This is a genomic window from Maribacter sp. 1_2014MBL_MicDiv, from assembly GCF_001865655.1.
Lineage (GTDB): Bacteria > Bacteroidota > Bacteroidia > Flavobacteriales > Flavobacteriaceae > Maribacter > Maribacter dokdonensis.
In genome coordinates this window covers 4,151,943-4,382,628 of the sequence record NZ_CP011318.1, presented here as the reverse complement: position 1 = coordinate 4,382,628, position 230,686 = coordinate 4,151,943, and the positions used below count along the sequence as shown (strand labels likewise).

Below are 230,686 nucleotides of genomic sequence, written 5' to 3'. Positions count from 1 at the left end.
ATGCTGGTGCATTACCATTGGTGATAGGTATTGGTGGTAATAATACCGCTGCCTTGGTAGAAGAATTACAATCTGCGGATTTGTCCGCATATGATGCCATACTTTCTGTTTCTCCATATTATAACCGCCCAACCCAAGAGGGAATTTATCAACACTTTGCTGCACTTTCACAAGCATCTCCCTTACCTATAATTTTATACAACGTACCAGGTAGAACCGGAAGTAATATGTTGCCGGAAACCGTTGTTCGTTTAGCAAAGAAATTTGATAACATTGTTGCGGTTAAAGAAGCTTGTGGAGATATGACCCAAGTACAAGAATTGATTTCAAAAAGACCAGAAGGCTTTTTAGTACTTTCAGGTGATGATATTACTGCATTGCCTACAATTGTTGCTGGAGGCGATGGTGTAATTTCGGTTATTGGTCAGGGGCTGCCAGAAGAATTTTCTAAAATGGTTCATGAGGGCTTAAATGGAAATACCGAAGTGGCTTATAGCTACCATTATAAAATGCAAGAAGGTATGAAATTGATCTTTGAAGAAGGCAATCCAGCAGGCATTAAGGTAATTTTTGAATATTTAGGTTTGGCTAACCCCTTTGTAAGACTGCCTTTAATTGTTGCATCGGATGCTTTAAAGCATAGAATTGTTTCATTTATGGAATCTATGATACGTATACCTGCATAAATATTCGTTAAATCTTCATTGAGTAGGGCATTCTTGTGGTTTAAAGCCTGTATTTTTATTGGATTATTTTGTTTTTTAAATCCATTGATAATCACTAATTTTGCAAAATGTTTTTTAAAATGAGGAGAGTTTTTCCAATAGTATTGATTGCCATTGCTTTACAATCTTGTAGCGAGTACCAAAAGGTACTTAAGCATGATGATGTAAAAGCCAAATATGATATGGCAGAAACATTCTACGAAGAAGGAGATTTTAGAAGAGCAAATAGATTGCTTGAACAAATTGCCCCTAAATACGTAGGTAAGCCACAAGGGGAACGTGTTATGTTCTTTTTGTCCAATAGCTATTTTCAGCGTGGAGATTATAATATGGCTGGCTACCAGTTTGAGCGTTTTGTAAAGTCATATCCAAAAAGTGATAAGGCGGTAGAGGCTACTTTTTTAGGCGCCAAAAGTTATTACAAACTATCTCCGGAATATTCGTTGGATCAAACAGATACCGATAAAGCCTTGTTGAAATTGCAAAACTTCATCAATACCTATGCTGAGTCGGAATATTTTGCAGAAGCAAATGCGATGGCGCAAGAATTGACTACGAAGAAAGAGCAAAAGGCTTTTGAAATTTTAAAGCAATATAATAAACTAGGCGAGTTCAATTACGATATGCTGAAATCTGCAGTTGCGGCAAGCGATAACTTTGTAGCGGACAATCCGGGTTCTCCTTTTAGGGAAGAGGCCATGTTCGTAAAGGTAGAGGCTTTAACGCATATGGCGGTCAATAGTTTTGAACAGTTGAAGGAAGAACGACTAAAGAACGCAAAAGCGGCACATGCAGCTTTAATGAAACAGTTTCCTGAATCAAAATTTGATAAAGAGGCTACAGATTTAATTGAAAAGATTGATAAAGAATTACAACGCATGCAACAAGCGCAGGTAGTTGGGTCAAAATAAATAATGTAATTATGAATATGAACGATTTAAAAAACTCTAAAGCATCAGTATCTACGGTAACTATTAATCGTAATGAGTTTGATCAGCCTACGGAAAATATCTATGAGGCTATTTCAATTACTGCAAAACGTGCTATTCAGATTAACTCTGAAATTAAAAAAGAGCTTTTAGAAAAGTTAGAAGAGTTTGCTACTTACAGCGATAGTCTAGAAGAGGTTTTTGAGAATAAAGAGCAAATAGAGGTTTCTAAATTTTACGAGAAATTACCTAAGCCACACGCTATGGCGGTAGAAGAGTGGTTAATGGATAAAATTTACCACAGAAATACAGAAAAAGACGCTTAAGAAATATGTTGAACGGCAAAAATGTTCTTTTAGGAATCACTGGAGGCATTGCTGCTTATAAGACAACATTCTTAGTTCGTTTATTTATAAAAGCTGGTGCTAACGTTAAGGTTATCCTTACTGATAGTGCCAGTTCTTTTGTTTCTCCACTTACCTTGGCCACTTTGGCTAAAAACCCAGTTGTTCTAGATTTTGTAAAGACCGATGAAAATACGGTCGACTGGAACAATCATGTAGCATTGGGTTTGTGGGCAGACTTAATGGTCATTGCACCTGCAACTGCCAATACCATGTCTAAAATGGCAAATGGAAATTGCGACAATGTGTTAATGGCTACATACTTGTCAGCTAAATGTCCGGTTTATATTGCACCTGCCATGGATCTGGATATGTACAAGCATCCAAGTACAAAAAAATCTTTACAGCAACTTACATCCTTCGGCAATTTGGTGATACCGGCAACAAGTGGTGAATTGGCCAGTGGTTTGCATGGTGAAGGAAGAATGGCGGAACCAGAAGAAATCGTTGATTTTATAAAAAATCAATTGTCCAAAGGTTTACCCTTAACTGGTAAGAAAGTTTTAATAACGGCAGGACCAACCTATGAGGCTATAGATCCCGTTCGTTTTATTGGAAATCACTCTTCTGGTCTAATGGGTTTTGAGCTTGCTAAAACAGCGGCTAATTTGGGTGCCGAAGTGTATTTGGTTACGGGGCCTACAAAGTTGTCCGTTTCTCATGATAATATACATGTTGTTGATGTAGTTTCTGCAGATGACATGTATCACAGTGCTCAAATGTATTATGATACTGCGGATATTGTTATATGTGCAGCAGCTGTTGCAGATTATAGACCTAAAACCGTTGCGGAACAAAAAATTAAAAAATCCGAAGAAAACCTCACTATTGAACTAGTGAAGAATAAGGATATCTTAAAAACTTTCGGTGATCATAAAACGCATCAATTTTTAGTAGGCTTTGCCTTGGAAACCGAGAATGAGGTAGAAAATGCCAAGGGGAAATTAAAACGTAAAAATCTAGATGCCATTGTGCTTAACTCAATGAGGGACAAAGGTGCGGGCTTTGGGGGTAAAACCAATAAAATTTCATTTATAGATACCAATTCGAACATTACTACGTTTGAACTAAAGACCAAGGCAGAAGTTGCCGTGGATATCTTCAATGAAATTATTAAAAGACGGTATGCGTAAAGCGGTATTTTTATTTTTTTTCAACCTTTTTTGTTTTGTTTCCATTGCACAAGAATTAAACTGTGTTGTTACGGTTAATTCAGATCAATTGACTCAAGGAGATCTTCAGGTTTTTAAAACGTTGGAGCGCTCGTTGAACGATTTTATCAATAAATCAAAATGGACTAACCGTGTCTACAAAGAAAATGAGCGTGTAAATGCTCAAATGTTCATTACCATTACTTCTTATGAGTCTAACGTATTTAGCGGTAATATTCAAATACAATCGTCAAGACCAGTTTATAATACTTCCTATTCAACACCAGTATTCAATTATAAGGATAACGATTTTAATTTTCAATATATAGAATTTCAACCGTTGATATTCAACGAAAATCAGTTCGAGTCCAATTTGGTCAGCGTAATGGCATATTACGCATATGTGATTTTGGGCTTGGATGCCGATACTTTTTCTTTGGAAGGGGGTACTGATTTCTACAGAAGGGCGCAGAATATTGTAACTCAGGCTCAAGGTAGTAATTCTGCCGGATGGAGTCAGTCTGCCGATTCTAATCGAAGTAGATTTGAGTTGATAGATAATTTATTGTCCAATACCTACAGGGAGTATCGCATCGCCATGTATAATTATCATAGAAAAGGATTGGATATTTTGCCCGATAATAATAGTACGGGCAAGCAGGTCATTGCAGGGACCATGAATTTGTTCCAAACGATGATCAATAGGCGACCAAATGCATTTCTGATTTCTACATTTTTTGATGCTAAATCTGAAGAGATAAAGAATATTTTTTCTGACGGACCAAAGGTAGATATTGTAAAGCTTAAGGAAACCTTGAATAAAATAGCCCCTTTGTACGCAACTACTTGGAACGATATTAAATATTGAACCGTTTTACAAAACCGAATTATAGATTACCTTTGTGTATCTAAAATTCTAACGCGTGCTTTCAACCCTTACCATTTCCAATTACGCATTAATAGACAGTCTAGAAGTGGACTTTAATAAAGGTTTTACTGTTATTACAGGTGAAACAGGTGCCGGTAAATCAATTTTATTGGGTGGTTTGTCCTTGGTATTGGGCAAACGTGCAGATTTAAGTTCTTTAAGGGTCAAAGATCAAAAATGTATCATTGAAGGGACTTTTAAAATTGATACCTACGGTCTTCAAAGTTTCTTTGAGGAAAATGATTTGGATTATGAGGATAGTACCGTCATTAGACGTGAGATTTTACCAAGTGGAAAGTCTAGGGCGTTTGTGAACGATACTCCGGTCACTTTGGGGGTGTTGTCTACATTGGGAGAAAACTTAATAGATATTCATTCTCAACATCAAACCATGCAACTTACTGAAAATGATTTTCAGTTAAAATTGGTGGATGCTCTGGCTAATAATCAAAAACGGTTAACCGATTACAGAAAAGATTTAAAGATCTATCGTAAGGCTCAAAAAGAACTTCAAAATCTTATTGAAGTGCAAAGTACGGCTATTAAGGAGCAAGACTATAATACCTTTATGTTAGAGGAGCTTGAAAAAGCTCCGTTGAAAGAAGGTATTATTGAGTTGTTAGAAGAGGAGTATGAGCAATTGAATAATGTTGAATTGATCATGGAACAGCTTTCTAAAGGAGATCAATTGTTTAATGATGAGCAAATAGGGGTATTACCTTTGGTTACGGAAATGCGTCAATCACTTTCTAAATTGGTGGATTTTGGAGCTAATTATAAAGATTTGTACGAGCGTGTTCAATCGGTTTTGATAGAATTGGATGATGTAAATTCTGAATTGCAACACTTGCAAGACGGTGTAGAGGCAAACCCAGATCAATTGGAACAGGTTAACGGCAAGCTTCAGCTGCTATATGATCTTCTTAAAAAACACAACGCAAGTGATGTATTAGAATTGATCGAGATTAAAAATGCACTTGCGGATAAGGTATTTGAAACAGCTAATTTAGACGAGAAAATTACATTGAAGACCAAGGAGATTCAAGAAATGGAATCTGTTTTGGGTAAGCAAGCTTTGCTTATTCGTGAAAAACGAAAATCTGTTATTCCACAATTAAAGAAAAAGCTGGAATCAGATTTAAATTTACTGGGTATGCCTAGCGCATCATTTCAAATAGGTCTTACCGATACCAGCACTTTCTTAGCAACTGGTATGGACGAACTATCGTTTCTATTTACCGCGAATAGAGGTGGTAATTATGGCGAATTAAAAAAAGTAGCATCAGGCGGTGAGCTATCAAGAATTATGCTGGTTATAAAAGCATTGCTTGCCAAATATGAAAAGTTGCCTACCATTATGTTCGATGAAATAGATACTGGGGTGTCTGGCGAAATATCTAATAGAATGGCAGATATTATGAAAGATATGAGTGCGGACCTTCAGGTATTTTCCATTACCCATTTACCTCAAGTGGCATCTAAAGGAAATCATCACTTTAAGGTTTTTAAAACTGAAGTTGCTGAACGTACCATGACAAATTTAAAAGAGCTTACCAATGAGGAAAGAGTTGTGGAACTAGCACATATGCTAGGTGGTAAAGATTTGTCAGATTCGGCATTGGCACATGCAAAGCAACTTTTAAATTAAGGGTTTTTACAGGTCACTTCAATTTTGTTTTAACATATTTTAGATATCTTTGAATATTAAATCAAACTATACAATTTACCATCATGGGATATAACTTATTAAAAGGAAAAAGGGGAATTATTTTTGGAGCATTGGATGAAAATTCTATTGCGTGGAAAACAGCACAAACTGTACATGATGAAGGTGGTACCTTTGTTTTGACAAATGCCCCAATTGCCATGAGAATGGGTCAAATAGACGAGTTGGCAAAGAAAACCGGTTCAGAAATTATTCCTGCAGATGCTACTAGTGTTGAAGATTTAGATAATTTAGTTGCTAAATCTGTTGAGATTTTAGGAGGAAAAATTGACTTTGTATTACACTCTATTGGTATGTCTGTAAATGTACGTAAGGGTAGAGCGTATACAGATGAGAAATATGATTTTACCCAAAAAGGTTGGGATGTTTCGGCATTATCATTTCATAAGGTAATGCAATCGTTATATAAAGCAGATGCAATGAATGAGTGGGGTAGTATTGTGGCTTTGACTTATATGGCGGCTCAAAGAACTTTTCCGGATTACAATGACATGGCAGATAATAAGGCGTATTTAGAATCTGTTGCTCGTAGTTTTGGATACTTCTTTGGTAAAGAGAAAAAAGTTCGTGTAAATACTATTTCACAGTCACCTACGGCCACTACTGCTGGACAAGGGGTAAAAGGTTTTGACGGATTCATTAGTTATGCGGAAAAAATGTCTCCGTTAGGTAATGCATCGGCTCAAGATTGTGCTGATTATACCATAACCTTATTTTCAGATCTTACAAGAAAAGTGACCATGCAGAACTTGTTTCATGATGGTGGTTTCTCTAACACAGGAGTTAGTCAAGAGGTTATAGAGAAATTTTAATCAATATTTTAGTTTTCCAATTTCATTGGAGCCTATTCATTAAAGGAGAGTTATAATGAACTTATCGTTTTCTTTTATTATTCCTGTATACAATAGACCCAATGAAATTAAAGAGTTATTGGATAGTCTACGTTTACAGACCTATGATCAACCTTTTGAAGTAGTAATCGTTGAAGATGGTTCAACTATTTCATCAGAAGAAGTTATAGGTGAGTACGTAGACTATTTGTCCATTTCATATTATAAAAAAGCAAATTCTGGTCCAGGTGATTCCCGTAATTACGGTATGGCTAAGGCAAAGGGCAATTATTTTATTGTGTTGGACTCTGATTGTATATTACCTCCACAATATTTAAAAGAAGCGGAAAAAAGTCTAAAGGATGATTTTGTGCATTGTTATGGAGGTCCAGATGCTGCGCATGAATCATTTTCTAAGGTACAAAAGGCAATTAATTATGCCATGACTTCATTTTTAACTACTGGCGGCATACGTGGAGGTAAGAGGGCTGTAGACCAATTTCAGCCCAGAAGTTTTAATATGGGTATATCTAAAGAAGCCTTTGAAAATGTTGGTGGTTACGGTAATATACACCCAGGTGAAGATCCGGATCTTACTATTCGCATTTGGAACAAAGGCTATAGAACAAAATTGATTTCAGAAGCTTTTGTGTTTCATAAAAGAAGAATAGACTGGAACAAGTTTTATATTCAAGTCAACAAATTTGGAATGGTTAGGCCCATTTTATATAAATGGCACCCAGAAACAAAAAAGGTTACATATTGGTTTCCAACCGTTTTTTGTTTAGGATTTATTATAGCATTGATTTTGGTGTTTTTAGGTTTTAAGGTGTTATGGTTTATGTATTGCACATACTTTTTGGTTTTGTTTATTGATGCGCTTTTGAAAACACGAAATATAAAAGTTTCGTTTTTGGCATTATTGGCAACTGCGATACAATTTTTTGGATATGGATACGGATTTTTAAAATCAACCCTGTATATTAATTTTTCTAATAAAGAACCAGAGGAGATTTTTCCTAAATTATTTTTTAGAGTGAAGTAATGGAGCGTTTGCTAGAATGGATCAAAACAGGATTAAAAAAAAGAAAGGTGAAAATCTTTCTAATATTCTTGTTATGTGCTTCACTTGCTTGGTTGATCAATAAACTGTCTTTAACATATACAAGTAACACCAGTTTTAAAGTGGAATATATTAATATACCAGATGATTTTTTACTGGCAACTAGCCCTAAAGAAGAAATAGCTGTAAGATTAAAAGCTGTCGGATTTCAATTTTTAGGCTATGAATTAAAGCCTAAACACATTCAATTAGATGTAAGTAAGGTAATGTATGACAATGATAGATATTACCTCACCTCTGATCAAATAAGAATACAATTAGAAGCTCAATTGAGTAATTCAAGTGCTTTGGTAGATTTTGAAAGTGATGCCATTTATTTTGATTTTACTTCTTTGGAGACTAAGAAAATACCGGTTGAGGCTGTATTGCAACTAGATTTTTCTGCAAACCATATACTTGAAGGAGACATTCAAGTAGATCCAGATTCCATACAAGTTTCTGGTCCAAAAAGCCAGATTGATTCCATAAGAGTTGTAAGGTCAATGAAAGTTATAAAAGACAATTTAAATAATTCCTTTGTTGAAGAGGTGGATCTAAACTTGCCAAAAAATTTGAATGGTACTTCGTTTTCTGACCACAAAGTACAAATCTCAGGTAAAGTGGTGAAGTTTTCTGAAAAGGTGTTAGCGGTTCCTGTACAAGTAATTAATCTACCTGATAATGTTCAAGTACGTACGTTTCCAGAGGTAGTGGAAGTGCGTTGTCAAGGTACTCTAGATCATTTAAAAGAATTGGAAGAAGAGGATTTTGTTGTTGAGGCAGATTACGCTAAAACAAATAAAGAAACAGGTAATAGATTGTCAATTCAACTGGTGCAATATCCTAAAACATTGCATAATGTTGTTCTAAGTGTTAATGAGGTAGAATTTATTTTGCGAAGAGAATGAAAGTGGTAGGTCTAACCGGTGGTATAGGCAGTGGTAAATCTACTGTGTCCAAAATGTTTTTAGAGTTGGGTGTTCCCGTGTACAATTCAGACGAGCGAGCAAAAAAATTAATGAATACATCTGCGGAGATAAAAAATCAAATTATTGCTTTTTTGGGTGAAGAGTCTTACCATGAAGAAAAGTTAAACAGAGCATATATCGCAAAAAAGGTGTTCAATGATACCACATTGTTGGCGCAGCTTAATGCTATTGTGCATCCGGTAGTTAGAGAAGATTTTCTTAAATGGACAGGTGAGCAAGAGTATTGTTATGTAATTCAAGAAACGGCCTTGTTGTTCGAAAATAATGCGCAGCATTTATACGATAGTATTATTTTGGTAACCGCGCCAAAAGAAGAACGTATCTCACGGGTAGTACGTAGGGATAATGGCACAAGGGAACAAGTAATTGCCAGAATGAACAATCAAATGGACGATGAAGAGAAATTGAACTTAAGTGATTTTGTTATAGAAAATATTGACATAGAAAGAACTAGGTCAATTGTCCTTCAAGTACACGCTGCAATCATAACTGATTGCTAGTAATTTAGCAATTTTAACATTTTTGTTAAGGTTAGGTTAAACGTACTATCGTCTAACTGTTAAATCTTTAATTTTATCCCCCAATGAACAAAAAGTTATTTGTGCTCTTAGTAGTTTTAATGAGCCTTTCACTTATTGGTCTGATTTTCGTTCAAAGTTTTTGGATCAGCAAATCCATTGATAGTAGTGAAGAACAGTTTTCAAGCAGTGTTTCAGAAGCGTTGAACAGTGTTACCAATAAGATTACGGAAAGAGAATCAAAAAATTACTTCGATAGATATTTACATGCGAAGGATAGTGCAGGTGGTGAACTAAAAGGGGCACAGCTTACAAATTTTTTCTTTATTGATCGAGATATCAATTCTAACGAAATCTTACTGTATGAGCACGGTATTTTAGAAGAGGATTACGGAATCTCGTCTACGTTCTTTGATAGTAGTGATGGTGCGGATACCACCATCATTAAAAATTATACCAGTAAACGAACTACTTCTATTTTTAAAAAAGATTTTGATTTAGAAGGAAATACACCACGTTTAAATCCTATTCAACGAATTGAGAAAATTGGAGGTCTTAATAAAATGGAAAAGGCCGCAATGGAAGAAATGTTTATGGTTCATGCCAAACGCGTTCCAATTCATAAACGTGTATCAAAACAAGAAATAGAATTGTTATTGCAGCGTGAACTTGAGAATAGAGGTGTAGATATCGCTTTTGAATATGGTGTGTATAGCAATGGCTTACCTACCAAAGTAAAGTCATCTAAGTTTAAATATGCCGAAGCAAATATCTACAAATCTCCTATGTTCGTAGATTTTGAAGGGGTTTCAAATTTCGATTTGTTAGTTTCGTTTCCTAAGAAAAAACGTTTCTTGGTGCAGTCTATTTTAGGTCTGGCAATGCTTTCATTATTGTTTACCATTATTATTGTGGTAGCTTATGCAGGGGCAATATACCAGTTGATCCGTCAGAAACAAATATCTGAAATTAAAACTGACTTTATTAATAATATGACGCATGAGTTCAAAACTCCCATTGCGACCATTAATTTAGCTGTTGAAGCAATAAGGAATCCTAAGATAATTGTTGATCAAGAAAAGGTTTTAAGGTACTTGCAGATGATACGTGATGAGAACAAACGTATGCATGCCCAAGTAGAAAATGTTCTTAGAATATCTAAGTTGGAAAAAAATCAGCTGGATATTAGTAAGGATAGGGTTAATGTGCACGACATTATAGAAGATGCAATTACCCACGTAGAATTAATCGTAGATGATCGGGGCGGTTATATTCACACTCATTTAGATGCGGAACGTTCAGAAGTATTGGCGAATGAAATGCATTTTACGAATGTAATTGTGAATATGTTGGATAATGCCATTAAGTATTCTGAAGATGCACCAAAAATAGATGTGTTCACGGAACGAGCTAAAAACTATATCATAATTAAAGTTCAAGATCAAGGAGCTGGTATGAGTAAAGGTGTAGTCAAGAAAGTATTTGAAAAATTCTATCGGGAACACACTGGAGATATACATAACGTTAAAGGTCACGGATTAGGACTGGCTTACGTAAAGAAAATAGTTGAAGACCACCAAGGCGAAGTTTATGCTGAAAGTGAAAAAGGAAAAGGAAGTACATTTTACATCAAATTGCCGTTAATATAAAAAATATGGAAACAATAAACAAGAAGATACTTTTAGTTGAGGACGATCCAAATTTTGGAATTGTGTTGAAAGATTATTTGTCAATGAACGATTTCGATGTCACCTTGGCTAAGAATGGAATGGAAGGTTTTGAGAAGTTTAAAAAAGATAATTATGACATCTGTATATTGGATGTTATGATGCCTTATAAAGATGGTTTTACTTTGGCGAAGGAGATTCGTGAAAAGAATGAGAACGTGCCAATTGTTTTCTTGACGGCGAAAACAATGAAAGAAGATGTTCTTAAAGGTTATAAGGCAGGTGCAGATGATTATTTGAACAAGCCATTTGATTCTGAGGTATTGTTAATGAAGCTAAAAGCTATTCTTCAAAGAAAGGCATCTAACGGATTGGCGGACAGTAAGAAATTTGAATTTACTATTGGTGGTTTCCATTTGAATTCTAAATTAAGATTCTTGAAGTACAAAGATGAAGAATCAATAAAATTATCTCCAAAAGAGAATGAATTGTTACGTTTGTTGGCCTTACATGAAAACGATCTTATGCCAAGAGAATTGGCGTTAACAAAGATTTGGAGAGATGATAACTACTTTACTTCTCGTAGTATGGATGTTTACATAGCCAAATTACGTAAGTATTTAAAAGTGGATGATACTGTTGAGATTTTGAATATTCACGGTGAAGGATTCCGTTTGGTCGTAAAGACAGAAGGTGAATAATTCACTATTCCAGATACTAAAAAAGCATCCAATTTATTGGATGCTTTTTTGTTTTAGAGCTTTCTCATAATGTCGTTGACAATATCATTGGGTTCTTGGTCAATTGATACGGTTATTGCCTCTAAAGGTGCTTCAAGAATATCAAATTGAGATTGTAGCAGTCCCGCGGGCATATAATGATTTTTTCTTGCACTCAACCTTTTCTCTATAAGGTCAAAACTTCCTTCTAAATAAACGAACTTATGCTTGTCCTCTAAATTCTTACTAAGAATAGTTCTATATTTTTTTTTAAGGGAAGAACATACAATTACGGCACCAGTAGCTAAATTTTCTATTGCTACCTCATTTAATTTTTCTAACCAGCCCTGGCGGTCATCATCATTTAAGGGGTGACCTGCTTTCATTTTCTTTACGTTCGCTTCTGGATGAAAATCATCACCATCAAAAAACCGAAACTGTAATTTATTGGCCAATAATTTCCCTATAGTAGACTTTCCGCTGCCCGAAACACCCATTACATATAGAATCTGTTTTTTAACCATGCGTTAGTTTTTTAATTTCATCGTCAATTTCATTTAAAAGCTTTTTAGGCTCATAATCGTAATTGACCCAAATGGTATTTTTATTGCGCAAGAACCAAGTAAGTTGCCTCTTTGCAAATCTTCTGGTATTTTTTTTAATTTCTGAAACGGCAAAGTCTAAAGTCCAATCTCCTTCAAAATACTTGAATAATTCTTTATATCCAACGGTTTGTAGGGCGTTCAAGTTTTTAAAAGATAGCATATTCTTTGCCTCTTCCAATAACCCGTTATCAATCATTAAATCAACTCGTTTATTGATACGGTCGTAAATCATTGGTCTTTCCGCCTTTAGCCCAATAGTTAAAACATTGAAATTTCTTTTTTCCTTAGGTTGATTTACAAAAGAAGAGTAGGGTGTACCGCTGCCAATAGTAACTTCAAGCGCCCTAATGACACGTTGCGGATTGTTGATATCCACTTTGCCGTAATAGGTTGGGTCCAATTCCTTGAGTTTTGTCTGTAAAGCGGCTATCCCGGAATTTTCTAATTCGGCATTCAATTGTTTACGAATGATTGGGTCTACTGTGGGGAAATTATTTAATCCTTCTGTTATTGCATTTACATAAAGACCACTGCCGCCAACCATAATAACTACTTTGTGTTTTGCAAAGAGGTGAGATAGCTTTTGTAAAGCCTCTCGTTCAAAATCGCCTACCGTATATGCTTCTAAAACACTTTTATGTTGTATAAAATGGTGTTTGGCTTGTGATAGTTCTTCTTTGTCAGGAACAGCGGTGCCAATATTCATTTCTTTAAAGAACTGTCTAGAATCCGCAGATATAATTTCGGTCCTGAAATGATTTGCTAATAGAATACCTAATTTGGTTTTGCCAATGGCAGTTGGCCCCACTACAGAAATTAAAATATTATTCATTCAGTAAAGATCCACAATTATAACAATGGGTAGCATCATCTCTATGACCCTCTTTGGTGCATGTTGGGCAACACTGTGTGTTAACATGTACATAGCTGCCAGAATTCTTTAAAGTAGAGGTGTCTTTACCTTGTTTTGCAAACTCAGCGGTTACCATACCTGTAGGTACGGCAATAATGCCATAACCCAATAACATAATAATGGTAGCAATAGCTTGGCCTTGTGGTGTTATAGGGGCAATGTCTCCATAACCAACAGTAGTAAGTGTAACAATAGTCCAATATATGCTAGTAGGTATGCTTGTAAACCCAGCTTCGTCACCTTCAACCAGGTACATTAAAGTACCCATCATAACAGATGCGATAAGAACGGCAAATAGAAATACCGTGATTTTTGCCCTACTTGCTTTTAATGCTCTTTTCAGTTGCGATGCTTCACCAAGAAAACGTGCTAATTTTAATATTCTGAAAACACGTAGTAACCTAAATGCTCTAACCGCTAAAAGCACCTGAGAACCCGCAAAAATATAGGAGATATATAATGGTATAGTGGATAGAAAATCAATAATACCATAAAAACTGAATATATAATTACTTGGTTTTTTAATGCATATAATTCTTGCGATATATTCAATAGTAAAGAAAATAGTTACCAGCCATTCTAATATAAATAGTATTTCATGATATTCTGCATCTATAGCTTTTACGCTTTCCAGCATTATAAGTATAACACTGAAAATAATGATGATGAACAAAATAATATCGAACAATTTACCCATAGGGGTATCTGCTTCATAAATGATTTCATGAAGTTTTTGTTTCCATGGGGATAATTTTTGGTCTTCTTTCAAACTAATCGTTTAATTCCAATATTTTAAGTACTCGTTTTTTTCTTAAGTAAGATTCAATTAGGTAATTTGCATCTCGTGTACCATTCATAGGGGTAATTATACTTTCTAAGATATGAATATTATTTATTTGATGGTTCAAATCATAGAAACCTAAACCTACCAAAGATCCGTTTTTAAGTAAAATAGCACTTTGTTCGCCTATTTCCCTGCCTTTGTCTATTACCAAAACCTTGTTGCCCTTAATACTGTTTTTGGTTATTGCCGCAGTTACCCTTTTGTTATACTCGGCTACATCTTCTTTGTTGATACATGCTCCTTGGCACGTGCCTTCATCATAACCTGAGCAATTATTTCTAGCTTCGCTAATGCCATTTAGTTTCTCGCACAGCCCAAACTCCTTAGTAATCTTATAACGATAATTTTTTGCACTAAATACACCGTTAAAAAGACCTAGAGGTTCTTTACATTCTCTATAAGGCTCTATTTTTAACTTATAATACCCATGTTCATCAATAGTTGTGCATATTGCATGACTGTACATTCGTTTTTTAGGAATAGTACTGTATTTAGGTCTTATTTTAAGCAGTTCTTGATGTTCTTTTAAAATAGCTACCAAGTCATTCCCAGTAAGTTCATAAGTTACTTTCTTGGTTTCTTTGGCGAGCTTTTTAAATTTTTGGTTGGACTTGGTAAAGATTTGATTCACCTTTTTCTTTAGATCACTGGTTTTACTTAGGTGAATAATGTCCCCGTCCTTATTGTGCATATAGAATACTCCGGTTTCATTGGGTAGGTCTCTTACGATATCCAATTGCTTTTCAGACAGTTCCCCTTGGGTTTCTTTTCTAATAGCGTCTTTGATGATAATCTTTTCAGAATCTTTAGCCAATAAGAGCTTAAAAAGTTTGACCGTAGCCAAAGCATCGCCATTTGCCCGGTGCCTGTCGCTAACAGGTATGCCCAAGGATCTTACCAATTTTCCTAAACTATAGGACTCTGCATCTGGCAGTAATAATTTTGAAAGATCTACGGTACAAAGCGTTTTGCGTTCAAAATTGTACCCTAGGCGCCTAAACTCTGTCCTTAAGATTCTGTAGTCGAACTGTGCATTATGGGCTACAATAACGGTATCTTCCGTAATTTCTATAATTCGTTTGGCTACTTCGTAAAACTTAGGTGCAGTTCTCAGCATTTTACTGTTAATCCCAGTAAGTTTTACTACAAAAGGCTGAATCTCTTTCTCGGGGTTTACTAGGCTTATGAACTTGTCTACTACTTTTTGACCATCAAATTTGTGAATAGCAATTTCAGTAATTCCTTCCTCATTAAATTTTCCTCCCGTGGTTTCAATATCTAAAATTGCGTACATGTATAATTATCTGTTTTGGACGGCGGTAGTTTTTAGCGTTAATTTCTGGAGCCAAAGATACTACTTCCTATACGTACCATAGTACTACCTTCTTCAATTGCAATTTGGTAGTCGCCGCTCATGCCCATTGAAAGCGTTGTAAAATCTGCGTATTCACTCTTAAGTTTTAAGTATAGCGAATGTAAGCTTTTGAACTCACGCCTTACTTGATCCATATTTTCGGTAAAAGTAGCCATACCCATTAATCCCACTATTTTTACATTTTTATGCGATTTGAAATTTTCGTTAAGTACTAAGTCTAGCAATTCTTCTTCGTTAAATCCGAATTTGGTGTCTTCCTCAGCAATGTGAACTTGTAAAAGACAGGGTATGGTTCTATTATGTTTTTCAGCTTGCTTATTGATTTCGGCTAAAAGTCTTGGACTATCTACACCATGAACCAAGCTAACATATTCAGCCATGTACTTTACCTTATTTCGTTGAAGGTGACCAATCATATGCCATTCAATATCTTTTGGCATTTTCTCCCATTTTTCGGTCATTTCTTGCACCCTGTTCTCTCCAAAAATACGTTGGCCTTGGTTATACGCTTCTTGAATATCAGAAATCGGTTTTGTTTTAGATACGGCAACCAATGTTACGGAATTGGGTATGGTTCGTTTAACAGCTAAAAGATTTTCTTTTATAGACATACACTTGATTTCAACTACTACTTAGTTTTTAAATTGACTTGACACCACCTCGGCTTTTTTGCTTTCGGAATAATCATAAAATCCTTCACCGGATTTTATACCTTTCTTTCCGGCCATAACCATATTTATCAATAATGGGGAAGGAGCATATTTTTGGTTTTTGAATCCATCGTACATAACGTTCAAAATAGAAAGGCATACATCTAAACCAATAAAATCTGCTAATTGAAGAGGCCCCATGGGGTGTGCCATTCCAAGTTTCATTACTGTGTCAATTTCTTCTACGCCTGCAACACCGTGATGTAATGTTTCTATGGCCTCATTGATCATTGGCATTAAAATTCTGTTTGCTACAAAACCAGGATAGTCATTGACCTCGGTAGGTATTTTTCCTAATTTTTTAGAAAGTTCCATAATAATGTTAGTTGTCTCGTTAGAAGTACTATAACCACGAATGATTTCAACTAGCTTCATAATTGGAACAGGATTCATGAAGTGCATACCTATTACCTTGTCAGCTCTATTGGTTTCAGCTGCTATTTGCGTAATGGAGATTGATGATGTATTTGAGGCTAAAATTGTATTGTTGTTACAAACAGCGTCTAGCTCCTTAAAAATGTTCAGTTTTATAGTTACATTTTCTGTGGCTGCCTCTATGGCAAGGTCTACATTTTTTACCCCTGTTTTTAATTCAGTAAACAGTGTAATGTTGGCCAATGTATTTGTCTTGTCGTCATTGGTTATTTTTTCTTTTGCCACCATACGATCTAAATTGTAGGCAATAGTACTTAAGCCTTTGTCAAGTGCTTCTTGCGAAACATCTATTAGGTGAACTTGAAATCCGCTTTGCGCAAATACATGAGCTATTCCGTTACCCATAGTACCAGCACCTATAACTGCTATTTTATTCATATTTTTTTTGGATTGAATGCTGCGATAATTTGTAAAGCTACTTTTAATGCTTGTGTGCCCTGTTTTAAACTAACAACTGGTGTTGAATTATTTTCAATGGCTTCGGCAAAAGATTCTAATTCGTCTAAAATGGCGTTGTTGGTTTCAATGGACGGATTTTCAAAATATATCTGCTTCTTTATTCCTTCAGCATTTTGAAGGATCATATCAAAATCACCAGGTTCTTTTGGAGCGTCTTTCATTTTGACCACTTCAACTTTCTTTTCCAAAAAATCTACTGAGATATAGGCATCCTTTTGAAAGAAACGCGACTTACGCATATTTTTTAATGAAATTCTACTTGCCGTTAAATTGGCTACACAACCATTTTCGAATTCCAATCTAGCGTTTGCAATATCTGGGGACTGGCTTATTACAGATACCCCGCTCGCATTAACCTGCACAACTTCAGAATTAACGACACTTAAAATAGCATCTATATCGTGTATCATTAAATCTAAAACAACTGGTACATCTGTACCTCTTGGGTTAAATTCTGCCAATCTATGGGACTCAATGAACATTGGGTCCTTTATAGCGTGTTTTACAGCTGTAAATGCAGGGTTAAAACGCTCAACATGGCCAACTTGACCTTTAACGTTATATTCTTGTTCTAAGGCCAATAGAGAGTTTGCTTCTTCTAATGTATGTGTAATGGGTTTTTCTATAAAAATATGCTTGCCCTTTTCTATGGCCTGTTTGGCACATTCATAATGAGAAAGGGTAGGGGTAACAATGTCCACCACGTCTACGGCATTCATTAAATCTTCAAGCTTTTCAAAATAGGTATATCCGAATTCCTTGCTAACTTTTTCGCCATTTGTACTATCGGCATCGTAGAAACCGATAAGTTCATATTTTTTAGAATCATTTAGGAGTCTCAGGTGAATCTTACCTAGATGCCCCGCTCCTAAAACACCAACTTTTAACATTTGTATCGTTTTCCCCAAAAATACGTATAGTTAGGTACTTTTAGGTTATCGCTTATTTCAATTTTATCAAAAAATGGATATTAGTTTTAATAGGTTCTTCCATCGTTAAAAGAACTTTGTTAACTTTGAAGAACAAACCGACTACCATTGAAAGATACCTTAAAACACAGGGGAATGCGCAACCACCTAGCGCAAGTATTGATTGACAAAGGAATAGCAGATAAAAAGGTCTTGGACGCCGTAAGGCAAATACCAAGACATTTGTTTATGGATAGTAGTTTTGAAGGTCATGCCTATCAAAACAAGGCATTTCCCATTGCTGCAAACCAAACTATTTCACACCCTTATACCGTAGCTTTCCAAACAGAGTTATTACAAGTAGAGCCTGGTCAAAAAATATTGGAGATCGGTACAGGTAGTGGTTACCAAACAGCGGTTCTATTAAAACTTAAAGTGAAGGTGTATACCATTGAACGACAATTGGAACTTTTTAAAAAAACGAATATTTTTTTCAAGAAAATGGGATATAGACCAAAGCAGGTGATTTTTGGTGATGGTTATAAAGGCTTGCCAAAAGAAGCTCCGTTTGATCGTATCATTGTTACGGCAGGTGCCCCAGAGGTACCCAAGGCATTGTTGTCACAATTAAAAGTGGGGGGTAGGTTAGTAATCCCTATTGGTTTTGAAGAACAAATAATGACTCTTTTCGTCAGAACTACGGAAAAAGAATTTTCAAAGACAGAGTACGGGTCTTTTAGATTTGTACCCTTATTGGAAAATAAGAACTAATTATTAAAGTTCTTTTTAATACGGTCAAGATCTCTTTTGTTATCTCGATCCTTAATGGTTTCTCTTTTGTCGTAGAGTTTTTTACCCTTTGCTAGTGCTATCTGCATTTTTGCTAGTCCGCGGTCATTTATAAATACTCTAAGTGGAACTATGGTAAGACCAGATGTTTTTACTTCTTTGCTAAGCTTTTTAAGTTCTCTTTTCTGAAGAAGTAATTTACGTTCCGCTTTAGGTTTATGATTAAAATGCGATGCATGTGAATACTCGTCTATTTGCATATTAATTACAAATAGTTCTTCATTGTCGTTAAATTCACAAAAACTTTCAGAAATTGATGCACGACCTTCTCTAATGGCTTTGATCTCGGTACCGGCCAAAACGATACCTGCCGTGAACTTGTCTTGTAGCTCATATTCAAAACGAGCTCTTTTGTTCTTAATGTTTATTGTATTCTGCATTACCTACAAAAGTAAGAACTATTCATTTAATGATTTGATCTTTTGTAACTAATTACACGTATTAATCGGATAAAATAGTATTATTTTGGACAGTTACAGTTAAATATGAGTTTATCCACAGAAGGTGTGCCATTAGTGATTTTAACTATAAATAAAGTGCCGTTTTCACTGTCGTCAATACTATAGAATTTTTGTTCGTCAATTAACTTGTTTACAAACTCAGGTGTTGTATTACTATGTCCTACAATTAAAACGTTCTTATTTAAATTTTCGCTTTTAAATTGGGCAATATCAATTAAGGTTGGGTCGTAATATTGGACATCTATATTCTGTTTTACCGAAGTTGGAGCAGCGGTCATAGAAGTTCTATTATAATCAGTGGAATATATGGCATCTAATTCTACGTCTGCCAATATTTCTGCCCAGTGCATGGCTCTTCCCAAACCTTGCTGCGTTAATTCTGGGTCTGCATCATCAGGATTGCTTCTATCTTTTTCCGCATGCCTTATCAAGTAAAAAGTAGAAATGGAAGTTTCTTCTTGAGATTTATCAATGGTGGGTTCATCTTTGCAAGAAAGATTGATAGCCAGCAAAATAAAAAGGATATATTTGAATGCTTTCATGAAAATATGTTTGGTGTATTAATTTAATAACTAAAATTACTTCAAAATAGTACTATAAATAGTCTAATTTTTGTTTTTTTGCATATGAAAAAATTTTGTGGGACACTTCTTATTGGTTTTGTAGTTCTTGGTCTTAAGGCTCAGGAAGTAGTACTTCCTACCGATTTTAGGCAACAAAACTTAACTGAATACAACGGGAGTATAGTAAACCCTGCATATAGTTTAGACCGTAATAATCCATCTTCTATAGTATTTTGGTCTAGATGGCAGTGGCAAACTTATGACGGTGATCCAACTTCTCTCTTTTTAAATTATACAGCTAGATTAAATGATGTTTCGGCTGCTGGTATTGGCTTTTTTCAACACAATACGGGTATTTTTCTAAATACAGGGGCAAACTTAAATTATGCGTATAATATTGCACTTGGTGAAGATATCTTTTTAGGGGTTGGGTTAAATGTTTTTGCCTTTCAACAAAAATTAGCCGACGATCGTTTTTTTGTTCCTAATCCTATACAGACCTCCGCTGAAAATGATTTTATACTACAAATGGCACCTGGTATAAATTTAAGTATCGATAGATTTAATATTGGGTTGACTTCTGAAAATTTGTTCGATTATAATTTTACCACTAACGAACGTAACACTAGTCCTGATGATAGGATGTTTCAGGCATTGGTAAGTTACGATTTTCCTGTAAGTGTGTTAAGTAGTGACGATAGTTCAGTATTTAGACCAATGCTGTATTATAAAACAATTCCAGGATTGGATAATCAAATCGGGTTAATCACCTTGTTGACAACTAATAAATATTGGGCGCAAGCTGGGTATAATAGTTTTTATGGATTTTCAGGTGGTATTGGTGGTCGTTTCTTTAAGAGATTGTCTTTTGGTGCATTGGTTGAAGTGGGTACAAGTTCAGATTTAAAAGGTCAAGATCCTACATTTGAGTTGGTCACTTCTTATAAATTAGGAAAACAACAGACATCGGCAGAAGAGCTTGAAGAGCAATTAATTGCTGAGGAGAAAAATAAGGAAGAATCACTTGTTCAGCAAGAGGAAATTGAAGTGGCTTCTACTGAATTGACCAAAGCGGAAAAATTGGCTCTAAAACGTGAGTCTAAAAAACAAGAACGTTTAGCGCTTATAGAAAGTAAAAGGTTAAAAGATTCTATTCAAAATGCATCTAGACAATCAGATTTGGCAGTTAAACAATCTAAAAGGGATATTAAAAGAAAGCGTGACTCGCTAGAGAATGCCAAAGCAGAGCAAGCTTTGGCAGAAGCAAAGGCTTTGCAGCAACAAAGGCAAAAAGACTCCATAGCGGCAGTAATGAAGAGAGAGGCAGAAGCGGTTGCATTGGCACAGCAAAGAAGACAAGATTCTATAGCTGAAAGTAAGGCTTTGGCAATGAGAAATGAGGTCGTGGAAGTAAAAGCTGGCGAAAAATATGAAGAAGTTACCAAAGAGGGTGCTTTGGAACCGGGGTATTATTTGATTGCCAACGTTTTCGGAACTAAAAAATACTTGGATGCTTTCTTGGCAGACATGAAAAAAAGAGGGATAAATGCCAAATCTTTCTTTAGGGAAAAGAATAAATATAATTATGTATACTTAGCTAAGTTTGATTTTATCAAAGATGCGAGACAGGCAAGAGACTCTAAATTGAATGGTAAGTACACCGATAAAATCTGGATATTCAGGGTTACAGGTGAGTAAAGAACTTTATCTTTTACAAAATACACCCTTGGTTAGAACTGAAATAAGCTTTTGCTTATTTCAGTTCTCTTTTTATAAGTACTTCTAAATAGCTAACCGTATTTAATAGATATTTACGGTCTTTGGTTAAAGTCGCCATTGCAATAGATCCTTGTATTATAGTGAACAATTGCTTTGAAAACTGTAATGGTGTAACCGGTAATTTGAATTCACCACCATTTATTCCATTTTCAAAAACCAAGGCAATTTTACCTTCAATTTCCTTAATGGTTTCTTTAGCGGCAGCGGCAAGTAATCTGTTGTTATGTTGAGCGTCTATACCAACATTTAAAATAGGACAACCTCCCATATTTAAAGTGAATACGTCATATTTTTTATAGAATTCTATTAAATTCTTGATCTTTCCCATAGCATTTCCATCAATTGACAGATGTTCATCTATAGCCGTGAGAAGTAGATTTCTATTAAACTCAAATGCAGCTAAGGCCAAAGCTTCTTTATTTTCAAAATTCCCATACAAAGCACCTTTAGTAAGATTGGTGGCCTCTGTTAAGTCGCTCATACTGGTACCTACGTAACCATGTTTGTTAAAAACAGGTGCGACAGTCTCAATAATATAAGCGGTGGTTCTTTCGGCTTTTGTGGACATATAAGACTGTTTTATGCGAATATAAAAAAATCTATACTGTATGGTATATAATGTTCATAAAAAAAGCGTCCATATAAAAATATGAACGCCATTTATCCTAATTGTTTAAATTAAACGGTAATATCCTCTTGATTTATAAATACTAAACTGTTATCAAAAGCATCTAACAACACAATACTGTCAGATTTGATTTCTCCACTTAAAAGGGATTTGGACATATTGTTAAGTACCTCTTTCTGAATGGTTCTTTTAACCGGTCTTGCACCAAATTGTGGGTCAAAACCTTTGTCGGCCAAATAATCGATAGCTTCTTCAGTAGCGTCAAGAGTTATCTGCTGCTTATCAAGCATTTTCTTTAAATGCTCTAATTGAAGTCTAACAATTTCTTTAATGTTATCCTTGGTTAAAGGCGTGAACATTACAATGTCATCAATTCTGTTAATGAACTCGGGCCTAACCATTTTCTTTAAAAGTCCAAGAACTTCAATTCTTGCGGTTTCAGATGCGCTATAAACATCATCAGTATTTTCAAAGGTTTCCTGTATAATATCGCTCCCCATGTTACTGGTCATGATAATAATAGTATTCTTGAAATCTGCAACACGACCTTTATTATCCGTTAACCTGCCTTCATCCAATACTTGCAATAGAATATTGAAAGTATCTGGGTGTGCTTTTTCAATTTCATCCAATAATACAACGGAATAAGGTCTTCTTCGCACGGCTTCCGTCAATTGTCCGCCTTCGTCATACCCCACATATCCTGGAGGTGCACCAACTAATCTACTAACCGAGTGTCTTTCTTGATATTCGCTCATATCAATTCTAGTCATGGCATTTTCATCATCAAATAAATATGAGGCAAGCGTTTTGGCAAGCTCGGTTTTACCGACGCCAGTAGTACCTAAGAAAAGGAATGATCCAATTGGTTTCTTTGCATCTTGTAAACCAGCTCTACTTCTTCTAATTGCATCGGATACGGCTTCAATGGCTTCTTCTTGTCCTACAACCCTTTTATGAAGTACACTTTCTAGCTTCAATAGTTTTTCACGCTCACTTTGCAGCATTTTGGTCACAGGTATACCTGTCCATTTAGCTACAACTTCGGCAATATCATCACTGGTAACTTCCTCTTTGATTAATGTTCCCGAGTGTTGTTGATTGCTAAGGTCGTCTTGTAATTGTGTAAGTTTCTCTTGCGCTTCCTTTATTTTACCGTATCTGATTTCCGCAACTTGACCATAATCACCATTACGTTCCGCACGTTCTGCTTCAGCTTTGAAATTTTCAATATCCTGTTTTGTCTGTTGTATATTATCAACTACAGATTTTTCACTTTCCCATTGTGCAAAAATTTCATTTCGTTCTTCCTTAATGTTTGCAAGCTCTAGGTTTAAAACCTGTAGCTTTTGTTTATCATTTTCTCTTTTTATGGCTTCGATCTCAATTTCAATCTGCATGATCTTGCGATCAAGCACATCTAATTCCTCTGGTTTAGAATTGATTTCCATTCTTAATTTAGAGGCAGCTTCATCCATTAGGTCAATTGCTTTATCTGGCAAAAACCTATTGGTAATATAACGTTGAGAAAGCTCAACGGCAGAAATTACGGCCTCATCCTTAATACGTACCTTATGATGTGCTTCATATTTTTCTTTAATACCTCTAAGAATTGATATGGCACTCTCTGTATCTGGTTGATCTACCATGACTTTTTGAAATCTTCGTTCTAGGGCTTTATCCTTTTCAAAATACTTTTGGTATTCATCTAAAGTTGTTGCACCAATAGAGCGAAGCTCTCCTCTGGCAAGAGCAGGTTTAAGAATATTTGCCGCATCCATAGCTCCTTGGCCACCACCAGCTCCAATTAGTGTATGGATTTCATCAATGAAAAGGATGATATTGCCATCTGCACTAACAACTTCTTTAATAACGGCCTTAAGGCGCTCTTCAAACTCACCTTTATATTTTGCACCTGCAATTAAGGCACCCATGTCTAGAGAATAAATTACCTTATCTTTTAAGTTTTCTGGAATATCTCCTTGAATAATTCTATGGGCCAAACCTTCTACAATTGCTGTTTTACCTACACCTGGTTCACCCACCAAAATAGGGTTGTTTTTGGTGCGTCTAGATAGGATTTGTAGGATTCTGCGAATTTCTTCATCACGCCCGATCACCGGATCTAATTTACCGCTATCAGCTAACTCATTTAAGTTTTTGGCATATTTCTTTAAAGAGTTATAACTGTCTTCAGCGCTTTGGGAAGTAACCTTTTCGCCATTTCGCAATTCATTAATTGCAGAAGCCAAATGCTTTTCGGTGGCACCTTGATCTTTTAAAATCTGTGCTATTTTACTTTTTGATTTTAAAATAGCTAAAAAGAGATGTTCAATGGATACGTATTCATCATCCATATTTTTGGCAATAATACTGGCTTCATTTAAAGTTTTACCACCTTCTCTAGAAAATTGCAACTCACCACCTTGTACTTTAGGAAAACTGGATAACTCCTTATCAAGAATTTGTTGAACCAAAGAAAAGTTGATACCTAATTTTTTAATTAAAAAAGGCATTACATTTTCCTCTACGCCTAAAAGGGCTTTGAATAGATGTTCGTTTTCAATTTGCTGATGTCCGAAATTTTGGGCAATCAGCTGGGCTTGTTGAATAGCCTCTTGTGATTTTATTGTGAAATTATTTATGTTCATTATCTTTAATTTTAGTTTATTGTAATACTTTTGAACAGGGTATTTCAACAATCTTACCATTTAAGATTGCAAGACAAAATGGCGTATTTTTTGCTTAAACAAACGACATTTAGTCAGTTTTACTGTATTTGAAAACAATATTAAATTAAGGATTTTATGGGATTATTTGGTGGATTATTTGGAGGTTCAAAGAGTGGGGAAGGTGATAATTCATCTAATATACCTTGGATATCCTTAACATCTATAGATCAGTTAAAGGATATTAAGGAAGCTTCAAATAGTAAGCCCCAACTCATATTTAAGCATTCTACCACGTGTGGAATAAGCAGAATGGTTTTAAATATGTTTAAAGGCAGTTATAGTTTGGAAGAAGGACAAATGGATTTGTATTTTCTGGATCTACTAGCTCATAGGGATGTCTCTAATGGTGTTGCGTCAGAATTTGGGGTAACCCATCAATCTCCACAACTTTTGATCATAAAAAATGGGGAAGTAGTGGTACATGATTCACATGGGTCAATTTCAGAAATAAATATACATCAATATGTATAAAAAAAGCCCCGTAATTACGGGGCTTTTTTTTAATTAAAGCGTTGATTGTTCAGTATGTTTTTAAGATTGTTCTTTAAATCTTCACCGGCATCATAAACCATTTGTTCATTACTGGGAAATGGTACTCTGGCCAATTGTAATAAAGAAACCAAGTCATTATCTAAAGCCCTTTTATCCCCATCGTAATTGGCATAAACATGCTCAAATACAAATTGACTAGATAAAGGATATTGATTAATTTTTTGTTGTTTTTTTAAGTCGATAAAGCTTACGACACCTGTAACTTGTGCGCTTTTAAATTGCGTAAATTGGTAAAAATCACATCTAACAGTTTTAAACTTATCCACTTTAATACTATTGCCAAGACTGTCAGCAACAACATTGCCATTTTGATCTTCAACAAAAGTATAACCATCCTTAATTTGTTTTTCTTTACTTATTTGTTTTTCCCTGATCTGTTCAGGAGAAATATTTATGTCTTGAAAAGACACCTCCATTTGGTAATCATACAACTGGTTTTGAATTCTGTTGGTATGATATTCTGTCCAGTTTGTATTTAATCCGTACGTATTTAAATTTAAAAGTTCATCTTCCAATCTTTTTGGAATTATCTGGTCAGTATTATTGGTCATGTTCACAATAACATAATCTAGCCCTTTTAGGTATGCTTCATCAATTTTAGAGACCACATCTTTATAGTTAGGGTTTATTTCATTTAAATAATTAAGGTCGCTATAAGCATTTCTATAATCGGATTTATAATTAGCATTTGAAAATAGGGTAGTTGCTTTGTTATATAGAAATTCAGATAAAGCTGTTTTTGAGGCTATGATATCGTCATCATAATTTTTAAAATTGAACTGAGCTTTTCTACCTTCATCTTGAATATGCAATGGTAGTAAAGGACGAATTCTCTCTTGTATAGATTTTAATCTATTGTATGTATTGAATATCTCCTCATAGTTTGCGGCATTACCATCCTTTTTTAAGAACTTAATGTGCTGTAGTTCCCTTTCGGTATTCTTCTTAAACCCTTCCTCTAGAAGAACAATATATTGTTGATTACTTTTTTTGGTCTTGTTTTCGGCAATATTGATTACTGCTTTGTTAATAGCAGTCTCATAATTTCCCGAATTTAGAGCCTCCTGCGTTTTTTTTACTCCACTACAAGCTAGTAGTAGTCCAATAAAACTAAATAGTAGAAATTTTTTCATATCTAATATTTTTAAAATTTATAGATGTTATTCAACAGCCGTGCCATAATTCATTTTATAGTTAACGTTTTAAGACGCTTAATAGTATATTTTAGATAAACGACATATAGTTGTCATTATATAAGCCTTTGATAGAGGTGTAGTTATTAACTTATTTTAATAAATAAGTTATGTGATTGTGTCATTTTTTATATTTCTTTAAGTGTGCTATTTGTATTTTTGCCACTTATTTAAAAGATATAGCACATGCAACGCGATACCACAATTTTTAATCTTATTGAAGAAGAGAAACAACGCCAAATCAACGGCATTGAGTTAATTGCCTCTGAAAATTTTACAAGTCCTCAAGTAATGGAGGCTCAAGGTTCTGTACTTACCAATAAATATGCCGAAGGATACCCTGGTAAAAGGTATTATGGTGGTTGTGAAGTAGTAGATAAAGTAGAGCAATTGGCCATAGATAGGGCAAAAGAGTTATTTGGTGCAGCATATGCGAATGTACAACCACACTCTGGGTCGCAAGCAAATGCAGCTGTATATCATGCATGTTTAAAGCCAGGAGATAAAATTTTAGGTTTTGATTTATCACATGGAGGTCATTTAACACATGGTTCTCCCGTAAATTTTTCTGGAAGATTGTATACCCCTGTTTTTTATGGAGTAGATAAGGCAACCGGAAGGTTGGATTATGATAAAATTCAGGAAATAGCAACAAAAGAACAACCAAAATTGATAATTGCAGGTGCATCTGCATATTCAAGGGATATGGACTTTGAACGTTTTCGTAAAATTGCCGATAGTGTAAATGCTATTTTACTTGCAGATATTTCTCACCCTGCAGGTTTAATTGCTAAAGGGCTTTTAAGTGACCCAATTCCGCATTGTCACATTGTTACGACAACAACTCACAAAACGTTAAGAGGACCAAGGGGAGGTTTAATATTGATGGGCAAGGATTTTGAAAATCCGTTTGGTATAAAACTTAAGAATGGAAACTTAAGAAAAATGTCGGCATTATTGGATTTAGCGGTTTTTCCAGGAAATCAAGGAGGACCTTTAGAGCATGTTATTGCTGGTAAAGCAATTGCCTTTGGTGAGGCTTTGACAGATTCATATGCTACGTATATTTCTCAAGTAAAGAAAAATGCCGATGCCATGGCTAAGGCCTTTGTAAAACTAGATTACAATATTATTTCTGATGGTACCGATAACCATATGATGCTTATTGATTTAAGAAACAAAGATATTTCTGGTAAAGATGCGGAGAAAGCCTTAGTGTTGGCTGATATTACAGCAAATAAGAATATGGTGCCATTTGATGACAAATCTCCGTTTGTAACATCTGGTATTAGATTTGGGACAGCAGCAATTACTACTAGAGGCCTAGTGGAATCTGATATGGAAAAGGTTGTTGAATTTATTGATCAGGTAATTATGAATCCTGATAATGAATCAATAATAAAAGAGGTTAGAGGTAAGGTCAACGAAATGATGAAAACAAGACCAATTTTTAATGCCTAAGTAAGTTTAGTAATGATTTGGGGTTTTTATTCAGATAAAAACTCCAAATCACCATTTACATATGTATTTTTATTTACATCATAGATAGAGGCCTCATCATCTTTATCTAGATATATGCCCCAAAATTCAGAGTACGATTTAGGAGCAATATTCATTTCCTCTTCGTTATTGTCCGGGTTTTCAAGAGTGTCTTCAAAAATGGGGACAAAAATTTCATATGGTTTTTGTGTTAATCCTCTTGTTAGAAACACATAATTAAACGCAATCTGTTTTAATATGTCATTCAGCTGGGTGGGTATGCTTTTGTCATAAATACGTTTTATAACAACACTTGTGTCGTTTAAAAAGAATGTTAGTTCTTCAATATCAATATGGTACTTGTTTTTTAAGTCAAGAATTTCTAATTCTTGTTGTAGTGGAGATTTTTCTTTGCCGTTATGCCCCCATCTATCCGTATTAAAATGGGCTAGTAGTTCTAATAAATCCAAATTGCAGGAAATTTCCAAAACTAAGCTAATTGAGTTAAATGTAATATGCTTGTTATTTAGCTTAACACTAGAGAAATAATGGAAGTCTAACGATTTTAAAAACTCATCTATACCAATGATTTCCTTGGTATATTCGGATTTAGAATTATTAATAAAATTTTCGTAATTAAATGGCATACGAGTAGAAATTTATAGCATTCTTTATCATAAAGATACTTTTCTAACTTCAAAATCTGATATAGAAAAACCTTAGAATTTCAGAGGATATTATTATAAAATGAATTAAATTTTTATAAAACCCTGTAAATCAATAATTTAAAAACATGTTAATTCTATAGAAATCCTCTTGTTTTAGCCTCGTTAATTAAGGCAAGGTCATTTCCGTTCTTAACGTCAAAAAGTGCTTTTAGTTGCCTTTTTCTAGCTTCAACAGTTGTATTTGCAGATCCAATTAAAGGGGCTATGTCTCTAGTGTGTATTCCTTGAGATAAATGATATAATATTTTCTGATCTTGCTCATCAATAACAATGTCTGTCGACATTCTTCGTCTAATTGCAGATAATGCACTAGCGGTATAGTAAGGTGAATCGTTTGCTATTGTTTCAACCATGGTTTTAAGAGACATTTCATCAATCTCGGATTTAACCATATAACCATCAGGATTAACCGTTTTAAAAATGTTATTAATTCTGTAGTTATCACTGTAAGATGACATGAAAACAACTTTTGATTTAGGGACTTCATTTCTTGCAACTATACCTAAATCTATACCAGTTCTTGGGTCTTTGGATTCTGGAGAGAACAACTGAATATCCAATAAAATAATGTCATAAGGTACTGCTCTTTTTGACATTTCGATTTTGCTCTTTCCTTTTTCGAAGTTCGTGGCTATTTCAACTTTAACATTAAAGTTGTCAAATTCAGAATCTTCTAAGATATATTTATATCCAAGAGCAGTCATTTCATGATCATCTACCGCTAAAATTCGTACAGTGTTCATAAGTTGTGATTCTAATCTAATTTACTAAACGTATTAATATAAACTATTATTATTTGTAAAATTATTACTTTCTATTTTAAATGGGGATATTTAAAGATATGGTAGTGCCCTGGCCTTCGGTTGAGTCTATATGAAATGAACCATTTAATTTTTCAATTCTAGAAGTAATATTTCTAATTCCAATTCCTTTTTTACCCTTATTTACATTGTAGCCAATACCATTATCGCTCATAATGACATTAAACTGTTCATCATCTCTGTAAAACGTAACTTCAAAGAATGAGCATTTTGAATGCTTAATTGCATTTTGAAAAGTTTCTTGTATAATTCGGTATACGTTAATTTTAATTTCACCAGCTAGGCTATCCCAGTTTTCATCTTCATTGAAGTGGAAAATAGTTTTGATTTTGGTGTTGCGATTATTGGCAAGCAGTGTTTCTACTGAATCTGTAAAGTTGCTAATTTTTTGATAAGCGCTATGGCTCAATTCGTGTGAAATTGCTCTAATCTCATTCTCAATTTCTTGTAATGATCCCAGGGCTTTTGATTTTTCTTGAATAGCTTCATCCGTGGCACGTTTATTTAAACCTGTTAGTATCATTCTTGCACCCAACATTTTGCCTAAAACACCATCATGTAGTTCTTCTGAAATTCGTTTTTGCTCTAGCCTTTTTACTTCATCTACTTTTTGCTTTTGCATTAACATCAAATTAAAAATCTCTTGATTGTTGGCTTGCTGTTGCTGGTCAAACCTTAATTTTTGATTTTTTGCACGTTGGTTGATAATGATGTAGACAGATAGCCCCAGTAAAAAGAAACCAGTAGCAATACCTATCCAAATTTGCTTTTGCTTGGAAAGAACCTGTTTTTCACTTTCTAACTCAATATTTTCTGCAATAAATTCGTCAGTTTCAAAACGTATACGGGCAAATTTATTTTGTTGTTTGCGTTCTTCAGATAGTAGACTATCATTTAGTTTAGTAAATTTTTTGAAATAATCTGAAGCGTTATTTTTATCTAAAATGGCTAAGTACTGCCAAGTTTTTAAAAGACGTTCATTGGACTCTCCTTCTATAGCTAAGCTTTCTGCTACTTTTGCTTTATGGATAGCTGCGGTAGTGTCATGGGCAAAAGCTTCAAATTCTGCGTAATTATAATAACTGGTAGCAATACTTCCAAGATCATTTACCTCTTTTTTAATTTTTATGGCTTGATTAAATAAGTCACGAACATTAGAGGTATCCTTTTTGTAGAGTTTTGAAGTCGCTAAATTACTTAGAGCCAATGCAAATAAACTCGTCCTTTTTGTTAATATACTGTCAATACTTAATACTTTTTCAAAATTTTCAATGGCTTTGTCATATTGTTTGTTGTTTCTATAACTTACGCCAATATTGTTTATTACACTAGCCTCATCCATGTAATTCTCTGGAATTTTTTCTAAATAGAAAAGGGCTTCATTATAATAGGCTAAAGATTTTTCATATTCTTTTAAATCTGTTAAAATTATTCCTAAAAGATTATAACTTCTATATAGATGATGGTTGTTATTTTCTAATGTTTTAAAATATTCAATCGCTTTTATGGTATTGGCTTCACTGCCAATATAGTCTTTAATCTTCATTTGAATACTGGCCATATTTAAATACAACCGGCCAACGTCTTCTTTATAATTTATTTGGTTGTAAAGGTTAAGAGCTTCTGAGTAATAATAAAATGCACTATCATAGGCAATTCTATTTTCCATAAAATAAGCTAAATCCCAATAAATCGCACCTATAGCAGCGGTATCTTTAATTTTTTGGTTCGCTAAAATTGCTTCTTTATTTATTTGTCGGTATAATGAACTGTCGGAAATAAATTGTTGATTGTAAGAGAGGTTAGAAAAATGTAAGCTTTTTAAAGAATCTGTTGGTGAATTTATTGCGAATTGGTAAGCTTTATATTGTAGTTCTAATTTTCTTTTAGATTCTGCCTCATAACTTTCGGCAGACCATATAGAAATACTATCTTTTGTTACAAATGCTGACGGTATCTCTTCTTTGGGTTCAGTTTTTGTGCAGCTTAAACAAAGTAGAAAAAGTGCGGATATATAATTATAAAGCTTGTTCAAAAATAGATTTTATCGGTATATTAAAACCAAGGTATAAAAAAAGCCTTTAACGTTCGCGTTAAAGGCTTTTTTTGTATTTATATTTTTTAAATCTATGCAATCTTTTTTGGTGGTTTTCTATCATCTGGTGGCAATGAGCAATCGTCACAGGATAAATATTTTGAGATATCGTTCACATTTTCAATTTCATTTGATATATTTTGAGATGACATAGAAGCCATACCAACTGCCATTACTGCTACTGCTAAAATACTTGTTACTTTTTTCATACTGTGTGTTTTAAGGGGTTTTTGGTTTATTATACTACCAAAGTAATATGATAAAGCCGGTAACAAATGATAAAATCACAGCTATGAGTGGATGATTAGGTTCTGTGAGTATATGACCTAATTTTGAGAGAATTCATTAATTTAAGGCAGAAAGTGTGTTTTTGTTGAGTATGCTTTTTAAATTGTCCATATTCTCACGGTAAGATTTAGAGAATGGGATATTTTCGTTTACCTTTTTTATGGCGCATATAGATTTACCAAAATTTATACGAGAGACATAATTGGTGTTTACAATATAGCTTTGGTGAATACGCATAAAGTTCTTGGGCAGGGTATTCTCAAAAGTCTTTAACGTCTTATAGGCATTAATAATTGTGCCGTCTTTCATGAAAAACTCCGTTGTATTATTATCTGCCTTTAGATATAAAATATCATTGGTGTCTAAATATTGAAAATCGTTATATGATTTTAAGCATAGGGTAGCCGGTGCTTTTTCCTTTGGCATGCGCTTTTGAAGCTTCATCAATGATTTACGAATATCAAATTCATTGAATGGTTGCAACCAGTAATCAAAAAAACCGTTTTTGATTGCATCATATGCGTAATTTTTGGTTGCCGCAATACCGATCAAAATAGGAAGCTGATTCATATATTGATGAATCTCGGTAATCATTAAAAAAACAGAGGCATAGTCATTATTTAGGTTTATGAAAACAATATCTGGGGAATATTTAAGAATATCGTTTAAACCATCAGAAGGGTTGTTCGTGGTATTTATACACTCAAAATCGCCATACTCATCTAAGAAAGCATGTAGCTGTAAATTTGAAACAGCATCAGAGTCTATTATGGTGTAAGTATAATTCAAATGATATAGCGTATACCACGAAATTAAACATAGGTTATAAAAAGTTGACCTAGAATGTCCTTATAAAAACAGAGGATATATTTATAAAATCAATGTTTATGGGGTTTGTGAGCGAAAAATCTTGCAGATAAATAAGAATTATAACTAAAATTCCTTTTCAATTGCTTGATAAGCTCCTAAATCTGGAGAAGATATTCTTGAAACTCCTAAAATATCATAAGGTACGGCGTTTGCTGTATTTAAATCCCCTTTGTTAAGGGCTTCACTTTCAAATCCTATTCTAAAATCATTATCAATGGGTGAAAAATAATCTAGTTCTCCGGACTTAATGATATTGCTAAAAAATGCCGTGTTATCGGGGTAATTTGAAGCATTACTTTCATTGATTTTTATAAAGCAATTTTCAAAGGAATAATTAAATGTATGTTGCCCGTTAGGGTTCAATGAAATTTCAATTTGACTATTGCCATCAATAATTGAGTTTTTAAATTCTGCTTTTTGCAAGTCGTATGCTACTTCAGGATTGGTTCTAGTATCGTTTCTAATTTCCAAAGCAGCATTGAACCTAAAACCTTTGTTCCAATAATTGGATATAGTTGAATGTGTAAAGCTGTAATATCCACCATTTTCTATAAGTAAAGACGAATTGCCAGCACTGCCTATTACCAAATTTTCCCCTGTAATATTTGCATTTCTTGCCCAAAGATTAGTGGTAGAACTGTTGAAAATTTTGGTATTTGTTATGGTTAGGGTAGATTCCGGATTGTTTTCCTTTCCTTCAACAAACAAACCAATTTGTGCATTCTTAATGGTTAAATAATTAATGGTATTGTTCTGACTTCCAGAGCTTATCCAGATGGCGCCCCATTGTCCTGTAACGTTATCAAAATCCGGTTCAAGCCTATCACCTTCAAATAGTACTTCCCCTTCTAAGAGTTCTTGGTTGTCACTGAGCTCTCCATTTATTGAAATGGAACCTCCATTTTTTACCAAAATACCAGAATTTTGATGGAAATGTATTCTAGATCCAGCCTCAATATTTAATTTTTTGTTCTCCTCAACTATAGCGTAGCCATAAACTACGTAGGGTTTATCGTTTTTAAAGGTTAAATAGTCGTCTGTTAGCACAAATCCTTCTAATTCTATAGGTTCCGTTGATTCGTCAACTTGAACATCTATTATTTCAGATTGACTCTTTAATTTGTCCTTTGGGTAAAGGAATATGGCATCTTTTGCTAAGGTTACTAATTGTACAGATTGTTGATACGGCCCACTATCGAACTGAATAGCGTCTGTATAAAGTAATTCATTAGCCGTGGGTTCTACAATATCAATGGTTGTTTCAATTAGAATAAAAAGGCTGTCCTTTGCATAAATAGGTATATTATTAAATTCTTTACCGGCGACACCATCAACATTAAGTCTGTAGAAACTCGCAGTGCCATTTTCAAGAGCTATATTAGGTATTACCACATCGTCCTTCGTGTCATTAAAAACCTTTAACGTGTACGTGCTACTACCAATATTTGAAAATACCGTATCTAGATAGACAGTATCCTTGGAAAAAGAAAGATGACCATTACTGGGTGCATATTCAAAATCTTTTCTACATGATGCGGACCATAAAATGGCAAATAGCAGCGGTAAGATGATAAATATTTTGGTACGCACGTGATTCTAATTTTACAACACCTAAGTTATATGAAAATTTCCTTTATATCGTCTGGAATTCTTATGGGTTTGTAAGATTTGCTTTCTAGAAGACACCACTCTGTGCTTGATTTTACAAGTAGCTTGTTGGTAACAGCGTGTTTCATTTCAACCACTCTAATTGACTTTGCACCTGAACTGGAGTCTATATAGGTAGTTATTTTAATTCGGTCGTTCAAAACCGCCGCACGTTTATATTCAATATGATGACTTAATACTACCCAGATAACTTCATCTTGCATTATGGGAGATGCTTTTGTTTGCCAATGCTCTTTGGAAATGTCTTGAATCCATTGAACGTATCTTACATTATTAACATGGTTTAAATCATCTAAGTCATCTACAGTAACTGTAATTTCTTTATGAAATGAATTCATTCTATTTTTTCTGTATTTGAACTTCAAACATTTTATCCCAAAATTTGCCGGTAACAAAAAATGTCTTTCGTTCTGGATGGTAGGCAATACCGTTGAGAACATAATTTACTTTGTCCCAATTATCTGTTTTGGTTATTTTATTGCTTAAGCCACTAAAATTAATAACCCCTTCAATTGCACCGGTTTTGCTGTCAATGATCATAACACTTGGTTTTTGATATACGTTGGCATATATCTTGCCATCTACATATTCCAGTTCATTGGCAGAATTAAAAATAGAGGAATTGGTCACTGTTTCTATATGACCTTCTTCTGTCATGGTGTTGGGGTTTATGAACCAAATTTTTTCCGTACCATCACTTTTAAAAATTTTTGTACCATCATTGGTTAATCCCCAACCTTCTCGACTTTTTCCATATTGAAAATTATCAAGTTTTTTAAAAGTATTTAGGTCGTAAATAAAGCCCAAGCCACTTTGCCAAGTAAGTTGGTAGATTTTGTCATTGAGAATTGTAATGCCTTCACCAAAATACGCGGCGTCTAAGTCTATTTGCTTGTATACTTCTCCTGTTTTAAAGTTTAATTTTCTTAAAAAAGATTGACCCTTTTTACCTGTTGATTCGTAAAGAGTGTCGTTGTAAAATTCTAAACCTTGGGTGTAGGCTTTGGTATCGTGGGGAAATTCATTTACGATATTATATGTATATATCTCCGGAGCCTTTTCTGATAGTAATTTGAGATTCTTGTTTATTTCAACAGTTTCACCATCAAAAGTAATTTTAGCAGTTAAAACTTTATGCCCTAGTGTAGGCAGATTGACTTTAATTTTACCATTATTCACAGATAAAGTAGTGTTGTCCATACTATATTCCACACTTTCTATCTGTTTTTCTTTCTTGTTGTTGATGGAAACACCTATTTCTTGATTTTGATTTATTTGTTTTAAATTATTCTCTAATTTAATTTCAAATAATGAAGAGGCTTTTTGGTTGCCACTACCGCAAGAAGTGAAAATGCTGGTAATAAGAATAATACAGATTATTTTGAAGATATTCATTAAGTAAATCGGTGTTTTAGAATTAGTGGTAATCCACTAAAAGCATGAGTGATTGTTAATAAAAGGCAATTTAATTCATAAAAATTAGAAACTAAAAGGATTGTCAAAGTTTTAAAAGATTGTATATTTGCACCCGGCAAGTCCTACACGACCAGCTCCTGTAGAATCCCCCAGGGTGGGAACGCAGCAAGGGTATACGGTCGTAGCGGTGCGATGTAGGTAGCTTGCCTTTTTTTGTACCCAAAAGTGAAAGAACTTAACCTTGGGTAATATATTCAAAATCAAATCTATATAAAATTTAGCATCACTTATTTTCTTTAAAATGAAAACAAAAGTAGTACTAATAACAGGTGGGTCTTCAGGAATTGGAAAAGCAATAGGCATACATTTAAAAAGTAAAGGGTACATCGTATACGGTACAACTCGTGATGTAAGTAGATATCCTTCATTTACAGATTTTCCTCTTTTGGAAATGAATGTCAGAAATGTAGAAACCATTAAACAATGTATCAATACACTTTTAGGGAAAGAAAATAAGATTGATGTATTGATCAATAATGCAGGTATAGGTATTACCGGTCCTATGGAAGAAACACCGCATGAAGAAGTACTTAATGCTTTTGCAACAAATTTTAATGGCCCATTGAACGTAATGAACAACATTTTGCCCATCATGCGCGGTCAAAAAAATGGTCTTATTATTAATATTACTTCAATTGCCGGTTATATGGGGCTGCCCTATAGAGGTATTTACTCGGCATCTAAAGGTGCTTTAGAAATTGTTACCGAAAGCTATAGAATGGAAACCAAACAATTTGGTGTTAAGCTTACCACATTGGCTCCGGGAGATTTTGCAACAAATATTGCGTCTGGTAGGTACCATACTCCTGTGTATGATAATTCTCCGTATAAACGTGATTACCAGAATACTCTTGAGGCTATTGATGCTGATGTTGATAGTGGAGGGGACCCGGCTGATGTAGGTAGAAAAATTGCAAAAATTATTGAAACAAAAAATCCAAAACCTCATTATAAAGTTGGTTCCTTCATTCAAAAATTTTCATTGACACTTAAAAATATATTACCAGGACTTTGGTTTGAGAAATTGTTGGAAAGCCATAGCTCTCATTAATTTTTGTAAATATTTGAAAAACCGTCAACAATTACAGAGTTGTCCGTTATGATAGCTTTATTGATGGGATATAACACCAATTTTTCGGTAAGTTCCTTAAAATCGTTACTATGATATTGTAAAGTTGGGTCTACACCAAGTGTGGTTAGTATGTTCTTCCACTGGTCATAGTCGGTTTTAATATTAATACCTATAAGTTCGTGATCAGGCTTGTTTTCTTTCAGTACAGCAATTCTCTTGAAGATATCTAAATACTGTTTTCTATTGGTGCCAGACCAAAAATAGAATAATACCTTTTTGTTTGCGGCAATCTCCGTTAGCGTTTTTGATTCGTTTTCAAAAGTAAGAACAGAAAGATTGGGAATCATTTTGGTGGGTTGAAGATTTGCAATTCCCTGATAAAGATTCTCAATTTCCGCTAAGTGCATATTGTTCTTTGAGACCTTCTTAAATTCTTTGATGAAAATTTCTGTGTTTTCCGGAGCATCTTTTTTCTTTAATAGGTAGTCAAATGCAACATTTCTAAATAAGTTGTCCCTTAATTCCTTTTCAACTACAAGGCTATCTATTAAATGGAGCTTGTGTTTTTTGTAATGTAATTGTTTGCTTACGTTTTCATGAATATCGCCACAGTTATCCATACAGGTCATGTAAGATAAATTTCCTAAATGAGCTTTCATGAAGTCATAATAGGGTCTTAGGTAAGTTAGCGTATGGTCATCGTAATTTATGTCGCTTCTATAGGCATAGAAGTCTTTTGGTAAGTCATGAAAATTTTCCTCTGCTGTTTTTCTTTTATGTCTAAAAGGATATATTTCTTTATATCTGTTGTAGGTATAGTCAATGCTCCCCGTTAGTAATTTAATAGCTTGATTGGAAATTAAATTTTCAGCATTCAGTTCATTTAGTTTATTGACTTTTTGTTGCTTTAGAGATTTGATTTTCTCTAAAAATTCCAAGGGTTCCAATTCGTAGTATTCAGAATACATGTCAGAATCTTCTACTTCTGTTGCCAAGAAAAGATCTAAGAGAAAATTATTTGTTTCTTCATTACTGCCAGAAAAAACTAAAGATTCATCAAAATATATAGTGTTGAGCCTAACCATAAGGCTATCACCTTTTTCTAAATACACATATTGGTGTTCTGGAGCTATATTAAAATGGTAAAGACCATTTTCAACTGAAGATAATTTAAACTTGAACCTGTTATTTTCATCAAGTTTTGCTGAATCTATTTTTGATCCACCTTTAAGTAAAATTACTTGATCACTTGTTGGGTTTACAATTTCACCAGCAAAAAGTACGGTGTCAGAATCTTTTTTTGTGGAGGAACAACCCACTAATAAGGCTACGCAAGTAGAGAGTAAAATTCTTATCATATAGTATATGGGACTGGTGATAGTCAAAAATAATAAACAAGATCACCAGATGTTGTTAATAGCTAGTTAAATGTTATGAAGTGCTAACTTAAGAATCTTTTAAAGAATTAGATTAAAATCTAAGCCGTGTAAGCCTATAAATTCTGTATTTTTGCACGGATTTTTAAAATTTAGTTTCTATGTTATCTGTTTCTAATCTTTCTGTACAATTTGGGAAAAGAGTTTTATTTGATGAAGTAAACGTTGCCTTTACGCAAGGTAATTGTTATGGTATTATTGGTGCTAACGGAGCTGGTAAGTCTACTTTTTTAAAGATATTGGCAGGACAGATCGATCCAACTTCTGGTCATGTACATTTGGAGCCTGGTAAAAGAATGTCCATACTGGAGCAAAATCACAACTCTGCAGATGAATATACGGTTTTAGAAGCTGTGGTTATGGGTAATAAACCACTGTATGAAATCAAAAAAGAAATAGACGCTCTTTATGCTGATTATGATGATAAGAATGCAGATAGAATAGGGGAGTTACAAGTGAAGTTTGAGGAAATGAACGGTTGGAATGCAGATAGTAATGCGGCCGCCCTACTCTCTAACCTTGGTATTAATGCCGATATGCATTATACCCTAATGTCAGAGTTAGATTCTAAACTAAAAGTTCGAGTGTTGCTGGCACAGGCGTTATTTGGTAATCCAGATGTATTGATTATGGATGAGCCTACCAACGACTTGGATTATGAAACAATTAGTTGGTTAGAGAATTTCTTGGCAGACTATGAGAATACGGTAATAGTAGTGAGTCATGACCGTCACTTTTTAGATACGGTATGTACAGATATAGGAGATATAGATTTTGGTAAACTAAACCTATACTCAGGGAATTATACTTTTTGGTATGAAAGTAGTCAATTAGCTGCTCGCCAACGTGCACAACAAAATAAGAAGGCTGAAGAAAAAGCAAAAGAATTACAGGAGTTTATTTCTCGATTTAGTGCAAACGTTGCAAAAAGTAAACAAGCAACTTCACGTAAAAAAATGCTTTCCAAGTTAAAGGTTGATGATATTAAACCGTCTAGCCGTAGATATCCGGCAATTATATTTGATAGGGAAAGAGAAGCAGGGGATCAAATTTTGAACGTTGAAGGTCTTTCCGCTTCTACGGAAGAAGGAGAGGTGTTGTTCAATAATATTAATATAAACCTGGCTAAGGGAGATAAAGTTGCTATTATATCTAGAGATTCTAGAGCAACATCTGCATTCTATGAAATTATAAACGGTAATAAAAAGGCTGATAAAGGATCTTACCAGTGGGGTGTTACTACCACTCAGTCTTACTTGCCAGCAGATAATTCTGATTTCTTTACAGATAACATTAACCTTGTAGATTGGTTGCGCCAGTATGCCAAAACCGAGGAGGAAAGAGAAGAGGTTTATATTAGAGGTTTTTTAGGTAAAATGTTGTTTAGTGGAGAAGAGGCACTTAAAAAATGTACGGTACTATCAGGAGGTGAAAAAGTTCGTTGTATGTTAAGTAGAATGATGTTAATGCGTGCTAATGTATTAATGCTGGATGAGCCAACAAACCACTTGGATCTTGAAAGTATTACAGCTTTTAACAACTCTTTGAAGAACTTTAAAGGAACGGTGCTTTTTACAACACATGATCACGAATTTGCTCAAACTGTGGCAAATAGAATTATAGAATTGACTCCAAAAGGCAACATTGATAGATATTCTACGTTTGATGAATATATGTCTGACAAGGCATTAAAAGACCAGCGTAATAAAATGTACGCTGTTTAAGCATAGAATAATAGATTAACCCAAATCAATGTTTTATGAAAACCTACAATTTTGTGGCCTGCTTTGTGTTGGCCTTAAGTTTCGTTGCCTGCGATAAATCTACCAATGAGCAACAAGAAGAAACATCTACTAATATAGCTGTAGACTATACGGTCTTTTTAAAAACGAACGATAACGTAAATGCCGTTATTGTGCGCGATAATGAGGGTAATTTGGCTACGGAAAGTGAAGTAGTCTCTTTAGGCAATATACCTACAAGTGCTATAAAAATAAAATCTGTAAATGGCTTAGGGTATTTTTATACAGTCAATTGCGAAGCTGCTTTGCAATGGTATAATTCAGAAAATCAGACTTCTGGTACAGTTCAGCTGTTCAATGATTTAAATGCCTGTAATGTTAGCGTAGCCTCTGTAACTTATAATGAAGATAATGTTTTTGCTGCATATGAAGTAGATTTGGCGGGTAAGGACAAACATTATGTAGTAAGGGTAAGTTCTTTGGACAATCCTTCAGCTTACTCAGAGGTTACCAGTGATAATAAACCTGTAGATATTGTGGAATCCTCGGGCAATCTTTTTGTTTTAACTTTAAATGAATTTGTGTTCAATGAATATCATTTATCGGTAATAGACTTAAACACCCTAGATGTAATGGTCAATGTAGATTTGGGTTATGACGCGTTAAGGTTGTTTAAGAATGATTCTGGTGAAATAATAGTGAGTTATCCTGAATTGCATACGACAATTGATCCAATGACCTTAGATAAGGTCTATACTACTTATGGGCAAGATACAGCACCGGGATTTATTTCTACTCAGGATTATCATATTGGTAATGATGGCAAATTTTATTTTCAAAAATACATGCCAGATGCAGCTATTAAAGAAGTACCTGCTACCTATGATTTTAATAGGAACGGAACTGTAGTTTATTTGTTTGAGAACTTTTTATCGGATTCTGAATTAAATGTAAAATATAATATAGCTGGTACTACGGCTATTGCATATGATGATAAGAACAATTACATACTAATTGGTTATCAAAAAAGGGGAGCGAACAATGAAGGAGGTATACTAAGAATAACACCTTCGCCCGATTTTAAATTGATAGATAATATAGACGTCTCCGGTATACCTCAAACCATATTTATCAATTAAAATTTAACTGGTTTAACTGTTATAATATTTGCTGTTCCATATAGCAGGGCTAAAGTTTTTACCTAATGCAAAGCCATAAAAAATAACTACAGAGGCTATACATTTAAACATGAAGAAATATAGAATCCAAAATTGAGCGTTTGTACTTGATTTGGAAAATAGACCGTTTGGGATCATTAAAGTAACTAGGAAACTAATTAGTAATACTAGTATAATAAGGTTCGCCATGTTTTTAAAAGGCCACATTAATAATTTTCTAAAAGGATGAAGGTCATTGCCCCATTGGTGTATTAAATAGTAATAGCCATTTCCAATAGGGGCAAACAATAGTGGGTCATCTTTATCCTCTAACTTAAATAGCTTAGAAGGAGCAATAATTTTAAAACCCTTGATTTCCGTATCGTGTTCTTTTTCAAGGGCTTTAATTTTTGAAAGCCCTTCAGCTGGTATAGTGCCTTTAAAATACTTGGTATCAAGAAAACGTAATCGATAATCTATACATATCTGTTTAATTTCTTTGGTGTGATAAATCTTGTCACTGTTCAATAAATCAATATTGAATTTATTGTTCGCAACGCCATTACCAATAATTACATTGTTCTCTATTCTATCTAATTCATTATCAAGATTGGATAATATGGAATACACTTGTTTAAGGTCTATGTCTTCAGCTAAAATTCGTTTCTTTTTAATAGAAGATAGCTTCTGTTCAATATTTGTTTTAGGCAGTAACATATGTTCTTTTTTAAGCAATACACTCAAAGTTAAGTAATTAGTGTTTTCATGTTAATTCTGTTCAACTTAATTAAAAGTTAATAAAATGTTAAAATTTATTTTTTCGATAATTTGAACTAGGTGTAAATGGGTTCAAATTGTATATTGACGATGAAATTGACCCGTTCGTCGATTTTTAGAACATTTGCCCCTTAAGAACCAACTATTATGAAAAAATGGACATCCCTCGTGTCCCTGTGTGCCCTATTTTTTGGGTTTAGTTTGCATGCGCAGGACAATGCAATTGAATTTAAGTTCGATAATTTAATTTCAAAATTACCTTCGGAAAAGTCAATTTTAGAACGAACGGAAAGCTTTGAAAACCATTCTAGTTTGTTAAATGCATTAAGAGCGGTTAATTTGGATAAAGTCTTAAATTATAATGGGGAGTTTACTGTCTTTGCGCCCTCTAATCTCGCATTTGAAAAACTTTCAAAATCAACATTGGATAAATTGTTTGATCCGGAAAATAAAAGGACCTTAAAGGCGATGCTTTCCTATCACATCATTGCAGATAAATTATCGGCATCTAGTATACTTAAAGCAATGTGTAGAGGAAATGGCATAGCTAAATTTACGACCATACAAGGCGATGAAATTACGGCTTCAATGCAAGGTATTGATATTGTCTTAACCGATAAATTTGGTAATCATGCTATGATTACTACGGCAGACTCAAATCAATCAAACGGCATCATTCATGAGATTGATACCGTTTTTGTTCCTGAAAAAATGTTATAGTTACCTTAGGCTGGCTCCTAAATTACGTTCGTAGCTATTTTGTAGCTTTGACATAATTTTTTCTATTTGCTTTTCGGTCAAAGTACTCTTGTCATCTTGCAAGGTAAAGCTTACGGCATACGATTTTTTCCCTTCCGGTAAATTTTTTCCTTCGTACACATCAAACAAGGTCATATCCTTTAAATATTTTCTTTCTGCACTGAAAGCAAGTTCATGCAGTTCACGATATGTAGCTTTTTGATCAAGTAGAAGGGCAAAATCCCTTTTTACTTCAGGATGTTTAGGGATTTCCTTATACTTTACGGGCGTGGGATTAATTTGCTTTAAAATAGAGCCCCAGTCAAAGTCCGCAAATAATACATCTTGCTTAATGTCAAAATGTTTTAATATGGACTTTTTAACCAATCCAAATGATACCAGCGAGTTCTTCTTATAGGTAAATGTTAGCCCCTCTGAAAAGATAGGGGAAGATGTAGGTTCACTTTTTAAATTGTCTAACCCCAATCTTAATAGTACTGATTGGACAATTGATTTTAATTCGAAAAAATTAGTTGCCATTGCTTTACTTGTCCAGCTATCCGGTGCAGTGTTGCCGGTTAATAAGATGCTAAGGTATTTAGGCTCAATTCTTTTATCACCTTTTGCATAATATGTTTTTCCGAACTCGAATAATTTAAGACTGGATCGCCTACGGTTTATGTTGTAGCTAGCAGCTTCCAATGCTGAAAATAGAGATGTTCTTCTTAAAATTGATAGGTCACCGCTTAAAGGGTTAATGATTTCAATTGACCTATGTTCATCTTCATCAGATTCAATTAATGTAGTATATTCAGGGTTGGTCAAGCTATTGGTTAAAATTTCATTATAACCTTTAGATGCCAGTGAATTACCAATAGTGCTTTGTATTTTATGGTCTGCAGCAGCGGTAGTGGTTGCAATAGAGGCGTTTAGTTTTTGGCTAAATGCAACGTTGTTGTAACCATATACCCTTAAAATTTCTTCTATAACATCAACTTGTCTTTGTACGTCTACTCTGTAAGAAGGTACTTCAAGACCCATGCCGGCTTCAGTTACGTTCTTTACCTTAATGTCCAAAGAAGCCAATATAGATTTAATGGTATCTTGAGGAATTTCTTGTCCAATTAACTTATTGATTTTTTCAAAAGCAAGAAATACTTCAAAATTAGGCTGTTTCTTAGGGTAGAGGTCATAAATGTCAGAGGTAATTTCTCCTCCTGCAATTTCTTTGATTAAAAGTGCTGCACGTTTTAAGCTGTACTCCACATTTTCAATGTCAATACCACGCTCAAACCTAAACGAAGCATCAGTGTTAAGACCGTGTCTTTTTGCTGATTTTCTAATAGATACGGGATTAAAATAGGCGCTCTCTAAGAAAATAGATGTTGTTTCTTCAGTTACACCAGAACCCAAACCGCCAAAAACGCCTGCCAAGCACAATGGCTTTTCGGTGTCACAAATCATTAAATCGTCTTCATGTAGTGTTCTTTCAACTCCGTCCAAAGTGGTAAACTTAGTGCCTTTAGCTAAGGTTTGAACAATAATCTTATTGCCTTTTATTTTAGCTGCATCAAAAGCGTGTAAAGGTTGCCCAAGCTCATGTAGTACGTAATTGGTAGCATCTACTACATTGTTTTTAGGAGTTAATCCTATGGCTTTTAATCTATTCTGTAACCAAGTAGGAGAGGGCTGTATGATTAGATTGCTAATCGTAATTCCGCAATAACGAGGTGCTAATTCGGTTTTAACTACATCTACATCAATTTTTAATGATCGGTCATTAATATTAAAGTGACTAGTAGAAGGGGTGATCAGTTCTTTAGTAATTTCTTTTTGTTTTAAGCCTGCTTTAAGGTCTCTTGCAACACCAAAATGGCTCATGGCGTCTGCACGGTTAGGTGTTAAGCCAATTTCGAATACTTCGTCTTCTTCAATAGCAAAGATATCGGCACAAGGTGTACCAGGTTTTAGGTCCTTTTCTAAAACCATAATTCCATCATGGCTATCACCAAGACCTAGTTCGTCTTCGGCGCAGATCATACCAAAACTTTCTTCGCCCCTTATTTTACCTTTTTTAATGGTCCATGCTTCACCCTCCGAAGTATAAAGTGTAGTGCCTATAGTAGCTACAGGTACTTTTTGCCCGGCAGCTACGTTTTTAGCTCCGCAAACAATTTGTACAGGGGCATCTAGACCTATGTCAACCTTGGTCACCTTAAGTTTATCGGCGTTTGTATGCTTTTCACAACTTAAAACGTGTCCTACAACAATACCTTTTAATCCGCCTTTTACAGATTCAAATTTTTCAATTCCTTCGACCTCTAAACCCAAATCCGTTAAAAGTTCACCGGTTTTTTGTGATTCCCAATCTATTTGTATGAACTGTTTAAGCCAGTTGTATGATATTTTCATTCAAAACATTTATAGGCCGCAAAGATAAAACAATGCCCTAATACATTCAATAAGCTATGAAGTCTTTATTTTAATTTTTAATTCTGCCTTTTTAATTGTTTATTAGAAGTTCTTTAAATAATAAAATATGAGAATAAGTATTGCAGTACTTTTTATGTTCATGGTATTAGTAGGTTGTAAAGAAGAAAAGGCGGTTAAAAACTTAGCTGAGGGCAATTGGTTGGTTGAGCTAGAAGTAATGGATAACCAAGTGTTACCTTTTAACTTAAAAGTTAAAAAGAACATAAACGGTGATTATGAAATGAATATTTTGAATGCCGATGAAGTTATACGAATAGATGAAGTGGAAATTAAGGGAGATTCTATTTTTATGTATACACCGGTTTTTGAAGGATATTTGGCGGGCACTTTTACAGATAGTACCATTGAGGGACAATTTATTAAGGAAAGTCTAGATAGGATAGTTCCCTTTAAGGCAATTCATGGTGTTAAGGAAAGGTTTAAGGTTGCAAATAAGAAAGACAAGGAGAACGTTACCGGCATATGGGAAACTTATTTTAGTCCTAATTTGGAAGAAGAATACGTAGGTAAAGGTATTTTTTTACAGGAAGGACATAAGGTAACCGGAACGTTTAGAACCACTACGGGAGACTATAGGTTTTTAGATGGTGTAATGGATGGCGATTCTCTTAAATTATCTGCATTTGATGGTGCCCATGCTTTTCTGTTTACCGCAAAAGTTACGGACTCTAGTATGAATGGTGTTTTCTATTCTGGAAATCATTTTAAAGAGTCATTTGTGGCAACTAGAAATGATGATTTTGAACTTCCGGATCCAGATTCACTTACATTTTTGAACGAAGGTTATGATAAATTGGCATTTACCTTTCCGGATAGTAATGGCGATAAGGTTTCATTGTCAGATGATAGATTTCATAACAAGGTCGTTATTGTGCAATTAATGGGAACCTGGTGCCCAAATTGTCTAGATGAAACAAAGTTTCTAGTGGAATATATGGCTGAAAATAAAGATATAGAAGTCATAGGGCTAGCTTTTGAGTCGGCAAAAACAGAAAATAAAGCCTTTAAAGGCATTCAGCGTCTAAAAGATAGAATAGGGGTGGGTTACCCAATTTTACTTGCGCAATATGGTACTTACGATAAATTAAAAGCTCAAGAAAAACTACCTATGCTTAATCATGTGCTGTCGTATCCCACAACCATTTTTATCGATAAAAAAGGTAATGTTAGGAAAATTCATACCGGATTCAACGGGCCGGCAACAGGGGAGAAGTATATTGAGTTTAAAAAGGAGTTCAATGAATTGGTGACCCAACTAAATAATGAGTAGCTTAGATAATGGTAGATTTACCTAAGCCTATGTTTTCATCGTTAATATTAAAACTACCATCTAATTCCATAATATTATCGGCAATAAAGTCACCAACATAATTGGTTCCATATTTAGAGCTTCCTAATATATCTGGTGTTACTATTTTTTTAGAAAAAGATTTTAAGACCGCTGCTACTACTGCATCAGATTCCTCGTTCATTTTAAAATGTTGCAATAGCATTGCGACACTTAAAATAGAGGCTACTGGATTTGCAATGTTTTTACCGGCTGCATCAGGGTAGGATCCATGAATAGGTTCAAACATGGCATGCTCTAGCCCAACTGAAGCAGAAGGCAGTAACCCAATAGATCCGGCAATAACGCTTCCTTGGTCAGATAGTATATCACCAAACATATTGTCGGTCAATATAACATCGAACTGTGATGGGTTTAAAATCATCTGAACCGCAGCATTATCAATAAACAGGCAATTCAATTCCACATCTGGATAACTTTCAGAAATAGCACGAACTACGCGTCTCCATAAACGAGATGTTTCAAGAACATTAGCCTTGTCAACCAATGTTACCTTCTTCTTTCTTGACCTGGCAGATTTGAAGGCTAGGTGGGCTATCCTACTGATTTCAGACTCAGTGTAAGTACAAGTGTCCGTTGCTGAATTTTTGTCTTCATCATTGGATTTGTTACCATAATAGATTCCGCCTGATAATTCCCTGAAAATAATTAGGTCTGTATTTTGAACTTGTGTCTTTGAAAGTGGTGATTGCCTAACCAATGAAGGGAACACCTTTACGGGTCTAATATTTGCAAACAGCCCTAATTTTTTCCGTAATTTCAAAAGACCTTGTTCTGGCCATACTTTGGCTTTAGGATTGTCATCAAATTCAGGAAGGCCCAAAGCACCAAAAAGAGTAGCATCTGTACTTTTGCAAAGTTTTAAAGTTTCTTTAGGTAAAGGGCTGCCTGTCTGCTTAATGGCTGATGCACCAATTAGACCGTTCTTAAATGTAAAACTATGCCCAAAAGTTTCTTCAACAGAACGCAGGCACTTTATAGATTGTGCAACAACCTCTGGTCCAATACCATCTCCCTCTAAAACAGCAATGTCTAAATGCATAATTAGCTTATACTTTGTATATCTATTTTTGAGGTCTCAATTATTTGATGAATGTCATCGTCTTTAACCTCTTTTTTAACGTCGGCATATTTCAAGAACTCTTGGTATACTTGGTCTAGTTGTGTTTTGGTTAATTCGTAACCCACAATTTTTGCTCTATAAGCCAAGGCTGCTCTACCACTTCTGGCGGTCAACACAATTGAAGATTCTGTGACACCTACATCTGCAGGGTCTATAATTTCATAGGTCTCCCTATTTTTAATTACTCCATCTTGGTGAATTCCAGAACTGTGGGCAAAGGCATTGGCTCCAACAATCGCTTTGTTCGGTTGAACCATCATTCCCATTTTATTGGAAACCATTAAGCTAGTGTCGTATAACAATTTGCTGTTTATACTGGTGTCTAAATTTAAATCCGGGTGCTGACGCATAATCATGACCACTTCTTCTAAAGAAGTATTACCAGCTCTTTCTCCAATTCCGTTTATGGTGCATTCTATTTGTCTGGCACCATTGATGACACCTGCAATTGAATTGGCGGTCGCTAAACCTAAATCGTTGTGGCAATGGCAAGAAAGTGTTGCTTTCTCAATTCCTTTTACGTTTTCACGAAGGTATTTCATTTTTGCTCCGTATTCATCGGGCAAACAATAACCAGTGGTATCAGGTATATTCAATACAGTGGCTCCTGCCTTTATTACGGCTTCACATACACGAGCTAAAAACTCATTGTCCGTTCTACCGGCATCTTCAGCATAGAATTCAACATCTTCTACAAAAGTTTTGGCATAACTGACCGCAGCCACTGCACGTTCTATTATAGCGTCCCTATTTGAGTTGAACTTGAATTTTATATGAGAATCAGATGTGCCTATACCTGTATGTATTCTGGGTATTTTGGCATACTTAAGTGCTTCCGCGGCTACTTCAATGTCATTTTTTACCGCTCTTGTTAAGCCACAAACAGTTGCATTTTTTACAAGTTTGGATATAGCTTCCACAGATTGGAAATCTCCTGGACTAGATACGGGAAAACCGGCCTCAATCACATTTACACCCAAAATATCTAGGCGTTCAGCGATGACCAATTTTTGTTCCCTGTCTAGTTTGCAGCCAGGTACTTGTTCTCCATCTCTTAAAGTAGTGTCAAATATTTGTACGATATCTTTACTCATATAATTTACGTAGTTTTACTCGTCAAACGAATATATAACCTAAAACACAAAACATACTAATTTTGTGAACATGTTTACAACGTTAAGTCAGTTTTTTAGGTATATAAAACATTGAATTACAATTCTTTAAACTATTATTTTTACGATGACAAATGCGCATAAAGATGCTTTGTTCGTTCTGGTTAAATCACTTTCTAAATCTGAGAAGCGTCAATTCAAGCTTTACGTGGGTAGATTAGGTGTGAATACCGATGCCAAATTTTTAGCTCTGTTCAATTTATTGGATAAAATTAAACAATATGATGAGAAAACAATACTAGAAAGTGGGATTGTTAAAAAAGCTCAGCTTTCTAACCTAAAAGCTCATCTATATAAACAGATTTTGGTGAGCCTTAGATTAAATCCGGTTAACCAGAATATAAGGGTTCAAATAAGGGAGCAATTGGATTTTGCTACAATTCTATATCAGAAAGGCCTTTATAAACAAAGCCTGAAAATATTGGATAAGGTAAAAGCAATAGCAATTGAAAATGAAGAGAAGAATATTGCCTATGAGATAGTTGAGTTGGAAAAAATCATTGAAACGCAATATATAACCCGTAGTATTCCTGATCGTGCAGATGAACTTGCAATACAGGCAAAAGAATTGTCTGGGCATAATGTTATGACCAGTAAGCTATCTAACCTTTCATTACAACTTTATGGGATGATGTTAAAGGTTGGCTACGTTAGAAGTAATGAAGATTTTCAAAAGGTAAAAACCTATTTTAATGACCATTTACCGTTATACAACATAGAAGACTTAGGTTTTAGGGAAAAATTATGGTTGTACAAGGCCCACTTATGGTACAGTTTTTTAACGCAAGACTTCTTGTCTTGTTTTAAATATGCTAGCAAATGGGTAGATCTTTTTTATGATCATAAAGATATGATCTATTTAAACCCGGTATTCTTCTTAAAAGGCAATCATTATTTGCTAGAATCTCTTTTTTATGTGCAATATAGTTCTCAATTCAAAGAAGTGCTTGAGCGTTTAGAAACTACCATTAAGGAAAAGAACTTTCCAGATAACGACAATATCAATTCATTAGCGTTTATGTATTTAAATGCCAACAAATTGAATTTGCATTTTTTGGAAGGCAACTTTGAAAAAGGATTGTATTTGGTAAAAATTATTGAATACGGAATTAACAAGCACAGAGATAGGATAGATGTGCATCATGTAATGGTTCTGTATTATAAAATAGCATGTCTGTATTTTGGAATTGGTGACAATAAAATGTGTATTCAATACTTGAAAAAAATCATTGATAACAAGAATTTAAAAATGCGTGAAGATTTAATGTGCTTTGCTAGGGTTTTAAGTTTAGTTGCTCATTATGAGGCAGGGATGGACTATCATTTGGAAATTCAATTAAAGAGTACATATAAGTTTCTCTTAAAAATGAACGATATGCATGCCGTACAAAAGGAGATGATAAAGTTCTTAAGAAGTCTTGGTGGTATTTATCCAAACCAATTGAAGTCGGAGTTTCAGAAATTGTATACGGAGCTTAAAAAATATGAGCATCATCCATATGAGAAAAGAGCATTTTTATATTTAGATATCCTGTCTTGGTTAGAAAGTCACCTACAGAATAAATCAGTTTCAGAAATTATACGTGAAAAAGCCTTGGCAAGAACACGATAAGAAAGTGATGAGAAAATGAAAAATAACCATTTTCAACATTTATTGGAAATCAATTTGGCCATGCTATTTATATCCACATCTGGGGCATTGGGTAGATATGTACAGTTGCCGGTGCCAGTGGCAATAGGTGCGCGGGCTATTTTGGCATTTATTGCATTGTTTTTGTATTGTAAATGGAAGGGGTTTGGTTTAAAAATAGATAAAAAAGATACAAGGGTTATCTTATTAAGTGGGTTATTAATGGGCACTCATTGGATCGCCTATTTCTATGCTTTAAAATTATCCAACGTAGCCATTGGCATGCTATCTATCTTCACTTATCCTGTAATTACGGCTTTGCTAGAACCAGTTCTCTTAAAAACCAAATTTCAGCTGGTACATATTTTACTGGCTGTTCTGGTGTTAACCGGAATGTATTTTCTTAGTCCAACTTTAAATTTTGAAGATTCATATACAATAGCTATAGGCTTTGGTGTGTTTTCTGCTTTGGCCTATGCGTTAAGAAACATTCTTTTAAAAAAGAAAGTTTCAAAGTATAATGGGTCAATGTTAATGACCTACCAAACAGCAATAGTTGGGGTGCTATTATTTCCATTTTTATTTACGGTTACTTCATGGGCCATTGTGGCTCAGTGGCACGTGCTTGTGGCCTTAGCTATATTGACTACAGCTATTGGGCATACCTTATTTTTAATGACATTTAAACATTTTAATATTACTACGGTAAGTATTTTGAGTAGTATTCAACCTGTTTACGGGATTATAATAGGAGCAATTTTTCTTTCTGAAATACCAAGGGGCACAACTATTATTGGAGGTATACTAATATTAAGTTCTGTAGTTATAGAAAGTATACGTTCAAAAAAAGCTGCCTAAGTAACTTATTTGTTCTGGGAGTTGATGCCAGGTGTACTTGCTCCAAATTGATTAATGATATTATCTCCGAATTTAGTGAATTGCTCGTTTTTTGCCATTTCCCTAACCTTTGCAGGATCAAAATTTCCATTGAAATATAAAAAGGACCCGGTTTGGTTGTTGTTATTGTAAATCAGTATTTCCTTGACTAAATTTTTTCTTTCACGAACAGATACTACATTTCGTTTAAGTTCATCGTTCTTACGAAATATCTCTATGAATGAATTTCCGGTAATACCATTCATCTGCTGATTTAAAAATTGAGTGCGACTAGTAGTTGTACTAGGGAATTGCATATATCTTAAATCTTTGGTGTTACCTACCACAGCTTTCATTTCTGGTGAAATTTCACTGTTCATGGTAAGCATAAATTGTGGTACTCGAATCGCTGTAACCTGATTATCGTTTTTGTGAGCGTTGTAGAATGAATCAATGGAATTATAGCTGCTGCAAGACGTAATTAGTAAGAAAACGCTTAAAATCGAAAATTTCTTTAACATGGTAGTAGTGTTTTCCCTAAAAATAGTGAAATTAAAGACATGCATTCCAAATAGGGTCATTTGGCGGTGGGGCAATGATCTCTAAAGGTTCTTTTTTTACAGGATGTATTAAACGTAATTTTCTGGCGTGTAAATGTATGCTGCCATCATCATTACTTCTATTGAAACCATATTTTAAATCGCCCTTAATTGGCGAGCCAATAGCGCTTAATTGTGATCTAATTTGGTGGTGTCTACCTGTTTCCAAATCAATCTGCAAAAGAAAGTAATGGTTAAGCTTTTTTACGGTTCTGTAGGTAAGCATCGCTTTTTTACTATCGGGAACCTCTTTAATGTTTGCGTAAGATTTATTTTGCTTTGTATTTCTTTTCATCCAGTGAACCAGTCTTTTTTCCGGTTCTTTAGGGTTATTTTTAACAATTGCCCAATATGTTTTCTTTGCATCTTTTTCAGCAAACATCTTATTCAATCTTGGTAGCGCTTTTGATGTCTTTGCAAACACCACAATACCAGATGTAGGTCTATCTAAACGATGAACTATACCTAAATATACATTACCAGGTTTATTGTATTTAATTTTTAAATATGCCTTAACGGTATCGCTAAGAGGTTGGTCTCCGGTTTTGTCGCCCTGTACAATATCACCAGGTCGCTTATTAATGATGATAAGGTGATTGTCTTCAAAAAGTACTTGAAGATTGTCTACGGTAGAATGTGTTTTTTTTGACAAAGAATATGATGATAATAATTAGTATTGCTCGTCATCATTAGGGAAATCTTGACTTTTTACATCGCTGACGTAATTGGAGATGGCATTCCCCATTTCTTCATAAAGATTCATATATCTACGTAAAAAACGTGGGTTGAATTCATGTGTCATTCCTAAAAGATCATGAACAACCAATACCTGACCATCTGCATATTTACCACCACCGATACCTATGGTAGGTATGGTCAAATTTTCAGAGACTTGCTTTGTGAGCATTGCAGGTATTTTTTCTAGAACTATACCAAAGCAACCCAGTTTTTGAAGTAGTTTGGCATCTTCCATTAATTTCTCTGCTTCTTCCTCTTCCTTGGCACGAACGGTATATGTTCCAAACTTATAGATGGATTGTGGTGTAAGGCCCAAATGGCCCATTACCGGAATACCGGCTGCAAGTATTCTTTTAACGGATTCCTTAATTTCTGCACCACCCTCAAGCTTTACAGCATGTGCACCACTTTCTTTCATAATTCTAATTGCCGATCGTAAAGCTTCTTTAGGGTCGCTTTGGTAGCTTCCAAAAGGTAAATCTACAACCACTAACGCACGGTCAATAGCTCTAATAACAGAAGAAGCATGATAAATCATTTGATCTAAAGTGATAGGTAAAGTAGTTTCATGACCCGCCATGACATTACTGGCAGAATCACCAACCAAAATAACATCGACTTTGGCAGCATCTACAATTTTGGCCATTGAATAGTCATATGCTGTAAGCATGGAGATTTTTTCTCCGTTCTTCTTCATATCCACTAAAGATTTGACCGTAACTCTTTTGTATTCTTTTTTAGCTGTTGACATAACTTAATTTTGGTTTTGCGCCATAAAAGTAAGGAGTTTTAATGAGACTAAGCACTCCCTAATTAGAATCCATTTGAAAAGTCATCATTCATATTTTACCTATTTTTACCGTAAATAACTTTTCAAAAGAATCCCAATGAAATATTTCTCTTTGCTATTGATGCTTTTTATGATAAATGCAGTAAATGCGCAAATAGACGAAGAGGTAAAGGTTAAGTATGCCGTTGAGACTTTTTTTTATGCTTTTAATGGCAAAAATGAATTTGCCATGAAAGGCGTTGTTAACCCCGATGTTAAAATGCAAACTGTAAATTTAAATGTGCTGGGTAAAATGAGTATTCGGGATAATAACTTTAATGACATAATTAATTTTATGATTACCACGCCTGATTCCATTACCTTTCACGAAAAAGTACTAGACTACAAAATTCAAATAGATGGCGGCATGGCCCATGTTTGGGCGCCGTACGAATTTTGGTACAAAGGTGAATTCAGTCATTGTGGTGTTAATTCATTTCAGTTGTTTAAAGAGAAAGATGCCTGGAAAATAATCTACCTAATAGATTCTAGAAGAAGAGAGGACTGTGATCCGGTTTCTGAGTAAATGATCATATACTATTTCCAAGGTCTAGAATTTGAGGCATCGGCTGAAGGGAAATCTTTAGGAATTTCCTGTGTTACTTTTCCCGTTGCCGCCCATTCAGATCCTCGTTGAAGGGTAGTTATAAAACCTGTACATTCCATAGAATAATCAAAGTGTCCTAGTGTGGAGTGAAAAACACGACCCTTACCATAATTAATAGCCATTAATTGTGGTACGTGTTGTCCTAAGCCGGTAACATTGGGGTCCCATGGTGGAGCATTCTTTTCAACATCGGCATATGCCGTGGCTAGTATAGTCGCATTTTCAAATGGTCCTCTCATACGTTCGTACATTTCATCTGGTGTGTGCAACCATTTTTCAGGTAAACCTTTCATGATAGGATGTTCCGCTGCCCTTGTAGTAATTTGAAATTCGTATTCTGGTCCATGAGAACCGCAAACACCAACTACGGTATCTTTTATAATTTCTCCTTGTTCATTATAGTATACGTAAGGTCCTGATTTTTCATCACGGCCACCCCATGCACCTAATCCAATCATTTTATTGTATTCTCCCCATTCTCCCCATGCATTATCTGCAGCATGTATAACCACAAGTCCTCCGCCATTTTTCATATAACTTTCAAAAGCTTCCCTAGTTTTAACGGGCCATAAAGGAGAATCGGCACCAAGGTTGGAAATGATAACGTCATAATTATCAAAATTGAATGAAAAGTCCGATGTTTTAATAGGGCTGTGAGAAATTTGATATGTTTTATCTTTCAAAGGATAGGTCTCAATAAAAGATTCATAAGCTTCGGGGCGTGTTTTATTATATTTTATTCCTAACCATATAGAGTCCATTCTTTCAATATCTACTGTAAATAAATTGGTCTGTTCTAAATAGTCCTTTATCATCATCGTTGTTTTTGGCCACACGTAATGGTTGTTCTGTCCGTCAATAACAAGGGCTTTTATTTTTTTAGGTGACTGTATATGTTCGGCTATTTCTTTCTTTTTTTCTCCGCAAGAAATAAATAGAAAACTAAAAAAGGCAATTGCCATTATATTTTTCATGTTGATGGATTAAGGTTGTGTACAAATATTGTCACTAAATGTACATGAAGTAGACTAGATAACAAAAATCAATATTGACTTCATTGATTGTAAAAAGTAAGTTCTTATTTGCTGATCATCAAAACTGATCTTAAATTAGCGATGCATAAAAGTTGAAAACAATGAAAATATTAGGAATAGGCTCTAGAATATCACATACGGAATTTGGTAATGGTGTAATTACAAACGTATCCAGTAATATGTATTGGGTGACATTTATGGATAGTGGTTTAGAAACTATTGATATAGATTCTGACTACGAGGTAATAGAGGCAATTGAAAATGAAGTGGATACGGTTAGTTTTTTTGACGTGGAAAGTTCATTGGTCTCCATTTTACAAAAATGGAGCGACGCTACCCAGCGTGTTGCCATAGCCGATAAATGGAAAGGTGGTAATTTAATATTAGAACCAGGTGAGGCTGGTTTAAGTAATAAAGAGATACCTATAAATACTTTTTTTCATAAAATAGTGATGGTTCGTGATCGAATACGGGTTATGGAGCAAAAAATAAATTCCAGTAAAAATTTAGATGATCAAGAGAAGATAGATCTTCAACAATACATTACCCGTATCTATGGTAGTCTAACAACCTTTAATGTATTGTTTAAAGCTAAAAGTGATCATTTTGTGGGTGATAAGGGGAGCAAATAAGCTGCTCAATGGAAATGTTATTTCTGGATATAAAGTGATTTTAAGATTTCATATTGTTTTTTAACAATAGCTTCGTTTAAACCATGGGCTGCATTGGAGACTAAAACATATTCTTTTTTTGGAGCCCTGATTTTTTCAAAATAAGATTGATTTAATTTTTTTGAACAAAGAATATCACCTTCACCTTGTATTAAGATGACAGGTAGGTGAAAAGATTGTGCCGTTTTGTTGAAATTAATGTTCTGCACCATTGATTTTATGCCAAGATCCACATCGCCAACAAGGTTTAAAAATGAATAATCATCTCCGTTGTAGCGGTCTTTACTGTCTTGGTTGTTTTCATATGCAGGATCTATTTTGAACCATGAATTTGGAGCAGGGGCAGCGTTTTCTTTTTCATACTGTTTGGTTATACGTAATAGTTGACCATAGGTTTTGGCTTTTGAATAAGGAGGTGGTCCTAAATCTTTAAGTTTTAAAATTATGGATTCATCTTTTTTTGCTTGTGCTATTTGGTGCACTTCTGAATAGGCATTTTTAATGTTTTCTGAAAAGTGGACAAATTGTGCATGGCCAATATACACATGAAATAAATTTGGATTCTTTTGAGCCATTAAGGTACCAAGAATTGATCCCCAAGAGGTACCTATTAGTATGATTTTGTTTTTGTTAAAGCGCTCAAGTAAGTATGTTGAGAGCGCAATACCATCATCGGTCATTTCTGCAATGGAAAGCGGGTTATTCTGATAAAATGTTTCATTGACTTCTTCAGGAGCATTTTTTCCAAATGTTTTGCCGGCCCCGCGTTGGTCCCAATGTACAAGGGTGAACTCTTTTTCCCAATTGGTAAATGGCTCGTCTTTGTAATGGCTCATTGTACTACCCGGTCCACCGTGTACAAATAAAATAATTGGATTGGTGATATCGTTGCCGTTAATTGTTATCCATTGTTCAATACCACCAATGGTTATAAATTGTTCTTCTGATATTTTGGTTTGACCAGCAACCATATTAAATAATAAAAGTATAACACTAAGTGGTAATGGTTTTAAAAGCATTTTAAGGATGGAATGATGATGAATACTTTAAGATACAAAGATGTGAGCAATTTTTTAATTATGTTGTGTGCATTTTTAAGTTTAATAAAAATTCGATATTTACTATTTTCTATTAAGATTTAAGGTTCGGTTGTAAACCGTAATACTGTTTTTAACTTACTTTCAGGCATTTTCCTGAAATCGGACAAGTAGATTTCTTTGTGGACTTTAGACTTTCTCTTAAGCCCTTTATTCTTGGCAAATGTATCCATTATTTTAAATGTTTCGTCTTCCTTGTCAAAACTGCCCATGTGCAACATTTGAATACAATCACCTTCATCAATTGTCTTGAATTTTACCTTGTCAAGCACTTTTTGAGGCTTTTTATTCTTTACAAGTTCAAGCATTTCATTTAAAGAAATCACTTGTAATGAAAGCGGGTTGCCGTATCATTAACTCAAAAACCAATTCATCTTTATTGATTTCTCCGGTGAAATTTAATTTTGCTTTTTCAGAGATGTCCCAAAAACCTTCTAAAGGGTAAACTGTCCAATCCATATAATTGTTTGGTAATAGTTCCATTTGTTTTAGGTTCATTTTAATTGTGTAAGCCGTACTTATTAAAGCTTGTATGTGTTCTTGAAAAAGTTTGCTGTTAGGGTAACCAGAACCCTTAATCGTGATATATTGAAATTGCGGAATGGTTATAAGTACAGATTCCTTTTTAGGAAGGTAAATATTCTTTTCTTTTTTTCGCCATTCGTGTTTAAGGGAGTGCGCCATATAAACAAAGTAAATAAATATGTATTAAGGTTGCATTTAAAAATATCTAAATGAATTATAAAAGTAACCGCAGTGATTATTAAACAGAAAGTTATGTCTCATTTCAGCCTAGTTTTGATATATTTTTTTGGAACTATAGTTTTTTGATAATCATTGGTTATTTTAGGATTAAAATTATTTTATGGGACAGGTAATAACATTTGGCGAAGTTTTAATGCGAATATCACCACGCGGCAATAAGAAATTTGTGCAATCTAATATTGTGGAATTTTATTTTGGAGGAACAGAACTGAACGTTGGTATATCCATTTCTAATTTTGGAGGAAAAGTAAAGCATATTAGTGCCGTTTCAGATGATTTTATTGGTGATACAGCAATGACCTATATTCAAAAATTTGGTGTAGATACTTCCGCTATCGTAAAATCAAAAAGACCTCTTGGCGTTTACTTTTTAGAGGTAGGTGCGGTAATTAGACCTAGTATGATCTCTTATAACCGTTCACATTCGGCATTCTCAGAAATTGAACCATCTAAGGTAAATTGGGAAACGGCTTTAGAGAATGGTGAATGGATGCATTGGACCGGTATAACACCTGCGCTATCAAAAGGTGCTTATGACTTGCTAAAAGACGGTTTAAAACTGGCAAGAGAAAAAGGGATGGCGGTTTCTGCAGATCCAACTTACCGTAGTGGACTGTGGAAATATGGACAAGATCCTAAAGAAGCATTGATTGATCTTTTAAATTACTCAACCATTTTTATAGGCGGAGTAAATGAAATTAATGAAGTTTTAGGAACAAACTTTGGCTATGATAATAAAGATTTCATTGAAGCAAGTAAACAGTTGATTCTTGAATTTCCGAGTATTGAAAAGGTTTTTGATAAAATTAGAACTTCATTAAATTCATCATGGCACAAAATAAGAGCTAGAATGTGGAACGGTCAAGAATTTAGGGAAACTGAAGATATTGATATTACACATGTTGTAGATCGTATTGGGACTGGAGATGCATTTGCTGCAGGGTTAATTTACGGACTTCAGCAATATGATGATTATAAGGCTATGGAATTTGCAAGCGCAGCATGTGCTTTAAAACATACGTATGAAGGGGATGTTAATTTTGCGACGGTGAGCGAGGTGAATAATATTATTGCTGGAAATCTAACAGGTAGGTTGGTTCGGTAAATGCTATTTTTCCAAGATTAATTAAAGCGGTTCTATCAAATAAAATACTATCGTTTACACGTTAGTTAGTCGCGGTTATTTTAATGCTGCCGGTTATAGTACATGATTGTTTTATGGTATTATAAATGGTACCATACTTCTCAATATTCTTTTTTAAAAGCGATATATTTATTGTTTCATCATCACTATAAATGGTTAAAGAGTACTCAATCTCATTCATTCTTGAGGGGTTTTCTAGTCTTACCGCAGATACTTCTAAAGATGTTTTCTGGTAATCAAATTTCATCATCATAGAAAAACGTTCCACATTTTTGAGCATACAGGCAGCAAACGAACTCAAAAATAGTTCCGCTGGATTAGGGAGTGTATTTGTCGTTTTAGCGGTTGTCCCAAAATCAATAACGGATTCTTTTACATGGATGGTGGCATCGTTCTTTGATTGGGAAGTGGCAAGTATGCTATAATTCATCTTGAAATAATAAAAAATGTACTTTATGTGACATTCAGTTAGCTATTTCAAAATTATATTGAATTATAGAATTAACAGCTGATTTATATCATACTAATCAGGTTCGTCTTTAGAAAATGTTTTTTTTAAACATAATTATAGAGTAGGTGGTGCGTATTTGTTTCTAAAATTAAAAACCTTCTGAGAAGGTCCGTTTTTCTGCAAATAATCTAATAGTTCAACTGCATTTTCCACGCTTGGAAAATCTCCTTCAGCAATCCACCACATAGCAGTAGAGACTTTTCCAAATTTTTGAAACCATTCTTTTCTTCTTTTTAGAAAATCTGTATGTAAGGTTTTGAAAACAAAGGTTTCTAAAGATGCTATAGATTCCCATACCGAGATATTAATGATTACCTGCTCGTCATTATAAGGATTGAAACTTGTTGCGTCGTTATTTTCATCTTTAAGTCGCCATACAAACCCTTCGCTATGTTCTGCTAAATTATTAACCTTGTCTAAGTTATCAACAAACTCTTTCATAATAGGATCATTAATATTCACTCCTATCATACGTGAAATATTGATTTGTGCTAACTGGTATTTTTTGTCTAACATAATATTTGTTTAGAATACATTTAAAGACTATAACTTACAATATATGAATTAGATAAATAATACTAAACAGCTTCTTTCTTTTCCGATAAGTATTTCCAATAACGCTTAGGTACATGTTTCACATGTAGTTTTGTATTAATACGAGATTTAATGGTGGTACTTTTAAAATAATTGTTCCAAAGGTCCTGATATTCAAATTCTTCATCGGTGAACACAGAACTTTTTTTAAGTGTATTTGAATGTATATTGGTTAAATCAAGCGAAATGATTTCAACAGTGTGTAAATCAAAGAAGATTCCGTATTTACGTTTTACATCATAAATGATCCACTGTTGGTCTGCGTATCTATTTCTAAAATGTTTGGAGATTAAAGGTATAACATCAAAATCTGGTTCTATGTTTGCAAAATAGACATCGTCTTTTGTTAGTTGAAAACGTACAAAAGCTTCCATACGGTGTTTTTCTCTCCCTACTTTATGTGCAAGTTGATTGATTTTTAAAACTCCGTCATCGCTAAAATCTGCAGAACCGTAATATTTACTGCCCATAAGTTTTAGAATATAATGATAGAGTAGGGCTTCAATATTATTGTGCTCGCTTAGAAAGGAAAAATAGATGTTCTTTATTGCTGTATAACTCTTTTTTTGAACACCGTTCCATACTCGTTGTGCTTTTTTAACATTGGTGAAAATGGTTTCATTTTCTGCAAAAAGTCCGCTTTGTAGCTGATTGTTCTTCTGAATATCTGCATGCGTTAATTTCTGCTCAAATCCGGTGAATACAGCAGTTAAAAATCCGTTGAAACTGCCATCGTAAATTAAGGTTTTAGAAGCGTTCATACCTATAGTTTTAAAAGTTGAAGAAAAAGATTCTAGAAATTATTTTAAGTCTTTTTTTAATTTTACTTTTTATAAATACCAAATGGTATCCAATGCATAATATTTTACTTTGAACACGAGCAATTATGGTATTCAGAATCGAAATATGAGAAGTGGTTAAGGTGTTGTCAAGGGTTTCCAAAATGTGTTAATTTATTAAATGGTTACTTTAATTAAATAAGGATAGTTGATTGCTATGTATATTTTTATACTTGCTATTTTGTGATTGTAAAATCATACCTTTTATTTTATTGGCATCAAGATCTCTACGTTCCCAATCACTAGAATTGCATATGATAAAATACTGAGCACGATTTAGGGCTACTCCCATTTTTTTAAGATGTTCCCAGTTGAGATTTCTATATTTCCTGCCACTTATTATTTTATGTACAGAACCCATTCCTATGCCTGGTATACGTGCTAACATTCGGGCTTCTGCTTTATTGATATCAATAGGAAAATGATTAAGATTACGTAGCGCCCACATTAATTTAGGATCAATATCCATATCAAGATTGGGGTTGTTGACATCTAAAATTTCATTTACGCTGAATCCATAAAATCGAAGTAACCAATCTGTTTGGTACAATCTATTTTCTCTTAACATTGGTACTTCAGAACCCAAAGAGGGCAATCTGCTATCACTGGATATAGGTACGTAGCCAGAATAATACACACGCTTCATTTTAAAATTTTTGTAAAAGTGGGTGGCAGAATACATGATGTCCTTATCGCTTTCGCCTGTAGCACCAATAATCATTTGAGTACTTTGACCGGCGGGTGCATATTTAGAGGTGCTTTTAATAATTTTCTTCTCCTCTTTGTAGCGTATAATTTCATCTTTTACCTTTTGCATAGGTTTAATGAAATCTTCATGTTTTTTGTCTGGCGCCAAAAGTTTAAGGCCGGAAATAGTGGGGATTTCAATGTTGACCGATAAACGATCAGCATATAAACCGGCCTCATACATTAATTCATCGCTTGCACCTGGTATGGATTTTAAATGAATGTATCCATTAAAATTTTCTTCTTCACGTAGTTTTTTAGCTACTGCAATTAAACGCTCCATGGTATGGTCTGCGCTTTTGAAAATACCGGAGCTTAAAAATAAACCTTCAATGTAGTTTCTTCTATAGAAGTTGATGGTAAGGTCTACTACCTCTTGAATTTTAAAAGCAGCTCTTTTAATATCATTACTTTTTCGCGTAACGCAATAAGCGCAGTCAAAAATGCAATGATTGGTCAATAAGATTTTTAACAATGAAACGCATCGCCCATCTTCAGTATAAGTATGGCAAATACCATTACCGGTATCGCCTAGACCATTATTCTTGTTTTTTCTGTTACTTCCACTGCTAGAACAAGAAACGTCGTATTTAGCGGCATCTGCTAATATGTTCAGTTTTTCTTTTATTCGGTTAAAATCCATATTTCTATTTGTAATTAATCCAAAATTATGGAAATATTCCTAATTATGGAAATAATCCAAATAATTAATTGGATATAATCCATAATTAGTATATTTGAGGTGTCAGGAAAGTTAATGTCTTGATAGAAAATGACTTACTATGGAAAATGAATTGACGTTAAAACGATTTACAGATTTACGTAGGGAATTGGGTTATACCCAAGCGGAATTTGCCTCACTAATCGGCGTATCGAACACCACAGCAGATATAGAACGTGGAAGAACAAAACTTTCAGGTAAAGTAGTATTAGAGTTGTTAAAACAATTTAAAATCAATCCTCTTTGGTTGTTTGGGGAAAGTGAAGAGCAGTATTTGGAAACATCAAAAACCAGTGTCATACCAAAAGTAGTTACGGTTGATTCTGCCAACCGGGACAATATGGTTTTGGTAAACGCCAAGGCAGCAGCAGGGTATCCGCAAAATATTTCAGATACCAGTTGGTATAAACAATTGCCAGCATTTGATTTGCCTATTCCAGAATTTAGAAATGCAACCTATAGAGGGTTTCAGGTAGAAGGAGATAGTATGTTGCCTAATTTACATCCGGGTGAATGGGTGTTGGCTAGAGCTATTGAACACATAGATTATGTAAGTGCAAATAAAATGTATGTCGTTGTTTTGCAAGATTCCATTATGGTAAAGAAGATAGAGAAACGACCTAACTCAAATAACATCACGCTGGTTTCTTTAAATGAAACTTATCCTCCTTATGATATTAAGCCTTTTCAAATACAAGAAATTTGGGAAGTTAGTAGTAAGATAACTTTTAATGTTGATGCAACTACCGATAGTGGATTGTTACGACAATTACAAGAGTCTATGAAAGAGTTAAAAGATCAATTACAGCATGTTAAGAAAGTTAACTAAAGAATTGGTTTAACATATAATCCGCTTTCTTTTAGTTTAAATCCTAAGCTTTTGTAGAGTGAAATGGCGGCTGTTCTATGGTGTCCGCTAAACAATAGTACCGTACTAAGCTTTTCTTGTTTTGCGTGTTCAAGCAATTTTTTCATTAGTTTTCTCCCTATACCCTGTCCTCTATATTGCGAAGAAACTACAACATCTTCAATCATGCCTTTATGGCCAGAGACTACTTTATATTTTGCCATCATGGCTATGCCAACCAGTTTTTCCTTGTCCAAACAAACGACAACATCTGTGGTGTTGTAATCCGATAGAGCGGATGCTAGGTCCAATTGAGTTATTGCGGCATTGAGCTCTTTATATAATTCCGTAAGTTGAGATTGTAAATCTGCTGTTACTTCGTTAAATGTGATTAGTTTAATGATTAGATCCATAGTTTAAAATATAATTATTTACCCACAACCTCTCCCATAGATATAGATAAAGGACCAAGTTTATGGAGGGTAGGTAAAAATACTCCGCTTTCTGTTTTTGTCCAATCTTGCCACGTAGCTTCAACTCCGCCTATGGGAATGATCTTGGTCCAAAGTTTAAAGCTTTTTGGTTTTCCGCTAGGTTCTATGATCCACATATAAGAATCACCAGGTGTATCTCCGCCTTGGGTATAGGTTACCAATAATGCTTCAGAACCATCTTCTAGGTCTACTAAATAACGTTCTGTTCCATGGTCAAAAACTTTAAAAGGGGCTACTAACCAAAAAGAATCATTGTTGAAATAGCTTTGGGCTTTTTCTATTAAATCCTTAGTTTTCTCATAAGAGGCACTTGAATTGTTGATTGTAGCCTTACTGGAAGAAGGGGTGATCAGGTCTAAATGTACCGTGATATCATCCCATGAAACGGAGACAATTTCTTTTCTTCGATCCCATTTATAATGATGGTCACCACGAAAAGACCAATCCAAGACATTGGTATTATTATAATTTTTGTAATTAAGGGCATCTAACATTCTATAGGCTAAAGCATCTGCTTCCGGACCAGATTCTCCTGTAGGTAGGGGTTCATTATATAAATAATATAATACACCATAACCAATGGCAAGCACTAGTGCAAGTATTCCAATAAACTTAAATAGTTTCTTTATCATATGTATTATAAGATATTGATTTAAAATTTATTATAATAATATTTAATTGCTAAAATTATAATTTTTAGATACATCTAAAACCCAACTGCAGCGTCATCACCGCGTTTATCTGCACCTCCTTCAAGCTTGCCGTTGTCTAAAACACGTATAGCATCTACTTTGCCTATAATGGGTGTTCTTTCCTCGTTAATAATATACCCTTTTGTTTTAAGCTCATCTGTAAGAGTGGTAGAAAAACCGTCTGGTTCAAAAATTACCATATCAGGAAGCCATTGATGGTGAAATCTTGGTGCGTTGACAGCATCTTGCATGCTCATTTTAAATTCATAACTATTTAAAATAGTCTGGGCTACGGCGGTTATAATGGTTGAACCTCCAGGGGTGCCAACAACCATCCAAAGCTTACCATTACGTTCAACAATGGTTGGGGTCATACTGCTCAACATCCTCTTTTCAGCAGCAATACTGTTTGCTTCCGCACCTACCAGTCCAAACATATTTGGTACGCCTGCTTTTGCGCTAAAATCATCCATTTCATTATTTAAAAAGAAGCCTAGCTCATCTGAATAAAGTTTAGAGCCGTAAGCACCATTGAGAGTCGTTGTAACGGATACCGCATTACCTTCTTGGTCTATGATGGAGTAGTGCGTGGTTTCCATGCTCTCAACAATTTCAATATTGCCATGTTGTACCTCGGAAGATTTTGTGGCTTGATCAAAAGAAAAATTAGCCATTCTTTCGTTTAGGTAATCCTCGCTTAATAATCGGTCAAAAGGTATATCTACAAAATCGGGGTCACCCAAAAAGTAATTTCTATCCGCATAAGCTCTTCTAGATGCCTCGGTAAATAGTTGTACCATTTTAGGGCTATTATGTCCAAATTCCGCAACATCATATTTCTCCATCATCTTAAAAATTTGATTTATGGTAACCCCACCGCTACTAGGCGGACTCATTGAAATAATATGTAAATCCTTATAGTCAAACGTAATTGGATCTCTCCATACTGCTTGGTATTTTTCTAGGTCTTGTTCTGTAATATATCCACCTTTTTCTTGAATGAACGCTGCTAATTTTAGAGCGACTTCACCTTTGTAAAAACCATCTCTGCCATTTTTGGCGATACTTCTAAACGTTTTTGCCAATGCAGGATATTTAATAGTATCGTTTTCTTTGAATTCAGTAGCAAATTTGGTGCTATCACTATTTACTTCTATAAACTTATCTCGTTGACTGGCAAGTCTTTTTTCTTGATTTGCAGTAACCACTACACCACGTTCGGCCAGGGCAATTACCGGGGCCATAATCTCTTCAAGAGGTAATGAACCAAATTTTTTGTGTACTTCTATAATACCGGCAACTGTGCCGGGTACCCCAACTGCGGTTGCTCCTAAAGTACTTTTGTTTGGTATTACGTTGCCCAGGGAATCCAAATACATGTCTCTATGGGCAGATAGGGGAGCTTTTTCACGGTAATCTAGAGCTCCTGTTTCTCCGTTTGCTTTTCTATAGACCATAAAGCCACCGCCACCTAGATTTCCGGCAAAAGGATAAGCAACTACCAAAGCCATTTCCGTAGCAACCATGGCATCAAAAGCATTACCTCCTTTTTGCATAATGTCGCTTCCTATTTTTGAAGCTTCTTCACGTGCTGAAACAACCATTGCCTTGCTGGTAACTGTTCCGGTTGGTGCGGGTGGATTCTCTTTGCAGCTGCCAAAAATCACGAAAGCTATCAGTGTAATGGCTAATTTTAGATGGTTCATAGTTAGTTAAATATTTAGGTTAATTAAATGTATTTAATATTTTGATAAATAGAATTTTAGTAAATTATTTATTTAATAGCGATATGTACTTATGTTTTGAAAATGTAATTAACTCTTCAAAAAATTCGGTGAATTCTTTTTCAAAAGAATCATAATGTTCTTCTAGGTCTATAATGGCAAAATTCATTTTAGATTTGTTTTTCGTTCTTCGGTTCATACCATTCAGTACATTGCCAATGCCTTCCATTTTAGAATAGTTGTAAAGCCAATTGTCAGAAATCATATACGGCATCATGCGTTTTACACCTTCAGGTAAAATTTTATAATTATCTTCCAAGAGGTCGTAAAAATCTTCTACAAATATGTCTAAAGGTGTGTCAGAATATTTGGACCAATTTTTAGCTAAAAAATGGTCGTAATAGATGTCTACGATAACTCTGCTATAGTGACTATAATTGGCATGCAATCTTCTACTGCTAATCTTTGGGATACTATGGGCATCTGTATAGGTGTCAATATGTCTGTGTAGTTTTATGCCCTTTTGAACTTTTGTAGGTAAGTGTTGAAATTTATTGGCGCGAATACTATCGGCAATAAAGTTGCCAATGGTGATTTCTTTGTCTCCGAATGATAGAAAGATATGTGCTAAAAAATTCACGCTGTTATTTTTATGCTTATAAAGTCGAATTTACAAAGAAGCGCAATAGTGGTAAAAACTAACCGTTTATATTTGCAAAAACTTATTAAGAAATATGACACTTATAAAATCCATATCAGGAATACGAGGAACAATAGGAGGTAAGCCAGGAGACAACCTTACACCGATCGATGCAGTAAAATTTGCTGCTTCTTATGGGGTCTGGTTAAAAGAATACTCTAAAAAAGAAAAGTTAAAAGTGGTAATTGGTCGTGATGCTCGTTTGTCTGGTGAAATGATTCAAAATCTTGTTGTATCTACTTTGGTAGGTTTAGGTATAGATGTGGTTGATCTTGATTTGTCAACAACGCCAACAGTAGAAATAGCGGTACCTATGGAAAAGGCGGACGGCGGAATTATTCTAACCGCTAGTCATAACCCTAAGCAATGGAATGCTTTGAAATTACTCAATGAAAGAGGGGAGTTTTTGGATGCCGCCCAAGGTGCTAAAATTTTAGAAATTGCGGAAAAAGAAGATTTTGATTTCTCTGATGTTGATGATTTAGGGCAGATAAACAAGAATGATAGTTATATAGATATCCATATCGATGAAGTGTTGAATCTTTCTTTGATTGATGCAGAAGTCGTTAAAAAAGCAAAGTTTAAAGTTGTTGTGGATGGTGTGAATTCTACAGGAGGTATTGCCATTCCAAAATTATTAAAGGAATTTGGAGTAGAAGTAGTTGAGCTATATTGCAAGCCAACGGGTCATTTTCCACATAACCCAGAACCGTTAAAGAAGCACTTAAAAGATATTTGTGACCTAGTCGTGAAGGAAAATGCGGATTTTGGTATTGTTGTAGATCCAGATGTTGATCGTTTGGCCTTTATTAGCAATGATGGTGAAATGTTTGGCGAAGAATATACTTTGGTTGCTTGTGCAGATTACGTGCTTGGTAAGACCAAGGGGAATACGGTTTCTAATTTATCATCTTCAAGAGCATTACGTGATATCACTCAAAAACACGGAGGTACCTATGAGGCTGCGGCAGTTGGTGAAGTGAACGTGGTAACGAAAATGAAGAGCAATAATGCTATAATTGGTGGTGAGGGTAACGGAGGTATTATCTACCCAGAGAGTCACTATGGTCGAGATTCTTTGGTGGGTACCGCATTGTTTTTAATGTTAATGGCTGAAAAAGGTGGTACTGTTGCAGAATTAAGGGCAAGCTATCCTAGCTATTTTATGAGCAAAAAGAAGATTGAGCTTACACCAGGTTTAGATGTAGACGGAATTTTGAAGTCAATGGCGGAAAAATATGCCGATGAAGAATTATCTACTATCGATGGTGTTAAAATTGATTTTGCAGAGAACTGGGTACACCTTAGAAAATCCAATACAGAACCTATTATAAGAATTTATACGGAAGCTAAAAGCCAAACCGAAGCCAATGATTTGGCAGATAGAATAATTGGTGAAATAAAATCTATTGCAGGTTTATAGCTTTAGTTATACCTATTTAAAAACCCGAAAGTAAACAATCTACTTTCGGGTTTATTTTTTGTTGCATGTTAATTTACTTCTGCAAAAGCCGCCGCTTTTTTATCTCTATGTTTCCAACGTTTATGGGTCCATAGATAATATTCCGGTTTTTCTCTTATCTGTTCTTCTGTTAGTCTAAGAAAAGTGTTGGTTATCTCGTGTTCCTTGGTTTCCTTACTGTTTAGGGCAATAGGTATGAACTCGGCTTTGTAATGACCTCGTTTCACCTTGCTTACTTTTAAAAAGACCGTGGCCAATCCTGTTTTGCGCGCTAAAATTTCACCTCCGTTGAATATGGGTACGGTAATTCCCATAAAATCGGTCCAATAATGAGCTCTATGAGCTTGTGGAGATTGGTCGCTTACCATACCGTAAGTTGCCCTTACGTTATTTCTGAAATTTTTAATTACCGTTTTAGCGGTTTGTGCTTGGGTAATTAATGTGGTGTTCCATCTGGCTCTTACTTTTCTAATAAAATTGTCAAAATAAGAATTGTTTACTTTTTGGTAAACGGCATAGCCTTTGGAATGTACATAATTATTTATGCTTACGTTCCACTCCCAATTGGCGTAATGTGCGCATAATATAATGATGCTACGCTCTTTTTCAATTTCAAGCAAAACTTCCGGATTAACTATTTGATATTTTTTAGCAACGGACTCTTTACTGAGGTTCATGGTTTTGACCATTTCAAGAAAGGTGTCGCACAAATGTTTGTAGAAGTCTTTTTCAATACGATTTATTTCATTCTTGGATTTCTCGGGAAAGACCAAATTTAAATTCTCTTGAACAACCTTTCTTCTGTAACCAAAAACGCGGTAAATGAAAAAGCAGGCAAAATCTGATAACCCGTAAAATAAACGATGTGGCAAAATGGAAACAACCCATAAAAAAGGATAAATCAAAACAAAGGCCAATAGTTGCATGCTGAAAAAATTATGGGCAAATATAACTATATTTGAAGCCAAATAAACAGTAGATAATGTACAACCTAGATTTAGCGACAATAGCAATAATTGCGGCAAATGTATTGGTTTCAATGAAAGGGTTTAATGATACCACCTTTTTTGAAAGATATAAATTTAGTATAGGAGCTATTAAAGCGGGACAGAAAGATCGTATGGCAACTTCTGGCTTTTTACATGTGGATATTTCGCATCTGTTGTTTAATATGTTGACGTTGTACTTTTTTGCTGGTGTTGTGATCAATTGGTTTGGTAAGACCCAGTTTTTAATAATTTATGCTGTTAGTCTTTTGGCGGGTAGTCTTTTGGCATTAAATTTTCATAAAGATGAGCTGTATTATTCTGCGGTCGGTGCTAGTGGTGCGGTAACCGGTATTTTATATGCTGCAATATTATTACAACCAAATATGCAATTGGGTATTATGTTCATACCAATTCCTGTTCCTGCATATGTTGTTGGTATTGGTTATTTATTATATTCTATATATGGTATGAAAAAACGATTGGGTAATATAGGTCATACGGCCCATTTTGGTGGCGCTATTGGTGGTTATGCCTGTACATTGTTGTTTATGCCTAGCCTATTACAGACCGATACTTTAATGGTGGGGTTATTGGCATTGCCAATTATTTTGCTTTTTGTTTTAGGTAAAATGGGAAAAATTTAAGTTTTTCTTAAGTTTTGTAATATTATTCTGTAAGATGGTCTAATATATAGTGCATTTCATCGGATTTCTCTGTGAATAGACAACAATACGGCAATTCGGGTCGTTAATGCAAAAACCCGAATTTAAAATGAAATTAAACCTATCTATCAGAAAATCATGGCTACTAGCTATTTCGGCAGTAGTTTTTATTACAAGTTGTAGTGATGAAACCACGGTTTTTGAAAACCCCGAAGATAATTTAATAAATGAAACAGATCAGTCAAAGCTTTTAAATAGTGTAAGTTTTGATGAAGCAGGTGTCCTTGATATTTATGAAGACCCATCTGCTAGCGCTAAAAGGTATAATACTACCGGCAAGGCAGAACCTGCTGGTGACTATCCGTTGACCCTGGTAGCTCAAATTGATCCTCCAACATTTACAAATGGTGAAAATTTAGCAGCAACACATGTCGCTTTAGACGGTGATTATGGTTATGTCTCTTATAACACTGTAGGGCAAGACTATGTTGGTGCAATTGATGTTGTAAACATTAGTGACCCTAACAATCCTAGAGTTACATCTAGGGTGTATTACACCAATGCGGATTTGAATTCCATTGCTTATGATAATGGATATATATATGTAGCCGGTGGTGTAGATTCAGAACAATCTGTAACCGCCACGGCAAACTCATTGGTTGCTAAAATAGCTGTTAGTGGTGGTAGAATAAATACATCTAACATAAGCTATGGCTTCCAAGAAGGTTTTAATGCAACAGATGTTCGTATTGTAAATAACGATGTTGTGGTAACCAGTGGACAAGACGGCTTTGTGGTTGTTTATGATAAAAACGATTTAAGCGTAAAAAATGAAGCTGCTTTTTCAGATTTGCGCTCTGTGGCGTATAATGGTAGCGAGTTGGCGGTATTGGATGCTGCGGAAGGCGTTAGTTTTTTAGATACCAATTTAAATACCGTTAGAAGCATAGGTATACAATCAGATTTTGGAATAGATGCTAAGCGAACATTGGATTTTTTAGGCAATAATATTATTGTTTCTGAAGGGACAAAAGGAGCTGGAGTGTACAATAGTGCATCTGGAAGCTTTGTTGAATATTTACCTATTTTAACTAATCCTGATAATGCAGAGCCAGGAGAAATTGTAACCAATGGTGTTGCAGTAAATGATGATGTTCTTTTAATGGCAAATGGAGCTGGCGGATTAAGTCTTTCAGAAACTAAAGCTGATAATACAGTTGGTGTCGGTGTAATTGAGCTCTCAGGCTCTATTAATTATGTGGCATCAAAAGATGATTATATTTTTGCTGCCTCTGGTAAATCGGGCTTTCAAATTATTAAACTGAATAGACCAAGTGTTAGTTTGGAAGAGAGATGTTCAGAATTGTCAAGATATTCCGGTAGTGCCAATCTAAACGTCAATAATGGTGATGAATTAGCGTACAGTGGTTCAAAAAGGTTCAACAACGTAAATGTTAGTGGGGCTTTATTGCTGTGCGGATCATGGACTGTTAGAGAAGGTGTGGCCATTAATGAAAACGGTTTGTTTGAAATGAACGGTACCTTAGTTGTTGGTAGAAATAACCGTCAAAGAAATATTACCATCAATTCTAGTGCAACCTTAATAGTTGAGGGTAATTTAACCATCTACGGTGATTTGGTTCTTAATGATGGTGCGTCTATTGAGTTTTTAGGTGACGATTCTGTTGTTGCTGTAACAGGTAGGGTTATAAAGAACGGAGATGTGACGGTTTCTGGTAATTTTAATGATTACTATAATAAGTTCTAATTCGCATATTATAATATAAAAAAAATCCCCTAGGTTTTACCTAGGGGATTTTTTTTGAATTGAATTTTAATGGTTAATTCAATAATTCTGCAACCTTGGCTTCTAAAGCAGGTCCTCTTAAATTTTTAGCAACGATAACACCGTTTTCATCTAAAAGAAAAGCAGCTGGTATAGCGTCAACATTATATAATTTTGCAATCTTATCATCAAAGTAAGCGATGTTGGAGATATGATTCCATTCCAAACCATCTTCGGCTATCGCTTTTTTCCAGGCTTCTTCGGTACGGTCTAAAGAGACGCCCAAGATATTTAGCCCTTTATCGTGGTACTTTTTGTAAACAGCAACAATATTGGGGTTTTCAGCTCTACATGGTCTGCACCATCCTGCCCAAAAATCTATTAATGTAACTTTTCCCATTACATCTTTTAATGCAAGAACGCTACCATCTAAACTAGGTCCTGAAAATTCTGGAGCCTTAGCGCCAATACTTGAATTTTTTCCGGTCTCTTCAGAAGCTTTTAATTTTTCTATGCCTTCTTGAATTTGTTTTCCTGTCTTGCTGTTTTTAATTTCTTCGGACAACGTTTTGTAAATTTCCTCGACTTCTTCTAATCCTACCGCTTTTGTTGCAATGGCTCTATCTAACACTAATGCGGAGATAAGTGCCTTTGGGTGGCTTTTAACGTAGTCCAATTCAAAGGTTTTGTACTCTTCTTGAAGTTCTTTCATTTCATCCTGCAGGGCAATAGCGGCCTCACCAGAAGCTGATTTCATATCTTGCTGTATAGATTGGGCTTGAAGGGAGATTTCTCTTGACTGCTTCATGTAATCGGCAAAAGCATCATTTTGAAATGTTCCGCTTATTTCAGCAAACCCCATACTGTCCCTTTGGGCGCTAAAATCAATTTCTCCATTTTCTAGTATTACCGCGGTATATCCTGGAAGTTGTTCTACAAAAATATAGTGCAGTTCTGGTATATCGGCTTTACCGGTAAATGTAAACTCACCATTGGTAGTGGTTGCGGTATCTATATCCATTGGTTGGTTGTTCTTGCCAATGGTTTTGAGAAAAACACGGGTTCCATCCGTCAATTCCCCTCTTAGTTTGCCGTTAAGGGTAAAGCTTTCCGGTTTAGAATTACAACTGAACAATAAAATTCCGGCAAGCAGTATTACAATACTATTTTTCATATATCTCACTTAGGTTAAGCTACAAATGTACTTATATATGAGATATAAAAAAAGACCCTTAACGCAAGGTTAAAGGTCTTTTTTCTAATACTATTTTTGTAGTTAGAACTGGTATCTAATTCCTAGTCCTATATCAAAATCAAAATTGTCAGAGAACCCATTGTATCCTATGACGCCAAGTTCTGGTCTAAAGTCTAGAGATAGAATTAGGGGTATGTCAAAATTGTATTCAATACCTATATCTCCGGCCGCGAATATAAAAAGACCGCCATCATTGTCGTTATTGGGGTTGTTTGGGAAGTCTACGCTTCCTAAACCGCCACCAACACCGTAATACCAATTGAAATCTCCTTCAATAGGTCTTACCCATTGGTAAAGACCGGCTAACTTAAAAGCGTCAAAGTTTCTACTATCTCTCCATCCTAGGTCAAATTCTGCTCTAGTGTATCTAGTTAGTGATTTTTGATAACTGATCTCTGCGCCAAAGCCATCGCTATCTCCTAATCTTAATCCAAGTGCGTGATCGGCAATATCTTGAGCGGAAATTGTACATGTTGCCAGTAAAGACAACGCTATAATACTTTTTAAAATCTTCATATAGTTATAGGTTTTTGTGATGAAAAATGAGCCAATTTATAATGTGGCTCACACAATAAAACTTAATTTAGCAATCAAAATTGTGTTACGTTGGATAATAATTTGCTTTCAAAGTTACGAGAAGATTTAGAGGGAGATGTACAATTTGATAATCTTACCAAAACACTTTATGCTACCGATGCATCGGTGTATCGTAAAATACCATTAGGTGCGGCTTTTCCAAAATCTGTTAAGGATATTAAGAAAATAGTGTGTTTTGCCAATGATGAAAACATTAGTCTTATACCTAGAACTGCAGGTACTTCATTAGCGGGCCAATGTGTTGGCGATGGTTTGGTTGTAGATGTGTCAAAACATTTTACCGACATTATTCGTGTGGATGAGGCTAAAAAACAGGTTACTGTTCAACCGGGAGTCATTAGAGATGAATTGAATGAATATCTAAAGCCATACGGATTGTTTTTTGGTCCTAATACATCAACATCTAATAGGTGTATGATCGGTGGTATGGTAGGTAATAATTCTTCTGGTACCACATCTATTCAGTATGGAGTTACCAGAGATAAAGTTATCTCGATGAAAACTGTATTGTCCGATGGTAGCGAAGCAGAGTTCGGAAGGATTTCTACAGAAGAGTTTAACCAAAAAATACAGGAAAACACATTTGAAGCTTCACTTTATAAAAAGGTGTATAATGAGCTATCAAATAAGGAAATAGCTTCGGAAATTAAGGAGAATTTTCCAAAACCAGAAATTCATAGGAGAAGTACTGGGTACGCTGTTGATGAGCTATTGAAAACAGATATTTTTGGGGGTGATTTGTCTTATTTTAATATGGCGGAACTACTATGTGGAAGCGAAGGTACATTAGCTTTTACAACAGAAATAACCGTGCAATTAGATCCTTTGCCGCCTGCACTTTCTGCCATGGTAATCACCCATTACACCACCTTGGAAGATTGTTTGATGGATGTTGTTCCGGTGATGGAGCATCCATTACAACTATGTGAAATGATGGATAAGGTTATTCTGGATTGTACTAAGAATAACCGCGCTCAATTGGCGAATAGGTTTTTTGTTGAAGGTGATCCAGCGGCCTTGTTGATGCTGCAAGTATCTGCGCATACAAAGAAGGAATTGGAAGATGCGGTTGCGGCATTGCAAAAAACAATTGCAAATTCAGGTTTAAGTTATGCCAATCCTGTATTGTACGGTGATCAAATTGCCAAGGCTATTGAGCTGCGCAAAGCAGGTTTAGGGCTCTTAGGTAATATTGTGGGAGATATGAAGGCGGTAGCATGTATAGAAGATACGGCTGTGGCATTGCCAGATTTAAAAGATTTTATTGCTGAGTTTTCCTTGATTATGAAGGGTTATGGTCAAAGTGCGGTTTATTATGCCCATGCAGGGGCGGGTGAGCTCCATTTAAGACCAATTCTCAACCTGAAAAAATCTGCCGATGTGGGCTTGTTCAGGGCAATAACAACCGATGTTGCCAAGTTGACCAAGAAATATAAAGGTTCTTTTAGTGGGGAGCACGGAGACGGTATTGTGCGTGCCGAGTTCATACCCTTAATGATTGGGCAAAAGAACTATGAATTATTAAGAAGGATAAAATCATATTTTGATCCTAAAGGAATTTTCAATCCCGGTAAAATTGTTGATGCCTACCCAATGGACCAGTCTTTTAGGTACGACGTTGACCGTAAAGAGCCAGAGGTTGATACGTTGATGGATTTCTCTGATAGTCAAGGTATTTTGAAAGCTGCTGAAAAATGTAATGGAAGCGGCGACTGTAGAAAAACAGACAAGGCAAAAGGCGGAATGTGCCCGAGCTACCATGCTACAAAAAATGAAAAAGATACCACAAGGGGTAGAGCCAATACCTTACGGGAATTTTTGACCAACCCAAATAGTTCTGCCAAAAATAGATTTGACAGCCCTGAAATTAAAGAGGCTTTTGATCTCTGTTTAAGTTGTAAGGCGTGTGCAAGTGAGTGTCCCAGCAATGTAGATGTGTCTACTTTAAAAGCAGAGTTTTTGTATCAATATCAAGAAGCGAACGGATATTCTTTACGCGGTAAATTGTTTGCCTATAATACTAAATTGAATGGTTTGGGCAGTAAGGTTTTTGGCTTGACCAATGCGGTATACGATTCTAAATTTCTTGGAGGATTATTGAAGAAAACCAGCGGTGTGGCAAAAGAAAGAAGCTTGCCAAAGGTTTATAGATTTAATTTTGATAAACATCTTCAAAAATTTGATAATAAGAAAGTTATAAAAAGTAAGAAGGTTGTACTGTTTATAGATGAATTTACTCGCTATTTGGATATTGAAGTTGGTAAAGATGCTATTGAATTGATGACAAAACTTGGTTATGATGTTTCATTGTACTATGCTGAAAGCGGAAGAACATTCCTTTCAAAAGGTTTTTTGAAACAGGCTCAAAAATTAGCTATCAAGAATTCTGAACAATTACAGAAATTCGCAGATGCCGGGTTGCCGGTTTTAGGTTTGGAGCCTTCGGCAATTTTGTCATTTAGGGATGAGTATAAGCGAATGACCGGTGATAGAGAAGTTGCTCAGAAAATTGCTGATAATTCATTTTTAATTGAGGAGTTTTTAGCTAAGGAGGTAAGCGATGGCAATTTAGATGCGACCAGTTTTACAACTAATGCCAAAGACATTAAGATTCATAATCATTGTCATCAAAAAGCGCTGAGTAACCAGAAAGTTACCTTTGATATTTTGAATCTCCCCAGCAATTATAAAGTGACTATTATACCTTCTGGGTGTTGTGGTATGGCAGGTTCTTTTGGTTATGAGGAAGAACATTACGAGACTAGTATGAAAATTGGTAGTTTAAAACTTTTTCCTGCAGTAAATAAATCTTCGGTAGAAACCATTATAGCTGCAAATGGAACAAGTTGTAGGCACCAAATTTTTGACGGGACCAAGAGAATCGCGAAACATCCGGTGAGTGTTTTAAAAGAAGCTTTAATTGCTTAGTTATCGGTAAAACCGTCTTTTGCTTTTTTAGACTCCCGTTCTTTTCTTTGGGTAATGGTAGCAATTAGCTCGTTCATGTTCATGGATTTGAGTTCTTCATCCATATAGAACGATGCTAGTTTGTCATTTTCATATCGGTACAGTTTCCAGCGTTTAAAAGAATATTCCAGGGCAGTCATATGTTTTACCCAATCGCCAGAATTTAAGTATAGACATTCGCCCTTTTTGGTTTCAAAAAGCTGTTTGTTGGGAGAATGGCTATGGCCACAGACCACATGGTCATAATGATGGTTTACCGCCATTTTTACAACGTTATTTTCAAATAGGGAGATTTGGCTTGGGTCTCTTTCACCATAATCTAATTCAGGATTGGAGAACGGCTTGTTTTTCTTACCGAACAGTCCTAAAACCTTGGTCTTTAATTTTGCTAGTTTTAACAAGGTATCAAAACCCGCTTCACCAAAATTCAATAACCAATGGGAATGTCTAAATGAAAAGTCAAAAATATCGCCATGAAAAAAAAGCGTGTTTTTGCCATTTAGCTTTAGAGAAAGTCTATTTGACACCTGAATGGTACCCATATAGATGTCATCTATTTTTCTAAAAGGTTCGTCCTTGTTGCCTGTTATGTAGTGTACCACAGTACCCTTTGATGCTAAGGAGAATATTTTCTTGACCACCTTTAAATGTGCTGGAGGAAAGTAATTATTGCGCATTCTTTTTGCGTCAATAATGTCACCGTTAAGAATTAGTATTTTAGGATCAATACTAGATAGGTATGTTAATAATTCTTCCGCGTGACAAGCGTATGAGCCTAAGTGAATATCAGATAGAACCGCTATTTCAAGACGACGTTTTTTCAATGAGGGTAATTTTTAGGACAAAATTAAACCTAATGGTATACATGCCAGTCATTTGGAGGGTCAACAATCTATAATGATTAGGTTAATTAATCATTATCACAAAACAGTTAGGTTAAGGTAATATTAAGCACTTTATAAATTTTTCTTTCATGCATTTAACATTTACCTTTGAAGCTTGTGAAATGGTAAGTAGTGATAACTTACGTACATAAAAAGAACGTACTTAATTATGGCAGGTAATAGCTTTGGAAATATATTTAGAGTAAGCACATTTGGAGAATCTCATGGTAGGGCAATTGGTGGAGTGATAGATGGTTGTCCTTCTGAAATTGAATTGGATTTTGAAGCCATACAAAGAGATTTAGATCGTCGTAAACCCGGGCAGTCTGCTATAGTTACCCAGCGTAAAGAGCCGGATGAAGTAGAATTCTATTCCGGTATTTTTGAAGGTAGGACCACAGGTACTCCAATTGGTTTTGCTATACATAATACCAACCAGAAGTCTAAGGATTATGGTCATATTAAAGATTCTTACAGACCGTCTCATGCAGATTATGTTTATGATCAAAAGTATGGATTTAGGGATTATCGTGGTGGAGGAAGAAGTTCAGCAAGGGAAACGGCTAGCAGGGTAGTGGCAGGTGCCATTGCAAAACAGTTTTTAAAAGGAATTGAGATACAAGCCTTTGTTTCACAAGTGGGTGATTTGGGCTTAGGTAAGCACTATACGGAATTAGATCTTTCTCTAACGGAATCCAATGTGGTGAGATGTCCTGATCCGGAAATGGCCGCTAGGATGGAAGAGTATATAAAATCCATTAAAAAGGAAGGTGATACCATAGGTGGAATAATTACCTGCGTCGCCAAAAATGTACCGATTGGTTTGGGTGAACCTGTATTTGATAAGTTACACGCTGAATTAGGCAAGGCAATGCTATCGATCAATGCTGTTAAAGGCTTTGAATATGGTAGTGGTTTTGAAGGTGTAAAGATGAAAGGTAGTGCACATAACGATCAATTTAATAGTGACGGATCTACAAAGACCAATTTCAGTGGTGGTATTCAAGGGGGGATAAGTAACGGAATGGATATTTACTTCAATGTTGCATTTAAACCAGTGGCTACAGTAATACAAGGCTATGAAACTATTGATAAAGAGGGTAATATGGTGAAAACACAGGGTAAGGGAAGACACGATCCATGTGTAGTACCAAGAGCGGTACCCATTGTAGAAGCTATGACGGCATTGGTGTTAGCGGACTATACACTTATGAATAGAACTATTAAATTATAGGTTCGTTTTTAGCACTTTTCCTTGCAAAATACTATCTTACTTCCCTAAACTAAATTATATATGAGGAAGCTTGAGTTGCATTGGCAAATTCTATTGGGAATGTTGGCAGGGGTTTTATTTGCTTTAGCAATGGTTCAATTGGAATGGGGTCCAAAATTTATTTCAGATTGGATCAAACCATTTGGTAACATTTTTATCAACTCATTAAAATTAATTGCGGTACCACTTATTTTGGGCTCGTTAATAAAAGGAGTATCAGATTTAAAGGATATTTCTAAGCTTTCACAGATGGGAGGGCGCACAATAGCTATATACATTGCCACTACCGTTATTGCCGTTACCATAGGTTTAGGAGTGGTAAATATTGTGAAACCTGGGGGCTCAATTACCGAACAGACAAGAACTGAACTGGTTGAAAACTACAAAGGTGATGCCGATGCCATAAAGTCTAAAGCGGAAAAGCAAAAAGAGGCGGGCCCGTTACAAGCGCTAGAAGATTTGGTGCCTAGTAATATATTTAATGCAGCTTCTGATAATGGAAACATGCTGCAAGTGATATTTTTTGCCATTTTCTTTGGTATAGGATTGATACTCATACCTGAAGAACAAGCAACACCTGTAAAAAAGTTCTTTGATGGTTTTAATGAAGTAATTCTAAAGCTTATAGATTTAATTATGCTGGCGGCACCATATGGTGTATTTGCTTTATTGGCGGCCTTAATCGTGGAATCTCCAAGTATGGACCTCTTTAAAGCCTTGGCGTGGTATGCTTTCTGTGTTGTTCTTGGGCTTACGCTAATGTTAGGTGTATATCTACTTTTGGTTTGGATTTTTACTAAAACTTCTCCAAGTAAGTTCATGAAAGGTATGTCACCGGCACAACTTCTAGCTTTTTCAACAAGTTCTAGTGCTGCTACGCTGCCGGTCACCATGGAAAGGGTAGAGGAGCATTTGGGGGTAGATGAAGAAGTAACAAGTTTTGTATTGCCAATTGGTGCAACTATAAATATGGATGGGACAAGTTTATACCAAGCTATTGCTGCGGTTTTTATTGCTCAAGCTTTTGGTATGGAGCTTAGTCTTTCCGCGCAATTGGGTATTATTGTAACGGCTACCCTTGCATCAATAGGAAGCGCTGCGGTACCGGGAGCTGGTATGGTAATGCTGGTTATTGTTCTTGCGCAAGCAGGAATACCTGAAGCTGGATTAGCGCTCATATTTGCTGTTGATAGACCATTGGATATGTGTAGAACGGTAATTAATGTCTCTGGTGACGCTTCCGTTTCTATGATGGTAGCGAAGTCAGTTGGTAAGTTGCACGAACCAAAGGTTAAGAATTGGGACGATAATTATAAAAAATAACTTTCTCAATCATTGTACTTGCGGTAGGCTGCGGTACTGAACATGAACAACCCATAGCAAACCAAACCGGCAGCAACAAAACCTAATAAATATTTGCCATAAGCTTGATCTTGTATAAATGAAAAAGCTTCGGCAGTACCTTTGACTTGTTTAGAAGAGGCATTTAAATCAATTCCTGTTGACAGAAAAAAATAGGAAATAATACTGGTGACAATGCCTCTGGATAGTAAACCGGCATAACCCATTCTTTTAATATATTTTCGTGTGTTCAATGATGTGACGGATTGTATGTCAAAGTTGTTAATGAAATTACCTTTATAGATTTTAACAAATTGATATACCGCTTTTATGCCAAGGGCACCTCCAATGATAATAAAAATCAGGGAGCGGGTGGATGTATTTAATAGAGGTTCTTTGCTATTGTTGCCAGTGCTATAAATGGAAAATAAACCGAACGCTTCTGCAATGGCAATTAAGCCTAGTGAGAAGTAAATGATTCCGCTTATGGAAAAACTAATTCGTTTTACCAAACCTTTAAAATCGGTTCCAATGCCTTCAGGGTCGTTTACCCCTTGTATCAATCTCCAAATGCCATAGCAAATAAGCCCTACACCTAGTAAAACTACAATTACAGAGCCTAGGGTTTGTTGTTCCAAATAACTAATAATTGAAATTTTTCCAGCTTTTCTTCCTCCCATATTAAATGCGGATAAGAAAGCTAGAATTCCTGTAATGGAAAATACGATGCCTTTGGAAATGTAACCGCTAAGGGCAATTTTTTTTATAGTATCGTTCATTATTGTTTGGATGAATAAGTTTTCCTAAGTATGTGTAGCAATTGGATATTTTGATTTAATTCTTTTTTGATTTCTCATTTAACTTATCGGCTCCATCGGCGGCATCCTTAAAGTTTAAATCATCATCTGTAATGTCCTTATAAGCTTGTATCCATGCATTTCTGAAAATTCGCGTAACTGTGGGCCAGATTTTTGTTTTGACGCTGTTAAGGTCTCCTTCAACCGGAATTTTAGTGGCGAGTGTATCTTGCTTATGATTTTTAAGAATGAATTTAAAAAAGCCAACAAAGCCTTCCCATAAGGTTTTCAAGAAGCCGTCATCTTTGCCAATTAGTTTGGCATTTTTTAAAATAGGTTTAAACGAACCCTTTAAATATCCATCGGCAATGGCAAGTTCTCCGAACAAATCAAATGAACCTTCGTCAAAATCAATTCCAGCGTAGTGGTTAGTAAAGTCGTTAAGAGCCGTTGCATTGGCATTTTCCAAGCTAAATGTAATATCCATATCCGGTATTTCCTTTACCAAATTCATATCACCTTCTAATACTACATTTCCATTACCGATAGAAGTGGCAGTAGCCTTAATGTTAGATGGTAACGTTCTTGTTTTTTCAACTACATTTCTTAAGTTGGTTGCGGAGAGTTCTACATGAGACAAGTGCAAATCTATGTTGGGGTCAGCTTGCAGCTGTAAAAATGCAAGTTTTCCGTTTTTAACTGTAAATCGGTTAATATCAATAGGAACTAGATCGGTTAACGCTTTGGTCCAATCTTCAGCATCAGCCTGAGCAGTGGAGTCTTGTTGGTCTTCAAAAATATAAATGACCGTAGGTTCTCTCATTTCGATTTCACTAACGATCCTTCCGTGAAATAGGGCATTCCACTCAATGGAAATATCCGTTTCTTTAAAATCTAAAAACGGCACTTCCGTATTGCCGTTAACTGTATTGAGGTACATGCCGTGTATGGTGTAGGCACCCCGAATAATAGAAAGGTCAATGTCTTCAATTTGACCATAATAACCAGGAATGTCCGCAAGAACGTTATTTACGTAATTTTTTACGATGTAGGGTAGGGAGAGCCGTATAGCAATTAGAAAAACTATTAGTGTAATAGGTATTACATATCTTTTTTTCTTATACCGTTTCCTATTTAAATCGCTCATTAAATTCAATGTTTATATCAATGTTGATAATATAAGTCATTGATAATAAATGTATGAGCTTAAATGTTAAATGGAGTAAAACTATACTTATTAGAATTAAAATTTAAAATTTAGGAGGGGAATTCAGGAGATTAGATGAATTTGCTTTTTAATTCTTCACTCGGAATCATACAATTATCTTTTTTACCATACCATTTGTATCTATTTCTGGCAATAAAATCGTATACGATATTTCTTAAAGCCTCGGGTAGCCACAGTAAAATGGAAGATATTGCCTTAAGTCCTTTTAAATGTTTTCCAATTTCAAGAGCTGCTGTGGATTTTGTGTAATAGGCAATATTGGGTTCTATAAGAATTATAGAGTCAACTTCTTGGGTGTCAATATTTCGTTCTGTTAATAGCTTTTTTCCTGTTTCACTTTGTAACGCGGCAAATTGGAATACATCGTTAACATCTCGCTTAATTACAAATTGCACACTATTGTTGCATAAGTTGCAAACGCCATCAAAGAGAATTATTTTTTTAGATTGTTCCACATTGTAAAGATACATTAGAGAAAGTGTACCTAATTGAATTTTATGATCTATTTAAGGAAATGAAAGTAAGTTTAAATAAGTCCGCTAAGAGGATAAAGCAAAAAATTTAAGTTCGATTATAAAGAAATTCAAGTTGGAGCGAGAATAGGGGTATGGTTTAAATAAAAAAACACTTACAAAAAATCATATACGATTTTTTGTAAGTGTTTGATTGTCAATTGAGATAAATTCTAATCAAACCATTATGGTCTAATTTGAATTCATCTTTTTTAGTAATGATCAGTTACAACTTTTCTTAGGGTAACTTGTGCGGTTTGCTCGTAGTCATCATGCCAGCCAAAGTAGTTTCCGGTTTTAAAATAATTTTGATAAGCATATCCATTACCAACATAATCATACATTAGGGTGTAATCAATAGAAATATCTTTTGCTTCACATTCTAATGCGTAGTAACACTTACCATCTTCTATTTTTAATTTAAAAGTAAATATTTCGTTATCAACGTCGGCCACATCTATCTTGTTGTCGTAAGTACTGGTCCATGGCTCGTTATCATTAGGTACGGTGTAGTAATCTAATTGAATGGTTCCGCTGTTCCATCTTATCTTAACGGTTGCTGGTGACCCCTCTAAACCTTCGGTTTCTTTTCCGTGAATCTGTGCAATTATTGTTCTACCGTTACCTTCAACAAAATCAACGTTTAAGGTAGTTTCCAATATATGCGTTCCTTCATCCATATACCAGTTATCATCCGTGCTTTGATTGCCTTGCCAGAATTCTCTTAATTCCGTTCTGCAATATTTATCGCCCAATTCAGAAGTACCAGAAGTGGTGAATCCTGTAAATCTCGTGAACATGGTATACGTGCCATCATCATTTTTATAAAAATACTCGGACTCTTCATCAGTTAATTGCTCATTTACAATATCCTCGTAAAAAATAGAGGTGGCCTTGCCATCGCCATTGTCAATAGGAACAGATAAGTACCAATTTTCCCAAACAATGAGACTTTCTTCATTTTCAATTTCTGGTTCTTCTTCTGGTTCTTCCTCTTCATTAATCTCGGTCTCTTCTACTAAAACTTCGGTCGTTTCTTCTTGTTCAATAACCGTATTGTCAGATGAAGAACATGATAATACATTAAGAACAATGCCTAATGATAATAGACTACAAAAATGTTTTTTCATATCCTTTACTTAACTTTTGGGGGATTATATTGTTTTAATAGAACGTATATATCATTGAATTCTTATGAGTACCGAATAAGCTATTTTTTCTTTTCAACCATTTCTAATTGGTCAACACTGACATTGGTGGTGAAAATGCCATAATTAACAATTGCTTTCCCTTTTTCTAGAGAATCTATGCTCCCAACAGCTTTACCATCTTGCATACGTACCCGATCACCAACCTTAAAAACTGGTCTTGGTTTATTCCTTTCCTTAATAATCGCCTTTTTCTTCTCTACCTTCTTTTTCTCGCGAATTACCTTTACTTCTTTTTGTACTTCCTGTGCAACTTGAGCTTTTTTGGCTCTTTCCAATTTGGCCTGATGCGCCGTTTTCTTTTTTCTTTTACTGTTTTCTGTTTCTACAATTCGCAAAAGTTCAGAAACCAAAGGTCGTTTCTTATTATCTTGAAAATATTTGTCCGCAGCAACGTTTACCTTGTTCCCCAATTGGATCATTCGCTGATCATGATCGTAGAGCTCTTGATAGTTTTCAAGTTTAGATTTTATTTTTGCATTTAGTTTTTCCAAACGCTGACTTTCTTCTCTGGCCTTGTCTTCTTCCTCTTTTAATCTAGACCCTGTTTGTGCCATTTTATTGCGTTCTTTCTGCAATTTTGCAATGGTGGCATCAAACCTTACTTTACCTCGTTCAATTTTCTTTTTCGCCTTGTTGATCAATGAATAGGGGATACCGTTTTTTTGGGCTACTTCAAAAGTAAATGAACTACCGGCTTGTCCTAAAATTAATTGAAAGGTAGGTTCCAATGTTTTGCCGTCAAAAAGCATATTGGCATTGGTTACGTGCGGTAATTCATTGGCAAGAGCCTTTAAATTGGCATAGTGTGTAGTTATGACTCCGTAAGACCCGCGTTCATAAAACACTTCTAAAAACGCTTCGGCAAGCGCACCGCCCAATTCAGGGTCACTACCTGTTCCAAATTCATCTATTAAAAACAGGGTGTTATCATCGCATCGCTTTAAAAACTGGTTCATGTTCTTTAAACGATAACTATATGTACTTAAATGGTTTTCAATACTTTGGTTGTCTCCTATATCAGTTAAAATCTTTTTAAAGAAGCAAACTTCACTTCTCTCGTGAACAGGTATCAACATTCCGCTTTGAAGCATTACTTGAAGCAAGCCAATGGTTTTTAATGTAATACTCTTACCACCAGCATTGGGACCGGAAATAACAATGATCCTGTTTTCTTGATGAAGTTCTATAGTCTGTGGAAAAGTCTTTTCCCCTTTGCGCTTATTATTTAAAAATAACAACGGATGATATGCTTCCCTCAGATACAACCTATTGTCTGTATTGATTTCAGGCATTAAAGCGTTGATATCTTCCGCGTACTTAGCTTTTGCTGCTATGACGTCTATTTGTGTTAGAAATTCTTGATATGCGCTTAAAAGAGCTCTAAATGGTCTAATTTGGGAAGTTAACAGCTTAAGGATACGCTGTACTTCTTCCTTCTCTTCAAATTCTAGGTTGTTTAGCTCTCTGCTGTACTTTAAGGCAGCTTCCGGTTCTATGTAAACTATACTTCCTGTCTTTGATGTACCCATGACGGCACCTTTGATTTTTTTACGGTACATGGCCTTGACCGCCAACACGCGTCTATTTTCTACGACCGATTCCCTTATTTCATCAAGGTAATCCGAGGCTTGGTAGGTGTTAAGGGCAGCACCAAAACTTTGGCTGATTTTTCCCCTTACGGCATTAATTTGCCGTCTTATGGCAAATAACTGATCGGAGGCATTGTCTTTAACCTCTCCAAATCGATCAATTACGCCATTGATTAGATTGGGTATTTCAGTATTGGGTTCAAGTTTAACGGCAAAATCATTTAATAATGGATAGTAATCCTTGAATTTTTTTAAAAATTTTTGATGTTGTGCAACCGTTAAGCAAATACTGGCTATACGTTTAAAACCTTGGAGTTCTAAAGTGGTGTTTTCAATTTTCAATAGCTTTAGATCGGTATTGATACTATCAAAACCATGATTTGGAATACGATTTTCACTTACTAATGAAGATAGGTATTCAGCAGTTTTGCCCAGTTCAATTTTGATAACCTCTTCCGTGATGAAAGGGGCAATTTGTAAAGCGGTTTCTTTACCTAGTTCAGTATGGCACCTAAGGGATACTTGTTGTAATACCGATGGAAATTCTAGGTCTTGTAATGTTTTGGAATGTATGTTGGCCACGTTATCTTAATAATAAGTGGCAAAGGTACACATTGACAATGAAATCTAATAGATGGAGCAATTATCGGTTGGTCCGATGAAATGTGTTCTGGGTCTAATTAATAAATTATGTTTAGTAATTAATTGTTATGACATGAGTTGACTTGTGATAATCATAATATTACATTTGAAAAGATGAATGATCTATTGAATACCTTACAAAATAAACTAGTTCCAAGTTGGCGACATCAACTCAAGGGTGAATTTGAAAAGCCTTATTTTAAAGACCTTATACAATTTATGGACAATGAGTATAGTGAGCACACTTGCTACCCCGGTAAAAATGACATCTTTGCGGCATTTGATTATTGTGATTTTAATGATGTAAAAGTTGTAATTATAGGGCAGGATCCCTACCATGGTCCTAATCAAGCTAATGGATTATGTTTTTCGGTAAAGGATGGTGTAAAACATCCGCCATCTTTAGTGAATATATTTAAGGAACTGGAAAATGATATAGGTAAAACATACCCACAGAGTGGAAATCTTGAAGATTGGGCTAAACAGGGTGTTTTATTATTAAATGCTACGCTTACCGTACGGGAACATGAAGCCGGAAGTCATCAGAAAAAGGGTTGGGAAACATTTACCGATGCTGTTATAAGATCGCTTTCAGAAAACAGAGAGCAATTGATTTTTCTATTATGGGGTGGCTTTGCCAAAAAAAAAGCGAAACTGATCAATGCAAAGAAGCATTCGATTTTAACATCGGGTCATCCATCGCCATTAAGTGCTAATCGTGGGTACTGGTTTGGTAATGGACATTTTTCTGCCAGTAATAAAATTTTGAATGATTTAGGCAATAAAATGATAACGTGGTAAGTTAGATAATAAATAAATGCTTTAAATTTAGTAGGTATCAAAAGGTACACCACTCAATCAAACAAACTAAAACTACTTAAATGAATAACTTAGACAGGCTGAATACCATTTTACTGGTCGATGATGATGATGCAAGCAACTTCTTGCATTCAATTTTTATCAATAAGCTGGATATGGACGTCAATATTAATTCTGCATTAAACGGTCAAGAAGCTTTAGATTTTATTCTAGGTAAAGGTCAAGAGCAGTTAGAATTACCTTGTATGGTCATGTTAGACCTTAGAATGCCGGTGATGGACGGTTGGCAGTTTATGAAAGCTTATGAGGATATGGTTCCTAAAAAGCTTAAAGATCAAATAACCATTGTTCTAGTTACAATTAGTGATAATAAAGACGATAAAGAGAGAGCTAATACAAACAAATATGTTGCCGATTATGCGCAAAAGCCTTTGTCAGATGATACCTTTAAAGCATTGATTCAAAAGCATTTTAGTTTAGCGACAATCTAAAACTATTTTAAAATATCTGTTACGGGAATTGAATCTTCTATAAGATTTAGTTCCCGTAATGTATTCTGTACATGGGTCAAAGTCTCTGCGGGTAGCTGTTTTTGACTCCAATCGGTTATTTGCAACCACTCTTGAATATCTTCCAATTGTTGATGATACCTATTTGCTAGCGTAGTATCTATTTTAGGTATTTGTTTAAATTCTCTAGTATAGGTATTGATTATCTCAAGTATATGATCTAGAATTCCGTTATTTTCTTCAAGAAAGGTGTTGGTACCTACAAGAACAAAACAAGGCCATGGTGTAGGGCAATTTCCTAAATGTCTAAAAGTACCTTTATCTACCAATGGCTTTGTGGTAAAACGCTCCCACATAAAATAATCAGCATCACCAGAAGCTAAACCATTAATTGCACCTTCAAGATTGTTTATAATGTTGAATTTTAAATTATGGGTGTCCCATCCCATTTGCTTAGCTTGAACGAAAGCCATTAAATGGCTGCCACTACCAAAGCGACTAATGGCCGCAGTGGTATTTTCTAACTCATTTAATGATTGGAACGAACTTTTGGCATCTACGTGTATACCCCAAAGCAGGGGAGATGCAATATATTCTTGAATAATTTTTACGGGGTTACCTTCGGTGATGCTCTTAACAATACCTTCTGTCAAAATGATTGCCAGATCTGTTTCGCCATCCTTGAGCATCTGGCTCATTTTACCTGTTCCTTCAGGTATATCTGTCCATTCAAGTTGAATACCACGCTCCTCAAAAGCACCTTCTTCAATGGCTAGATGCCAAGGAAGGTTAAAATGTTCTGGAACTCCAATTATCTTAACCGTTTTCATTCAATTTACTTTTTAGATATTCATAGATGGCGTATTGTGATCGTATTGGGGCGTCACCATCTGCCATATCAACTTTTTTGTTGGTGTTGTTTACATCAAGTATACGTGCTTTTTGATTGTCGTTTAGCTGCAATGACAGAATATGCTTCAATTCGTTAAAGATGTCCTCGTCCAAAATGGGTGTTAATACCTCAATTCTTCTATCAAGGTTACGGGTCATCCAATCAGCCGACCCAATGTACATTAGTTCGTCTCCGCCATTTTCAAATAAATAGATACGCCCATGTTCCAAATACCGATCTACAATACTAGTAATGTAAACGTTATCTTTCATGCCGTCACTAGGGTTTTCGTTAGATGTTAAATAGCAACAGAACCCTCTTACGATTAATCTAACATGAACACCTGCATTAGCAGCTCTGTACAATGCCTTGATCATGTTAGAATCTTCAAGGCTGTTCATTTTCGCAGTAATACCAGCTTTCTTTCCGTTCAATGCCGCCGTAATCTCATTTTGAATAAGGTTCATAAACGTAATTCTGGTTGTAAACGGCGAAACCATTAAACGCTTCAATTTAGGTACGATCAATTTACGTTCCAGCACCTGAAACACCTGGCTTAAATCTTTGGTTATTTTCTTATGAGCAGTAAATAAACCGTGATCACAATAAATTTTAGATGTTTTGGCATTAAAATTACCAGTGCCAATATAGGCATAGCGCTTTTCAATTTCGCCCTCCGTTCTATATACCATGGCAATTTTTGAATGCACCTTTACTTGTGGTATGCTGAAAATTACTTTAGCGCCTTTCTCCTCAAAAATACGTCCCCATTTAATGTTATTGGCTTCATCGAACCTTGCTTGTGCCTCTACGAATAAAGTGACCTCTTTATTATTATCCAATGCGGTCAATATGGCATCTGCTAGAGATGATGACTTGGCAATACGGTAAATGGTCATTTTTATAGCTTTTACCTGTGGGTCTGTGGCTGCTGCTGTCAAAAAATCTTCAACCACCTTAAAATCTTGGTACGGAAAATGTACTAATCGGTCTTTTGTGGCAATACTATTAAATATATTCGTTGTAAATGATAATTCTGGGTGAGGCAATGCCGGTTTCTCTTGGTATTGTAAATGTGCTGTTCCTTCTGGAGCGGGAAAAGAGAAAAAATCGGATAAATTATGGTAAGTGCCGCCTGGTGAAAGATCAACGTCTCCTAGTTTAAAATCACGTTTCAATGAATCTATGAGCCAATTTGGCATCGACTCATCATAAAGTAGTCTGGTTGCCTGACCTGATAGGCGTTTGTCCAAAGAATTGTAAATTTTCTCAACAAGTTCTACATCAGAGTAATCGTCATCCAAATATAATTCCGCATCTCTAGATAGTTTAATAGAATAACAACCAAGGACCTCTTTTGACGGAAGTAATTTTTCAATGTTGAGCCTTATGGCATCATCTATATAGCAAAACTGATGACTATCTCCTGGAATAGGAATAAAACGTTCTTGTCCATCTGTTGGTATTTTAACAAGGCTATATTCATCACCAGGGTGTGCTACTACTAAATAAAGCGCACCATCGGTTAAAAATGCATTTTCCTCATGAATCTCACATGCATCTTTTATGTCATTCAAAAACAACTCTTCTAAAAATTGCTTCTGGTTTTCACTAATGTTTTTGGAATTCTTAATGAATATGTCATGTTCTTCCAATTGAGCTAGGGTAGAAGCTATGACTTTGCCAAATTGTACTTGTTGTTCGTTTACGGTTTGTAAAATATGCTGTAAGGTAGAATTTGCCTTGAACATTAATTTTTTACGAAACTTTTTATCAAGATTTTTAATTTGACGAAGCTGAGAGACACGAACCTTAAAATACTCATCTAGATTAGATGAGAATATCGCCAAAAACTTTAATCGTTCTAACAACGGTGTGTCATCACTTTTAGCTTCAAGTAGAACACGCTCGTTAAAATAGAGCCAATTAATATCCCTATGCTTTAAATTGTCTTTTTTCATTGTAAGATTTGCGTAAAAATAAGTAGTACAATTTTAAGATTATTGTAAATCTATGTTAAGCCAATCTTTCCAAACAGAACTCAATAAGTTTATCTACCGAAGCGGTTGGGGTAGTAGAGAACTCCCCGGTTGACCTGTTCGCTAAAATACAATTTAGTGATACGGCCTCGTGACCTAGTAGCTGTGAAAGGGCATAAATACCCGAAGTTTCCATCTCAAGGTTGGTCAATTGAAGATCATTATAGGAAAAAGAGGATAATTTCTCCATTAATTCCATTTGACTTGGCTTAATTCTTAATTGTCGCTGTTGAGGACCGTAGAACCCTGTATTTGTTGCTGTGAATCCTAATCGTATACGATTATCCGTAAACAGTTCTCCTAGTTTTTTTGAGTAGGATAGTACGTATGGCCTTGCTTTGGTCTTATGCCAAGAGGTGTGTGCTATGAATGATTCTTCTATTTCTGGATAATTGATGTTATTGTGCTCATAGAAATACAAAAGCCCATCAAATCCTATAACATATTCACTTATTAAAAACGAATCAATGGGTATGTTGGGTTGTATGGCCCCACTGGTCCCTATTCTAATAATATTTAAAGAAGTGTGCTCTTTTTTTAATGTTCTTGTCTTAAAATCAATGTTTACTAATGCATCCAACTCGTTTAAGACAATATCAATATTATCCGTACCTATGCCGGTAGAAATAACAGAAATTCGTTTGCCGTTCAAATGCCCGGTATGGGTATGGAATTCACGCTTTCCTTTTCTGACCTCAATAGTATCAAAAAAACGGGAAACCTGACCAACCCTATCTGGGTCGCCAACGGTGATAACTGTGGTTGCAATATCTTCTGGTAATAAATTCAGATGATAAATACTGCCATCTTCATTGATGACAAGCTCAGCAGGCTTTAGTTGCATGCTATAATTTTAAGATTCGGTTCGTAGTGGTGTTATAAAGGAAATTGTACTTTAAAGCACCTCCTAAATACACATCGTTGTCTTGAATACAAGAATAATAGCTTGTTTTGCCTTCTAGGATTTCCTTTCCTTTTTTGGAAATACGGACAGGGTTTAAGCTGGTGATCAAAGGTTTTAATCGTGTTATGGCACGATCATATTGAGTATTGGAAAAACCAAGATTTCCCTGATTTTTAAGCAGCATATCCATGTATTCTGTTTTGGACTTTGGTTTTTTGTCAATGGCCAATTTTAAAATGGTATTCTCCATATCATTAAGTCCGTTATTAATGCTTGGAAAACGTTTTAAGTGGGATTTTACGGCATCACCTAAATAATCAAACTGATAATCCTTAAAGTCGGTCAGGTTCTCTAACCGTATAGGGTTATTGCTACAGTAAAGCTGCCAAACATAATCGGCATATTCGGTATCATCTTGTGTTAATACCTTTTTGTTTTTGTAAAGACCCAATAATTGTTCGTCAGATAGCTCATTAAGGCTATACATCTTATCAGATTCATCTTCTTTACCACTACATACCAAAGATATTTGGGCATATTTTCTATGGGTGAGAAGCCAGCTAATGACCGCTAGCATATTCACTTGACAAAAAAGATCATATTCGAACCAAAGTACGATATGATCTTGTTGTTTATGACTACAGAGCGATCTATATTCTTTAAGTGTCTTTTCTATAAACCACGATTTTGAAACTTTATAATTTTTATGGAGAAACTCAAAACGTGCTTTCCAAAATGTTTCGGTACCTACGTTAGGCAGTGTTTGGCCTTCACAAAGCATTTCGCGCCATGTAATGACGTCACCGTCTAAATTTAATTTCTGAAGGCGTTCGGTAAAAACATCTCCATTGGTAATGTGTAAGAGAGAACTCATACCAGGTTTGATTTAGTTAGAATGATTAAAAATAATACTTATAACAACGTTATAAAATTATTTAACAGAAAACAAATGATAGTTTTAAAGACTGAAATAATGTTAAATTAACCGCCTACACGCTTCACTACAAAGCCTTTATCTTTAAGTATTGACATGATTTTATCGCGATAATCTCCTTGAATTATAATTTTATCGTCTTTAAAACTGCCACCAACACTCAATTTCGTCTTTAGTTCTTTGGCTAATTTCTTAAAATCTTCGTCTGCACCGGTATAACCTTCCAATATTGTTATGGGTTTACCTTTGCGTTTTTCGTACTTACAGATTATTGGGTCGTCTTGAAGCCAAATAGGGTTGTCCGCCTTATTTTCTACCTCGTTTTCTTCGGGTTCGTGGTCTGGAAAAAGATTTTTTAACTGGTCTTTTAAATCCATGGTTATTATTTTTTAATTAACCCTAACTCAATTAATCTTTCATGTAAAAATTCTCCAGCGGTAATATCTTGATATAGTTTAGGATGCTCATTATCAATACAGTTCTCCAAACAGTTTAACGGCATTTCGCTAACAGGATGCATAAAGAACGGAACAGAATATCTAGAAGTGCCCCAAAGTTCCTTAGGAGGGTTAACCACCTGATGGATTGTGGAAAGCAATTTATTATTTGTTAATCGTGACAGCATATCGCCAACGTTGATCATTAACTCATCTGGCTTTGCAATGGCATCTACCCATTCGCCTTCGTGGTTTTGCACTTGTAAACCTTTACCATGTGCACCCATTAAAAGGGTAATCAAATTTATATCACCATGTGCAGCAGCTCTAACGGCATTCTTTGGTTCTGTCTTTATAGGTGGGTAGTGGATTGGACGTAAAATTGAATTTCCGTTTTTGATGAAGTTATCAAAATAAAACTCATCTAAGTTTAAGTGAAGGGCCAATGCGCGTAAAACGTATTTTGCCGTTTTTTCCAACATTTTATACGTCTCCTTACCTACTATGTTAAACTCAGGTAATTCTTTTACAATGACATTTGCAGGATATTCCTTTTCTAACTTATCATTATCCTCAACATACTGTCCAAAATGCCAAAACTCTTTTAAATCACCTTCTTTTCTACCTTTGGCATGTTCTTTACCAAAAGAAGTATAACCACGTTGCCCGCCTATGCCTTCAATTTGGTACCTGTCTTTTACATCATCAGGTAAATCAAAAAAAGCTTTTATTTCTGCATAAAGCGAATCTACCAGCTCATCGGACAGGAAATGTCCGCCCAACGCAACAAAGCCAATCTCTTCAAAGGCTTTTCCAATTTCATTTATAAATTTCTGTTTTCTTTTTGGATCTTCCGAAAGAAAGTCAGTCAAGTCTACACTAGGTACCAAACTCATATATTAAAGATTTTACGTAAAATTAATAATTATTGCTGATTTAATAGCGTTGTTATAATCGATACTTGCTATATCCATTTTTGTTACATTTATAGTTTAATAGTCTAAATTGACCGTATTAATGAATTACACCGATTTTAAAGTAACGGAAGACGTTAAGTTAAAACTTTATAAATCAATGCTTAAACCTCGTATGGTTGAGGAGAAAATGTTGATATTACTGAGACAGGGCAAAATTTCCAAATGGTTTAGCGGTATTGGTCAAGAGGCTATTTCTGTTGGGGTAACTACAGCTTTAAAGGAAGAAGAATATATATTGCCCATGCATAGAAACTTGGGTGTTTTTACAACCAGGGAAATTCCATTATATAGATTATTTGCGCAATGGCAAGGTAAAGCTAGCGGATTTACAAAGGGTAGGGACCGTAGCTTTCATTTTGGCACACAAGATTTCAAGATTATCGGTATGATTTCTCATTTGGGTCCGCAGTTAGGTGTTGCGGATGGTATCGCTTTGGCTCATAAACTAAAAAAGGAGAAAAAAGTAACTGCTGTATTCACAGGGGAAGGAGCAACAAGCGAAGGAGATTTTCATGAAGCGTTAAATGTCGCCGCTGTTTGGGAGCTTCCTGTACTTTTTTGTGTTGAAAACAATGGGTATGGATTGTCTACTCCCACAAACGAGCAATTTAAGTGTGATAATATCGCCGATAAAGGTGTGGGTTATGGTATGGAATCGCATATTATTGATGGGAACAATATTTTAGAAGTTTATTTTAAAGTTGCTCATTTGGTAAGGGATATGCGTATAAATCCAAGACCAATTTTGTTGGAATTTAAGACGTTTCGCATGCGCGGACATGAAGAGGCCAGCGGAACAAAATATGTACCTCAAGAGCTTCTAGATACCTGGGCGGCTAAAGATCCGCTAGAAAATTTTACGACTTATTTGATCGGCGAAAATTTGTTGACCCCAGAAAGTATAGCGGCTTACAAAACTGAAATACAGGTAGAGATTGATGAGCATTTGAGAATTGCTTTTGCTGAGGATACTATTAAACCTAATGAAACTATAGAGTTAGGTGATGTGTATCAAAAATATGATTATAAAGAAGTTAGACCTAGTAAATTTATCACAAAAATCCGTTTGGTAGATGCCATGTCTGAAGGTTTGAGACAGGCTATGAAGAAGTTTGATAACCTGGTGATAATGGGACAAGATGTCGCTGAATACGGTGGGGTATTTAAAATTACCGACGGGTTCGTTAACGATTTTGGTAAAGAGAGAGTACGTAATACACCTATTTGCGAATCGGCAATTGTTTCGGCTTCCATGGGTTTGTCCATAAACGGTATGAAGGCAGTTATGGAAATGCAATTTGCGGATTTTGCCAGTAGCGGATTTAATCCTATTGTAAATTATTTGGCAAAGAGCTATTACAGATGGGGAGAAAACGCAGATGTAGTTATACGAATGCCCTGTGGTGGTGGGGTAGCGGCAGGTCCTTTTCACTCCCAGACCAATGAAGCATGGTTTACCAAAACACCTGGTTTAAAAGTTGTGTACCCCGCGTTTCCATATGATGCAAAAGGGTTGCTTGCTACGTCAATTGAAGATCCAAATCCGGTATTGTTTTTTGAACATAAAGGGTTGTACAGAAGTGTATACCAAGAAGTACCTGTTGATTACTATACCCTGCCCTTGGGGGAAGCCAGTCTTTTAAGGCAGGGAGATCAAATAACTGTTATTACCTATGGTGCGGGAGTGCACTGGGCATTGGACACTTTAGATAAGCATACGGAAATTAGGGCAGATGTATTGGATTTAAGAACCTTGCAACCCTTGGATACAAAAGCTATTTATGATTCGGTTATAAGAACAGGAAAAGTTATAATACTACAGGAAGATAGTCTTTTCGGCGGAATTGCAAGTGATATTTCTGCAATGGTCATGGAGAATTGTTTTGAGTACCTGGATGGTCCAATAAAAAGAGTTGGTAGCTTAGAAACGCCAATACCTTTTAATGCCGAACTGGAAGCACAGTATCTTGCAAAATCTAGGTTTGAAAAAGATTTGCTAGAGCTCATAGCTTATTAAAGGAAACAGGTCAACAAAAATGTTAAAAGAGGTAATAAGTATGATTGTTTAAGAGCATCTTTGCAGTGTAAATTGGTCGAAAATATAAAAAGTTTCCGTCCAAATAATGACAAACGACGTATATAGATCAAACCTAAATAATTTACTTATGAAAAAAATGATTTTGCTTTTTAGTGTGGTACTCTTAATATCCTCATGCTCAATTTCGAAGGATGCTAGGGGCAAGCGCAACCTACTAAGCGGTACTTGGACCTTGAACAATGTTTCTTTTGAGGGTAATACGGGCAATGTTAAGGCTGTTTTGTTCAATGATGTTGAAGATATTTGTTTAGAGGGCAGCGAATGGTTCTTTAGAGATAATAACAGCACTGGTAGATATACCATTGACCAATCCACTTTTTGTACAGGGGGCGATCGTTATATTAGATGGTCTGTTGTAGAACGTGAAGAAAATTATACAAGCCAACTACAGTTCAAATTCATTAACGAGAAAAACCAAGATATTTCCGGAGGTGCGGGTTACCGTTTAAATATTGAAAACCTTACGGAGTATGCAATGACCCTAAAGTCTAACGTTATGGTAGAAGGATCACCCGTGAACGTAGTTTATGAATTCAGTAAAAAATAATTACCTACTTATAAATTAAATAAAGTATATGAAAACAATGATATTACGCAAAACTAGTTACATAATCGCTCTTGCCATGGTAATGAGCTGTAGTACAGTAAAAAATGCAAATAAAACCCAAAAAGGTGCGGTAATAGGCGCAACGGGTGGTGCCGTAATCGGTGGTGTTTTAGGAAATAACGTAGGTAGTGGAAATAATACCGCTCTGGGTGCAATTTTAGGTGCTGCTATAGGTGGCGCTGCCGGTGGATACATAGGAAATAGAATGGACCGCCAAGCTGAACGTATAGAAGAGGAAATTCCAGGAGCAGAAGTGAAAAGAGTAGGTGAAGGTATCAATGTTACGTTTAACGAAGATGCCGGAGTTTATTTTGACACCAATAAATCAAATGTACAAGGTACATCTGCAACTACATTGAACAAATTGGTTGGTATTTTCAAAGAATACCCAAAATCAAATATTTTGGTAGAGGGACACACTGATAGTGCAGGTGCAGAAGAGTATAACCTTAATCTTTCTAAGCAAAGAGCGGAGTCGGTAACCAATTATTTAATAAGCCAAGGGATAGACGCTAGTCGATTCGATACCAAATGGTATGGAGAAACACAGCCAGTTGGTGATAACAGTACCGCTGCGGGAAAAGCAAAGAATAGACGTGTGGAGTTGGCAATTGTTGCCAGTGAGTCTCTAAAACAAGAAGCTAAAACCCAGACGAACTAAGATTTTCAAGTTTGGTATTGAGTTAAAAATAAAAGCCCTGCATTTGCAGGGCTTTTTTGTTTTTGGTGTAACTTCCATGCAATGAAGGAGCATAGCATACTGATAATTGGAGGTGGTCTAGCGGGACTTTGCGCCGCGGTTCATTTGGCTATGGAAGGATTGGATGTTGCCATATTGGAGAAACAGACTTATCCACATCATAAAGTATGCGGTGAATATGTGTCTAAAGAAGTTGAGCCATATTTACAACGTTTGGGTATAAACTTAAGAGCTAAAGGGGCTATAGAAATTACCCGGTTTAGTATGAGTGCCATTGATGGTTATAGTATAGAAACCGAACTACCCTTGGGCGGATTTGGTATTAGTAGATATGCATTTGATAATTACCTATATCTACGGGCAAAAGAACTTGGGGTCATTTTTTGTTTTGAAAAAGTAATTTCTACGGCGTTTAAAGATGATCAATTTACCGTGGTAACAAATGTAAAGAACTATACGGCAAAAATAGTCATTGGCGCATATGGTAAGCGTTCTGTACTAGATAAGAAACTCGATAGAAACTTCAGTAGAAAGAAGCATTCTTGGTTGGCGGTAAAGGCACATTATAAGGTTTCTGATTTTCCAAAGGGTATAGTAGCATTACACAATTTTAAAGGAGGTTATGGTGGCTTGTCCCAAACGGAATCAGGAGCAATAAATTTCTGTTATTTAGCACACTACAACAGTTTTAAAGCTTGTAAAGATGTGGATAGCTACACACAAGAAATTGTTGGAAAAAATCCGTCTTTGAGAAAATTTCTAGAAAATTCCGAACCTGTTTTTGATAATCCCATGACCATAGCACAAATATCCTTTGATAAAAAAGACAGTGTAGTAGACCATATGCTAATGTGTGGAGATACTGCGGGACTTATACATCCACTCTGTGGCAATGGTATGGCTATGGCAATACACAGTGCTAAAATTGCTTCAGAACTGATTGTTCAATTTTACGGTCAAGGTAAATATAGTCGTGTTGCTTTAGAACAAGATTACCGGAAAGCTTGGTCTAAAAATTTTGCTAGAAGATTATGGTTTGGCAGAATATTACAAGGCATATTATTAAATGAAAAATGGGTTTCAATAGGCTTAAAAACCATTGGAAGATCAAAAACAGTATTAAGATATATTATTTCAAAAACACATGGTAAGCCTATTGTTTGATGATAGATTTTAAGCATAGAAGTGAAGAAGTGGAGATTATGGATACCTTCAAAGGTACCATCTCCGAGCTTGAGTTAATATTAAATGATATTAATAGGGTCAATAATTTGCTAGGTGGTTACCGTATTACTTTAAATGCTGTTTTTGAATTACTTAGTTTTAAAAATAATGAATCGTATACGATTTTAGATATGGGTTGTTCCGATGGAACCATGCTGAAAAAGCTTGCGTCTGCAGCCAGAAAGAAGAATATGGACCTTAAATTGATAGGAATAGACTTAAATGCAAAAGCACTGGAGTTGGCAAAGCGGAATACAGTAGATTATCCAGAAATTAGCTATATACAGGCTGATATTCTTTTGCACGATTTCTCCAATTTAAAAATAGATATTGTGATGTCTACATTGACCCTTCACCACTTTACGGATGATGGTGTTTTAAAGTTTGTAAATCGGTTTGTACAATTAGCTTCAATTGGGGTGGTCATCAATGATTTGGAGCGTAGTCCGGTTGCCTATTACTTGTTTAAAATATTTAGTTGGTTTTTTATAAAAACTGAAATTGGCAAAAAAGATGGCTTATTATCTATTCGAAGAGCAATTAAAATAAATGAATTGCGACAAATAGCTCATAGGGTTTCTAATGTAACGCATCACATACAATGGAAATGGGCATTTAGATATGTATGGGTTTTAAAAAAGAAGTAGTAGATTGAAGATTGAGAAAGCTATGAATTACACAAGAATTGTAACTGTCACCAAAGAATTACCACCGTATTATAGAAATACCGAGGATATTATTCCCCTTGTTGAATATTGGTTAAGTGGGCAAGAGCAACGGTTTACCAGAAAAGTGGTTAAAATATTTGAAGGCGCTGCGGTAGATAAACGTTATTCAATTATGCCACCGGAAGATGTGTTTCAAACAACTTCTTTTGAAGATAAGAACAAGATTTATAGCAGAGAGGCCAAACTTATGGGGGGCAATGTTTTAAAGAAAGCCTTGGTAAAAAGTAATTGGGCGGCTTCATCAATAGATTACATTATTACGGTTAGTTGTACAGGTATAATGATTCCGTCATTAGATGCATATTTGATCAATGAATTGGGTATGCGACAAGATGTAGTTAGACTTCCCGTAACAGAAATGGGTTGTGCAGCTGGCGTTTCTGGGCTCATATATGCACACAATTTTTTGAAATCCAATCCGGGTAAGCGCATTGCCTTGGTATCGGTAGAAAGTCCCACCGCAACCTTTCAGCTTCAAGACTATTCCATGGCAAATATGGTCAGTGCGGCAATTTTTGGTGATGGGGCGGCATGTGTGTTATTATCATCCGAAGAAAATGCAATTGGACCTAAAATAATTGGAGAGGAAATGTACCATTTTCATAATGCTACCCAAATGATGGGGTTTGACCTTACCAACCACGGATTGAAAATGATACTTGATCCCGCAGTACCCGAAACCATTGCTGATCATTTTGCAGAAATAGTACATCCTTTTTTAGAAAAGTACGGTAGTTCCATTCAGAAAGTAGACCACTTGGTATTTCATCCTGGTGGAAGAAAAATTGTGCAGACCGTAGAAGCTTTATTTGGCGCTTTAGGGAAAAACATTGATGACACTAGAGAGGTATTGCGTCTTTATGGAAATATGAGCAGTGCTACGGTGCTTTACGTTTTAGAGCGCTTCATGGATAAGAAAATTCCGGAAGGAGAGCAAGGACTCATTCTAAGTTTTGGACCAGGATTTTCGGCACAACGGGTATTAATTGAATGGTAGTATATTTTAGGTATGGAAAATAGGTATTGGGCATTAATTTTAGGCGGTAGTAGTGGGTTAGGGTTGGCAACGGCAAAGAAATTGGCTTCACATGGCTACCACATCATTATAATTCATCGGGATAGACGGGTAGATATGGATATCATCGAAGAACATTTCAATGAAATTGAAGCATTAGGCAATCAATTACTGGTAATGAATGTAGATGCCTTAAATGCTGAGAAAAGAAAAGGAATTATTGATGATATAAGGCAAAAGTTGCCTTTTGGGCATAAGATTAAGGTAATGGTACATAGCATGGCAAAAGGCACATTAAAGCCTATGTACTCCAAAACAGCACCCACCTTAACAGATACAGATTTCAGAATAACTTTTGACGCAATGGCATTAAGCTTGTTCGATTGGACAAAAGCCTTGGAAACAGCAGCGTTGTTTGCTGATGATACCAGGGTAATATCGTTTACCAGTGAAGGTAATACCAAGGCCTTACCTAATTATAGCGCTGTTTCAGTGGCTAAAGTGGCGTTAGAGGCATTGACAAGAAGTATTGCACTGGAGTTCGCTTCCGTAGGTATAAAGGCAAATTGTATACAAGCGGGTATTACAATGACCAAATCATTATCAATGATTCCCGGTTTTGAACAAATTAAAGAAAATGCCCTGAGTAGAAACCCTAATAATCGTTTAACCACTCCAGAAGACATTGCCAATGCAGTGTATTTACTTACCACTGATGAGGCAAAATGGATAACGGGTACCGTAATCAAGGTAGATGGTGGTGAAAGTTTATTGTAAATGTAAAACCTATGAAAAAATCATATTCTTATATATTGGACCAATTGCCTTATGCGCATCCTTTTTTATTTGTAGATGAAATTTTAAATGCGCATGATACTGGTGTTGATGGCTCATATACGTTTAAGGCTGATGCTGATTTTTATAGTGGTCATTTTAAGAACAGCCCTGTAACGCCTGGAGTCATATTGACGGAGTGTTGTGCCCAAATAGGTTTGGTGTGTTTGGGCATATATTTAATGGGAAAAGATGCGGCAGAGAAAACGGTTGGTATAAGTATGAGCAGTTCGGAAATGGATTTTTTATTGCCTGTTTTTCCTGGAGAACGGGTAAAAGTAATTTCAGAACTGAAGTATTTTAGATTCCAGAAATTAAAGTGCCATGTAAAAATGTATAATGAACAAGATAAACTGGTCTGTAAAGGTATATTGGCAGGCATGATGAGATAGCTAATGGGTAAACGTGTTGTCATTACAGGTTTAGGAGTTTGTGCGCCAAATGGTGTAGGTCTTACTGATTTTACCCAGGCATTATTGGATGGTAAAAGTGGCATTAGGCATCAACCAAATTTAGAGAAACTTGGCTTTGGTTGTCAAGTAGCGGGAGAGCCCTTGGTGAAAGATAATTTGATCAATTCTTATTTTACTCCCTTAGAAAGAAGGGGTCTAAATGCTTCGGGAATTGTGTATGGTGTAATTGCAGGTGTTGATGCTTGGAATGATGCGGGACTTGTTAAGAATACGACAAATGAGCCTAGTTGGGATCGTGGAATTGTTTTTGGAACAGGTATACTAGGGGTAGATAAATTTAGGGAAGCCATTCATTTAATAGATGATGGCAATGTGAGAAGATTGGGTAGTACTTCGGTTATTCAAACCATGGCAAGTGGAATTAGTGCTTATTTAGGGGGTATGTTAAGGTGTGGAAATCAAGTGACCACCAATTCTGCAGCTTGTACCACGGGAACAGAAGGTATAATTATGGCTTATGATAGAATAAGTCAAGGAAAGGCGGAAATTATGCTCACAGGTAGTTGTAGTGACAGCGGACCGTATGTGTGGGGAGGTTTTGATGCCATGCGTATATTGCCTAGGGGATATAATTATGACCCGGCAAAGGCGAGCCGGCCAATGAGTGCAACTGCAAGCGGATTTATACCGGGTAGTGGGGCAGGAGCTTTGGTATTAGAATCTTTAGAAAGTGCGCAAGAACGTGGTGTACACATATATGCCGAAGTTTTAGGTGGGGAAATCAATAGTGGAGGGCAAGTAGGCGAAGGTTCTATGACAGCTCCCAACAGCTTGGCGGTACAACGCTGTATTAAGAATGCTGTAGTCAATGCCGGTATAGAAGCATCGGATATAGATGTTGTTAACGGACATTTGACGGCTACCTCAAAAGACGGCTTGGAAATTAAGAATTGGAGCGTGGCCTTAAATAGAAAAGGGGCGGATTTTCCTTTAATCAATTCTTTTAAAGGTGCAGTAGGTCATTGTTTGGCTGCTTCAGGTAGTATAGAATGTGTGGCGGCTATTCTTCAATTTAAAGAACAAGTTGTTTTTAAAAATATCAATTGTGAAGATATTCACCCTCAAATAACCGAACTGATTGCGGATTCATGTATCCCAAGAAAGACGTTAGAACATGCACCTAGTATTATAGCCAAAGCCAGTTTTGGATTTGGAGATGTCAATGCCTGTGTAATTTTTAAAGCGTTTACTAAATGACCCTATAAGTTTATACCGAATAGTATTAAAAATTGAATAGTAGTATGCAAAAAGAAGAAAAGTATCAAAAATTAAAAAATATTATCAAAGTATACCTTCCCGAAGACGTAGCGTTTTCTGATATTTCAGAAGATAGCCATCTGATGAACGACTTAAATATCAACTCAGCTAACTTGGTAGATATCGTGTTGGATGTAGAGGATGCTTTTGATATCCGGTTAGAGAACGAGGATATGGAAAACATGCAGACCGTTAATGATGCTGTTGCTATTATAGATGCAAAATTAAATACAAAATAATGTTAGCTCTCGGTACCGTGTTCCTTGTTCTTATCCTTAATTAGAGTAGATGCAAGAATACCGGAAATCAGTGCTACTGAAATTACGGTCAGCGAGACCCATTCAGGTAAATGAACATAATGAGAGAAAAGCATTTTTAGACCTACGAAAGCTAAAATAATCACTAAGCTATAATTGATGTACCTGAATTTTTCTAGCATTCTGGATATTAGAAAATACATAGAACGTAAACCTAAAATAGCAAGTATGTTAGAGCTGAATACAATAAACGGGTCAGCTGTTATCGCTAATATGGCAGGTATACTATCAAGTGCAAAAAGAATATCTGTCAATTCGATTACTATTAATGCAACAAAAAGCGGTGTAGCAGCATTGAGCCCCATTCGTTTAACAAAGAAATCGTGACCATGCATAGTCGTCGTTACGGGGTAAATCTTCTTTATTTGTTTAAAGACAAATGAATTTTTTGGGTCAAAATTATCGTCATCGCCCTTTAGCATTTTAAATGCGGTATACAATAAGAATACTCCAAAAACGTAAATGATCCATTCGAATTTGGTTATTAATGCAACACCAAATAAAATCATTAATGCTCTAAATACGATTGCCCCTAGAATTCCCCAAAATAGCACACGGTGTTGGTATAAAGGCGGAATTTTAAAGGATGAAAAAATAACGGCGATTACAAATACATTGTCCACACTAAGTGAAAGCTCAATGAGATAACCCGTTATATATTTTAAAACGGCGTCATTTGGCGTAAGTGCAGTTGGGTTGTCAATAATTTCCGCATTGAAGAGCCAATAAATAACACCACTGAATGCTAGGGCAACGGTTACCCATATAGCGGTCCAGATGCCTGCCTCCTTAGATTTGATTACATGTTCGTTCTTGTGGAATACCCCTAGGTCAAGGGCAAGAAATACAAGTACAAATGCGATAAAGACTATCCAGACTATCATATAAAATTTTTGAAGTTGCAAAGGTATTAAAAAATGGAAAGTAGCACTGTGATTTGTTTAAAACGTTAATGCTTGATTATCATTTATTTAAATACCTTATCGTTTTTGCAAAGGTGATATTTGTGTTTAAAAAGCATTACATCTTTTGACTATATTTTTAGCCTATTTGCCATAAGTATCTAAAAAGCTTGGCAGATTACCTTTTGCAGTTAAAGCGAGCAATACTTTCGATGAAGTGCAAGTAAGTTTCTAGTTTTCTGACCAGTAGTAATAAAATTGCTACTTTAAGGGTAGAACAACTATATGAAATGAAAAAACTAGCTCTTTGGGGTGGTGTTTTCATGTGCCTTTTTTTGGGGATGAACACTGCTGTTGCACAAAATTCAGATAGCGTTAGTGCAAAAGTAAACAAACGCCCTTTGTTGAATCAATTTGAATCCGATTACGTTTTAACTGCTTCGGAACGAATTGCATTGAAACAAAGTCGTATCGCATATCAATATCGTGTAAAGGAAATCTTAGATTCTGTTGAAATATCGGATCGTAAAAGAAAACGGTTGCTTTTAGAATTAAAGCGAAATCCTTTCTCTGAAAAAATTAAGGAAGCGGTCGCGGAATATACGTTGATTGAAGAATAGTAAGTGGTATAAAAAAAATGCAGTCTAATGAGACTGCATTTTTGCTTTTCTTTTTTCTAATTGTCGGTGTAAATCCTCAATCGAAGAAGCTATGGAAGCTTCAAAACTAGCTGAAGAGGATTGTGCAAATAATCGCGGTCCCGGTGCACTTAAGCGTATGTTGCAAACCATACCTGTGTCGGGGGAAGAGGTATTCTCTTTTTTGAAAAAAACATCGGATCTTACAATAAAATCATACTTATCCAATAATTTCTCTAATTTTTGCGCTGCCATAATCTCTAAACGATTACTGGCTTTTACATCGTCGTATTCAAAATTGATATTCATAGGCTATAAGTTTAGTTTAAGATACTCATTTTGGTAATGCTTCACAATTAAAAATATCTTAATAATATGGTAGGTCAATATTAAGTTTTGCTAACTGTTTTGTTTTTATAAGGTTAGCAGTTTCGGTTCCATTTTAAAATTAAGTTAAACTTACACAAACATAGTACAAATATGAAGTGTTTATCTTAAATTGAAGTAAAATTCCCACATTTTTACTTTTAAATCAACCGCCATGGAAAATGTACAGGATAAATCTCAGTGCTTAGGTAAGTTGGAACGTTGTAAAAACACTATCCAACATTTTAAAATTAGGGTAGATTCCTATTTGTATGAACCTACAACGATGGCATTGTTTGAAACCAAGGTGCATTTAAAAAATACGATTAAGAAGCTTTCAGAGGTTAATAAAAGTTTGCTTGAGTATTTAAAGTCTACTAATGATCTATTGCCGGAACAATACAACATGGTCAATTTTCATATCAGGGAAACTTCTGAACTTGAATTCGATTTTATGGAGTACACGTTAAAATTTAGAAAGCGTATTGATTCAAGACAAACCGTTTAAAAGCTTATTTCTTAGGTGATTGGTAAATTTTATTATTATTTTTCTTTAACTATTGGGTTTCTTTACATTTTAAAATAATTGTTCTTAATTTAGAGGTAGAACACTTATGAAATTGATATGAAACTATTTATGCGGCTAGCTATTTGCTGCACATTTTTTTGTACTAGTTTGTTGTACTCACAACAGAACACTACGCCTTCTGTAAAACCTAATGAAGAAGATGAAGGACCAATAATGTTTCAGTTTGAGCCTAATTATGAAACTGCCGTTATGTTGCAAAGGGCAGCTTTAAAGCAAAAAATAAAGGCACTTGATACATTGGATATTTCAGATAGAAAACGTCAACGATTGATAAAGGCATTGTACAAAGAGTCTCACAGTGTCAATTTTAAGAAATCGGTTTTAGCGAATACTGAGTTCGAGGAAGAAGAATTTGAAGATTAATTTACACTCTTTGGCATAAAATTGGTAGCGATTAGGGTGTGTAAAGTTAAACCTTATGAAAGCACCATTTTTATTTGTACTTATCTGTTGTATCATGTTTAGTTGTAAATCATCTAAAACCTTAATTGATGATGCGCATCCTATACATGCCTTAATGTCGTCAAAGAATTTTGAGTTTTCAGCTAAATCTGCTAGTCCCATGGCAACGCAGAGTTTAACTGCTATTGCCAACAGCGGGCTTTTACCACCTGGAAATAGTGTTTCAAGAATAGACTTAAATGGTAATGGATATTTTTTAAAAGTATTCAATGATAGTGTTTCCGCAAATTTGCCTTACTATGGTGAAAGACAATTTGGAGGTACTTACGGTATTGCGGATGGGGTTGAGTTTAATGGTGTTCCCATCGATTATGAACAAATTTTCAGTGAGGACAAACAAAAGTATATCATCAACTTTCAAATAAGCAACAAAACGGATCGATATACTATAACCATGCATATATTTCCAAATAAATCTTGTTTGGTAAATGTGAATACTACCAATAAGAATACTATTCCATATAATGGCAATGTTAAAGCACTAAATACTAAAAATGAATAATTTATATTTAAATGTTTAAAGTAATAGTTTAGTAGTTGTCCGTATTGGTTATGAAGGCAATACTTTTACTGTCTGGTGACCAACTAGGTACGTTAATACTTCCTTGACCTCCATAGATATGAGCTAAAACCTTAGGTTTTCCACCATTTATTGGCATGATTCTTAGCATACAATGTTTGTAAAAAGGATGTTCCCCTGGATCAATATCTTTAGGAAAGGAAATAAAAACAATCCACTTTTGATCCGGACTTATATGAGGAAACCAATCGTTATATTCATCAAAAGTTAAGTGAGTTTGTTTTTTGCCATTTGCTTTCATTCTGTACAATTGCATTGTGCCTGAACGAGCTGAGTTGAAAAATATAAACTTGCCGTTTTTGCCATATTCCGCACCGTCGTCCAATGTTTTAAAATCTGTTAATTGCTCTTCTTTGCTAGATTTAACGTTAATTGAATAAATATTATATGCTCCATTTCTTTCTCCTGTAAACAGCATTTCTTTTTGGTTTGGTGACCACCCATGTAGATAAGAAGCACCAACACCAGGTTTAGTTACTTTTTTTGGTTCATTGCTTCCTTCGCTTGACAAATAGTAAATAGACGAAGTATTATTGTCCTCTGGATTATGATGGCTAATTCCTAAAAGTTTACCATCAAAACTAAGTACATGGTCATTATTATTTTTAGTGGCAAAACCTGTGTTGAGAATACTTATTGCCTTGGTGTCTAGGTCATAATTATATAATAGACCTTTTGAATTATATATTAACCTTTTACCGTCTACAGTCCAGTTAGGCGCTTGTATGGAGTGAGCCGATTTGTAAATTATGGTCCGATGTCCCGTAGAAACATCCATAATCTCTAAGTTACTACCAATATAGTCTTGATATTGTTGAAAATCATTATTCATAGGTTTAATAATCCTAACATTACTAAAAGTTGCGGTTTCCAATACTTTAGGGTTGTGTGAACAAACGAACAATCCTATGTATACTTCTTCGTCCAAAGCTACATCATTAAGTTCAACATGTGTAAATTCCTCTCCAAATTTAGCAGTGGACATTATGTACGTAGTGCCACGTCTTTCTAACTGAATTATAGTTGGTGATTCATCGTTAGATTTAATTTCTTCGGTAGGTCCGTCAATAATTCTTCGATATTGTAAAGAAGTTAATCCGTCCCCATGAATACTTGCATTAACATGGGGTGTGTTAGATTTTAGGTCGTTTTTTATGATCCATCCTGCTTTTCTGTGCGGGTCTTTGCCCTTTCCCTTAAAGTTGATGGTGGCTCTTAAAATAAAATCGCCTTGAATGGTGGTCCAGAGGTATTGAAATTCATCGTTGTTAAACCACATATTTTTGCCAGCACCATTTATGGTATAAGTCTGTTCATTTTTATTATACCTGGCAGAACCGGTTAAATTAGGATTGCCTATACCTATTTGGTTGTCAAAAAGTCCTATTGTTTCTTGAGCTTGTAGAATTGAACAGTAAAAGGTGAATACGAAAGCAAATAGATATGTTGGAGATTTCATGATTATAAGTTGATTGTTGGTTGATTGTCTTCTAAATATACCTAATAATTTAATTGTCTGCTTAGTAGGTATAAAAAGCCTATTAATATTCGCTGAATTTTTGTTGATTTTTATTCGATCTCCCTACTGTTTAAAGATTTTATATGCTGTTTTTGTTAAGATGAGGCTAAAAAGGGAAGGTTTTTCTATAATCTTCGTTATTCCCTACTAAGAACAATACCTTTGTATCTTAATTAAGTGAAATAGTAGAAATTAATAGTATGAGCAAAGTAAAAGCAGATAGTCAAGTACGTGTACATTACACAGGAAAATTAAGTGATGGTCAAGTATTTGATAGTTCGGTAGACAGAGAACCTCTAGAAGTAAAATTAGGACAAGGTAGTTTGATTCCCGGTTTTGAAAAAGGTTTGTTGGATATGGAACCTAACGAGAAAAAGACTATCGTCATAGCTAAGGAAGATGCATACGGGGAAAAGCAAAAAGAGCTTTTTCAAACTGTACCAAAATCTGAATTACCAGCTGAAATTGAGCCAAAAGTAAATATGGCTTTAATGGCCACTAATGCAGATGGTAGTGAAAGACAATTGCGCGTAGCAGAAGTAAATGAAAATGACATAGTGGTTGATGCAAATCATCCATTGGCTGGTGAAGATTTGACCTTTGAGCTAGAGCTTGTTGAGGTCAAATAAATAAACTCGGTAATAAATTAAGAACCGCCTAATAGGGCGGTTTTTTTTGGTTTAAATTCTAATGTTTTAAACCATTGAAATATTATATTTGGGTATGTATTTAAAAACACTGTTAATCATAGTTTTGGTTACTGCCATGACAAGTTGTAAAGATGTTAACACCAACACTCAAAAGGCAACGGTTAATGAAGATAATGTAGTTGAAAAGAAATCGACTGCTACCTATGAAGATTTGGAGGGCAACGCAATTTCCTTAAGCGATTATAAAGGCAAACGGGTACTCTTAAACTATTGGGCTACGTGGTGTAGGCCATGTATTGTGGAAATGCCGGATATGGAAAAGGCACAGGCTATATTAGAGAATGAAAATTATGTATTCTTATTTGCTTCGGACCAGTCCGTGGCAAAAATTGAAAAATTTAAAGAGGCACGAGGTTTTAATCTGAATTTTATAAAATTTAATGGTGTCTATGCCAACAAAGGGGTAAGTGCCTTACCGGCTACCTTCATCTATAATGAATTAGGTGAACAGGTGTTACGTTTTGATGGAGGCTTGAAATGGGACAGTCCAGAAATGATTGAAAAACTTAGAGCTGTTCAATAATGCGTAAATTAATATGTACTGCTGTTGTATTCTTGGTTTTAGGTGTCAGTTTTGGGTGCAAAAATTCAACCACTAAACCGGAACCCAATAAGCAGCTGCCATTGGTGCAAAAAATGACTTCACCTGCTGCCATGGCTAGCTCTTTACCTCATATCATGGTAAATAAAGATGTTGCCTTAATGTCTTGGGTAGAAACTGTTGATGATACTTTGACCACTTTAAAATATTCAGAATTAGTGGATGGTGAATGGCAAGAGTCAGAAAATATACTGAGTGGTACAAACTGGTTCGTGAATTGGGCAGATTATCCTATGATCTCTGAAAATAATGGTAGCCTTTGGTCTCACGTTTTAAAAAAATCTAGCCTTGGCACGTATTCTTATGATATTAAAATGAACGTGAAACCAAAAGGAGAAACACATTGGAATACAGATTTGCGTTTGCATACGGATGGCACGCCCACTGAACATGGATTTGTAAGTATAGTTCCTTATCAGAACAATTTTTTTGTGAATTGGCTAGATGGAAGAAATACCGAAGTAAATGAAGTAGGTGAGCGCGGGGCAATGACACTGCGTGGTGGTGTAGTTTCTGCAACGGGTAAACTTATTGAAGAATATGAATTAGATGACAGGACTTGCGATTGCTGCCAAACAACTTCCGCGATTACCGATAACGGTCCTATTGTAATTTATAGGGACCGATCAAATAAAGAAGTTCGTGATATAAGTATAGTTCGTCAGGTTAACGGAGAGTGGACGGCACCTAAAGTAATACATGAAGATGATTGGCAGATTAAAGGATGCCCCGTGAACGGTCCTAAAGTTGATGTTTTAGGTAATAATTTGGTTGTAGCTTGGTTTACCGGTGCTGGCAACAAACAAAAAGTGCAACTGGTATTTTCCTCTGATGGTGGTGCTCAGTTTTCAACTCCAATTACCATAGTTGAGGGAAGGGTAATGGGTAGGGTAGATGTGCTTTGGGCTGATGAGGAAACCGCTGTTGTGAGTTGGATGGAAGCAAATGATAAGACCGCATTGTTCAAAGCAATGGTAATTACTTTGAGCGGTAAAACGTCTCAGCAACAAGTAATTACCGAAATGGTAGATTCTAGAAAATCCGGTTTTCCTCAAATGGAAATTATGGAAGAGACCTTGTACTTTGCTTGGACGGAACAGGAAGCAGCCATCACTCAAGTAAAAACCGCGAAAATGCAGGTAGAAGCGTTATCGTTTAATTAACCGAAATCAATTCAACTTCAAATATTAATACTGAACCGCCTGGTATTCCATTGACATCAAAACTACCATAACCTAGGTGTGCCGGTATAAGTAATATGCCATTTCCTCCCTCATTAAATAAGGGTATACCCTCGGTCCACCCGGAAATCACTTGGTCTAATCCTATGGAAAGTCCATCCGTATCTTGGTCAAAAACACGTCCATCAAGTAAGTATCCTTTGTAAGCAACGGTTACATTCGATGTTGCTGAAGGTTTTGCGCCTTCTCCTTGGTTTTCAATAATGTAATGTAGGCCAGAATCCGTTTTTTGAGATTGAAGAAAATTCTCTTCTAAATACGTATTAATTTGCTCTTCGTTGATTTCAGAATAATCAATTGGTTCAACAACTATAGGATTGGTGTCATCCGATAACTTGCAAGAAACCAATGCGGTAAAAAGAAATAAGCAGGTAATATATTTCATATGTTTTTTGAGGTAAGATACGTTCTAGGTTGATTATACTTTTACTCTTTAAGAAGTATTTAACCCATTTTAAAAATGATAAACTTAAACTTTTAGGCAATAAAGGTGTTCACAGAGAACCTTACACTACAATGCTTATATAAGTATTTTTGAAATTTAAGTGCTTGGGATTGCGACTCAAAAATAACAGCTTCTGTAATACTGTTGGCTAAAACAAGATGCCCAATTAGGTATTCTACGTAGTAGGTGTTGTTTTCAGAAAGAAGAACAAAATTTGGTTTCGTTGTCACGCTTATTAAATTATGGTACTAAAATAAAGTTTTTATTTTATTGATCCTAATTTTTTCTTTTTTCCTTGTTGAACAGTCTTGAGATCGTTGTGATACATCTCTTTATTATTGGTAATTGAACTATATGTGTTCATTTTGCTTTAGAAGAGGAAACGTTTGGGTTACTATGTTTTAAATAAGGTTTAAGTTTATGGAATTGTTAAAATTCCATCTCTTGTATTATTTTAATTAGTAATTTTGCGTGTAATGAAGAAGTTAGCTCACAAATTTATTTCTGTTGCAATGGCAGTTGTAGTGCTTTTATCTACAATGTCATTTAGTGTAGATATGCACTATTGTGGAGATATGTTGGTTGATTTTTCTATCATGGAGCAAGTGAAGACTTGCGGTATGGAGAAAGTAAAAACTGATTGTGAGAACACCACTATAACTGAAAAATCTTGCTGTACAGATACTCAATTAGTAATTGAAGGTGCTGAAAGTATTAAAGTTTCATTTGATCAATTATCATTTGATCAACAGGTTTTTGTGGCTACATTCACGTATTCTTATATCAATCTTTTTCAAGGAATTGATTCTAAGGAATTTTCTTTTAAAGATTATCCCCCTCCGTTTGTCAAACAGAATGTGCAAGTGCTGCACCAGACGTTTTTAATTTGATTTATTAAATAGTTCCGGTTTTTGATCGGAAATTGAGCCCTACAGGATACCTGTTTTGGGCATGTTTTGTTTGTTATTGTTTTAACATCTAAACTTTTAATTCAACTATTTAATATCAATGATATATGCTAAATAACAGCATTAAATTTCTCATAGAGAACAAGTTGGTTGCTATATTGTTACTGGTCTTGTTTGTATGTTGGGGTATTGTAAGCACTCCTTTTAATTGGAATACGGGTATTTTACCTTCTAATCCGGTGGCAGTAGATGCCATTCCCGATATTGGCGAAAACCAACAGATTGTTTTTAGTAAATGGGAAGGTAGATCTCCTCAAGATATTGAGGACCAAATTACCTATCCATTAACGACAACCCTATTGGGTATACCGGGGGTTAAGACTATCCGTAGCTCATCTATGTTCGGATTTTCCAGTATATATATCATTTTTGAGGAAAATGTTGAATTTTACTGGACACGGAGTAGAATTCTTGAAAAACTAAATTCACTACCTAGTGGTCTGCTACCGGACGGAGTAAACCCCACTCTAGGTCCAGATGCCACAGGGTTAGGACAAATTTATTGGTACACTTTAGAAGGGCGTGATAAAGATGGCAATGTAACTGGTGGATGGGATTTACAAGAATTACGTAGCATACAAGATTATTATGTAAAGTACGGTCTTGCATCGGCTGGCGGAGTATCTGAAGTAGCGTCTATTGGTGGGTATGTACAGGAGTATCAAATTGATGTGGAGCCTGAAAAAATGAGGCAGTACGGTATTGGATTGGGAGATGTAGTTAAGGCGGTGAAGGAGTCCAATCAGGATATTGGAGTGCAAACCTTGGAGATGAACCAGGCGGAATATCTGGTTAGAGGTTTAGGCTATGTAAAATCAATTGCAGATATAGAGAATGCCGTAGTTACCTCAAAGGATTTTGTTTCAATACGTGTTAAGGATGTAGCTAACGTTCACTTGGGGCCACAAACTAGAAGAGGTATTTTAGATAAGGAAGGTGCAGAAGTTGTTGGTGGGGTTGTAGTGGCTAGGTATGGCGCCAATCCGTTAGAGGTAATAAACAATGTAAAGGAACAAATTGTAGAGATATCTTCTGGTTTGCCTTCAAAAATATTAAAGGACGGTCGTACATCTCAATTGACCATAGTACCGTTTTATGACCGTACGGAACTTATTCAAGAAACCTTGCATACTTTGGATGAGGCGCTTACCCTAGAGATTCTTATAACCATTCTTGTAATTATCGTAATGGTATATAATCTGCGTGCATCCATCCTAATATCGGGATTATTGCCCGTTGCCGTATTAATGGTTTTCATAGCAATGAAACTATTTAATGTAGACGCTAACATTGTGGCCTTATCGGGTATAGCTATCGCTATTGGCACCATGGTAGATGTAGGTGTAATCCTGGCGGAGAATATGATAAGACATCAAGAGGACGATAAACTACGCCTTAATGCCAATGGGGAGGAATACACTACCAATGAAATTATTTATAATGCCACTTCAGAAGTTTCTGGAGCCATACTAACGGCAGTTTTAACCACTATCATTAGCTTTTTGCCTGTATTTACAATGATAGGGGCAGAGGGAAAACTTTTTAGGCCATTGGCATTTACAAAAACCATGGCATTAACGGCATCACTGGTTATTGCACTTTTCTTAATACCGCCCATTGCCGCATTTCTTTTCAGAAAAAGAAGTATAAAAACAGGTACGGCCTATGTTGTAAACGGTCTTTTCGTTTTACTTGGTATCACTGCGGTTATATTTGGTTTTTGGTTAGGTTTACTGTTAGTTGCCTTTGGGATAATTGCTTTTTTAAAGTTGAAATCATTTATCTCTACAAGCCAAGAAAATCTTATCAATATAGGTGTTTCTACTTTAGCAATCGTAATGTTATTGGCAACGTATTGGAGACCACTTGGTTTTGATCGAAGTATTATTTTGAACTTGATTTTTGTCTCCATTATTTGCTTTGGTCTTTTGGGAGTTTTTGCAGTTTTTAGAAGATATTATGATCAAATTCTACGTTGGGCACTAAAAAATCGTTTGCTCTTTTTAACGATTCCCACTACCGTTTTGCTATTGGGGTTCTTGATCATGAGAAATACGGGTAAGGAATTTATGCCGGCACTTAATGAAGGTTCTTTCCTCTTAATGCCTACTTCTTTGCCACATGCCGGTGTAGAAGAGAATAAGCGTGTATTGCAGCAGTTAGATATGGCCGTTGCCGGTATTCCTGAGATAGAGACGGTGGTAGGTAAGTCCGGTAGAACGGAATCTGCACTTGATCCAGCTCCGCTATCCATGTATGAAAATATGATTCAGTATAAGTCTGAATATATGCGGAATAGTAATGGTGATAGACAACGTTACAAAGTAAATAATGATGGCTTGTTCGTTCTCAAAAATGGTCAGTTTGTCATTAACCCGAATAACAAGATTAATGAAGACGCCAGTTACAAAGCTTCACAGCTTAAGACAACTGCTACAAATAAAGATCTGATAGCGGATGAAGACGGATTATATTATAGAAATTGGCGCCCCGAAATTAACAGTCCAGATGATATTTGGAACGAGATCGTTAAAGTGACCAAATTTCCAGGTGTGACTTCTGCCCCAAAATTACAACCTATAGAGACCAGGCTTGTAATGCTACAGACCGGTATGCGTGCTCCAATGGGTATTAAGGTGAAAGGTCCTGATCTTAAAACCATAGAGAATTTTGGGCTGCAATTGGAATCTATTTTAAAAGAAGTAGATGGGGTCAAAAAGCAAGCTGTATTTGCAGATCGTATTGTTGGTAAACCATACCTGCTAATTGATATTAAACGTGATCAGCTAGCGCGTTATGGACTTTCTATTATGGATGTGCAAGAGGTGTTGCAGGTTGCCGTTGGGGGTATGCCATTAACACAGACCGTTGAAGGAAGGGAGCGTTACGGGGTAAGGGTTCGTTACCCTAGGGAATTAAGGTCCAATCCCGATGATTTAAAGAACATATATGTTCCTATAAAAAATGGGTCTCAAGTACCCTTGGGTGATCTAGTTACAATTAGGTATGAACAGGGTCCGCAAGTAATTAAAAGTGAAGATACTTTTTTAATAGGCTATGTATTGTTTGATAAATTAGATGGTTTTGCCGAAGTAAATGTTGTTGAGAGTGCCCAAGCTTTAATTGATAAGAAAATTGAAGAAGGCAGCTTAACGGTACCTCAAGGTATAAGTTATCGCTTTACGGGAACTTACGAAAACCAATTAAGAGCAGAGAAAACCCTTTCTATTGTGGTGCCCATGGCATTATTGATCATTTTCTTGATCTTATATTTTCAATTCAGGTCGGTAACCACATCCTTAATGGTGTTTACGGGTATAGCGGTTGCTTTTGCCGGCGGGTTTGTAATGATCTGGCTTTACGGACAAGATTGGTTTTTCAATTTTAGCTTGTTCGGTGAAAATCTGCGCACACTTTTTAATATGAAGACCATTAACTTAAGTGTGGCCGTTTGGGTTGGTTTTATTGCCTTGTTCGGTATTGCTACAGATGACGGCGTGGTCATGGCAACCTATTTGACCCAGACATTTGATAGTGAGAAACCTACGGATAAGACCGGAATTAGAAAAGCAACTTTAGAAGCTGCAGGTAAACGTATTCGTCCTTGTTTAATGACTACCGTAACCACAATATTGGCATTGCTACCGGTATTGACATCCACAGGAAAAGGTAGTGATATTATGATACCTATGGCAATTCCAATATTTGGAGGAATGATTATAGATATCACTTCATACTTTTTAGTTCCGGTATTGTTTAGCTGGAAAAAAGAATATCAACTTAAAAAATTAAACAGATGAAAAATAGTATACTAAATATCTGTTTTTGGTTTGTTGTTCTTTCCGTAAAAGCACAACATGTTCAAAAGTATATAGAAGAAGCGGTTGAAAATAATCCTGAGATTCAATCTCTGGAATTAAGATATCAAATTGCGGATGAAAAAGTAAATGAGGCGGCTTGGATTCCTAATACGGAAATAAGTGCCGGCTATTTTGTAAGTGAACCGGAAACTAGGGTTGGCGCACAACGTGCAAGGATAGGGGTAAAACAAATGTTGCCATGGTTTGGTACAATTACCGCCCGTGAAAATTACGCTACCTCAATGGCAGATTCGGAGTATGTGGAAATCGTTATCGCAAAAAGAAAATTGGCGCTATCGGTATCCCGATCATATTATGAGTTATTTCTAATTCGTTCAAAGCAAGGAATACTTGAACAAAATATTCAACTACTACAAACCTATGAGCGCCTGGCATTGACCTCGGTACAAGTGGGAAAGGCTTCTGCGGTAGATGTTTTACGATTACAGATTCGCCAGAATGAGCTACAACAGCAAATAAAAATACTAGAAGAAGCTTTTATTTCTGAACGGGCAGCCTTCAACATTTTACGCAATAGAGAAGAAAATTCAGCTGTGGAAATAGTTGCCTTATTGGAAATTCCCAATGAAGATTTTGATATAGATACAGAAAAACTTGCCCTTAACCCAGAGCTATTAAAATATGATAAACTTTATGAGTCTGTTGTAAAATCAGAATTGCTTAACCAGCGTGAAAGTGCACCTGCAATTGGGTTTGGTATAGACTATTTACCGGTTAGCGAACGTACCGATATGGACTTGGATGACAATGGTAAAGATATTTTAATGCCCATGGTTTCAGTTTCAGTACCCATTTTTAATCATAGGTATAAATCTATTTCCAAGCAAAATGAATTACGAAAACAAGAAATAGAATTTCAAAAGAATAGTCGCCTTAATGTATTGGAGTCTGCTTTTGCAAAAGCGATATCAGAACGTAACCAAGCTAGGATAGCCTACAACATTCAAAGTAAAAATGTAGCACAGGCCAAAGATGCCGAGCAAATTCTAATTGCCAATTACGAGACCGGCACAATTGACTTTAATGATGTTTTGGACATACAGGAACTACAGCTCAAATTTGAGTTGAATCAAATAGCATCTATTCAGCAATACTACCTGCAATCGGCAATTATTAATTACTTAATAGACTAGGCTATGGACAAGAAATTATTTGTAAAGAATATGGTGTGTAGTCGCTGTATTAAAGTCATTAGAAGTGAAATTAAAAAGTTAGGTATTACATTGAAAAACATTGAGTTAGGTTCAATTACTTATACAGAAAGTTCTAATGATGACTTTGTAAATATACAATCGGCATTAGAGCAAAATGGTTTTGAAATATTACTTGGTCAAGAGCAACGATTGGTAGAACAAATAAAAATTGAACTCATTAAGTTGTTACAAACATTACCGTTTCATTTAGAACATACACTGTCTAAGTATTTAGAGGGTTTAATGGGCTTGGAGTATTCAAAAATCAGTAAGATATTTTCCGTGAATGAAAATGTTACTATTGAAAAATACTTTATAAAACTTAAGCTGGAAAAGGTGAAAGAATTGGTGCAATTGCAAGAATACAACTTTACCGAAATTTCACAATTACTTGATTATAGCAATGTAAATCATTTAAGTAGGCTTTTTAAGAAAGAAACAGGTATGAGTTTAACGGAATATAAAAACAATCAGTTGAATAGAAGAAACACCTTAGACGGAATTACGTAGATAAGAACCATAATTATGACACAATAAATTTTAATTAGTGCATAATTTTATTTGGAAAAACTAGCATATGAAAATCAATAAAATACTAATGTTTTTAATAGCCTTGACTTATGGAGTTTATGGTCAAGAAGAACAAGGTAACGTTAATAATCTTCCAGTAAGAGAGCACACGATTACATTACGTGAGGCTACTGTTAATAAGGCGGGAAAAGATGTTATGGGTATGACCGTTGACGGTACAATTCCTGGTCCAACTTTAGAATTTACAGAAGGGGATTACGCGGTTATATATGTAAAAAATGAAATGAGTGTAGAGACTTCTGTGCATTGGCATGGTCTATTGCTACCAAACTTTTATGATGGAGTACCATATTTGAACACGCCGCCTATAGAACCGGGACATACTCAAAAATATGAGTTTCCGATAAGGCAAAGTGGAACCTATTGGTACCATTCCCATACTATGTTACAAGAGCAAAGTGGTGTTTATGGTTCTATTGTTATAAAGCCAAAGGAAAAAACTTTAGAGTATGACAAGGAGTTGGTTTTGGTGCTTTCTGACTGGACTAATGAAAAACCTATGAACGTACTTAGAAACCTTAAACGTGGAAATGAATGGTATGGCATTAAAAAGGGAACGGCTACACCCTTGAATCAAGTTATTTCTCGTGGGGCTTTTGGGGCACAATTAGATTTTTGGCGACAACGTATGGAAGGTGCGGATATTGCAGATGTATATTACCCAGCTTTTTTAATTAATGGGGAAGAAAGTATTGAATATTCCCAGTTTAATCCTGGCGAAAAAGTGCGTTTAAGAATTATAGACGGGGCAGCATCTACATCATTCTGGATGACCTTTGGGGGCAGTGATCCGTTGTTAGTGTCGGCCGACGGTCTTGACGTAGTACCAGTTAAAAAGAATAAAACATTTATAGGGATAGCAGAAACATATGATTTTATTGTGACTATTCCTGCAGAGGGCAAAATAGAATTCAAGATTATGGCGCAAGATGGATCGGGAACGGCATCCGCGTTTCTTGGTACTGGCAGAATTTTACCAGCTCCTACAATTCCTAGACCCGATAAGATTGGGATGATGCAGAAAATGGCAAAAATGGATATGAAAATGGGGGCTCATGCCTTGAAGTTTCGTCCTAAAAAAGATGAGCGTTTTGAGATCAAGGCCGAATATGGAATGCAAATGGATAAAATGGAGCATTCAAAAACGGCAGAAATGGATATGAAGAAAGATAAACCAATGTCTGGTATGAATATGACCAAAGACTCAATGTCAATGTCTATGGATCATTCTAATATGTCAGGAATGAATATGAAAAAAGAGCAGACTATGCCAGCAATGCAAATGGAGGGTATGGATATGTTTGCCGAATATAATTATGATTACTTAAAGTCGCCTGAAAAAACTAGCTACGACAAAAATGTTCCCGTCAAAGAAATATTATTAAATCTTACGGGTAATATGAACAGGTATATCTGGAGTATGAATGGAGTACCATTATCTGAAGCCGACAATATTAAGATAAACAATAAAGAGGTTACTCGTATTACTTTCAATAATCTTACCATGATGCACCATCCTATGCATTTGCACGGGCACTTTTTTAGGGTACTCAATGATAATGGTGAGTATTCACCTTTAAAGCATACTGTAAATGTACCGCCCATGCAACAGGTTACTATAGAGTTTTATGGTAATGATGGCGATGAATACGGTGATTGGTTTTTTCACTGTCATATACTTTACCATATGATGGGGGGTATGGCTAGGGTAGTTTCTTATGATACACCTAGAGATCCTAGAATGAAGGATTTTCCGGTCTCCAAAATTATAGATGAAACAAATGAATGGTATTCTTGGGGTATGGCGGATCTGGCTTCCCATACTAGCGGATTTAATTTGGTTACATCAAATATTAGAAACCAATTCAATGTTACACTTGAGTATGGTTGGAACCAAAACTTGGAAGCTGAAGTTACGTATGAATATTATTTACATGACTATTTGCGTGTATTCGGAGGGGTAAACATGGAAAATGAAATTCAGGATAGTTTAGATGAATTAAGTACAACAGCTGTTATAGGTGTAAGGTATTTGACTCCGTACCTGTTTAATTTAGACGTTCGTACAGATAATAAACTAAGACCCCGTATTGGTGTTGGTCGTAGTGTAATGATATTTCCTAAGCTATCTATTTTCGGATATTATGAATACCAAATTGATTTAGGGTTGGTCAATGACCTTCCAATGAACAAAGACTACGTTTCAGAAACTGTGTGGAGTGCGGGAGCGGAATATATGCTTTCCAGAAATTTTTCACTAATGGGTAGTTATGACAATCGTTTTGGAGCGGGAGCAGGATTATCGGTAAGGTTTTAATCAAATAATGAATATTAAATAAATAAAAATGAAAACAAAGAAAAGAAGTATAGTTTCAGTAGCATTGCTTGCTACTATAATGTTAACGGTGTCATGTAAAGACGCAGATAAAAAGGCAACACCTTCGGCTAAAGAAAATGTAGAAAAGCAAGAGGATATGGGGAAATCAGGGACTATGGGCAGTGAACAAAAGGCAAGCTCAGAAATTATTCTAGAAGATTACTTCAACTTAAAGAATGCTTTGGTCCAAGATGATAATAATAAAGCCCAAAAGCTAGGCGGTGCACTTGCGAAATCATTGGGTAACCTTAATAGATCGGCATATACAGAAAGTCAACAGGTAACCTTAACGGATATTATTGAAGATGCTATAGAACACTCGGAGCATATTTCGGAAAGTGATATAGCCCATCAACGCGAACACTTTAAAATACTGAGTAAGGATATAACCGATATGATCGCTATTACAGGTAGTGAAAATACATTGTATGAGCAGTTTTGTCCAATGTATGATGGCGGTACAGCTTGGTTAAGCAAAAATGAGGCTGTACTTAACCCATATTATGGTAGCTCAATGTTAAAATGTGGTAAAGTACAGAGAGAAATCAACTAAGTGAAAAAGATAAAATTCATAGCCTACATAGGTCTCGTTGTATTAGGGATTATTCAATTTTTTCCTACGGATAAGAATGAAAGCAACTTGATTCTTGATACTGATTTTATGAAAGTGAACAAAGTGCCGTTAGAGGTTGAGAAACAGATTAAGGTGTCTTGTTATGATTGCCATAGTAATAACACGGTATATCCTTGGTATAGTAATCTGCAACCAGCGGCATGGTTCTTAGAAGATCATATCAATGAAGGTAAAGTAGAGTTGAATTTTAGTGAATGGGGAGCATATTCTAATCGAAGAAAGGTTAGTAAGCTGCAATCAATCATAAAACAAATTAAAAATTCAGAAATGCCACTTTATAGCTATACACTAATGCATAGAGATGCAATTTTTTCTGAACAAGAGAAATTAATGGTAATTGATTTTATGAGTAGGTTAAAAGATAGTAAAGAATAAAGTCCTGATACAGGAAGTGTATTTCTTATGTTAATGGTTAGTGTTTAATCGCTTCCGTATCAGGCATTTTTTAAGGTTTAATAGCAATTATTTTTCGGTTCAGGTTAAGCTGTTCCCTATTAATTGTTGAATTTATGGTAGTCCAAGTAAGGCGTTATAGAATCGGTTTTCTATGCTACACCTTATGATTAAGAAATTAAACTAAAGTGCATTATGAAACACGTTTATCACATACACGGAATGACATGTAACGGATGCCGAAGTCATGTTGAGCAAACACTTTCAAAAGTTGATGGTGTTACCAATGCATCTGTAGATTTAGAAAAAGCGGAGGCAACTATTGAAATGCAATCGCATATTCCAATAGAGACTTTTCAGAACGTGCTGAAGAAAGAAGGCGGTACATATTCTATTCATGGTTCTAGTGAAGACTTTAATAAGGATGTATCTAAGAAAGATAACCATGTAAAGAAATCAAAGAAGGGCAACGGCACCTTTTATTGTCCCATGCATTGTGAAGGTAATAAAACATATGATAAGCCGGGTGATTGCCCGGTTTGTGGTATGGATCTGGTTGAAGAACAGAACCTCTCTTCTACATCATCAGAACAGTGGACTTGTCCTATGCACCCAGAAATAGTTAAAGATGAAGCGGGCTCATGTCCTATATGTGGTATGGATTTGGTTCCTATGGAGGCTGATAGTTCTGCAGAAGAGAAAACCTATAAGAAATTGCTTAAAAAATTCTGGATTGCATTAGCGTTTACCTTGCCCATATTCATTATTGCTATGAGCGAAATGATTCCGGATAACCCGTTATATAAGGTTATGCCCCAGAAACTATGGAACTGGATTCAGTTTGCCTTATCAATTCCGGTGGTGTTCTATGCTACGCGCATGTTCTTTGAAAGAGCGTATAGAAGTATAAGGACATGGAATCTTAATATGTTTACCTTAATTGGTATCGGTGCCGGTGTCGCATGGCTTTTTAGTGTCTTTGGTATGTTGTTTCCAGGTTTTTTTCCAGCACAATTTAAAACGGAATCCGGTGCAGTGCATGTGTACTTTGAAGCCGCAACGGTGATATTGACGTTGGTATTAATGGGTCAGGTATTAGAGGCCAGGGCACATAGCAAAACAAACTCTGCGGTAAAGGAACTATTGAAACTTGCCCCAAATAAAGCCATAAAAGTTGTGGATGGCAAAGAGGAAGAAGTAGCTATAGATACCATTGAAAAAGGAGATGTTTTACGAGTTAAGCCAGGTGATAAAATTCCTGTAGATGGTAAGATTACTGAAGGAGACACTACTGTGGACGAGTCCATGATCTCTGGTGAACCCATACCGGTAAATAAAACCGTTGGTGATCATGTCAATAGTGGAACCATAAACGGAAACCAATCTTTCTTAATGCAGGCGGAAAAGGTAGGCAGTGATACCCTTTTATCTCAAATTATCCATATGGTGAACGATGCTAGCCGTAGTCGTGCGCCTATACAAAAGTTGGCCGATACCGTTTCCGGGTATTTTGTGCCGGTAGTTGTCCTTGTTTCCCTAATAACATTTGTAGTATGGGCGATCTGGGGTCCTGATCCTGCTTATGTTTATGCCTTGGTCAATGCAATAGCAGTTTTAATAATTGCTTGTCCCTGTGCTTTAGGGTTGGCCACGCCCATGTCAGTAATGGTCGGTGTTGGTAAAGGAGCTCAAAACGGGGTACTCATTAAAAATGCTGAAGCACTTGAGAAAATGGATAAGGTAAATACCCTTATTGTTGATAAAACAGGTACCATTACAGAAGGAAAACCAACTGTTGATAAAATAGGGGTTTTCTCTAAAGATTATACGGAGCATGAGATTTTACATCTAATTGCATCTCTGAACAACTCCAGTGAGCATCCACTGGCCCAAGCCACGGTAAAGTATGGAAAAGAGAAACAGGTAGAGATATCTAAAACAGAACAGTTCAATGCCGTAACAGGTAAAGGGGTAGAGGGTAGTGTAGACGGTAAGTCTCTCTATTTAGGCAATGCCAAAATGATGGAATATGCAAATGCATCGGTATCGTCACAAATGCAATCAGAAGCTCTAGACCATCAAAAGCAAGGTAAAACAGTTTCATATTTAGCGGTAAACGAAGAAGTAGCAGGGTATGTTGTTATTGGTGATAAAATTAAACCCACTAGTGCAAAGGCCATAAAAGAACTACAGGATAAAGGCATAGAGGTGATAATGTTAACCGGTGATAACCACAATACGGCACAAGCTGTTGCCGGTGAATTGAACCTTACCGATTTTAAAGCTGAAATGTTACCCGAGAATAAGCTCAATGAAGTTGAAAAATTGCAAGAACAGGGTAGGGTTGTGGCTATGGCCGGTGATGGCATTAATGATGCTCCTGCCTTGGCTAAAAGTGATGTGGGTATTGCCATGGGCACAGGAACGGATGTTGCTATTGAAAGTGCCATGATCACATTGGTAAAAGGAGATTTACATGGTATTGTAAAAGCTAGAAACCTTAGTCATAAAGTTATGCAGAACATAAAACAGAATCTCTTTTTTGCTTTGATTTATAATACCCTTGGTGTGCCTATAGCTGCGGGAGTGTTATTCCCATTTTTTGGCCTACTGTTGTCGCCAATGATTGCGGCTTTGGCAATGAGTTTTAGTTCTGTATCGGTAATTGCAAATTCATTAAGGTTAAGAGGTTCGGATTTAGATTGATAGATAAAATGGTAAAGCGTAAAACGGCATTAAGAATAAGAAAAGCACATAGGTATTTGGGTATCTTTTTAGGTATTCAGTTTTTGATGTGGACTATTAGTGGAATGTATTTTAGTTGGACGGATATAGATGAAATACACGGGGATCATTATAAGAAAGTAGTTCCTGAACAGGCATCTTTTTCAAATTTGATAGGAAGCTCCCAAATAGATGTTCAAGAACCTATCAAAACTTTAGAATTGCTTGAAATTGCTGGGCAACCGTATTATTGGATCAACAATACAAAGCTCTTTAACGCACGTACAGGGGCAATAAAAGAAGGGCTCACAGAACAAGAGGCATTAAATGTTGCTGACCGCTTTATGCTTTCTGACTTAGAACTTGGGCAAATACAGAGAATTGATGCTGTGGGCAAGCATCATGAATATCGCGGAAGACCTTTACCTGCTTATGAAATTTCTTATAAGACAGATAAAAACTTAAAGGCTTATGTAGCTGTCAACAATGGCAGGTTTCAAACAGTTAGATATAGAGATTGGCGCTGGTTTGATTTTCTTTGGATGACCCACACTATGGATTATCAAGGCAGGGACAATTTCAACAATATAATACTTAGAGCCTTTTCCCTTTTAGGATTGATTACCGTTGGTAGCGGATTTTTACTGTGGTATACAAGTTCGCCTACTATTAGGAAAATTAAAAAGAAGTTGAATTAAAACTAAAAAATCATGAAAACAGAAGAACATAAAAATCATAAAATGGATACCAATAACTATACAAAATTTGCACTGATGCTAGGGGCATCGTTTGTGGCCATGTACATCACCATGTACTTAAATACCTATGCTATAGACCATGTTTATTTTAGTCTCACAAGGTTCTATATGAGTTGTTTGGGTATTTCTACCATGGCATTGATCATGTTTTTTGCCATGCGTAATATGTATAAGAACAGAAAGAAGAATATGGTTATCATCTTTGGCAGTATAGCTCTGTTTTTAGGTGCTTTGGGCTTGGTTAGGGTACAAGCGCCCATTGTAGGCGATGTGTTGTGGATGAAGGCAATGATACCGCATCATTCTATTGCAATTTTAACCAGTGAACGTGCAGATATTCAGGATCCAGAGGTCAAAAAGTTGGCCAATGATATTATCAAAGCACAAAAAAAGGAAATTGAAGAAATGAAGGCAATGGTCAAGCGCCTTGAAAACGAAAAATAAGTATGAAGAAAAATGTTCTTTACCTAGTTGCCGCCGTGTTCGTAGGGTTGCTTTGTGGCTATTTTATATTTGGCACTAATTCTACTGCCCCGGGTGAAAAAGTGCACAATGATCATGACCATGAAGAGGTTGGATCCAGTGAAATGTGGACCTGTTCTATGCATCCACAGATCATGCAGCCAGAACCAGGCGATTGCCCCATATGTGGTATGGATTTAATACCTGCGGAGACAGGTGCGGACGGACTTTCGGCCAACGAAATTAAAATGACCGAAAATGCCATTGCCTTGGCAAATATTCAAACAACGATAGTAGGATCGGTTGCTGGTGCATCTGGGGATAACAGTATTTTACTTTCCGGTAAAATTGTACCCAATGATGAGAATAATGCGGTACAGGCCAGTTATTTTGATGGTCGTTTAGAACGTTTACATGTGAATTATGAGGGGCAAAAGATACAGAAAGGCCAGCTATTGGCAACCATTTACTCCCCTAATTTGGTTGCGGCACAACAAGAGCTTTTGACCACGGCAACCCTAAAAGAATCTCAACCGGATTTATATGAAGCGGTGAGGAATAAATTGAAATTGTGGAAATTATCCGATGCTCAAATTGCCGCAATTGAAACTACAGGTAAGGTTAAGGACAATTTTCCGATCTATGCTACGGTAACCGGTACCGTTACAGAGGTTACGGCTAGGGAAGGGGACTACGTAAAACAAGGTCAGCCTATATTAAAAGTGAGTAACCTTACAACGGTTTGGGCAGAATTCGATGCTTATGAAAATCAAATATCAAGTTTAAAAGTTGGGCAGAAAATAAAAGTAGTATCAAATGCTTATGCTGCAAAAGAATTTGAGGCAACGGTATCTTTTGTAGACCCAATTTTAAGCAATGCTACCCGTACGGTCATTGTTAGGGCCATTCTTAAAAATACAAATGATTTATTTAAACCGGGTATGTTCGTTACCGGTAAAATCTCTGGTGACAACAACCATAATGAGGAAATTATAACCGTACCTGCAAGTGCTGTAATGTGGACGGGGGAGCGGTCTTTGGTATACGTAAAAACTAGTGTGGATCAACCCATTTATGAAATGCGGGAAGTAAAGATCAACGGAAGAAACGGTGAGAACATAAGTATTGCAAGCGGTTTACAGCATGGAGAGGAAATTGTTACCAATGGTACGTTTACCATTGATGCTGCTGCACAGTTACAGGGTAAGAAATCTATGATGAACAAAATGGGAGGTAGGGTAATGACCGGACATGAACATCATACTGGGATGGAAGCTACTAGTAATAAAGCTGAAACATCATCTCATATAGAGATGGAATTTTCAAAGTCTTTTCAAGATGATTTTTCTAAGGCCTTGCATACCTATTTGGAAATGAAAGATGCATTTGTTTCTGGTGAACCCCAGCAAATTACTTCTTTGGCCAAAAAAGCTGTAGCTGCTTTTGAATCATTACCCAAAAAGGATTTGGGTACACTTGAAAAAGAACATTTGGAAAAAAGTATAGCCATGTTCTCGGCAATTGGTAATAGTGGCCATCTAGAACAACAAAGGGAACATTTAGTAGTCTTAAATGAACATATGGTAGCTATGGCCATGAATTTGAAATCACCTTCAGAAAATTTATACGTACAACGTTGCCCTATGGCCAATAGTAACCAAGGTGCGGTATGGCTAAGTCTTGATGATGAAATAAGGAACCCATATTTTGATAGTGGTATGTTAACCTGTGGTAGCGTAGTACAGGTGATTCAATAGATCTTAGAACTTAAAATTGTAATGAAAAAGCAAATTAAAGAATTTACAGGTGCAATTTTAGTACAGTTGCAACCTAAAAAAGCTGAATCCCTCATAAAAAAGGGAATCAGTTTTAATGTGGGTAATGAACTTAATTTAAATGAGCGGCTAATGCGTGCAGCCCTTTTAAAACAAGCTGAGAAAAATAAAGATTTCAATCTACTGGCCAACTATCATAAAAACTTTTGGGAGCAAACCGGCAGAAAATATTTTTCTGAGAAAGAGAGTGTATTAAACAATTTCTTTTTGCCACATTGCTTACCTGTATTTGAAATGCTTAAAAAGCTTCTTAAAGCCAGTCCAGAAAAATACCATACCATTATAGAAATAGGTACGGGTAACGGTGAGGTTCTAGAGTATTTGAGTAGACAGTTTCCGCAAATAGAAAAATTCATTGGTATAGATTTAAGTACTGATCAAATTGAATTTAACACAAAAAAATACCAGCAATATCCAAATATTGACTTCGTAGCTGCAGATGGTGCTGAATGGATCAGAGAAAACGGAACGGATAATATAATTATTATTACTTCAGGTGGTGTTTTAGAGTATTTTACACAACAACAATTAAAGCATTTGTTTAAATATTTAAACCTTTTGAAAAACACTATCTTCATTGCCATAGAACCCATTGGGGTAGATGTTGATTTCACTAAAAACCCAAATTCGCAGCCTTATGGAATAGAGCGGTCATTTTCCCATAACTACACACAGCTTTTTGAAGATACAGGATTTAGCTTATGGTACCAATCCGTGATAGAAGGGGTGCAAAAAGAAGCTGATTTTGGAGTGTTCGGCGCCATAAACCTTTAGGGAGTTTCTTTACATTTTAGATTATATTTGATCCGAATAACCAAACCACAACTAAGAGAATACCGATGACCACAAAAATGATCAACTTTTTAAAAAAGTATGAAATCTGGGTATTTTTAACCCTGGCGCCATTGTTGAACTTTGTGATCACCTTTGCAAAAAGTAAGGGGATTATTGAGTTTTTTCCATATACCAATGGTAGGTTTTATGCACTGTTTTTCTTGTTAGTATTTATAGTGAAAATTACCAAGGGTAATGAAGGTATCAAGAATTTGTTCAGACCAATGGCAGTGTGGAAGATACACCCTAAATGGTATTTGTTTAGTTTGCTCTTTGCATTTACCATAGGTCTCATCACCTTATCGATCAAAGCCATATACCATAATGAAATATCTTTTCTTCAGTTCCAATTGTATATACCCACTTTAAAATTTACGTTGTTCTTGTTATCATGGGCATTTTTGGGAGAGGTGGTCTGGATCGGGTATGCCGTGCGTGTACTGTCTAAGAAAATAAATCCGTTTTTGGCAACTCAGATTATTGGTTTTGTATGGTCTTTATGGTGGTTGCCGTCTGTTTATATTAATGTGGGGGTTATAGAAGATCTACCGGTGTGGCCCTTATTCTTGAATATGATGGGCGCAGCAGGTATGTGTGCCATAGTATATTCAAAAACTAAAAGCGGTATTTGTGTTTTGGTGATACAATCTATGTTGAACATGTCTTTGGTATTATTACCAATTTCTCCAGATGCCGGTGATTATACGTATACCATATTTGCCGTATTATATTTTCTGATCATGTTGGTGTTTATGTATTTTATGCCGCTTCATATTCACTCAGAACCTAAAAAGGTTTCTTAGTTTGAAATTTGCTAACGTGAACTTATAATTATCCAATGGATGAAAAGTTGGTGAGATGATGTTGGTGGACTTATAAGTTGGATTTTGAATTTTTCTAATAGGGATGAATTATGTAACTAATAGTAGGTGTTAGAAATTCTATTTTACATACACGAGCTTTAGAATTATCCTATGGATGATTTAAAAGTCGGTGAGATGATGTTGGTGGACTTATAAGTTAGATTTTACAATGTTTATAATAGGGCTAAAATAAGTAACTAATAGTGGGGTTATTAAATATTCTATTTTACATAATATAAATTATAGTACAAATATAGTAGTTTAGTGGATAGCGCATTTCCGCGCTATTTTACATAGTTACGTTATAAGGCCCGCAGAAGAATTATAACAAAGTAATTATGTAAAAACGAAACTACGGTAAGTTCCACTATATTCTAATTGAGGCAGCCGCTTCATCTCGCCGCAAAATAATATCAGCCACTGGCTAATTTTATTTGTCACGGGTTATGTAAAATTGCCGCACAGCCAAACGCTCGATTGCTTTTTTAAAATAAACGCTAAATGGCGTTCATTTTAAAACACAATTTGCCAACGCTTGGCCAGCGCCAAAAAAAGCAAAACTTTTAGATTCTTTTAGAATATGAGATTTATGAGAAACTATGTGCCAATAAATTTTTCAGAGAATTCTCGGTAGCTTGCCACGGCATAAATTTAGAAGATTGAGAATCTTTTAAATTTTGAGCGAGATGCAGCGCTGGCATTAATTTGTGAAATTTCTGTACATTTGCTACCACTATCCTTTGTTTCCACAATTATTGGATTTCCGACCAACACGGTATAATTAGATAGGACAGTGAGAATGCGTATAACGATCAACTACATTACTAACAACGCACTAGTTGTTATTAAAAGTCCAGCTGTAATCCGCAACTAGTTCATTGAGCTTTATTATCGTTGTAGGGTCAATATCTGCGAACCCAGGAGTATTTTGATAATCAATATATCCATTCATGGTCGAATTTAAAATCGCATGGTCATAGATTTGTGAAAGTATAATATCTAGCTCTGCAGCACTAAATTGATTCGCCCCTATATGAGCAACAAAAACTTTAGAATTAGATATCAAATTCAGCTCGCTTAGCATATTATTTTCAACCGTCAGGTATTCAAGTTTTGTATTGCTAGACAGGTTTAGAGTACTTAGTTGGTTGTCATCAATATATAAACCATTCAAATTCAAATTAGTTGATAAATCGATACTTGTGATTTGGTTTAGAAACAAATCGATACGTCTTAATTCTGGGTTATTGGAAACATCCACACTCGTAATTTGATTACCACCAGCAATAATCTCAAGGAGATTCGGGTTTTGGGAAATATTTATAGCTGTTAGGGCATTATAGTTTAAATTAACAAGGTGTAGGTCTATGTTATTGGAAAGGTCTATCGAATTCAATTGATTTTCCCACGCATTCAATACGAGCAGCTTGCTATTATTGGATACATCGAGGTTCGATAGTTGATTTGCTGTGACATTTAGGTTTTCTAAATTTAAATTTGAAGATACATCAATACTAGTTAAAGCATTATCATCCACAAAGACTTCTTTCAAATTTGGGTTGTTAGTAAGATCAATACTCGACAATGCATTTCTGCGTAAAGACAAGTTTTCTAAAATCGTATTCTTTGAGATATTGATATCGGTCAATTTACCCGTATTAATGCTCAAGTCCTTCAATAAGATTAATTTGCTCACATCAATACTTAATACGTTGGTTTGATATTGATAGGTTTCGTTTGGAATTTCCCCAATGAAACTTAAGGTTTCAATAGCAGCAACAGGTCCACTTATGTTTATTGTAAATTCACCGTTTTGAGCATATGTATGCGATATCTCGTTTTCGATTCCAGACCCGTTAATAGTGGATACGTATTCTTCTACAGTACCATCCCCCCAATCTACTAAATAGATGGACCCAGTGATTGATTCTAATTTTAATGTCTTTGTTGTAAGTAACTCAGAATCATCGACAACCATACTAAAGAAATCAGAATTTTTAGGGAATGTTAAACTTAATCCTGTATACCCAAAATCAATGGACGTATAACCCGCCGTATTGATGTTTTCAGTAACAGTTTCCCTCGTTTCATCGGAAGTTACTACAAAATCAAAGGGTAATGGTTTAGTCGTGAATTGGGCTAAGACGGAACCTTCTTTTGGGGCAATTAATATTACAACATCATTTGCATCGGTAACAATGAATTCTGTTACTGTATAAGTGCCAGCCTCTAAAGTAATTTCATTAGTTATATAACTGTCACCATCTTTTACCAAAACAACTTTTTCTCTCGTAAGAATAGAATTTCCACTAGCATCATTTATACTCATAAGAACAAATGCGGGGTCTAGTTTTTTTTGGTTTCCAACGGATTGGTTTTTTGCAGTTAAATCCTTATCCTCGATTCGAAATATTTGTTTACCATTTAATGCTATATTCGGTTCATCTACTAACGTTGGTCCATCGTCTGAAGAACATGAAATTATAAAAACGGACAACAAAAGAATATATAGTATTTTTTTCATGATGTACGAGACTTAGAATTGTAAATTACTAAACTTTAACGTAAAACTAATAAGCAAAGTATTAGGCTTATATACAATCTGAGATTCCAATTCCACACACATTGCCCTCCCTCCTCTCGTCGGTCAGTTAATAAGTGTTCCATTACCCTTTCAGAAGAACTATTTAGAAGAAAAATTTAAGGAGAGTAAATTGCCAAATACTTTGCTTTATCCAAGCAAAGTTACATAACGCGGAACATTATAGTACAAATATGGTAGCTTTGTGGATAGCGCATTTCCGCACTATTTTACATAGTTACGTTATAAGGCCCGCAGGAGAATTATAACAAAGTAATTATGTAAAAACGAAACTACGGTAAGTTCCACTATATTCTAATTGAGGCAGCCGCTTCATCTCGCCGCAAAATAATATCAGCCACTGGCTAATTTTATTTGTCACGGGTTATGTAAAATAGCCGCTGCCTATGAGCTCATTGCTTTTTAAAATCAAATTGCTCTGGCAATTTATTTTACACACAATTGTCCAACGCTTGCCAACACCAAAATAAAAGCTAACCTTTTTGCACTTATTAAAAATCACGTATTCCAAAAGTGGATTGCCACAACAGCATAAAATTTTTGATGAAAATTTTTTGAGGCTAAGTTTACATTCAAGACTCTATTTTACATAATAATTAACAACAACTGTTGTTTTTCTGAATTGGCGGACAAGCAACTAATCCATACGAACAATAAACGCAACAATCACCTTCTTTAGGTTTTAATGTTTCTTTACAATTTTCACATTCATAAAAGAACTGACAATTATTTGTTGGCATTTCTTCTTCTTTCTTATGCCCACATTTTGGACACGTAATTGTTGATTTTAATTGTATTTCCTCCATCATTCTATAATCTTATAACCGGTTTTTCCTATGGCATCTTTAATTTCTTTAGTAGTCACTTTTGTTTTGTCGTATTTGACAATTGTATTCGCTTTTTCGTGATTTGCGTTAACTTCAATTATTCCATTGAGTTCATTTACTTCACTTTCAATATGTACTTCGCATCCGGTACAAGTCATTCCTTTAATCTTGTATTCAACTTTACTCACATTAGTTTCTGATACGTAAACTACTTCCTTATTTATATTTGGATAAAATATTTGAGTGTAATATGGAAATGCAAGCATTAATCCCGCAAACAACGTAACTAAAAGCAGAAATTTTTTTGAGTTAATAAATTTTGACTTTTCGTCTTCACATTCACAATCAATTTTTTGTTTTTTTGGCTTCAAGATTTGATACCAAGCTATTGCTAATATTAAAAGTGTAAGCGCAATTAAGAAAGGTCTAAACGGTTCAATCCAAGAGAATGTTGATGCTATTCCACTTGTTCCTGCTAATAAAGCTAAAATTGGCGTAATACAGCATAATGAAGCTGCTATTGCAGTTATAATCGTTGTCCCAACTAACTTCTTTTCTGAAATCATAATTTATCTTCTAGAACTTTATTATTGTCTAATATTTTAAAAAACGGAACCAATAATGATATTTTTTCTTTCTTAATTGAATAGAATATAGTTTGTGCTTCCTTACAGGAGAAAATAATATTTCTGTCTTTTAATTTTCTTAAATGCTGTGAAATGGCAGAAACATTCATTTCTAAAATATCACTTAAATCACAAACACAAAGTCGTTCCTCTTGATTCAGCAAATACAATATCTTTAAACGAACAGGGTTGCCAGTTAAACTTAAAATGTTAGAAAGTTCATCAAAAGAATTTTCCATTTTTTGAACAACTTGCCTACAGTTCATTATTTGTTTAGCGTCGGCTTCTAATCTAATGCAAATGGCTTTTTCCATAGTTCAAATTTAATATTATTAACGTATTTAAGCAAATACTTAAATACATATTTAAATATTACTTCTATAGTCAGTCCATACACACACTTACATATACTCATAAATACATTACACCGCCCTCCTACCGTCAGGCATTAATAAGTGTTTACTTACAAAATATTTATTGTTTTTTAAAGAAGTTCATGAACCTTGTACCTCGGTTTTATTACATTTTATAAGAGTCTATTAGAAAAAATTTATAGAAGAATAATATCTAATACTTCTTTACCCTAGAAAATGCCAAAACGCCTAATAACAAAATAGAAAAGCAGTATAATCAGACGTTAAATACAATAGTAATAAGTAATTATATTCTTTAAGCGGATCTTTCAAGCTAGCAATATATCAACAGTAAACATGCTTACTTCTTTGAAGTCTGCTCCAAATAAGTGCTCTCAAAGATTTTATCTGCATTTGCAGCTTCAAAGCCTTCCCTTCTATGCTCTCTTTGTATTTTATTCTTATCTAAAGATGCAAATTCTGGCAATATGGATCGCTCCGCAAATTCCACATAACTACCTGAAATTTTCATGGTTTCGTTATGGGCAAAAGTGGCATCTACCATTTCGGCTACCGAACTACTTTGGCGTAATAAACCGTCCTTACTGGTTTTTATTTTTCCACCAGAGGTATTAAGCACAATCCCCAATCCTTCTAAAAACTCATTAAATACTTCCAAAGAATTATATGGGGAAGGTAAGTCATGAACACTAATGGTGTAGTGATTTAAATAGTAACGATTGTAGATGACCCAAGCGGCATATTCGCTTTCTTCCGATAATTGTTGAAAATGGGCTAAGGTTGGCAACTTCCATAACGGCTGATAGAAAAAATCACCAACTGCTTTTGTATCGTCCAAATCAATGGTATCTATAGGGTCTGTGTTGATGGCGTTGGTATATTCAGAAATGATACGTTGCGCTTTACTAGATAGATCTTGTACTCTTAGCTCACTAATAAAAATTCTAGGATACTCCGGGCTTGGTGGTGCATACCAATAGGCATCTAGTTTTTTACCTGGAAAATAATAGGAGTCCATTTTGGTATATCCGTAATGCAAAAATATCTTTTCAAAAGAAGAAATTCCTAAATTAGGAACACCTAACGTTCTAAAAGCAATATGATCATTAACGATTTCATCTTCGTTAGAAATCATATCGGCATCGATCATTACCTTGGAGATTTTTTCTACATCGGTAACGCTTTTTTTATAGGGAAGAAACAAAGCGGTCAACACTTTAGCTAAAGAAGTATTTTGTTGAAAATTCATAGCAACTAGGTATTAAAACTAAATATTAGATATAATTATTTTACAAAGTTCTTACCTAATTTGACAATTAACAATTAATATTGTACGTTTATTGATAAGTATGACTAATCAATTAGAATTTAGACATCTCCACTATTTTTTGGTGTTGGCAGATAGGTTACACTACCGTGAGGCAGCAGAGAAATTGTATATTTCACAATCTGCTCTGAGCCAACAAATACAGCGTTTAGAGTTTATTTTGGGAAAAAGTCTGTTTATACGCAACAATAGAAAGGTGCGTTTAAGTGCTGAGGGAATTCTTTTTAAACAAGAGGCAATGCTGATACAAAATCAGGCTACCGTGTCCATGGAACGTTGGAAATCTGCAGTATCTGGCAAACAAGGATTGCTTAAAATTGGATTTGTAGCTTCTGCAATGCAAACATACTTGCCCACTATTATCAAGAAATTTACCGAAACGCACCCAAATATTGAATTTTACCTGAACGACCTTAGTAACACCGATCAACTTTCCGCTTTGGAGGCAGGCAGAATTGATATTGGGTTTATACGCTCTAATATTGTTCCCACTACACTGAAAATTAAGTCGGTCTTTAAAGAAAAATTCGCTTTGGTATTGCCAAGAGATCATGCAATTTCTACATCTAATTTTAAGGATGTATCGCAATTGTCAGACGAGTCTTTCATCTTATTGCCAAACGAGAATAGTCAAATGTACTATGACCAAATTGTAGCGCTTTGTAACGATTATGGATTTGCTCCTAAAATATCTCATCGATCAATTCATGCCCCTATGATTTTTAAGCTAGTGGAAGGCGGATTGGGTATTTCTATAGTACCCAACTCCCTTAGGGATGACCACAATACTAAAATTAAATTCATTGAACTGAATAATGTACCTCAGGAAACCGAGCTGTTTGCCGTTTGGCCCCAAAAAAACACAAATTTGGCTTTACCCTTTTTTCTGGAGATGCTGTAAGGCAGTTCTATTCTAATAATACAATCTAAAATCTAACAACTTACAGACATTGTAATGTCTTTGGTGTAGCTCCTCTACCACATCGAACATATTATCATCTTCTTTAAAAAGATTAAAAAAGGCTTTATCCAGGTTGGCACTGCTAACGCCGTTAAAAGCATTACCATAACCAGAGACGGCTTTTGCGTTAGTGATGTCTAAAAAGTACTGGGCTTCATCCTCGTCCAAATCTAATATTTTGGCGTTGGAGAAATGCAGGATCTTGCCTTTTAATCGGCCTTCAAAAATCTCTGCAATTTCCTGTAAGGTGTAATAGTAATCGTTTAGGCAAATACTATTGGCTTCACCATGCATGACCAAATAGATTATTTCATAATCCTTAAAATTATGATCATCTAAGACCAGTGCGTTTAGACTGTCCTCTAGACCTTCAATAGTATCGCATGTTTTATAAATACTTGCAATACCATATTTCATGGCCAGTTGTTCCAAGCTTTGTTGCGCTTCGGTCAGCAATTCGTTTTCTATATCTTCGACACCTTCTAAACAGTAAATGAAATGGTCTTCATCTGTTAATTGGGTTTGGGGTAATTGTCGTCTTTTTTCTAGCAAGCTTTTGTATTATCTGGGGTGTATGAAATACAAAATTACAGCAACTGTTGTATTCTTTTTAGCGTTTTTGGGATAAACTATAATTGTTTTAAAAAGTTTTTTACGGCATTCCAATAGCCATTATTGTCCTCAAACTTTTCCCATAACGCTCGCGAACCATGATTTCCTGCTGTTGCCGGTACATAGGTTACTTTTGTTGTAGTTGGTATCGCTTGGTTTATGGCGGCCCAATTATCCTGTTCGTTTTGTGCGGAAGTAATAAACGTAGGTACTTTAATGTGTGCGGCACTATTTTTTATGAAATCGTCTTTGCCAAAATATTCTCCGGGAGAAAATGCCATGGCAGCGTCTATCTGATCAGGATGGTCACCTGCATATTTAAGTACCAAAGAAGAAGAATAGGAACTGCCCCAAATAATGATTTTCTTTGGTGAATATGCTTTTTTAACATAAGCTACGGTTGCTTCAATATCTTGATAAGCATCTAGGTATGTGGTCTCCTTCCCTGCCGCGACCGCTCTTTGATTGGTCTGGTTGGTCACGGAATTTACCGCTCCGCCAGAACGTTGGTCAATTGCCAAGCAATTATAACCCAAAGTGTTTAGTTTGGGTGCTATTTCTTTATATTCTCCACGGCTCCACCCTGCTTGATGAAAAAGGAGTATAAAGGTTTCGCTCCCTTTGTCTTTATAATAATCTGCAGTAATCAGTAAACCGTCTTTAGAAGGAAAGTCTATAGTTTTCTGAGCGAACATACAAATGGAGCTTAAGCTTAAGACAAAGGAGAAAATCGTTTTCATAAATAGTGTTGTTGGTTATACGAGTATGAGTCTGCCTTTAGGGTATTTGCTTACATGTAGTGGTAACTATATATTTTTAATTTTATAGATAAAGTGTATTTGTTTTGGGATGGTGTAGTATAAAATTAAAGCACTGTTTTGTTTTTACGTGTTTTTGGCGGTACAGTGCGTTGTATGAAATAGTGCTTCCCTCCTATTGACAGTTCTTAGAATTTTGTTAGTATTACAAATTTTTGCCTTTAAGTTTCAATGTACGAAAACCGAGTACGATCAAGACGACTATTAAAACTAAAAAATAAATACTGGTAGCACTACTTTTAATAATTGAAAATATACTGGTGAGATGTATAGAAGTTTCCGTAACCGTTGGGTAGGCATTCAGCATAGTAATAATACCAATGTTTTCAAAATAATCTGCTATACCGGCAATTACAGGTAAAAGACACAGATATAGGTAGTTTTGGTTTAGTCTAGGTAGTTTCTTTAGGAAATATGCTAGAACTGCTGCATAAGAAATACCAAAGAGTAATGGGTAAATCATATCAACAGGAATTTGTTTGGTAAGATACATTTGGCGACCGGTATTTCCTAGTGTTTGCAAAAGGGTGTTTACATAATTTAAATCATATCCAGCGGGCATCATATCTAATAATTGTAATCCGTTAGAGAAAGTCATTGTTGCCGGTATGGTAACTAAAAGCATATACGCATAAACGATATTGGTTAACAAGAAAAGCACCAGAACCTTTTTCCCTGATCGTTGTTTTTCTAACTGTTTAATGATTCTTCCCATTTTTCTAATCTTTAATTAATTTTCTTGCGATGAACTATAGATAACCGGCATTTTCCCCTTCCATGTACTCCATAAGTTATTGTCATTGATAAGGCTAGCCATAAAGTGAGCGACATTGATACGGCTAACTTTACCGGCATTAAATATAGCGCTACGCGTGGGTGAAGGAAAAATTTCATAATCACTTACTTTTTCTTCGTTAATTAATGCGTCCGGTCTTACAGCTACCCATTCAATGGCTGTATTGTTTTGTCCAATTTGTGTTCTTAAATAGTCTGCCGCCTTTTCATTATCTATATGAGGAGGAAGTAGTACGCGAAGCAAACCGATTACGCATTTTTGGGCGAAAGAAATCCGTTCGTCCAAATCACGATTTCGATTACCGGTCGTATTCATTAGAACAAACTTTGTAGTGCGTTCCAAATTATTGGATTCTATGGCATTGCATAAACGTTTGGTAGCATCGGTAACCAATCTTCTAGGTTGACCGTAGATACCTTTCCAAGTTAAATTGTGTCCTAGGCACGATGCCACTGCATGGCAATCGCTTACCAAATCTTGCATTTCGGTATCGGTAAGGTCTAATATACTAGCTGTAATCATTTGAAGATGCTTATTGTTTTTCCATGATTCAGGGAGCTTATAGGGAGAACGAACAACAACTTTTACGAAGTGCTGTTGCAAAAGAAGTTGCGCTACCAATCGACTACCTGTGGCACCACTGGCGCCGACCACTAAAACTTTCATATTGATTGATGATTGATGATTTGTCTGTAGGACGATGAAAAATTATAAGTGTTACATATTTAAGTATTTAATTTTAAGAGAGTTATAAGGTTTTGGGGTTATTTTTCTTTACGTAGTATTTTAACTACTCTGCTATGTGTTATTTGTAGCAAATTCCATTGATAGCCTTCAAAATCGGTCGTATTCATGAATTGAACAACCACGGCATCAATATCTTTATGGTATTCTGCCAGACATTGGTATCCTGCAGCCAAGCCACCGTGATTAAATTCATACAGTGACATGTAGATTTCCATTTCTTGTTCATTGAGTAAGGTTCCGTTGTTCAATGCCCTTAAGAAGGTGCCAACATCTGCTGCGGTAGCCAGCATCATGTCATTGTCCTCATATTTAAAATCTTCATCGATACCCACATAATAACCGCTCATTACATCATCTATGTTTACTTCGCTAAGCGATCCGTAGGTATGGTTAAGCCCTAGCGGAATCAGTATTTCCTGTTTAAAATAATCTTGACGACTATCGCCTGTTACCTGCTCTATAACTCTAGAAAGTAATAGGTAATTGGTATTGGAGTAGCCATAATCCTTATTGGGTTCAAATTCCGCTGGTAAATGGAGAGCATAAGTAAGTACATCTATATTGGTGTTCGGTTGATTTTTCCAATAGTCTGGATTATCGGTAAAATTGGGGATGCCGCTACGGTGCTGAACCATCATTCGCAATGTGATTTTATCGGCATTTTCAATACTACCTATAAGCTCGGGAAAATAATCGGAAAGCGGTTGGTCCAAATCTATTTGGTTCTCATATGCTAATCTAGTGATTGCAACCGCAACGTATAACTTGCTGATACTAGCTATTTTGAACAAAGCATTAGGTTTGGCAGGTATTTGCTGTTCTTTATTGTGGTACCCAGCGGTATAGAATGCCGGTGGTTTGCCCGCTTCATCAACATACACGATTACTCCGTCAAAACCATGGCTTAACGTTTGGTCTACTTGCTCTTGAACAGTATTGGGCAATGGTAAAATCCATGCTTTTACTAAAATCCAAGGGACAAACCATAAAGAAATGAACGTGCTAACAAATAAAATTATTCTGAAAATCTGTTTGTTCTTACTGACTTTAGGTTGGGCATTTTCCATGATGCATTGCTTTGGTTTGATTGATGATACAAACTTATAGCGTATCAGTAAAGAAATAAATTACGAATTACTGAAATGTATATTATTGAGGATGAATTGAATACTATTGGTTCAATATAAGTAAACCAAATTTAAAAGGATGGCAGTTAGTATATAGCGGAGTAAGTACGTTTTAAAAATTTTGAACAAAAAAAATAGCGCATTTCTGCGCTATTTTTTATTTTACTATCATAAAGAAGTCTACAACCCCGCTAACTTGAACTGCGTAACAAAATCATCGTCAATATCTTTGTAGCTATTGGTGCAATATACATGGTCAATGGTTTCTTTGAGTTCATCAAAACCATAGTTGAATTGGGCGTGGGTAACATATAAATACACTTCCGCGGCACCCTGTTGTTTCAACGCTTCCGCCAAGAATTTGAATGTTCTTCCTCCATCGGCTAGATCATCAACAATTAAGCATTGTTTGTCCTTTACATCACCTTGAATACTAATTACCGGAGCACCATCTACCCGCACTTTATTGGACGGTACCAAATCGGCATTCAGCTTTTCGGCAATCTCATGGGTGGTTTTATACGCACCAGCATCGGGACTTACCAATACAGGGTTACCAATGTGTTTAAAAGCCTTTTCAACGTAAGCTACATGAGATATTTTTTCGGAATTATCAATTAGCGCCAATGAAATAGGACTGTGCGGATGTAAAATAGCCACGGAGTCGAATTTCATGTCATTGATAAACTTACAAATTACCTTTAAATCGAACGATTCTCCTTTATTGAATCGCCTATCCGAACGCTGCCCTATCAGACAAAAGATAGTTAGTTTGGCAACGGCAGTTTTGTTGGTGGTATTTTCTGCATCCCAGGCTTCTTTAATGGCTGCAGCTTTAAACAAATCTTCGTAACTGTTACCTCTAATTTTTATATCAATATCTCCGCCTTCAATGATTTTGGCAGTTACTTGTCCGTCTTTAAATCTTTTGCTTTCGTATTTCATGTGTTAATTCTTGTTGTTGAAATTATCAATTTCCTGTTTCAAAATATGATTTGAGTTTCCGTAGCTTACAATGCTCACATCTAAAGGCGTTTTTCTAAATTTCTCTAGCGCTATGAACATTGATTCTAATATCCAATCTAGATCATTACCAAAAGCACCACCGCCTACCAAGGTTAAAAAGACCTTGTTTGACTTGTTGTTTTTTAGATTTAATAATGCCGTGTATAATGTGGCTTCATAAGTAGCCTCTAAAATTATTCTGGCAAAATTTTCCCAATAATAAGATTCGATATGCGAATATGCTACAGGTAGTGCAGCACAATATATTTGAGATACTATCTGTTTTTCATCCGTTCGGGTAACTTCTGTATTCCATTGTATTCCTACCTTTAGTTTACCTTTTAATTTCTCTCTTTGGGCATCTGTAAAGCACCCTAACTGCTTATTAATACTGAGCAAGCCTTCTTGACTTAAAACAGCATAACCGTTCGTCATTTTCCATAATTGGAGCTCTTGATTATGAAGCTCTTTACCGATTTCATCTAAACAATCAATTTGATAGGTACCCGTTTGCCCAATTTGGTTTTCAATAGGCACAAAATAGTTTCTATAAATGGTGCCTGCACCACAAGCTATGGCGCAAGCCGGTCCTTGGGTAAAGTCATTTTCGTAAATACCAACTCCCGCTTTAGGCGAAACCTCAGGACCAACCATTTCCAATAGATTAAATTGAGAGGCTGCTTGAAATAGTGCATTTGCATTATTTGGATCGCAATGTACTTTTTGAATATCAGCCACCAATTCTGAGACCTTTATTTGGTTAGAAGTGTCTACCTGTAAATCTTGTTTTCTTAGTTCTTCTAAAGAGGAAACATCTAGTTTTCCGAATTGAAAGGATCGATTATTGATTTTAGAAATTAAATGCTTTCCATCAATACTGATATGATCACGTACATTACTAGGTGATAACTCTACAAATCCTGTCAATTCTTCAAACCACATGATAAGATATTTTTAAAGGTTGCTATTGATACGGTCTCTTATTTCCTGTATATTCACCTGGTTTACAAATTTTCCATTTTCATAGATTACTTGTAACTCGCCCGTATTCTCTTCTTGAGGAGTCACCTGGTCTACCAATACATATTCACCATTTTGTAATTCTACTTTTACCAATCCCTTTGCAGATTTTTTAACACCGTCATCGGTAATAGGATCTTTGAAAATTTCCCTACGCTCACCATTGACCACCACAGAAGTTGCTTTCATGGCAAAACCAAACGTATCTCTTGTATTAAATTGGTAAGTAAACGATCCAATACCCAATACCACGTTAGTTGTGGCAAAGCCTTTATCGCTTAAGCGTTGACAAATAGCCTCTGCTCTTTCTGTGGTAATACTATCACCGTAAATAGCGCCAATATGTGCATCTAGCACTTTATAACCCTGTTCGTTTACGGTACCTCCAAAAATATCCCAAAGTAGCTCCACTACCCCTTTATCCTTAGGAGTGTTGCTGCCAAGCTCACGAGACTCGCCACAAATGATATCTACAGGATCGCCGCTATCTGGTCTGATCACTAATTTGCCATCTCTAGAAAGCACCTCTTCTTTAAGTTTTGGTAGGTATTCGGTCAATACCTTCCATAGATCCCAGGTATCACTAACCACGGATAAAATGCCCGTTGGGTAGGTTTGCATTAGGGTTCTGAACGTTCCAATTTCATCATCTTTGGTACCAGCACACATAACGGAGTGTTCGGTAGCATTTACAGAGCCTACCACAAAACCTTCAGCTTTGTAATAGTTACGTAGGCTACTAATGACCGGTAAGGTATCTGACCCCAAAAATACAGATGCATGCCCCATACCAGATGATATAGCACTTTGCAGACCGCCCATACCTCTCATGGAAAAATCGTGTCCTTGAAAATCGATGAAAGCCAAGTTGTCCTTATCGGTCTTTAAGGTCCATTTTTTAAAAATTCGTTTGTAACACAAAGCAATAGATGCAGATGTCATTGGCTGCCAAAGCATGGTAGATAAAATGGTCTCTAGGAAATTGGTGATCCAGTAGAATTTTTTATCCGTGTTCACAACGGTAACCATGGGAACCCTTACAGGTACCTCTATCCCTTCTATGATAGATTTTACTTTAATGGGCAAGTATTGAAGATCGTGTAGTTCCTCATAATGCGTAACATCATAATCGGTACCCAAATACAACGACAGCTCTTCTTTCAATTCATTACAAACCTGAGCTTTTGGTTTGGAAAAGAAGTTATCTTGAAAATAATCATGTAACCATCGAAAAACATATTGTTGCCCAAAAGAAACTACTTTGTCGCACCCTTTGGGAGCGTATTTGTTGCTTCTTGGTGTCCAGTTAGAATATACTTCTTCTGTACCTTTAGGGTATTGTTGGTGGTGTCCTGTTTTGTATCCGTCGGTTAATAATAGTCCGTTCATAATCATTATTTTAAATGCTGTTTTTTAATAGTGTTTTTGCTTCTTTGAGGGTATTGAAAATTGGAGTGCTGTATTTTTCGCAAAGTATATGTACATAATTGTGTTTATAAAATTCTTGCGGACAAACCACGATCAGCTTGCCAGACTGTACATATAGTCCTAGTTCCACAAGTGATATAGGAGATTTGGAATCTTTCAGAAAATTGAGCAAAATAAAATCTGATTGCTGCATGGCCTCTAACTCCCACATAATGTGATGCTTTAATTCCGCATTGCTTAAATCATCATGCCGTGTATGTGTAGGGTCAAAAATATGGTGCGAACCAAATTCGCCAATGATTTCATCTCTCCAACTATGCTCCTGTCTATGGTCCATACTACCTGCTAGGAAAATAGAACGTAAGTTGTCCTTATTTATTGGTAATGTGTTTTTGGAAGTGAATAACATAAAATTATATTTGCGTAATTATGACGCAAATATATAACATAATTTAAGTTTACAAAGAATTATTTGTGTTTATTTTACGCAAATTAAAAAAAATCGATTATATCTCGAAGATGATTCCTTCCTTTTTAAGCTTGAAATACCTGTCCTTATTGAACATGAACAAGTTTGCGGGCCTACCGGAACCTTTAGAAACTTTTTCATCTAGTTCATCTAAAACATTAAGACCTAGCATTTTTTTTCTAAAATTTCGCCTGTCAATAGCTCTACCCAGTACGGTAGCATACAGTTTCTCTAAATCTGAAAACGGGAATTTTGTGTCTAATAGCTCAAAACCAATAGGTTCATACGTTATTTTAGCCTGTAACCTAGTTATGGCAAGTTTTAGAATCTCGGCATGATCAAAGGAAAGTTCTGGGAGATTGTGAATGGTAAACCATTGTGCCTCTTCGGCATCAGTGGATGCCAATAATTTAAAGGCACTGGGTTTTATAAGTCCAAAATACGCAACGGATACTACCCTATTTCTGGGATCTCTATCCGGTTTGCCAAAAGTGTAAAGTTGTTCCAGATAATTGATTTTAATACCTGTTTCTTCCTTTAGCTCCCGCTCTACCGCTTCTTCCAGCGACTCTGAGTCTAAAACGAATCCGCCGGGTATTGCCCATTTTCCTTTAAAAGGTTCATATTTTCTCTTGATGAGTAACACGGATATGGTTTCAGATTCATACCCAAATACTACGGCGTCTACAGAAAGCTTGATAGATTGTTGCATATTATGCGTATATTTTACGCTAATATATGAAAGATTATAGAATATAAAGTGTTCCTTTTAGTAGCTCAAACTACATCAGTGATATAGGTATACAATAAAAGTCATGGTGTAGGACTTAACAGATATTGATGAATTTGAAATAAACTGGTAATCATACCAACTTTCACCATCATATCTCATATCTAATTCCTAACTTAGCAATGTAGACTTTAGGAGTAGCTATTTCATAGTTTGAGAAATATCCTTAGAACCTGATTTGATTAATATCAACGTAGGGAAAAGTTATCGGGAACAACTACCTGTACTTTCCAACTATCATTTCAATTTCCCCTAGTTTACACTGTAATCAAATCAATGTAGCCATGTGCTCTTGATTAAATTTTTAAGCAGATGATAAACATAATCGTAAACGACACCCCTCACCTATTTAGGTCTGATGCCACTTTAGACCTTATTATCAAAGAATTGAAGATTTCCGAAAATGGCATCGCCGTAGCGGTCAATGAGAATATTATTACCAAGAGTGCTTGGAACACCAAAACGCTGAACGAAAATGATAAAGTTTTAGTGATCAGGGCTACACAAGGAGGATAAAATTTTACTTCAAATTAGTAATAACACTAGGTACAATAGATAACGACCACAATAATCACCGTACAAGAATATGAAGAATAAAGATACAGCACCCAAACAAGGCGGTATAACCCGTAAACCATTTCCCAATTCCCAAAAAATTTACGTATCGGGAAAATTGTATCCTGAAATAAAGGTTGCAATGCGCGAAATAACGTTGACGGATACCATAGATTCCTTGACCAAAAAGAAAACTCCTAATGAACCGGTAACCGTTTATGATACATCTGGTCCGTATACGGATCCTAACATAAAAATAGATGTGCACGCCGGTATTGAGCGGATTCGTGAAAATTGGATCAAGGAAAGAGGTAATGTAGAAGAATTGGATACGTACTCATCAAAATATTGCAACGAGAGATTGAACGATAAAAGTTTAGATCACATGCGTTTTAAGCTGTTGAAAAAACCGTTGCGGGCAAAAAAAGGCGAGAATGTTACGCAGCTACATTATGCTAAGAAAGGAATCATTACTCCAGAAATGGAGTATATAGCCATACGCGAAAATCAGCGTATAGATGAAATGACCCAGATTAGGGAACAACATAAGGGCGAACATTTTGGAGCGTCTATTCCACAAAAGATTACGCCCGAATTTGTAAGGGACGAAGTGGCACGTGGCCGTGCCGTAATACCTTCTAATATTAACCACCCAGAGGCAGAGCCTATGATCTTGGGGCGTAATTTTCTGGTAAAAATAAATGCGAACATAGGTAATTCCGCAGTGACCTCCTCTATTGAAGAAGAAGTGGAAAAGGCGGTCTGGGCATGCCGTTGGGGAGCGGATAACATTATGGACCTGTCAACAGGTGAAAACATTCACGAAACCCGTGAATGGATCATCCGCAACTCTCCTGTTCCGGTAGGTACGGTACCCATTTACCAGGCATTGGAAAAGGTGAACGGAGTTGCAGAAGATCTTACATGGGAGATTTTTAAGGATACCTTAATAGAACAAGCGGAACAAGGCGTAGATTATTTTACCATTCACGCCGGGGTATTGCTGCGTTATATACCAATGACCGCAAAGCGCGTAACGGGTATTGTATCTCGTGGAGGGTCTATTATGGCAAAATGGTGCTTGGCGCATCATAAAGAGAGCTTTTTATATACACATTTTGAAGAGATCTGCGAGATTTTAAAACAGTATGATGTGGCATTCTCATTAGGTGACGGTCTACGCCCGGGCTCGGTAGCAGATGCCAATGACGAAGCTCAGTTTGCAGAACTGGAAACCTTAGGGGAATTAACACAAATTGCGCGCAAGCATGAGGTGCAATGTTTTATTGAAGGTCCTGGTCATGTTCCCATGCATATGATCAAGGAAAATATGGAAAAGCAGATCCAAGTCTGTGATGAAGCACCTTTTTACACTTTAGGACCCTTGACTACCGATATTGCGCCGGGCTATGACCATATAACCTCAGGAATAGGTGCGGCAATGATCGGCTGGTACGGTTGCGCCATGTTATGCTATGTAACCCCAAAAGAACATTTGGGCCTACCCAATAAAGAAGATGTTCGTGTAGGTGTGGTAACCTACAAATTGGCGGCCCATGCCGCAGATCTCGCCAAAGGTCACCCAGGTTCTCAACACCGTGATAACGCTTTAAGCAAAGCACGATTTGAGTTTAGATGGGAAGATCAATTCAACTTAGGTTTAGATCCAGAGCGTGCCTGCGAGTATCATGATGAAACCTTACCTGCGGCAGGGGCTAAAATTGCCCACTTCTGCTCCATGTGCGGACCCAAATTCTGTTCCATGAAAATATCTCAAGAAGTACGTGATTTTGCTGCAAGCAATGAAATTGTAAATAATGAGGTCATTCAAAAGGGAATGGATGAAAAGTCAAAAGAATTTAAAGAGAAAGGTTCAGAAGTCTATCTTTAAGTGTTTAAGGAAGTTCCCACGCTAAAAAGCGCGGGCAGGCTTTCCATTTCAATCTTTTGCAAAAAGGCAAAAAGATTTTCATTGCAATCCTTAACTCAAAAAAATGATCGTACTAATAGCACCGGAAAAAGATATTCCTAACGAAATTGAACTGCTACATCAATTGTTTCAGGAAGGTTTGGAATATTATCATCTAAGAAAACCTTTTAAGGACTATCAAGAACATTGTGATTATTTGAATGCGATAGATTCAAAATATCATAATAGGATCGTAGTACACTTACATCATGAGCTGATCAATGATTATCCTCTTAAAGGGTTGCATTTTCAAGAACAAATGCGAATAGATCATATTGATAACCCCGGTCAGTACTTTAAAAAATTGAATATGTATGGTAAAACCATAAGTTCCTCTTTTCATGACCCACAGGTATTGGAAGATTGTGAATTTGAGTTCGATTACCATTTGCTGAGTCCCGTTTTTACATCCATCTCTAAAAAAGGATATGAAGGCAAAGGTTTTAATGTCAACCATAGTACTAAATTGGTTATAGGTATGGGTGGTATTACCAATACCAACATAGCAGAAACCTTAAGTTTAGGATTTGGGGGAATTGGGGTCTTAGGCGGTGTATGGAATATGGACAACCCTATACAAAGCTTTATAAACTTAAAAACGGCATATGAACAGGCATGGATGAAAAAGCGGAAAGCACAATTAAAGAACAATACAAAAGGCAATTAAGCAGTAAAATATATGATTCCGAAATTACACTATATATCACAGGGACAAACACCCGAAGAGCATTTAGAGCACATTCAAAAAGCATGTACCGCAGGAGCGGAACTGGTGCAGCTACGCCTAAAGAAGTTACCGGGAAAAACGGTTTGGGAAACCGCAAAAAAAGCAAGGGAGATCACGGAAAAATACCAGACGAGATTAATAATCAATGACTTTTATAAGATTGCAGCTTCGGTAAAAGCGGACGGAGTACATTTAGGAAAGACCGATACCTGCCCTACCGTTGCTAGAAAAGAACTGGCATCATGGCAAATTATTGGCGGTACGGCCAATACCTTAGAAGATTGTGAAGCTTTATTGGATAAGAAAGTGGATTATATAGGTCTAGGTCCTTTTCGTTTTACGAAGACCAAAGAAAATTTGAGTCCGATTTTAGGCTTAAACGGGTATTTGGCCATCCTTGAAGAATTGAAATCCCAGGTACCGGTTATTGCCATAGGTGGTATTGTTTTGGAAGATGTTACGGAACTAGTGAAAACCGGTGTTCATGGTATTGCGGTATCTGGCGAAATAACCCGAAACTTCAATTCCATATCAGAATTTAAAAAATTGATTAATGGAGGTCCTCTTGATGAGCAGCGTTGGATCTCAGATGAAAAAATAAAATAATATGTTACAGATCGCAGATAAAAAGTTTAGTTCACGATTGTTCACAGGGACAGGGAAATTTAGCTCGTCATCATTAATGAAAGAAGCTTTATTGGCTTCTGAAAGTGAGTTGGTCACCGTTGCCCTTAAACGTGTAGATGTGGAAGATACACAAGACGATATATTACGGCATTTACAACATGAACGTATAAATTTATTGCCCAATACATCTGGGGTGCGTACGGCAAAAGAAGCGGTATTTGCCGCCCAATTATCTCGTGAGGCTCTAGAGACCAACTGGGTGAAATTGGAAATACATCCTGATCCAAAATACTTGCTGCCAGACCCAATAGAAACCTTAAAAGCGGCAGAAGAGCTTGTAAAATTAGGGTTTGTGGTGATGCCCTACATACATGCCGATCCCGTTCTGTGCAAACGATTGGAAGAAGTTGGAGTGCAATGTGTAATGCCGTTAGGCGCTCCAATAGGCAGTAACAAAGGCCTGAAAACGCAAGATTTTCTAGAGATTATAATAGACCAGAGCAATGTTCCGGTTATTGTTGATGCCGGTATTGGGGCACCATCACATGCTGCCTATGCGATGGAATTAGGTGCAGATGCAGTGCTGGTAAATACGGCAATAGCGGTTTCCCAACATCCTGTTGAAATGGCAAAAGCATTTAAAATGGCCGTAACAGCGGGCAGAATGGCCTATGAAGCAAAATTGGCTCCGGTAGTGCATAAAAAAGCCGAAGCAAGCAGTCCGTTAACCAGTTTCTTGAACTAAACAACATGAGCAATTTTAAGTCAGTCTTGGATACCTATAATTGGGATAAAACCTTAGAGAGTATTTTTGCAAAAACGGAGCATGATGTGTTACGTGCACTGGGCAATTCTAAACGCGATTTAGAAGATTTCAAAGCATTGATTTCTCCCGCTGCAAAACCTTATTTGGAGCAAATGGCGCAGTTGAGTCGGCAGTTGACCAAAAAGCGCTTTGGCAATACCATACAAATGTATTCGCCCATGTATTTAAGTAACGAATGCCAAAATATTTGTACCTATTGCGGATTTAGCATGACCAATAAAATACCGCGTAGAACCTTGACCGATGCTGAAATATTAAAAGAAGTTGCCTATATAAAATCTAAAGGCTATGACCATATTCTTTTGGTAACCGGTGAGGCAAACAAAATAGTTGGTGTAGACTATATCAATAATGCCTTACAATTGATTCGTTCTCAATTTGCGAACATTACTATTGAAGTTCAACCTTTATTGCAAGATGAATATGAGCTATTGATCGAAAGCGGATTGTATGCTGTGTTGGTTTATCAAGAGACCTATCATAGGGACGAATACAAAAAACACCACCCAAAAGGTAAGAAATCGAATTTCGATTTTAGGTTGGACACGCCCGATCGTTTGGGCAAGGCGGGTATTCATAAAATTGGATTAGGTGCTTTATTCGGGTTGGAAGATTGGCGTGCCGATAGTTTTTTTACAGCACTGCATTTAAAATATTTACAGAAAACCTATTGGAAGACAAAATACTCCATTTCTTTCCCACGGTTAAGACCACATTCCGGCGGGCTGGAACCTAAAGTTGAAATGACGGATCCAGATTTGGTGCAGCTAATTTGTGCTTTTCGGTTATTGGATGAAGATGTAGAACTTTCCATATCTACGCGAGAAAGTGAAATATTTAGAAATAACATTGTCAATTTAGGCATTACCTCCATAAGCGCAGAATCCAAAACCAACCCAGGTGGGTATGCCGTAGCGCCAGAATCATTGGAACAATTTGAAATATCTGATGAAAGACCAACGGAGGAAATTACGGAAATGCTGAAAGCACAAGGCTTAGATGTGGTTTGGAAAGACTGGTCTAACAATTGGGAGTAAAACCTAAAGTAAATATTATTTAAATAAACCCTGCAAATTCTCTATAACACCAAGCGCCGCTTTTTCACCAGCAATCATAGCGGCATTTAATGAACCATTTAACTGTACGTCACCTGCCAAATATATAGTTTCCGTCAAGCGAGTTTCAGAAGGTGATATTTCGTATTGTAAATCATTTAATTTTGGTAGCGACCTAGGAATGCTGTAGTGTTTTATCAATGAACTAGTGGTTATACCACAAAATTCTTTCAGCTCCTTTTGTACTTGGTCAACAAGAGTATTCCCGGATAAGCCCTGATTATTCACCACGGTAACCGATAGTAATTCCTTACCGCCATTTACGGATGTTTTAAGACCGGTATGGTAAACAATATTGTTAATCAACGTGTTTTGATCAGGAATTAATCCGATCAACGGTTTTTGAATTGCTCTGTCTTCCGTTTCAAAATACAAAGTATCACAACGCTTCCAATCAATTTTCTGATTCTTTAAGTTTTGAATTAAGCTACTAGCTTCAGTTGCAACAATAATAAAATCACTTGCTATTTCTTGTCCATTGCTAAGAATAATTTTACCATCTACGACTGAGGATACGGCTGAGTTATATGTAACCTTAGTATTTTCTAATTTCTGCAATAATTGTTTGGGAATTTCTTCAATACCACCTTTAGGTAATGCCGCACTGCCTTCACCAAACATTTTATAAACAAACTCAAACATTCTGCTAGAGGTTTCTAGTTGGTCTTCTAAAAAAATGCCGCTGAAGAATGGTTTGAAAAAATCATTGATCATACTTTCAGAGAAATCTAGTGACTTTAAATAAGAAAGAGTAGATTGTTCTTTGTCTGAGAAAATTTCATCAATAGTTTTATTCTTAAGTCTGGTGTTTAATTTTAAAATTTTTAATTTGTCTGAAAATGAACCAATACTAGAAAAAAGAGTTGAAAACAGCAGCGATGTAACCCTTAGCGGATCACCTATCACCTCTTGTTTTTTATTCTTGAAAATTGACGCGCCAGGTAAATAATGTTGTAGCTCCAAAGATTTATAATCGAGATATTTTTGAGCAGCTGGATATGCAGTTAACAATACTTGAAAACCTTGATCTAATTGATAACCATTTATCTTATCTGTCTTTACCCTACCTCCAACTCTATCCGAAGCTTCAAAAATTATAGGAGAAAATCCGTTTTGTTCTAAAACAGTCGCAGCTATCAATCCACTAACTCCGGCACCTATAATATGTATTTTATAATCCTGCTTATCCATGTTTACCTACTTCACTTTATTACTATTTCTAATTGAATAAGTTTAATTAAGAAAGCATTTCAATTTTTTTCATTATTTCATCGGCTTCAAAAGCTTTTTGATCGCTCATTTTTCTATTAGTGGTAGAAAGTTTATGAGTTTCACTCAACAATTTTTCATATTGAGATTGTAACTTTTCTTTTTCCGACTTTTTTTTAAATATTCCGAACATATTTATTTAGATTTAAGCAATGTATACTGCAATTATATTGATATTATATAAAGATACGCATTGTTTAATCATTTTATATTAAAATTAAACAAAATAATAAAATAGCATATTTGGTTTTCTTACAGTGGTGTAAGTAATAGGCATTACTGTAAAATAAATATTGGTAGAACCAGAATTATTTTAACATTTTAAGTTTTAAGTAAAACTTATTAATTAGAATGTTGTATAGCCTTGGATGATTGGTGTTATAAGAAGTTGCTTGGGCAGTTAATCCGCTCTCAACCTAGAAATTACCGTACCTACATTTTTTTCTTCAAACTTGCCTAAAAATTTTAGCGCGTAGGTAACTATTTTTGATTTTGGAGCTTTTATAAGTTTCCCAAGTTTTAAAACCGTGTTGTCCATTTGCTGAATTGCCGCATCTTGGTGCTCATTCCCTAAACCCCAAAGTAAATTTGCATTTAACCATGAAACTTCGCGGGCTTTAGCCAAACTAAAATTTATAATTTCTTCATCGGTATTTTTTCCGGCAAGATCAAGTAAAAACAGTAAAGGGGAAACACGGCTTAGGCGGTCTTGCATTTCGTTCACAATATTACCTAAAATAGAATTTACTGTATTGAAATCATTTTCAATATTGATAATTTGCTTGCTTTGCATTACTGCGCTTGCTGCTAAACCCAAATCAAGATTAATGTGGGTATTGATACCTAACATGATATGTTGTAGAATGGTTAAAGGGTCATTTTTAGTATCAAATGCAAATTGCCATGATTTACTAATAGGTTGGTTTTCACTATAACCGCGGTATGCATCTAAGTAGTAATTGGCAAAGGCAACATCAAAGATTTCCATACGGGCATTGTCTTCAAAATTGCCTAGTATTATCTCCTTTTGAATTTCAGCGGTTACTCTTCTGTATAAAAAAGCAAAGAACCCTATCCGATCGTTGTTGGCTATTGCACTATCTATGATTTCGTCCAATTGAAATAGGACTTCTTGTATGGTGGTCGGTCGGCTAATGATAATTGTTTTGGCTACAGTATTATACTGCTATTTTGTTATTAAAACGTATAATCGTTTTCATAGCTATAAATTTATCCAATTCTAATTGTAATTTGAAGTTACGTAAAGTAAACTTTTGCTATAACTACAAAAAAGAATAAATCTCAAGCTGTAGAAAAAGATAATTAATCGGCAGTTTTAAATATAGCTCTCCATTTAAAAGCCAAATAGATGATTGCTCCCAAAAGAAACGAATCTAGAAAATATGCACCTGTTATCTGAAATACTTCAAAGTAAGTTAGCATACTGATCAGTGAACTCAACACCCAACTGATTAGAGCTGCTGGTTCCCATTTAATAATATCTTCAAGGTTGTACTGTTGTCTTTCAATCCAAAAGAAATGAATAAAATAGATAGAAGAAATGGACGGAGCTAAAATGCCCAAAAACTCTAAAAATTCAAAAAGGTAACTAGCAAAACCCAAAAGGGCTAAGATTGTACCAATAATACTTGAGATGATTACGACGCTTTTAAATGTCCATTTTTTATTGATGGTTGTAAACGTTAAGCTCGCAGAATAAAGGTTGGTCGCGTTGGTGCTCCATGTGGATATGAATAGAAGTAAAAAAGCAGGAATTACCATATTATATGCTTCCATTATTTTGATGATATCAACTTCACCGGTTTGTATGGAAGGTACGGCGCTTAAAATATATGCAAGCGGAGTACCAATAGTTAATCCTAAAACAGAGGCAAGACTTTGTTGGTCGTTTTTTACGAATCTAGAAAAATCCGCCATTAATACTGGGAATAAAACTGCCGCGCCTACTAGAATTGAAGTTGCCTTAAAGAGTGTCATTGAATTTTCTTCGGGAATATAATCGAACAGTGCTGCTGGAGTTTCTAATTTCTCAAGAGATAGGTAAAAAACATAACTTAGAAAAGCAGTTAAAATTGGGATGGAAATATTAGCGACTTTCTCAATGCTTCTAATTCCATAAACCGTAGTAATCGTAATAAAAATACTGGTCACGATAATGATCAGTTCTTTTGAAATGGTAAAGCTAAACGTACTCGAAGTGGTATCAAAAATAGCAATGGCTAATAATTCTAACGCTACGGCAAACCACCCGATTAAGGTTATGCCAAAAATGAAATTGACAATCTTTGCACCATGTTCCCCAAAACTAAAATGAAGAATCATGTAAGTAGATAATCTTGAGCGATTACCGATTAAGGTAGTCGCCATACACATAATTGTCAATACCAAGGTAGAGATACCAAAGGCAATAAGTGCATCTTTAAAACCAAGACCAAGGGCAATTTCAGAACCTAAAAACAAGGTGGATACCGATAATCCCGTACTTGCAATTATCAGCGCTACCACCCAACCAGAAACGAAGTCTTTGGGTTGAACTTTGGTAGTTGCGTATTGATTTGCTTGGTTAGACATTTGTAGCGCTTAATAAGCTCTCTGCTAAAGGTCTTAATTCTTCATGACATACTTCGCCATTATCGGTAATTTGTATTTCATCAAAATAAATACTGGTTTTGGCTACTACGCCGTCAAAATGCGATTTAGCCATTTGTCCGAATGGAGGCATATCCATAGCGCTTGTGTGTCCAAATCCGAAATCTACACCGCCCCAAATACGTTCGTCTTCAACAAGTTCACCTGTAATGGCATGAACTTTCGGATTAAGCCCTATCATATTATGAGAAATCTTATACATGTTCTCGTCTTCAAAAGAAGTGAGGTATTCTTTGAACTTAGCAGCGCCCTCCCCTTCTATTTCAACAATTTTACCATCTTTCAATACAAATGCTACTTTATCAGTAAGTTTTGCATGCTGTAAATAATCGAATATAATACGACCGTTCATGCTATCTAATTTGGGGACCACATTTACAAAACCGGGTGCTGTACCAAACTTAGGCATGGAAAAATCGCCATCATCATAATCGAAGGTGTAATTAGTATCAATATCGTAAGATACATCTGTTCCGTTATCACTGGTGATACGTACGGTATTTGCAGTTTTGACCATGCTGGTTACTTTAGACAGAAGTTTCTTTAAAACGGGAATTTCAAAACCTGTAAATACTCGGTCTAGCGAATCTATAGAGCTTTCTGCAATTATTAAGTAGCGTAGCTTTTTATTATCTCTCATAGCTTTTTCCCAGATTTCTGAGTATAAAAGCACTACTTCATTGGCTTCAATCCATACATCAGCTTTTAATAAGGCTGCGGTTAATGCTTCAGAAGGCCAATCCTTCATTCCGGCTTGACTGTCTTTTTCAGCTTGGGGAATATACATGACCAATGGCAGTCCACCAGCATTTTGTGCAGCTTGGGCCATAGCATCAATAGTAGCTCTATCTGTACCTAAATCCGCTGTAATGGCAATGGTTTCTCCAGGTTGTACCTGAAACATATCTTCCATTAATATTCTTGAAAAACGTTCTCTTTTGGCTTCCATATGTATTTAAAAAAAGTATGATAACGGCATCCTAAGACGATGCCCATAATTATCAGTTAATGGTTGTAGAATTTTAGAACTTTACAGATATTGCAGTACCAACGGTTAAAGGTTGACCTCTCCAGGCAACATCATCAGGACTGCCAACAAATTCTCCTGGTGAAAATTCTTGGTAGTACTCTTTATCAGTTAGGTTTTTACCCCAAAATTCAAGCTTCCAGTTTTTATAGGATATTCCAAAACGAGCATCTAACAAAGAATAAGTATCAGTAGTAAAGGCATCTCGATTACTTTCATGCCAATAGGTTTTCCCTGTAGTGTCCATGTTTAAGAAACCGTTGAATTTTAAATAATCGGTAATATTGAATGAAGATTCTAATCCGACAGCGAAAGTACTTACAGGTACAAACGGTGTTTTTTGACCATCGTAAGCGGAATTGTTTGTAAAAGTACCATCGTCTCCACCTGTAGTACCACCTTCAACAATTTTAGCATCTGTTACACCTATATTGGCAAAAATATCTAAGAAGTTGGAAAGTCTAGCACGAGATTCCAACTCAAAACCGAAAACATCACTCTTATCATAATTGTAAACTCCTGCAATAAAAGTGGTCAAATCTAAAATGTATTGTTGTTGGTTATTTAAAGAAGAATAGAATACAGAACCGTTAAGTAGTAAGCGATCGTTCCATGAAGTAGTTTTAAATCCTAATTCATAATTGTCTGAAGTTTCATCGTCAAACTCTCTATTGAACAAATCAGTTGGCTGAGCATTGAATCCGCCATTTCTATATCCACGTCCGTAGTTTGCATACACTAATATATTTTTGTTTGCTTGGTATGAAAAAGAGACTTTAGGTTGAAATTCATTGTTGTCTCTTTCTGAATTGGTAACAAATAACGCATCATCTTGCGTAAACTTGTCCATATCTAAACGGAAACCTGCAGATAATGTTAATTTATCGGTTAGTTTGTAATCTCCAAATCCGAATAAAGCTATGGTTTGGGTTTCATTAATATAATCTGCGGTATCATAGGCATCAGGTCCTCCAAAATCTACCCCCGTAGTTCCGTTTTGGTAGAAATCTTTTTCTATTTTTTGGTAGAATCCGCCTAAACTCCAATCAAACTTAGTATCTGTTTTGGTATTGTTAATTCTAATTTCTTGGTTAAAAGTTTTGGTAGTAATTTCTTCGCCTTGTGTTAATCCGTCCAACTCAAGAAAATCTAAATCTCCATTGGTAGAACGCTCTACTTTATTAATAGAAGTGATACTTTGTAATTTAATACCAGTAAGGTTATAGTCCATGTTTAAGGTACCATAGCTGTTGTTCATATCAGATCTTCCAAGCACATCAGAAAATATTACATTATTACCATCTGACGGATTAGGATTTAAAATACCACCTGTAAATTCACCATCTGTTCCTGTTGGGTTGACCGAGTAATAAGTTGCGCCACCTTCTATATTAAAATACTGGTAAGAACCCGTCATTGAGAAGTTAGAAGATAACTTCGCTTTCAATTGACCTCTTACATTAATATCTTCTCTAAAATCAACTTTTTCATCTAAGAACTCGTTGGTCAACAATCCATCAAAATCTTTATACTGTGTTGAAAAACGGTAGAACAACTTGTCTTTCGCTATAGCCCCGGATGATACGAACTGTGCTTGTTTAAAACCACCATTACCAACACCTATTTTGATTTGGTTGTTCATTTTATTGGTAGGGTCTTTTGTGTAGATATTTACGGCGCCACCAATTGCATTTTTGCCATATAAAGCACCTTGCGGACCTTTGACCACTTCAACCAATGCCAAGTCATACAAATCTTGACTTAATAAACTTGGATCTGGAATGGTAACACCGTCAATAACGAAAGCCAAAGGGGCATCGCCTCCCCTTACTTGAGGAATACCACGAACCGTAATAAAGTTTAAACCAATGGATTGCGCAGAGTTAAATTTTAAATTTGGGACAAGGGTTGAAAATGAACTAACGTCTGTTATACCGGCACTTTCAATTCCTTCCGCATTCAAAGCGGTAACAGATTCTGGTGTAGTTTGTATAGATTCTGTTCGTTTACGGGATTTACCCATAACACCAGAGAAACCTTGTACGGTAACCCCAGTCAGTGATACAGCGGTTTCTAGCAGTTCTATATCAATTTGAGATTGTCCTGAAATTATTATTTCTTTAGTTTCAAATCCAATAAAAGAAACAGATAAAACAGCTTCTTCAGATGCTATCGTAATATCAAAATTTCCGTTGAAATCTGAAATTACACCATTGGATGTACCTTTTTCGCTAACACTGGCTCCAGGTAACGGTTCGCCATTTTGGTCTGTAATTTTACCGGTCACCAAAGTTTGTGAAAAACCTAAGGTAGAAACCAGAAAACTAATAAGTAAGAATAATTTTTTCATGATCTGTTTAAATTGGTTTGTTTGCTAAATGTAGAAACACACCTATTAATTCTTATTAATTCTAAATACTAAAAATATTTTTAATAATTTTATTCATAAAATAGGAATTTATGATAACAAGCTCAGGGTCATTAGTTTTTACTTCAGAATACTTTAAATTACTAATAGATAAGTTACATGATGAGTTTATAAGAAAACATAATCTTAAGCAATTACCTAAAACCTTTCAATTGTATGGTTATGGTGCTTATGATGAAAGCAAGCCTAGTTTAAAAACTGATTTTGAAGCTTTGGGTTCCGAATTCATTAACGGTAAGTACTTATATGATAAGTTCCGTGAATTTGAAAAAGGGAAACCACTAATAAAACTGAATCATTATTATAAAACTATCATCTTGCTTTTTTTAGGATATCAGGATTATGAGGTGTTTCTAGCAGAACACAAGCCTTCTGAGGATGAGTTCGAAAAACAACTAACCATCCTTAGAAGTAATGATGAAGACATTACGTATTACTATATCAACTACTATTTTGGAGAAGACAATACAATCTTAAAAGGGCAAAGTATCATTTCTAAAAATTGGAAGAAGATTCAGCATATTTTTATGTATCCATTAGAAGATGGCACCATGCGTGAATATTATAGCCACGGCAATATAAAACGCCAAGGAGATACTTTGACTATTAAAACAAATACTCTTTCTGGAGACAGATATATTGATGGGGCTAGTGAAATCTATTATTTAGGACACCGAGCACCATCTAATATAAAATACTTGATCGGTACCTATTGCACATTTGATCTATTTACGAATACCGTTGCCGGACGTTCCATTTTAGAAAAGTGTGATAGTAAGCAAGAAATGGAACAAAAATCTAAAGATTCTAGTATACCACCCTATATTGCTATGGAAATAAGAAACAAGCGAATTGTAAATCCTAGTGTAGTTCCAAAACACGCACTAGAATTATCAAGTAACAGTCCGTACGCATCACTTTATGGCAAATTACCGGGTATTTATAATGTAACTTTTGAATTTGTGGACGGATTTCAGGAAAAATTGAAATTTAAAATATTAAAATCAAATTTCGCAATTGTAACACTCACGGATAATGTCTATATAGAAAAAGATCGAATAGAGCTTTTAAATAAAGGCTCTGTAATTAATTTCAGGTTTAATTTTTCAGGAATAATAGCTCTTGAAAGAGTTAATATTTATTTCAAAAGCTACTATTTGAAAAATAACAGTAGAAACCAAGAAGGGGTTTTTAGTGGTATAGATAATGAGAACAGGTTGGTGAATGGCTCACTAAATGTAGATTTTATAGAAGCATAGGCAAATCAGAAAATATTAATAAAAGATTTGTCTTTACCAAGATTAGAAATCTCCTGCCTTTCACTATAATTTCTTGTAAAATTATTCTTATAACAACTATAAACGTTATTACTCCACAATTTTAATATCTATAGATGTTCTGCTTTGCCAACCGGTTGCATCTGTAACCGAATATGCACAGTGGTAATCGCCCGTATCTATGTCATTTGGTATGGTTACCGGGATATTGATTTCATAACTGGTCAATGCGCCTTCAATGGTAAAGTTTTCCACATAGATCAAAGGATTTACAGCTGATTTAATTTCACCTAAATCACATTCTGTTACCTGGTCATCATGGGTATGGTGATCAAAATTATGATGGATATCAATACTGTAAGCGGCAAGTTCATTGTTATCCGTAACCATTGCCCTAAAATTATAGGTTTCTCCTCTAGTAAGTAACGCGCAACCTTGAGGAAACCCTGCCGTATAGTTAACTGTAATTGTAGGCTTTTCTTCATCAATTTCAACGCTGTCGTCACTAGTACATGCCGCAGTTAGTAGTATAATGGATAAAATATAAAAATATTTAAAAGTAGATTTCATAAGATTAGATTTAAGACCGCACAGCATGTTGGTACGCCGTGCGGTTTTGTTTATAATTTAAGCAGTTACATCAATATGTGTTTCGTATGCTACGGTATTACCATCTTCATCTTCAACAGTAAAGATGATATGATATTCCCCTGCAGGAGCAGTAGCAGGTACATCTATATGCTCATGGAATTCCGCTTCCATTTCTTCATGGTAACCTTCTAAAAATTCTTCTTCAAAATCCCATGCTACTTCTCCTTCTCCAGGTGTAACTCCGTCTGCATGAATATCTACGGTTATACTATGTATGCCATGCGCAGCTAGTATCATGAATTCAATATGGAAATCATCTCCTCTAGCTACTGTTTCATCCATTTCAAAACCACTAATAGCTATGGCATCTAGTATTATAAGGTGACCATCTACTTCTGTGCTGTTCCCCAATTCATCGGTAACCAAAAGTTCAATATGGTATTCGCCAGAAGGAATGTCTGTTGGTACATCTACATGCTCATGAAATTCAGGATTAAGCACCAAGTATTTGGCATCTGTAAATACTTGCTCAAAATCCCAATCTACTTCTCCTTCTCCGGCAGTTATTTCATCGGAATGAATAGAAAGTGTAATACTACTTACGGTAGCTTCTGCAGCAATTTCTGCTGCTAAATGAATATCTGAACCTTTAAAAGCGTATGCTTCTTCTGAATCATGATCATGATCATCATCCCCATCTTCGTCATGATGACCTTCACCAAATTCAAAATTGGTAATTACTGGAGCATTCAATTCAATAGCTCCTTCATCATCATCACTACTACATGATTGTAAAAAGAGTCCGACAGACGCAACGATTGCTAAAAATTTCAAATTTGGTTTCATAATAGTTGTTTTCATTGTTTTCATTTTTAATTTGATTACTGATTACTGATTACTGATTACTGATTACTGATTACTGATTACTGATTATTGATTTTAAAAAGGTACTGTTAGGGACAATGAGATGTTTCTGCCAGCCTCCGGAACATCTATAAGTCTGTAAAAGCTGGTATGATTAAAGTATTTGGTATTGAATACGTTATTCAGTTTTATGCGCATTTCAAGTGGGGCGTTATTTCTAAACGCATTTAATTTTGATAAGAAAGACATGTTTAAAACTTGATAGCCATCTGTTTTTTCTTCGGGAGGAACAATGTCTTCCTGATCGGCTGTAATTCTAAAATCTGCGATCAATTGAGGTTTCTCAAAGAATAGCAGCTTGTTAAATTGATATTTTGCGGAAAGTAAGGCAGATAAAGGCGGTGAAAATGGCAACGTAAATCCTTCTTTTGGACCGCTCTGCTGTCTAGAATACACATACTCTACAGATGCATCTAATTGCAGATTTTTAAAAATAGAGGCACTTGCGTTGAACTCTCCTCCCATTCTAAAAACCTTAGCTTGTGTATATTCATAAATTTGTATGGTTTCAAAATAGCTTGATGTTGGATTTAGGTAAATATAATTTTGAAAAAAATTCACGAACGGGCTAACTCCTACACTAAAAGTTTCTTCAGCATGGTCTACACTTAAATCTAACTGATAAGATATTTCTGGGTCTAGATCAATATTACCTTGCTCAAAACGGTACATGTGATAGTTGACACCGTCAGATGCTAATTCATTTGCCAAAGGCATTCTAAAACTTCTACCAATGTTAATTTTATAGCTGGTCTTTTTTTGAATGTAGCTAAGCCCAAGAGAAGCACTAAGACTGCCAAAATCAAGAGTTTTGTTTTTAGACCTTTGTAGGTGTATAAATGATGTGGAACCATCATCGTTATTTACTGTGGACGGGTACCAATCATAATGCGCTTTGGTGTCTACCCTACCAATATCATAGCGTAAACCTGCTAGCACATGAAGATTGAAATTTACCTTAAACTGATCATAGCCAAAAACACTAGCAGTAAACCGATTGTATTCCGGGATTAAAAAGCCCCATCCTCCTATATTATTATTTTGGTATTCCGTATTTAAGCCCAAGACCAGGTTATGTTGGTCAGTGGGTTTGAACGTATCACGAAAATTTAGGGAATAGGTATTTTTAATAAACAATCTTTCCTTGGTATCGGGCGGTGTTGGCATATACCCATGTGGTACTGGTTCTGAATGCTCTTCCCTATTGTTATTTTGGTAGCCAAGGTCAATGTTTAAAATATGTGCACCCGCGCTTAAAACAGTATTGTTGGTAATTTTAAAGTGGTTTACTTTATGATATGGAAGATCAACATCTCTGTTAGAGCTGTCATAATCTATACTGGAAGTTCTTACCTCCAAGCCATGTGCGTTCGCAAAGAATCCGTTTTTCGCATTAACATTGCTAAAGACGGTTTCAGATTTAATACCCTCAGAGACAAAACCTATACCTAAACTTGCATCAGCCTCATATCCGGCTGTATTTCTTAAATTATTTTCATGCAATTCAAATATGTAATTTTCATAATTGATTCTATTTGCAGGTACTTTGTAATCTCCGTAATCTCTATAAGTTAATCTTCCGCGATAAAACCATTTATCTTTTCTAGCCGTAATACCTGTAGAAACACCCAGTAAATCATTATTGCTTTCACCTAGAATATTCACTTCACCATTAAAAGAGTTGGGTAACGGAGTTTTATTCGGTTGAATATCTACAACACCCGCTATAGCGTCTGAACCATACAATAAAGAAGCCGGTCCTTTAATAATACGTATGTTTTCAATGCCGTGCTGGTCAATTTCCAGTCCGTGGTCATTGCCCCATTGTTGTGCTTCATGTTTTATGCCGTTTTGTACCACAGCAACCCTATTAAACCCTAATCCGCGAATTACAGGTTTAGATTGCCCGGAACCTATGTTAATAGTACTTACACCAGCAATTTTGCTCAAAGTTTGCATTAAGGTGTTTTCCCTATTTTGTTCTAGAAACTCCTTTGATACGGTTTGTGTAACGATCGGTACTTCTTTGGCTTCCCTATTTTTAGTCTTTCCGTTGACTTTTACCTCCTCTAGTTCAGTGGCTGCTTCAAGTAAAAAAACTTTTATTTCCTGAATGTTTTGCTGTACTTCAACATTCATGGTTGCAGGCTGGCAGCCAATATGTGATACGGTAAAGGTGTAAGTACCTTCAGCTACATTGTTTATCGTAAAAGCTCCATCTTCCATAGAAACGGCATACAAGTTTTTACTAATAATAGTGGCGCCTTGTGCCGGTGATAAGTCTTTAGCATGTAACACAAGACCCTTAATTTGATAAGCATTTTGTGCAAGTGCCATTGAGTATAGACCAAAGAATAGCCATATACCTAGTATTTTATAAAACATAATAATAAACTATAAGAGTTGAATAGTTGCTCTTTAAAAAAGCAAAATGATAGAGGTGCGCTTAGCTTAAAAGTGTATCAATTGAGTCTATATAGCCAAATAGTATAAGGCATATAGATCGGACAACTTTTAGCATAAATTGTAGTGAAACTTATAGCAATACAGGTGGAGGTCTAGAGAATAGTGCCTTGGTAACAATAGTACTATCTATTGTAAAATGGTAATTGGTGACAATTTCAAGTGGTATTATAAATTCAGGATTCTCTTTTCCGAAATCGCTTGAACTGGGGGAAATAGTTGGGGTAAAGTTATTTATTATGGCATAATCGCAAATAATGCAAGTATCATGCTCTTGTTCATCATTTGAATGGGATAAAACATGTAGTCCAGACACATTCGTGAAAAGATAAAGTACTAGAAGTATTCTAGTTATACTATGTTTTATACGACTACCCTTCATTGAAAATTTATGATTGTAATAAGCTTTAATGATCTATATCTTTTCCTGTCCAATAATTTTTAAAAACTCATTACGTATATCGGTCTCTGAAAAACGACCGCCATACTCTAAGGTTGTGGTAAAACTGCTCTGGTCTTTAATTCCTCTAGAAGATACACAAAGGTGCTTGGCGGTTACTGAAACAATAACGTCTTCAGTACCCAATGCTTCTTGCAGGTCGTTTAAGATTTGAAGAACCAGTCTTTCTTGAACCTGAGGACGACGAGCATAATAATCTACTAAGCGATTGATTTTTGACAATCCGATAACCTTTTTTTGGGGAATATATGCCACATGGGCATACCCCACTATGGGTAAGAAATGATGCTCACATGCAGAATCAATAGTGATATGTTGCTCTACCAACATTTTCTTATACCCATACTTATTTTCAAAAACCGAAAGCTTAGGTTTGTTTTTTGGGTTTAAACCGTAAAATAATTCCTTTACATACATTTTTGCGAAACGGTATGGCGTACCAGATAAACTATCATCGGTTAAATCTAAACCTAGCTCTTCCATGATTTTGGCAAAATGATGCTGAATACTTTCTATTTTCTCATCATCACTTTTATCAAAGGCATTAGGTCTCAATGGAGTTTCTATGCTTGAGGAAAAGTGGTTATCCCCTACTATCTCTATTTGTTCTTTATCCTTCATGTATACAACAATTATCCGTAGCACATTTACAGTGATTTCTATTAAATAAATGCAGTATTACCAAAGCAAGGGCGGGTATATATATAGCAAATTCTGGTATTGGGAAAAGTTCTAATTTTTCATTTAGAATTATTGCCGCCAGTACAGACCAACTTAACCAAAGCATTGGTTTTATCCATTTTAGTGTTGTGTTTTTTGTTGACCAAAAAATGGCAAGAAATGAAATAGCCAAGAACACGTAATCTAAAGATTTCCACCATACAGGCGGACCACTGTAAAAGGTTGCTGCACTAGCTTGAGCCAGAAATAGAAATGGAGTGGCAATACAATGAACAAGACATAAGGAACTGGCAAAAGTTCCTAAAATGTCAGATTTTTGTTTAATTAATAGCATTGATGTTATTGTTAATACAACTGAGTTGCAAATGTAGTCATAATATTTGTTAATGCAACAAAGTTGCGTTATATTTGTTTTATGGGAGTAATTAGAAAAACAAAGGCTGTTGAGGTTTTACTTAATGAGTTTAGTACAGGCTCAGTAGCCATTTCTGCTAAAGCTTTAATTGAGCAGTTAGGAGATACGTTCAATAAAACCACTATTTATCGTGTGTTGGATAAGTTGGAAGATGACGGAGTTCTACACTCCTTTTTAGGGAAAGATGGATTAAAATGGTATGCAAAATGCAATGGCTGTACCTTTAAAGAACATAAAGATGTTCATCCACATTTTCAATGTTTACAATGTGGTAAGGTAGATTGTTTGCCCGTACATGTATCACTTCCCGAAATTCCAAATAGAAAAATAGAGATATCACAATTATTGATACAAGGTAAGTGCGAAGCATGTTTTGTTTAAATTAACTTGCGGTTACGGATATGGTGAGCCGTTTGTCAATAATTAGTACAGTCTTGACAGGTATAAACCTAAGAAGGTTATTAGGAACAAAAGGCTAGAAGAAATTCTAGCCTTTTAATTTTATAATAAACACTGGTTAACAGGATATTTTAAGCACCTGTTTTACAAATAAAATGTATTGAATAAGAGAGGTTTCAATGTCTTTTTTCAACATTTGAAGACCTTTTTAAACCGTTCAACCGAATTAATTTTTCATTTTGAGACAATAGGATACTTTTCCCTTTTTAAACTCGAAAATTATGAAACTCGAACTAGTTATTGTAGATGACTCTCATCTTTGGTTGTCCTTGGCTGAAAAGTTGGCTGCAAGCCACCCTTTAGTTGGTAAAATAACCACTTTTGAAGATTCTTATGATGCATGGGTACATATACAAATCAACAAACCTCAGTTTATAATTTCAGATATAGAAATGCCTGGTATGAACGGACTCTCATTTTTAGAAATGTTCAGTGATAGGTTACCATTTATATCAACCTCAACCAAACAAGAATTTGAAGTAGTTGCAAAAGAGCTTGGTTGTATAGATTTTGTAGCAAAACCTTTTTCAAAATCAGATATTCATAATGCAATTGATGAGGTTTATAGCCACATGTTTGGCGAAAAAGTAAGTAATTATAAGTAGGTTGCCGTGTAACTATAAATGTCTGGTTATACCTGCTTTTTGCAGAAGATTCTATACAAGTACTTGTTTGTAACAATTGTATTTGAACTTGACAAAGATTTTTCAAAGATTGAGTTGTATGTAATTAATTTATTTGTAGTGCGTTATAGAATTTCTAAAATTCTTAAACCATTAACAAATGAAATTCAAAACTTTATCATTAGTAGCATTACTTTTAATATTATCAAATTTATCAGCACAACACAAAGGTACAGTAACCTTTAAAAATGGAGATGTTAAAGAGGGTATAGTAGAAAATAAGGGTAGTAAGATTCTATTTACAGCAGAAGGTTCAGAAACCGCTAAAATTGCACATGAAGAAATTGAGCATATAAAGACAGGTGACATTGAATATTTTAGAACCTCCGCAAAATCTAAAAAATTAGAGGAATATCAAGTTATGGTTTATGGCAGTACTATGCTTTTGGCCAAAAATATTCAAACCAATTATGGTAGTATACAAACTGATTACGATACCTATTCTGTACAAAGTGGAAACTTAACCGCTAGTCAAACAAAACAAGTATCAAGAAGAGTTGTAAGAGGACCAAGTACCAGAGGTACTATTATTAAATACTTCATTAAAAAGCCAGGTTCGGATCTTGAACAGGTATATAGGCTAGTTGTCGGCGATGTAGACTGGATCGGATACAAGAAAAAGGTGAAGAAGCAATTAGGAGACTGCAAAAAACTTATTGATAAAATGATCAAAGGTGACTTTAAAGATGATGAATATGGTAAGGGAGCAGAATTAGCAGCTATTGTCCTGTATTATAATCAAAACTGTAGTAAGTAATTAAATACGCTCCTAAAACATTGTCAAATTAGTCAACCATGAATAGATCAAAGCCTATAGTAATCTATAGGCTTTTATTTTTATAGTATTATAAATTTCAAGATCACTATTACTTTCAGGTCACCAATAATATGGAAGATTTGGATGAATTTAAAGTACCATCTTTAAGAAACATTGCTTTAATAGGATCTTACATGCACGATGGTAGATTTGAAACTCTTTAGGAGGTTATTGAGCATTACAATAGCGGTGTACAGAACAACCTAAATTTGGATAATAGACTTACGCAAGGTAATAACGTTCGCAGACTAAACTTATCCGATAATGACAAACAAGCACTAGTTGATTTTCTACATACCTTGACCGATACAGAGTTTATCACTGATGAGAAATATGCCGATCCGTTTATAGAGGATTAACCATTCATTTATTGCAATAGGTTTATAATTCAAATTAATATAATTAGTTAAAAAATCTTTTAAGCTAAGCTGTATTATTGGTTTGATGTAAATTTGGCGTTCAATTTAAAAAAAGCTCAATACTAAAACTCTTATTCTACCTCTTTTATACGCACTCTAGCAAGTGTTAAACGTGATATTTATTAGGTATTTATAAGAAAAATTGGGTTTAATGAATAGAATGAAATTTACTTAGTCTAATACATAAAAAATGAATTATGAAGTATAAAATGTTAATAGCTGTTTTGGCAATTTTTAGCACAACGGCATATGGGCAATGGCAAGTCTCGGCAAGTTCTGGCTATGCCGTTGGAAGTGCAGGTATGAAATTGGGAGAACGAATTACGACAACGGAAACAGAAAACTCATATGGCAGTTATGGAGAAGGCACAAACTTTCAACTTAGAGGCACCTATTTTTTTGACGACTCTTTCGGTTTTGATCTTGGAGTAGGTTATTTGCATGGTGCTGACCAGGATATTTCTGTTGTTAGTTTACCAGATACAGAAGTGAATGCTGTTGCAAGGGCAAGGGCATTTGGTGCTTCCGCATCTGTGGTATATAAATTTACCAATAATATATATGGACGTTTTGGAGCATTATTAAAATTGGGAGGTAAAACGGAAGGTGTCATTTATCAAAAATCTGTTTTTTCTGAAGCCGAAGCCGAGGCTTTTGGTGTACCGGAAGGCTCTTATTCCGAAACGAACTATAAAGAGGATTTTCATGGACATTTTCCTTTAGGCTTTGTGGGAGCTCTTGGGTATAAATATGATCTTGATGATAATTTTAGTCTGTTTGTAGAAGCTGAATATTACGGTATTAGTTTAAAGCGTAAAGATTCTGAAATATCGGAATTTAATACAGATGTAAAACTACCTGATGGTACTGTTGCGGTTAGTGGGCTATATACCATTGATAATTTGCCAGAAGGTGTAAATAGAACTACTACGTACGTAGATAACCTATCGAATATCAATACTGATACATCTAAAGAACTGTCTCAGAAAGTACCATACTCTTCTTTTGGATTAAATATTGGTATTACTTACAAATTTAATAAAGCCACAAATTAAGTTATCTTCACTTATTTTTTACAAAAAAAAGAACCCCCTGTTTAAGATAAACAGGGGGTTCTTAGCAAATAACTCAAAATGAAAATAAACGTATTCGGGGGGAATACGTTTAAATGGAAGGTTTATTTTAACAAACCAAGTATACCTTCCAATTCGGTTAAATTAAGGCTAGCGTTATTATCAGTGTCCAATACATCAAAATTTTCAGAAACTTCGCCAATAGCTTCAGTTGAGCTAATAGCTTGATCATTGTTGGTATCCAATAGGCTAAATAAGCTCGCCACCTGCTGTACCGTAGAATTAGAACTTAGTGAGCTTAATAATGTAGCAGCATCGGACATAGATGAGGTGTTCATGTTCTTTACACTGTTACAACTGGTTATTAAAGCAATAATGATAAACGTTGCAATTACTTTTTTCATGGTTATGTGTTTTTAATATTAATGTATTACAAAAGTATCTTTACCTCTTAGTAAGTGAAAACATTATATACCAATAGTGTAATTATTACTACGTATCTATAGAATCAATAGATGAAAAGTGATGTATTACTTAATTGAAGGAATCAGCCTTAAACCAAATATTGATTGAGACTTCTTCAGGTCGTTCATCTTGTGGTGGTACACCTTGAGAACCTCCTCGACCGCCACCACCAGGACCACCACCTTGACCACCTCTGCCACCTCCCGGTCCGCCACCTTGTCCTCCACCACCAAAGCTTACATTTGAGCTTTCAGTTTTTGTTTCGGATGTTATTTTTGGAGTCACAATTCCAATAGATAATTTGGATAATTTGGTGTCATTATCAGCAATACTATTTTTTGGTATTTTTAATTGATAACGAAGTTCTTTTGAAGCTTCGTCATAGTTATAGTTTATCGTAATGCCCAAATTGTTTAGATCCAAATGAAATTCTTCTTCATAATCAAAATTAATAAAGCGTGCCGTTCTGGGCATTTCTTCCAATAGCTCGTTCATGTCTGGTCTTTTCCGCTCTTGTTCATCCGTTTTTTCACGAGTATTATTATCTCTTTCATTTCTTTCTGGACGTTTTGGCGCAGTAATATTGATTGGATATTGAATAGAAACATTTTTCTTCTTTTTTCCTTTAGCATCAAAATACACATAAAAGCCACGGTGCAACATAGACATCATAGTAGCTTGGTCAACTGTACTTAACTCGACAATAATATGCTCTTCGTCTAAAATGCTGTGATATGTAATGTTATCCTCTGTATTTTGAGCTTGGCCAATAGCCAAAACAAGAATTAATATTAGCGTAGTATATATTTTCATTTTTTTTGATCTTAGTAATTTTTTGGAATCGTAAACCTATTGATTAAACAAGGACTAAAGAAGAATTTTAAGTGGATGCCATAAGATTTAAAGTGAATACCTGAATCTTTAATGGTAACATGTTTGAACAAAACTAGTTGTTTTGATTTCATAATATAGATGGATTAAAAGTATAAAAGCTCCAACATTGCTATTGGAGCTCTTCATCATTAATCAATCAATCAAAAAAACTATCGTATTATAGACCCAATGCAGTTATGGCATCATCATCTTTGGTGAACGCATAAGCTCGCCAAGGTCTAGTGTAATTTGTATATCTCCATAGAACGTCCCCGTCACTGTTCACTTCCCAGATCGCTCCTGTTCCTTCACTGATAAGAGTGTTACCATTGCTCATTCTAACACCGCTACCTAAGCCATTACTATATAGGTCGCTATCTGTAAATTCCCATATTAATTCCGGTTCATTGTCTTGACCGGCCACCAATTCGTATGGCGGACTCAGTTGATATTCCGCTACCGCAGACTGGTTATCGTATTTGTTGTTTACAAAAACCAGCATTTTATTGTCGTCAAAAAGGTTTGGGTAATGAACTCTGTTCATGGTCACTTCACCAACGTTATCATAAGCAAGAGGATTTCCAAAACGGTATACCAAATCGCCACCCAAATTGTAGTTTCCTCCAGTACTTGTGGCAGCTTCTTCTGTAGTGGTGCTGTGATCAATGACCCAAACCTCACTATAAAAGTTTACTGTCATATATAACAGATCATTAGTTTCATCTAGCGTAATACCATTAACGTGCATGATATCGCCATCTGTTTGATCATTATTATAATTAACATCGATTAAGTTGGGTACATCGCCAACAACACCAAAATTTGACTTACTTTCATCGTAATCTTGTACCAAATGATCTGTAGCATGCCACTCCCATACTATTTCTTGGGTTAAAGGGTTCATTTCTATAATGGCTTCGGGGTATATATCAAAATTGCCAGAAAAGCCCATTTCAGCAGCATCTGCAGCACTTACTTCTTCCCATACTGGAAATATGATGTTACCGTTGGACAAATAATTTATGTCATGGTGAGCTATATAGGTATTAGAAGAATATTTAACTTCCCATTCAATAGATTGATCAGCATTGATCTTTCTAAATGCCCCACCATAACCTCCAAATGATATTCGGGGATTATCCACTTTTATCGTAGATACCAAACTACCATCAGATTGAAGCATGGCATCATTACCTAATTGATCACCGTTAAAGTCCCAATCGAACAAGGTATTACCGTCATGGTCAATTAAATATACCCCGGTGTCTGGCGCAATGGCAAGAATATAAGAATCACTATCAACGGTACTGCTTGCTTCTGTAGTATCGCTACTATCATCGGTTATATCTTCTTCAGTAATAGAAACATCATCAGAATCATCACTACAAGAGGCTATGGATAATAAGATCAAGAATAAAGAGACAGTACCTAATTTAAATTTCATTTTACTCATCATTCAAATTTTTAAAGGTTGTTAAATTGTTTAAGCATCTAAGTTTATAGTTGCGAGTCTCTGTTTAGATGATAAAGGTAGATAGAAGTTTAAATGAGAATGGGGCTTCTCAGTGAATGAGATTCGTTATTCAGTGAATGGGTAATTTGGCTAGGTTAAAATATTTGAATGTAACCTAAGTAATAGCATCAAGACGCAAGCGAAACAATTAATGTTATAATTAATATAAAATCTGATTTTATGAGTTAACAGTTGATTACATTTGCGCCCTTAATTTATCAAGAATCTCAAATAGAGATAGCAACCTGCAATAACGAGCAAGGTGCTAAAAGTGATAAGCCAATACCTTTGGAAAAAACGTTAACCACTTCCTTTTGTATTTGCTATGGCGTTAGTTGAGGTTCTATAAAAAGTATTTTATGAGCCAAGTTAAAGCTGTAGTTGCCAATTATAAGGCATTATTTCCATTTTTAGTTTTCATTATCGTGTTTTTAGGTGTGGGTATTTTTCAGCAAGATTTTTATGCACTCCCCGCTCCTATTGCCGTTATCGCAGGAATTTTAGTGGCATTTCTCATGTTTAAACAAGCAATGGACGAGAAAATAGCTGTTCTGTTAAAAGGTTGTGGTAATGATAAAATACTTACAATGTGCCTAATATATTTACTTGCAGGGGCTTTTGCAGCTACAACCAAGGCAATGGGTAGTGTAGACGCTATAGTGCATTTAGGTCTAGATGTAATTAGTGGGCATTTTATTTATGTAGGTGTATTTGTGATCGCCGCATTTTTGTCGATTTCAACAGGAACTTCTGTAGGTGCAATTGTAGCATTGGCTCCAATCGTTATGGGTTTTGCAGATACCGGTAATTTTTCATTGGCAATTTTGTGTGGCGCATTATTAGGAGGGGCTATGTTCGGTGATAACCTTTCTGTAATTTCAGATACTACAATTGCGGCAACACAATCGTTAAATGTTAGAATGAGCGATAAATTTAAAGCCAATATCAAAATAGCTGTCCCAGCGGCCGTTATAAGCATGATAATTTTAATCTATCAAGGGTTGGTCATGAATACACAAGGGTTGGAAATGGAAGCATACAGTTATTCCATACTTAAGATCGTACCTTATTTAATTGTGATTACACTTTCTGTAATAGGTGTAAACGTATTTGTAACGCTTGTATTAGGGGCAATTTCTGCTGGAATTTTGGGAGTTGCCTATGGAGACTTCACCATTTTAGAATTTACACGAATATCGTATACCGGATTTACCAATATGACGGAGATATTCTTGTTGTCTTTATTAACTGGAGGATTGGCTGCTTTGGTAACATACAATGGCGGAATAGAATTTATTCTACTTAAAATCAAAACCTTTGTAAAAAGTAAGAAGTCCGCCCAATTTGGTATTGCCGCCTTAGTATCTACCATTAATATGGCAATTGCGAACAATACGGTCTCAATAATTATATCTGGACCAATTGCAAAATCCATAAACGATGAATATGCATTGGAAAACAAACAAACTGCATCAATTTTAGATGTTTTTGCGTGTATAACGCAAGGATTACTCCCTTATGGAGCTCAGGTGCTTATGATTTTGAGCTTTGCAAACGGCAGTATTAGCTATATTGATTTGGTAAGTAATACCTGGTATCTGTTATTGTTACTGATTTCTACGATATTATTTATTAGTTTACGACCAAAACAGAAATAGCTAGAAACAACAAATCCCCATTAAAAATGGGGATCTAAGTTGCTGTAAAAGTACCACTTTCGTCTTCTACCTGCTTATGCCATTGCCAATTCTTGTAATTCTTTGGCTGCATTGGCAGGATCTTCTGCACCATATATAGCGGCACCGGCTACTGCAACTGTAACACCAGAGTTTTTAACCGCGGTAATACTGCTTAAATTAACACCACCGGCAATAGAAACTGCCACTCCTGCTCTAGTTGCTTCATCAATAAGTACCTGTATAGAGTAACCATCTTCTGCCTGCTCATCTAAACCGGCATGTAACTCAACAAACTCTGCACCTAATGCAATAACTTCTTGCGCACGTTTAACTCTATCTTTTACACCGATAGTATCGACAACAACACCTTTACCATGCTCTTTTGCCGCTTTAACAGCACCTGCAATGGTAGAATCGCCTGTTGCACCTAATACCGTAATGTAATCTGCACCAGCCCCAAAAGCCATATTTGCTTCTAGTTCACCTGCATCGGCAGTTTTAAAATCAGCCAATACCAATTTATCTGGGAAAGCATCTTTCATTTTTCTGATACCAGCTAAACCTTCACTTTTTATAAGCGGAGTTCCTAGTTCGATAATGTCGATGTAAGGAGCAACTTTTGTTGCTAGTGCTATTGCGTCATCTATATTCAATAAATCGATCGCTACTTGTAATTTTGCCATAATATGCTATTTTAATGTTCTAATTATTATTTATTTAAACTTGTTCTTATTCCATATTTGCGTGACGTTTCCATAATTCAGATGCTGTGCTGCCGTCTAGATCCCAAAGGGTTTGTATCAATGCATCGAATGTCAAAAGCAATGATTGTTCAAAAAGGCTACCGGCATACTGTTTAGAAACATTTTCATCTCTTGCCTGTTTTTGTGCTGCGGGTATAACAACTGTTTGGTCAGACATAATTGCCAAAGGAGATGTGTTGTTAGTGGAAAAACAAATTAACCCTGCCCCTACTTTTTTAGCAGTTTCAGCAGCCCTAACGATACCACTCGTTGTGCCCGATCCTGATCCAGCAATCAATAAATCACCTTCTTTAATCGCCGGTGCGGTAGTTTCACCTACAACATGTACTTGATACCCTAAGTGCATTAGTCGCATTGCCGATGCTTTCATCATCAATCCTGTTCTGCCTGCTCCCATTACAAAAATGTTTTTGGCATTGTTTATTGTCGGAATCAAACTTGCTATTTCATTATAATTAATGGAGTGTGTCAACTTTATATGCTCATTTATAATAATGTTCATTGCACTTTCCACTAATTGTGTTTCCTTATTTTTAAGTGTACCCTCCATAACTAAATTGACTTTGTATGTTCTTCTTTTACTAACTGGGTACAAAGTTATTGTGAGTTTAGTAAGGAAAATGACACTATTTGGTAGATGTCTGGTACAATTTGCCAATACCTAATTTTTTGATGGTAGAATTCGCTATTTTTGTGGTACATTTTGGAAACAAGGTCATTTTGATGGATTAAAATGATAACTGATAATTAATTAGATCATTTATAAATAAAAGCTATGCTGAGTGATAAAGTATTATACATTAAAGATTTAGGTAACTGTCCACCAGCTTATTTAAACGACCCAGCTAGAAGAGATTTTTTTGAGATCGTATGGTTGGTCAATGAAGATGCACTTCATGAACCACAGCACGATTTTCAAACATTAAGAGGAGATTGGATTTATCTAATACCGCCATACCGGGTTCATCAATTGAACAAGGCAGGTAAGAATGGAGTGTTGATTTCTTTTAAACAAGAATTGTTGGAAGGCGATCTAAAGGAATTTTTGTTAGACGTTTTTAGAATGTTCAATATACAAGGTGAGTTTTCGTGTCTTCAGGTAAATGAAGAAACCAGTAAAGGCTTAACGACCGTATTACAGTTATTGAAAGATGATTATAATAAGGAAACTGTAAACCTGGTTATGATTAAAGCCCTGTTAAAAGTCTTTCTATTAAAGCTGATACATTTAAAAGAGCAGCATTTTACCCTACAGGATATTAATGAAAAAAGGGTTTACGAGTTTATGTTATTATTGGAAAATAACTATAAAGAAGAACGAAATGCAAAATTCTACGCAGAGCAATTAGGTATAAGTGCCAAGCGATTAAATCAAATATTGAAAGAAAAGCTGGATAAAACCGGAGTACAATTAATTCATGACCGTTTAATTCTTGAGGCAAAACGCCAAATTATTCATAGTGAGAATACCATTAAAGAAATTGCCTATAACCTAGATTTTAAAGATCACTCCTATTTTAGTAGGTTCTTTAAGCAGCATGCGGAACAGACGCCACAGGAGTTTCAGAACAAGGTGAAAGAGCATGTAATTTCTCATGATAACACCTTGTATAGTTAAAATTACCGATTTATTTACCAGGATCATCTGCCTTACTGTGCTTCGAAAGGTAATTAGCTAAGATTTTCTCTACTAGTTCTTCTTTGGTTAAATGATGAAACACTGTTTTAACCTTGGTTTTGAACTCGTCTGATATTTCTCGATTAGGTTTGGTCTTAAATATTTTCTTTGCCCAAAGCAAGGTGTTGTTTTCTTCTATACTCTGTGCATCTGCCTTTTGGAATTTGGAGAAAGATATTCCCAATTCCTTTTCAAAATCAAAAACTTCGGCAACCTCTTCTTTTTGAAGAATGGTCAATGAAAGTCCTTTTGCCCCTGCTCTGGCAGTACGTCCACTTCTATGAACATAAGCATCATAAGTGTCCGGTAAATGATAATTGACTACATAACTCAATTCCTTTACATCAAGACCACGAGAAGCTAAATCTGTCGCCACAAGAATATTAATATGCCCTTCTCTGAACTGACCCATAATGCGGTCTCTAATTCCTTGAGATAAACTACCGTGCAATGCCCCAGATGAAAATTTATTTATGGCCAGTTTCTTGGCTAGCTTATTTACTGCAGCTTTCGTTTTACAAAAGATAATACCCTGCTGTCCCTCTTTCGAATTTAAAAAATACATAAGCACATCTAATTTTTCAATAGGTTCTACAACCACGTATTTGTGGTCAATACCTTTATGACCAAGGGTAGCCATATCTGCTTCTTTATGAACAACATGTTTAGACATGTAGTTTTGAACCAGTTGTTTGATTGCACCAGACATGGTAGCGGTAAATAGAAATGTACGCCTAGTTTTAGGTATGCCGGCAATAATAGTATCTAAGTCTTCTTTTAAAGCAGTAACCATTTCATCGGCCTCATCTAAAACCAAATACTTTAGTTTTGTAATATCTAAAGCTTCGCGTTTTACTAAATCAACCAATCTACCAGGTGTAGCGACAATCATTTGGGTAGGAGTTTTAAGTACCTCTATTTGAGGTTTAATGGGAATACCACCACATAAAGCAACAATGGAAATATCAGGGTTATTTGAGGTATACGATATTAAGTTGGCATGAATCTGTTGTGCCAATTCTCTTGTTGGTGCTAAAATAACAGCTTGTACAGCTGTACTTTTGCTGTTTATCAATTGCAATAATGGTAGACCAAAAGCAGCGGTTTTTCCAGTTCCTGTTTTTGCTAAGGCAACAAGGTCATCCCTTTTGTCCAAAATTATAGGAATGCATTTCTTTTGAATAGTGGTGGGTTCGGTTATCTGTAATTCATCTAGACTTTTTTGTAAATCCTTAGAAATTCCTAAATCTGAAAATTGGCTTGGCATAAAATGATTTTAAACAAAGATAGGTACACTTTTAGTAGCTAAGACTAATTACGCCTAAAGGTTGTATATAAAATGTATAATAACCACAGGGTATATGTAGATGTGATGGAAAATAAAAAGCTTGCACCATTTGAGAAATGGTGCAAGCTTAATAATTTAAACGGTTTAAGGGTTATGATATCCTTGTTAGAGGATTTGTGTTATTTTTTAACATTTACAAAACCTCTCAAAGGCACTAACTCTTCCATTTTGGCTATGTTTAAACCTTGATTTTCAGCAGTGCCAAAATCACCAAGATCATTAATGTCAACACCTTCAGTTCCACGAGGTAAATCATAAGACTCCCCAACAGATGCAGATCCATAACCTAAATCTTGCATTGACCCGGCCGTAATACGACTTAATGGGTTTTCACCAAGATTTAAGAAACCGGTCATTAACTCATTGTTTAATGTAGATTCTCTCCAATGACCTAAAGCAGTAAGAAATCTTCAGTTCTAACAAATTGCGGACCCGCTTGACCTAAAATTCCTCCTGGTCCGTCAATTGGCGCCAAGGCAACTTCAATTACCAAATCATCTATGGTATCAATATTAGGAAAACCTGTGAAAGCAGAAGGTATTGGTCCTGCTACATCTGGTACATCTTTAATAATGATTCTTTCCCATCTTGCTGCCGCAGCTTCAAAAACTTCTACCTGCCTTTCGGTTGGTGGTAACAAATACTTTAAAGTTATATTATAACGGCCTTTGGTGGCATTACTTGATTTTGCGGATTGCACATTGGTAATCCCCAAATCATCAATAATAATAGGATTGTCAGTGGGGGATTTCAAAGCAATTTCAAGCGTCTTAACTTCTTGTACAGTTTCGATTTCAGTATCTAATTTTTCGTCTGAACAGGATGTGAACATCAATGTGCTAAAGGCACATGTCATCGCTAAAAATTTACCGGTTTTAAGAGCATTTTTCATAAAATATATAGTGTTTATTGTTTCAAGTGTATTTTATTATCGAATTTTGTAATAAAATTATGTTAAATTTAACATAATCATTATAAATGTGCAATATTTAAATCCTGTTCCCATTTTATCCACCTCTCCATACCATCTTTATACCATTTGTCACCTTTTAAAAACAAGAGGTCATTACTGCGTTCTACTCTAAATTCAATAGGTTGGTTATAGATCAGTCCGTTTTTCCAACCAATAAAACACATTATTAATTTATCGATTTCTTCATCTGTAGTTAAGTCCATATCCATTTTATAGAGCTGTTGGATCAATGGAATAATTTCTTCAGAACTATGGCTATCATAATGTATTAAAGGAGATAATCTAATAATCTGCTCATTGGGTTTATTGCCCGTTGCGGCTTTTAAGAACATCATAGCAATGTAATTGGCGGTGTCTGGCGGTTGATATAATATGGTTTTAGCTTGGTGCAGTACCGTTTCTTTAAAAAAATTAAATTGAGGTTTCCATTTTGAAAAATGTAATTTCTTTCTTCTGAATTGAAGCGCAATTTGTTTCCATTTCCAAAAGTCCCTTTTAGAATTTGCTGACATTAAGGAATTGCTGGTACCTAAAGAAACAACGCGAATGGTATTTAGGTCTACTCCCAATTTATACGCTTCAATGATTCCCGCTAAAATAGGATTGTTGAATCCGCCGAGAGCACCGTCCCAAAGCTCATAGAAAATATCACTTCCTTGTGCTTTAAACCTTGCTGGAAAATCAAAATATTGTACAGGTGCATTTGAAGATGCGTTTATGGCCTGTGTAAGTCTAACGGAATCATCTCCTTCGGAATTCGATGAGAACGATTTGAAGAATTTTGCACGATTGTTCAGTGCATCGTACGTTGCAACAACAATTTTAAGGGAAACCTTTCCAATGAGTTTTGGAAGTTCATCCATTTGTATTTTATCGATTTCGGGAAATAAGTTCTCAAACGCTTCCTTTTTTCTTTTGGCACTATATTTAGGTCCAAAACCGGCATTGAAAAGTCCCAGATAATCCACGGGAAAGTATCGATCCTTAAATCTGTTTTTATGAAAAATAGCTGTCCTGTTCTTCTCTTCTTTAAATAAAGAAATGGCCTTGTCAATAGTATAGTCTTCAGCTAAAGCAGCCAATACGATACTACCACCTGAATTGGCAATGACCAAGTCAAATTTGTTCAAAATCTGATGACCATTTATATTACCATATCTGTCCTTTAGCGTAAGTAATTGCATAATTGCCCAACTACCGCCGCCGTCTAATGATAGAATTTTATACATGTGTTATGGAATACCTAGTAAGGTTAAATGATGAAGTAAATGAAAAGGACGTGGGAACTACCTTTATTAGACATCTTAAAGTTAGTGAATTATAAGATAGAGCCGTTATAGGATGTTCTTAGAATTTATGAGGTTTTGTTGTTTTTAATTAAGTTGAAAGTTATGCGAATAAAAAAAGCAACTATTAAAGAATAGTTGCTTTTGATATTTTAAGGATTTTGTTATTTCTTTTTCTTCTTACTGAACTTTTCTGCACAAGTAGCGGCATCTATAGGTTCACCATTATTTTTATAGCAATGAACTGCTTTTGCGCGTTTACTTGAACTATTATAATAGAAGAATACACCTTGTTGATATTGTGGTCTACCGTAATAATTGCCTGGAGGTACTATAACTTTGCCATTATTGTCTATTATTGAACTGGTACCATCAAAATGTAGGATTTTAGAAAATTTACCATTTCTGTCTGCATAGTAAAAATCATTAAAATCTTTATAAATTATTTTTTTGTTCTCAATAGAAAATAATGCCCTATCACTTCTACCTTCTGCATTTTTACGTTTCAATAATATAAGTTTATACTTGTTCACATATTCATAACCTTTGAACCCTTCAGATGGATCGACAAAAAATACCTTGTTGTCAAAATCAAAAAGACCAACATTTTGGTTTAAATTTAATACCGCTAAGCTAGGTTCGTCTACGTTGTAGTGAATGTCATCATAGAATGTATTGAAAAGCAAGGTTTTAGATGCTGTATCAAAGTAATTCATTTTACCTTCTTTATTGAAAACTTTAAAATATTTGTTATTGTATTCTACCTTTTCATATTCAAATGGTATAATCGTATTGTTGGTGTTATTTATGAGACCCCATTGGTTATCTTTAACGGCAATAAAGGTATCTGTAAATAGTATGTGTCTCATTTTATCATCAACTTGTCTAAATGTATTAACAGGAATTAGTTGCTGGTAAATGGCGGGTACTTCCCAGCTTTTGGTATTTAAATTATAAATGCCCCAAGCTTTTGAATTTGCATCTTCCGCAATTATTTTTTCATTAAAGGATAGGTATGGATCCAATCTTTGTGCATTTGGTACGTCGTTAAATGAGAAAATATCACTAAAATTAGCTGGTATTGAACTCATATCCTTTAGATTAATTACTTTTTTGGAGTTATCTCCATCGGTAACAATAAAAAAATCGTTTTCAATTTGTTTTACGCTTTTGTATTTAGGTTCTATAATAATTTCTCCTTTGCCATTCATTAAACCTTCCTGTAAATCATATCCCCAGCCCTTACTAGGATCTGGTTTATTATAGTGTATAGTAAAATAATCTTGGTCCTTGCTGAAATAGTGCTTATAGACCCTAGACATATTGGATGAAAAATAATAATCTGATTTTGAATTGATTTCACTATCAATTTTATTGCCCGAGGCATCAACTGCATGTATATTTATATATTTGTCATTTTCTTTTTTTCCGTAATCGTTAATTCCAGTTACTATATCTCCTGTGAAGAAAATATGGCTGGTAGACATTTCTGTTTTAAAATCGTATAGTTTATCTAAAATATTTCCCGAACTATCGGTAAATGTGCTTTGGTCATTTCTTTTTATGGTAAGATAATCATTAACAAAAATGGAACTCGGTTCGTATTTAGCATTAATAATTTTCTCTTTTAATTCTTTGGTAGGTTTGTGATGCTGTTCGTCAATAGTTACATATTTATCTTGTGCTAATATGGAACCAAAGGATAAAATAGCAAATAAGAAAGAATGTAGTCTCATAGATTTTGTATAGGTTAATTAAATATTATCAGCAAAACGTAATTTCTTTGAAAAAATTACACAATTTGAGGTAATTTACTTTTAACCATGTTGATGATTTAAGTTTCATAAACTTATATTAAAAAATGAACGTTCATTCTTTTATTCGATATCTTTGTAGGAAAATAAAATTATGGCAGCACTTCAAAAAAGTATAGACAAACGCAACGCATTGTTAAATGCAACCATAGAGCTTGTTAATAACGACGGCTTTCATGCAACGCCTATGAGCAAAATTGCTAAAATGGCCTGTGTTTCTCCTGCAACTATTTACCTCTATTTTGAAAACAAACAAGATTTGGTAAACAAGACATATTTAGAGGTGAAATCAAGTTATACTACTTACGCTTTTGCTACTTATGATGAAACCATGTCGGTCAAAGAAGGTTTTGAAGTAATCTGGAAACGTATTGCTGAATTTAAACTGAAAGAAGATGCATACGCCATGTTCTTGGCCCAATGTGATAATACGCCCATGATAGATGAAGAAAGCAGACAAGAAGGGATAAGGCATTTACAACCCTTGTTAGATTTATGGAAAAGAGGAATTAAAGCAGGGGTTATAAAACCCATGTCAGATTATATGTTGTATGCCTATGCTATTAATCCGCTTTCCTTTCTAACTATTGCTCAAAATCGTGGTGCCTTAGTTTTGGACGACAAACAGTTGGAACAAGCTTTTGAGGCAGCTTGGAGCAGTATAAAAGTATGCGAATAGGATGAAAAAGACAGCTATTATTTTGGGAGCTTCTGGTTTAACGGGCGGCTTGCTTTTAAAGAAACTTATTGTTGATGATAGATATGAAAGCATAAAGTTGTTTTCAAGGTCTAGCATAAAGGGTTTGCCCAATAAAGTGAAGCAGTTTATAGGTGACCTTTTAGAATTGGAACAGTTTAAAAATGATTTTACCGGTGATGAAGTCTATTGTTGTATAGGTACCACCGCAAAAAAGACTCCGGATAAATCTTTGTACAGAGACATTGATTATGGTATACCTGTAGCTGCGGCAAAATTGGCAAATGCTAATGGAATCAGCACTTTTTTAGTTATTTCCGCAATGGGCGCAAACAAGAAAAGTAGTGTTTTCTATAACCGTACTAAAGGAGAAATGGAGCAAGAAGTATTAAATCAGGCAATACCGAAAACTTCCATTTTAAGGCCTTCTTTAATAGGTGGGGAAAGAAACGAACAACGATTACTAGAAAAGATAGGTCTCGTAGTCTTAAAAGTAATTCAGCCCCTATTCATTGGTCCCTTAAAGAAATATAGAATAATTAATGCCGACAGTATTGCACAAGCAATGCTCAATTTGGCAAATACCACGAGTAATACCGATGTTATAATTACATCGAATGATATAGAACAATTAGCAAAAACAACTTAATTAAAATTAGATAATGGAATTATTGGATAAATTGAATTGGAGATACGCAGCTAAAGCCATGAATGGTGAAAAAGTTGCTGAAGATAAAGTGGAACGCATATTAGAGGCGGCACGCTTGGCTCCTACTTCTAGTGGCTTACAGCCTTTTGAAATTATAGTGGTTAAAAATCAAGAAATAAAAGAACAGATTAGACCGGTAGCATGGAACCAATCTATGATTACAGATTGTTCTCACCTTTTGGTATTTGCCGCTTGGGACACGTATACGGAAGAACGCATTAACTATATGTTCGACCTTACCAATGAAATTCGTGGTTTTAAAAATGAAGGTTGGGAAAATTATAGAAAGATGTTGTTGGATTCATACCCACAAAAAGATGAAGAGGAGAATTTTAACCATGCGGCAAAGCAAGCTTATATCGCTTTTTCACAAGCCATTGCTGCGGCAGCCTTTGAAAAAGTAGATGCAACGCCTATTGAGGGTTTTGATCCTGCAGCTGTAGATAAAATATTGGGTCTTCGTGAAAAAGGATTAAGAAGTGCGGTATTATTGCCGTTAGGCTATAGGAATGAAAGTGAAGATTGGTTGGTGAACCTTGTAAAGGTGAGAAAACCAATGAAAGATTTGGTTACTGTTATAGAATAGTAAAGCCAATGAACAAATAAAAAATAAAAGAGAAAGAAAATGAACAATTTTGAATTTAAGAATCCCACCAAAATAATTTTTGGAAAGGATACGATTAAAAAAATAGAAAGTGAAATACCCGCCAATGCTAAAGTACTTATGCTTTACGGTGGCGGAAGTATTAAGAAAAACGGCATTTACGATCAGGTAACCAAGGCACTGTCCAATTTTGATGTTATTGAGTTTGGCGGAATTCCTGCCAATCCAGAATATGATACATTGATGAAGGCGCTGAAGGTTATTAAGGATGAAAATGTATCTTACTTATTGGCAGTAGGCGGCGGTTCTGTAATTGACGGGACAAAATTCCTTTCTGCGGCAGCTGTTTATGAAGGTGACACCCCATGGGATATACTTACTAAAAATGTAAGAACCCAAAAAGGAATGCCATTTGGTACGGTGTTGACGTTACCGGCAACAGGTTCTGAAATGAATTCAGGAGCGGTCATCACAAGAGCGGAAACAAAGGAAAAATTAGCCATGGGCGGACCAGGATTGTTCCCAGAGTTTTCCGTACTTGACCCACAAGTGATTACATCTATTCCTGTACGTCAATTGGTAAACGGTATTACCGATGCGTTTACACATGTTTTGGAACAGTACATGACGTATCCTATAGAAGCATCGTTACAAGATAGATTTGCAGAAAGTATTATGCAAACGTTGATTGAAGTAGCGCCAAAGGTCATTAAAGACCCTACCGATTATAATCCTGCGGCCGATTTTATGTGGAGCTGTACCATGGCCTTGAACGGATTAATTCAAAAAGGAGTACCTGGAGATTGGGCCGTACACATGATGGGGCATGAATTAACCGCGTTGTTCGGTATTGATCATGCACGTACATTGGCAATTGTGGCACCAAGTCATTACAAGTATAATTTTGAGGCCAAAAAGGAAAAATTGGCTCAATATGGCGAACGTATATGGAATATAACCGAGGGAGATATTGATGATAAGGCTTATGCGGCTATTGAGAAAACCGAAGCTTTCTTTCAAGAATTGGGAATAGATACCAAATTGTCAGATTATACCAAAGAATACGAAGGTACTGCTGAAGAGATTGCTAAACGTTTTACGGACCGAGGATGGAAATTAGGTGAGCGACAAGCTCTAATGCCAGAAGACGCTGAAAAAATCGTAAAAATGGCATATTAACATTAAGTTTGAGTGTTGAAAAAGCGGGTGTCTTTACAAAAGGCATCCCCTTTTTGTTTTAAAGGTGCAATACAAGGTTTTTAGGTTATGAACAAATAAGATAAAACCAATATCTTCGCGCGCATTATGTGGATGTACCTTGGACTTTTAGCGGCGTTATTTTTAGGATTACACAACTTATGCAAAAAACATGCTGTACAGGGCAATGAGGTTTTTCCTGTATTGTTGGGTACGATCTCGTCTGGGTTTTTATTGCTCCTGCCCTTTTATTTTGGCTCCTTGTTCTTCAAGGAATATATGGTGTCCATAGATTTTTATATCACCAATATTCCTCTTGAAACTCACGGATTTATTGCAATTAAATCAGCGATCATGGCGGCATCATGGGTGCTGGCCTACCAAGCATTAAAGCATTTGCCCATAACCATTGTTACGCCCATAAGATCTGCGGGGCCATTTTTTACTTTTATAGGTGCCATTACCATTTATCAGGAAAAACCGAATTCATGGCAGTGGATCGGTTTTTTTCTCATCATATTTTCTGTGATTCTCTACTCAAGAATCGGTAAAAAAGAAGGGATACATTTTAAGCGAAATAAATGGATTTTTGCTATTGTTGGGGCAACTTTTTTAGGAGCTTCAAGCGGTTTGTACGATAAATTTTTAATTCAAAGCTTAGCCTTGAATCCGCAGACATTGCAATTTTGGTTTTGCTTTTATACCGTTTTATTTTTATTGATCATACTTACGGTAACTTGGTTTCCTTATGCCGAAAAAAGAAAGGCATTTACTTGGAGATGGACCATACCATTGGTGGGTATTTTACTTCAAATTGCAGATTATTTTTACTTTAAGGCATTACAGGATCCAGATGCATTGATCATGCTTTTATCGGCCATTAAACGAAGTCAAATTCTTATTGCCGTGGTCGTAGGTGGCTTTATCTTCAAAGAGCAAAATAAACGTAAAAAACTAGTTCCATTGGCAGGTATTATGCTGGGCGTTTTTCTAATACTGTATAGCTAATACTTAAATATTCCTTCTAATTGGTATTGCCCCCTTGTAGGTAGTATCTTTGCACATGAACAGCTCGTTTAATTTGTATCATCATCTATGGCATTTAAAAAACTGAATCCGCATTTACTTGAAAGGTTGACAGCATTGGCAATTGAAAAGCCTACTTCACTTCAGAAGAAGAGTATACCGGTTATTAAAAGTGGAGCAAATGTATATTGTTATGGTCCTAAGGAGAGTGGAAAAACCACCGCTTTAATTTTGACAACATTACAAAAATTACAATGCAAGGCAGAAGGAAATGCGCCTAGAGCAGTGGTCGTTGTTGAAAACAAAGAAAAAGTGCTGGAGCTTTATGATAAGTTTTTTGAGTATACCAAGTATACGGATATGAGGCTCTATGCCAGTTATAAAGAACTGCATATAGACATTCAGAAGTCGGAAATTTTTGAGGGGATCGATGTATTGATTACCACCCCTACTACCCTACATAAATTGTTTTTGTTAAATGGTGTAAGTACTTCGCAATTAAAAATTTGCAGTATTGATGACGGTGATTTTTTAATTCAGAAATCCGATTATACCGCAATGGTTACGGTTTCACAAAGTATTAGAAAATGCCAGTATGTACTATATGCTGAAAAATTATCTCCAAAATTAGAGCGATTTGAAGATTTCTTCATGGAACGCGCACAGTATGTCTCTGAGTAAATACGTTTTACTTTTTATATTCTAAATCCTTTAAAACCTTAATGGTGCTTTCGTAACCAATTTTGAAGATCGTATCTATATTGCGCATATCAAAAGTTGCGAACTCACAAAGTTCATTTGGTGATATTACAAATTTACAAGTAGGGAATTTTGCAAGAGATTCTGCGGCTGATTTTATTTTGTATGCCCTATCAAGAACATTGTAAGAATGTTTTAGGTCGTTAATGGCTACAGGTTTAAGGGCGTTTACATAGCTGCCAATTATAGTTTCACAAGAGCCTAAGAGAGGTTCTACAGGGAAATTGTTCAGTACACCGCCATCTATATAATAAGATCCTTCTATATCAATTGGAGAGAAAACACCGGGAAAAGTTGCCGAGGCTAGAATGGGTTTGATCAATTCTCCTTTTTCAAATATGACCAATTCGCCCTTTATAATGTCGGTAGCAGTAATAAACAATGGTTTTGGTAAGGCGCCAAAATCATCATTTGGAAAAAACTTTTTAAACTCGTCATAAAACTTTTCGGTATCTAAAAATCCGGGTTTTCTTCTTGCGAACCTATTGGTGTGAAAAATTGGAATTGCCTTGAAAAAGCCTAAAATTTCTTGCCATTGAATACCACCTGCGTATAGGGCACCAACTATGGCACCTGCACTGGTACCTGAAATATGGGTCGGAAAAATATTATATTCTTCCAAGGCTTTTATGGTTCCAATATGGGCTACACCTCTAATACCACCTCCAGATAACACTAATCCTGTATTCATGACCATTTATTTAATTAGGTTAAAATTCAATTTTCTGCCACTATTTCAAATTTTATCAATCCGCCATCAATTTCAGCCTTCTGTAAATATCCACGTTCATAGTAGTACACATTTTCATGTTTTTTGGCGTTAATCTTTTTATAGACATGATTGCCTAAAGGTACAATGGTGTTAAAGCTACCATCTTGTTCAGAATAGCAACTATCAATACCTATAGGTTCTTTAAAATATAAAACTATGGTCGCATAATGTATAGCATTTTCTATAACCGATTCTTTCTTTTTGTTTTTGGTAATTAGATAGGTTTGATCTGCACGGTTGGTGATGATATCGGCATAGGGTTTATCATCTACCCCAATGATTACGCTAGCCTTTTTTAATAGGTTATCCTCAAATACAACATCATATTTATAATCTACTTCAATTTCCTTGATCACCCTTGTTTTAATTGCCGTAATACTTTGATAATGAATTTTTGTACCATTAACAACTTTGGTAGCTTTTAGGGTGCCAATGGCTTTGTCTTTATTGATAATGGTAAAGCTTAGGGTATTCTTACTGGTATTAACAGTATTTGAGGTAGCACTTAGCAGAGTCATAGCAAAAATGAAAATACCAAGTAGTTGATTTGTTGACGACATTAGCTAATTATTGTTTTGAGGATGAATAATGTAATGAAGTAGTAAATCTAACAAAACGTGTTCTTGTAAAAACTAACCGTTGTCATATTTCACTACTATTCATAAACAGAAAAGGCCTACCCGTTATGGGTAAGCCCTTTACAAATTCAATTTTAATTTAATTATTCCATATCAATAATACCTACCACTTCATAGGCTCTAGAACCGTCCAGTTGTATTTTTTCATAAAGTATGTTAGCATATTCATAGTATGTTAAACCGTCAATAGTAACTTTTTCATACCCATCTGGCAATTCATAAACTACGGTGCCAATTTCTGGTTCAACCACCTCATATCCAGAATTTGCTTCAATATAAAAAGTGCCCCCTACATTAAAATAAAGTCGATTATTAAATCTTACTCTTGCTGAATTAGCAGGTAAAGTGTTAATTCTAAATCCTACTTTTGGTGCAATAGCAATATATCTACCTCTAGAAGCCGTATAATATTTATTATTGGCATAGTAATAATTTTGACCATTGTGTCTAACCACGGTTTTATTAGGAACCGATCTCACCGAAACCACCTTTTTCGTTGGTGTTCTGTATACTACTTTCTTACTGGAAACCCTTCCAGGTGTTTTAGTTCCAGTCCTGGTAGTGGTAGTTTTTGTTGTTGTTCTTTTACGTGTTTGGGCATTGCTAGGTAAAGCAAAAGCAATTAATAACAAACCAAGTATTGCATATGTTTTAGTATTTGTTTTCATCTGTTTTAGTTTTAAAAGTTAAACTTTACTTTATCGTTCCATACTTTGACAAGTAATATGGCAAGTGGTTTAAATGAAACAGATGAAAAAACTGTACTAATAGATGATTTAGGGAATTTGATCTACGAATGAGTAAATTGTATAGAAGTTTTAAGATTGAGTTTTGGTGGTACTTTACGCTATTGGTTTAGCGTTTAAGATTTGGCATTGTTCTGTTGGTTTTTCAATACTTTTCTAATAGACTCACTATCCCAATGAATATCATATTCAACAATGCCTCTTTTAAAATCCTCCTCCAATAATCGCTCTTGCTCTTCAAGTTCTTTTCTAACCTTAAAAAGGTAATCATCATCGCCTTTAGGTTCCATTGCCAGCCTTCTTAAACTAGATTCATCATATTTAATGAAATTCTGGACCTGTCTAATTAAGGTGTATTTTCTAAAACCTAGTTTACTTAAAACATCTTTTGCCAATGCTAAAGAGGTATCCAATGATTCTCGGTAAATATTCTCAAAGCCCAAATTCAGCAATTCATATGCATCATTTCTATTCTGGGCACGTATCATTAATTCTACATGAGGATATTTTTCTTTCACAAGTTTGGTAATTTCTTGTGTTATAGGAGGATTATCTATGGCGCATATTAATATTTTAGCCTTTGCAATACCAGCAGCTTCAAGAAGATCTATTCTAGTGGCATCACCATAATATACTTCAAAACCCATTTTGCGGAGTACATCTACCCTATTGGAGTCTTGATCTAATATAGTAGCTTCAATACCATGAGAGCGTAAAAATCTACCGACCGTACTACCAAAATGACCAAAACCTACCAAAATAACATTTTGTGATTTCGCAATATGATCCATAGGTCTTTTGATGGACTCTTTAGTTCCTATTTTTGGTAAGATGAAACGTTCGTTTATGATACTGATAATGGGAGTAATGGACATGGTCAGTGCCGTGATTACCAACATTATATCCATCTGTTCCTGATCTAGAATATTTAATTGAAATGCGAAGGATAGCAATACAAAAGCAAATTCCCCAATTTGGGCCAAGCTAAAAGTTAACAACAAGTTTTGGTCCAGTTTTAGGTTAAATACCTTTCCCGTAATAAAAAGTATCAATGCCTTTATCAATACTATTGCCAATAATATACCTCCAATGGTCAACGGAATTTTGGCAATGACCACAAAATTGATGGACGCACCTACGGCTATAAAGAACAAACCTAAAAGAAGGTTTTTAAAAGGTTCAAGGTTACTTTCAAGTTCATGTTTGTACTCACTACTAGAAAGTACCACTCCGCCTAAAAAGGCACCTAAAGCAGGTGATAGACCAACATACTCCATTAAGAATGAAATACTGAATACGATTAACAAAGCAGAGGCAAACAGCAGTTCCCTTACTCCCGTTTTAGCAACTCTTCTTAACATGGGAACAATTAAATATTGACCGGCACCTATGATCAACACAACAGATAGAATAATGGCCAATGTTTGGTAGCCCATGGGCAAACCATCTAAAAGATTACCGGTAGATTCATGGCTATCTGCAGCTGCTTCAACCTCGGTATTGGAAAGCAAAGGAATTGCTCCCAACATAAAGATTACGATGATATCTTGAAATAATAATATGGAAAATGCCGAATTCCCAAAGGTAGTTTCCATAAGGCCTTTTTCATCAATAGTTTGCATGGCTATAGCCGTTGATGATAAGGCTACCGCCATAGATATCACCAAGGCAACCTTCCAATCAAAATCAATTAGTATAAAAAAGAGATAAGAGAGCAACATGGTCCCGGCAACTTGTAAACCACCCATACCAGCAATGGATTTACGCATATTCCAGAAGTTCTTGGGTTCAATTTCAAGCCCTATCAAGAAAAGCATGACCACTACCCCAAATTCAGCAAAATGAAGGATGTCCTCTCCCTCTTCACCTATAAATCCCAAAACATACGGACCTATTAAAACTCCGGCGATCAGATAGCCCAAAACAGAGCTCAAGCCTAATCTTTTAGCTATAGAAACACAGATGATTGCTCCCAATAAAAATACAATGGCATCAAAAAGAAGGCTTCCGGTCATAATTGGTTTGGTTTATTTAGTGCTTTTAATACAACAGAACTTTACGTACTAAGCACCGTCTTTTCATTTTGTAGGCTATTTATCAAAGAACTGTATTGCGAACCGTATTCGCTAAGCTGTTCATCAGTCAATCTATAGGTACCCATTACGGTAAATGGTTGTCTATAATTCATTAGACAAAGGTTGGCGGTCTGTTCAAAAGGTCTTAAAAACTCGGTAATGGTATAGCTATTGCTACCTTGTGAGCAATACAATTCTATACTTCCACCGGTAGTAATGGCATTTAAACATATTTTTGAAGTTAGGGCCTTGCCCTTTGGTCCGTATGCCCAATTAAATTCCAACACCATATCTATCCATTGCTTTAATAAAGGCGGACAACTGTACCAGTACATTGGATGATGCCAAACGATTACATCATGTTCTTCCAATAATTTTTTTTCATAGGAAACATCAATATGAAAATCTGGATACTCTTCATACAAATCGTGAAAGGTTACACCCTCTTTATTTCTGATATAATTGACCAAAATGGTATTTGCCCTAGATTTCTCAAACTTTGGGTGAGCAAATAAAACAAGTACTTTTTTCATGTTATATCAATTAAGAATAATGACCTATGGTTTAGTAAGCCAATTACTTCGTAATTAGATTAAAGGAAATTTTAATGCCCTCTATAATCATACCCGTACCAATAATGGCTATGATAAGACCCATTATTTTTCCAATTACCGAAATAACGTTAAAGCCAACTAATTTTACTATTAAATTACTAAGTCTGAACGTGAAATAAGTGAGAAGGCTCATAAAACCGAATACGGCAATAACTATAGCAATATGTACCGGTTGTGCACTAGACACAAAGTTCATTGCGGTAACAATAGTACCCGGACCGGCCAAAATTGGAATGGCAAGTGGAGACACGGCAATATTCTCATCAATATTAACGTGTTTTATATTTTTTACGTTAGATTGTTTTGATTGTAGCATCTCAAAACCGATATAGAAAATTAGAATTCCGCCCGTGATCTTAAACGCAGGAATACTGATATTGAAAAGTTCAAAAATATACTTGCCTAAAAGCACAAAGACCAATACAATAATAAAGGCAATCAGGTTTGCTCTTTTATTGATATCCTCCTTAGTTTTATTATCGGCACCTTGGGTTAACGATAAAAAAACGGTCATGTTAGAAATTGGGTTTGTAATGGCAAAGAAACCAGTAAAAACGGCAATTGAAAATGTAATTAAGTCATCCATTATTATGAGCAAAAATTAATCGTGCAAGAACTTCAATTCCATTTTAAATTCCTAAATAATTTTGAAACTTTTGGGAATTATTGAAAAATAAGAAAAGCTGAGACCATTTTAAAATTAATCTCATTTTTAAACTGGAATACTTTAAGGGTACAGGTTTTAAATTACTTGCCAATTTCAAACAAAATAAACTGATTGAGTTGACTGCCGTAAAGATTGAAGTTGTTATCGGCAACCACAATTAAAGACCTATTGCCATTTTCAAAATTTGGGCCAAACGTAATACCTTCAATATTGTCTACAACACCGTTTGTTAAATCATTTCGGATAGTATCAAAATTATACAAAAGCTTTTTGGTTGCCTTTGAGTAGTTTCTGACTTTTAAACTTTTAAAATTGCTTACGTCTGTTGCATTACTGGCATCTACATCATAAATTTTAACCGTGTTACCACCATCTTTGTACCCCATAGCGTAAGAACGTTCCAAAACTAAAAACTTATTAGTATCATATTCCAAAATTTCTACAACACCGTTCAATTCAAAAGAATGCCCATTAATAGCTTGCCTGGTTACATTATCTAATTCGTATACTATTTCTTTTTCAAAACTACCGGTTTCCTTATTGATAAAAGCAATTCTTACTGGCGAGTCAGTCTCGTCTAACGTTGGTTCATCGCCATCTTGTTTTAGTGGTAATTCCATTGCCGCCCAATACCCATTTTGTTGATGGCTTAAGGTTATACTTTCAAAAACACCATTATGACGAGGGCCAAACTTTGGGTCAGCGTGAATTAAAAAGCGGTCTCTGATTTCAATTTCTTTAACGAATTTTCCGTTTGAATCTGAAATACGTACAAATGGGTTTACTCCATTATTGATATTACCTTCACTTGTCCAAATGAACGAGCCCTTATCATATCTTAAAGATTCTGGATCAATACTTCCTTTAGAAAAACCTAGACCATTTTTATCTTTAAGGAGTATAACCGATTTCATGAAGATGGAATCAAAACCATTTAAGTCAAACGAAATCTCAGCTTCATAAAACCTTGGAGATTCAGTATCATCACTGATTAAATAATAACTGCCATTTGCATAATCAATACTGGATAAACCACCAACTTTAGTGTTGTTAAGAGCTGACTCTGCCGGCAGAACATACTCATCTACAAAACGTAAGTTTATAGTGTTTTCGGCTTCCTTGCTATCCTTTTTACCACCGCAAGACGTTATTATTAAAGCTGTGCATGCAAATAGCAATGTTACTACAATCCTCATTTTATTGGTGTTAATAGCGAAATTTTATTGGCACCGCCAAAGGGTATAATACCCCGAGGCTTGCCGCAAATTTAAAAGTTTATTTCTGTTGAATGCCTCATGGGCTTACCTTGAGGTGTTTTACTCTTGCAAAATTATTCATAATAAAAAGGTTGTATCAAATTAAAAGAACAAAAAAGTCCTAAACCATTGTTGCTGTTATAGAAAGTAAATTTTCAATTTTCTGAGTGTTGTATGCATCTGCGTGTGCTGTGGCATATGAACCTTTATCATTATCAAAATACTCACCAGATTTTGCTAAATCTGTCATACTTAAATTGTACAGAATGTCAACCCCTTTTTCTGCAGGAGACCAATGCTGCCCATACGCTTCTTTAGCCATTTTGGTATTTAATAAGGAACCTGGATTTACAGCCACTACCGTGATTGATGGTTCTTGTTCCGCTAAATAAAAACTCCACATTGTCAATGCCAGTTTGCTTTGTGCGTATGCTTCGTTGGCGCCCAAGCCTGTTTTGCCTTCTAATGCTTGTACATTTATAGTAGATTGCGCGGCAGAACTTAGATTCACAATTCTTGGTGCGTCCGATGCTTTTAAATTTGCTACTATGCCATTAGTTAATACATAAGGTGCAAAATAATTTACCACAAACCGAATATCTGTAGCGCCACTATTGCTATTGGTCATTAAAACGCCTGCATTGTTGACCAAAACATCAATTACCGGCATTTTTTCTGCAACCTCTTCAGCCATTTTTTTAACTGCATTTAAGTCTGAAAAATCCGCTAAAAAGCCTATTACATTTTCATTATTAGATTGTTGTTTAATTTCTTTTAAAGTAGCTGCTAATTTAGCATCACTTCTACCGTGAATGGCTACAAAGTGCCCTTCTTTAGCCAAACGCAAGGCAAGTAATTTTCCTATACCGTCTGTACTTCCTGTTATTAATAAATGTTTCATTTTATTCTTTTATGTTGATGAAAACTGGCAATATAACTATTGCCAGTTTTATAATTTTATTTCTGTCTAATGTAATAAACTACGCTTGCTGTAATTAGAATGGTGCAACGGTATCTTTAGGACCATCAGGTAAACTCCAACGTTGGCGAGCGGTAACGCTTTCCAAGGCAACATCTTTAATAGAGTCACTGTTACTATTCCCGTAACTACTGGTACTACCACGTGGTATTTGCATACGGTCACCATACAACCAAACTACTAAATTACTACGTTGTCCGCTTGTAATTGGATGTGTTGCGTGTGGCACATTACCTCTATGGATGATGGCTTTTCCTGGCTCAAAAATAGCTTGTACCGTTTTTCCTGAAGCTTTATCATAAAAATCGACCTCAGATCCTGTAAACTTTTCATCCGGTAAGTTAATGTTGATATTCAAGGTAGCGGCTGAAGCATCGGTATGTGCGTGTAAATCTTTGTCCTTATCTGGGTTGTACTGGATTGAAAATCCAAAAGTCTGATTGTCATAACCGTAAGTTCCTAATAATAAACGTGCTATCGGACGCATAAAACGGTCCATCATATCGTTATAAAAATCCTGAAAATTAGGTGCTACCAAATGCCCTTCAGAACGAGGGTCTAGCATCATTCCATATCGGTTTAGCTGTATGCCATAAGGCGCACGTTTTGGTACTCTTGAGTTTGCAACAGCTTCTAAATAGTTGCGAAAATCCGCTAAACGATCTACATCAAAAAACTGTGCTACATAAACACCAGGTATAACTTCCTCCCATAAATCGGCAACAGCAGATTCTTTTTCAGGATTTTCCCAAGCGTCTTTAATTGCTTTACGTAATCGCGGGTCTAGTAAAGTTTCGTCAGGAACTAATAAATCGTCTTTGTTTTCTATTTCCCATTCTGCCCAAGCAGCTTCTAACAATTTACGGTTTTCATTCCAAAATTGAGAAACAGATGGATCGCGTCTTAATGATAATTCTCTTGATGGTACTTCTAAAGCACGAGCCTCCGCAAGTGCATTGGTATGTTCTATTGTTTTCATAATTATATGTTTTAAGTATAGCTACTGCTATTGTATTTTTTATCTATAACAAAATTACGCACAACCGGCTGTTCTGCTTTGGTAGTAAAAATGGTGGTTTTAGTAAAAAAAAAGGTTTTGCTATTTTATAAATGAAAAATGCCTCTAAAAAGAGGCATTTAACACTATTAATCAACCATAAGGATACATTGCAAATCCTCATTGTTTTTAGTTCTCAACTACTATTTTACCAATAGCTTTTCCGCTTTGTAAATGTGCGTAAGCATCACCAACTTCTTCTAACGAAAATTTGTTTTCATCTACTATTGGCGTTAAATGTCCTTCATTGGAAATTTCAGCTAAACGCTCTAAAATATTTCCGTGTGCATCTCTTTTAAAATTGTGCAACATTGGTATTAGCATAAATACTACGTGTAATGATGCTCCTTTAAAATGCAATGGCGTTAGGTCTAACTCACACAACGACACCGTAGTAGAAATATGTCCGTTCAAGGCAACTGCTTCAATAGAATTGTTCAGGTTTGCACCACCAACGGTATCAAAAACCACATCAAAACCACCATCGGTATATTTTGCAGTATAATCGGCTACTTTTTCAGTTTTAAAATCGATGAAGGTTGCACCAAATTTTTCTACAATAGCTTTTTGATTATCACCATTACCGGTAGCAAAAACTTCTGCTCCAAAATACTTTGCCAACTGCACCGCTAAGTGACCAACACCACCAGAACCACCGTGCACCAATACTTTCTGACCTTCTTTTACGCCTGCTCTTGTTAAACCTTCATAAGCTGTAATAGCTACCAAAGGTAAAGCTGCAGTTTCGCGCATTGTTAAGCCTTTTGGTTTGTGCGCTACAAGGTTGCTATCCGCTACAATATACTCCGTTAAGGTTCCTGGTAAATCGGCTAATCCGCCAGCGCAACCGTATACTTCATCGCCTACTTTAAAACCTTCTACGCCATTGCCAACCGACTCTACAGTTCCTGAGAAATCCATACCTAATAAGGCTGGTGTAGCTGGTGATAATGGTAAGTCGGTTCCCATATTCCTAATCATAGTGTCGATTGTATTTACACTAGATGCAGCTATTTTTACCAATACGTGATTTGCCTTTACCGCTGGTTTTTCTATTTCTGATACTTCGAAATTTCCGTTTTCTCCGTAGTTGTTTATAAGCATTGCTTTCATATCTAATCTTCTTTTATTTTTCGTTAATCGTTAATCGTTGTTTGTTTTTCGTTGTATGCTACACACTTCGCGTTATACGCAAAAACTGAAAGGCGATATGCGATTGGCGTAAAGCGTGTTGCGCAAAGTGCTCAGCGTTATTAATTTACTTCTTGAATATCCATCACCATTTGCTCCCAATTCTTTTGGTTGTTATGGTCAAACTGAACGCCATTTTTATCTGCGTAGGTGAATCTTTTTATCGCAGGTGTTCTGCTCGTAGCCTGAAATAATTGGTAAGCTTCTTCTTTTAAAGCCTCTTTAATTGGTAGGTCTATAGACGCATATACCGCACGTTTGCTAGCTGCAATAGAATCTGCCGGAAATTTAGAAATGCGCTCTGCCAAAGCATCTACATAAAGTCCTATTTCATCTGCGTCTAAAGCTTTGTTTATGGTGCCAAATTTTTCTGCTTCGTCTGCGTCCCAATCTCTGGCTCCTAAGATAATTTCCAAAGCCTTACCTAATCCTGTTTGTCTTGCCATACGTGAAGCTCCGCCACCACAAGGTAAAATGCCCATACCTACTTCCATTTGCATAAATTTGGCTTTACCTCTTGCTGCAAAACGCATATCTAGTGCCAACGCCATTTCGTGTCCGCCACCACGTGCAAAACCTTCAATTTTTGCAATAGTTGCTTGTGGTACGTTGCTTAATCTTTCTAATACAGCTTGTAAGTCTAACAACTGTACTTCGTTTCTTGGTACCGCTTCCATAGACATATCTCTAAGTAAGTTGGTATCATAGTGACATACCCAATAATCTGGATTTGAAGATTCAAAAACCACTACTTTTACGCTTCTATCGCGCTCTAATCGTAAACAAAGACTACTTAAATCTGCAAGCATTTCTTGCCCTTGTACGTTTACAGGACCAAAGTTGATAGTCACTGTTAAAATTCCTCCTTTTTGTTCTGTCGTAAATGTTTGAAAATTCTTGTATTCCATAGTATTGAGTTTTTGGTTAATTATTGTTCTGTTAGTATTACAGTACAAAGTTACCTAGGCACTCAAGCTTTGGATAAGTAAAAAACAAAGGGCTTTTAGTAAAAAAAGAGGTAAAAAGTATTTTATTATGTTTGTTCTAACTATTTAACCTGTAATAATGAGTAAAACTTGCACTTCTTCACCAAGCAATAAGCGAGAGTATATTACCGACCTTGGAGAAATTTTAATAAAAGATAACGGTAAGAAAAAATTTTATAAGCCAGAAGAAATAAAGGAAGCTCATAAAAAAAGTAAATGGTATCATTATATTGATTTTTCATGCTGGGGAATGAGCATTTATTCATCACATTCCGATTTTGATGCATATCATGCGAAGACTGGTGAGGTATGTGATTATGCGGAAATGAAAACAGAAATGCTAAGTGGACTGTCCTTAACATCTGTATCTGATTGGACCGAAATTCCAGACTTGGATATAGATGCTTCTTGGTTGGACTTTGGAGATGTATTTGATGGATTACTTGAAGGGATTGGGGAATTTATCTCAGGTATTTTTGACGGTATCTAAATATTTAAATGCCATAAATTAGATCGAAATACTTGCCTTATAAGCACCAATAGTCATTCCCTTATAACTTTGGAAGGTTTTGTTAAGGTGACTAGAATCTGTAAAGCCTAATTCCATTGCAATCTCTGAGAACTGCAGATCCGTATATTTTAATCGGGTTTCTACTAGTTTTAATTTGTAGTTAAGAATGTACTTTTTTAGCGATACATCAGTATGTTTTTTAAAATATTCACTGATGTAATTGTCCGCCATATGAAACTCTTCTGCCAAGTTTTTGGTGGTCAGCAATTCCGGATTGTAAATATTGGCGTGAATAAAGTTGATGATTTGCTGAATTTTAGAAGACTCCACTATTTTGGTACTCATATCAGCATTTAAAAACTGAATGTTACGGGCAATAAGGTGAAGAATTACAGAAAGTGAATTTTGAATGATAAACAGGTCGTATGATTTCTTCTTATCATTTTCTGCCGCCACCATTTTTATCAATGAAAGTAAATGTATTTTGTCCGATTCGGTTTCAAAACGCATTTCACGCAATTGATGACTTTCACTGTTTAGAATCCCTTCAATTTTACGAAACCAATCGTTCACCGGAAGATTTGCATTTTGTGGTGCATCTCCCCTAAAAAAGCTTTTCAAGAATTTAATGGCAATGGTGGTAGTTGCCGATTCCGGATTTACGATATAAATATCATCTGGCACAAAAACAAAAATACTATTAGCCGAATAGTTTACCGTTTTTCCATTAATTTTTATGGTGCCGTTACCCTTTTCAAAATACACAATCTCAAAAAACCTGATGGTAGTATACTTACAAAACTCAAAAAAGGTTTGGTCTTTGTATTCTTGAATTACAATATTTTCGATTATGGTACGTGGCATAGGGCTTAAAAGTACTATATAATTTTTGCTTCAGTTTCAAGCGCTAAAAATTTATGGATGTCACTAACTACAATAGACCCTTCACCTACTGCCGAAGCTACACGTTTAACCGACCCGGAACGCACATCGCCAACAGCAAAAAGTCCGGGTAAACTGGTTTCAAAAGTGTAAGGCTTTCTATGTTTGAATACCGATTCGCCATTTAAAGCATTGTCGCAAATAGTGAGCCCTGTATGTACAAAGCCTTTAGCATCCGTATCTATGATATTGTCTAACCACTCCGTACACGGTTTTGCGCCAACAAATGTAAACAGGTAATTAATGTTGTTTTGGACTAAAGCTTCGTTTTGTTTGATTTCTACCTTTTCCAAATACGTATCGCCTTCAACTTTAACGACATTACTACCTGTTAAAACTTCAATATTATCACATGCGAAAATTCGCTGTACTAGATAGTCGCTCATTTTTGCACCAATATCCTCGTTTCTTATGATTACATATACTTTATGCGCATGGTTTGCTAAAAACAATGCCGCCTGACCTGCGGAGTTGCCACCGCCCACAATACCTATTTCGCTGTTTTTACACATATTGGCATGCATTGAAGTGGCGCTGTAGTACACTCCGGAACCTTCAAATTTTTCAATACCTTCTAAAGGCAGTCTTCTATACGCGGCACCTGTTGCGGCAATGACCGTTTTAGCCCTTAATATAGATGTGTTGTTGGAATTAACTTCGTAATAACCTTCTTTGCGCACTATGCCCTCTACCCTATGCGGCACGGATATGGTACAACCAAACTTTTGTGCCTGTATGTAGCCATTATTGGCAAGGTCACGTCCTGAAATTCCTGTAGGAAACCCTAGATAGTTCTCAATTTTAGAACTTTTACCGGCTTGTCCGCCAGGGGAATTACTATCTATGGTCAACACTTTTAAGCCTTCTGAAGCGGCATAAACACTAGCAGCCAAGCCAGCTGGACCTGCACCTACCACTAGAACATCATAAACATCATCATCCAATTGCAACCGAACACCGGTACACGTACCAATTTCATCTATGGATGGGCGAACGGAAATCTCATTCTGACTATTAATCAAAACAGGTAGGTCAGATTCTTTTAAATTGAAAGTTTCCAATAGCTGCACCAATCCGTCTTCCTTATCAGAATCAATAAAATTGTACCAAATATCATTCTTATCCATGAAATCACGGATAGCGTAGGTTTCATTGGAGTGTTCCGAACCAATGAGCTTAATACCCTGAACATTGTTTTTCAGTGCATCTTCACGCAATAAAAATGCATTCAGAAGTACATCGCTAATATCACTGAATTTGGCAATGGCACTTTTTAGATTTTCAGGGCTAATTCTTATGAGCTGGGTATTTGCCAAGGTTTCACCGCAAACCCCAACGGCTCTGTGCGAAAGAATACTACTTGAACCTGAGAATTGATGCCTGGTATGAATGGCAATATTTTCATCTTTTTTATCAGGGTCTATAATTCTGATTCCGCCAGTAAGCACCACAAAAAAATCATAATGCCGGTCTCCAAAATCTAAAACGACCGTTGGCTCCTTATAGAACTCTATTTCACCGTACTTCTTAAGTTTTTCTACCTGAACATTAGTTAATTCAGGAAATTTTAGGTCGATCATAATTGGTTTGATTGTTTAGATTGTAATAACCTTGAACATAAGATAATGTTTGTAATCTATTTTACCTCATAATCTCCATTACTTCTTATGTAAAGAATTGTTTCCTTAGCGGTAGAAATGATTGAAGTTGCATTTTCTTCAGCTCCAAAATAAGAACCGGGTTGTAAATAATTTTTAGTATCTTTTTTAGAAAACTGATGTGTTACTTCACCAGAAATGACCACTGCTCTAAAATTAGGACTTAAGTTTTTAATCTTTCCATTAAAACCAGCTGGCAATTTTAAAAGTGCGGCACGTAGCTGATTTTTTTCGTGACTTCCCCATAAAAATGCAGTTTCTACATTGCTCTTTTCAGAAACCCATTGGATGTCGTTAGCATTTAACCAAACCAAGTTTGTTTTATCAACATTTACAGGTCTTTCGCCATTATCAAAAGCTTCTGATGTTGGTTTTACCAAATACGGACCTTCTTGAATGTCTAAAAAAGCTAAATTTTCTTCACCGTCAGCAGCGGTAATATGCGCTTCTCCCGCTGGCTGTTGCCAATAAGAACCTGCTGGTAGCCATTGTTTTTCTGCATTTTCATCATCATTATGTAACAATCCCTTAATTACTACACCTCTATAAGTTATATTGTGAATATGTGGTGGTGACGAAAATCCTTTTTTGAATTTAACTAAAAATCCCGCTGGTTCGTTTTTGGTTCTGTCTCCCCAAAGTTTTCCTGCAGCCGGACTTTTATCGCCTCGCAAAGGGTTTAACCAACCCCATTCTACATTGTCTGCAGTTACTACTTCATTTGTAGATTTGGCAGGATCCGTTGTTGGTGTTTGTGCACTTGTATATGCCGTTGTTGCTATTGCTAATGCAAGTAATATTGTTTTTTTCATTTTGATATGTTTTATAATGTTTTTTTAAATTGTTTAGTATCTAATGGCAACCGTGTTCCCAAATTCTCGATACATTTTTATTTCCATGCTATTTCAATAAAAACACTCGAAGTGACAATCTCGTATATTGATTAATAGCTAAAATGTCAGTTCGAGTGAAATTCTAATTTCAGAATTTTGTATCGAGAACCTATAATTCAAAGGGTTTCTAGATTCCTTCCTGTTTGTGAGCACAATTGTGGTGCATCAAAATTCATTCAAAGTGACTTACTAATTTTATTTTTCTGTCTTTTTTAAATAATCTGGTAATTCTTTGCTTAACCAATCATGGCGAACAGGAACGTGAACATCTAAATCCACTGTTTTTTCCAATGCCCAAAATTCGTGTGGTACATTTTCTGGAAAAACAATTACTTCTCCGCCAGAAACAATTACAAATTCCTCTTTGCCATCAATTATAGTCTTGATTTTTACCTTACCAGACATAATGTATGTTATCTGCTCATTAGGGTGTTTGTGCCAAGGAATGTGAGCATCTTTTTCTAAATTGAAAATGGTCATTTGTCCTTTTTCACCATGAAACCACTTACGTTTTATACCTTTCCCGATGGTTTCCGATTCCATATCATCAAAATTGAAATGTTGCACTTTTGATGTGGCTACAGAATCTATTGTTGCTACTTGTGCTGTAACTGTATTACTTGCAATTATCGCCGTTACAGCTAAAATTGATAATATATTTTTCATTTTGCTTAATTTATTTGACTCATAGAGTCTAAAATCCTTCTAAAATAATTTTGCCTTTTGCTTTTCCGGTCTCTAAAAAAGTGTGTGCTTTTCTAAGATTTTCAGCATTTATAGTCCCGAAGTTTTCTCCCAAAGTGGTTCTTACTGTTCCGTTGTCTATAAGCTCAGAAACTTCGTTTAAGATATTATGTTGCTCTATAATATCATCGGTTTGGAACATAGAGCGTGTAAACATTAACTCAATGTGTGTAGATACCGCTTTGCCTTTAAAAGGCATTACGTTTAATGATTTTGGGTCATCTATAAATCCGAATTTCCCTTGTGGTTTAATCAGTTTAGCAATTTCATCTACGTGATGTTCAGTAGCATTTAAACTCACCACATATTCAGGTGCTGATAATTGGTGTTTTTCAAATTCATCACTAAGCTTATTTCTGTGATTAATTACCGTATCTGCACCCAATTCTTTTAACCACGAAGTTGTTTCTTCTCTAGAAGCGGTACCAATAATATTCAATTTGGTAAGCTTTTTAGCCAGTTGCACCAAAATAGAACCCACGCCACCAGCAGCACCAATAACCAAAATAGATTTGTTGGCATCATCTTTAGAAACCTCTAGTCTATGAAATAACATTTCGTAAGCCGTTAGCGTAGTTAATGGTAAGGCAGCAGCTTCTGCAAACGATAAACTTGCAGGTTTTTTACCTACAATACTTTCATCAACCAACTGATATTGGGCATTACTACCTTGTCGGTTTAAATCACCGGCATACCAAACTTCATCACCTACTTTAAAAAGAGATACATCTTCTCCCACTTCATTAACAACACCTGTAGCATCCCAACCAATAATACTCCATTCTCCATCTGGAGCTGGTCTATTGGCTCTAATTTTATAATCTACAGGGTTTACCGAAATGGCTTTTACTTCAACTAAAATATCTTTTCCTGTTGCTTTAGGCGTTTCTACTTCTATGTCTTGAAGCGAATTAACATCTGTTGCCGGAAGATTTTCTTTATATCCTATTGCTTTCATAAATGTGATTTTTAAGTGAACTTGTCCTTATTTCCAAGTTACGATATCATCAAAATTTCTTCTAGATTTAGGAAACTCTGGGTCCGCTTTTCTATATCCAAAGGCAGCCATAAAAGCTAGTCCGTATTTATTGGTATCAATTCCAAATTTCTCTTGTAATAAAGCCTCTGCTTTTTCTTGATGAAATCCTTCAATTGGGCAAGAATCTATGCCTGTTAATGCCGCTGATGTCATCATATTACCCAATGCTATATAGGTTTGCTTAGAAGACCAGTCGAACAACTTCTTATCCGTATCCAGGTTAAAATCGCGCTCCTGAAATTCCCTATAAAATTTAGAGTACATTTCTATAACTTCGGCAGGCATTTGTTTTACCTCTTTCATCATATGTTCAATATAAGGCGCGTTGTGCTTTACCATTGGCGCCTTCATACTTAAACCTAATACAAAATGGCTGGCAGTATCCAACTTTAAAGGAGCACCCCATGCTACCGGCTTTAATAGCTCACGCAATTCCTTATCTTGAACAACTACAAAATGCCAAGGTTCAAAACCAAATGAACTTGGCGATAAATGCGCTGCTTCTAAAATGAATTTCATATCATCATCAGAGATAGTTTTAGAAGCATCAAATTCCTTTGTTGCGTGTCTAAAATTAAAGGCATTAATAATCTCTTCTTTTGCAATGTTTGGAGTACTCATTAGTATATTTTAAAATGTTGTTTTATTAATTCGATACAAATATAAAGTGTCCATTTACCTTCTTAAAGTATAAAAAAAGGTGATGCTTGTATAAATCAGGGTTTTTTAGAGGATTTTTTAAGAAATAGTATCAAAATCAGGTTTATACCTGTTTACAACACAAACAATAAGCACATAAAGACGTTTTAATCCTTTATTAATACCTATTTTAATTTAATTAATCCATCTAAAAGTCAAATTGATTCTAGGTTGAATTTGTTTTGCCGTTTTTGGTATTTTATGCTTCCAATTATCTTGTGTAGCACCTTTCATAAGAAGTAGGCTTCCGTGGGCCAAGGGTATATCTACACGTTTTAAATCTTTACGGGTAGTATGTTTTAATTGAAAAGGTCTGGTTTCTCCAAAAGTTACCGAAGCAATAACTGTGTTTTTTCGTTGATCTCCTTTATAATCTTGATGCCAATCTACACTGTCTTTACCATCTCTGTAATAATTTAGTAGACAGCGTATAAATTTCACCTCTACCTCCTGCTCTATTCGTTCTTTAATAAAAAGTAAATCTGCATTCCATAAGTGCATTTTACTCTTTGTATTCGTATATTTAACCTCCTTGGTAACATCTCCAAACCAAGCAGTTAACCTAGGATAATCAACCTCTTTACCGTGAATGGTAATTTGCTCTTGCTGCCAAGGTGTATTTTGAAGTAAGCTAGCATACAACTTATTGCTTTCTTCTAAACTGAAAAAATTCTCAAATAAAGTAACATCGGCTCCTGGTAGATCAAATTCTATTTTACGGACTTCATTTGTGAAAAATAGGTCTGTTTGACTAAATAAATCCATCTCTTTTCTAATTATCTAAATGAAACGCCCTCTACAAAAGGTTGAAATCTAAAGATATAAAAGGGTTTGGTGGCAACTCTTTTACCTTCATTGAAGGCAGAACCTCTGTTTACCTGAGCTGCAGATACATACATGTAACCATCTACATGATTATAGCTTACACCATCCGGCCAAACCATATTTTCGTCTTGCGCCATAGTTTTTACACTTCTATCTTTTGCTAGTACCACAGCGACTCTATTTGTTTCTATAGCAGTTAGATATAGGTTACCGTCTTTATCGATACTCATACCGCCATTATTAGGCTTTTCAGAATACGTTTCAATTCTACTGTCGAGCTCATCTTCGGATAAATTTTCGTTTACCAAATCAACCGTTTTAACTCTATAAATTTTAGTTCCGTTCAATGGGCCGTAATAGATATACTCAAAATTGGCATCGGCGGTTATACCGTCATTACCAATCAGCAAATCTTTACCGTCAACAGCTAAATGTTCACCATTAATAACAGTAGGAGTATTTTCTGGTGAAGTTGTACGTGTACCTTCTAAAACACGTCGTGTTTTACCGGTTTTCATATCAACTACAATAAAAGCCCCTTTACTACCATTTCCCCCATTACCAATACCTTCATCCGCTATAATAAAATGTCCGTTTTTAGTATCTACAACCATATCATTTGGTTGTGATTCTTTTGGCGCAGATGATTCAGGTAAATAGTAGATACGTTCCAATTGATTGGTAATCATGTTCCAACCGACAATTTTTGGAGTAACATTATTACGCTGTGCCATATCTAGCATCCAAATAATACCGTTTTCATCATTTCTAATGCCTAATACATTGCTTAAATAATTATCGTCTGTATCTCTAGGTGTGTTCCATGCTTCATTGGGGAATGGTTTACTCTCCTTAGTTTTGGCATCCATAATCTTAACTCTGATTACAGGTTCAAAAAAAGGATGTTGGCTGTATACCAAATCGCCATTATTAGTAAATGTTATGTTCCCCACGGCTTCATCTGTTGTGGTAAAAACTTCAGCTTCTGTTTGTGCATTTGCCGTCATGCCTGATAAAATTGTAGTCAAAATAAATATATGTTTTTTCATTGTGTGTTCTTTTTTAATGGTGATTTTTCAACCACCGTTTTGTTACTTCATCTATATTTTTACCTTCTCTTGAAACCTTATAGTCTAATTCTGCAATAATGTCATTAGTGAATTGTAAACCATCTAATTTTTGCAGATGAGTTTTGGTGAACATATTTTCTTTGTCTTTGCGTAGCAATAAGACAGCTTTGTCAACACTACCTAATAGACCTTTAGGTTCTTTTAGTTCTCTTATATTGTATTTATAGTGTAAAAATTGAGGTTTCCAAAGAGGGATAATTATCCATTCTTTCTTTTCAACCGCATTTTCAAAAGCACTGAAACAATCTTCTTCAGTACCTGTATGAAATGAATATTCTGCGTCATTAAGTCCGTAAACATTCATCATCTGAATAGAAAAACGCGTAATGCCTGCACCTGGGTTTATCCCTTGGATATCCTTTTTAATTTTTGATACTACAGTTGGTTTCAGCAAATCTGCAATCTTTGAAACCTCTTTTTCTGGCACATAATCTGGCACTCCCCAAAGAGCATACGGTTTATAGTGAAGTCCTAATTCTACTAAAGGAACTGCTTTTTCGACCTCATTTTTATAAATACCGTGACTGGAAGGCAACCATGCCGAAGCCAACATATCTACATCGCCTGCTTTTAATCGCTCAAAATTCTCTTCGTGAGGTGAATATGTGCGTTTTACGGTAAAACCTATTTCTTCCAATGTGTTGGCTACCAAAGAGGCCGCTATACGATGAAAAGACAAATCGGTTACGCCTAAATTTATTGTTTTCGACATCTGTTATAATTTTAAAAATGAAACATGAAATTGCACCTTTAATCTAGATAGAAGTAGCTTATAAAAGAAAGACAATTTACTTACCTAAATCTGTACAATTACATATGGTTACTGAAAAAATTTTTAGTTTTAAATAAAAACACACGCAGTAATACTTGCGTGTGTTTAAAAATTTATTAGTTCCCTATTTCCGTCATTTCATTTAATATAAACTCTTCCACTTTGCCATCAGTTACTTTCATATAATGGGCCAAATATTTATTATCCATATGTTTTTGCCATAACTCACGATTAACCCACTTTTCATGAAATAAGAAAAAATTAGGATTTTCATTGTCTTGGTGAAGGTCATAACTAATATTACCTTCCTCAGCTCTAGTAACATCTAACAGTTTAAGTAATTCTGCTTTTACAAACTCTCTATGCTCTTCTTTTACTAAAATTCTTGCTATTATTGTCAAATATGATTTTCTCATGATGTTTTGTTTTATAAATTACTTTACTAATTCTGTTTTAACTACTAAATAAGGGCCTTCACTATCATCTTTTCCATTGTTCATAGGTGGTATTCTATTTAATTGATCAATTGTAGCGTATAAAAATCCATCGTTAGCTACATAAAGACCATCTGGCCAAGATTGCCCTTCAGGAATTTTTGCTAAAGGGACATAAGCTTCTTTAGTAGATAGCCCTATTTCCCCATCTGTTACATTAGTTACATACACATTTCCGACAGCATCTACTGCCATGCCGTCTGAGTATGATTTTTTACCATATGTTTCTATAGAATTTACTAGTTCTTCATCGCTACCAAAGTTAGCTGCAGGTACACTATACATGGTGTTGCCGTGTAAGGCTCCAAAATATACCCAGTTATATAGTGGATCAATAGCTATTGGATTTAGCGCGAAACCACCTTCCATTTCTGGCATCAATGATGGATGACTCTGTGCCATTCTCTTAGCTTCCCCATTCTCGGTATTGATTACAATAAATGCAGGCTCAGCCGCACTTTTTAAATCACCCTGGGTCATATCTGCAATTATCACGCGGTTGTGTTTTTCATCAATCACAAAATCCTGTAAAAAACTAGCCGGTTTTACTACGTTTGCCGGAATTTTTATAGTCTTAACTAATTTTTCTGACTTAGTATCCCAAATCACAAATTGCTTGTTTCCCATATCCAATAACCAAAGATTGTCATTGCTGTCAGCTCTTATGCCAATAACTGCCTTAAAAACCGAGTTTTCTCCAGTTGCATATTCGGCGTTTGGATAAGCCTTACTTTTACCATTTTTGTACACTTCAAAAACTTTAGTGTCAGGTGACATCATAGGGTTCATGGTAACAAATAATCTGCCATTACCAGTTAAAGCTAGATTACCAGGTCTTATGGTATCACTAGCAAAAATAGTTTCTACAGTTTTTACTTCTTGTGAAACATTTTCCGTTGGCGCTGATTCTTGAACGGTCACCTCTTTTTTCTCGTTTGCAGATTTACACATTACCATCACAGATGATAATGCTGTAAGCAATAGTATTCTTTTCATATCTCTATATTTAAAAGTTAATATTTAAGTGCAAGACAAAGTTATTGGCAGACCACCTCTTTTAACTTGTATACCTAAAGGATATTCATGTATATTAAAAGGTTAATATGTTGTTATTTACCTGATTTTATTTGAATTGCTTAAATTTATACTGAAATTCTTATCAAAATTGACTCAAATGCAAGTATTAGAAGTGTATAAACCTTTTGAAATACAAGAAATTGAATTGTCTGAGTGGAAACAACGCCCGGTTAAGAACAATTTTTTCGAGTTTGTATTGATAAAAGATGGCGAAGGTACGCAGTGCATAAACTATAACGATTATGTCTATAGCAAGAATAGCATGTTTTTGTTACCACCCTTAAAATGTCATTCGTTTATTATAGAAAAACCTACCAAATTTGTAATTCTAAAATTTACCGATTCTTTTTTTAAAAGTGCTAATAGATTAAGTATTGATAGAAACGAGTGGTTTAAAGAAGCTTCATATGTCTTATCTAATTATAACCAATTACCTGGAGATATCATCAAAAATGAATTAGATAGAAGCTATTTAGAAAACCTAATTGGTATGATTCTTCAAGAATCTAGAAATTATGGAGAAGAATCTATAAACCTAGTCACCAGTTTAATGACTAGTATTTTAGAAATCTTAATTCGCAATATTAAAAAGAGCAACTACTTTGAATTACCAAAGAACAATTCTGATGAAAGAATTACTAAAATGCTGACTTATATAAATACCAATATTGACAAGACTGAATTATTGAAAGTTGAAAATTTAGCCGATGTTTTTATGATGTCACCTACTTATGTAAGCGAATATTTTAAAAAGCAAGTAAGCATGTCTTTGCGAGAATATATCATTAAGGCAAAGCTAAAGTTAGTAGAGATTCGGCTTTTAAATTCAGATTACACATTAACACAAATTGCAGATGATTTAGGTTTTACCGATGTAAGTCATCTTTCAAAAACTTTTAAACGTTATACAGGTTCATCTATTCGTGATTTTAAAACAAAGGGAGAATATATGTTATTGAAAAGAGCAACTTGTATGCCTGCTATGCATACTTAAACTAATTGTTCTATTTTTTTAGATTCTCTGATAAGGGCACTTGCCAATACCGTAGTGGCATCAATAATTAAACTGTTTTCTATTTTTTCATATTGAATGGCTAATGGAATTTCGGTACAACCTAATATTACCGCTTGGACACCTTTTCTAGATAAATATGTGGCTGCCATACTCAAATTTTCTTTTGCCTTTTGATGAACAGGATTAGAGAATGCCTTTATACCATAACTAGTATCGTAAATTGACGGATGCACAAATAAATCTTGAATATCTTCAGAAGGTTGTATTACCTCAATACCGTATTTTGATAGCACTTCAGGATATACTTTCGCCAAAATTGTACCAGTAGTTCCCAATACACCTACCCTAGTAATTTCTGGATGTTTTTCAGATATATATTTGCCTACTTCCTCAATTAGGTTTACCAAAATACAGGATTCAGGAATGCTCTTTTCAATGAAACTTAAAATGGGCTTGGCATGGGCGGTATTGCAGGGAATACCAATAATACCGGCTCCACTTGCAATCAACGAAGCTATGATTTCAGAAATGGCAATACCGGGATTCACATCGGTCTCACCCAATAAAAATTTGGTACGGTCAATAATTTTATGCGGTACAGATAGCATAGATACCGGTAAATGTTCTTGATCAGATGTAGCTTCCGTAAGGTCGTAGACTTTTTTAATTAAATCTATGCCCGCATAACTACCAACACCACCCACAATGCCTATCATTTTGTTTGTCATCATAACTCCACCTTTATTTAGAAAAAGAAATAAGGCATCAAAATAATGGCATTTAAATAAGTAATGGTCTTAATAAATCTATAATTTCTTCAGTATCCTTTTTAACACCCTAAATAGTAGTCTTTTTTTTTGACTTAAATCAATAAAGTAGTATCGTAAAACTATATACGTCAATAGTTGAATTCATCTGGTCAATAGAACTCAAAAACTGCTCCTATCTTGCGCTTAAATCAAATTAAAACGCAATGAAAATAGAAGATAAAGTAATTATTATAACAGGAGCATCTAGTGGTATTGGTAGAGCTACAGCAATGAAATTAGCGGATAATGGAGCTAAAGTAGTTTTAATGGCACGTAGTGAAGATGAATTGAACGATTTAAAATCAGACATCACCAAAAAAGGTGGAGAAGCTCTTGTGGTTACAGGAGATGTAACTAAAAAAGAAGATTTTGAAAAGGTCGTTTCCAAAACAAAGAGAGAATACGGTAAAATTACAGGATTGGTCAACAATGCAGGTTTAATGCCGTTATCGTTTGTTGAAAAATTGAAGACAGACGAATGGAATAAAATGGTGGATGTTAACATTAAAGGTGTATTAAATGGTGTTGCGGCAGTGCTACCTGCATTGAAAGAAAATAAAGGCGGTAACATAATAAATATATCATCTATGGCCGCCAACAGGTATTTTCCTGGTGGAGCGGTGTATTGTGCAACGAAATCTGCAGTGAAAATGTTTTCGGAAGGTTTGCGCCAAGAATTGGCACCAAAATATGGTATCAACATTACCTCTATAGAACCTGGTGCGGTGGCTACAAATTTGACCAGTACGATCACCGATGAGGATATTAAGGATAAGATGAAGGAAATGCAAAAAATGGAAACGCTTGAGGCGGAGGATATTGCAAATTCCATTTATTACGTGTTAACTCAGCCAGCTAGAGTAAATATCAACGATGTTTATTTAGTGCCAAGCGAGCAACAGTAAACAATCTCCGGGGGTAATACCCGAAGCTATGAATTGAAAACAAATTAATATTTCGGCTTAATCTATGAAGTATTAAAACCTCGATTATCGAGTAACTTAAAAATAATATTATGTCTACGACAACAAAACAAGATACATTTAAAACAATAAACCCCACAACGGGAAAAGAAATAGCATCTCATGCATACATGACCGATGACCAAGTTGAAGAAAGCATTCAACAATCTCATAAGGCTTTTCTAAAATGGAAGATGAAAAGCGTTGAAGAACGTGGTGAGATCATAAGGGCAATTGGTAAGGAACTTCAAAATTATAAGAAAGAACTTGCGGAGTTAATGACCGATGAAATGGGAAAATTACTTAAGCAAAGTAATCAAGAGGTCGACTTATGTACTGCAATATGTGAATATTCTGCGGAACACGCGCCAGAGTTTTTAAAGAATGAAGAACGTGAGCTATCAAATGGAGGAAAAGGAATTATTACCTATTCCCCTATGGGAATTATTTACGGTATACAGCCTTGGAATTACCCTAGTTATCAAGTATTGCGATATACTATTGTAAACCTAATGGCAGGTAATAGTATTTTACTGAAACATGCATCTAACGTAACCGGTACTGCTAAATTATTGAAGACCATTTTTGATACGGCTGGTTTGCCAGCAGACTTGTTCAATGTACTTATAATAGAACACGATCAATCTAATGCCATAATAGAACATGATTTGGTTAGAGGCGTTACCCTTACCGGAAGCCCAGTGGCAGGTGAGAAAATTGGAGAAAAAGCAGGTGCACAACTAAAGAAAACGGTATTGGAATTAGGTAGTAATGATGCTTATTTGGTACTGGATGATGCGGATATAGATTTAGCCGTAGAAAAGAGTGTTATGGGACGGATTTATAACAATGGGGAAACCTGTATTGCTGCCAAACGATTCATAGCTACCGAGAAGGTATATGAGGAATTCAAGGAAAAATTCGTAAAAGCCATGGATGCCTTAAAAGTAGGAAACCCAAAGAATGAGGATACCGAGTTGGGACCAATGGCTCGTGAGGATCTTAGAGAGAAAATTCACGAACAAGTACAAGAAAGCGTAGAGAAAGGAGCCAATGTATTATGTGGAGGAAAAATACCAGATGGTGAGGGTTACTTCTACCCTGCAACAGTACTTGCCAACGTTACGCCGGGGCAACCAGCGTATGATGATGAGTTGTTCGGACCTGTGGCTTCATTAATTAAAGCGAAAGATAATGAAGATGCCATGCGTATAGCCAATGACAGTAGATTTGGCTTAGGTGGTGGTATATTTTCAAAAGATATTAAGAAGGCGACAGAACTTGCTGAAAAACATTTTGACACCGGTATGGTATTTATAAACTCTTTTGGGTTGGCAGAACCAAGTATGCCATTTGGTGGAGTAAAAGATTCAGGATATGGTAGAGAACATGGCGGATTTGGAATGAAGGAATTCGTAAATGTAAAATCTATAATGATCATGGAATAATAATTAAGTTTTAAAAGCACCTAAATGGTGCTTTTTTTAAACCTACTTTAAAGTTCAATCTTTTAAAGCTTTGTTAATAAATGAATGTTCATTCTTTTTATGAATACCTTTGAACTGTAGTTAGAAATAGCGAAAAATACACTGGAACTCTAAGTGGGTAAATGCACTTTTTAAAACGGTATAGACCAGCGTTTCAGTTGTAGAATTATTATATAATTTAAAAGATAACTTATGAATAAGTCAATTAATTTAAAACAACGTCCGGTAGGAACCCCTACCCTTTCCGATTTTGAATTTAAAGAATTGGACAATGAACTAAAGGTCTCTGACGGTGAGCTTTTATTAGAGGCGAAATATATATCCGTAGACCCCTACTTACGTGGTAGAATGAGCGATGCAAAATCTTACGTTCCTCCATTTAAAGTGGGAGAACCTATAAGTTCCGGTATTGTAGCAGAAGTGTTGGAATCTAAAAATGGTAATTTCCAAAAAGGAGATTTTGTTTCAGGTCTATTACAATGGAAAGAAAAGCAAATTTCTACAGGCGAAGGCTTGCAGAAAATAGATAAAAGCAAAGCACCATTAAGTGCCTTTTTAGGCATTGTGGGTATGACCGGATTGACCGCTTATTTGGGGCTTCATGAAATTGGGAAGCCTAAAAAAGGTGAAACCTTGGTAGTTTCTAGTGCTGCGGGTGCTGTGGGTAGTGTCGTAGGACAGATCGGTAAAATTCTTGGTTTAAATGTTATCGGTATCGCTGGTACAGACGAAAAAATTGATATGCTGAAATCAGAATTCGGTTTTGACCACGGTATCAATTACAAAACAACCAAAGATATGAAAGCTGCTATTAAAGAAGCAGCGCCAAACGGAGTGGATGTCTACTTTGATAATGTTGGCGGACCAATATCTGATGCGGTATTATTCAATATAAATCAGTTTGCCCGTATTATTATCTGTGGGGCTATATCGGTCTACAATAAAACAGAATTGCCCATGGCGGTTGCCGTACAGCCTTTCTTGGTAAAAAACAGTGCATTAATGCAAGGGTTCATTGTATCTAACTATGCCGACAAATTTCCACAGGCAATGAAACAATTGTCTACATGGTTGGGCGAAGAAAAACTGACCTATAAAGAAACAATAGTAGAAGGTTTTGATAATACACCACAAGCATTCTTGGATATGATGGATGGTAAGAACAAAGGAAAAATGATAGTAAAAGTCTAATAATAAGACTTCAAAATAATTGCATAACTAAAAAGAAGATAAAATGAAAATATTATTTGTATTAACGTCTCACGATCAATTAGGAGACACGGGAAAGAAAACAGGATTTTGGGTTGAAGAGTTTGCAGCTCCATATTATGCTCTTTTAGATAAAGGAGCAGAAATTACGGTAGCAACACCAAAAGGAGGTCAAGCACCAATTGACCCTAGTAGTGATACTGAAGATGCACAGACAAAGGACACCAAACGCTTTAAAGAGGATAAAGAAGCGCAAGAGATAATTGCCAACACAAAAGTATTGGCAGATGTAAATGCCAATGATTTTGATGCCGTTTTCTACCCTGGTGGTCACGGTCCGTTATGGGATTTGGCAAACGACCTTACTTCTGTAAAATTGATTGAAACATTCAATGAGCAAGAAAAGCCAATTGCATTTGTATGTCATGCACCTGCTGCTTTAAAAAGAGTTTCAGGTACAGATGGTAATCCTTTGGTAAAAGGTAAAAAAGTAACAGGATTTACTAATAGTGAAGAGGAAGCTGTACAGCTAACTGAGATTGTACCATTTTTGGTAGAGGATATGCTACAAGAAAACGGCGGAATCTACTCTAAGAAAGAGGATTGGGCAGCATATGCGGTACAAGATGGTAATTTAATTACAGGTCAAAACCCTGCTTCATCAGAATTAGTAGCTGAAAAATTATTGGATGCTCTGAAATAGCACATAGATTAAATGATATTAAAAAGCCCGTAAGCTAATGTTTACGGGCTTTTTGTCGATAAATAATCAAACAATTGCAATCAACTTTCTTCTAGCAAGGCATTTACATCAGTAATCAATTGTGCTATTGAAGCACGGTTGAGTCCGTTGTAGATACCCCGTATGTGTTTATTTTTATCTATGAGCAAGAAGTTTTCTGTATGTAAAAAGTCATTGATGTCCTTTGGTATACCTAAATCGTTCTCCACAAAATATTCGTTTCTACCTAAGTTGTAAATTTCAGTTTTGTCACCAGTAACCAAGTGCCATTTAGAATCTATAACCCCGTTTTTATCCGCATACGTTTTAAGCACAGCCACAGAATCTATGGATGGTGTTACGGAATGGGAAAGGATGGCAACTTCAGGATTATCTAGAAAAGCCTCTTGTACTTTGGTCATATTGTTCGTCATCTTCAAACAAATGCCGGGGCATGTAGTAAAAAAGAAGTCGGTAATATATACTTGATTTTCAAATGACTTCTGTGTCAATGTATCACCTAATTGATCAACCAGTTTAAAGTCGGGTATTTTATGAAATCGTTTCTCCTCTTCAGAGTTTGGTGTCAACCAATGTGGTGTAAAAGATTCGTCATTATAATAAGGCAAATACGCTACCCGGCTAGTTTCAGTTATCTGAATATGCTCTTTTTTTACTGTTTGTTTACAGGAAATCAAAACAAGTATAGCTGCAACGTGAAATAAAGTCTTTTTCATAAAGGTTCATTTTCTGATCTAACTACAACTTCATCTTCTAATTGGTAGCAAGAATTTGCTCTTCTTAGACCAAATATGCGTCCGTTTTTGGCTTCATAGTTTACATATAAGGTTCCGTTTTGCAACCAAGCCTTTTGTAGCCCTTCTTCCCTACCGTTTACCAATTGTCTTTCTTTTGCCAATTGCCCATCAGGATACCATTTTCTCTCCACACCATCCATTTTACCATTTACGTAATTAGCTTCTTGAGCTAACTGCCCATTCTCCCACCAGGTTTTGTAAGAACCTTCAAGTCGGTTATTTTTATAATGAAACTCAACCCTAAGAACTTCATTGACAGACCATCTTTTGGCGACTCCTTCTCTTTTTCCTTTAACAAAACCCACCTTTTCTGCCAATGTGCCGTTCTCATGTAAGGTTAATGCATAACCATCATAAGGTGAGTTTTTGTAGTACCAGGTACCTTCTAATTGATTAAGGGTCAACTCTTCCTTGAATTTAGTATCTTGACTGACTTCAACAGGGGTTGCTACCTGAGGTTTTGAACCGGAACTTTGTTTACAGCCGGTTTGCAACATCAGTGCAAGGCAGAGGATATGGAAGTGTTTACTATTCATTTTTAGTAGCCTTGATATGGACCTGCAAATGCTAAATAGGAACCTGTAGTAGAATACACTTCATTGATAATGTGATAATGGTATTCTTCTTCACCATCAGTATACTGTGTGGTAGAAGTATGTCCGCCAGAAGCATCTAAATCCGTTGGGTAATCTCCCGTTGCACTGCATTTACGTCCGTAAAGAAATACTCCGTCCAATAATATACCTACTAGGTTATCGTCGTCATTGGTAAAAGCCTTTGGCTCTAGGTGATAATGATACACACCAGGACCAATATGGGCACCTGTCCAATCTAAACTAGCAGCAGCTTGATCTAAGGCACCCCCACCTTCTTGGTCATTGAATATTGAAGAGCCGCTTACCGCAATACCAACAGTTCCTAATTCTGTTTGTACAGTACTACCCGTTAAATCAGGAGTAGCATCTACACGTATGGTATAAGCATTGTTATTACTGGACATGATACTTGGAGTAAGGGCAACATCTGGCTCTTCTTTATATAGGGAATTACCCTCTCCCCAATAAACCGTTTCATGATTTGGAAGTCCGGTAGTCTCTATAACAACTTCGGAACCATCTAAATAAATAGTCACGGCATCTGAATTAAACGCACTATACGCAGCATGAAGCTCAGTGACTACTTCATCATCTACATCACTATCGTCTGTTGTACTATCATCTATCACTCCATCATCTACACTGTCGCTACTACAGGCAACAAAGGTTATAAATGCTAATGCAAGAGCAAAGGAAATAGAGGGTATTCTTTTGATATTATTTTTTCTCATAATGTAATTTTTACATTGATTAATGTTATTAAAGCTGTATAAAATTAATGTCTTAATTACTGCGAATTTTTGGAAATCAGTGAACAGCCCCTAATTTTAAGTGGAATTGTATTTTATCTAATATTTTCTTGGTAGATATAATGTGTTCGTTTCAATTAACCTTTTGGTCAATAGCCCAATGAGCAATAAACCTGTTAAGAGAAAAATAACTATCCATGGGTCAATACCGGCTTTTTGTTTATCTATTTCCACAAATTTGTTATCATCAACTTTTAATGCAATAGCATGTTCATTTTCATTGTTTAAAATAAATTGGTCTTTTTTAAACCCATTTTTAAATATAAACAGTGCACTTTGACTTTGCATAATATCATTGAACGCAGTATTTCTTATGTTAAGTGTTTTCAAATTTTCATCTATTCCTAAAACTTCAAAAATTACTTTGGTTTCATGCCCTAGTTTTACACTACCGTTACCAATTTTTACTGAAGAACCATTGTTATATTGAACATCAATATTGTTTTTTAAATGTTCAAGAACCATGTGTTGAAACTCCTCGGGGGATTTATACGGAGTTTCGGTAAAATGGGTTCTTACTTCCTGCTGAAAAGCGGTCAAAGAAGAGCTGATCTGTAATATCCAAGAGCCATTGCTTTTTTCGACCAAAATGGTTGTTGAAGCATTTGGGCTGTGGGCATGTCCAATAACTGTGAATAGAAGGTTTGCCAAAATTAATAAATACGTTTTCATATAACCTTAGTTTACGTAGGCCCCTTTAAGCCCGTTAATAAAATTGTTGTTACCGGCGGCATCAACGTGGTAGTGATAGCCTCTGGTGTCATCTTCATGACCTCTTAACTCATCTAAATCGGTAACTTTAACGCCTTCGCTATCTTCCAATTCGTAGATTCCAAACCCGTCTAAAGCATATCCAATTAAAGCGGCATGTCCATCATCCTGTACAACCTTTGTACCGTAGCCTGTAGCAGCGTGATAGTGATACCCTTGGTGTACATTAATATGACCACCAGCATCATCAAAAGGCGCCAAAGTATAGGCGCCAAGAATATTATCTACCGGAGCCGGTGCAGAAAACTCAATGCCATTAAGTGCAATACCACGTGTAGATGGAGCCTGAGTGGTTTGTGGTCCTTGACCTCCAGAGTTAAAAAGAACGGGAGTATCTTGTACAACTGGGGTTATGGGTATTGTCCAAGTTTGGTTTAGGTTGGTAATATAGGAAGGCAGACATTCCACACAAAAATTTTCATATTCGGCACCAACATTTGGGTTTGCCGCATTTATACAATCGTCTTCGGTATCGGTGATATAAATATCTCCGTTTTCATCATACATCATCCAATTATCATCATTGTAGAATTCAGCTAAATTCTCAACAAAGGCACCATCAACATCGTATACTTCTCCACTTTCTAACCAAATTCCTCCTGCTTCCGCGCTATCACTAATATTGTCAGGGCACCAAGGTCCCATTTCATGATCTCCCGGTAAACTGGTAGTTACAATTTGATAACAATCTGTTTCGGTACCATCAGATAACGTACAAGGAACTGTGGTTATACTTACAGAACCATCTTCAGTATAAAAGAAAGAAGCTTCTACGTTTGCAATAATCGTGCTGTCCCCCGTGGTATCAGTTGCAATGCCATTCTCAGAAATGTCTGTATCATCAGTAGTATTGCTGCAACTGGTAAAACCAATTACAACAAATGAAATAAGAAGGGCCGATAGGCATAAATGTTCAGTTTTATATATCATATTATATGGTTTTAGTTTCGCTTGGCTCTAAGACCTGTTCAGTTCTTGATTTAGTTTTGTAGCAATAATTTTTGTCTTATTTCTTAAATTTTTGGCAATAGAAAGTTGTCCTTTGGTTTGTAACAACCTGTCAATGACACTGTTTTGATATTCTCTGCTTACTAGCAAATCCGGATAATTTGATCGGTTGCCGTAGTTTTTCATACGCTGATAATTATAGCTGTCTTCTGGTAAAATTTCAATTAATGAAATATGCTTTTCTATGATAGGTTTTAGGCGCTCGTTTATAATATTTTCAATCTTGATTTGTTGATTGTTAAAGTTGTCAAGTTCATTGGGATAAGCGGCAATCAGTTTTTTGAGCGAATCACTTTCAATAAATTCAAATTTATTGGTTGCATTAATTGAGTTTATGGCTTCATCCCTAACAATGGTCTTATGGTAATTTAGATTTACGATCATTGACTTGGCATCGGCAGTTAATTCCGCAGGTTCCATTCCCAAATAATTTATGGTGTTTTGCAAGGTTTGTATATTCTTGGTATAGTCTGCAATGGCACTATCCAATACACCTAAATTTGTATTCAGTTCTTGACTTAGACTTTTGTAGATTTTAACTTCTACAATTCTATTTTTTCTGGATTCGTTGATATCATTGATCTTCCATGCAATTAGAAGACCTATGACTATAAGTAGAATTTCGCCTAATGCGTAGATTAAATAGGTCTTGAATTTCTCTAATTTTATCAATCTACTTCTAACCTTTCTGAATAAGACCATTTGTTTATATGCTTATCTTATTGATGGTAAATAAAGCTTCATGGCGGACCATGAAGCTTTGGGCTAACTTCAACAAATTTTATTGGCACCGCCAAAGGGTATAATACCCCGAGGCTTGTCTCGAATTTAATAGTGTGATTCCTGTGAATGCCTCGTGGGCTTGCCCTGGGGTGTTTTACTGAATCAATATTTAAAATAAACTGTGTAGAAATTAATTTCTAGGTCTTCCTTTAGGTTTTGGAGCCTCATCAAATTCCTCTTTAGAAATAAAACCATCTTCATTGGTATCTATTTCAGAAAAGTTATCCTTTAATGGACCTTTTACTTCTTCTTTAGAAAGCTGGCCATCCTCATCTGCATCCATTTCTTCTAAAAGTTTGGCATATGTTGGGGGCTCTCTTCTTTCACCTTTAGATTGTGCGTTAACTGCTACTGTTCCAAAAGCTACTAATAGGGTAAATAACAATCCTGTTTTTAATGTAATACGTTTCATATATATTTAATTTTATAACTAATATTCGTTAGCAAAGATGTAAGAATCTTTAATGCGGAATGGTCGTTTTAAGTGTTTGCCGTTTAGTTTTAAGCGAAAGGTATTCTATATACAATGAACGTTTAATTAGCAGCGGTTTATAGCACTGTTTTTAAGGTTGGGTTGAAAATTTATTCCTTTTATTTGTACCATGAACAGACATAAGAATATAGTATTTCATGTAGCCTTATGGCTTTTGGTTTGGTCTACCGCATGGATCTTTAGTGGTAGTGATTTTCAGTTCGTACTGGAAAACGGTATGGTACTTATTTTTCAAATAATAGTCATTGCTGTACTGATTTATTTAACGGTGCCATACTTTTTGTTAAGGAGAAAGTACATTTTATTTGCAATAGCATCCATTGCAGTTGTAGTTGGCTTGACCTTAATTTTGACCAATGTAATACCTTGGTCTGGAGGAATGGTTAACGAACCGAATATGGGTACTTTGCCCGGACCAAGACCTGGACCAAGGTTTGACGGCGGCAGACCTTTGCAAGAATTACGTAGACCACCTTCACGGTTTTTCATTAACTTACTTTTAATTACAATTGCCTATATCATTGCAACACTTGTAGAAATATTCTTGTTTGCACAACGTAAAGAAGAGGAAATCATCATCAATAATAATGAAGCATTACAAACAGAGCTTAAGCTATTAAAATCACAGATCAATCCTCATTTTCTATTTAATGCCTTGAATAATATTTATGCACTATCTGCAATTGATGCCGGTAGAACCCAAAAGAGTATTAGCTATTTATCAGACATGTTGCGTTATGTGCTATATGAATGTGAACAAGAAATTGTACCGTTATACAAGGAGATAGATTATATTGAGAATTACATAAAACTGTTCTCCCTAAAGAGTAGTAAAACCTACCCTATTTCCACTACATTTTCTATTGAAGATCAAAACGTACCCATTGTACCCATGTTGCTGATTCCTTTTTTGGAAAACGCCTTAAAACATAGTAATATTGAAAAGATTGAAGGCACATTTATCAACTTAAAAATTACTTCATATACTGATGGTATTGATTTTGAACTAGAAAATTCAAAACCAGAGCATGTTGTTGTAAAAGATGATGTTGGCGGTATTGGCATAGAAAATGTAAAAAAGCGTTTGGCTATCTTATATCCTGATCGACATAAATTAGTGATCAATGAAACTTCTAAGGCGTTTAAGGTGAATTTAAAACTCAGATTACATGAATAGTATAAACTGTATAGTTGTAGATGATGAAGAGTTGGCTAGGTCTTTATTAATAACTTATATTGATAAATTAGAGTTTTTAAATTTAGTAGGTGAAGCTGAGAATCCATTAGAAGCTTTGGGCATAATGAAGGAAAAACAAGTTGACCTATTGTTTTTGGACATTCAAATGCCAGAAATAAAAGGAACGGACTTTGCCAAAATGCTCGGGTCTAAAACCAAAGTTATTTTTACGACGGCTTATTCTCACTATGCTTTAGAAGGATACGAATTAAATGCTGTAGATTACTTGTTGAAACCAATAACCTTTGAACGCTTTGTTACTGCGGTAAACAAGGTACAATCCAATACCACTATTGATAAATTGGATACCATAACCATTAAATCTGGATATGATCTTCATAAAGTTAAGTATGACGATATTCTTTTTGTAGTAAGTGATAGTGAGTATGTAACTTTTCATCTGAAAACCAAAAAAATAATTAGCAATCAGCGTTTAAAGGCATTAGAACAAGAGTTGCCTAGCAGTCTATTTATGAGAGTGCATAGATCGTACATTGTCAATAGAAATTATGTAACCGGATTAAAAGGTAGAGACTTGCAATTATCCGATGTGATTATTCCGGTGAGCGATTCTTATTATGACCATGTAAAACAAGAATTATTTTAGCGCACAACTCAATTAATTTTCTTTTTACATCATTTTTTTCATAAGTACTTAAGTACTAATTATCTATACCCTTCATTTTGAAATTGTGAATATCTATTGCTTTTTTTAAGGTTGCAAACTATGACTAAGAAGTATATTTAGCACCCCAAAAAAAAATATAAGATATGAGTGCAACGTGGTACGAGTGTAAAATAAAATATAGAAAATTAGATGATGCATCTGGAATGTTAAAGGTGAAAACCGAGCCATTTTTGGTAGATGCAATTTCTTATACCGAAGCAGAAAGTAGAATTACGGAAGAAATGTCCGCTTACCTAAGCGATACGGAAGAAATAAAGATTACGAATATAAAGGTTGCAAATTTTGCAGAAATTCATCCCTTTGAAAATTCGGACAGATGGTTCAAATCAAAAGTATCATTAATTGCTTTTGACGAAGAAAGTGGTAAAGAACGCAAGACCAATATGTACCTTTTAGTTCAGGCCAATGACGTAAAAGAAGCATATGACAATACCATTAGTGTTATGAAAGATACTATGGGTGAATATTCTGTTCCTTCCATATCAGAATCACCTATTATGGACGTGTTCCCTTACTTTTCTGGCGAAGAGGATGATATGGAACGTGTTGCAAAATTTAATACGGTAAAAGACTCTATACCCGTAGATAATACTATGGATGAGGAGTTAGAACTTAGCGATGCGATATCAAGTGAAGAATAGAAATTTCTATTTAAAATATAAAAAGGAGGACTAATGAAGTCCTCCTTTTTGTTTATAGAAAGTGTATACTGATTACTTCATTATTAGCACATCATTAATAACGTGTACTACCCCATTGGAAGCATCTACATTACCTAAAACAATTTCTGTTCTATTACCTTTTTCATCCTTTAAGTTGATTTTATCACCCTTTAAGCTTGCGGTCAAATCTTTACCTCCAACGGTTGTAAAGGTATATTTTCCGTTGGCTCCGTTAATAGCCTCTACAAGCTTGTCGCTAGTAATTACACCAGATACAACGTGGTATTGTAATACTTGAGTCAACATCTCTTTGTTCTCTGGTTTACCCAATTCTGCAATTGACATTTTTTTAGGAAGCTTTTCAAATGCATTATTAGATGGGGCAAATACGGTATAGCTACCAGGTTCTGATAACATTTGGTCTAAATCTGCCGCTTTAAGCGCAGATACCAATGTGCTTAGCTCTTCATTTTTACTGGCAACCGCTGCAATACTTGTTGCCATCATTTCTTTCTTTTTGGCTTCTTCCTGCATCCTTGTTTCTTCAGCTTTCATTTCAGCCTCCTCCATGGCTACTTTTTCTTCCATAGCTTTTTTATCGGCATCTTTTTTCTTTTGATCGTTACAAGATGCAAATGCCAATACCGCAAATGTCATTAGTGCAAAATTTTTGATATTTCTAGTTTTCATAATTTTTGTTTTTATCTATTAAAATTAAAAGCTCGGCGCAAATTGCCCCGAGCATTTTTTACTTATACCGGAACTTTGTCAGTATGTTCCCTTCTATCCCAGTTTCTATGTTTGGCGATACTTTTAATGAATTTATCTGTTGAATCGTTGATATGTACGGCGCCATCTTCTTTAAAGTTAGCTACGAACGTATAATCTAATACATTTTCACCTTCCTTATCTGCTGCAATTGCCTTGCAGTATTTGAAAGTTTCATTAATGAATTTTATATATTTTCCATTTTCAATAATGGTGCTAACGGACTTTTCACCACCAGGAATGTAAATGGCATCGAAAAGAACACTTTCTGTTGTTGCAATTGCTGCATCTACTTTATGTTCCTTTCCTTTATCACATTTAATGGTGCCACCATGTGGAGCAACAATTTTTAACATAGCACCTTCTTTTTCCAATGCTTCTTTAATTGGAGAATAATCGCTCATGCTAAAACCATCTGCGGCTAAAATTGCAATTTGTCTTGTGGCAATGCTATCGAATTTGGTGTGCGCCATGCTAAGGGCTTTAGATTTTTCTAAATAGATTTTCTTTTTTCCTGGTTGGTGCTTTTTCACATCGGCATCAGCACCAATTGCTTGATTTATTGGTTGCTCTATTTCTTTTGGAATATCCATTCCCAGTCCTTCCCCTACCTTATTGGCAAGATCCGTATCTATTTGTGCTATCAACCATAACATACGTTCTTTAATATGTTCATGGTTACATTTGCCCAACTCAAAAGTATATGCAGCTGCAACATGTTCTTTTTCCCAATCTGCCAAACTTCTATAAAATAGCGCTGGTTGAGAAAAATGATCGCTAAAGCTTTCGCTACGTGTTCTTATTTTTTTGGCATCTATACGTTCTTCATATGAATGAAATGCTCCCTCTACCATTTTGGATAAATGAGGACAACCACCACTTAAACTATTTGGAAAATAAGCTGTTTGTCCTTTTGGAATTTCCATTTGCATGTGGGCATCACGTTGATTGTTATGTGTGTCCGCTACAGGTCTATTAATGGGAATTTGATGAAAATTTGGGCTGCCTAATCGGGATAATTGTGTGTCTCTATATGAGAATAATCGCCCCTGTAATAATGGATCGTTTGTAAAATCGATTCCCGGTACTATGTGTCCGGGTAAAAATGCTACTTGCTCCGTTTCTGCGAAAAAGTTATCAGGATTTCTGTTCAAGGTCATTTTACCAATAATTTTTACCGGTACCATTTCCTCTGGTATCAATTTAGTGGGGTCTAAAAGGTCAAAGTCATATTTATGTTCATCTGCTTCTGGAATAATCTGTAGACCTAATTCCCATTCAGGGTACTGCCCTGCTTCAATGGCATCCCATAAATCCCTTCTATGAAAATCTGGATCGGCACCGTTAATTTTTACGGCTTCTTCCCATGTTACAGAATGTACCCCTAAAGTTGGTTTCCAATGAAATTTCACAAAATGCGCCTCCCCTTTGTCATTGATCAATCTAAAGGTATGAATACCGAACCCTTCCATCATTCGCAAGCTTCTTGGAATAGCTCTATCGCTCATTGCCCAAATATGATTGTGCAACGTTTCTGTAGTCAGTGAGACAAAATCGTAGAATGTATCATGAGCAGATGCAGCTTGTGGAATCTCTTTATTAGGCTCTGGTTTAACCGAATGTATTAGATCGGGAAACTTCATGGCATCTTGAATAAAGAATATGGGCATGTTGTTTCCAACAAGGTCCCACGTGCCCTCTTGTGTATAGAATTTTACGGCAAACCCTCTTACATCTCTGGCTAAATCAGGTGATCCCTTTGATCCAGCAACTGTAGAAAAACGAACGAATACGGGTGTTTTGCGTTTAGTATCCGTAAAAATACCCGCTTTACTATACTCTTCTATACTTTCATATAATTCAAAATAACCATGTGCAGCACTACCGCGGGCATGTACAATTCGCTCCGGTATACGCTCATGGTCAAAACTTGTAATTTTCTCTCGTAAAAGAAAATCTTCTAACAAGGTTGATCCTCGTTCGCCTGACTTTAGACTGTTATTGGTGTCGTTTACTTTAAGCCCTTGATTTGTAGTAAGGGGCTTACCTGTCATATCTTTTTTGAAATTTTCTAAGTCCTTAATTTTAGAAGTCTCCTTATTATCTTTTTCCATGGGATAGTGTGTTTTGTTAAGAGCGCTAAAATTATTGCTAACCTATTGTAATTATTAGCTGTGAAAAATTTAAAATGGGCTCAAACCAAAACATACCATATCACCGAATAATATGGATGTAGTAACAATCAATTATCAAATGGCACTTTTAATCACTGTTCATTTAAGAGTAGGCAAGCGAAAACATACCCCCAATTAGAAGGAAGAGAAAAGGGAACGTATTGTGGAGTTTATGATTTTGATAAACTCAATGCAATCAAAAGCAAAAATCTATTGCTTTAAGAATTCAAGGAGTTATTGTTGATATATTCTAAAAACTTAGGTTTGTACTGTTCCGATACTGTAATACGTTGTTTGTTAATGATAATTTGGCTACGCTCTATTACTTCAACATATTTAAGGGCAACTATAAAAGATCTATGAACCCGCATAAATTGGGAAGATGGTAAATCTTCTTCTAGACTTTTAAGACTCATTAAAGTAAGTATAGGCTTAGGATTATCTTTTAGCCATATTTTAATATAATCTTTTAACCCTTCAAAATAAAGTACGTCTGCTAGTTTAATACGCAGTTGTTTATATTCTGATTTTACAAATAGAAATTCCTTTGCTTCAGAAACTTTAGTAGTAGTTGTCTTTCCTTTGACCAAAGTAAACCAATCTAAAGCTTTGTTCGCAGCGGTCAAAAACTCGGCATAGTCAAAAGGTTTCAATAAATAATCCAAGGCCTCAACTTTAAACCCTTCCAAGGCATATTGATCAAAAGCTGTTGTGAAAATGACCCTAGTTTCTTTTGAAAGCATTTTGGAGAATTCCAGTCCCGTTAAATCGGGCATTTGAATATCTAAAAAAAGTAAATCTACCTTTTCCGTATTCAAAAATTGCATGGCCTCAATTGCGCTATTGCATTTCTTTTTAAGGGTTAAATAAGGTGTTTTATCAACATAACTTTCCACAAGATTAACCGCCATAGGTTCATCGTCAACAATCATGCAAGTAATTTCAATTGCTTCCATTTTACGTTATAATTTTTAGGTACACCGAATAAATACCATCTTTGATTTCCTGAACAAACTCATGTTTATTTGGGTATAGCAAATGTAACCTCTTTTCCAAGTTAGGTAGCCCAATACCGGAACCACTTTTATCAGTTTCCTCTTTTGGAAAGTTATAATTTTCTATTTGAAAAATTACACTGCTATCTTGCGTAATCATATCTATTGAAATGACACTTTCTTTATTTGCAGAAACCCCATGTTTAAAAGCGTTCTCTATTAGAGAAATAAATAACAAAGGAGCTATATTTATTTGTGGTTCACTTATAGGGAAACTAGATTCCACTGTTGTCTTATCGGTCAACCGTAATTTCATTAATTCAATATACTTTCTCATGAATTCTATTTCTTTAGAAAGTGGTACCATCTCGGTATTGGTTTCATAAAGTAGGTAGCGCATAAGCTTACCTAAACTATGAATGGTAGACTTGGCTTTATCAGGAGAAATATCTACTAATGAATAGATGTTGTTCAATGAATTAAAGAAAAAATGCGGCTGTAATTGGTATCGCAAGTGCTGTAACTCTGTCTGTAACTTAAAATTATCCGCTTCTTTACGTTCCGCCTCTGTTCTTACCCATCTTTTAGTGGTCTTAATGGCAATAGAAAAAAGTAGCGGTGCCGCATAAGTCAACATTTGTATATAAATGAACAATTTAAATGGTGGACCTACTCTTTCATTTTCCGGCGGACGATTCTTTATAAGCATACTGAAAAAGTTATCTTCAATAAACTCTTTCGCCAACATAAAAAATCCAATGATAATAATATTAAGAACTACGAAAATCAGTGTTTTTTTTGCAAATAGAAACTTATCGATCAGAATAAAAAAATTGAGATAAAATATGATTGCATAGAACAATACAGGTATTAGAAAATGGGCAATAAGTCTGCCGGTTTCTAAATTTTGCCCGTACGATAACGCAAAGGGTATACTGAACAGCACCAACCAAATGAGAAGGTGCTGGGCAATTATAATATTTTTATTCTTATACATAACTTATTATTCGTAGCGTAATGCTGTAATCGGGTCTAAAGCAGAAGCCTTTCTTGCTGGGTACCAACCAAAGAAAATACCGGTAACTGCACAAACTGCAAATGATATTATTATGGAATACATAGCAACACTCGTGGGCCAATGTAAGAACTTTTCTATAAAAACAGTAGCTCCAAGGCCTAAGATTACACCAATGATTCCTCCAGTAATGCTAATTAATACAGCTTCTATTAAAAATTGCATAAGAATATCCGATCCTTTGCCACCTACTGCCATACGAAGTCCAATTTCCTTGGTTCTTTCTTTCACGGAAACATACATGATATTCATGATACCAATACCACCGATCAATAAGGATATACTTGCTACTGCTACTAATAATACGGTAAGCATTTCACTGGTGGAGCTAAAAGTAGATATCAATTCTTCCATGGAACGTACGGAAAAATCATCATCTTCATTATCCATTAATTTGTGTTCGTTACGAAGAATATCCGTTACCTTTATCACCGCATCGGGTGCATCATCTTCACTAACCGCAGATGCCATAATCTGATTCAGATAATCTATTGCCAAAATTCTTTTTTGTACCGTGGTGTATGGGGCTATAACAACATCATCTTGGTCTTGCCCAAAAGTATTTTCACCTTTTTCCTCTAAAACACCAATAACTTTGAACGGTATATTATCAAAACGTATCATTTGCCCAACGGGATCTTGACCATCTGGAAAAACATTGTCAACTACGGTTTGCCCCAACACCACAACCTTTGAAGCTGATTTCACTTCCGCATCCGTAAACATGCTTCCGCTTTGTAACCCCACCACTTTAATGTCCAAATATTCTGGGTTTACACCATAAATGGTACTTGGCCAGTTGTTAGCACCGCTAATAACTTGTCCGCCACCGTTCACTACGGGAGTAATGTAACTTAATAATGTAGATTTCTCTTTTATGACATCATAATTTTTAAGTGTTAAGGTCTGTACATCTCCTCCACTACCCCTTGCAGGTCCCCTATCATCGGTTCCGGGGCGTATAGTTATCATGTTGGATCCCATACTAGAAATAGTGCTTCTAATACTTTCTTTTGAGCCCTCACCAATGGCGAGCATGGCAATTACAGATGCTACACCTATAATAATACCCAACATAGTAAGTAAAGTTCTAACTTTGTTTAGAACAATAGCTTTATATGCGATTTTAAGTAGATTTAATATTCTCATAATCAATGATCTTGTTGTGGTAGTTTAGCCAGTTCGGCAGCAGCTGATTGAATGTTGTTATTCTTGTAATCCTGAATGATATTTCCATCTTTCAAAACAATGGTTCTATTGCTAAAAGTCGCAATATCGGGCTCATGGGTAACAAAGGTTATTGTAATGCCTTGGCTGTTCAGGTCTTGGAATAAAGACATGATTTCGTAAGACGTTCTAGTATCTAGATTACCGGTAGCTTCATCTGCCAATATCATAACGGGATTGTTTACCAGAGATCTGGCAATGGCAACACGTTGTTGCTGCCCCCCGGAGAGTTGAGATGGTGTGTGATATAGCCTTTCGCCCAGACCAACCATTTGCAGTGCATGTATGGCACGTTCTCTACGCTCTTCATTACTTACGGCGCTATTATAGAGTAGCGGTAACTCAACATTTTCTATGGCAGATGTTCTTGCCAATAAATTATAGGATTGAAAAATGAATCCTATTTTTTCGTTTCTGATGGTCGCTAATTGGTTTCTGCTTAAATCTTTCATGCTCACACCATCAATCTCATATGTTCCTGAGGTGGGTTGATCCAAACAACCTAAAATGTTCAACATAGTACTTTTACCGGAGCCACTAGATCCCATTATGGTAACGAACTCACCTTCTTTTATGGTAAATGAAATACCTCTTAAGGCATGAACAGTTTCATTACCCATGGTAAACTCGCGCTTTAAATCTTGAATTTTTATAATTTCCTTGCTCATGATCTTTATCTTTTACCTCCCGGTGGTTTTGGCATAAACGGACTTTCTTCTGAGTTTCCGGTCAGCGGACCAGTTATTGTGGATTCAGATTTTAAGTTGTACACCAATTTATCACCCTCATTAATACCACTTAAAACTTGTACGTTTACCCCATCACTTGCCCCTAAGGTCACTTCCTTAGGCGAAATAGCGCCATTAGATTCCATAACCCATACCTTTGTAGAGCCTTCATCAGAATTATTAGGTCCACCTTGAGGTCTTTCCATAGCTAAGTTTTCCTGTTCATTATAAACCATCATTTCAGGTGGCGTGGGTTTAAAATTGATGGCCTTAGCTTCTACCGATAGCACATCTTTTAACTCTAAAGTGTAAATGGAAATCGTAGCCGTAAGTCCGGGTTTTAATCTTAAGTCAGGGTTATCCGCTTTTATCACCACGGTATATGTAACTACATTTGAAGTAATGGTTGGGTCTAATCTTACTTGTGTAACCGTGCCTTCAAATTCTTGGCCTTGGTATGCATCAACAGTAAAGCTTACACGCTGCCCCTCTTCTACCACTCCTATATCAGCCTCATCAACATCTGCTTCAACTTGCATCTCCTTTAAATCTTGTGCTATGGTAAATAATGTAGGAGTACTATAACTTGCCGCTACCGTTTGTCCTTCTTCAATATCTCTTGAAAGTATAACTCCATCTATTGGTGAGTAAATATTGGCATAACCTAAATTTGTTCTCGCCTGTTGTAAGTCGGATAAACGCTGTGTAACCGTACCTTTTGCAGTTTCATAATTGTAAACGGCATCGTCAAAATCAGACTTACTGATGACCTGATTGTCATATAATGTTTTTTGTCTTTCATAAATGGTCTGTAAATAATTACGGTTACTAACTGCGTTGTCATATGATGCTTGAGCTTGCACGGTAGCCGCTTTAAGGTTGGTCTTATCTAATTCGGCAATAAGTTGCCCTTCTTTGACTTCGCTATTGTAATCCACATATATTTTCTCTACCACACCGGATACTTGTGTACCTACATCAACCTGGTTAATGGGTTCTATGGTACCTGTAGCCGTTACCATAGTGGTTACATCTCCTTTTTTGGCCAAAACTGTTTTTGCCTCAATAGCAGTACTGTCGTCGCCTTTCATAAAACTGTAAGCTACAAGGGCTACGATCACTAATGCAATACCGCCTATTATGATTTTGTTTTTATTTTTCATTTTGATTAAAGTTTAATTTCGTTTCCTTGATAGAATTGTAATAATTGATGGTATAGTATGTTTAGATATTTTGATTGTAGGTAATTCTGTTGGGCATTGGTGTAAGTGTTTTGGCTAATTACAAGATCCGTAGTACTTAAATCTCCCAACTCGTATTTCTTTTGTGCAAGATTATAAGATTGTTCAGCGGCTTCTTGTGACGCCTCTGCAGCTACCAATTGTTCTTGTGAAGAAAGTGCGTTCTGGTAAGCGGTTTCCACCTTTTTAATGACCTCTTTTTCTACCGTTTGCTTTTGTATTTCAGCTTTTTCAATATTAAAAATTGCCGTCTGTACAGCAGACTTTGTCTGGTTTCTATTAAAAATTGGAATATTTAAGCTTAAGCCCAATCTTTGGTTAAAGTTGACATCCAATTGATCATAAAAAGTATTGTCGCTAATACTGGTATATCCGGAACCAAGACTCCCTGTTAACGATAATGTAGGTAAGTAACCACCTTTGGCGATTTCCAACTCTTTTTCGTTGATCAGAATATTGGTGTTACTGGCTTCTACTTCCGGCAGGTACGAAAGCGCATTGGTATAAATAGCTTCTCTATTTAATTCAAGGTGAAGTAAATCTTGATTTTCATCAACTGTTTCAATTTCTAAGTCCTCTAAAGGAGATAGCTCCAGTAATTGCTTTAAATCAATGATATTAAGCTCGTAATCATTTTTTGCGGCAATAACATTGTATTTGTTGGTTGCTGCCTGACTTTGCGCTTCAGTATAATCACTTAAGGCAATAGTACCTGCATCTAATCTAGATTTAGCCCTTAGCACTTCTTTTTCAGATGCATCTAAATTATTCTCGGCAATGGTAATACCTTCCTTACTGAATAAGGTTTGTAAGTATGATTCAAGAATACTGATAACAATGTTGTTTTTTGCTTCTTGCGCCAATAAGCTATTCTGTTCTATTAAAAGCTTATTCTGTTTTACTTGATTGGTTAACTGATTTCCTTGAAAAAGTGTTACAGAACTATTGATACCTAAATTGGTACTATGGATCTGATCAGAAACATAGTCGCTGGTAATAGGGTCTATAGATGTACCGCTAGAAAAATTTTGAGAAGCACTACCAAAAAGATTAGGAAGTTTTGCTGATTTTGCCGCGCTATAATCTACCTCTGAAATGCTTGTGTTCAAATCAGCATCTTTTACGGTAATATTGTTTTCAATGGCATATTCAATACAGTCTTCTAAAGACCATATTTTTGATGAGGAATTTGTTTTAACATCTTGAGCAAAACCAAAGTGAGCAAATAAAATGCTAGCTATGATTATAAATTGTTTCATTTAAGGTGTGTTTTTAATTAACACCTCAAAAGTGAAACTTTACACTTCTTTACTAAAAAGGAATAGAAGTCTACCTTTTTTGTTTATACGGAAAGTAAAATTTTATCGACGAATTTTTTTGGCAATTGCCGAATATTTCAACAATTGCCAATATGTAATTAGTTAAGTTGAGCCTTTTGTTTAACCGCCTGTAATTGTTGTTCTAAATCTTTTAAGCGTTCAACCTCTTCGTTACCGGGTATTTTATCTGCACCCCCAACGATATATGATAAATATGCTATTTGTGGTACTAACATCTGCTGTGGATACGCTCCTTCATCATTCTTAATGGCTTTTAATACGCTTTCTAAAGACTCTTTTCTGTCCCCTTTACTTTTTTTGATTTCAGCCTCTAATTTCGATTGAAATTTTCTGGCGTCGGTCAATAAATCCAGTA

The 230,686-nt window shown here is 35.6% G+C and carries 230 protein-coding genes, 1 other RNA gene and 2 riboswitches (2 of these 233 only partly in view); of the genes, 96 read left to right on the top strand and 135 right to left on the bottom strand.

Features of this window, described 5'->3' with window-relative positions; all coding sequences use genetic code 11:
• The 12 genes from dapA to YQ22_RS18615 all read left to right on the top strand — a co-directional run.
• On the top strand, positions 1–686 hold the 3' portion of the coding sequence (gene dapA / locus YQ22_RS18670; RefSeq protein WP_058102963.1) for a 4-hydroxy-tetrahydrodipicolinate synthase. 205 nt of this gene lie to the left of the window's left edge; the window shows 686 of its 891 coding nt (coding positions 206–891); the start codon falls outside the window, past its left edge; it ends in the stop codon at positions 684–686.
• Positions 687–805: 119 nt separating this feature from the next.
• A complete protein-coding gene (locus tag YQ22_RS18665; protein ID WP_232231245.1) occupies positions 806–1,636 on the top strand; it encodes an outer membrane protein assembly factor BamD in 831 nt (276 codons plus the stop codon).
• Between the two features lie 17 nt (positions 1,637–1,653).
• On the top strand, positions 1,654–1,980 hold the full coding sequence (locus tag YQ22_RS18660) for a DNA-directed RNA polymerase subunit omega (protein WP_058104250.1): 327 nt from the start codon (positions 1,654–1,656) through the stop codon (positions 1,978–1,980).
• A gap of 5 nt (positions 1,981–1,985) precedes the next feature.
• Positions 1,986–3,191 carry a bifunctional phosphopantothenoylcysteine decarboxylase/phosphopantothenate--cysteine ligase CoaBC gene (coaBC, locus tag YQ22_RS18655; protein ID WP_071342413.1) on the top strand — a complete coding sequence of 402 codons (1,206 nt, stop codon included), beginning with the start codon at positions 1,986–1,988 and terminating at the stop codon, positions 3,189–3,191.
• On the top strand, positions 3,184–4,077 hold the full coding sequence (locus YQ22_RS18650) for a type IX secretion system protein PorD (protein ID WP_071342653.1): 894 nt from the start codon (positions 3,184–3,186) through the stop codon (positions 4,075–4,077). Before coaBC ends, YQ22_RS18650 begins: the two co-directional genes overlap by 8 nt.
• Positions 4,078–4,132: 55 nt before the next feature.
• Entirely contained in the window at positions 4,133–5,785 is a 1,653-nt protein-coding gene (gene recN / locus YQ22_RS18645) for a DNA repair protein RecN (protein ID WP_071342412.1), read from the top strand.
• A gap of 83 nt (positions 5,786–5,868) precedes the next feature.
• On the top strand, positions 5,869–6,675 hold the full coding sequence (locus YQ22_RS18640; RefSeq protein ID WP_058102959.1) for an enoyl-ACP reductase FabI: 807 nt from the start codon (positions 5,869–5,871) through the stop codon (positions 6,673–6,675).
• 55 nt (positions 6,676–6,730) lie between these two features.
• On the top strand, positions 6,731–7,738 hold the full coding sequence (locus YQ22_RS18635) for a glycosyltransferase (protein ID WP_071342411.1): 1,008 nt from the start codon (positions 6,731–6,733) through the stop codon (positions 7,736–7,738).
• Positions 7,738–8,703, top strand: coding sequence for a hypothetical protein (locus YQ22_RS18630; RefSeq protein ID WP_071342410.1), 966 nt, complete (start codon positions 7,738–7,740; stop codon positions 8,701–8,703). The genes YQ22_RS18635 and YQ22_RS18630 overlap by 1 nt, the downstream gene beginning before the upstream one ends.
• Complete coding sequence (coaE, locus tag YQ22_RS18625; RefSeq protein WP_071342409.1) at positions 8,700–9,284, top strand: dephospho-CoA kinase; 585 nt, start codon at positions 8,700–8,702, stop codon at positions 9,282–9,284. The genes YQ22_RS18630 and coaE overlap by 4 nt, the downstream gene beginning before the upstream one ends.
• 83 nt (positions 9,285–9,367) lie before the next feature.
• The gene (locus tag YQ22_RS18620; RefSeq protein WP_071342408.1) at positions 9,368–10,951 is read left to right on the top strand and encodes a sensor histidine kinase; all 1,584 of its coding nucleotides are present in this window, start codon (positions 9,368–9,370) and stop codon (positions 10,949–10,951) included.
• Positions 10,952–10,956: 5 nt separating this feature from the next.
• Entirely contained in the window at positions 10,957–11,670 is a 714-nt protein-coding gene (locus YQ22_RS18615; RefSeq protein WP_027067244.1) for a response regulator transcription factor, read from the top strand.
• A 53-nt stretch (positions 11,671–11,723) separates the two neighbouring features.
• Here YQ22_RS18615 and YQ22_RS18610 read toward each other — a convergent pair whose 3' ends face one another.
• The 7 genes from YQ22_RS18610 to YQ22_RS18580 are packed head-to-tail and all read right to left on the bottom strand — an operon-like array spanning position 11,724 to position 17,919.
• Positions 11,724–12,212: a gluconokinase gene (locus YQ22_RS18610; protein WP_071342407.1), complete on the bottom strand. Its 489-nt coding sequence runs from the start codon at positions 12,210–12,212 to the stop codon at positions 11,724–11,726.
• Positions 12,205–13,125, bottom strand: coding sequence for a tRNA (adenosine(37)-N6)-dimethylallyltransferase MiaA (miaA, locus tag YQ22_RS18605; protein WP_071342406.1), 921 nt, complete (start codon positions 13,123–13,125; stop codon positions 12,205–12,207). The genes YQ22_RS18610 and miaA overlap by 8 nt, the downstream gene beginning before the upstream one ends.
• Positions 13,118–13,975 (bottom strand): ion transporter, encoded by an 858-nt coding sequence (locus tag YQ22_RS18600; RefSeq protein ID WP_058102952.1) that lies wholly within the window; start codon positions 13,973–13,975, stop codon positions 13,118–13,120. Before YQ22_RS18600 ends, miaA begins: the two co-directional genes overlap by 8 nt.
• Before the next feature lies 1 nt (position 13,976).
• The gene (locus YQ22_RS18595) at positions 13,977–15,344 is read right to left on the bottom strand and encodes an exonuclease domain-containing protein (RefSeq protein WP_071342405.1); all 1,368 of its coding nucleotides are present in this window, start codon (positions 15,342–15,344) and stop codon (positions 13,977–13,979) included.
• Between the two features lie 38 nt (positions 15,345–15,382).
• Entirely contained in the window at positions 15,383–16,036 is a 654-nt protein-coding gene (locus YQ22_RS18590; RefSeq protein ID WP_071342404.1) for a YggS family pyridoxal phosphate-dependent enzyme, read from the bottom strand.
• Positions 16,037–16,057: 21 nt separating this feature from the next.
• Positions 16,058–16,948, bottom strand: coding sequence for a 3-hydroxyacyl-CoA dehydrogenase family protein (locus YQ22_RS18585; RefSeq protein ID WP_071342403.1), 891 nt, complete (start codon positions 16,946–16,948; stop codon positions 16,058–16,060).
• Complete coding sequence (locus tag YQ22_RS18580; protein WP_071342402.1) at positions 16,945–17,919, bottom strand: Gfo/Idh/MocA family protein; 975 nt, start codon at positions 17,917–17,919, stop codon at positions 16,945–16,947. The genes YQ22_RS18585 and YQ22_RS18580 overlap by 4 nt, the downstream gene beginning before the upstream one ends.
• A gap of 147 nt (positions 17,920–18,066) precedes the next feature.
• Between YQ22_RS18580 and YQ22_RS18575 the strand changes: the two genes are divergently transcribed.
• The gene (locus YQ22_RS18575) at positions 18,067–18,708 is read left to right on the top strand and encodes a protein-L-isoaspartate(D-aspartate) O-methyltransferase (protein ID WP_058102947.1); all 642 of its coding nucleotides are present in this window, start codon (positions 18,067–18,069) and stop codon (positions 18,706–18,708) included.
• Here YQ22_RS18575 and smpB read toward each other — a convergent pair.
• Positions 18,705–19,166: an SsrA-binding protein SmpB gene (smpB, locus tag YQ22_RS18570; protein ID WP_058102946.1), complete on the bottom strand. Its 462-nt coding sequence runs from the start codon at positions 19,164–19,166 to the stop codon at positions 18,705–18,707. The two genes, YQ22_RS18575 and smpB, sit on opposite strands and share 4 nt — an antisense overlap.
• Before the next feature lie 80 nt (positions 19,167–19,246).
• The gene (locus YQ22_RS18565; RefSeq protein WP_071342401.1) at positions 19,247–19,789 is read right to left on the bottom strand and encodes a SixA phosphatase family protein; all 543 of its coding nucleotides are present in this window, start codon (positions 19,787–19,789) and stop codon (positions 19,247–19,249) included.
• A gap of 84 nt (positions 19,790–19,873) precedes the next feature.
• Between YQ22_RS18565 and YQ22_RS18560 the strand changes: the two genes are divergently transcribed.
• Positions 19,874–21,508, top strand: a complete 1,635-nt coding sequence (locus YQ22_RS18560; RefSeq protein ID WP_071342400.1) for a PorP/SprF family type IX secretion system membrane protein — start codon at positions 19,874–19,876, stop codon at positions 21,506–21,508.
• A 55-nt stretch (positions 21,509–21,563) separates the two neighbouring features.
• Here YQ22_RS18560 and YQ22_RS18555 read toward each other — a convergent pair whose 3' ends face one another.
• Positions 21,564–22,157 (bottom strand): TetR/AcrR family transcriptional regulator, encoded by a 594-nt coding sequence (locus tag YQ22_RS18555; protein WP_058102943.1) that lies wholly within the window; start codon positions 22,155–22,157, stop codon positions 21,564–21,566.
• Between the two features lie 110 nt (positions 22,158–22,267).
• Positions 22,268–24,868 carry an ATP-dependent chaperone ClpB gene (gene clpB / locus YQ22_RS18550; RefSeq protein ID WP_071342652.1) on the bottom strand — a complete coding sequence of 867 codons (2,601 nt, stop codon included), beginning with the start codon at positions 24,866–24,868 and terminating at the stop codon, positions 22,268–22,270.
• Positions 24,869–25,024: 156 nt separating this feature from the next.
• Between clpB and ytxJ the strand changes: the two genes are divergently transcribed.
• Positions 25,025–25,420 (top strand): bacillithiol system redox-active protein YtxJ, encoded by a 396-nt coding sequence (gene ytxJ, locus YQ22_RS18545; protein WP_071342399.1) that lies wholly within the window; start codon positions 25,025–25,027, stop codon positions 25,418–25,420.
• A gap of 29 nt (positions 25,421–25,449) precedes the next feature.
• Here ytxJ and YQ22_RS18540 read toward each other — a convergent pair whose 3' ends face one another.
• On the bottom strand, positions 25,450–26,634 hold the full coding sequence (locus tag YQ22_RS18540; RefSeq protein ID WP_071342398.1) for a hypothetical protein: 1,185 nt from the start codon (positions 26,632–26,634) through the stop codon (positions 25,450–25,452).
• Between the two features lie 246 nt (positions 26,635–26,880).
• Here YQ22_RS18540 and glyA point away from each other — a divergent pair, with 246 nt between their 5' ends.
• On the top strand, positions 26,881–28,155 hold the full coding sequence (glyA, locus tag YQ22_RS18535) for a serine hydroxymethyltransferase (RefSeq protein WP_071342397.1): 1,275 nt from the start codon (positions 26,881–26,883) through the stop codon (positions 28,153–28,155).
• Between the two features lie 26 nt (positions 28,156–28,181).
• Here the strand turns inward: glyA and YQ22_RS18530 are convergent, their stop codons facing one another.
• From YQ22_RS18530 to YQ22_RS18500, 8 genes are all read right to left on the bottom strand, one after another.
• Positions 28,182–28,820 carry a hypothetical protein gene (locus YQ22_RS18530; protein ID WP_071342396.1) on the bottom strand — a complete coding sequence of 213 codons (639 nt, stop codon included), beginning with the start codon at positions 28,818–28,820 and terminating at the stop codon, positions 28,182–28,184.
• 155 nt (positions 28,821–28,975) lie between these two features.
• Complete coding sequence (locus YQ22_RS18525; RefSeq protein WP_058102938.1) at positions 28,976–29,644, bottom strand: response regulator transcription factor; 669 nt, start codon at positions 29,642–29,644, stop codon at positions 28,976–28,978.
• Positions 29,645–29,720: 76 nt separating this feature from the next.
• Positions 29,721–31,757, bottom strand: a complete 2,037-nt coding sequence (locus YQ22_RS18520) for a tetratricopeptide repeat-containing sensor histidine kinase (RefSeq protein WP_071342395.1) — start codon at positions 31,755–31,757, stop codon at positions 29,721–29,723.
• Between the two features lie 92 nt (positions 31,758–31,849).
• A complete protein-coding gene (locus YQ22_RS19140) occupies positions 31,850–32,026 on the bottom strand; it encodes a hypothetical protein (protein WP_156894600.1) in 177 nt (58 codons plus the stop codon).
• A 136-nt stretch (positions 32,027–32,162) separates the two neighbouring features.
• The gene (locus YQ22_RS18515; protein ID WP_071342394.1) at positions 32,163–32,894 is read right to left on the bottom strand and encodes a LytR/AlgR family response regulator transcription factor; all 732 of its coding nucleotides are present in this window, start codon (positions 32,892–32,894) and stop codon (positions 32,163–32,165) included.
• Positions 32,895–33,038: 144 nt separating this feature from the next.
• Positions 33,039–34,565, bottom strand: coding sequence for a hypothetical protein (locus tag YQ22_RS18510; protein WP_071342393.1), 1,527 nt, complete (start codon positions 34,563–34,565; stop codon positions 33,039–33,041).
• A gap of 26 nt (positions 34,566–34,591) precedes the next feature.
• Positions 34,592–34,981: an acyl-CoA thioesterase gene (locus YQ22_RS18505; protein WP_071342392.1), complete on the bottom strand. Its 390-nt coding sequence runs from the start codon at positions 34,979–34,981 to the stop codon at positions 34,592–34,594.
• Position 34,982: 1 nt separating this feature from the next.
• A complete protein-coding gene (locus tag YQ22_RS18500; RefSeq protein ID WP_071342391.1) occupies positions 34,983–36,038 on the bottom strand; it encodes a glutaminyl-peptide cyclotransferase in 1,056 nt (351 codons plus the stop codon).
• 134 nt (positions 36,039–36,172) lie between these two features.
• Between YQ22_RS18500 and ffs the strand changes: the two genes are divergently transcribed.
• Together ffs and YQ22_RS18490 are read left to right on the top strand one after the other, a co-directional pair.
• Positions 36,173–36,271, top strand: an RNA gene (gene ffs, locus YQ22_RS18495) — signal recognition particle sRNA small type.
• A gap of 89 nt (positions 36,272–36,360) precedes the next feature.
• Entirely contained in the window at positions 36,361–37,170 is an 810-nt protein-coding gene (locus tag YQ22_RS18490) for an SDR family oxidoreductase (RefSeq protein ID WP_071342390.1), read from the top strand.
• Here YQ22_RS18490 and YQ22_RS18485 read toward each other — a convergent pair.
• Complete coding sequence (locus tag YQ22_RS18485) at positions 37,167–38,549, bottom strand: DUF4369 domain-containing protein (RefSeq protein WP_071342389.1); 1,383 nt, start codon at positions 38,547–38,549, stop codon at positions 37,167–37,169. The two genes, YQ22_RS18490 and YQ22_RS18485, sit on opposite strands and share 4 nt — an antisense overlap.
• A gap of 179 nt (positions 38,550–38,728) precedes the next feature.
• Between YQ22_RS18485 and YQ22_RS18480 the strand changes: the two genes are divergently transcribed.
• Both YQ22_RS18480 and YQ22_RS18475 read left to right on the top strand, forming a co-directional pair.
• Entirely contained in the window at positions 38,729–40,351 is a 1,623-nt protein-coding gene (locus YQ22_RS18480; protein ID WP_058102930.1) for an ABC-F family ATP-binding cassette domain-containing protein, read from the top strand.
• Between the two features lie 35 nt (positions 40,352–40,386).
• A complete protein-coding gene (locus YQ22_RS18475) occupies positions 40,387–41,508 on the top strand; it encodes a hypothetical protein (protein WP_071342388.1) in 1,122 nt (373 codons plus the stop codon).
• A 12-nt stretch (positions 41,509–41,520) separates the two neighbouring features.
• Here the strand turns inward: YQ22_RS18475 and YQ22_RS18470 are convergent, their stop codons facing one another.
• Positions 41,521–42,243, bottom strand: a complete 723-nt coding sequence (locus tag YQ22_RS18470; protein ID WP_071342387.1) for a hypothetical protein — start codon at positions 42,241–42,243, stop codon at positions 41,521–41,523.
• A 207-nt stretch (positions 42,244–42,450) separates the two neighbouring features.
• Here YQ22_RS18470 and YQ22_RS18465 point away from each other — a divergent pair, with 207 nt between their 5' ends.
• Positions 42,451–43,023, top strand: a complete 573-nt coding sequence (locus YQ22_RS18465) for a fasciclin domain-containing protein (RefSeq protein ID WP_071342386.1) — start codon at positions 42,451–42,453, stop codon at positions 43,021–43,023.
• Here the strand turns inward: YQ22_RS18465 and pheT are convergent, their stop codons facing one another.
• On the bottom strand, positions 43,024–45,453 hold the full coding sequence (gene pheT / locus YQ22_RS18460; protein WP_071342385.1) for a phenylalanine--tRNA ligase subunit beta: 2,430 nt from the start codon (positions 45,451–45,453) through the stop codon (positions 43,024–43,026).
• Positions 45,454–45,580: 127 nt separating this feature from the next.
• On the opposite strand from pheT, the gene YQ22_RS18455 reads away from it, so the two are divergent.
• A complete protein-coding gene (locus YQ22_RS18455) occupies positions 45,581–46,804 on the top strand; it encodes a TlpA family protein disulfide reductase (RefSeq protein ID WP_071342384.1) in 1,224 nt (407 codons plus the stop codon).
• A gap of 1 nt (position 46,805) precedes the next feature.
• Here YQ22_RS18455 and leuB read toward each other — a convergent pair whose 3' ends face one another.
• On the bottom strand, positions 46,806–47,924 hold the full coding sequence (gene leuB, locus YQ22_RS18450) for a 3-isopropylmalate dehydrogenase (RefSeq protein WP_058102924.1): 1,119 nt from the start codon (positions 47,922–47,924) through the stop codon (positions 46,806–46,808).
• Between the two features lie 2 nt (positions 47,925–47,926).
• Complete coding sequence (locus YQ22_RS18445; RefSeq protein ID WP_083414300.1) at positions 47,927–49,099, bottom strand: 2-isopropylmalate synthase; 1,173 nt, start codon at positions 49,097–49,099, stop codon at positions 47,927–47,929.
• A 145-nt stretch (positions 49,100–49,244) separates the two neighbouring features.
• On the opposite strand from YQ22_RS18445, the gene YQ22_RS18440 reads away from it, so the two are divergent.
• Both YQ22_RS18440 and YQ22_RS18435 read left to right on the top strand, forming a co-directional pair.
• The gene (locus YQ22_RS18440; protein WP_071342383.1) at positions 49,245–50,789 is read left to right on the top strand and encodes a hypothetical protein; all 1,545 of its coding nucleotides are present in this window, start codon (positions 49,245–49,247) and stop codon (positions 50,787–50,789) included.
• Positions 50,790–50,804: 15 nt separating this feature from the next.
• Positions 50,805–51,665 carry a DMT family transporter gene (locus YQ22_RS18435; protein WP_071342382.1) on the top strand — a complete coding sequence of 287 codons (861 nt, stop codon included), beginning with the start codon at positions 50,805–50,807 and terminating at the stop codon, positions 51,663–51,665.
• A 5-nt stretch (positions 51,666–51,670) separates the two neighbouring features.
• On the opposite strand, the gene YQ22_RS18430 is transcribed toward YQ22_RS18435, so the two are convergent.
• Genes YQ22_RS18430 through panB form a run of 3 tightly spaced genes read right to left on the bottom strand, consistent with a single transcriptional unit; the run spans position 51,671 to position 53,771 of the window.
• Positions 51,671–52,204: a DUF4252 domain-containing protein gene (locus tag YQ22_RS18430; protein WP_232231241.1), complete on the bottom strand. Its 534-nt coding sequence runs from the start codon at positions 52,202–52,204 to the stop codon at positions 51,671–51,673.
• A gap of 31 nt (positions 52,205–52,235) precedes the next feature.
• Positions 52,236–52,934 (bottom strand): RluA family pseudouridine synthase, encoded by a 699-nt coding sequence (locus YQ22_RS18425; protein ID WP_071342380.1) that lies wholly within the window; start codon positions 52,932–52,934, stop codon positions 52,236–52,238.
• A gap of 18 nt (positions 52,935–52,952) precedes the next feature.
• Positions 52,953–53,771 carry a 3-methyl-2-oxobutanoate hydroxymethyltransferase gene (panB, locus tag YQ22_RS18420; RefSeq protein ID WP_058102919.1) on the bottom strand — a complete coding sequence of 273 codons (819 nt, stop codon included), beginning with the start codon at positions 53,769–53,771 and terminating at the stop codon, positions 52,953–52,955.
• Between the two features lie 136 nt (positions 53,772–53,907).
• Here panB and YQ22_RS18415 point away from each other — a divergent pair, with 136 nt between their 5' ends.
• Positions 53,908–54,375 (top strand): hypothetical protein, encoded by a 468-nt coding sequence (locus tag YQ22_RS18415; protein WP_071342379.1) that lies wholly within the window; start codon positions 53,908–53,910, stop codon positions 54,373–54,375.
• An 11-nt stretch (positions 54,376–54,386) separates the two neighbouring features.
• Here YQ22_RS18415 and YQ22_RS18410 read toward each other — a convergent pair whose 3' ends face one another.
• On the bottom strand, positions 54,387–55,430 hold the full coding sequence (locus YQ22_RS18410; RefSeq protein ID WP_071342378.1) for a ThuA domain-containing protein: 1,044 nt from the start codon (positions 55,428–55,430) through the stop codon (positions 54,387–54,389).
• A gap of 161 nt (positions 55,431–55,591) precedes the next feature.
• Between YQ22_RS18410 and YQ22_RS18405 the strand changes: the two genes are divergently transcribed.
• Positions 55,592–56,122: a hypothetical protein gene (locus YQ22_RS18405; RefSeq protein ID WP_071342377.1), complete on the top strand. Its 531-nt coding sequence runs from the start codon at positions 55,592–55,594 to the stop codon at positions 56,120–56,122.
• 17 nt (positions 56,123–56,139) lie between these two features.
• On the opposite strand, the gene YQ22_RS18400 is transcribed toward YQ22_RS18405, so the two are convergent.
• The 3 genes from YQ22_RS18400 to YQ22_RS19265 all read right to left on the bottom strand — a co-directional run bounded on the left by YQ22_RS18400 (position 56,140) and on the right by YQ22_RS19265 (position 57,942).
• Complete coding sequence (locus tag YQ22_RS18400; protein ID WP_071342376.1) at positions 56,140–57,180, bottom strand: alpha/beta hydrolase; 1,041 nt, start codon at positions 57,178–57,180, stop codon at positions 56,140–56,142.
• 119 nt (positions 57,181–57,299) lie between these two features.
• Complete coding sequence (locus tag YQ22_RS19270; protein ID WP_198033499.1) at positions 57,300–57,566, bottom strand: GyrI-like domain-containing protein; 267 nt, start codon at positions 57,564–57,566, stop codon at positions 57,300–57,302.
• 1 nt (position 57,567) lies between these two features.
• Positions 57,568–57,942: a hypothetical protein gene (locus YQ22_RS19265; protein WP_198033498.1), complete on the bottom strand. Its 375-nt coding sequence runs from the start codon at positions 57,940–57,942 to the stop codon at positions 57,568–57,570.
• Positions 57,943–58,123: 181 nt separating this feature from the next.
• On the opposite strand from YQ22_RS19265, the gene YQ22_RS18390 reads away from it, so the two are divergent.
• Positions 58,124–59,128 carry a sugar kinase gene (locus YQ22_RS18390; protein ID WP_071342375.1) on the top strand — a complete coding sequence of 335 codons (1,005 nt, stop codon included), beginning with the start codon at positions 58,124–58,126 and terminating at the stop codon, positions 59,126–59,128.
• A 61-nt stretch (positions 59,129–59,189) separates the two neighbouring features.
• On the opposite strand, the gene YQ22_RS18385 is transcribed toward YQ22_RS18390, so the two are convergent.
• From YQ22_RS18385 to YQ22_RS18370, 4 genes are all read right to left on the bottom strand, one after another.
• Complete coding sequence (locus YQ22_RS18385; protein WP_071342374.1) at positions 59,190–59,597, bottom strand: OsmC family protein; 408 nt, start codon at positions 59,595–59,597, stop codon at positions 59,190–59,192.
• A 135-nt stretch (positions 59,598–59,732) separates the two neighbouring features.
• The gene (locus YQ22_RS18380) at positions 59,733–60,194 is read right to left on the bottom strand and encodes a DUF3291 domain-containing protein (RefSeq protein ID WP_071342373.1); all 462 of its coding nucleotides are present in this window, start codon (positions 60,192–60,194) and stop codon (positions 59,733–59,735) included.
• 62 nt (positions 60,195–60,256) lie between these two features.
• The gene (locus YQ22_RS18375; protein ID WP_071342372.1) at positions 60,257–61,033 is read right to left on the bottom strand and encodes a TIGR03915 family putative DNA repair protein; all 777 of its coding nucleotides are present in this window, start codon (positions 61,031–61,033) and stop codon (positions 60,257–60,259) included.
• 208 nt (positions 61,034–61,241) lie between these two features.
• A complete protein-coding gene (locus YQ22_RS18370) occupies positions 61,242–62,501 on the bottom strand; it encodes a putative DNA modification/repair radical SAM protein (protein ID WP_071342371.1) in 1,260 nt (419 codons plus the stop codon).
• A gap of 139 nt (positions 62,502–62,640) precedes the next feature.
• On the opposite strand from YQ22_RS18370, the gene YQ22_RS18365 reads away from it, so the two are divergent.
• Positions 62,641–63,408, top strand: a complete 768-nt coding sequence (locus YQ22_RS18365) for an XRE family transcriptional regulator (RefSeq protein WP_071342370.1) — start codon at positions 62,641–62,643, stop codon at positions 63,406–63,408.
• Here the strand turns inward: YQ22_RS18365 and YQ22_RS18360 are convergent.
• From YQ22_RS18360 to YQ22_RS18345, 4 genes are all read right to left on the bottom strand, one after another.
• Positions 63,405–63,839, bottom strand: a complete 435-nt coding sequence (locus YQ22_RS18360) for a GNAT family N-acetyltransferase (RefSeq protein WP_071342369.1) — start codon at positions 63,837–63,839, stop codon at positions 63,405–63,407. The two genes, YQ22_RS18365 and YQ22_RS18360, sit on opposite strands and share 4 nt — an antisense overlap.
• 14 nt (positions 63,840–63,853) lie before the next feature.
• On the bottom strand, positions 63,854–64,552 hold the full coding sequence (locus YQ22_RS18355) for a hypothetical protein (protein WP_071342368.1): 699 nt from the start codon (positions 64,550–64,552) through the stop codon (positions 63,854–63,856).
• A gap of 74 nt (positions 64,553–64,626) precedes the next feature.
• Positions 64,627–66,318: a gamma-glutamyltransferase gene (gene ggt / locus YQ22_RS18350; RefSeq protein WP_071342367.1), complete on the bottom strand. Its 1,692-nt coding sequence runs from the start codon at positions 66,316–66,318 to the stop codon at positions 64,627–64,629.
• Between the two features lie 64 nt (positions 66,319–66,382).
• Positions 66,383–66,976, bottom strand: a complete 594-nt coding sequence (locus YQ22_RS18345) for an acyl carrier protein phosphodiesterase (protein ID WP_071342366.1) — start codon at positions 66,974–66,976, stop codon at positions 66,383–66,385.
• A gap of 94 nt (positions 66,977–67,070) precedes the next feature.
• Here YQ22_RS18345 and glmM point away from each other — a divergent pair, with 94 nt between their 5' ends.
• A complete protein-coding gene (gene glmM / locus YQ22_RS18340) occupies positions 67,071–68,459 on the top strand; it encodes a phosphoglucosamine mutase (protein ID WP_071342365.1) in 1,389 nt (462 codons plus the stop codon).
• Between the two features lie 68 nt (positions 68,460–68,527).
• Here glmM and YQ22_RS18335 read toward each other — a convergent pair whose 3' ends face one another.
• The gene (locus tag YQ22_RS18335) at positions 68,528–69,424 is read right to left on the bottom strand and encodes a lysophospholipid acyltransferase family protein (protein WP_071342364.1); all 897 of its coding nucleotides are present in this window, start codon (positions 69,422–69,424) and stop codon (positions 68,528–68,530) included.
• Positions 69,425–69,480: 56 nt separating this feature from the next.
• Here YQ22_RS18335 and YQ22_RS18330 point away from each other — a divergent pair, with 56 nt between their 5' ends.
• Positions 69,481–70,131: a rhomboid family intramembrane serine protease gene (locus YQ22_RS18330; protein ID WP_071342363.1), complete on the top strand. Its 651-nt coding sequence runs from the start codon at positions 69,481–69,483 to the stop codon at positions 70,129–70,131.
• Positions 70,132–70,258: 127 nt separating this feature from the next.
• Positions 70,259–71,917 (top strand): hypothetical protein, encoded by a 1,659-nt coding sequence (locus YQ22_RS18325; protein ID WP_071342362.1) that lies wholly within the window; start codon positions 70,259–70,261, stop codon positions 71,915–71,917.
• Between the two features lie 73 nt (positions 71,918–71,990).
• Here the strand turns inward: YQ22_RS18325 and YQ22_RS18320 are convergent, their stop codons facing one another.
• Positions 71,991–73,109, bottom strand: coding sequence for a TlpA disulfide reductase family protein (locus tag YQ22_RS18320; protein WP_071342361.1), 1,119 nt, complete (start codon positions 73,107–73,109; stop codon positions 71,991–71,993).
• 102 nt (positions 73,110–73,211) lie between these two features.
• Entirely contained in the window at positions 73,212–73,706 is a 495-nt protein-coding gene (locus YQ22_RS18315) for a hypothetical protein (protein ID WP_071342360.1), read from the bottom strand.
• A 90-nt stretch (positions 73,707–73,796) separates the two neighbouring features.
• On the opposite strand from YQ22_RS18315, the gene YQ22_RS18310 reads away from it, so the two are divergent.
• The gene (locus tag YQ22_RS18310; protein WP_071342359.1) at positions 73,797–76,715 is read left to right on the top strand and encodes an FAD-binding and (Fe-S)-binding domain-containing protein; all 2,919 of its coding nucleotides are present in this window, start codon (positions 73,797–73,799) and stop codon (positions 76,713–76,715) included.
• Here YQ22_RS18310 and YQ22_RS18305 read toward each other — a convergent pair.
• Complete coding sequence (locus tag YQ22_RS18305; RefSeq protein WP_071342358.1) at positions 76,712–77,578, bottom strand: UDP-2,3-diacylglucosamine diphosphatase; 867 nt, start codon at positions 77,576–77,578, stop codon at positions 76,712–76,714. The genes YQ22_RS18310 and YQ22_RS18305 overlap by 4 nt on opposite strands.
• A 229-nt stretch (positions 77,579–77,807) precedes the next feature.
• Here YQ22_RS18305 and aroC point away from each other — a divergent pair, with 229 nt between their 5' ends.
• Positions 77,808–78,872 (top strand): chorismate synthase, encoded by a 1,065-nt coding sequence (gene aroC, locus YQ22_RS18300; protein WP_071342357.1) that lies wholly within the window; start codon positions 77,808–77,810, stop codon positions 78,870–78,872.
• Between the two features lie 60 nt (positions 78,873–78,932).
• Entirely contained in the window at positions 78,933–80,234 is a 1,302-nt protein-coding gene (locus tag YQ22_RS18295) for a dicarboxylate/amino acid:cation symporter (protein ID WP_071342356.1), read from the top strand.
• Positions 80,235–80,239: 5 nt separating this feature from the next.
• Here the strand turns inward: YQ22_RS18295 and YQ22_RS18290 are convergent, their stop codons facing one another.
• The 5 genes from YQ22_RS18290 to YQ22_RS18270 form a co-directional block, all read right to left on the bottom strand.
• Positions 80,240–81,031, bottom strand: coding sequence for a DUF1206 domain-containing protein (locus YQ22_RS18290; protein WP_071342355.1), 792 nt, complete (start codon positions 81,029–81,031; stop codon positions 80,240–80,242).
• Between the two features lie 55 nt (positions 81,032–81,086).
• Positions 81,087–82,196 carry a DUF748 domain-containing protein gene (locus YQ22_RS18285; protein WP_071342354.1) on the bottom strand — a complete coding sequence of 370 codons (1,110 nt, stop codon included), beginning with the start codon at positions 82,194–82,196 and terminating at the stop codon, positions 81,087–81,089.
• Positions 82,197–82,327: 131 nt separating this feature from the next.
• Complete coding sequence (locus YQ22_RS18280; RefSeq protein WP_071342353.1) at positions 82,328–82,747, bottom strand: thiol-disulfide oxidoreductase DCC family protein; 420 nt, start codon at positions 82,745–82,747, stop codon at positions 82,328–82,330.
• 254 nt (positions 82,748–83,001) lie between these two features.
• Positions 83,002–83,919, bottom strand: coding sequence for a polysaccharide lyase family 7 protein (locus tag YQ22_RS18275; RefSeq protein ID WP_071342352.1), 918 nt, complete (start codon positions 83,917–83,919; stop codon positions 83,002–83,004).
• Between the two features lie 80 nt (positions 83,920–83,999).
• Complete coding sequence (locus YQ22_RS18270; RefSeq protein ID WP_071342351.1) at positions 84,000–86,171, bottom strand: endonuclease MutS2; 2,172 nt, start codon at positions 86,169–86,171, stop codon at positions 84,000–84,002.
• 174 nt (positions 86,172–86,345) lie between these two features.
• On the opposite strand from YQ22_RS18270, the gene ung reads away from it, so the two are divergent.
• Both ung and YQ22_RS18260 read left to right on the top strand, forming a co-directional pair.
• The gene (ung, locus tag YQ22_RS18265; protein WP_071342350.1) at positions 86,346–87,032 is read left to right on the top strand and encodes a uracil-DNA glycosylase; all 687 of its coding nucleotides are present in this window, start codon (positions 86,346–86,348) and stop codon (positions 87,030–87,032) included.
• Between the two features lie 80 nt (positions 87,033–87,112).
• Positions 87,113–87,541, top strand: a complete 429-nt coding sequence (locus YQ22_RS18260; RefSeq protein WP_058102886.1) for a response regulator — start codon at positions 87,113–87,115, stop codon at positions 87,539–87,541.
• Between the two features lie 2 nt (positions 87,542–87,543).
• On the opposite strand, the gene YQ22_RS18255 is transcribed toward YQ22_RS18260, so the two are convergent.
• From YQ22_RS18255 to YQ22_RS18230, 6 genes are all read right to left on the bottom strand, one after another.
• The gene (locus tag YQ22_RS18255; protein WP_071342349.1) at positions 87,544–88,389 is read right to left on the bottom strand and encodes a substrate-binding domain-containing protein; all 846 of its coding nucleotides are present in this window, start codon (positions 88,387–88,389) and stop codon (positions 87,544–87,546) included.
• Positions 88,376–90,412: a polyphosphate kinase 1 gene (ppk1, locus tag YQ22_RS18250; protein WP_071342348.1), complete on the bottom strand. Its 2,037-nt coding sequence runs from the start codon at positions 90,410–90,412 to the stop codon at positions 88,376–88,378. Before ppk1 ends, YQ22_RS18255 begins: the two co-directional genes overlap by 14 nt.
• A gap of 55 nt (positions 90,413–90,467) precedes the next feature.
• The gene (locus YQ22_RS18245) at positions 90,468–91,334 is read right to left on the bottom strand and encodes a nucleoside phosphorylase (RefSeq protein ID WP_071342347.1); all 867 of its coding nucleotides are present in this window, start codon (positions 91,332–91,334) and stop codon (positions 90,468–90,470) included.
• A gap of 1 nt (position 91,335) precedes the next feature.
• Entirely contained in the window at positions 91,336–92,268 is a 933-nt protein-coding gene (locus tag YQ22_RS18240) for a DUF1835 domain-containing protein (RefSeq protein ID WP_071342346.1), read from the bottom strand.
• Between the two features lie 107 nt (positions 92,269–92,375).
• A complete protein-coding gene (locus YQ22_RS18235) occupies positions 92,376–92,705 on the bottom strand; it encodes a translation initiation factor (protein WP_071342345.1) in 330 nt (109 codons plus the stop codon).
• 5 nt (positions 92,706–92,710) lie between these two features.
• Positions 92,711–93,661, bottom strand: coding sequence for an isopenicillin N synthase family dioxygenase (locus YQ22_RS18230; protein WP_071342344.1), 951 nt, complete (start codon positions 93,659–93,661; stop codon positions 92,711–92,713).
• 121 nt (positions 93,662–93,782) lie between these two features.
• Here YQ22_RS18230 and YQ22_RS18225 point away from each other — a divergent pair, with 121 nt between their 5' ends.
• The 10 genes from YQ22_RS18225 to YQ22_RS18180 all read left to right on the top strand — a co-directional run bounded on the left by YQ22_RS18225 (position 93,783) and on the right by YQ22_RS18180 (position 102,917).
• Entirely contained in the window at positions 93,783–95,759 is a 1,977-nt protein-coding gene (locus YQ22_RS18225) for an alpha-ketoacid dehydrogenase subunit alpha/beta (protein WP_071342343.1), read from the top strand.
• Positions 95,760–95,907: 148 nt separating this feature from the next.
• Positions 95,908–96,387, top strand: coding sequence for a lipocalin family protein (locus tag YQ22_RS18220; RefSeq protein ID WP_058102878.1), 480 nt, complete (start codon positions 95,908–95,910; stop codon positions 96,385–96,387).
• A gap of 37 nt (positions 96,388–96,424) precedes the next feature.
• Complete coding sequence (locus YQ22_RS18215) at positions 96,425–97,108, top strand: OmpA family protein (protein WP_394332422.1); 684 nt, start codon at positions 96,425–96,427, stop codon at positions 97,106–97,108.
• Between the two features lie 81 nt (positions 97,109–97,189).
• Positions 97,190–98,311 carry an NAD(P)/FAD-dependent oxidoreductase gene (locus tag YQ22_RS18210; RefSeq protein ID WP_071342342.1) on the top strand — a complete coding sequence of 374 codons (1,122 nt, stop codon included), beginning with the start codon at positions 97,190–97,192 and terminating at the stop codon, positions 98,309–98,311.
• Positions 98,311–99,018 carry a methyltransferase domain-containing protein gene (locus YQ22_RS18205; RefSeq protein WP_071342341.1) on the top strand — a complete coding sequence of 236 codons (708 nt, stop codon included), beginning with the start codon at positions 98,311–98,313 and terminating at the stop codon, positions 99,016–99,018. The genes YQ22_RS18210 and YQ22_RS18205 overlap by 1 nt, the downstream gene beginning before the upstream one ends.
• Positions 99,019–99,040: 22 nt before the next feature.
• Positions 99,041–100,096, top strand: coding sequence for a type III polyketide synthase (locus YQ22_RS18200; RefSeq protein WP_071342340.1), 1,056 nt, complete (start codon positions 99,041–99,043; stop codon positions 100,094–100,096).
• A gap of 12 nt (positions 100,097–100,108) precedes the next feature.
• Positions 100,109–100,891, top strand: coding sequence for an SDR family oxidoreductase (locus YQ22_RS18195; RefSeq protein WP_071342339.1), 783 nt, complete (start codon positions 100,109–100,111; stop codon positions 100,889–100,891).
• An 11-nt stretch (positions 100,892–100,902) separates the two neighbouring features.
• Positions 100,903–101,340, top strand: coding sequence for a 3-hydroxyacyl-ACP dehydratase FabZ family protein (locus tag YQ22_RS18190; RefSeq protein ID WP_071342338.1), 438 nt, complete (start codon positions 100,903–100,905; stop codon positions 101,338–101,340).
• 3 nt (positions 101,341–101,343) lie between these two features.
• Positions 101,344–102,618, top strand: a complete 1,275-nt coding sequence (locus tag YQ22_RS18185; protein WP_071342337.1) for a beta-ketoacyl-[acyl-carrier-protein] synthase family protein — start codon at positions 101,344–101,346, stop codon at positions 102,616–102,618.
• 44 nt (positions 102,619–102,662) lie between these two features.
• Complete coding sequence (locus YQ22_RS18180; RefSeq protein WP_071342336.1) at positions 102,663–102,917, top strand: acyl carrier protein; 255 nt, start codon at positions 102,663–102,665, stop codon at positions 102,915–102,917.
• Positions 102,918–102,919: 2 nt separating this feature from the next.
• On the opposite strand, the gene YQ22_RS18175 is transcribed toward YQ22_RS18180, so the two are convergent.
• On the bottom strand, positions 102,920–103,879 hold the full coding sequence (locus tag YQ22_RS18175; RefSeq protein WP_071342335.1) for a TerC family protein: 960 nt from the start codon (positions 103,877–103,879) through the stop codon (positions 102,920–102,922).
• A gap of 308 nt (positions 103,880–104,187) precedes the next feature.
• On the opposite strand from YQ22_RS18175, the gene YQ22_RS18170 reads away from it, so the two are divergent.
• Positions 104,188–104,517, top strand: a complete 330-nt coding sequence (locus tag YQ22_RS18170; RefSeq protein ID WP_071342334.1) for a hypothetical protein — start codon at positions 104,188–104,190, stop codon at positions 104,515–104,517.
• Positions 104,518–104,541: 24 nt separating this feature from the next.
• On the opposite strand, the gene YQ22_RS18165 is transcribed toward YQ22_RS18170, so the two are convergent.
• A complete protein-coding gene (locus YQ22_RS18165) occupies positions 104,542–104,844 on the bottom strand; it encodes an HPF/RaiA family ribosome-associated protein (RefSeq protein ID WP_058102867.1) in 303 nt (100 codons plus the stop codon).
• Between the two features lie 232 nt (positions 104,845–105,076).
• On the opposite strand from YQ22_RS18165, the gene YQ22_RS18160 reads away from it, so the two are divergent.
• The 3 genes from YQ22_RS18160 to YQ22_RS18150 all read left to right on the top strand — a co-directional run bounded on the left by YQ22_RS18160 (position 105,077) and on the right by YQ22_RS18150 (position 106,454).
• Positions 105,077–105,409 (top strand): hypothetical protein, encoded by a 333-nt coding sequence (locus YQ22_RS18160; RefSeq protein WP_058102866.1) that lies wholly within the window; start codon positions 105,077–105,079, stop codon positions 105,407–105,409.
• A 171-nt stretch (positions 105,410–105,580) separates the two neighbouring features.
• On the top strand, positions 105,581–105,853 hold the full coding sequence (locus tag YQ22_RS18155; protein WP_091603929.1) for a hypothetical protein: 273 nt from the start codon (positions 105,581–105,583) through the stop codon (positions 105,851–105,853).
• A gap of 55 nt (positions 105,854–105,908) precedes the next feature.
• Complete coding sequence (locus YQ22_RS18150) at positions 105,909–106,454, top strand: DUF4251 domain-containing protein (protein WP_083414298.1); 546 nt, start codon at positions 105,909–105,911, stop codon at positions 106,452–106,454.
• 28 nt (positions 106,455–106,482) lie between these two features.
• On the opposite strand, the gene YQ22_RS18145 is transcribed toward YQ22_RS18150, so the two are convergent.
• Positions 106,483–107,991, bottom strand: a complete 1,509-nt coding sequence (locus YQ22_RS18145; protein WP_071342332.1) for a TolB family protein — start codon at positions 107,989–107,991, stop codon at positions 106,483–106,485.
• Between the two features lie 260 nt (positions 107,992–108,251).
• Here YQ22_RS18145 and YQ22_RS18140 point away from each other — a divergent pair, with 260 nt between their 5' ends.
• The 3 genes from YQ22_RS18140 (at position 108,252) to YQ22_RS18130 (ending at position 110,525) form a co-directional block, all read left to right on the top strand.
• Positions 108,252–108,680: an FKBP-type peptidyl-prolyl cis-trans isomerase gene (locus tag YQ22_RS18140; protein ID WP_071342331.1), complete on the top strand. Its 429-nt coding sequence runs from the start codon at positions 108,252–108,254 to the stop codon at positions 108,678–108,680.
• 94 nt (positions 108,681–108,774) lie between these two features.
• Positions 108,775–109,284, top strand: a complete 510-nt coding sequence (locus tag YQ22_RS18135; protein WP_156894599.1) for a TlpA family protein disulfide reductase — start codon at positions 108,775–108,777, stop codon at positions 109,282–109,284.
• The gene (locus YQ22_RS18130) at positions 109,284–110,525 is read left to right on the top strand and encodes a hypothetical protein (protein WP_071342330.1); all 1,242 of its coding nucleotides are present in this window, start codon (positions 109,284–109,286) and stop codon (positions 110,523–110,525) included. The genes YQ22_RS18135 and YQ22_RS18130 overlap by 1 nt, the downstream gene beginning before the upstream one ends.
• Here the strand turns inward: YQ22_RS18130 and YQ22_RS18125 are convergent.
• A complete protein-coding gene (locus YQ22_RS18125) occupies positions 110,518–110,988 on the bottom strand; it encodes an FKBP-type peptidyl-prolyl cis-trans isomerase (protein ID WP_071342329.1) in 471 nt (156 codons plus the stop codon). The genes YQ22_RS18130 and YQ22_RS18125 overlap by 8 nt on opposite strands.
• Positions 110,989–111,524: 536 nt before the next feature.
• Here YQ22_RS18125 and YQ22_RS18120 point away from each other — a divergent pair.
• From YQ22_RS18120 to YQ22_RS18060, 13 genes are all read left to right on the top strand, one after another.
• Positions 111,525–111,938 carry an HYC_CC_PP family protein gene (locus YQ22_RS18120; RefSeq protein ID WP_071342328.1) on the top strand — a complete coding sequence of 138 codons (414 nt, stop codon included), beginning with the start codon at positions 111,525–111,527 and terminating at the stop codon, positions 111,936–111,938.
• Positions 111,939–112,063: 125 nt separating this feature from the next.
• Positions 112,064–115,816, top strand: coding sequence for an efflux RND transporter permease subunit (locus YQ22_RS18115; protein ID WP_071342327.1), 3,753 nt, complete (start codon positions 112,064–112,066; stop codon positions 115,814–115,816).
• Entirely contained in the window at positions 115,813–117,030 is a 1,218-nt protein-coding gene (locus YQ22_RS18110) for a TolC family protein (protein ID WP_071342326.1), read from the top strand. Before YQ22_RS18115 ends, YQ22_RS18110 begins: the two co-directional genes overlap by 4 nt.
• Positions 117,031–117,033: 3 nt before the next feature.
• On the top strand, positions 117,034–117,600 hold the full coding sequence (locus tag YQ22_RS18105) for a helix-turn-helix domain-containing protein (protein ID WP_071342325.1): 567 nt from the start codon (positions 117,034–117,036) through the stop codon (positions 117,598–117,600).
• A gap of 67 nt (positions 117,601–117,667) precedes the next feature.
• On the top strand, positions 117,668–119,998 hold the full coding sequence (locus YQ22_RS18100; protein WP_071342324.1) for a multicopper oxidase domain-containing protein: 2,331 nt from the start codon (positions 117,668–117,670) through the stop codon (positions 119,996–119,998).
• Positions 119,999–120,026: 28 nt separating this feature from the next.
• The gene (locus YQ22_RS18095; protein ID WP_071342323.1) at positions 120,027–120,611 is read left to right on the top strand and encodes a DUF3347 domain-containing protein; all 585 of its coding nucleotides are present in this window, start codon (positions 120,027–120,029) and stop codon (positions 120,609–120,611) included.
• Positions 120,612–121,067 carry a heme-binding domain-containing protein gene (locus tag YQ22_RS18090; protein ID WP_071342322.1) on the top strand — a complete coding sequence of 152 codons (456 nt, stop codon included), beginning with the start codon at positions 120,612–120,614 and terminating at the stop codon, positions 121,065–121,067.
• 213 nt (positions 121,068–121,280) lie between these two features.
• Positions 121,281–123,791 carry a heavy metal translocating P-type ATPase gene (locus YQ22_RS18085; protein WP_071342321.1) on the top strand — a complete coding sequence of 837 codons (2,511 nt, stop codon included), beginning with the start codon at positions 121,281–121,283 and terminating at the stop codon, positions 123,789–123,791.
• Positions 123,792–123,799: 8 nt separating this feature from the next.
• Entirely contained in the window at positions 123,800–124,507 is a 708-nt protein-coding gene (locus YQ22_RS18080; RefSeq protein ID WP_071342650.1) for a PepSY domain-containing protein, read from the top strand.
• Between the two features lie 12 nt (positions 124,508–124,519).
• Positions 124,520–125,011, top strand: coding sequence for a DUF305 domain-containing protein (locus tag YQ22_RS18075; RefSeq protein WP_071342320.1), 492 nt, complete (start codon positions 124,520–124,522; stop codon positions 125,009–125,011).
• Between the two features lie 2 nt (positions 125,012–125,013).
• Positions 125,014–126,786: an efflux RND transporter periplasmic adaptor subunit gene (locus YQ22_RS18070; protein ID WP_071342319.1), complete on the top strand. Its 1,773-nt coding sequence runs from the start codon at positions 125,014–125,016 to the stop codon at positions 126,784–126,786.
• Positions 126,787–126,807: 21 nt separating this feature from the next.
• Entirely contained in the window at positions 126,808–127,638 is an 831-nt protein-coding gene (locus YQ22_RS18065) for a class I SAM-dependent methyltransferase (RefSeq protein WP_071342318.1), read from the top strand.
• A 65-nt stretch (positions 127,639–127,703) separates the two neighbouring features.
• The gene (locus tag YQ22_RS18060) at positions 127,704–128,501 is read left to right on the top strand and encodes a CPBP family glutamic-type intramembrane protease (protein WP_071342317.1); all 798 of its coding nucleotides are present in this window, start codon (positions 127,704–127,706) and stop codon (positions 128,499–128,501) included.
• A gap of 895 nt (positions 128,502–129,396) precedes the next feature.
• On the opposite strand, the gene YQ22_RS18055 is transcribed toward YQ22_RS18060, so the two are convergent.
• The 5 genes from YQ22_RS18055 to YQ22_RS18040 all read right to left on the bottom strand — a co-directional run bounded on the left by YQ22_RS18055 (position 129,397) and on the right by YQ22_RS18040 (position 134,239).
• Positions 129,397–131,085 carry a hypothetical protein gene (locus YQ22_RS18055; RefSeq protein WP_071342316.1) on the bottom strand — a complete coding sequence of 563 codons (1,689 nt, stop codon included), beginning with the start codon at positions 131,083–131,085 and terminating at the stop codon, positions 129,397–129,399.
• A gap of 674 nt (positions 131,086–131,759) precedes the next feature.
• Positions 131,760–131,969, bottom strand: coding sequence for a GDCCVxC domain-containing (seleno)protein (locus YQ22_RS19355; protein WP_083414353.1), 210 nt, complete (start codon positions 131,967–131,969; stop codon positions 131,760–131,762).
• On the bottom strand, positions 131,969–132,556 hold the full coding sequence (gene merTP / locus YQ22_RS18050; RefSeq protein ID WP_071342315.1) for a mercuric transport protein MerTP: 588 nt from the start codon (positions 132,554–132,556) through the stop codon (positions 131,969–131,971). The genes YQ22_RS19355 and merTP overlap by 1 nt, the downstream gene beginning before the upstream one ends.
• Complete coding sequence (locus YQ22_RS18045; protein WP_071342314.1) at positions 132,553–132,930, bottom strand: ArsR/SmtB family transcription factor; 378 nt, start codon at positions 132,928–132,930, stop codon at positions 132,553–132,555. The genes merTP and YQ22_RS18045 overlap by 4 nt, the downstream gene beginning before the upstream one ends.
• 400 nt (positions 132,931–133,330) lie before the next feature.
• Positions 133,331–134,239: a DUF1338 domain-containing protein gene (locus YQ22_RS18040; RefSeq protein ID WP_071342313.1), complete on the bottom strand. Its 909-nt coding sequence runs from the start codon at positions 134,237–134,239 to the stop codon at positions 133,331–133,333.
• Positions 134,240–134,339: 100 nt separating this feature from the next.
• On the opposite strand from YQ22_RS18040, the gene YQ22_RS18035 reads away from it, so the two are divergent.
• Positions 134,340–135,218, top strand: coding sequence for a LysR family transcriptional regulator (locus tag YQ22_RS18035; protein ID WP_232231238.1), 879 nt, complete (start codon positions 134,340–134,342; stop codon positions 135,216–135,218).
• Positions 135,219–135,230: 12 nt separating this feature from the next.
• Here YQ22_RS18035 and YQ22_RS18030 read toward each other — a convergent pair whose 3' ends face one another.
• From YQ22_RS18030 to YQ22_RS17985, 10 genes are all read right to left on the bottom strand, one after another.
• A complete protein-coding gene (locus YQ22_RS18030; RefSeq protein ID WP_071342311.1) occupies positions 135,231–135,830 on the bottom strand; it encodes a DUF6642 family protein in 600 nt (199 codons plus the stop codon).
• A 77-nt stretch (positions 135,831–135,907) separates the two neighbouring features.
• Positions 135,908–136,630, bottom strand: coding sequence for an alpha/beta hydrolase (locus tag YQ22_RS18025; protein ID WP_083414297.1), 723 nt, complete (start codon positions 136,628–136,630; stop codon positions 135,908–135,910).
• 223 nt (positions 136,631–136,853) lie between these two features.
• Positions 136,854–137,423: a hypothetical protein gene (locus tag YQ22_RS18020; protein ID WP_071342310.1), complete on the bottom strand. Its 570-nt coding sequence runs from the start codon at positions 137,421–137,423 to the stop codon at positions 136,854–136,856.
• 15 nt (positions 137,424–137,438) lie between these two features.
• A complete protein-coding gene (locus YQ22_RS18015; protein ID WP_071342309.1) occupies positions 137,439–138,170 on the bottom strand; it encodes an NAD(P)-dependent oxidoreductase in 732 nt (243 codons plus the stop codon).
• Positions 138,171–138,268: 98 nt separating this feature from the next.
• Positions 138,269–139,318: a serine hydrolase domain-containing protein gene (locus tag YQ22_RS18010; RefSeq protein WP_071342308.1), complete on the bottom strand. Its 1,050-nt coding sequence runs from the start codon at positions 139,316–139,318 to the stop codon at positions 138,269–138,271.
• 240 nt (positions 139,319–139,558) lie between these two features.
• Positions 139,559–140,323, bottom strand: coding sequence for a phosphoribosyltransferase family protein (locus YQ22_RS18005; protein WP_071342307.1), 765 nt, complete (start codon positions 140,321–140,323; stop codon positions 139,559–139,561).
• 3 nt (positions 140,324–140,326) lie between these two features.
• Positions 140,327–141,325: a hypothetical protein gene (locus YQ22_RS18000; protein ID WP_071342306.1), complete on the bottom strand. Its 999-nt coding sequence runs from the start codon at positions 141,323–141,325 to the stop codon at positions 140,327–140,329.
• Between the two features lie 12 nt (positions 141,326–141,337).
• Positions 141,338–142,792 carry a nicotinate phosphoribosyltransferase gene (locus YQ22_RS17995; RefSeq protein WP_071342648.1) on the bottom strand — a complete coding sequence of 485 codons (1,455 nt, stop codon included), beginning with the start codon at positions 142,790–142,792 and terminating at the stop codon, positions 141,338–141,340.
• A gap of 10 nt (positions 142,793–142,802) precedes the next feature.
• On the bottom strand, positions 142,803–143,240 hold the full coding sequence (locus tag YQ22_RS17990; protein WP_071342305.1) for a nucleoside 2-deoxyribosyltransferase domain-containing protein: 438 nt from the start codon (positions 143,238–143,240) through the stop codon (positions 142,803–142,805).
• Positions 143,241–143,337: 97 nt separating this feature from the next.
• Positions 143,338–144,012, bottom strand: coding sequence for an NUDIX hydrolase (locus YQ22_RS17985; protein ID WP_071342304.1), 675 nt, complete (start codon positions 144,010–144,012; stop codon positions 143,338–143,340).
• A gap of 201 nt (positions 144,013–144,213) precedes the next feature.
• Positions 144,214–144,307, top strand: a riboswitch (TPP riboswitch).
• Positions 144,308–144,402: 95 nt separating this feature from the next.
• Here YQ22_RS17985 and thiS point away from each other — a divergent pair.
• The 6 genes from thiS to thiH all read left to right on the top strand — a co-directional run bounded on the left by thiS (position 144,403) and on the right by thiH (position 149,831).
• The gene (gene thiS / locus YQ22_RS17980) at positions 144,403–144,606 is read left to right on the top strand and encodes a sulfur carrier protein ThiS (protein ID WP_074674017.1); all 204 of its coding nucleotides are present in this window, start codon (positions 144,403–144,405) and stop codon (positions 144,604–144,606) included.
• A gap of 70 nt (positions 144,607–144,676) precedes the next feature.
• Positions 144,677–146,536, top strand: a complete 1,860-nt coding sequence (thiC, locus tag YQ22_RS17975; RefSeq protein WP_071342303.1) for a phosphomethylpyrimidine synthase ThiC — start codon at positions 144,677–144,679, stop codon at positions 146,534–146,536.
• A gap of 103 nt (positions 146,537–146,639) precedes the next feature.
• On the top strand, positions 146,640–147,281 hold the full coding sequence (locus tag YQ22_RS17970) for a thiamine phosphate synthase (protein ID WP_071342302.1): 642 nt from the start codon (positions 146,640–146,642) through the stop codon (positions 147,279–147,281).
• A 12-nt stretch (positions 147,282–147,293) separates the two neighbouring features.
• Positions 147,294–147,947, top strand: a complete 654-nt coding sequence (gene thiE / locus YQ22_RS17965) for a thiamine phosphate synthase (protein ID WP_071342301.1) — start codon at positions 147,294–147,296, stop codon at positions 147,945–147,947.
• A gap of 1 nt (position 147,948) precedes the next feature.
• Entirely contained in the window at positions 147,949–148,713 is a 765-nt protein-coding gene (locus tag YQ22_RS17960) for a thiazole synthase (protein ID WP_071342300.1), read from the top strand.
• Between the two features lie 5 nt (positions 148,714–148,718).
• On the top strand, positions 148,719–149,831 hold the full coding sequence (thiH, locus tag YQ22_RS17955) for a 2-iminoacetate synthase ThiH (protein WP_071342299.1): 1,113 nt from the start codon (positions 148,719–148,721) through the stop codon (positions 149,829–149,831).
• Positions 149,832–149,846: 15 nt separating this feature from the next.
• On the opposite strand, the gene YQ22_RS17950 is transcribed toward thiH, so the two are convergent.
• From YQ22_RS17950 to YQ22_RS17930, 6 genes are all read right to left on the bottom strand, one after another.
• On the bottom strand, positions 149,847–151,100 hold the full coding sequence (locus tag YQ22_RS17950; protein WP_071342298.1) for an NAD(P)/FAD-dependent oxidoreductase: 1,254 nt from the start codon (positions 151,098–151,100) through the stop codon (positions 149,847–149,849).
• 46 nt (positions 151,101–151,146) lie between these two features.
• Positions 151,147–151,311 (bottom strand): Lacal_2735 family protein, encoded by a 165-nt coding sequence (locus YQ22_RS19135; RefSeq protein ID WP_156894598.1) that lies wholly within the window; start codon positions 151,309–151,311, stop codon positions 151,147–151,149.
• A gap of 267 nt (positions 151,312–151,578) precedes the next feature.
• Entirely contained in the window at positions 151,579–152,316 is a 738-nt protein-coding gene (locus YQ22_RS17945; RefSeq protein ID WP_257786219.1) for a DUF5995 family protein, read from the bottom strand.
• Positions 152,317–152,501: 185 nt separating this feature from the next.
• Complete coding sequence (locus YQ22_RS17940; RefSeq protein WP_071342296.1) at positions 152,502–153,770, bottom strand: purine-cytosine permease family protein; 1,269 nt, start codon at positions 153,768–153,770, stop codon at positions 152,502–152,504.
• A complete protein-coding gene (locus tag YQ22_RS17935) occupies positions 153,763–154,797 on the bottom strand; it encodes a hypothetical protein (RefSeq protein WP_071342295.1) in 1,035 nt (344 codons plus the stop codon). The genes YQ22_RS17940 and YQ22_RS17935 overlap by 8 nt, the downstream gene beginning before the upstream one ends.
• A 73-nt stretch (positions 154,798–154,870) precedes the next feature.
• Positions 154,871–157,225, bottom strand: coding sequence for a TonB-dependent receptor (locus YQ22_RS17930; protein WP_071342294.1), 2,355 nt, complete (start codon positions 157,223–157,225; stop codon positions 154,871–154,873).
• Between the two features lie 110 nt (positions 157,226–157,335).
• Between YQ22_RS17930 and YQ22_RS17925 the strand changes: the two genes are divergently transcribed.
• Entirely contained in the window at positions 157,336–158,562 is a 1,227-nt protein-coding gene (locus tag YQ22_RS17925; RefSeq protein ID WP_071342293.1) for a hypothetical protein, read from the top strand.
• A 108-nt stretch (positions 158,563–158,670) separates the two neighbouring features.
• On the opposite strand, the gene YQ22_RS17920 is transcribed toward YQ22_RS17925, so the two are convergent.
• From YQ22_RS17920 to YQ22_RS17895, 6 genes are all read right to left on the bottom strand, one after another.
• On the bottom strand, positions 158,671–159,150 hold the full coding sequence (locus YQ22_RS17920) for a DUF4625 domain-containing protein (protein WP_071342292.1): 480 nt from the start codon (positions 159,148–159,150) through the stop codon (positions 158,671–158,673).
• A 57-nt stretch (positions 159,151–159,207) separates the two neighbouring features.
• Complete coding sequence (locus tag YQ22_RS17915; protein ID WP_083414352.1) at positions 159,208–160,032, bottom strand: DUF4625 domain-containing protein; 825 nt, start codon at positions 160,030–160,032, stop codon at positions 159,208–159,210.
• 78 nt (positions 160,033–160,110) lie between these two features.
• Positions 160,111–162,480 (bottom strand): TonB-dependent receptor, encoded by a 2,370-nt coding sequence (locus tag YQ22_RS17910; RefSeq protein ID WP_071342291.1) that lies wholly within the window; start codon positions 162,478–162,480, stop codon positions 160,111–160,113.
• A gap of 151 nt (positions 162,481–162,631) precedes the next feature.
• Complete coding sequence (locus YQ22_RS17905; RefSeq protein WP_156894597.1) at positions 162,632–162,874, bottom strand: hypothetical protein; 243 nt, start codon at positions 162,872–162,874, stop codon at positions 162,632–162,634.
• 99 nt (positions 162,875–162,973) lie between these two features.
• Positions 162,974–163,639 (bottom strand): GTP cyclohydrolase I FolE, encoded by a 666-nt coding sequence (folE, locus tag YQ22_RS17900; RefSeq protein ID WP_071342289.1) that lies wholly within the window; start codon positions 163,637–163,639, stop codon positions 162,974–162,976.
• Entirely contained in the window at positions 163,629–164,033 is a 405-nt protein-coding gene (locus tag YQ22_RS17895) for a MerC domain-containing protein (RefSeq protein WP_071342288.1), read from the bottom strand. Before YQ22_RS17895 ends, folE begins: the two co-directional genes overlap by 11 nt.
• An 81-nt stretch (positions 164,034–164,114) precedes the next feature.
• On the opposite strand from YQ22_RS17895, the gene YQ22_RS17890 reads away from it, so the two are divergent.
• From YQ22_RS17890 to YQ22_RS17875, 5 genes are all read left to right on the top strand, one after another.
• Entirely contained in the window at positions 164,115–164,495 is a 381-nt protein-coding gene (locus tag YQ22_RS17890) for a Fur family transcriptional regulator (RefSeq protein ID WP_071342287.1), read from the top strand.
• A gap of 299 nt (positions 164,496–164,794) precedes the next feature.
• Positions 164,795–165,178, top strand: a complete 384-nt coding sequence (locus tag YQ22_RS17885) for a response regulator (RefSeq protein ID WP_071342286.1) — start codon at positions 164,795–164,797, stop codon at positions 165,176–165,178.
• A gap of 178 nt (positions 165,179–165,356) precedes the next feature.
• Positions 165,357–166,013 (top strand): hypothetical protein, encoded by a 657-nt coding sequence (locus YQ22_RS17880; RefSeq protein WP_071342285.1) that lies wholly within the window; start codon positions 165,357–165,359, stop codon positions 166,011–166,013.
• A gap of 269 nt (positions 166,014–166,282) precedes the next feature.
• Positions 166,283–166,432, top strand: a complete 150-nt coding sequence (locus YQ22_RS19260; protein WP_198033497.1) for a hypothetical protein — start codon at positions 166,283–166,285, stop codon at positions 166,430–166,432.
• Positions 166,433–166,689: 257 nt separating this feature from the next.
• Positions 166,690–167,547 (top strand): outer membrane beta-barrel protein, encoded by an 858-nt coding sequence (locus YQ22_RS17875; protein ID WP_071342284.1) that lies wholly within the window; start codon positions 166,690–166,692, stop codon positions 167,545–167,547.
• Between the two features lie 122 nt (positions 167,548–167,669).
• Here the strand turns inward: YQ22_RS17875 and YQ22_RS17870 are convergent, their stop codons facing one another.
• From YQ22_RS17870 to YQ22_RS17860, 3 genes are all read right to left on the bottom strand, one after another.
• Positions 167,670–167,969: a hypothetical protein gene (locus YQ22_RS17870; protein ID WP_071342283.1), complete on the bottom strand. Its 300-nt coding sequence runs from the start codon at positions 167,967–167,969 to the stop codon at positions 167,670–167,672.
• A gap of 130 nt (positions 167,970–168,099) precedes the next feature.
• The gene (locus tag YQ22_RS19255) at positions 168,100–168,843 is read right to left on the bottom strand and encodes a hypothetical protein (RefSeq protein WP_071342282.1); all 744 of its coding nucleotides are present in this window, start codon (positions 168,841–168,843) and stop codon (positions 168,100–168,102) included.
• Positions 168,844–169,081: 238 nt separating this feature from the next.
• Entirely contained in the window at positions 169,082–170,347 is a 1,266-nt protein-coding gene (locus YQ22_RS17860; protein WP_156894596.1) for an aryl-sulfate sulfotransferase, read from the bottom strand.
• Positions 170,348–170,626: 279 nt separating this feature from the next.
• A riboswitch (SAM-I-IV-variant riboswitch) is annotated at positions 170,627–170,724 on the top strand.
• 51 nt (positions 170,725–170,775) lie between these two features.
• On the opposite strand from YQ22_RS17860, the gene YQ22_RS17855 reads away from it, so the two are divergent.
• The gene (locus YQ22_RS17855) at positions 170,776–172,074 is read left to right on the top strand and encodes a Na+/H+ antiporter NhaC family protein (RefSeq protein ID WP_071342280.1); all 1,299 of its coding nucleotides are present in this window, start codon (positions 170,776–170,778) and stop codon (positions 172,072–172,074) included.
• 74 nt (positions 172,075–172,148) lie between these two features.
• Here the strand turns inward: YQ22_RS17855 and hxlA are convergent, their stop codons facing one another.
• Together hxlA and hxlB are read right to left on the bottom strand one after the other, a co-directional pair.
• A complete protein-coding gene (gene hxlA / locus YQ22_RS17850; protein WP_071342279.1) occupies positions 172,149–172,778 on the bottom strand; it encodes a 3-hexulose-6-phosphate synthase in 630 nt (209 codons plus the stop codon).
• A gap of 46 nt (positions 172,779–172,824) precedes the next feature.
• Positions 172,825–173,409, bottom strand: coding sequence for a 6-phospho-3-hexuloisomerase (gene hxlB / locus YQ22_RS17845; RefSeq protein WP_071342278.1), 585 nt, complete (start codon positions 173,407–173,409; stop codon positions 172,825–172,827).
• A 225-nt stretch (positions 173,410–173,634) separates the two neighbouring features.
• On the opposite strand from hxlB, the gene YQ22_RS17840 reads away from it, so the two are divergent.
• Complete coding sequence (locus tag YQ22_RS17840) at positions 173,635–174,477, top strand: helix-turn-helix domain-containing protein (protein ID WP_071342277.1); 843 nt, start codon at positions 173,635–173,637, stop codon at positions 174,475–174,477.
• A gap of 10 nt (positions 174,478–174,487) precedes the next feature.
• On the opposite strand, the gene YQ22_RS17835 is transcribed toward YQ22_RS17840, so the two are convergent.
• The 5 genes from YQ22_RS17835 to YQ22_RS17815 all read right to left on the bottom strand — a co-directional run bounded on the left by YQ22_RS17835 (position 174,488) and on the right by YQ22_RS17815 (position 179,880).
• Positions 174,488–175,804: a DEAD/DEAH box helicase gene (locus tag YQ22_RS17835; RefSeq protein ID WP_071342276.1), complete on the bottom strand. Its 1,317-nt coding sequence runs from the start codon at positions 175,802–175,804 to the stop codon at positions 174,488–174,490.
• A 200-nt stretch (positions 175,805–176,004) separates the two neighbouring features.
• Complete coding sequence (locus YQ22_RS17830) at positions 176,005–176,241, bottom strand: hypothetical protein (RefSeq protein ID WP_071342275.1); 237 nt, start codon at positions 176,239–176,241, stop codon at positions 176,005–176,007.
• A gap of 35 nt (positions 176,242–176,276) precedes the next feature.
• On the bottom strand, positions 176,277–176,777 hold the full coding sequence (locus YQ22_RS17825) for a hypothetical protein (protein ID WP_071342274.1): 501 nt from the start codon (positions 176,775–176,777) through the stop codon (positions 176,277–176,279).
• Positions 176,778–176,857: 80 nt separating this feature from the next.
• A complete protein-coding gene (locus tag YQ22_RS17820; RefSeq protein WP_071342273.1) occupies positions 176,858–178,087 on the bottom strand; it encodes a patatin-like phospholipase family protein in 1,230 nt (409 codons plus the stop codon).
• Between the two features lie 221 nt (positions 178,088–178,308).
• On the bottom strand, positions 178,309–179,880 hold the full coding sequence (locus YQ22_RS17815; RefSeq protein ID WP_071342272.1) for a WG repeat-containing protein: 1,572 nt from the start codon (positions 179,878–179,880) through the stop codon (positions 178,309–178,311).
• A 172-nt stretch (positions 179,881–180,052) separates the two neighbouring features.
• On the opposite strand from YQ22_RS17815, the gene YQ22_RS17810 reads away from it, so the two are divergent.
• From YQ22_RS17810 to YQ22_RS17785, 6 genes are all read left to right on the top strand, one after another.
• Complete coding sequence (locus tag YQ22_RS17810) at positions 180,053–180,637, top strand: TetR/AcrR family transcriptional regulator (RefSeq protein WP_071342271.1); 585 nt, start codon at positions 180,053–180,055, stop codon at positions 180,635–180,637.
• 1 nt (position 180,638) lies between these two features.
• Positions 180,639–181,304, top strand: coding sequence for an NAD(P)H-binding protein (locus tag YQ22_RS17805; protein ID WP_071342270.1), 666 nt, complete (start codon positions 180,639–180,641; stop codon positions 181,302–181,304).
• Positions 181,305–181,317: 13 nt separating this feature from the next.
• Positions 181,318–181,950: a nitroreductase family protein gene (locus YQ22_RS17800; RefSeq protein WP_071342269.1), complete on the top strand. Its 633-nt coding sequence runs from the start codon at positions 181,318–181,320 to the stop codon at positions 181,948–181,950.
• A gap of 39 nt (positions 181,951–181,989) precedes the next feature.
• The gene (locus YQ22_RS17795; RefSeq protein ID WP_071342268.1) at positions 181,990–183,147 is read left to right on the top strand and encodes an iron-containing alcohol dehydrogenase; all 1,158 of its coding nucleotides are present in this window, start codon (positions 181,990–181,992) and stop codon (positions 183,145–183,147) included.
• Positions 183,148–183,273: 126 nt separating this feature from the next.
• Positions 183,274–184,173 (top strand): EamA family transporter, encoded by a 900-nt coding sequence (locus YQ22_RS17790; RefSeq protein WP_071342267.1) that lies wholly within the window; start codon positions 183,274–183,276, stop codon positions 184,171–184,173.
• An 87-nt stretch (positions 184,174–184,260) separates the two neighbouring features.
• Positions 184,261–184,872: a DEAD/DEAH box helicase gene (locus tag YQ22_RS17785; protein ID WP_058102785.1), complete on the top strand. Its 612-nt coding sequence runs from the start codon at positions 184,261–184,263 to the stop codon at positions 184,870–184,872.
• A 7-nt stretch (positions 184,873–184,879) separates the two neighbouring features.
• Here the strand turns inward: YQ22_RS17785 and YQ22_RS17780 are convergent, their stop codons facing one another.
• The 11 genes from YQ22_RS17780 to YQ22_RS17730 all read right to left on the bottom strand — a co-directional run bounded on the left by YQ22_RS17780 (position 184,880) and on the right by YQ22_RS17730 (position 195,853).
• Positions 184,880–185,641 carry a patatin-like phospholipase family protein gene (locus tag YQ22_RS17780; protein ID WP_071342266.1) on the bottom strand — a complete coding sequence of 254 codons (762 nt, stop codon included), beginning with the start codon at positions 185,639–185,641 and terminating at the stop codon, positions 184,880–184,882.
• A gap of 26 nt (positions 185,642–185,667) precedes the next feature.
• Positions 185,668–186,282, bottom strand: a complete 615-nt coding sequence (locus YQ22_RS17775; RefSeq protein WP_083414295.1) for a DUF6134 family protein — start codon at positions 186,280–186,282, stop codon at positions 185,668–185,670.
• 161 nt (positions 186,283–186,443) lie between these two features.
• Positions 186,444–187,028 (bottom strand): DUF6515 family protein, encoded by a 585-nt coding sequence (locus tag YQ22_RS17770; RefSeq protein ID WP_071342265.1) that lies wholly within the window; start codon positions 187,026–187,028, stop codon positions 186,444–186,446.
• Between the two features lie 194 nt (positions 187,029–187,222).
• Positions 187,223–189,121: a monovalent cation:proton antiporter-2 (CPA2) family protein gene (locus YQ22_RS17765; protein WP_071342264.1), complete on the bottom strand. Its 1,899-nt coding sequence runs from the start codon at positions 189,119–189,121 to the stop codon at positions 187,223–187,225.
• A 41-nt stretch (positions 189,122–189,162) separates the two neighbouring features.
• Positions 189,163–189,714 carry an NAD(P)H-dependent oxidoreductase gene (locus tag YQ22_RS17760; protein ID WP_071342263.1) on the bottom strand — a complete coding sequence of 184 codons (552 nt, stop codon included), beginning with the start codon at positions 189,712–189,714 and terminating at the stop codon, positions 189,163–189,165.
• 43 nt (positions 189,715–189,757) lie between these two features.
• Positions 189,758–190,381 carry a MarC family protein gene (locus tag YQ22_RS17755; protein WP_058102779.1) on the bottom strand — a complete coding sequence of 208 codons (624 nt, stop codon included), beginning with the start codon at positions 190,379–190,381 and terminating at the stop codon, positions 189,758–189,760.
• Positions 190,382–190,542: 161 nt separating this feature from the next.
• Entirely contained in the window at positions 190,543–191,658 is a 1,116-nt protein-coding gene (locus tag YQ22_RS17750) for an esterase-like activity of phytase family protein (RefSeq protein ID WP_071342262.1), read from the bottom strand.
• Between the two features lie 181 nt (positions 191,659–191,839).
• Positions 191,840–192,619 carry an SDR family NAD(P)-dependent oxidoreductase gene (locus YQ22_RS17745; protein ID WP_071342261.1) on the bottom strand — a complete coding sequence of 260 codons (780 nt, stop codon included), beginning with the start codon at positions 192,617–192,619 and terminating at the stop codon, positions 191,840–191,842.
• 94 nt (positions 192,620–192,713) lie between these two features.
• Positions 192,714–193,676 carry a 2OG-Fe(II) oxygenase gene (locus tag YQ22_RS17740; RefSeq protein WP_071342260.1) on the bottom strand — a complete coding sequence of 321 codons (963 nt, stop codon included), beginning with the start codon at positions 193,674–193,676 and terminating at the stop codon, positions 192,714–192,716.
• Positions 193,677–193,883: 207 nt separating this feature from the next.
• Entirely contained in the window at positions 193,884–194,867 is a 984-nt protein-coding gene (locus YQ22_RS17735) for a zinc-dependent alcohol dehydrogenase family protein (protein ID WP_071342259.1), read from the bottom strand.
• Between the two features lie 140 nt (positions 194,868–195,007).
• The gene (locus tag YQ22_RS17730) at positions 195,008–195,853 is read right to left on the bottom strand and encodes an enoyl-CoA hydratase/isomerase family protein (RefSeq protein WP_071342258.1); all 846 of its coding nucleotides are present in this window, start codon (positions 195,851–195,853) and stop codon (positions 195,008–195,010) included.
• Between the two features lie 157 nt (positions 195,854–196,010).
• Between YQ22_RS17730 and YQ22_RS17725 the strand changes: the two genes are divergently transcribed.
• On the top strand, positions 196,011–196,421 hold the full coding sequence (locus YQ22_RS17725; RefSeq protein ID WP_071342257.1) for a hypothetical protein: 411 nt from the start codon (positions 196,011–196,013) through the stop codon (positions 196,419–196,421).
• Between the two features lie 18 nt (positions 196,422–196,439).
• Here YQ22_RS17725 and YQ22_RS17720 read toward each other — a convergent pair whose 3' ends face one another.
• The 11 genes from YQ22_RS17720 to YQ22_RS17670 all read right to left on the bottom strand — a co-directional run bounded on the left by YQ22_RS17720 (position 196,440) and on the right by YQ22_RS17670 (position 206,634).
• A complete protein-coding gene (locus YQ22_RS17720) occupies positions 196,440–197,306 on the bottom strand; it encodes an AraC family transcriptional regulator (protein WP_071342256.1) in 867 nt (288 codons plus the stop codon).
• A gap of 14 nt (positions 197,307–197,320) precedes the next feature.
• Complete coding sequence (locus YQ22_RS19405) at positions 197,321–198,964, bottom strand: FAD-dependent oxidoreductase (RefSeq protein ID WP_071342255.1); 1,644 nt, start codon at positions 198,962–198,964, stop codon at positions 197,321–197,323.
• Between the two features lie 56 nt (positions 198,965–199,020).
• On the bottom strand, positions 199,021–199,854 hold the full coding sequence (locus YQ22_RS17710; RefSeq protein WP_083414294.1) for a DUF4437 domain-containing protein: 834 nt from the start codon (positions 199,852–199,854) through the stop codon (positions 199,021–199,023).
• A 276-nt stretch (positions 199,855–200,130) separates the two neighbouring features.
• The gene (locus YQ22_RS17705; protein ID WP_071342253.1) at positions 200,131–200,601 is read right to left on the bottom strand and encodes a cupin domain-containing protein; all 471 of its coding nucleotides are present in this window, start codon (positions 200,599–200,601) and stop codon (positions 200,131–200,133) included.
• A 28-nt stretch (positions 200,602–200,629) separates the two neighbouring features.
• Positions 200,630–201,637, bottom strand: a complete 1,008-nt coding sequence (locus tag YQ22_RS17700) for a zinc-binding alcohol dehydrogenase family protein (protein ID WP_071342252.1) — start codon at positions 201,635–201,637, stop codon at positions 200,630–200,632.
• A 27-nt stretch (positions 201,638–201,664) separates the two neighbouring features.
• Entirely contained in the window at positions 201,665–202,339 is a 675-nt protein-coding gene (locus tag YQ22_RS17695) for an NAD(P)H-dependent oxidoreductase (protein ID WP_071342251.1), read from the bottom strand.
• Positions 202,340–202,552: 213 nt separating this feature from the next.
• Entirely contained in the window at positions 202,553–203,182 is a 630-nt protein-coding gene (locus tag YQ22_RS17690) for an alpha-ketoglutarate-dependent dioxygenase AlkB family protein (RefSeq protein WP_071342250.1), read from the bottom strand.
• Between the two features lie 11 nt (positions 203,183–203,193).
• Positions 203,194–204,291 carry an L-dopachrome tautomerase-related protein gene (locus tag YQ22_RS17685; RefSeq protein WP_071342249.1) on the bottom strand — a complete coding sequence of 366 codons (1,098 nt, stop codon included), beginning with the start codon at positions 204,289–204,291 and terminating at the stop codon, positions 203,194–203,196.
• Positions 204,292–204,304: 13 nt separating this feature from the next.
• Positions 204,305–205,084 (bottom strand): glycine betaine ABC transporter substrate-binding protein, encoded by a 780-nt coding sequence (locus YQ22_RS17680; protein ID WP_071342248.1) that lies wholly within the window; start codon positions 205,082–205,084, stop codon positions 204,305–204,307.
• 176 nt (positions 205,085–205,260) lie between these two features.
• Positions 205,261–205,560 carry a putative quinol monooxygenase gene (locus YQ22_RS17675; protein ID WP_034666738.1) on the bottom strand — a complete coding sequence of 100 codons (300 nt, stop codon included), beginning with the start codon at positions 205,558–205,560 and terminating at the stop codon, positions 205,261–205,263.
• Positions 205,561–205,578: 18 nt separating this feature from the next.
• Positions 205,579–206,634 carry an L-dopachrome tautomerase-related protein gene (locus YQ22_RS17670; protein WP_083414293.1) on the bottom strand — a complete coding sequence of 352 codons (1,056 nt, stop codon included), beginning with the start codon at positions 206,632–206,634 and terminating at the stop codon, positions 205,579–205,581.
• 178 nt (positions 206,635–206,812) lie between these two features.
• Between YQ22_RS17670 and YQ22_RS17665 the strand changes: the two genes are divergently transcribed.
• Positions 206,813–207,709: an AraC family transcriptional regulator gene (locus YQ22_RS17665; RefSeq protein ID WP_071342247.1), complete on the top strand. Its 897-nt coding sequence runs from the start codon at positions 206,813–206,815 to the stop codon at positions 207,707–207,709.
• Here YQ22_RS17665 and YQ22_RS17660 read toward each other — a convergent pair.
• Positions 207,706–208,461 carry an aspartate/glutamate racemase family protein gene (locus YQ22_RS17660; protein WP_232231236.1) on the bottom strand — a complete coding sequence of 252 codons (756 nt, stop codon included), beginning with the start codon at positions 208,459–208,461 and terminating at the stop codon, positions 207,706–207,708. The genes YQ22_RS17665 and YQ22_RS17660 overlap by 4 nt on opposite strands.
• 242 nt (positions 208,462–208,703) lie before the next feature.
• On the opposite strand from YQ22_RS17660, the gene YQ22_RS17655 reads away from it, so the two are divergent.
• The 4 genes from YQ22_RS17655 to YQ22_RS17640 all read left to right on the top strand — a co-directional run bounded on the left by YQ22_RS17655 (position 208,704) and on the right by YQ22_RS17640 (position 212,900).
• Positions 208,704–209,444 (top strand): SDR family oxidoreductase, encoded by a 741-nt coding sequence (locus tag YQ22_RS17655; RefSeq protein WP_058102766.1) that lies wholly within the window; start codon positions 208,704–208,706, stop codon positions 209,442–209,444.
• A gap of 110 nt (positions 209,445–209,554) precedes the next feature.
• Positions 209,555–210,949 carry an NAD-dependent succinate-semialdehyde dehydrogenase gene (locus YQ22_RS17650; protein WP_071342245.1) on the top strand — a complete coding sequence of 465 codons (1,395 nt, stop codon included), beginning with the start codon at positions 209,555–209,557 and terminating at the stop codon, positions 210,947–210,949.
• A gap of 231 nt (positions 210,950–211,180) precedes the next feature.
• A complete protein-coding gene (locus YQ22_RS17645) occupies positions 211,181–212,179 on the top strand; it encodes an NADP-dependent oxidoreductase (RefSeq protein WP_071342244.1) in 999 nt (332 codons plus the stop codon).
• Between the two features lie 43 nt (positions 212,180–212,222).
• The gene (locus tag YQ22_RS17640; protein WP_071342243.1) at positions 212,223–212,900 is read left to right on the top strand and encodes a type 1 glutamine amidotransferase domain-containing protein; all 678 of its coding nucleotides are present in this window, start codon (positions 212,223–212,225) and stop codon (positions 212,898–212,900) included.
• Between the two features lie 80 nt (positions 212,901–212,980).
• On the opposite strand, the gene YQ22_RS17635 is transcribed toward YQ22_RS17640, so the two are convergent.
• From YQ22_RS17635 to YQ22_RS17605, 7 genes are all read right to left on the bottom strand, one after another.
• A complete protein-coding gene (locus YQ22_RS17635; protein ID WP_071342242.1) occupies positions 212,981–213,655 on the bottom strand; it encodes an SCO family protein in 675 nt (224 codons plus the stop codon).
• Complete coding sequence (locus YQ22_RS17630; protein ID WP_071342241.1) at positions 213,652–214,272, bottom strand: toxin-antitoxin system YwqK family antitoxin; 621 nt, start codon at positions 214,270–214,272, stop codon at positions 213,652–213,654. The genes YQ22_RS17635 and YQ22_RS17630 overlap by 4 nt, the downstream gene beginning before the upstream one ends.
• A 2-nt stretch (positions 214,273–214,274) precedes the next feature.
• A complete protein-coding gene (locus YQ22_RS17625) occupies positions 214,275–215,063 on the bottom strand; it encodes a YHYH protein (protein ID WP_071342240.1) in 789 nt (262 codons plus the stop codon).
• A 117-nt stretch (positions 215,064–215,180) separates the two neighbouring features.
• A complete protein-coding gene (locus YQ22_RS17620; RefSeq protein WP_071342239.1) occupies positions 215,181–215,813 on the bottom strand; it encodes a DUF6702 family protein in 633 nt (210 codons plus the stop codon).
• Between the two features lie 6 nt (positions 215,814–215,819).
• On the bottom strand, positions 215,820–216,842 hold the full coding sequence (locus YQ22_RS17615) for a YHYH protein (protein WP_083414292.1): 1,023 nt from the start codon (positions 216,840–216,842) through the stop codon (positions 215,820–215,822).
• A 27-nt stretch (positions 216,843–216,869) separates the two neighbouring features.
• Entirely contained in the window at positions 216,870–217,622 is a 753-nt protein-coding gene (locus tag YQ22_RS17610) for a hypothetical protein (RefSeq protein ID WP_058102756.1), read from the bottom strand.
• Positions 217,623–217,833: 211 nt separating this feature from the next.
• Positions 217,834–218,115: an EF-hand domain-containing protein gene (locus tag YQ22_RS17605; protein WP_071342238.1), complete on the bottom strand. Its 282-nt coding sequence runs from the start codon at positions 218,113–218,115 to the stop codon at positions 217,834–217,836.
• A gap of 190 nt (positions 218,116–218,305) precedes the next feature.
• On the opposite strand from YQ22_RS17605, the gene YQ22_RS17600 reads away from it, so the two are divergent.
• From YQ22_RS17600 to YQ22_RS17590, 3 genes are all read left to right on the top strand, one after another.
• Positions 218,306–219,373, top strand: a complete 1,068-nt coding sequence (locus tag YQ22_RS17600; protein ID WP_071342237.1) for a sensor histidine kinase — start codon at positions 218,306–218,308, stop codon at positions 219,371–219,373.
• Positions 219,366–220,040, top strand: coding sequence for a LytR/AlgR family response regulator transcription factor (locus YQ22_RS17595; protein ID WP_071342236.1), 675 nt, complete (start codon positions 219,366–219,368; stop codon positions 220,038–220,040). Before YQ22_RS17600 ends, YQ22_RS17595 begins: the two co-directional genes overlap by 8 nt.
• Positions 220,041–220,204: 164 nt before the next feature.
• Positions 220,205–220,762, top strand: a complete 558-nt coding sequence (locus tag YQ22_RS17590) for a DUF4494 domain-containing protein (RefSeq protein WP_071342235.1) — start codon at positions 220,205–220,207, stop codon at positions 220,760–220,762.
• Between the two features lie 72 nt (positions 220,763–220,834).
• On the opposite strand, the gene YQ22_RS17585 is transcribed toward YQ22_RS17590, so the two are convergent.
• From YQ22_RS17585 to YQ22_RS17545, 9 genes are all read right to left on the bottom strand, one after another.
• Positions 220,835–221,473, bottom strand: a complete 639-nt coding sequence (locus YQ22_RS17585) for a fasciclin domain-containing protein (RefSeq protein WP_071342234.1) — start codon at positions 221,471–221,473, stop codon at positions 220,835–220,837.
• A gap of 62 nt (positions 221,474–221,535) precedes the next feature.
• Entirely contained in the window at positions 221,536–223,665 is a 2,130-nt protein-coding gene (locus YQ22_RS17580; RefSeq protein ID WP_071342233.1) for a catalase, read from the bottom strand.
• A 278-nt stretch (positions 223,666–223,943) separates the two neighbouring features.
• On the bottom strand, positions 223,944–224,681 hold the full coding sequence (locus YQ22_RS17575; RefSeq protein ID WP_198033496.1) for a LytR/AlgR family response regulator transcription factor: 738 nt from the start codon (positions 224,679–224,681) through the stop codon (positions 223,944–223,946).
• 1 nt (position 224,682) lies between these two features.
• Entirely contained in the window at positions 224,683–225,717 is a 1,035-nt protein-coding gene (locus tag YQ22_RS17570; RefSeq protein ID WP_071342232.1) for a sensor histidine kinase, read from the bottom strand.
• Positions 225,718–225,723: 6 nt separating this feature from the next.
• Complete coding sequence (locus YQ22_RS17565; RefSeq protein ID WP_071342231.1) at positions 225,724–226,944, bottom strand: ABC transporter permease; 1,221 nt, start codon at positions 226,942–226,944, stop codon at positions 225,724–225,726.
• 2 nt (positions 226,945–226,946) lie between these two features.
• Complete coding sequence (locus YQ22_RS17560) at positions 226,947–227,690, bottom strand: ABC transporter ATP-binding protein (protein ID WP_071342230.1); 744 nt, start codon at positions 227,688–227,690, stop codon at positions 226,947–226,949.
• A gap of 5 nt (positions 227,691–227,695) precedes the next feature.
• On the bottom strand, positions 227,696–228,913 hold the full coding sequence (locus YQ22_RS17555) for an efflux RND transporter periplasmic adaptor subunit (RefSeq protein WP_071342229.1): 1,218 nt from the start codon (positions 228,911–228,913) through the stop codon (positions 227,696–227,698).
• A 5-nt stretch (positions 228,914–228,918) separates the two neighbouring features.
• Positions 228,919–230,250, bottom strand: a complete 1,332-nt coding sequence (locus YQ22_RS17550; RefSeq protein WP_083414291.1) for a TolC family protein — start codon at positions 230,248–230,250, stop codon at positions 228,919–228,921.
• Positions 230,251–230,408: 158 nt separating this feature from the next.
• On the bottom strand, positions 230,409–230,686 hold the 3' portion of the coding sequence (locus YQ22_RS17545; RefSeq protein WP_071342228.1) for a WD40/YVTN/BNR-like repeat-containing protein. Its footprint extends 2,719 nt past the window's final position; only the last 278 of its 2,997 coding nucleotides appear in the window; its start codon lies off the right edge, out of view; it ends in the stop codon at positions 230,409–230,411.

Coding starts and splice junctions, on each gene's coding strand:
- YQ22_RS17940 (WP_071342296.1), bottom strand. CDS start 153,770: ATGTCTAACCAAGCAAATCAATACGCAACTACCAAAGTTCAACCCAAA.
- YQ22_RS18385 (WP_071342374.1), bottom strand. CDS start 59,597: ATGAATTATAGCATACTTGCCACTTCCCAATCAAAGAACGATGCCACC.
- YQ22_RS17770 (WP_071342265.1), bottom strand. CDS start 187,028: ATGAAAACAAATACTAAAACATATGCAATACTTGGTTTGTTATTAATT.
- YQ22_RS18470 (WP_071342387.1), bottom strand. CDS start 42,243: ATGTTACTGCCTAAAACAAATATTGAACAGAAGCTATCTTCTATTAAA.
- YQ22_RS17885 (WP_071342286.1), top strand. CDS start 164,795: ATGAAACTCGAACTAGTTATTGTAGATGACTCTCATCTTTGGTTGTCC.
- ggt (WP_071342367.1), bottom strand. CDS start 66,318: ATGAACCATCTAAAATTAGCCATTACACTGATAGCTTTCGTGATTTTT.
- YQ22_RS18610 (WP_071342407.1), bottom strand. CDS start 12,212: ATGGTTAAAAAACAGATTCTATATGTAATGGGTGTTTCGGGCAGCGGA.
- YQ22_RS18505 (WP_071342392.1), bottom strand. CDS start 34,981: ATGAATTCATTTCATAAAGAAATTACAGTTACTGTAGATGACTTAGAT.
- YQ22_RS19140 (WP_156894600.1), bottom strand. CDS start 32,026: ATGAAAAAAGTAACAAGTATTTTAGCAGTAGCAGTAATGGCAGTTGGT.
- YQ22_RS17930 (WP_071342294.1), bottom strand. CDS start 157,225: ATGAAAAAATTATTCTTACTTATTAGTTTTCTGGTTTCTACCTTAGGT.
- YQ22_RS17640 (WP_071342243.1), top strand. CDS start 212,223: ATGAAAATATTATTTGTATTAACGTCTCACGATCAATTAGGAGACACG.
- YQ22_RS17625 (WP_071342240.1), bottom strand. CDS start 215,063: ATGAGAAAAAATAATATCAAAAGAATACCCTCTATTTCCTTTGCTCTT.
- YQ22_RS18325 (WP_071342362.1), top strand. CDS start 70,259: ATGAAATTAAACCTATCTATCAGAAAATCATGGCTACTAGCTATTTCG.
- YQ22_RS17810 (WP_071342271.1), top strand. CDS start 180,053: ATGGCAGCACTTCAAAAAAGTATAGACAAACGCAACGCATTGTTAAAT.
- YQ22_RS18100 (WP_071342324.1), top strand. CDS start 117,668: ATGAAAATCAATAAAATACTAATGTTTTTAATAGCCTTGACTTATGGA.
- YQ22_RS18210 (WP_071342342.1), top strand. CDS start 97,190: ATGAAGGAGCATAGCATACTGATAATTGGAGGTGGTCTAGCGGGACTT.
- YQ22_RS18530 (WP_071342396.1), bottom strand. CDS start 28,820: ATGCCATTTAATTACGAAAATTTTATTAATAATTCTAAATCCGAATAT.
- YQ22_RS19270 (WP_198033499.1), bottom strand. CDS start 57,566: ATGCTTGAACTTGTAAAGAATAAAAAGCCTCAAAAAGTGCTTGACAAG.
- YQ22_RS18105 (WP_071342325.1), top strand. CDS start 117,034: ATGGACAAGAAATTATTTGTAAAGAATATGGTGTGTAGTCGCTGTATT.
- YQ22_RS18035 (WP_232231238.1), top strand. CDS start 134,340: ATGACTAATCAATTAGAATTTAGACATCTCCACTATTTTTTGGTGTTG.
- YQ22_RS17660 (WP_232231236.1), bottom strand. CDS start 208,461: ATGATGACAAACAAAATGATAGGCATTGTGGGTGGTGTTGGTAGTTAT.
- YQ22_RS18410 (WP_071342378.1), bottom strand. CDS start 55,430: ATGAAAAATATAATGGCAATTGCCTTTTTTAGTTTTCTATTTATTTCT.
- YQ22_RS17910 (WP_071342291.1), bottom strand. CDS start 162,480: ATGTTTTATAAAATACTAGGTATATGGCTATTCTTTGGTCTATACTCA.
- thiS (WP_074674017.1), top strand. CDS start 144,403: ATGATAAACATAATCGTAAACGACACCCCTCACCTATTTAGGTCTGAT.
- pheT (WP_071342385.1), bottom strand. CDS start 45,453: ATGAAAATATCATACAACTGGCTTAAACAGTTCATACAAATAGATTGG.
- YQ22_RS18130 (WP_071342330.1), top strand. CDS start 109,284: ATGCGTAAATTAATATGTACTGCTGTTGTATTCTTGGTTTTAGGTGTC.
- YQ22_RS18255 (WP_071342349.1), bottom strand. CDS start 88,389: ATGAAAACGGTTAAGATAATTGGAGTTCCAGAACATTTTAACCTTCCT.
- YQ22_RS18580 (WP_071342402.1), bottom strand. CDS start 17,919: ATGTTAAAAGTTGGTGTTTTAGGAGCGGGGCATCTAGGTAAGATTCAC.
- YQ22_RS18240 (WP_071342346.1), bottom strand. CDS start 92,268: ATGAGTTCTCTCTTACACATTACCAATGGAGATGTTTTTACCGAACGC.
- YQ22_RS18555 (WP_058102943.1), bottom strand. CDS start 22,157: ATGTCCACAAAAGCCGAAAGAACCACCGCTTATATTATTGAGACTGTC.
- YQ22_RS17725 (WP_071342257.1), top strand. CDS start 196,011: ATGAGTAAAACTTGCACTTCTTCACCAAGCAATAAGCGAGAGTATATT.
- YQ22_RS18365 (WP_071342370.1), top strand. CDS start 62,641: ATGGAAAATGAATTGACGTTAAAACGATTTACAGATTTACGTAGGGAA.
- glmM (WP_071342365.1), top strand. CDS start 67,071: ATGACACTTATAAAATCCATATCAGGAATACGAGGAACAATAGGAGGT.
- YQ22_RS18245 (WP_071342347.1), bottom strand. CDS start 91,334: ATGCAACTAAAGCCTGCTGAGCTTGTCATCAATGAAGATGGCAGTATT.
- YQ22_RS18010 (WP_071342308.1), bottom strand. CDS start 139,318: ATGGAAAATGCCCAACCTAAAGTCAGTAAGAACAAACAGATTTTCAGA.
- YQ22_RS18165 (WP_058102867.1), bottom strand. CDS start 104,844: ATGAATATCAATTTTGAATACGACGATGTAAAAGCCAGTAATCGTTTA.
- YQ22_RS18560 (WP_071342400.1), top strand. CDS start 19,874: ATGAAAAAATTTTGTGGGACACTTCTTATTGGTTTTGTAGTTCTTGGT.
- YQ22_RS17780 (WP_071342266.1), bottom strand. CDS start 185,641: ATGAATACAGGATTAGTGTTATCTGGAGGTGGTATTAGAGGTGTAGCC.
- merTP (WP_071342315.1), bottom strand. CDS start 132,556: ATGATTTCAGAAAAGAAGTTAGTTGGGACAACGATTATAACTGCAATA.
- YQ22_RS17825 (WP_071342274.1), bottom strand. CDS start 176,777: ATGAAAAATGCTCTTAAAACCGGTAAATTTTTAGCGATGACATGTGCC.
- YQ22_RS18115 (WP_071342327.1), top strand. CDS start 112,064: ATGCTAAATAACAGCATTAAATTTCTCATAGAGAACAAGTTGGTTGCT.
- YQ22_RS18315 (WP_071342360.1), bottom strand. CDS start 73,706: ATGAAGATTTTAAAAAGTATTATAGCGTTGTCTTTACTGGCAACATGT.
- YQ22_RS17790 (WP_071342267.1), top strand. CDS start 183,274: ATGTGGATGTACCTTGGACTTTTAGCGGCGTTATTTTTAGGATTACAC.
- YQ22_RS17835 (WP_071342276.1), bottom strand. CDS start 175,804: ATGCCAAGCCAATTTTCAGATTTAGGAATTTCTAAGGATTTACAAAAA.
- YQ22_RS17695 (WP_071342251.1), bottom strand. CDS start 202,339: ATGAGTACTCCAAACATTGCAAAAGAAGAGATTATTAATGCCTTTAAT.
- YQ22_RS18285 (WP_071342354.1), bottom strand. CDS start 82,196: ATGAGCGATTTAAATAGGAAACGGTATAAGAAAAAAAGATATGTAATA.
- YQ22_RS18415 (WP_071342379.1), top strand. CDS start 53,908: ATGAAATATTTCTCTTTGCTATTGATGCTTTTTATGATAAATGCAGTA.
- YQ22_RS17620 (WP_071342239.1), bottom strand. CDS start 215,813: ATGAAAACGTATTTATTAATTTTGGCAAACCTTCTATTCACAGTTATT.
- YQ22_RS17630 (WP_071342241.1), bottom strand. CDS start 214,272: ATGAATAGTAAACACTTCCATATCCTCTGCCTTGCACTGATGTTGCAA.
- YQ22_RS17960 (WP_071342300.1), top strand. CDS start 147,949: ATGTTACAGATCGCAGATAAAAAGTTTAGTTCACGATTGTTCACAGGG.
- YQ22_RS18490 (WP_071342390.1), top strand. CDS start 36,361: ATGAAAACAAAAGTAGTACTAATAACAGGTGGGTCTTCAGGAATTGGA.
- YQ22_RS18040 (WP_071342313.1), bottom strand. CDS start 134,239: ATGAATTTTCAACAAAATACTTCTTTAGCTAAAGTGTTGACCGCTTTG.
- YQ22_RS17990 (WP_071342305.1), bottom strand. CDS start 143,240: ATGTTATTCACTTCCAAAAACACATTACCAATAAATAAGGACAACTTA.
- thiE (WP_071342301.1), top strand. CDS start 147,294: ATGATTCCGAAATTACACTATATATCACAGGGACAAACACCCGAAGAG.
- YQ22_RS18620 (WP_071342408.1), top strand. CDS start 9,368: ATGAACAAAAAGTTATTTGTGCTCTTAGTAGTTTTAATGAGCCTTTCA.
- YQ22_RS17555 (WP_071342229.1), bottom strand. CDS start 228,913: ATGAAAAATAAAAACAAAATCATAATAGGCGGTATTGCATTAGTGATC.
- YQ22_RS18565 (WP_071342401.1), bottom strand. CDS start 19,789: ATGAAAGCATTCAAATATATCCTTTTTATTTTGCTGGCTATCAATCTT.
- hxlB (WP_071342278.1), bottom strand. CDS start 173,409: ATGGAGGGTACACTTAAAAATAAGGAAACACAATTAGTGGAAAGTGCA.
- YQ22_RS18175 (WP_071342335.1), bottom strand. CDS start 103,879: ATGATAGTCTGGATAGTCTTTATCGCATTTGTACTTGTATTTCTTGCC.
- YQ22_RS18295 (WP_071342356.1), top strand. CDS start 78,933: ATGAGGAAGCTTGAGTTGCATTGGCAAATTCTATTGGGAATGTTGGCA.
- YQ22_RS18380 (WP_071342373.1), bottom strand. CDS start 60,194: ATGTTAGACAAAAAATACCAGTTAGCACAAATCAATATTTCACGTATG.
- coaE (WP_071342409.1), top strand. CDS start 8,700: ATGAAAGTGGTAGGTCTAACCGGTGGTATAGGCAGTGGTAAATCTACT.
- coaBC (WP_071342413.1), top strand. CDS start 1,986: ATGTTGAACGGCAAAAATGTTCTTTTAGGAATCACTGGAGGCATTGCT.
- YQ22_RS17680 (WP_071342248.1), bottom strand. CDS start 205,084: ATGTCGAAAACAATAAATTTAGGCGTAACCGATTTGTCTTTTCATCGT.
- YQ22_RS18480 (WP_058102930.1), top strand. CDS start 38,729: ATGTTATCTGTTTCTAATCTTTCTGTACAATTTGGGAAAAGAGTTTTA.
- ytxJ (WP_071342399.1), top strand. CDS start 25,025: ATGGGATTATTTGGTGGATTATTTGGAGGTTCAAAGAGTGGGGAAGGT.
- YQ22_RS17800 (WP_071342269.1), top strand. CDS start 181,318: ATGGAATTATTGGATAAATTGAATTGGAGATACGCAGCTAAAGCCATG.
- YQ22_RS17590 (WP_071342235.1), top strand. CDS start 220,205: ATGAGTGCAACGTGGTACGAGTGTAAAATAAAATATAGAAAATTAGAT.
- YQ22_RS18335 (WP_071342364.1), bottom strand. CDS start 69,424: ATGCAACTATTGGCCTTTGTTTTGATTTATCCTTTTTTATGGGTTGTT.
- YQ22_RS18200 (WP_071342340.1), top strand. CDS start 99,041: ATGAATTACACAAGAATTGTAACTGTCACCAAAGAATTACCACCGTAT.
- aroC (WP_071342357.1), top strand. CDS start 77,808: ATGGCAGGTAATAGCTTTGGAAATATATTTAGAGTAAGCACATTTGGA.
- YQ22_RS17830 (WP_071342275.1), bottom strand. CDS start 176,241: ATGACCGGTTTCTTAAATCTTGGTGAAAACCCATTAAGTCGTATTACG.
- YQ22_RS18145 (WP_071342332.1), bottom strand. CDS start 107,991: ATGAAATCTCCAACATATCTATTTGCTTTCGTATTCACCTTTTACTGT.
- glyA (WP_071342397.1), top strand. CDS start 26,881: ATGCAACGCGATACCACAATTTTTAATCTTATTGAAGAAGAGAAACAA.
- YQ22_RS18150 (WP_083414298.1), top strand. CDS start 105,909: ATGAAAGCACCATTTTTATTTGTACTTATCTGTTGTATCATGTTTAGT.
- YQ22_RS17610 (WP_058102756.1), bottom strand. CDS start 217,622: ATGGTCTTATTCAGAAAGGTTAGAAGTAGATTGATAAAATTAGAGAAA.
- YQ22_RS18015 (WP_071342309.1), bottom strand. CDS start 138,170: ATGAAAGTTTTAGTGGTCGGCGCCAGTGGTGCCACAGGTAGTCGATTG.
- YQ22_RS18065 (WP_071342318.1), top strand. CDS start 126,808: ATGAAAAAGCAAATTAAAGAATTTACAGGTGCAATTTTAGTACAGTTG.
- YQ22_RS17595 (WP_071342236.1), top strand. CDS start 219,366: ATGAATAGTATAAACTGTATAGTTGTAGATGATGAAGAGTTGGCTAGG.
- YQ22_RS17840 (WP_071342277.1), top strand. CDS start 173,635: ATGCTGAGTGATAAAGTATTATACATTAAAGATTTAGGTAACTGTCCA.
- YQ22_RS18275 (WP_071342352.1), bottom strand. CDS start 83,919: ATGAAAAAACATTTTTGTAGTCTATTATCATTAGGCATTGTTCTTAAT.
- YQ22_RS17685 (WP_071342249.1), bottom strand. CDS start 204,291: ATGAAAAAACATATATTTATTTTGACTACAATTTTATCAGGCATGACG.
- thiH (WP_071342299.1), top strand. CDS start 148,719: ATGAGCAATTTTAAGTCAGTCTTGGATACCTATAATTGGGATAAAACC.
- YQ22_RS18190 (WP_071342338.1), top strand. CDS start 100,903: ATGAAAAAATCATATTCTTATATATTGGACCAATTGCCTTATGCGCAT.
- YQ22_RS17730 (WP_071342258.1), bottom strand. CDS start 195,853: ATGGAATACAAGAATTTTCAAACATTTACGACAGAACAAAAAGGAGGA.
- YQ22_RS17740 (WP_071342260.1), bottom strand. CDS start 193,676: ATGAAAACAATAGAACATACCAATGCACTTGCGGAGGCTCGTGCTTTA.
- YQ22_RS18110 (WP_071342326.1), top strand. CDS start 115,813: ATGAAAAATAGTATACTAAATATCTGTTTTTGGTTTGTTGTTCTTTCC.
- YQ22_RS17860 (WP_156894596.1), bottom strand. CDS start 170,347: ATGAAATTTAAATTAGGTACTGTCTCTTTATTCTTGATCTTATTATCC.
- YQ22_RS17675 (WP_034666738.1), bottom strand. CDS start 205,560: ATGAGAAAATCATATTTGACAATAATAGCAAGAATTTTAGTAAAAGAA.
- YQ22_RS17765 (WP_071342264.1), bottom strand. CDS start 189,121: ATGACCGGAAGCCTTCTTTTTGATGCCATTGTATTTTTATTGGGAGCA.
- YQ22_RS18290 (WP_071342355.1), bottom strand. CDS start 81,031: ATGAACGATACTATAAAAAAAATTGCCCTTAGCGGTTACATTTCCAAA.
- YQ22_RS18635 (WP_071342411.1), top strand. CDS start 6,731: ATGAACTTATCGTTTTCTTTTATTATTCCTGTATACAATAGACCCAAT.
- YQ22_RS18615 (WP_027067244.1), top strand. CDS start 10,957: ATGGAAACAATAAACAAGAAGATACTTTTAGTTGAGGACGATCCAAAT.
- YQ22_RS18630 (WP_071342410.1), top strand. CDS start 7,738: ATGGAGCGTTTGCTAGAATGGATCAAAACAGGATTAAAAAAAAGAAAG.
- YQ22_RS17665 (WP_071342247.1), top strand. CDS start 206,813: ATGCAAGTATTAGAAGTGTATAAACCTTTTGAAATACAAGAAATTGAA.
- YQ22_RS19355 (WP_083414353.1), bottom strand. CDS start 131,969: ATGGAGGAAATACAATTAAAATCAACAATTACGTGTCCAAAATGTGGG.
- YQ22_RS17550 (WP_083414291.1), bottom strand. CDS start 230,250: ATGAAACAATTTATAATCATAGCTAGCATTTTATTTGCTCACTTTGGT.
- folE (WP_071342289.1), bottom strand. CDS start 163,639: ATGAAGGATAAAGAACAAATAGAGATAGTAGGGGATAACCACTTTTCC.
- leuB (WP_058102924.1), bottom strand. CDS start 47,924: ATGCATTTAGACATTGCTGTTTTAGAGGGAGATGGTATTGGACCAGAG.
- YQ22_RS17785 (WP_058102785.1), top strand. CDS start 184,261: ATGGCATTTAAAAAACTGAATCCGCATTTACTTGAAAGGTTGACAGCA.
- YQ22_RS18400 (WP_071342376.1), bottom strand. CDS start 57,180: ATGCTTTTAAAACCATTACCACTTAGTGTTATACTTTTATTATTTAAT.
- YQ22_RS17720 (WP_071342256.1), bottom strand. CDS start 197,306: ATGCCACGTACCATAATCGAAAATATTGTAATTCAAGAATACAAAGAC.
- YQ22_RS18205 (WP_071342341.1), top strand. CDS start 98,311: ATGATAGATTTTAAGCATAGAAGTGAAGAAGTGGAGATTATGGATACC.
- YQ22_RS17950 (WP_071342298.1), bottom strand. CDS start 151,100: ATGGATAAGCAGGATTATAAAATACATATTATAGGTGCCGGAGTTAGT.
- YQ22_RS18360 (WP_071342369.1), bottom strand. CDS start 63,839: ATGGATCTAATCATTAAACTAATCACATTTAACGAAGTAACAGCAGAT.
- YQ22_RS17560 (WP_071342230.1), bottom strand. CDS start 227,690: ATGAGCAAGGAAATTATAAAAATTCAAGATTTAAAGCGCGAGTTTACC.
- YQ22_RS17925 (WP_071342293.1), top strand. CDS start 157,336: ATGATAACAAGCTCAGGGTCATTAGTTTTTACTTCAGAATACTTTAAA.
- YQ22_RS18195 (WP_071342339.1), top strand. CDS start 100,109: ATGGAAAATAGGTATTGGGCATTAATTTTAGGCGGTAGTAGTGGGTTA.
- YQ22_RS18185 (WP_071342337.1), top strand. CDS start 101,344: ATGGGTAAACGTGTTGTCATTACAGGTTTAGGAGTTTGTGCGCCAAAT.
- YQ22_RS18650 (WP_071342653.1), top strand. CDS start 3,184: ATGCGTAAAGCGGTATTTTTATTTTTTTTCAACCTTTTTTGTTTTGTT.
- YQ22_RS17875 (WP_071342284.1), top strand. CDS start 166,690: ATGAAGTATAAAATGTTAATAGCTGTTTTGGCAATTTTTAGCACAACG.
- YQ22_RS18055 (WP_071342316.1), bottom strand. CDS start 131,085: ATGAAAAAAATACTATATATTCTTTTGTTGTCCGTTTTTATAATTTCA.
- YQ22_RS18085 (WP_071342321.1), top strand. CDS start 121,281: ATGAAACACGTTTATCACATACACGGAATGACATGTAACGGATGCCGA.
- panB (WP_058102919.1), bottom strand. CDS start 53,771: ATGTCAACAGCTAAAAAAGAATACAAAAGAGTTACGGTCAAATCTTTA.
- YQ22_RS17645 (WP_071342244.1), top strand. CDS start 211,181: ATGAATAAGTCAATTAATTTAAAACAACGTCCGGTAGGAACCCCTACC.
- YQ22_RS18525 (WP_058102938.1), bottom strand. CDS start 29,644: ATGAACACTGTACGAATTTTAGCGGTAGATGATCATGAAATGACTGCT.
- YQ22_RS17670 (WP_083414293.1), bottom strand. CDS start 206,634: ATGAAAAGAATACTATTGCTTACAGCATTATCATCTGTGATGGTAATG.
- YQ22_RS18020 (WP_071342310.1), bottom strand. CDS start 137,423: ATGGGAAGAATCATTAAACAGTTAGAAAAACAACGATCAGGGAAAAAG.
- YQ22_RS18225 (WP_071342343.1), top strand. CDS start 93,783: ATGAATTACACCGATTTTAAAGTAACGGAAGACGTTAAGTTAAAACTT.
- YQ22_RS17805 (WP_071342270.1), top strand. CDS start 180,639: ATGAAAAAGACAGCTATTATTTTGGGAGCTTCTGGTTTAACGGGCGGC.
- YQ22_RS18215 (WP_394332422.1), top strand. CDS start 96,425: ATGATATTACGCAAAACTAGTTACATAATCGCTCTTGCCATGGTAATG.
- YQ22_RS18140 (WP_071342331.1), top strand. CDS start 108,252: ATGAGCAAAGTAAAAGCAGATAGTCAAGTACGTGTACATTACACAGGA.
- YQ22_RS19255 (WP_071342282.1), bottom strand. CDS start 168,843: ATGAAAATATATACTACGCTAATATTAATTCTTGTTTTGGCTATTGGC.
- YQ22_RS18170 (WP_071342334.1), top strand. CDS start 104,188: ATGAAAAAACTAGCTCTTTGGGGTGGTGTTTTCATGTGCCTTTTTTTG.
- YQ22_RS17890 (WP_071342287.1), top strand. CDS start 164,115: ATGGGAGTAATTAGAAAAACAAAGGCTGTTGAGGTTTTACTTAATGAG.
- YQ22_RS17635 (WP_071342242.1), bottom strand. CDS start 213,655: ATGAAAAAGACTTTATTTCACGTTGCAGCTATACTTGTTTTGATTTCC.
- YQ22_RS17755 (WP_058102779.1), bottom strand. CDS start 190,381: ATGGATGACTTAATTACATTTTCAATTGCCGTTTTTACTGGTTTCTTT.
- YQ22_RS18235 (WP_071342345.1), bottom strand. CDS start 92,705: ATGGATTTAAAAGACCAGTTAAAAAATCTTTTTCCAGACCACGAACCC.
- YQ22_RS18430 (WP_232231241.1), bottom strand. CDS start 52,204: ATGTTAAAGAAATTTTCGATTTTAAGCGTTTTCTTACTAATTACGTCT.
- YQ22_RS17760 (WP_071342263.1), bottom strand. CDS start 189,714: ATGAAAAAAGTACTTGTTTTATTTGCTCACCCAAAGTTTGAGAAATCT.
- YQ22_RS18320 (WP_071342361.1), bottom strand. CDS start 73,109: ATGAAAAATAGTATTGTAATACTGCTTGCCGGAATTTTATTGTTCAGT.
- YQ22_RS17935 (WP_071342295.1), bottom strand. CDS start 154,797: ATGGAAGCCAAAAGAGAACGTTTTTCAAGAATATTAATGGAAGATATG.
- thiC (WP_071342303.1), top strand. CDS start 144,677: ATGAAGAATAAAGATACAGCACCCAAACAAGGCGGTATAACCCGTAAA.
- YQ22_RS18070 (WP_071342319.1), top strand. CDS start 125,014: ATGAAGAAAAATGTTCTTTACCTAGTTGCCGCCGTGTTCGTAGGGTTG.
- YQ22_RS18595 (WP_071342405.1), bottom strand. CDS start 15,344: ATGTACGCAATTTTAGATATTGAAACCACGGGAGGAAAATTTAATGAG.
- YQ22_RS17705 (WP_071342253.1), bottom strand. CDS start 200,601: ATGAAAAATATATTATCAATTTTAGCTGTAACGGCGATAATTGCAAGT.
- YQ22_RS18585 (WP_071342403.1), bottom strand. CDS start 16,948: ATGAATAAAATAGCAGTTATAGGTGCTGGTACTATGGGTAACGGAATA.
- ppk1 (WP_071342348.1), bottom strand. CDS start 90,412: ATGAAAAAAGACAATTTAAAGCATAGGGATATTAATTGGCTCTATTTT.
- YQ22_RS18025 (WP_083414297.1), bottom strand. CDS start 136,630: ATGAAAACGATTTTCTCCTTTGTCTTAAGCTTAAGCTCCATTTGTATG.
- YQ22_RS17580 (WP_071342233.1), bottom strand. CDS start 223,665: ATGGAAAAAGATAATAAGGAGACTTCTAAAATTAAGGACTTAGAAAAT.
- YQ22_RS17735 (WP_071342259.1), bottom strand. CDS start 194,867: ATGAAAGCAATGCTTATAAACAACTACGGAGAAAACGGAAATTTCGAA.
- YQ22_RS18095 (WP_071342323.1), top strand. CDS start 120,027: ATGAAAACAAAGAAAAGAAGTATAGTTTCAGTAGCATTGCTTGCTACT.
- YQ22_RS18590 (WP_071342404.1), bottom strand. CDS start 16,036: ATGTCTATAAAAGAAAATCTTTTAGCTGTTAAACGAACCATACCCAAT.
- YQ22_RS17995 (WP_071342648.1), bottom strand. CDS start 142,792: ATGAACGGACTATTATTAACCGACGGATACAAAACAGGACACCACCAA.
- YQ22_RS18280 (WP_071342353.1), bottom strand. CDS start 82,747: ATGTATCTTTACAATGTGGAACAATCTAAAAAAATAATTCTCTTTGAT.
- YQ22_RS17795 (WP_071342268.1), top strand. CDS start 181,990: ATGAACAATTTTGAATTTAAGAATCCCACCAAAATAATTTTTGGAAAG.
- YQ22_RS18125 (WP_071342329.1), bottom strand. CDS start 110,988: ATGAAATATATTACCTGCTTATTTCTTTTTACCGCATTGGTTTCTTGC.
- YQ22_RS17565 (WP_071342231.1), bottom strand. CDS start 226,944: ATGAGAATATTAAATCTACTTAAAATCGCATATAAAGCTATTGTTCTA.
- YQ22_RS18665 (WP_232231245.1), top strand. CDS start 806: ATGAGGAGAGTTTTTCCAATAGTATTGATTGCCATTGCTTTACAATCT.
- YQ22_RS18640 (WP_058102959.1), top strand. CDS start 5,869: ATGGGATATAACTTATTAAAAGGAAAAAGGGGAATTATTTTTGGAGCA.
- YQ22_RS18160 (WP_058102866.1), top strand. CDS start 105,077: ATGGAAAATGTACAGGATAAATCTCAGTGCTTAGGTAAGTTGGAACGT.
- YQ22_RS17690 (WP_071342250.1), bottom strand. CDS start 203,182: ATGGATTTATTTAGTCAAACAGACCTATTTTTCACAAATGAAGTCCGT.
- YQ22_RS18500 (WP_071342391.1), bottom strand. CDS start 36,038: ATGAATATCTTCAAAATAATCTGTATTATTCTTATTACCAGCATTTTC.
- YQ22_RS17575 (WP_198033496.1), bottom strand. CDS start 224,681: ATGGAAGCAATTGAAATTACTTGCATGATTGTTGACGATGAACCTATG.
- YQ22_RS17745 (WP_071342261.1), bottom strand. CDS start 192,619: ATGAAACATTTATTAATAACAGGAAGTACAGACGGTATAGGAAAATTA.
- YQ22_RS18005 (WP_071342307.1), bottom strand. CDS start 140,323: ATGAAATACGAAAGCAAAAGATTTAAAGACGGACAAGTAACTGCCAAA.
- YQ22_RS17815 (WP_071342272.1), bottom strand. CDS start 179,880: ATGAGACTACATTCTTTCTTATTTGCTATTTTATCCTTTGGTTCCATA.
- smpB (WP_058102946.1), bottom strand. CDS start 19,166: ATGCAGAATACAATAAACATTAAGAACAAAAGAGCTCGTTTTGAATAT.
- YQ22_RS18390 (WP_071342375.1), top strand. CDS start 58,124: ATGGGACAGGTAATAACATTTGGCGAAGTTTTAATGCGAATATCACCA.
- YQ22_RS18220 (WP_058102878.1), top strand. CDS start 95,908: ATGAAAAAAATGATTTTGCTTTTTAGTGTGGTACTCTTAATATCCTCA.
- YQ22_RS18475 (WP_071342388.1), top strand. CDS start 40,387: ATGAAAACCTACAATTTTGTGGCCTGCTTTGTGTTGGCCTTAAGTTTC.
- YQ22_RS19265 (WP_198033498.1), bottom strand. CDS start 57,942: ATGGCGCACTCCCTTAAACACGAATGGCGAAAAAAAGAAAAGAATATT.
- YQ22_RS17970 (WP_071342302.1), top strand. CDS start 146,640: ATGATCGTACTAATAGCACCGGAAAAAGATATTCCTAACGAAATTGAA.
- YQ22_RS18465 (WP_071342386.1), top strand. CDS start 42,451: ATGAAAAAATGGACATCCCTCGTGTCCCTGTGTGCCCTATTTTTTGGG.
- YQ22_RS17650 (WP_071342245.1), top strand. CDS start 209,555: ATGTCTACGACAACAAAACAAGATACATTTAAAACAATAAACCCCACA.
- YQ22_RS17655 (WP_058102766.1), top strand. CDS start 208,704: ATGAAAATAGAAGATAAAGTAATTATTATAACAGGAGCATCTAGTGGT.
- YQ22_RS19405 (WP_071342255.1), bottom strand. CDS start 198,964: ATGATCGACCTAAAATTTCCTGAATTAACTAATGTTCAGGTAGAAAAA.
- YQ22_RS18455 (WP_071342384.1), top strand. CDS start 45,581: ATGAGAATAAGTATTGCAGTACTTTTTATGTTCATGGTATTAGTAGGT.
- YQ22_RS17600 (WP_071342237.1), top strand. CDS start 218,306: ATGAACAGACATAAGAATATAGTATTTCATGTAGCCTTATGGCTTTTG.
- YQ22_RS18540 (WP_071342398.1), bottom strand. CDS start 26,634: ATGAAAAAATTTCTACTATTTAGTTTTATTGGACTACTACTAGCTTGT.
- YQ22_RS19135 (WP_156894598.1), bottom strand. CDS start 151,311: ATGTTCGGAATATTTAAAAAAAAGTCGGAAAAAGAAAAGTTACAATCT.
- YQ22_RS18135 (WP_156894599.1), top strand. CDS start 108,775: ATGTATTTAAAAACACTGTTAATCATAGTTTTGGTTACTGCCATGACA.
- YQ22_RS17700 (WP_071342252.1), bottom strand. CDS start 201,637: ATGAAAGCAATAGGATATAAAGAAAATCTTCCGGCAACAGATGTTAAT.
- YQ22_RS17915 (WP_083414352.1), bottom strand. CDS start 160,032: ATGAAAACAACTATTATGAAACCAAATTTGAAATTTTTAGCAATCGTT.
- YQ22_RS18180 (WP_071342336.1), top strand. CDS start 102,663: ATGCAAAAAGAAGAAAAGTATCAAAAATTAAAAAATATTATCAAAGTA.
- YQ22_RS18060 (WP_071342317.1), top strand. CDS start 127,704: ATGACCACAAAAATGATCAACTTTTTAAAAAAGTATGAAATCTGGGTA.
- ung (WP_071342350.1), top strand. CDS start 86,346: ATGAATGATCTATTGAATACCTTACAAAATAAACTAGTTCCAAGTTGG.
- YQ22_RS18375 (WP_071342372.1), bottom strand. CDS start 61,033: ATGAACGCTTCTAAAACCTTAATTTACGATGGCAGTTTCAACGGATTT.
- YQ22_RS18355 (WP_071342368.1), bottom strand. CDS start 64,552: ATGATAAAGAAACTATTTAAGTTTATTGGAATACTTGCACTAGTGCTT.
- YQ22_RS18485 (WP_071342389.1), bottom strand. CDS start 38,549: ATGATAAGAATTTTACTCTCTACTTGCGTAGCCTTATTAGTGGGTTGT.
- YQ22_RS18120 (WP_071342328.1), top strand. CDS start 111,525: ATGAAGAAGTTAGCTCACAAATTTATTTCTGTTGCAATGGCAGTTGTA.
- YQ22_RS17985 (WP_071342304.1), bottom strand. CDS start 144,012: ATGCAACAATCTATCAAGCTTTCTGTAGACGCCGTAGTATTTGGGTAT.
- YQ22_RS18445 (WP_083414300.1), bottom strand. CDS start 49,099: ATGAGTAAAGATATCGTACAAATATTTGACACTACTTTAAGAGATGGA.
- YQ22_RS17870 (WP_071342283.1), bottom strand. CDS start 167,969: ATGAAAAAAGTAATTGCAACGTTTATCATTATTGCTTTAATAACCAGT.
- YQ22_RS17605 (WP_071342238.1), bottom strand. CDS start 218,115: ATGAAACGTATTACATTAAAAACAGGATTGTTATTTACCCTATTAGTA.
- YQ22_RS17570 (WP_071342232.1), bottom strand. CDS start 225,717: ATGTATAAGAATAAAAATATTATAATTGCCCAGCACCTTCTCATTTGG.
- YQ22_RS18330 (WP_071342363.1), top strand. CDS start 69,481: ATGTACAACCTAGATTTAGCGACAATAGCAATAATTGCGGCAAATGTA.
- clpB (WP_071342652.1), bottom strand. CDS start 24,868: ATGAACATAAATAATTTCACAATAAAATCACAAGAGGCTATTCAACAA.
- YQ22_RS17615 (WP_083414292.1), bottom strand. CDS start 216,842: ATGATATATAAAACTGAACATTTATGCCTATCGGCCCTTCTTATTTCA.
- YQ22_RS18370 (WP_071342371.1), bottom strand. CDS start 62,501: ATGGATTTTAACCGAATAAAAGAAAAACTGAACATATTAGCAGATGCC.
- YQ22_RS18660 (WP_058104250.1), top strand. CDS start 1,654: ATGAACGATTTAAAAAACTCTAAAGCATCAGTATCTACGGTAACTATT.
- YQ22_RS17775 (WP_083414295.1), bottom strand. CDS start 186,282: ATGTCGTCAACAAATCAACTACTTGGTATTTTCATTTTTGCTATGACT.
- YQ22_RS17710 (WP_083414294.1), bottom strand. CDS start 199,854: ATGAAAAAAACAATATTACTTGCATTAGCAATAGCAACAACGGCATAT.
- YQ22_RS17820 (WP_071342273.1), bottom strand. CDS start 178,087: ATGTATAAAATTCTATCATTAGACGGCGGCGGTAGTTGGGCAATTATG.
- YQ22_RS18230 (WP_071342344.1), bottom strand. CDS start 93,661: ATGAGTTTGGTACCTAGTGTAGACTTGACTGACTTTCTTTCGGAAGAT.
- YQ22_RS17750 (WP_071342262.1), bottom strand. CDS start 191,658: ATGAGGATTGTAGTAACATTGCTATTTGCATGCACAGCTTTAATAATA.
- hxlA (WP_071342279.1), bottom strand. CDS start 172,778: ATGGCAAAATTACAAGTAGCGATCGATTTATTGAATATAGATGACGCA.
- YQ22_RS17855 (WP_071342280.1), top strand. CDS start 170,776: ATGAGCCAAGTTAAAGCTGTAGTTGCCAATTATAAGGCATTATTTCCA.
- miaA (WP_071342406.1), bottom strand. CDS start 13,125: ATGAATAATATTTTAATTTCTGTAGTGGGGCCAACTGCCATTGGCAAA.
- YQ22_RS18080 (WP_071342650.1), top strand. CDS start 123,800: ATGGTAAAGCGTAAAACGGCATTAAGAATAAGAAAAGCACATAGGTAT.
- YQ22_RS17880 (WP_071342285.1), top strand. CDS start 165,357: ATGAAATTCAAAACTTTATCATTAGTAGCATTACTTTTAATATTATCA.
- YQ22_RS18405 (WP_071342377.1), top strand. CDS start 55,592: ATGAAAATATTAGGAATAGGCTCTAGAATATCACATACGGAATTTGGT.
- YQ22_RS18260 (WP_058102886.1), top strand. CDS start 87,113: ATGAATAACTTAGACAGGCTGAATACCATTTTACTGGTCGATGATGAT.
- YQ22_RS18045 (WP_071342314.1), bottom strand. CDS start 132,930: ATGGAAAAAGCCATTTGCATTAGATTAGAAGCCGACGCTAAACAAATA.
- YQ22_RS18000 (WP_071342306.1), bottom strand. CDS start 141,325: ATGTGGTTTGAAGAATTGACAGGATTTGTAGAGTTATCACCTAGTAAT.
- YQ22_RS18440 (WP_071342383.1), top strand. CDS start 49,245: ATGACAAATGCGCATAAAGATGCTTTGTTCGTTCTGGTTAAATCACTT.
- YQ22_RS18075 (WP_071342320.1), top strand. CDS start 124,520: ATGAAAACAGAAGAACATAAAAATCATAAAATGGATACCAATAACTAT.
- YQ22_RS17895 (WP_071342288.1), bottom strand. CDS start 164,033: ATGCTATTAATTAAACAAAAATCTGACATTTTAGGAACTTTTGCCAGT.
- YQ22_RS18435 (WP_071342382.1), top strand. CDS start 50,805: ATGAAAAATAACCATTTTCAACATTTATTGGAAATCAATTTGGCCATG.
- YQ22_RS17585 (WP_071342234.1), bottom strand. CDS start 221,473: ATGAAAACTAGAAATATCAAAAATTTTGCACTAATGACATTTGCGGTA.
- YQ22_RS17920 (WP_071342292.1), bottom strand. CDS start 159,150: ATGAAATCTACTTTTAAATATTTTTATATTTTATCCATTATACTACTA.